The following is a 224,532-nucleotide window of genomic DNA, read 5'->3' as shown; positions in this document are numbered from 1 at the left end:
ATCGGCCGCGTGTTCACCGGCGACTTCGGCGTGTCGATCTCTCGCTTTCCCACCCCGGTGAGCGAGGTCATCGCCGCCCAGCTGCCGTGGACGCTGCTGCTCGGAGCGGTATCCCTGTTCCTGGCCGTCATCATCGGCAACCTCCTCGGCATCCTTGCGGCCTGGCGCCGCGGCGGGGCGCTGGATTCGGTCGTGCCGCCACTGCTCGTGTTCATCGGATCCTTCCCGTACTTCTGGCTCGCGATGGGCTCGCTCTACGTCTTCGGGGTCGCCCTCGGGATCTCGCCGCTGCGCCACGCGTTCTCGGTCGGGCTCACCCCGTCGTGGGACCTGACCTTCATCTCCGACGTCGCCGCGCACCTCATCCTTCCCGCCCTCTCGATCGTCCTCGTCTCGATCGGCGGCTGGATGCTCGGCATGCGCAACACCATGATCTCGACCAACGCCGAGGACTACATCCTGATGGCCGAGGCGAAAGGCCTGCGTCCGCGTCGCATCATGTTCAACTACGCGGCCCGCAACGCGCTGCTGCCGTCCGTGACCAACATCGGCATGAGCCTCGGCTTCATCGTCGGCGGCGCGCTGCTCACCGAGGTCGTCTTCGCGTACCCCGGCGTCGGCTACCAGCTCTTGGCCGCCGTCCAGGGGCTCGACTACCCCCTCATGCAGGGCCTGTTCCTGACGATCACCGCGGCCGTCCTGCTCGCGAACTTCCTCGTCGATCTCGTCTACGTCCGCCTCGACCCGCGCGTGCGGGTCGGTTAGCCACGGAGGAAACCATGGCACTAGCGCCACCAGCCCCGCCGTCCACCGGGACCGCCGGCCCGCCGCCCGGCCGCGCCTCGCTGCGCTTCCTGCGGGCCCTCGGCCGCAACGGCAAAGCCGTCGCCGGCCTCGCGATCCTCGCGATCTTCATCGCCTTGGCCCTGCTCGCCCCCGTCCTCTTCCCCGAGGACCCCTCCCGCATCGGGTCCGGCGGTGCGAGTGCGCCCGGCGCCGAACACTGGCTGGGCACCACGGCCAAGGGGCAGGACGTGCTCGCGCTGACCGTGTGGGGCTCGCGCTCCTCGCTGTTCGTCGGCGTGATCGCGGGCATCCTCGCCACGATCGTCGGCATCATCGTCGGGCTCGCCTGCGCCTACTTCGGCAAGGCCGTCGACGACGTCCTCTCGCTCCTGACGAACGTGTTCCTGCTGCTGCCCGGGCTGCCGCTGCTCGTGATCCTCGCCGCGTTCATGCCGCCGGGCCTCGGCACGGTCATCATCGTCCTTGTCATCACCGGCTGGGCGGGCAGCGCCCGCGTCCTGCGGTCGCAGGCCCTGTCGATCCGGGGCAAAGACTACGTCGCGGCTGCCCTCGTCACCGGCGAGCGCCCGCTGCGGATCATGCTGCGGGAAATCCTGCCCAACATGGCCTCGATCGTGATGACGACCCTGCTCGGCAGCGTCATCGGCGCCATCGGCGCGCAGGCCGGCCTCGAATTCCTCGGCCTCGGCGACGCCAACACCATCTCGTGGGGAACCAACCTGTTCTGGGCCTCCACCGACGGCTCGCTCATGCTCGGCCAGTGGTGGATCTTCGCCCCTTCCGGCCTGGCCATCGCCCTCGTCGCCTTCGCCCTGGCGATGTGCAACTACGCGGTCGACGAAATCACCAACCCGCGGCTGCGCAAGCCCCGGCGCGCGGCCAGCGCGAACGCCCCGACCGCCGTCACGCAAGGAGCACAAGCATGAGACCAGTTCTCGACATCGACGAGCTGACGGTCGAATACGTCAGCGACGAGCGCTCCGTCCGCGGCGCCGACCGCGTCAGCCTGCAGATCGCCCCCGGGGAGATTCTGGGGCTGGCCGGTGAATCCGGCTGCGGCAAGTCGACGATCGCCCACTCGATCATGCGCCTGCTCAAGGATCCGGCGCGGATCACTCACGGGTCCATCCGGTTCGACGGCGCCGACGTGCTGGGCATGGCCCCCGACGAGCTGCGCTCGTGGCGCTGGCGCGAGGTGGCGATGGTGTTCCAGTCGGCCATGAACTCGCTCAACCCGGTGATGCGGATCGGCGACCAGCTGGCCGACGTCTTCACGACCCACGAGCGAATGCCCAAGCGGGCGGCGGCGGCGCGGGCCGCCGAGCTGCTCGAGCTCGTCGGCATCCCCTCCTCCCGGATCGACGCCTACCCGCACCAGCTCTCCGGCGGCCAGCGCCAGCGCGTCGTCATCGCGATGGCCTGCGCGCTGCGGCCGCGGCTGCTCATCCTCGACGAGCCGACGACGGCGCTCGACGTCGTCGTACAGCAGGAGATCCTCGCGCAGATCCGCGAGCTGCAGGCCGAGCTCGGCTTCGCGGTCCTGTTCATCACGCACGACATGTCCCTCATGCTCGAGCTCTCCGACCGGATCGGCGTCATGTACGCGGGCCGGATCGTCGAGCTCGCGCCGGCGTCGGCGCTGCGGCGCGAACCGCGCCACGCCTACACGCAGGCCCTCATGGGCGCGTTCCCGCCCATCACCGGCCCGCGGGTGAAGCTCACCGGGCTCGGCGAGGGCGTGCGCTTCACGTCCATCGGCGACCTCGCGGAGGTCGCGCCGGGCCACTTCGTCGCCCCGGCCGACACCACGGAAGCACCCTTCGAGAAGGAGACGCAGCGATGAGCACGACGACGGCCCCTCCCGCCGCCGGGACCCCGGCGGTGCGGATCCGCGGCCTCAACAAGACCTTCACCTCGGGGAGCTTCGTGTCCCGCACGCGGCTGCGGGCCCTGCGGGACATCGAGCTCGAGATCGGCGCCGGCGAGATCGTCGCCCTCGTCGGCGAGTCCGGCTCCGGCAAGTCGACCCTCGCGCGCTGCATCGCCCGGCTCGAGCAGCCGGAGACCGGCTCGCTCGAGGTCTTCGGCGAGAACGTGCTGGCCACCCAGCGCCGCGGCGCCTCGCGCGGCTACCGCCGGTGCGTGCAGATGGTCTTCCAGGACCCGTTCGGTTCGCTGAACCCCACGCACCGGGTCGAGCACGTGCTCGAGCGCTCCCTGTGCGTGCACGGCAAGGCCGGATCGAACGTGCGCGCCCGGCTCGTCGAACTCGTCGAGTCCGTCGACCTGGACCCGGCGGTCCTCAGCGCGTTCCCGCACGAACTCTCGGGCGGGCAGCGCCAGCGCATCGCGATCGCCCGCGTCCTCGCCGTCGAACCAGAGGTCATCCTCGCCGACGAACCGACGTCGATGCTCGACGTCTCCGTGCGCATCGGCGTCCTGAATCTGCTGGCCAAGCTGCGCGACGAGCACGGCATCGCGATCCTCTACGTCACGCACGACCTCGCCTCGGCCCGGTACCTGGCGGACCGGACGATCGTCATGAACGCCGGCTCCATGGTCGAGGGCGGGCCATCGATGCGGCTGCTCGACGACCCGCAGCACCCCTACACCCGCCTCCTGGTGGGCGCGGTACCCGACCCGGAGCGCACCGAACCCTTCGACCCCGACGCCCGGGCGGAACTGCGCCGCGAGATCGCCGACTGGACGGCGGCGCCGGGCCAGCGCCGCGAGGTCGTCGACGCCGCCACCGCCCACTGGGTCCTGACGCCGCACGAGCACACCTCACGACAGGAGAACGCATGAACCCCGCCGCCGCCCCGGCCGCCGACATGATCGAGGCGGCGCACGCGGACCTGCTGCGCCCGGCCTACCACTTCACGGCCCCGGCCGGCTGGCTCAACGACCCCAACGGCGTCAGCCAGGTCGACGGGACGTACCACCTCTTCTACCAGTACAACCCGGACGGGCCCTTCCACGACCGGATCCACTGGGGCCACGCGGTGAGCGAGGACCTGGTGCGCTGGCGCGACCGGCCGATCGCCCTCGCCCCCGGTACCGGGCCCGACCGCGAGGGGTGCTGGTCGGGTGTCCTGGTCGACGACGACGGCACGCCGACGATCATCTACTCGGGCCGCGCCGACGGCCGCGAACTGCCCTGCCTGGCCACCGGATCACCCGATCTCGACGCGTGGACGCCGCGCACCGAGCCGATCATCGACGCGCCTCCCGCCGATCACGAGATCACCGAGTTCCGCGACCACTGCGTTTGGCGCGAGGGCGGCCGGTGGCGCCAGCTCGTCGGCAGCGGCATCGCCGGCGCGGGCGGCACGGCGTTCCTGTACGAGTCGGAGGACCTGCGCTCGTGGACCGAGCTCGGCCCGCTCGCCGTCGGCGAGGCCGGTGAGGAAAGGCTCGACGATCCCGACTGGACCGGCACCATGTGGGAGTGCGTGGACTTCTTCCGCATGAGCCGGGGCGCGGACGGCGCCACGGCCGCCCCGGACGGCACGAGCGACGACGAGCACGTGCTGATCTTCTCCGCCTGGCACGAGGGTCACACGCTGCATCCGCTCGTCGCGATCGGCTCCTACGACGGCCGGCGGTTCGCCATCGAGCGGGTCCAGCGCCTCGACCTGGGCGGCCGGCACGCCTACGCGCCGCAGACATTCCGGGACGCCTCCGGCCGCCGCATCCTCTGGTCGTGGATGCAGGAGGGGCGCGACGACGCCGCGACGGCCGCCGCCGGCTGGTCCGGCGCCATGACCGTCCCGCGCCGGCTGTGGCTCGACGCGTCCGGAACGCTGCGCAGCGAACCCGTCGCCGAAGTCGCGCAGTTGCGGGGCGTGCAGCTCCTGCCCGGCCCCTCCGGAACCGGGAGCGCCCTCAACGGGGCCGCCTCGCCGGCGGTCACCGCCCTGTCGGGAACGGCCCTGGACGTGGAGTTCACGGCGGACATCGCCGCGGGCGGCGGCGTCGACGTCGAACTCTTCGCGACCGCCGACGGCGCCGAGCGCACGGTGCTGGAACTGCACCGGGACGACGACGGCCTGCGCGTTCGCCTGGACCGCTCGGGCTCGACGCTGGCGGCGGGTTGCGACCCGTCGCCGCACGCCGGCGTCGTTCCCGGCGCCGGGGCGGACACCCGGGTGCGGATCCTGCTCGACCGCTCGAGCGTCGAGGTCTTCGTCGACGGCGTCGCCCTGACGACGCGCGTCTACCCGACCCGGCCCGACGCCGATCGGATCCACTTCGCCACCCTCGGCGACGCCCGCATCGGCTCCGCTCGCGCGTGGGCGATGGACGGGACCGAGGAGCCCGGCCGCGTCCTGCACCCCTGACCGCACCACCATCGAACCGACAGCGAGGTCACCCATGTCCGAGAACAACGCTCCCCAGGCCAAGCGCAGCACCCCGCAGCTCGGCCGCCGCTCGATGCTCATCGGCGGCGCCGGCGTCGCCGCGACCCTAGGAGGAATCATGCCCGCAGCCGCCGCGCCCGGGAACGGCAAGTCCGGCCATGCCAACCCCGGCGGACCGAGCGACAAGTCCGCCCGGGCGGTCGTGGAGCACTCGTACCGGCCCGCCTACCACTTCAGCGTGCCCGACAACTGGAAGAACGACCCACAGCGCCCCGTCTTCGTCGACGGCGAGTACCTGTACTACTACCTCTACAACGAGGATTACCTCGCCGGCGGCCCGGGCACCTCCTGGCGTTTAGCCACCACCACGGACCACGTCTCGTTCGTGGACCGGGGCGTCGCGATCCCGAAGTTCAGCAACGACAACGGCGACTGCTGGTCGGGCTGCGTCGTCGTCGACCACGAGGACACCGCCGGGTACGGCGCCGGCACCCTCGTCGCCCTCGTCACCCAGGCACCCGAGGGCAGACAGGCCCAATACCTCTGGTACTCGAGAGACAAGGGCCGGACCTTCGCCCCGGGCGGCGACGAGCCGGTTCTGCCGAACCCGGGGGTGCACGACTTCCGCGACCCCAAGGTCTTCTGGGACGAGACGCGCGGCCGCTGGTTCATGGCCAACGCGGAGGGACAGCGCTTGGCGTTCTACAGCTCGCCGAACCTCCGCGACTGGACCTACGTGGCCGATTTCCCCCGCGACGACCTAGGCCTGTTGGAGTGCCCGGACCTGTTCCGCATGCGCGCAGACGACGGCACCGATCACTGGGTCCTCGGCGTCAGCGCCAACGCCAAGGCGCGGGACCTTCCGGCCACCTACGCGTACTGGACCGGCGAGTTCGACGGCGCTTCGTTCACCCCGGATGCCGACGAGCCCGAGTGGCTGGATCGCGGCTTCGACTTCTACGGCGCGGTCACCTACGAGGGTCACGACGACGACGGTCAGCCGGACCCCGAACTGCGCCACGCGATCGGCTGGGCGAACTTCTGGGACTACCCGCACAACGCCCCCAGTTTTGTCACGGACGGGTACAACGGCGACGACATGATCGTGCGCGACGTCCGACTGATCCGCGACGGCGGCCGGTACGTCCTCGTCTCGCAGCCGACTTCGGCGCTGCGAGGCTACGCCACGGCGACGCACCGGCTCGGCAACGTGAGCCTGTCGGGGAACAAAGATCTCGACATCCGCTCCCGCGCGTTCGAGCTGACGTGCACGCTGGACTGGAACCCGGCGAAGCCGCCCGGCAACATCGGGTTCGAGCTCTGCCGGGCACCGGGCGGCGGGCGCCACGTCGCCGCGGGTGCCGTCATCGGCGACGGCTTCACCTACGTGAATCGCCGGCCCACCTTCAACCCCGGAAACGGCGGCGAGTCGCAGGTCCCCTTCGACTCGGCGACCGGCGAGCTGGAGGTACGGATCCTCGTGGACCACGCGAGCGTGGAGTTCTTCGTCGGCAACGGACGCGTGGTGCACTCCCACCGCGTCTTCCCGCTCGCGGGCGACGACGGCATCCGCCTGTTCGTGCACGACGGCGAGGCCGTCTACCGCGACCTGACGATCCGGGAACTCGCGGTCGGCTGAGAGCCGCGGGGCCGACGGCCAGGTGCAGGATTCGGGCGCCGCCGGGCTGGACGCCCGGCGGCGCCCCCGTTCACAGCCATGCGCGCCCGGCATGGCACGGTGCCCATCCGGACGATTCCCTCCCCACGTGCCCCGGTGCGTCGTAGCCTGTCGGAACCACTCGCACGCACCATCCCGATGACGTGAACGGAGAACTTCCATGGGCACCCCCACCGCCTTCCCCCGCACCATCCGGCGCTTCCCGCAGGCCTCCGGCCGCCGGCGCAGCCGCTACGCCGTCTCGCGTCGCTCCCTCCTGGCCGGCGGCTTCGGTCTCGGAGCCGCCGGCGTCCTCGCGGCGTGCGGCGGTCAGACCGCGGCGAGCACCAGCGGCTCCGCGGTGGGCGGCGGCGGGGACGTGCGTTTCGCGTGGTGGGGCAACGACTACCTGAACCGGCAGACGGATGAGGTCATCGCGGCGTTCACCTCGCAGCACCCCGACGCGGCGATCGACGGCGAGCCCGGCCAGTGGGGCAGCTACTGGGACCGGCTGGCGACCCAGGCGGCCGCCGGCGACGAGCCGGCCATCATCAACATGGACCAGAAGTACATCTCCGAGTACGGCGGCCGCGGCGTCCTCGCCGACCTCACCTCGCTCGAGGGTCTCGACCTCGGCACGATCGATCCCGGAGCGCTCGAGGCCGGAACCGTCGACGGCACGCTCTACGGGATCAGCACCGGCCAGAACAGCTACTGCGTCCTCGCGAACCGGGCCGTCTTCGACGACGCCGGCGTCGAGATTCCCGACGACACGACGTGGACGTGGGCGGACTATGCGCGGATCTCCCGCGAGATCCAGGCCTCTCGTCCAGACACCATCGGGACCGTCTACGGCGTCAACGAGGCTTACCTCGTCACGTGGCTGCGCCAGCACGGTGAGGACCTCTACTCCACCGACGGCGGCCTCGGCTACCGGACGCAGACGCTCACGCAGATGTTCACCCACCTGCTCGACCTCATGGAGACCCGGGCCGGCTTCGACGCCTCGGGGGCCGCCGAGGAGCTCGGCGTGGCCCTCGAGCAGTCCGCATTCGGTACCAACAAGGCCGGACTGACGTGGGCGTGGGCCAACCAGTTCAGCTCTTTCGTCGCCACGACGGGCAGCGACCTCGTGATGCTCCGCCCGCCGAGCATCGCCGGCTCCGCGGCCGAGAACGGCGCCTACTTCAAGCCGACCATGTTCTGGTCGCTCGGCGCCGCCGCGGCAGCGAACCCGACTGCGGTCTCGTTCCTGAACTTCCTCGTCAACGATCCCGAGGCCGCCGCGATCCTGCGCGTCGACCGGGGCGCGCCCGCGAACAGCGCCACCGAGTCCGCCGTGATCGACGTGCTCGAGGCACCGGACCGGACCTTCCTCGACTTCATGAGCGACATCGGGTCCGAGATCACCAGCACGCCGGTGGTCCCGCCACGCGGCAGCAGCGACACGCAGAACGTCCTCGCGCGGTACGTCGAGCAGGTGCTCTTCAAGCAGTCGACTCCGCAGGAGGCAGCCGAGGCGTTCACCTCCGAGGTCACGGGCGTGATCGAAAGTGCCTGAGCGGCCGGCGTCGCCCGCGGACGACACGGGCGACCCGTCGCACGGCGTCGGAGCCGAGCCCCTGCTCGAACGCATCCGGCGCTGCCCGCCGCCGGCAGCGGAACCCGGCGCGACCGCTCCCTCGTATCTCGCGTCGCTGGTCGAGCCCTTCCACTCTCTGGCCGCCGCGGCGCCGGGCGTCCCGCCGCGCCTGATCGACGCGGTTCCCGGCCCCGGCTACGTCCGCCAGCGCTGGGTGATCGAGGCGTTCGCGTCCATGCCGTTCGGCGTCTTCGTGCTGCGGCCGACCGAGCCCGCCGCCGGTGCGCCGACCGTGCTCGCGCTGCACGGCCACGGGTACGGTTCCCGCCAGCTCGTCGGGCTCACCGACGACGGGAGCACCGACGCCGAGCGCACCGACGGGCACGCGCATTTCGCCGAGTCGCTCGCGGCCCTGGGTGCGAACGTCGTCGTGCCGGACATCCTGGGGTTCGGCCAGCGGCGTTCGCCCGCCGACCGGGAGCCGGCGGAGATCTCGGCGTGCGCGCGCCTGACCAACCATCTGGCGTTCTCGGGTCTCTCCCTCGTCGGCGCCCGCCTCGCCGAGCTCGTGCACGTGCTCGATTCGCTGGCCGGCGTGGGCCTGGATCCGCGGGCACCGCTCGGCGCGGCCGGCCACTCGGGCGGCTCGCTGCTCGCCTCGTCCCTCGGCCTCCTGGACGACCGCGTGCGCGCCGTCGCGCTGTCGGCTTACGCGAACACGTACGCGAGCAGCATCCTGGCCATGCACCACTGCCCGTGCAACTACGTGCCCGGGCTCGCCCGTTTCGGCGAGATGCAGGACGTGCTCGCCGACCTCGCGCCGCGCCCGCTCCTGATCGAGAGCGGGCGGGACGACCCGATCTTCCCGCTGCCCGGCTTCCGGGCCGCCGCCCGTTCGCTGCGGCGCGCGTACGGCACGGACGGGCCCCTGACCGTCGTCGAGCACGACGGCGGCCACCGCGTCGACGGCCGCGTCATCCACGCGCGGCTCGTCGAGCACCTGGCGGCGGCGTTCACCGCGGCGCGATGATGCAGAACTCGTTGCCCTCCGGGTCGGCCAGGCACATCCAGGGCGCCTCGCCCTGCCCGACGTCGGCGTCCCGCGCGCCGAGAGACCGCAACCGCTCGGCCTCCGCGGCCTGATCGCCGTCGGGTGGCGGCATGAGATCGAGGTGGAGCCGGTGCCGGTCCGCGTGCGGGTCGGGCGTGCGCAGGAACTCCAGGTAGGGCCCGACGCCGCGGGCCGAGCGCAGCCGGGCGTGCTCGTCGTCCGCCGCGTGCACCGTCCAGTCGGTGGCCGCGCCCCAGAACTCGGCCATGGCCCGCGGGTCCGCGCAGTCGACGACGACGGTCGCGATGGGGCCGGTGTCGCGGTAGACCTCACGCGGCTCGAGCACGCAGAACACGTTGCCCTCCGGGTCGGCCAAGACCGTCCAGGGCACCTCGCCCTGGCCGATGTCGGCCTCCGTCGCGCCGAGCGAGACGAGCCGCGCGACGAGCTCGGCGTGGTGCTGCGCCGACTCGGTGGCGAGATCCAGATGCCCCCGGTACGCGACCGACTCGAGGTCGGGCACCGCGACGACGTCGATGCACACAGCCGACGGATCCGGCCAGTCGAACCCGACCGGCTCGACGTTGCTCACGCCGGGGCCCTCGCTCGAGAGGCCCCAGCCGAGTGCGTCGGCCCAGAACTTGCCGACCCGCTCGTGGTCGCGCGCCTTGAAATTGACTTGAACGAGATCCATGCCCATGTCACCGGAGCCTAGCGGTGCGGACGCCGCGCGTCGATGGCGGACCGGACCAAGGCGCGCTACCCCGTCAGGTCGCGGCGGCGGAACAGCGCCATCGCGGCCGCCGACAGCACCGCAGCCACGGCAGCGGCCCACCAGATCGGCGTCCAGTCGCCGTCGCCGCCGGCGAGGGCCATCGCCTCGACCATCCCGAAGGGTTCGGCGTCCTGCACGGCAGCGGGCACGTCGAGCAGCGACCCATACATGCCGATCACGAATGCGGCCCCGAGCACCGCCCAGAGGACCGCCGAACCGCGGCCGAGCCCGTAGAGGAGCATCGCCGCGGCCGCCCAGCAGGCCAGCAGCGGCGCGTACGCAAGGGCGGCGAGCGCGAATTCGCCGACGGCCCCGGCCCCGATCTCGGCCGCCGCGCCCGTGCCGAGTCCGACGCCGGCGACGACAAGCAGCAGCGCGCTGCCGACGACGGAGACGAGCAGCGGGGCGCCGAGCCACCACGCGCGCTGCACCGCGGCCGAGAGCGCGAGTTCGGTGCGGAACTCCGCTTCGTCCCCGCGCAGCCGGTGGGCCGCCGCCGCGGCATAGACCGCCACCGCCATCGCGAAGAACATCAGGAACATCCCCATCGCCTCCGAGACCAGGCTCGCCATCGCCTCCTCGTCAGCCGGGTCCACCCCGAGGACCGCCAGCAGTTGCGGCTGCTCCCCCATCACCTCGGCCATCGGCCCGGCGAGCGATCCGGTCAGCGCGGCGAACACGTACAGCCCGACCGCCCACCAGATCAGGCGCGGACGCTCGAGCCGGATCGTCACTCCCAGCAGGGTCCGGCCGGCCGCGCTCGCACGAGCCCGACCGCGGCGCTCGGGGAGCAGGCCCGCCCCGACGTCGCGGCGCGCGGCAAGCGCGTACGCCGTTCCGCTCAGCACGACGACGGCGCCCGCAGCAAGCCACGCCGGCTCCGGGCGCAGATCCACGAAGACGCGCAGCTGCTGCGCCCAGCCGATCGGAGAGAGCCAGGAGAGGGCGCTGCCGCCGGGCTGCTGCGCGTCGCCGACGGCCCGCAGGACGTAGGCGGCGCCAAGCAGACCGCCGGCCATGCCGGAGGCGGCACGGGAGTTCGCGCTCAGCTGGGACGTGACGGCCGCCGTCGTGCCGAAGACGAGCCCCACGCCGCCGAGTGCGGCGCCGAAGACCCAGGCGTCGAGCGTCGGCGCCATGCCGACCGCGACCATCGCGGCGCCTAGACCGACGGCGACGGCCGCGTTCGCGGCGAGCAGCACGAGCAGCGCGGCCGTGAGCTGCGCGAACCGCCCGACCGGAGCGGCCCGGACCAGTTCCGTGCGGCCGGCCTCCTCCTCGGCGCGCGTGTGTCGGACGACGAGCAGCAGCGACATGATGGCGACCGCGACCGCGAACATGCCGAGCATCTCGTTGGCCATGAGGATCTCGATCGTGTAGTTCTCGATCCCGTACCCGGGTCCGGCCATCATCGCCCCGGCCGGCTCCTTCATGACCTCCGCGCGCGCCTGCAGCCCCTCCTCGCCCATGACGGCGGGGATACCGGCGGCGGCGTAGGCGACGAAGGCCGCCATGGCTAGGACCCAGACGGGGATGCGGATGCGGTCCGCCCGCAGCATGGCGGCGGCGAGCCGCCCCGTTCCGGCGAAAGTGTGGCTCATGCCCGATGCGCCGCCTTCCGCACTGAATCGCCGTCACGGCCGGCACCGGCTACGTCGTTTCGTCCCGCCGCCGCGTCGTAGTGGTGCACGAACAGCTCCTCCAGGCTCGGCGGGGTCGCGGTCAGCGACCGCACCTCGCGCCCGGCGAGGACCGAGAGCACGGCGCCCATCCCGCCGTCGTCCACGCTGAAGTGCAGACGCTCGGCGTCCGTGGTGATCGCGTGCACGACGTCGAGCCGGCCCAGTTCCTCCGCCGTAACATCGGCGTCGAGGATGACGTTGCTGCGCGTGAGGCGGCGCAGCTCGGCGAGCGAGCCGGTCTGCACGGTCGCACCGTCGCGGATGATCGTGACCCGCGAGCACAGGGCCTCGACTTCGGCGAGGATGTGGCTCGAGAGCAGAACGGTTTTCCCGTCGGCGACGGCCTCGCGCACGGTCTCCTGGAAGACGAGCTCCATGAGCGGATCGAGCCCCGAGGTGGGCTCGTCGAGGACCAGCAGATCAACGTCAGCGGCGAGGGCCGCGACGAGGGCAACCTTCTGGCGGTTGCCCTTGGAGTAAGTGCGCCCCTTCCGGGTGGGGTCGAGGTCGAAGCGGTCGAGCAATTCGGCGCGGCGCGCGGCGTTCAGGCCGCCGCGCAGCCCTCCGAGCAGGTCGACGGCCTCGCCGCCGGTCAGCTTCGGCCAGAGAGTCACGTCGCCCGGGACGTAGGCGAGCCGGCGGTGCAGCTCGACTGCGTGCGCCCACGGGTCGTCGCCGAAGAGCCGGGTCACTCCGGCGTCAGCACGCAGCAGGCCCAGCAGGACGCGGATCGTCGTCGACTTGCCAGCGCCGTTGGGCCCCAGGAAGCCGTGGACCTCGCCCGGCGCGACGCTCAGGTCGAGCCCGTCGAGTGCCCGGACCTTTCCGAAGTTCTTCGTGAGGTTCTCGACCTCGATGACGGGTTCCATCAGTGCTCCTCGGTGGTCGCGGCGCCGGGGTTCGGCCCGGCTTGCAGGAAGGCGTCGAAGATGTCGGACGTGGCGAACAACCCGAAGCTGTAGAGCTCGAGGGTGACCAGACCGTACTCGCCCAGGTAGTCCTCGAGCAGCGCGTTGATCTGATCGGGGGCCAGTTCCACGTCTGCTTCACCCATGCGCTGAGCGAGGTAGAGCTGCATGCCGCCGAATCCCTGCAGCGTCATCATGCGGATGCGCGCTTCCTCGTCGACGGAGGGTCGCAGCGTACCGTCGGCGACCCCCTGTGCCATCCAGGTGCGCGAGTCGGCGACGAAGTGGTCGACGAATCGGCGGGCGACCTCCCCACCGGTGGAGATCGCGCGCAGGCAGTACGCGGTGAGGTTCGCGTATTCACTCATCCGGCCAAGGGCGGCCAACGTCGCCGCGGCCCCGCCGCGCACGGTTTCGCTCTTGACGTTCCTGATCGTCTCGAGCACGTGGTCGTCGCAGGCAGTGCGGAGGCCGACCTTGGATCCGAAGTGGTGGTTGATCAGCCCGAGGCTGACTCCGGCGGCTTCGGCGATGACGCGCATGCTCACGCCGTACCCCTTGCGCGCGATCTGCTCGATCGCGGTGTCCCGGATCCTCGCCCGGGCGGTGATGTCGGAGGCCGGCATCAGATCTCCCCTCCATAATTGAACGCTTGTTCAATTGACTATACGCGTGTTCAGTCTGGTGTCAACGGGGTTTGCGCGCCCCTCGTGTCACAGTTTGTTCACCTTTGCCCGTCACGCCACGTCAGCAGGGGGCGGTGTGGCTAGGGTGGGGGCATGAACGCACGGCGGACTCGACAGCGATTGGCACTAGCCGCCGTCGCCCTGATGGCGACGACGGCCCTGACGGGATGCGATGCGCTTGCGGACGTCTTCCCCAAGGCCTTCGAGAAAGAGGAGCCGGCGGAGGTGCAGCCGAGCACGAAGGCGGAGCCGTCCCCGGAGGAGGCGTGGCGCCGCGTGCCGACGGAGTCGGGCGACATGTCGTTCCTCGTACACGAGGACTGGACGGTCACGACGCTCGAGGCAAAGGGGAACTCCTCGAGCACCGGCATCGCGGGCTACGAAGTCACGGATGCGAACGGCCGGCTCCTGGCGACACTGCAGCAGAACCCGGGCCGCGCAACGGTCGAATCCATTCCGGGGTCCTCCTTCACCCCGATCGACAGAGTAGATGCACCCGAGGCGGAGGTGCTCGGCGGCGGCAAGACCGGCGTCGTGCTGGATCTCGTGACGCACCCGAACGCCGACAGTATCGCCAGCTACGGGCTGGTCTCGAACAAGCGGGTGCCGGCCAAGCTCGCGCCCGGGAGCGAGCTGCCACTCGGCGGCGGCACCAAGGGGTACCCGAAGCTGGCCGGGCCGCTGCGGTTCGAGGGGCGCGCGGACCTCGGCATCGCCGAGATGCCCGGGCGCACCGACGACGCCGAACAAGTGGCCCGCGACTACGCGCTCTCGCAGGAGTTCGCGGATATCGCGCACATGATCGGGTCGCTGCAGTACCACCCGGCGAAGGCGAAGAAGCTGGAGTGCGACGGCACCGCGTTCGTCTACGAAGCGATCAACGTCGACTGCGACACGGTGCAGAGCATCTACCACACGACGCGCATCGCAGAGGACTGGGATTCGAAGAACGGGGCGACGGTCAAGGTCGCCGGCAAGTGGTCGTGCACCCTCAAGGAACTCGGCGCGACGCTCGACGGGTTGTGGCCGGGCTACGGGATCGACGGCGAATGCGAGATCGACGGCGGCTACGGCTCATTCACGGCGATCTGGAAGGAACGCTGATTCGCGTCGCGTCAGGATCGGCGCGGGCTTCGCCGGAGCCTCCGCGGTGACCGTGGGCGGGCCGGAGCTCTCCCCCGAGGCTCCGGCCCGTCCATTCGGTCAGACACAACCCCCGGCCTTCCCGGTCCCCCCAACGGACCAGGCCGGCACTCGCGTCTCGACCACAGGGCCCCCGGCCCTGCCTCCATTCTGACGCCTACTTGACCCGAAGTGCCACTGAGTGGACGAAATAAGGCGACAATTGGTCCCCCTTTGGTCCTTTCCGCTCGCCGGCACCAGCAACGCGGGGCGGCTAGCGTGCAGGTTCGACGCCGGTCCACCGCGTGGCCGGCGATCGAGCCCGCAGCTCAGTCAGCCGGAGGCAGCAGCCCCAGCACGCGCGCCCGCTCGAGCGCGGCCTCCCGATCGTGCACGCCGAGCTTCGCGTAGACGGAGATGGCTTGTTTCTTAACCGTGTTTGCTGAAACGGTCAACCTTCTAGCAACCTCAGCGAGCGTCGTTGCACGGCCCATCTCCGCCAGAACTACCTTCTCCCGCGGCGTCAGGCGCACCGGCTCGGTGCTTGTCTCGAAGACCTCGCGGTAACCGGAAAGCAGTTCGAGCGCCTCCGCGCTCAGCGCGCGGTGGTGGCGTTCGAGCAGGGCCTGCCGGACCTGGCGCGGCAGCTTCGCCACGGTGGCCATGAGCCCCGTTGCCCCGGAGAGCGCGAGTGCGGCGGAGAACGCGGCGTCGGCCCCGTGGCGGTCCCCCAGCTGTTCGGCGGCGCCCGCCGTCACGAGCAGCCGGCCGAGGCGGGTCCGCGGGGTGACGCCGGCGTCCCACCGCGGCTGCCTCGCCATCTCGAACGCCCGCCCTGCATCTCCGGCGACCAGGTGGGCGCGCGCGCCCAGCGGGATGACCGCCGTCGAGGCGTCCGCCACGGACTCGGCGATCTCCAGGGCGCGCCCCACCTCGCCGAGCGCCGTCAGCAGTTCGACGCGCAGACACGCGACGACGCGCGTCCCCCACCCGCCGGCGTCGTACTGCGCCTGGTGCGCCGAAACCACCCGGTCGATCTCGTCGAGCATGTCGCCCGGCGCACCGCGCAGCAGCGCGAGCTGGGTGCGCGGCAGCAGGGCGAACGGCCAGAACTCGACGTCGCAGCGCGGGTCGCCCGCGTCGCTCAGCGCCGCCTCGGCGGCCTCGAGGTCGAGGCGGTCGACGGCCCGCATCGCGCGCACGAGCGCGAACAGGCTCGTCGCGTAGCCGAAGCCCCACGCCTCCTCGCGGGCCACGGCCGCGTACTGCTCACTCCAGTAGGCCGCGTCCCGCGCCGACCCCTCGATCGTGGCGAGCGCGCACATGCCGGCCGCCGCCGCAGCCGACGAGACCCGCGAGTCGGGAGCGTCGTGCGCCACGACGTGCGCCCTCCGCCCCGCCGGCTTCGCACGCACCGCGTCGCCTGCCGTCATCTCGCCCAGGAACACCTGCAACAGGAACCACGCGTACCGCTGGCTGTCGGGCACGGGGCCGCGCTCGGCGCGGTACCGCTCCTCCGCCGCCTCGGCGATACGTCGATGTTCCTCCCAGCGCCCGTCCATCCGCGCGTCGATGAGCGCCGTGGCCGCCAGGTAGATGTAATTCTCGAGATCGCCGCCGTGATCCATTCCGGGGCCCTTGAACTGCTGCGCCGCCCGCCGCGCGGCCTGCCACAGCACGGGTTGCACGTCGTGGAACGGCCGTCGATCGCGCAGGGCCCGGGCCGTGGCGACGGCCAGCGTCAGGACCGGCCACGTGGCGACGGCCTCGGCGGGAACATCGGAGTAGACCCGCGCGACGGCGGCCTCGTCCACTTCCAGCAGCTGCAGCCCGTGCCGCGTCCACAACTGGGCGAGGACGCCCCAGTCCTCGCTCGCCCGGGCGTGCTCCATGCGGGGCGCGCGGGAGGCGGCGTCGCCGTCGTGCCCGAGTTCCTCGACGAGCGCGCGGTGCCACGCCAGCGCCTCCTGCTCCGGCACGAGGAGGCGCAGCGCGGCTGCGACGACGGGCGGGACGTGCTCGCATCCGTCGACGCGGCGCTGCACGACGCCGGACTCCAGCAGTCGCTCGAAAACGTCCGACGACGGCGCGCCCGCACCGGGTGAGACCCGGCGGTGGGCGGGGGCCAGGCTGCGGCTCGAGGAGAGGGCGAGCGCGAAGGCCAGGCTCTGCCGTTCGAGCCGGGCGAGGACGGCGTGGCGCAGGTACTCTTCCGCGGACCCCTCCTCGACGAGGAGTCGGGCGACGCGGGGCCAGCCGCCGGTCGCCTCGTGCAGGCCGTCCGGGGCCCGCCCGCCCCACGCGGCGACCATCTCCGCGAGTTCCGACTCGGTGGCCAGAAGGTCCCCGGCCCCGACAGTGCCGACGTCGAGCCCGTAGTCCCACGCGTACATGCGCAGCAGGGGCGTGGTCCGTGTGGCGACGATCAGGCGCGGAGCTCCGGGGCGGGCCAGCGCTGAGACGATGCTCTCCGCAAGCCCGGCGGTTTCATGCCGGGCGAAATCATCCACGACGACGACCCCGCCGGTCTGCGCAGCGAGGATCCCGGGCAGGTCGGGGGCGTGGGCGGTGTGGGCCGAGGGAGCGTGCTCAACCCAGTCGGCCAGCAGCGCGGTCTTGCCGTAACCGGGCGGCGCCTGAACGATCGTGACCGCGTGGCAGCGCTCAAGACGCTCTGACAGGCGCGGGCGTACGACGACGCCCCCTCGTTGAACCATTCGTTGTGACCCGCATTTCTGATTGCCCCCCGCAATTCAGGCACCAACGTAGCATGCGGCCGGACCCCGGGTCCGGGTGATGACGCCGCGGGCGGCGCCGAGCCCGCAACCGCAAGGCGGCGGGCAGGGCGGGGTCAGTCGATCTGCAGTTCGCCCATGGCGTCCCAGCTGTCGCCGTCGATCTGGCGGCTGATGATGCGCGGGGTCTCGACGAGGTGCGGGCGCATGGCCTCGAGCCCGGCCGCGAAGTGATCGCTGCTCACGTGCGCCTCGGCGGCGTCGTCGGCGAAGGCCTCGACGAGCACGAACTCGTTCGGATCCTCGACGCTGCGGGACCAGTCAAACCAGAGGTTCCCGGCCTCGGCGCGGGTGGCCTCGGTGAACGGGCGCGTGGCCCCGATGAAGGTGTCGGCGGATTCGGGCTTCACGGTGAACTTAACGACGATGAAAATCATGCTTCCACCCTACGGCCGGCGACGGCCTCAGGGCAGAGTCGGATCGGCTCGCCGGCCGTGATCCTCGCAACGACATCACGCGCCGACCGAGCGGCGCCAGCCGAGCGCCTCCCGATCCGCGGCCGGCAGGGTCTCCACGACGAGATCGTACGAGTCCTCGATCATGTCCCGCACCATGGCCTCCGGCAGCCCCGGCCCGCAGATCAGCGTCACCCAGTGGCGTTTGTTCATGTGGTAGCCGGGCGTGATCTCGGGGTGCGCGGCCCGCAACTGGTCGCCGAGCGCAGGATCGACCTTCAGGTTCATGCGCGCCGTCGCCGCCGGGGCCGTCCCTGCCCCGGCGACCTCCCGGCCCTCGCTCCAGATCAGCGCGAACATCTTGGGCCGGGTCGCCGCACGCCCGCGCACCTTGACCACGAGGGTGTCCGGGCCGAAGGGCTGGTCCTCGAACGCACCAGGCAGCGCGAGGCACATCCGGCGCACGTCCGCCGTCGTCAGGCCGCCGCTCACGGCAGCCGCACCGCCTCGATCTTCGGGCAGGTGTTCATCACGACGTCGAGCCCGGCCTCCTTCGCGCGCCGGGCGGCGTCCTCGTCGATGACCCCGAGCTGCAGCCAGACCGCACCGGCGCCGATCTCGATCGCCTGGTCGACAACGTCGCCGACGCGCTCGGAGTTCACGAAGCAGTCGACGACGTCGATGTGCCCTTCGATGTCCGCGAGCCGGGTGTGCCCGCGCGCCCCGAGCACGTCCTCGCCGCGCGGGTTCACGGGGACGATCTCCATGCCCAGCCGGTCGCGAACCCACGTCGCCACGGGCAGCGCGACGCGGGATGGATTGTTCGTCAGGCCGACGACGGCCCACCGGCCCGGGGTGGTCATCAGGCGCTTGATGACGGACGGATCGTTCGAGTGCGGCTTCGTCTCCATGGCCCCACCCTATTCCCGTCCGGCTTGACCGCAACATGCCGCGAGCGCATACTCGAAGACGTGAACCTGTCAGACAGCCCTACAGCCGGACTGCCTCCGATCGAGCGCAGCAGCGCCGCCGAAGCCGTCTTCCGCTCCCTGCGCCAGGCCATCGGAGACGGCACACTGCCCGTCGGGACCAAGCTCGCCGCCGAGGCGCGCCTCGCCGCCGACTTCGGCGTCAGTCGCTCCGTGGTCCGCGAGGCTCTGCGCTCGTGCGCCGCGCTCGGCCTGACGCGCACGGAGACGGGCCGCGGCACGTTCGTCGTCGCCACCCGCCCGCCGCAGGACCTCGTCCTCGGCGCCTACTCGGCCCACGACCTCAACCAGGCCCGCCCGCACATCGAGATCCCGGCCGCCGAGCTCGCCGCCGGGCACCGCGCCGACGACGAGCTCGCCGGGCTCCGCCGCCTCGTCGACGCCATGGACGCGGAGGACGACGGCGAGGCCTGGGTCGAGCTCGACGCCTCCTTCCATGCCGCCATCGCCGACGCCAGCGGCAACGCCGTCTTCGCGAAGATCGTCGCCGACATCCGCGATGCCCTCACGCACCAGTCCGAAACCCTGAACCTGGTCGCCGGCCGCCGTCGCACGTCGGACGCCGAGCACCGTCACATCCTGGAGGCGATCGCGGCTCGCGATCCGCAGGCGGCCGCCGCCGCCATGGAGGCCCACCTGGGCGCCGTCCGCCGCACCGTCACCACCATCGTCGAGGAGACCGAGAAGTGAACACCACTCTGCCCCGCCACGCACCCGTCGCCCTGCAGAGCCGCGGCGATCTCGTCGAGAGCGTGCACTACGGTTCCGCCGTCGTCCTCTCCTCCGCCGGCGAGGTGCTGTACTCGATCGGCGATCCGGACGCGCTGTTCTATCCGCGCTCGGCACTCAAGCCGCTCTTCGCCGCCGGAATGCACGACGCCGGCGCGCAGCTCACGCACGAGCAGCTCGCCCTCGCGGCCGCGAGCCACTCCGGCGCCGCGCGGCACCAGGAGGTCGCGCTCTCGACCCTCGCCGCGGCCGGTCTCGACGAGTCGGCTCTGGCCAACTCGCTCGATCTGCCCTACGGCCCGGCCGAGCGCGCGGCTTTCCTCGCCGCCGGCGGGTCGCCGACGCGACTGGCCCAGAACTGCTCGGGCAAACACGCCGCGCTCGTCGCACTGTGCGCCGCCCGCGGCTGGCCGGTCGCGGGATACCTGCAGCCCGGGCACCCGGTCGCCGACCTGCTGGCCGGCTCGGTCTCCACCCTCACCGGCGCGGTGCCGGCTGTCGCGAGCACCGACGGCTGCGGCACCCCCGTCTACGCGCTCACGCTGACCGCGCTGGCGCGGGCTTTCTCCCGCCTCGCCACCGCGCCGGCCGGCACCGGTGCCCGCGCGGTCGCGGACGCGATGAGCGCACACCCGGAGCTCGTCGCCGGCGAAGGCCGCGATGTGACCGCGTTCATGCGGGCCGTGCCCGGCTCGATCGCCAAGGACGGGTTCGAGGGCATCCAGGTCGCCGCGTTGCCGGACGGGACCGCCGTCGCGGTCAAGGTCTCCGACGGCGGGGACCGCGCCCGCATGCCCGTCGCCACCGCCGCGCTGCTGCGCGCGGTCTGCGACGCCGAACTCGCCGCGGCCCTGGACCCGCTGACCCGCGTATCCGTGCTCGGCGGCGGCGAACACGTCGGCTGGCTCGACGCCGCCTTCTAGCCACTCCAGCCCCGCCGATCCCCTCCGGCCCATTCTTCCCACGCCCGCGCGAGCCGGCACCACCACCCACAGGAGCCCCGCTTTGTCCCAGCCCACCCGCACCGAACACGACCTCATCGGCGACCGCGATGTGCCCGCCGACGCCTACTGGGGCGTGCACACGCTGCGCGCCGTCGAGAACTTCCCCATCACGGGGCAGCGTCTCTCCTCGAACCCCCACCTCGTCCGGGCCCTGGCCATGGTCAAGCAGGCGGCAGCCCGCGCCAACCGGGACCTCGGCCTGCTCGACGCCGAGCGCGCCGGGGCGATCGACGCCGCGTGCGCCGAGATCATCGGCGGCGCTCTGCACGAGGCGTTCGTGGTCGACGTCGTCCAGGGCGGGGCCGGGACCTCGACCAACATGAACGCGAACGAGGTCATCGCCAACCGCGCGCTCGAGCTGCTGGGCTGCGCCAAGGGCGACTACGCGCGCCTGCACCCCAACGACCACGTGAACCTCAGCCAGTCCACCAACGACGCGTACCCGACGGCGGTCAACGTCGCCACCGTGTTCGCGGCGCGGCCTCTGCTCGACGCGCTCGAGGACCTCGAGGCCGCCTTCGCCGCGAAGGGCGAGGAGTTCCGGACGGTTGTGAAGATGGGCCGGACCCAGCTGCAGGACGCCGTCCCGATGACACTGGGTCAGGAGTTCCGCGGCTACGCCGTGACCCTGCGCGAGGACCATGACCGGCTCGAGGAGTCGCTGCGCCTCGTGCACGAGATCAACCTGGGTGCCACCGCGATCGGCACCGCACTCAACGCCCCGGTCGGATATGCCGAGGTCGCCCGCCGGCACCTGGCCGAGATCAGCGGGCTCGAGCTGACCACCTCGCCGGACCTCATCGAGGCCACGCAGGACGTCGGAGCGTTCGTGCACCTCTCCGGCGTGCTCAAGCGCGTAGCGCTGAAGCTCTCGAAGATCTGCAACGACCTGCGCCTGCTGTCCTCCGGCCCCCGCGCCGGGTTCAACGAGATCAACCTGCCGGCGGTGCAATCCGGATCCTCGATCATGCCGGGTAAGGTCAACCCGGTGATCCCCGAGGTCGTCAGCCAGGTCGCGTTCGAGGTCGTCGGCAACGACGTGACGATCTCGATGGCGGCGGAGGGCGGGCAGCTGCAGCTCAACGCGTTCGAGCCGGTGATCGTCCACAGCCTCTCGAAGTCGATGGCGCACCTGGCCGCCGCCTGCACCACGCTCTCAACGCGCTGCGTCGCCGGCATCACGGCCAACGCGGACGAGCTGCGCCGAACGGTGGAGAACTCGATCGGGCTCGTCACCGCGCTGAACCCGGTGCTCGGGTATGCGGAGTCGACATCGATCGCGCTCGAGGCCCTGCACAGCGGCCGCGGGGTGGCCGACCTCGTCCTCGAACGCGGCCTGCTCACCCCGGAACAGCTGGCCGAGATGCTCCGCCCCGAGCGCCTGGCGAACCTCTCGGACTGAGCCCGGCCTACTTCACCGCACCCATCGACAGGCCGCGGACCAGCTGCTTCTGGGCGGCCCAGCCGGCCAGGACCACGGGCAGCGAGGCCAGCACGCTCGCGGCGGAGAGCTTGGCGAGGAACAACCCCTCGCTCGTCATCGTGCCCATGAGGAACACGGGCACGGTGGCGGCCTTCGCCGCAGTCAGGTTGAGTGCGAAGAAGAACTCGTTCCAGGAGAAGATCACGCAGATCAGCGCGGTCGCGGCGATACCCGGCGCCACCATCGGGATGAGGACCGAGCGCAGCGTCTTCATGAGCCCGGCGCCGTCCATCTGGGCGGCCTCGAGCACCTCGCTCGGCACCTCCTGGAAGAAGGAGCGCATCATCCAGACGGCGATCGGCAGATTCATCGACGTGTAGAGGACCACGAGCGTCCAGACGTTGTCGAGCACGTGCAACCGGCCGGAGATCACGTAGATCGGCATGATGACGGCGACGACCGGCAGCATCTTCGTGGAGATGAAGAAGAACAGCACGTCGGAGGTCTTCTGCACGGGCCGGATGCTCAGCGCGTAGGCCGCGGGCACGGCGAGCGCGATGACCAGCAGCGTCGAGACGCCCGTCGCGATGAGCGAGTTCGCGAAATACGGCCCGGCGTTCTGGGCCAGCACGTCCGCGTACTGCTGCAGGGTCGGCTCGAAGACGAACGTCGGCGGCGTCGAGGCGGCCGCGTTCTCCTGCTTGAACGACGTCGTCACCATCCACAGCACCGGCGCGAAGAACACGAGCGCGAGCAGCCAGGTGAGGATCGTCAGCAGTCGCCCGCCGGCGGATCCGGTACGACGACGGGGCGCGCGCGCCGCTGGCCCCTCGCCGGCCGCGCCAGGCGCGGGGGTGGGTGAAGTCAGTGTCGTGGCCATGACTCAGTCCTTTACGTCGAAGCTGCGGAAGATCAGGCGCAGCGCGAAGGTCGCGATGATGATGGTGGCGATCACGGTGACGACGCCCATGGCCGCGGCCTGGCCGACGTCGAACCCGAGGAAGGCACGCTGGTAGATGTAGAAGGGCAGGTTGGCGCTGGCCGTGCCGGGACCGCCCGCCGTCATCAGGTAGATCTGGTCGAACGTGTTGACCACGTAGATCGCGCCGAGGAGCACGGCCAGCTCGATGTAGCGGCGCAGCTGCGGCAGCGTGACGAAGAGGAACGTCTTGCCCCACCCCGCGCCGTCGAGCGAGGCGGCCTCGAGCACGTCCTTCGGCTGGGCCTGCAGCCCCGCGAGGATCAGGAGCATCATGAACGGGGTCCACTGCCAGACAAGCGCCATGATCACGGAGAACAGCGGCAGCTGCGAGGTGAAGTCGATCGGCCCGATGCCGACGAGCCCGATGACCCAGTTCAACAGTCCGAAGCTCGGATTCAGCATGGAGACGCTCCACAGCATCGACGTCGCCGCCGGCATGATGAGGAACGGGGTGATGAGCAGCGTGCGCACGATGCCGCGGCCGAGGAACTCGCGGTCCAGCAGGATCGCGAACAGCGTGCCGAGGATCAGGGACGCGAAGACGCAGCCGAGGGTGATGAGGATCGAGTTCACGGCGGCGCCGCGGAACGTGGAGTCGGCGAAGATGTCGACGAAGTTCTGGAACCAGACGAACGTCTCGCCGTCGGGCCGCAGCAGGTTCCAGGACCGCAGCGAGTACCAGATGGTCATCGCGAACGGGATCTGGGTGACGATGATCGTGAAGATCAGGGCGGGCAGCAGGGGAAGCCGGCGGGACCAGCCCTCGCGGCGCGCGGCCCGGCGGGCCTCCGGGCTCGCGGGCCCGGCCCCCTCCCCGCGGCGCACGGCGGTTTCGGTGCTCATGGCTCAGCCTTCCTGGTAGGTACGGGCCACGGACGTGGCGAAGCTCTGGGATTGTTCGAGCGCGGCCTCGACGCTCTGCTGCCCGGCGATCGCGGCGGAGATCTGCTGCGCGACGCGGGTGCCGAGATCCTGGAACTCGGGGATGCCCACGAACTGGAGTCCCGTGTAGGGCACGGGGTGCACCATCGACGTCTCCTGGCTGGCCTGGCCCATGGCCTTGAGCGTCGGGCCCGCGTAGGACGACGCGATCTCCGCATACTGCGGGATCTCGTAGGTGGACTGCCGGCTGCCGGGCGGCAGTCGCTCCCAGCTGACCTGGTCGCCGACGAGCTGGAAGTAGTCCTTGTTGGTCATCCACGCGATGAAGTCCCAGGCGGCCTGCTTGCGCTCGCTGGTCTCGGGGATCGCGAGCGACCACGTGTACAGCCAGCCGGCCGACTCGGTCTCCTTCACGGGAGCGAGCGCGTAGCCGGTCTTGCCGACCACGAGGGACGACGCCGGATCCTCCACGGAGGAGACCATCGCCGTCGCGTCGTACCACATGGCCGCGTTGCCCTGGGAGAAACGGGTCAGGCAGTCGCCGTATCCGGAGGTCGCTGCGCCGGGCTGGCCGTGGTTGCGCACGAGGTTCACGTAATCGCTCACCGCGGCGTGCACCTCGGGGCTGTCCAGCTGCGGGTTCCAGGCCTCGTCGAACCAGCGCCCGCCGTACGTGTTGATGACGGTGTTCAGCGGGGCCATGACCTCACCCCAGCCGGCGAGTCCGCGCAGGCAGATGCCGGAGAAGTTGTTCGCGGGGTCGTGCATCCGGGCGGCGATCTCCGCCACCTCGTCCCACGTAGGCTGCTCGGGCATGCTGATACCGGCGTCGTCGAACAGGTCCTGGCGGTAGACCAGGAAGGAGGACTCCCCGTAGAACGGGACCGAGTACTGCCCGGCCCCCACGGTCAGCGCCTCGCGGATGGTCGGGATGAAGTCTTGGCGGTCGTAGCCGTCGGTCGCATCCATGAACGGGACGAGGTCGGTGATCCACCCGTTCTCCGCCCACATGGGGGTCTCGTAGTTGGAGACCATGACGACGTCGAACTCGCCGCCTCCTGTGGCCACCGACGCGGTGATCTTGGCCCGGGCCTCGTTCTCGGGCAGGGAGACGAAGCGGACGTTGATGCCCGGATTTTTCGCGCGGAAGTCTTCGATCAGCGAGATCGCGTCCTGCATCTGCGGATTGGAGACGATCGCGACGACGATCTCCTGGCTCTGCGGCGATCCGTTGGATCCGCAGGCGGAGAGCCCGGCGGTGGCTGCCGCGCCGAGCCCGAGGCCCAGCAGTCCGCGGCGGCTCAGCGGCATCTCGCCGAGGCGTCGGGCGCTTTGACGATTCATGGTGGGGTGCGCTCCTCGTGTCAGTGTCAGGCGTCATGCTCAAATGATCAGTCGTAGACGCTCATCTGTTATGTGACTGTAGCCACATTTGCGCAGATGAGCAAGAGTGGCATACTCAGAATCACCAGAAACGCTCATTTGAGCGCCAAGGCCGCGGGTCTCAGCGCACCGCCGCCACTCCCCCCCCCTTGACCGAGGATCGCCATGTCGACGACGCACCACGAGCTACTGGCCGATATCGCCACGGCCTACTACTTGAACAACACGTCGAAGGTGGAGATCGCCAAGGAGCACGGGATCTCGCGCTTCCAGGTGGCCCGCTACCTCGACGAAGCGCGCCGGGACGGCATCGTCGACATCACGATCCACCGCCCCGCCCACACGCGCATCGACGCCGCCGCCCTCGCCGCGGCACTCGGCGTCGACGCGATCGATATCGCGCGGGGAGCCGCCGGCTTCACGGCGCGCGAATCCGTGGCCGAACAGGCCGCCGACACGCTCGGCTCGCTGGCTCGCGAAGGAGACACGATCGGCGTCTCCTGGTCCCGCACGCTCAGCCTCATGTCCACGCACCTCGAACGACTGCCCACGTGCGACGTCGTACAGCTCGCCGGCGACCTGCGCGTCGGCGACGACGGCGGCTCGGGCCAGCTGATCCACCGGCTCGGCGCAGCGACGGACGGGCGGACCTGGCCACTGCCGGCGCCGCTGATCGTCGAGACAGCCGAGCTCGCCGACAGCCTGCGCCGGCTTCCGGAGATCTCGCAGGCGCAGGCGCGGGCGGACCGTCTGGATATCGCGATGGTCGCGATCGGCACGTGGACCGCCGGCCGATCGACGGTCTGGGAGCGCCTCACGGGGCCGGAACGGACAGCGATCGCGGAGGCGGGAGCCGTGGCGGAGGTCTCCGGGCGCCTGCTGACGGCAGACGGGGGGCACGTGGACGCGGGCCTCGACGGCCGGGTCATCTCGGTCACGATCGACCAGCTGCGCACGGCCGCGACGACGGTCGCCGTCGCCTACGGCGCGGACAACCTGCCCGGGGTCCTGGCCGCGCTGCGCAGCGGATTCGTCCAGCAGCTCGTCGTGGACGGGGAGCTGGCCGCGGCCCTCGCCGAGCACGCGGGTCTGGCCGACGCATAGCCGCGCGCTTCACCATGAGTTGTCGCCCCTGTGGGTTGTTTCACGATACCGTGGAAACAATGGCGCGGACGGAGGGTTCCGCGGACAAATCAGGGGGATGAGAATGGCAGCGGACGAATTGCGTCGAGGAGCGGCGGCAGTCGGCGCCGTCGTCACAGGCGGGGCCCTCGGCCTGCTCGTGGCGGTCCCCCTGGACTGGGGCTTCTGGGTGAGTTCGTCGCTGTTCGGCCCGCCCGCGGTCTCGACGGCGATGTTCGTCTACATGACCCTCGCGGTTCCTCTGGTCTCCGGGGCTATGGCCTTCGTCCTGCTCTGGCGCTTCCGGATGTCGCGGTTCGTCGCGACCGTCGCCGTCACACTGATGCTCGTCGCCGCGTGTTGGCACAGCCTGATGGTCGGGCAGACGCTCGTCCCGCTCGCGAGCCTGCCATTGTCCGCGATCGCACTCGCCGGCGCGTTCTGGCTGGCCCGGCGCGCTCTGCGGCGCCGCCCGCCGGCCGCTCTTCCCGCGCGGGCGCCAGCGGCCGCAGCCACGACCGAGAACGCGTAGGGCTCCGGCTTCAAGCGCACCGGCCGTCGTGCGGCTGGACCGACAGGTACACACCGGTGACGACCGACCAGCGGGTAATGCGCAAGCGGTCCGTGTAGGTCACGCGCACGCCGGAGGCCTCGCCGGGCTGTTCCGGGACGCTCCGTCGGGCCTGTGCCAGCTGCTGAACAGCCGGAAAGCCTCGATCAGACGAGGCCGCTCCAGCCGGACGCGCTCAGCGCCTCCAGCGTCGCGCGCGAACCGACGGTCTTGAAGCTGCGCAGCGCGGCAACATAGTGGGCGGTGAACTCCTCGTTCTCCACCAGATCGCCGAAGAGCTCCGGGTCGCGCAGAAACGCGAGCTCGTCCTCATCCTGGCGCGCGGCCGCCGCCGTGACGCGGTCCTTCAGACGGTCGACGATCTCGATCGACTCACCCGCCTCGTCGACACCCTCCGCGTAGCGCGCCCACGACGCGACGATCGCCGCACTCAGGGCGACCGAACCGCGTGGGGCGGCACCGCCGTCGTCGTCCAGATTGTGTGCGATGACCGGGACGAGCCAGGTGGGGATGCGGTCGCTGGACTCCGCGCAGAGGCGGGCGAGCGTGTCGCGGACCTGCTCGTTGGAGAAGCGCTCGATGAGCTGGCGTTTGTAGGCGTCCAGGTCGATGCCCGGGACCGGGCGCAGGGTCGGCGTCGCCTCGCGGTCCATGTAGGCGGCGAAGAATTCGGCGAAGAGCGGGTCGCGCGCAGTCTCGTGCGCGTAGCGGTATCCGGCGAGGTAGCCGGTGTAGGCCATCGCCTGGTGCGTCGCGTTGAGCAGGCGCAGCTTCATGAGTTCGTACGGCTCGACGTCGTCGACCACCTGCACGCCCACCTCCTCGAACGGCGGGCGTCCGGCCGGGAAGGCGTCCTCGAGCACCCACTGGATGAAGTCCTCGCAGACGACGGGCCACGCGTCCGCGATCCCGTAGTCGGCGGCGACGGCCTCGCGGTCGGCGTCGGTCGTAACCGGGGTGATGCGGTCGACCATGGAGTTCGGGAACGCGACGTTCGCGCGGATCCAGGTACCCAGCTCCGGGTCCTTCAGGTCTGCGAACGCGGTGAAGACCTTCTGCGCGAGATGCCCGTTGCCCTGGATGTTGTCGCAGCTCATCACCGTGAAGGGCGCGGTCCCCGCGGCACGACGGCGGCGGAGGGCCTCGATCACGAACCCGAAGGTGGTGCGCGGGGGCTGCCCTGCCCCCGCCGCGAGGTCGGCGGCCACCTCGGGGGTGTCGGCGAGGAACTCCCCGGTGCGCGCGTTGTAGTTGTAGCCACCCTCGGTCACGGTGAGGGAGACGATACGGACCGCCGGATCGGCCAGGCGCGCGAGCACCGCCTCGGGGTAGTCGGGCGCGTAGAGGTACTCGGCAATGGATCCGACGACACGCGCGGTACGCGTGCCGTCCGGGGCCTTCTCGACGAGTGTGTAGAGCCCGTCCTGGGCGGTGAGCGCGTCGCGCATCGCGGTGTCGAAGGGCATGAGGCCGACGCCGCAGATGGCCCAGTCGAGCGCGCGGCCCTGCTGCATGAGCCGGTCGAGGTAAAGGGCCTGGTGGGCGCGGTGGAAGCCGCCGACGCCGAAGTGCACGATGCCGACCCGGCGCTGATCCAGCGCATACCCAGGCGTCTCGACGCCCCGCCCGTGCGCCGCTGGCGACTTCAGGTCCGCCGCGTTCAGGCGGACGGGTCCATCCAGCCCCACTTCGTTTTGGCCCATGATCATGCTCCCCGTCCTCGTGTCGAGAGTCGTTCCGAGGCCCCGCGGTCACCGTCAAAGTGATGCACGACACCCTCGCTTCCATCGAGCATAACATTTGAGCGCTGTGATTGTCTCAGATGAGCAGTAAGTTGTCCGGAGTGCCCTCACGACGACGCATAGACTGCCTCTCATGCGCGTTCGTCCGCCCTCCACCGCGTCCCAGCCGGCCCCTACGGCCGCGATCGCCGCCGCAGTGCGGCGTGCCGAGGATCTACTCCGCGTCTCGGAAGGGCGCGCCATACTGGGCATCGCCGGCGCACCCGGCGCGGGCAAATCGACGTTCGCCGAGCTTCTGGCCGAACGCCTCGGGCCGGCGGCCGCCGTCGTGCCGATGGACGGTTTCCACCTGAGCGACCGCGTCCTGAGAGCCCACGGCGCGCTGGGACGCAAAGGCGCGATCGACACGTTCGACGCCGACGGCTACGTCGCGCTGCTGGAGCGGCTGGCCCGCGACGCGGACCGGCCGGTGTTCGCGCCGCGGTTCGAGCGCGACCTGGAGGAACCCATCGCCGCCGGCATCGAAGTTCCGCCCGCTGCCCGCCTGATCATCACGGAGGGAAACTACCTGCTCGCCGACGCCGACCCATGGCCCCGGCTGCGCGGCCTCTGCGACGAGATCTGGTTCGTGGACCTGCCGGCGCAGAAGAGAATCGAGCGGCTCATCGCCCGGCACGAGCGGTTCGGCAAGACGCCCGACGCGGCGCGGGCCTGGGTCACGGACACGGACGAGGCCAACGCCCGGCTCATCGAGCAGACCAGGGACCGCGCGGACCGCGTCATCGACTGGGACTAGCAGCCGCAGGAGGCGCGCGGGAGCAATTCGACGTCGAAAACCCGGTGCTCGACGGGTCGACCCTCGCGCGTAGCGAACAGCGCGTCGACCGCGGCGCGCGCCATCTTCTCGACCGGCTGAACCACCGTGCTCAGTGCCGGCCAGCTGTACGCGGACTCCGGAGAACCGTCGAAGGCGAAGATCGCCAGGTCCTCCGGAACCTTCAGCCCGCCCTCGAGGACCGCGTGCAGGAAACCGATCGCCTGCAGGTCGGAGCTCACGAACACCGCGGAGGGCCGCTCGGCGGCGGCGAGGAACCGCCGCCCGGCGCGGTAACCGCCCTCGCGCGTGAACTCCGAACGCAGGACCATCCCCTCCTCCAGCCCCGCCTCCGCGAGCGCCCGCCGCCAGCCCGCCTCGCGGGGGTCCAGCTCCGCACCCGAATTGGTGCCCATGATCAGGCCGACATCGCGATGCCCGTGGCCGATGAGATGCGCGACCGCCCGCCGCGCCCCCTCCTCGAAGGTCACGCCCACGGAGCTGAACGCCGGACTCTCGACGCTGCGGTTGAGCAGGACCGCAGGCATCTCGGCCCGCTCGAGATCGCTCAGATCGGGCTCGGCGAGCACGCTGGCCAGGAACACGCCGTCGACCCGCCGGTTCACGAGGTTCTGCACGAGCCGGCGCTCCGTCCGCAGCGAGCCATCCGAATCGGCGAAGAGGACAGCGAACCCGCGCTCCAGCGCCGCGTTCTCCACGGCCCGCACCATTGCCGCGAAGAAGGCGTTGGTCGCGTCCGGGACCACCATCCCGAACATTTCGGAGGACCCGAGCTTCAGAGCGCGGGCGGCGGCGTTGGGCTGGTAGCCGAGGGCCTCGACGGCCCGGCGCACCTTCTCCTCGGTCGCCGGCGCCACGCGCTTCGGCCCGCCGTTGACGACATAACTCACGACGGCGGTGCTGACGCCGGCCAGACGCGCGACGTCCTTGCGCGTGACGGCGGAGCGGGCTGCGGCTGGACTGGAGTTCACACCAGCCATCGTACTCATGGCCCTATCCGCGGCGGTCCGCGGCACCCACCGGCGCCTCGGGATCCCCGAAATCCGGGACGGGCAGGCGCTCGCCGCCGCGCAGCGCCGATTCGTGCGCGATGATGCCGGGCAACGTGTAGCGCGCGGCGACCCACGCGTTGACGGGCGGCAGCGTCCCCGTGTTCACGGCGGTGACGAAGTCGTCGACGAGGAAGTGGTGGCTGCCCTCATGCCCATTCGGCAGGCCGACAAACTCGCGCGGCAGCCGGGAGGCGTCATGCACCTCGGCCATGCCGGAGGCGAAGGCGTCGCGCAGGGCGGGGGCGACGTCGGCGAGCGCGTCATCGTCGTCGCCCATCGTCGCGGCGGTGGCGAGTACTGAGCTGACATCGGTGACTTTCTCCTTGTCTTGCCACACGCTGACCTCGGCGAGCTGCTCGAAGCTCGCCTCGGTGCCGAAGTAGCGGAAGCGGGACTCGCGCAAGTGCGACGGGTAGCCGACGCGGCGCATCTCGTTGATGCGCATGGTGCCGCCGCCGTCGAGCTCGAAGAGCGCCGTGGCGTTGGAGAAGTCGTTGTCGAACATGCTGATGTCCTTGTCGAAGACGCCGTCGCCCCGCTGGTCCCGCACGCCGATGCAGCTCACGCTCGTCGCCCGACCGCCGACCGCACCGAGCACGCCGCCGATCGAGTGCGTCGGATACAGCATAGGCGGGTAGCTCGCGGTCTTCTTCCAGTCCGCTCCGCCCGAGTACTTGTAGGCGTCGTAGAAGCCCAGATCCATGTCGTGCACGTAGTCGCCCTCGGCGTAGATGATGCGCCCGAAGTCCCCGTTGGCATGGCGACCGCGGGCGTAGACCGTCGCCGGGTTGTACTGGCTGGTCTCCCCCATCATGTAGGTCAGGCCCGTTGCACGCACGGCCTCGATGATCGCGGCGATCTCCGCCTGGCTCACGGCCATGGGCACCGCCGAGTACACGTGCTTGCCCGCGTTCAGCGCCTGCACGACGAGCGGGCCATGGGTCCACCGCTGGGTGAACAGCGCGACGGCGTCGACATCGCTGGCGAGCATCTGCTCGAAGTCGGCGTGCACCCCCGCCAGGTCGAGCCGCTCGGCGAGGGCATCGGCACGCTCGGCGACGACGTCCGTGACATAGACGCGGTCCACTCCGGGGTGCGCGGCGAAGAGCTTGGCGAACACGCCGGCGAACTGGCCGGCTCCAACTATTCCGAGTGAAAACGTCATGCGGCCATCCTGCCCGGCAAATCTACTCGGGTCAATAGTGAAAGACTTGTTCGCTCAGATTCGCCGATTTAAAAGGGAAGTAGCCCTTGCCAAGTAAGATTTACTCCAGTAGATTCATCGTCAGCTGTTAGCCACCTCACATTCGGAGTGATCGACGATGAGTACTTTCGCCACCACCGGCACGGATTCTCCGCCGCCGCCCACGCCGCCGCGCGATCCGGTGCGGCGCCGTCGTCCGGCACGCGCCGGCTGGAGCCCGACGAAAGGCGACCTGCCCGCCGCCCTCATGTTCATCGCCCCTGCGCTACTCGGCCTCGGCGTCTTCTTCCTGCTGCCGATGCTCCGCGGTGTCTACCTGAGCTTCACGCAATACAACATCCTGGGCACTCCGACGTGGGTGGGCACGGCGAACTACGAGGCCATCGCCCGCGACCCCCTCTTTTGGAACGCCCTCGCAGTCACGGGGCAGTACGTGGTGATCAACATCGTGCTGCAGACCCTGCTCGCCCTCGGCATCGCACTGCTGATGCAGCGCATCGCCAAGTCGACGTTCATCCGCGGCATGCTGCTGCTGCCGTACCTCATGGCCAACGTGATCGCGGCACTGCTCTGGTTCTGGCTGCTCGACTACCAGATCGGCATCGTCAACCACCTGATCGAGACCTTCGGCGGCAGCCGGATCGCGTTCTTCGGTTCCGAGGAGTGGGCGATCCCCACCCAGGCGCTCATTAACACGTGGCGCCACATGGGCTATACGGCCCTGCTGATCTTCGCGGGCCTGCAGGTCATCCCCCGCCAGCTCTACGAGGCGGCGAGCCTGGACGGTTCGAACGCCGTGCAGACGTTCTTCCGCATCACCCTGCCCCTGCTGCGCCCGGTCCTGGTGCTCGTCCTGGTCGTCACCGTCATCGGCTCCTTCCAGGTATTCGACACGGTCGCCGTCACCACGCAGGGCGGCCCGGTCAACGCGAGCCGCGTCATGCAGTACTACATCTTCCAGAAGGCGTTCACCGAGTCGCAGTTCGGCTACGGATCCGCCCTCGCCGTCATCCTCTTCCTCATCCTCGTCCTCGTGGCCTTCGTCCAGATGAAGTTCCTGCGCGGCAACGAGTCGGACCTGGGCTAAGGAGACACGAACATGCCCCTCACCCGTTCCCCCCACCGCTCCTACGACCGCCCGGCCAAACGCATCAACTGGCGCGACGTCGTCCCGTGGGTCCTGCTGCTGATCGCCATCGCCGTCTCGGTCCTGCCGTTCTACTGGGTCCTGCGGACCTCGCTGTCGATGAACTCGTCGCTGGCCGCCAACGCCACCAGCCTGCTGCCCGTCGGTTTCAATTTCGGCGCGTTCGAGCGTGTCTTCGGCCTGCAGTCGACGCAGGAGTCCATCGCCCAGGGCGGTTCGGGCGCGGACATCAACTTCTGGGTCTACCTGCGCAACTCGGTCGTCTTCGCCTCCATCACCACGGCCGGCGCCGTGTTCTTCAGCGCGATGGCGGCCTACGCCTTCTCACGCCTGCGCTGGAAGGGGCGCAACGTGGTCTTCAGCGCCTTCCTCGCGACGATGATGGTGCCGCCGATCTTCACGGCCCTGCCGAACTTCCTGCTGATCAAGGACCTGGGCCTGCTGAACACGATGCTGGGGATGGTGCTGCCGTTCATCTTCATGACCCCGTTCGCCGTGTTCTTCCTGCGCCAGTTCTTCATGAACATGTCCCGGGAGGTCGAGGAGGCGGCCATGCTCGACGGCGCCAAGCACTTCTGCATCTTCTTCCAGATCATCCTGCCGAACGCGGCAGCCCCCATCGCCACCCTGGTCCTGCTGACCTTCATCCAGCAGTGGAACGAGTACTTCTGGCCGCTGCTCGTGGGCAACTCGGCGGACGTGCGCGTCCTGACGGTCGGCCTCGGCGTGTTCAAGTCCCAGTCCCCGCAGGGTGCCCCCGACTGGTCCGGCCTGATGGCCGCGACCCTGATCTCCGCCCTGCCCGTCCTGACGCTCTTCATGATCTTCGGCAAGAAGATCGTCAACTCGATCGGTTTCTCCGGCGTCAAGTAACGCCCCCGCACCTTCACCTCACCGCACCCGGCGGGCCCCTGCCCGCCCCTTCGAAAGGAACATCCTGATGCGCAGAACAGCCCTCGGCGCCCTCGGCGTCGCGACCCTCGCTCTGACCGCCTGCGGCGGAGGCGGGGACGGCGACGACGCCGCCCTCGACTACTGGCTCTGGGACGCGAACCAGCTGCCCGCCTACCAGCAGTGCGTCTCCGACTTCACCGCCGACACCGGCATCGACGTCGAGGTCACGCAGATGGGCTGGGACGACTACTGGAGCTCGGTGACGAACGGCTTCGTCGCCGACACCGCCCCCGACGTCTTCACCAACCACCTCTCCCGTTATCCCGAATTCGTCGCGAACGGCCAGCTGCTCGCCCTCGACGACCTCGCGGCCACGGCCGCCGTCGACACCTCTATCTACAACGAGGGCCTCGCCGACCTCTGGATCGCCGAAGACGGGCAGCGCTACGGGCTGCCCAAGGACTGGGACACGATCGCGCTCTTCTACAACGAGCAGCTGCTCGACGACGCCGGATACACCGCTGGCGACCTCGCCGACCTGACCTGGAACCCCGACGACGGCGGCACCTATGAGGAGGCCATCGCCCACCTGAGCGTCGACGCCAACGGCATCCGCGGCGACGAGGACGGCTTCGACAAGAACAACGTCGCCGTCTACGGGCTGGGCCTCAACGGCGCCGGATCCGGCCAGGGCCAGACCGAGTGGAGCTACCTGACCGGGACCACCGGCTGGGCCCACACCGACGAGAACCCGTGGGGCACCCACTACAACTACGACGACCCGGATTTCCAGGCCTCGATGGACTGGTTCGCCGCCCTCGCCGACAAGGGCTTCATGCCCAAGCTCGAGACCACCGTCGGCGCCTCCATGGCGGACACCTTCGCCGCCGGCAAGTCCGTGCTCAACGCGAACGGCTCGTGGATGATCGGCCAGTACACGGGGTACGACGACGTCGAGGTCGGCATCGCCCCGACCCCGACCGGCCCGTCCGGCGAACGCGCCTCGATGTTCAACGGCCTGGCCGACTCCGTCTACGCGGGCACCGACCACCCGGAGGAGGCGGCGCAGCTCGTGGCCTACCTCGGCTCCGCCGACTGCCAGGACGTCGTCGCCGAGGCTGCGGTCGTCTTCCCCGCCATCACGGCCTCCGCCGAGAAGGCCGCCGCGGCCTACGACGCCCAGGGTGTGGACGTCTCCCCCTTCACGACCCACGTCGAGGAGGGCAGCACGTTCCTCTTCCCGATCACCGCGCACGCCTCCCAGATCGACGGGATCATGGCGCCGGCGATGGACGCCGTCGTCTCCGGCAAGGCGCCGGCCAGCTCATTGACCGGCGCCAACGACCAGGTCAACGCCCTGTTCGAATAGGCCGCACACCCCGCTGAACCCCGCCTCCGCGGCGCGCCGGGCCCACCGGCGCGCCGCCCGTCTCCCGCGAAAGGGAACCGCTCTATGGACCCCGTCCACCTCCGCGCGGCCGGCACGAGCCTGCTGCTGACCTTCCCCGCCGGCGAAACCGAGATCACCCACTTCGGCGCCGACCTCGGAACCGATCTACCAGACCCCGACCTCTTGACACCCCCGATCCCGAACTCGGCCCTGGACGTCCCGGTCGTCGTCGGGATCATCCCGCAGGCGTCGTCGGGCTGGCAGGGCCGGCCGGGGCTGCGCGGTTCGTTTCTGGCGGGCGGACGCCCCGGGCGCGGGTTCTCCCCCGCACTGCGTGTCGAATCCGTCGACGCGGCGGCGGACGCCGTCGTCATCACCGCGCACGACGGCGACCTCGGGCTCACGCTCTCCTCGCACCTGCGCGTGCACCCGGGCGGGCTGCTCGAGGTCGCCCACACCCTGACCAACACCGCGGGCGACCCGTACCAGCTCGAGGAGCTCGCCGTCGTCGTACCCCTCCCGCGACGCGCCGACGAGGTGCTGGACCTGACCGGGCGCTGGTGCCGCGAGAACCACCCGCAGCGGGCGCGGCTGCGCCAGGGCACCTGGGTGCGGTCCGGTCGGCACGGGCGCACGGGGCACGACTCCTCGCTGCTGACGGCCGTCGGCACCCCAGGGTTCGCGAACCGCGCGGGTGAGGTCTGGGCGAGCCACTTCGCGTGGAGCGGCAACCACGAGCAGTTCGTCGAGCAGCTCCCCGACGGGCGGCGCCTGCTGGGCGCGTCCGAACTGCTGGGATCGGGCGAGATCGTCCTCGAATCCGGACAAAGCTACACGACGCCGGCGTTCTTCGCCGCGTACTCGAACCGCGGGCTCGACGGCGTGAGCGCCCGCTTCCACGAGTGGTTCCGCGCGCGCGAGCACCACGTGGGCACAGTTGCCGGACGCGTTCGGCCCGTCGTGCTGAACACGTGGGAGGCCGTGTACTTCGATCACCGGATCGACGAGCTGCTGGATCTCGCCGCATCCGGCGCGGAGCTCGGCGCGGAGCGGTTCGTGCTCGACGACGGCTGGTTCGCCGGCCGCCGCGACGACACCGCCGGGCTCGGCGACTGGGTCGTGGACTCGCAGCTGTGGCCCGAGGGGCTGACGCCGCTCATCGAAGGGGTGAACGCCCTCGGGATGGAGTTCGGGCTATGGGTCGAGCCGGAGATGGTGAACCTGGACTCTGACGTGGCCCGCGACCACCCGGACTGGATCGTGGGGCCCGACCCGGCCGCGCACACGACGGGCGGCCGGCTGCCGTTGGAGTGGCGAAGCCAGCACATCCTCGACCTGACCAACCCTGGCGCTTGGAGGCACGTCTTCGACCAGCTCGACGCGTTGCTGGCGGAGAACAACATCGCCTACCTGAAGTGGGACCAGAACCGGGACCTGAGTGAGCACGGCAGCGCCGGGGCTCCGTCGGTGCACGAGCAGACCCTGGCCGCGTACCGGCTCCTCGACGAGCTGCGGGCCGCGCACCCGGGCGTCGAGATCGAGTCGTGCTCCTCCGGCGGTGCGCGCGTGGACCTCGGCATCCTCGAACGCACGGACCGCGTGTGGGCATCGGACTGCAACGACGCCCTGGAACGGCAGACCATCCAGCGCTGGACCCAGGCGGTCCTGCCGCCCGAACTCGTCGGGTCGCACGTGGGCCCCACCCGCTCGCACACCACGGGCAGGGTGCACGACATCTCGTTCCGGGCGATCACCGCACTGTTCGGCCACTTCGGGATGGAGTGGGACGTACGCCAGGCGAGCGCACCCGAACGCGAGACCCTCGCGCGCGCGATCGCGCTCTACAAGGAGCACCGCGCGCTGCTGCACTCAGGGATACGAGTGAACGCAGACCTGCCCGACGAGGCGCTGCGCCTGCACGGTGTCGTCTCCCGCGACGGCCGCGAGGCGCTCTTCGCAGCGGTGGCCGTGGCGTCGTCGTACGCGGAGATGCCGGGGCCCGTGCCACTGCCGGGTCTCGACCCGGATGCCTCTTACCGCGTCGAGGTGCTCCTGCCGTCGTCGGCGGATGCCGATCACTCCCACGCCTTCACTCAGATCCGGCCGCCGGCGTGGCTGCGCGACGGCGACGCCTTCACGGCGTCGGGCGCCTGGCTGGAGCAGGTGGGCCTTCAGCTGCCGGTGCTGAACCCGGAGCACGCGCTGCTGCTGCGCGCTGTCGCGCTCTGATCACGTCGACGCGCCGGGGTGCTCTCCGGCACGTCAGATCGGGTTGTTGACGGGATACACGTACGACGACGGCGCCTCGCCGGCCGAGTCGTGAGTCGCCGGCGGCGTCCCGTTGACCTCGTAGTCGCCGATGATGCGCGCCCGGTAGATCGCCGGGTTGTGCGTGGCGATCGTGCGCGCGTTGCGCCAGTGCCGGTCGTAGTTGGACGCCGTGGACGTGCTGGAAGCGCCGAGCCCGTCGAAGAGCTTCGAGGCGGCGGCGAGCACGACCGGCTGGACCGCGGACTGCGCGCGGTTCGCGACGAGCTCGCACGCCGTGTACGTCTCCTCGGGCGTGAGCGCGTCCTGGCCGAACAGGCCCTCGACCTCGCCGACGGCCGCCAGCACCACGGACTCCGCCGCGAACGCGCTCGCGGAGATCTCGCCGATGAGCTGGAGCACCTGCGGCTCGTCGCGCAGGGCCACTCCCGTGCCGGTGTTGAAGGCGCGGGTGCGCGCCTGGACCGCGGCCCGAGCGTCGGCGAGGATCGCCCGCGCGATGCCGGCCTGCACGGACAGGAGCACGAGCTGGAAGACGGACGATTCCGGGAAGTGCGGCTGCTCGGCGGGCCCGAACAGCGTGTCCACCGGGACCTCGTCGAACACAGTGGAGCCGGTGCCGGTGAGCTGCTGGCCGAACCCGTCCCAGTCGTCGTACATCGATACCGACGAGTGGTGCGTCGAGACGACGGCGAGGTGGCGGCCGGGCGCCGAGGGGTTCGCGGCCGCGACCACCGTCCAGTCGGCGAAGATCGTGCCCGTGCAGTAGTACTTCTGGCCCGTCACGGTCACGCCGTACGGGGTGACGTTCAGCTGGGTGTTCCACGTGCCCATGCGGTTCCCGCCGCGCTCGGCGTAGGCGTTGCCGACGAGCTGGCCGGCGGCGATCCGCTCGATCCACTTGGTGCGCACGGCGTCGTCCGGGTGCACGAGGATCTGCTCCACGAACGCGATGTGCGCGCGCAGTAGATGGGCGACCTGGGAGTCGGCCTCGGCGAGTTCGATGAGCAGCCGGAACGAGTCGATGAGGGACGCGCCGTAGCCGCCGTCCTCGACGGGCAGGCGCAGCGCGCCGAAGCGCTCGGCGTTGAGCCAGCCGACCTGTTCGATCGGCAGCCGGCGCAGCGCGTCGCGCTCAGCCGCGCCCTCGGCGATGCGCGCGAAGACGGGGCGGAAACGGTCGGCGAGGGTGTCGTAGTGGTCCCCGAGGGGCGTGCCGGGCGTGAGCTTGAGCAGCAGGCGCGGCTCATCGTCGTTCGCGGGCGGGCCGGCAGACGGCTGCGACGCATGACGATTCGGATCGGCGGGAACGCCCATTAAAGCCTCCATCGGTTCTGGCGTGAGCACCTTCCCGCCCCGGAAACCGGTTGGGGGTTGCTGCGGCGTCTTCGAGCCAGATCTCTCGGCCGCTCTGGATGGTTTGTTCCAAACTATTGGGCCATAGAACGACGTCATATGACAAGCCGAGACGAAGAACCACGCCGGATGACGTCATACGAGGAGACATGGCCGCCTCGCCGGGGCTACGCGCGAGCGTGCTCTCGATTCACGCGCCGCTGGAGCACGGCGAGCACCGCGAGCGCGACCGGTGGCGCCACTGCGGACACCCAGGACAGCGTCCCGAGCCCGAACGCAACCCCGCCGAGCATCATGAACGCCTCGAACACGATCGCCGGGATTGCCAGGGCGGCGAACGCGATTCCCGCCCCCAGCACGACGGACCGCTCCCGCAGCACGACCGCCCAGACCACGAGCTGGACGACGAGGACCAGAGAGATCTGGCCCGTCAGAACCGAGAGTCCGGCCCCGGCCAAGGCGACGGCGACGAGCGCGATCGCGGTCCTGCGCGATCGAGGGCTCCACCGAGTAAGCACCAAGGCGGCCACGGCCGCTGCCAACGGAGCCGCAACCGTGACATAGGACGGCCAGCGCGGCCAAGGCTCGAACGGCTCCGACGGCGGAATCGCCATCACCGCCACGTGCCAGAAGAGATTGGGCAGGTAAGCGAGGGCGAAGATCCACAGCAACCTCGCGGCGAACCGGCCCGCCTCCTGCGAGGGTTCCGGGGCCGGGTACGACGGCGGTGCCGCGGCACCCGCTTCAGCCTGCGCCCTGCGATTCACTATGTGTTCGGCTCCCATGGGCCGATTCTGCCTCCCGCGGTCCTGGATGACCAGCGTCCCGCGCGTAACGATCCGGTCAGTCCTGCGTGCGCTCGCCCGCGCGCCGCTGGAGCGCGGCGAGCACCGCGAGCACGAGTGCGGCCGCGACGCCGGCGCCCAGCAACAGCTGGATGTAGCCGATGCCGGCCTCGAACCCGCTGTCCACGTAGTCCGCGTAGCGAGGCCAGCGGATCCATCCGGAGAGCAGCCACGGCGTCGACCACGCGGCCAGCGCCACCATGCCGCCGGTCACGACGAGCGTGCGCTTGAGCTTCACTCCCCACAGCACCAGGGCGGCCGCGATGTAGAAAGCCACCGGCGAGACCGACCACCCGGCCAGGAGCATGCAGGCACCCGCGAGGAGGAACCCGATGAGGGCGACGCCTCGGTACGCGGGCACCCGCCGCGCGCAGAGGAAGACGGCTTCGGCGAGCACGAGTGGCAGGACGAAACTCCCGAGGGAAGCCGCCATCGACAGGTCCAGCCCGGGGCCGAGCGCTGCCCAGTTGAGTACGACGCCAGCGGCGGAACCTGCGGCGAAGATCCACAGCAACCTCGCGGCGAATCGGCCGGCGTCCGGTGCGGGTTCCGGTTCCGGGTACGACGGCGGTGCCGCGGCACCCGCTTCAGCCTGCACCCTGCGATTCACCACGTGTTCTGCTCCCATGGGTCGATTCTGCCTCCCGCGCTCCGGGATGGCCAACGCCCCGCTGTTGTCGAGCCGTGCCAGCTACCGGCTCTGGCTCGCCGAGTACTTCGAAAGCGACCACACCATGCCGATGCCCGTCACGACCAGCACCCAGATCAGGCTCTGGAGACCGTAGTCGCCGGTCCCCGTGCCCATGAGCAGCCCGCGCACGGTCTCGATGAAGGGGGTGAACGGCTGGTACTCGGCCACCACGCGCAACCATCCGGGCATGGTGTCCGTCGGAACGAACCCGCTGCTGAGGAACGGCAGGAAGGACAGCGGCATGGGCAGGTTGCTCGCGGTCTCGACGGTGTCGGAGATGATTCCGAGGGCCAGGCACAGCCACGTGATGGCGAACGCGATACCCGCGACGACGGCGAGCGCGCCCAGCACCCCGGTCACCCCGCCGGTCGGCCGGAACCCGAGGAGCACCGCCACCACGCCGACTGCGATGGTGGCCAGGAGCGCCTGCACCACACTGACGAGCGCGTGCGCGGTGAGGATCGCCGCGCGGGAGACGTCCATCGTGGCCAGCCGGGCGGCGATGCCCTGCCGCATGTCCATCGCGATGTAGATCGCCGTGCCGGCTCCGCCCGAACCGACGGCCATGAGCACGATCCCCGGCACCACGTACTGGAGATAGGCGGCGGTCCCGCCCGTACCACCCAGCTGCGCGCCGAGCATGCCGCCGAACACGTAGACGAACATGAGCAGGAAGAGGACGGGCAGTCCGACCATCATGATCAGCATGGAAGGGTAGCGGGCGAGCCGCTTCAAGCCCCGGTTCAGCAGGGTACCGGTGTCAGAAAGCGCCCGGCGCGCGGCGCCGTGACGGGCAGCGGCCGCGCGGGCCGGCGTCGTCGTGATCATGACTGCTCCTGGGTCGTGACGGCGGCCGAGCCCGTCAGGGCGAGGAACACGTCGTCGAGGTCGGGGGCCGCCGTCGACACTTCGACGGGGTCGAGGCCGGCTGCGGCCAGCGTGTTGAGGACGTTGCGGATCGCGCCGGCGCCCGCGGCGACGGGCACGTGCAGTGTGTGTTCGGCGTCCGGCGCGGGAAGATTCCCGGGAACGACGGCGGCGAGCGCATCGCGCGCGCGGCTCGCCTCGGACGCGGTGTCGAAGCGCAGCCGCAGCTGTTCGTCGCCGACCCGGCGTTTGAGCTCGGAAGGCGTTCCCTCCGCGACGATCCGGCCGCCGTCGAGGACGGCGATCCGATCCGCCAGCTGGTCGGCCTCTTCCAAGTACTGGGTCGTGAGCAGGATAGTGACCCCGCGCGCCACGAGCTCGCGCACCACATCCCACATCCTGTTACGGCTGCGCGGGTCCAGGCCCGTGGTCGGCTCGTCCAGAAAGATGATCTGCGGATCCCCGACGAGCGTCATCGCGAGGTCGAGCCGCCGGCGCATGCCGCCCGAGTAGGTGGACGCCGGCCGGTCGGCTGCTTCTGCCAGGTCGAACTCGCGCAGGAGATCGGCGATCAGGGCCGCTTCGTCGCCCCGCGGGATGTGCCGGAGGCGGGCCATGAGCCGGAGGTTCTCGGCGCCGCTGAGCAGGTCGTCGACGGCCGAGAACTGGCCCGTGACACCGATGACACCGCGGACCCGTTCCGGTTCGTCGGCGACCGAGAAGCCGCCCACTCTGGCGCTGCCGCCGTCGGCGGAGATGAGCGTCGAGAGGATCTGAACGGTGGTGGTTTTGCCCGCCCCGTTGGGGCCGAGCAGAGCGAAGACGGATCCGCGGGGAATGCGCAGGTCCACACCCTCGAGAACCGCGGTCTTCCCGTAGCTCTTGCGCAATCCGCGGACCTCGAAAGCGAGATCGGCGGCGACGGCGGTGGTGGTGGCCATGGCCCCTCCTCTAGGCGGCGGCCGCGCGGAAAACGCGGACGCTTCCGTATCCGGCACGCGCGGTGATCTTGAGCCGGTCGCCGTCGTCGTCGGCCGGCGCGTCGGGCAAGGCGTCGAGTTCGTTGCGGACGGCCCCCTGCTTGGAGTCGAGGTCTAGCCATGTCAGGCTTCCTTCGCGGATGCCGATCTGGATGTCGCCGTAGTTGACGTTCAACGTCGCGGTCCCGCTCACGGCCTCATCGACACGGATCTTGCCGTGCGCGGAACGGGCATCGAGTTCGCCCATGAGGGTGCGGACGTCGATCCGGCCCTGCGCGCTGATCGCCTCGAGCCGGCCCATGACGAGGCCCGTCGAGAGGTCGCCCTGCGTGGACTTGACTGTCGCCTCCCCGTACACCTCGCCGACGCGGACGGTGGTGCCCGTCAAGCGGGTGGTACCGCTGACTCGATCGACGACCACGTCGCCGTAGGCGGTCTTCGCGCTCAGCTCGGCGACGTCGCCGGCCGTGATGTCCCCATAGGAGGCGGTCAGCGAGGAGGGCCCGATCATCCCGACGACGCGGATGTTCCCGTAGGCGGACTTGGCCTGGATCCGCGACCGCTTCGGCACCCGCACGTGCACGTCGATCGACCAGCCCTTGTTGACCCAGGTGCTGATGAGGCTCTCGCGCTTCTGGGTGACCGTCAGGCGCCCGGCGGCGAAGTCGACCTCCGTGTTCTCGGCGGCCCGGACGTCGGCCGGGCGGTCCGCCTTGGTCGGCGTGACGTCCACGGTGATGGTTTCGACGTCGTCCGCAGTGACGACCAGCTCCCCCATCGCGAGATTGACAACGGCGTCGACGGCCCCGGGGGCCTCGTAGGTGTAGTGCATGAGATCTCCTTACCGGACCCAGCCGGTGAATCGCGTGCCGCTGTTTTCGGGCGGCATCGGGGTGGGGGTCGCCTGTTCGGCGAGCGCGGTCGCTACCGCGCGGACGAGCCACGTGTTGACGGACATTCCTTCGCGGGCGGCAGCCGCCTCCGCTTTCGTTTTGAGGTTCTCGGGCAGTCGGAGGGTCGTGCGCGTTGCACGGCCGTCCACCGCGTAGTCCGCCGGGGAAGCCGGTGCGGCCCCCGTGACTCGCGCTTCCGCCTCGAGTGGTGTCGGTGGTGTCACAATGAACTCCGGCTCCCGGCCGCGCAGGCGGACATCAACGGAGCCCGGAGCGAGTTCGGCGGTGATCTCGCCGGCGGCCTCGGAGAGCACCTCCAGCATGACCATCCGCAGTGAGGCATCGAGTGAACGGCTCAGCTGACGGGCGATCTCCGCCGCCTGCCCGCCGGCCAGCCCGGTGCTCTCGACCAGCTGATCCTGAAGTTCTTCTACATGTCTTGAAATATCCACAGCACCATGATGACACCACGGTGGTGTCACGTCAACACCCCACCCCCGGGTTCCGCCCTGCCCTGCACATCCGCCCGCCCGGTATCTTCGGAGGAGAACTGCCGCTCCCGGAAGGATCACGATGTCACTCGACCCCGTCGGGCTGCTGTACCTCGCAGCCAGTGTCGCGACCCTCGTCGCCGCACTCCTGCCGAGCCTGCTCCGGAAGGCCCCGGTCTCGATGCCGATCGTCTTCGTCGCAGCCGGCGTCGGCGCGTTCGCGCTTTTCCGCGATCTGCCGGACCCTGATCCACTCCAACATCCAGAGTTGACCGTCCACCTCACCGAGCTGTGCGTCATCGTGTCGCTGATGGGCGCGGGACTCGCGATCAATCGTCGGTTCCGGTGGCGCACGTGGGCGACGACGTGGCGCCTGCTGTCCATCACGATGCCGCTCTCCATCGTCGCCGTGGCGTTCCTCGGATGGTGGGGACTCGGAGTCGGCGCCGCCGGGGCGGCGCTGCTGGCGGCGGCGCTCGCCCCTACCGACCCAGTCCTCGCCGGCGAGGTGCAGGTGAGCGAACCACTCGCGAAGGACGAGCACGGCGACGACGAGGCCCGCTTCGCCGTGACGTCGGAGGCGGGGCTCAACGACGGACTCGCCTTCCCGTTCACTTACGCTGCGATCGCCATCAGCCTGGTTGGACTCGCGCCGGGCGGATGGCTCGGCGAGTGGCTGCTGGTCGACGTGCTGTGGCGTCTCTCCGTCGGCGTGATCGTCGGTCTCGGCGCGGGCTGGCTGCTGCGTCGCCTGTTCTTCTCGGCCGCGTCGCAGCGGATCGGCCTGACCGATCGCGCCGACGGCTTCATCGCTTTGGGCGCCACCTTTCTCGCCTACGGGGCCGCCGAGGTCGCCGAGGGGTATGGCTTCATCGCCGTCTTCGTGTGCGCGTGCACGATCCGTGCCGGCGAGCAGTCCCACGGTGCCCACTCCATCCTCCACACCTTCGTCGAGCAGATCGAGCGACTGCTGACCGTCGTCGTCCTGGTACTCCTCGGCGGCGCGGTGGCCCGCGGGATCCTCGAGACGCTCACGCTAGCCGACTACGTGTTCGCCGCCGTGGTGCTCCTGGTGGTCCGGCCGCTGGCCGGATGGATCGGCCTCACACCCGGCAAGACCGGTGCCCGCGAGCGCGCCGTCATCTCGTTCTTCGGCGTGCGCGGCGTCGGATCCCTGTTCTATGTGGCCTATGCCCTGGAGAACGGCGAGTTCGCGGGCGCGGACCACCTGTGGGCGATCGTCTCGCTCGTCGTCCTCGGCTCGGTCCTGCTCCACGGGGTGACAGCCACACCGACAATGGCCGCACTCGACCGGGTGCGCCGCCGCCGCGCGGCCCGTCGGGGCGACGAGGGTAGCGACGCCGACACCCCGGCGTGATCGCCCTCGCCCTGAAGGCACCCCCTTCACATCCGCCCGCCCGAGGCTTCCCAGTACTTGCGCAGATTCTCTTCGCGCAGCCGCAAATACTCGGATTCCTGCGCGGCGGCTCGGATCCAGTTCACTCGGAGGTATCGCCCGACGGCGCGCAGCACGTTCAGCATCTTGGATTCGCGGCGCTGCCGGGTCGGGCTCACCGGTCGCGGCACTCGGGCCGAGTGCACGGGTGCGGATGGGGTGGATGTAGGGGTGAAGGCATTGTCCGTTGTCATGCACCCAGCGTCCGCGCCCCAGCGCAGGACTGCCACGATTCGGCCCAGCCCGAATCCTCGCCTCTCCGCGGGCCGCAGCCTACGCTGATCCCATGCACATCCGACTGACGACCGAGGACCTGACGCGTGTCCGCTTCGAGTCCTCTCCCCTCTGGGAGACCGCCGCGAGCATCCGCGCCCTGCATCGCCAGCCGACAATCCACCGGCCTTGGGTCGACGCGACGCGCACGGCGCTGGCAGGCTCCCCGGAACCGGACAAGGCGAGCTACCTGGACATCCTCAGCACGGTGGTCCGCCCCCGCGGCTACATGGCGGACGCGCTCACGCCCACGCCGGTCCGGCACGGCACCTTCGCGGACGCGCTGGCGGATGTGGCCGCCGTCGAGCCGGAGATCTGGCGGGATAATCTCGAGTACGTTCGCCGTTTCGACCCGGTGCCGCGCGTCGTCGAGACCGTGGACCTGCTGCTCCGGGACCTACCCGCCGGCATCGCGAACATCGTCGCGGCGCTCGACTGGTACTGGGAGCTGGCGATCGAGCCCTGGTGGCCGCGCCTGCGCTCGCTGCAGCTGGCCGACATCGACTGGCGCCTCTCACAGCTTTCCCGCCACGGCATTCACGAGGTCTTCAAATCGCTGCACCCCAGTGTGGTCCCCACCACCGACGGCCTGGAGATCATGCGCGACTGCGACGCCACCGGCCACCCTGCGCCGGGCAGCGGGCTGATCCTCGTCCCCAACGCCTTCATCTGGCCGGAGACGCTGGTCCTGAACGTCGCCCCGTTCGTCCCGACGCTGACCTACGCGCCCCGCGGCGTGGGGCGGCTGTGGGAGACGGCTTCGCCGACGCCGACCGCCCCGCTGGCCAAGCTGCTCGGCCGCACTCGCGCGCAGATCCTCGCGCAGCTGGACGTGCCGATGACGACGACGCAGCTCGCCTGCGCGCTCGACCTCGCCCCCGCGACCGTCAACACCCACCTGAAAGTCATGTCCGCAGGAGGTCTGACGGCGTCGCTGCGCACTGGTCGGGAGGTCTTCTACCGGCGGGCCGACGTCGGCGAATCCCTGCTCATCGGCGCCTGATCCCAGCGGGCCCGCTTGTTCCGGCCGGCCCGGTTTCGACGCACCGTCGAACCGCCACTGTGACACATCCGCGTCTTTTGCTCAGAGTTTTCTGAGAAACTATGGCTATGTGTCCGAAACGTGACTAGCGTTGGCCGCGGATCGTTATTTTCAGGCACCAGCGTTGGGCAGGGATAACAATGACGGACTCGTCGCAGTCGGATCACAGACGACTCAGAGATGTGCCGAAACATGTTCTCCCTCCCGCCGTCACCGCACGAAGTGTTTCCACCATCGCGGTCCTCGGCATGTCGCTGGCGGTACTCTCCGGTCCATCAGCCATCGGCCTCTCCTTTGAACCCGCGCGCGAAGCCGGCATAGCCGCCGTGGACGTCCCGCGCAACCCCGAACCTTTCACTGTTTCACCGGTGGTGGTCGGCTCCGACGGAAAGATCGTGGTCGAACGCCCGGAGATCCTGGCCGACGGCAGCGCGGCCGACGGCGAGTCGATTAAGACAACCGTCTCGGCCGTCGAGTGGGAAGGTGCCGAGGCCGGCCTGCCCGGCGAGCTCAAACTGGCACACCCGGTGGCGAATTTCCGGCTGACGAGCCGCTTCGGATGGCGGCAGAATCCCACCGGTCCCGGGTCGCATATCCACATCGGACAGGACTACGCGGTCCCGTGCGGCACCCCCGTCCGAGCGTCGGAAGCCGGAACGGTCACCCAGTCGGCGTGGGCAGGCCACTCCGGATATCGCGTGCGCATCGATCACGGCAGCGGCACCGAGACGGCCTACAGTCACAACTCCCGACTCGTCGCAAAGGTCGGCGACAAAGTAAGACAGGGCGACCTCATTGCGCTGGCCGGCACCACGGGCAACTCGACGGGCTGCCACGTTCACTTCGAGGTGTACCGGAACGGCAAGTGGACCGACCCCGCGTACTACGTACCGCGTGTCCCCGGGCAGCCGATCCCGTTGTCCCCGGAGGAGCGCGAGCGGCTACGCAATTCCATCAATCCACCGCGCGATTCCGCCAGCCACGAGCCGCTGCTCCCCGCCGGTTCCACGACCCCGAAGCCCGCGACCTCGCCGTCACCGAGCAAGAAGCCGAGCGCGACGCCGTCGCCCAGCGCTTCCCCGACGCCCTCCGAGAGCCCGGCGCCCAAGCCGAAACCAAAACCGAAACCGTCCGAGTCGCCTTCCCCGACGCCTCCGGAGTCCTCGTCGCCGAAACCCAAGCCGTCCGGGTCGCCCACCCCGAAGCCATCCGCGCCTCCGGCCGAGTCGGAGTCGCCAGCGGCCTCGGAATCGCCGACGCCGACCAAGCCGGCTCCGGAGCCGACGCCCACCGAGAAAGTGGAGGCCGCGAAGCCGGCGGCGTCCACCTCTCCGTCCCCGAGCCCGAAACCCGCGGCGTCGTCTTCCACCGCATCCGCACCCGCACCGACCAGCAAACCGTCCCCCTCGCCGGCAAGTGAGACGACGGCTCCCCCGGTCGAATCCGAGGAATCTGCCGCGGACGTCCCGGTCGTCGAGTCCTCGGTCAGCCCCAGCCCGGATCCGTCCGGCTCGTTGCTGGAGCCGATCGAAGACCTCCTAGACCTTTAACTCGAGGGGCGACTACGCGTCGCCGTCAGCCTCGGTTTCGCCTCGGCGCGCCTTGTCGGCGCGTTCGAGCGCCTGACGCCAGAAGCTCAACCCCATGAACCAGGAGACGACGAGCGTCAACGCCCCGAGCCCGAGGTTCCAGATCCCTGGATCGCTGCGGGCGATGAAAGCGGCGGCGATGGCCACGGCGAACGGCAGCAGGAGCCCGTCGCCCGCGTGGAGTGCGGGGCTGGCATAGCCATCGCGGATTTCCCGGCTCGCCAGCGGGATCGCGACGACCACCACAAGGGCCAACCCCGCGACGAAGCCCGTGACGACAACACCCACGGAAGGGGTCAGTGCGATGCTCGCCATCGCCACCGCGTAGGCGGCGCTGGAGACATATCGATAGGCGCCCGGAGTCATTACTACCCTTCGAAAGAGAACGGGTCAACGCTACCGCACGGCGCGCCTCACTCGGCCCGCCGCACCGATTCGTCGATGGCCATGAAATAGCGCTCGGCCGCAAGCATGATCCCGACGAACAGGAGGATCGAGACGGCGAAGTTGGTGTTTGCCTCCGTGAATTCGCCGACGAGCGTGCCGAGACTGCCGCAGGCGGGCAGGAACAACCCCCACCGTCCGATACCCCCGCCCGGGCGGAGGTACGCCCTGCGTTGCCGCATATCCCGCGGCCTCACCGCGAGTCCCACACCAATTCCCACGCCGACGCCGACGAGCATTCCACCCCACCCGATGCTGGGGCGCATCGCGATGCTGGCCATGACCGCGGCGAGGCAGATGGCGGACAAGGTCCGGTAGCCCTGCTCCGACATGCGCTCCCCCTCGCCTCCTCCGCCGGCCCGTTCGCCCGCACGGTCTCTCAACCAGACTTCCACGGGACATTGCCCCTGTCCATCGCCGCCGCACACGGTCGACTCAGCCGTCCAGCCCCGTTTCCCGCAGGGTGATGTTGATGCGCCCGTCAGCCACGCCGCAGCCGGCGGGGGCGGTATCGGGGAGGATCCGTGTCACCCCGTGGTAGGCCAGGCGCGCCGGCCCTCCGAAGACAAACAGGTCGCCGGAGGCGAGCGTCAGGTCCTGATAGGGCCGGTTCCGGTTCCCGGTATTGCCGAAGCGGAACGTGCAGGCCTCGCCGACGGAGACCGAGACGACGGGCGCGAGAGACTTCTCGTCTTTGTCCTGGTGCATACCCATCCGTGCGTTCTCGTCGTAGAAGTTCGCGAGTGCTGTGTCGGGCGTGTAGTCGGCGACGTCCCGGCCCGCCTCCCACGGGGTCGACCAAGCGACGTCGGCGAGCGCCCGCCGGCCCATGCGCACCATCCAGTCCGGCATGTCGAGCACGCGGTGGCCGTTCACGTCGGTGGCCTCGCGCGTGTAGCGGTACGGCTGCCAGTGCCAACCGAGGCACACCGTCCTGACGGACATCTCGTGCCCGCGAACCATCGCTCCGCGCGGCGGAACGGGGCCCGCGGACCAACTGCGGAACTGCTCGGCGACCCAACGCTGGGCAGGGAGGTCGAGCCAGCCGGGCACGTGCACGGCGCCGGGCACGATCTCCCGCGGTCCGTCGCCGCCGAAGTCCGCGTCGAAGAGCGCAGGCGTCTCAGGCACGGCGGCCCTCCTCGTCGAGGGCGCCCTCGAGCGTGAGCAATGCCGTCTTGGCCTCGAGCCCGCCGAGGTAGCCGCCGAGCCCCCCGTCCGTGCGCAGCACGCGGTGGCACGGGACGACGACGGGCAGGGGGTTGGTGGCGCATGCCGTCCCGACCGCGCGCACCGCCGCCGGGTTGCCCACAAGGCCGGCGAGTTCCTTGTAGGTCGCGGTGCGCCCGTAGGCGATATGGGGCAGTTGCTCCTGGACTCGACGTCGGAACTCGGTGGAGAGCGAGAAATCCACTGGCAGGTCGAAGGAGCGGCGGCGGCCGGCGAAGTAGGCATCGAGTTGCTCGGCGGCCGGATCCAGCCGCTCCGGGGCGTTCAGGATGCGGGGGCTGATCCGTCGCCCGAGGGCTTCGAGCACGGCGTCGTGGCCCTCGCAGGCGAACGCGATGCGGACGAGGCCGGACTCGGTGGCCGCGAGCAGGAGCGGACCGACAGGTGAGTCGATCACGCGGTACGCGATGTCGAGGTCGCCGCTGTCCGCGGCGGTCATGGCCAGCCGCGCCTTCAACATGGTGACGCGCAGGGCGTCTTCGACGATGGATGTCATGCCGTGGTCCTTCCGGCGGTCAGTTCGGACTTCCTGAGGTTCGCCATGCCGTCAGCGGAGGCGCGCCGGGCCGCGGCGGCGCTCCCGCCGAGGACCTCCGCGATCTGGGCGTAGGACAGCCCGCCGAGGTAGCGGTAGGCGATGACCTTGCGCTGTTTCTCCGGCAGGCGGGCCACTTCATCCCAGACGTCCTCCTCCGCGCCGCTGCCTTGCGCGCCAGGCAACTCACCGTCGTCGTACTCGAGGATTGCCACGGGGACCGGGCGGCGGCCAGCGGCGCGCAGATGGTCGACCGCCTTGTTCCGGGCGATGCGCACGAGCCAGGCTTCGAAGTTCGCGGGTGGCTCCATCACGGCGTAGGCGCGCAGTGCGGCGAGGAAGGTCTCCTGCCAGACGTCGTCCGCATCGTGGCTGCCGACCAGCGCCCGACACAGCCGCAGCACCGCGACGCCGTGCTGCTCGACGACGTGCTCGAAGGGCGGCAGCGGCTCGCGCGGGGGTGTCCGTTTCACGTTCCTCACACCTTGTAGACGACCACCGGGGCCCCGGCGTGAGGTCCGACGGAGAACTTTTTCACAACACTAGGGTGACAGACTGTGCCGCGCATAGCCCTAAGGCAAGTTGACGTGTAGTTTCATGTATTAACGGCTCCCCGGTGGACCCGGATACGCGAAGACGTCAAGGGAGGAAACGATGGCCACGAAGGATTCCAAGCCCGATCGACAGCAGGCCGCCGAAGGCGTCGACGCGCCGCTGGAAACGACGCCTGACATGGTGCCCGCGGACAACACGACCCCGGGCCCGGTGACCCCGGACGTCGAGCTCGCGCCGACGAAGCGGGAGAAACCCGCAGCGGACGCGTATCAGGACAAAATGACGACCACGCGCTCGGGCGCCATCTGGACGACGACGATCTTTTCCCTGATCGTCCTGATCCTGCTGATCATCTTCATCGCGCAGAACCAGGAGACCACCACGCTGCGCTACTTCGCGTGGGAGGGCACTGTGAACGTGGGCCTGACAGTGCTCGCAGCAGCCGTCGCCGGTGGCGTCATCGTGGCCCTGGCCGGTGCCGGCCGCATCATCGCCCTCAAGGCGCAGAAGCGTCACCAGCGCAAGGCCTCGCGCCAGAACGGCTCCTGATCGCCGTCACTCCTGCGGCGGCATCTCACCTTGGTAGAGGGCGTAGTCGACGACGGCGGTGACGCCGTCCAGCGGGGCGATCTCGATGCGGAGGCCGTCCCGCGGCTTCGCCAACTCGATCGGCGCCAGCGAGGTGGTCACCTCACCCTCGGGGCAGCTCACGCTGCTGGTTTCGTCCACCGCGGGTGCGTCGCCAACGGTCACGTCCCACAAGATGGAGGCACCACGGCCGGGGAACTCGACGCCGTAGCACTGGACCTCGAGGTAGTAGTCGCCCGCGGCCAGAGTCGGTCCATGCTGATCCGCACGGATCGAACCGTGTCCCGCCCCGGCCCACACGACACCGCTTCCGCCCATGACCGCGGCATCATATGACCCGCGGGTCCACCCGTCGTCGAGCCGTGCGTACCCGAACGCCTCCATGGCGGCGTCAAAGGTCTTGTCGGAGACGGGCGCAGCGGCGGGCGTGGAGCTGGGCGCGGGCTCGTCCGAGGGTTTCGGCGCGGCCCCGCCGGTGCACCCGGCGAACGCTGTCGCAACCAGCAGTCCCAAAGCGGCGGTCGCGCTTCCGCTGGCGACTCTCGGGGGCATGGTTTCCCCTCCCTACAGCGCGGGTTCGGCGATGAGGTCCGTTTCGATCTCGATCGTCTCGCAGTTGTCCAGCCGCGGGCACTCGGCGCCGGTCAGCGCGTCCGCGGTCAGCCGTATGAGCGTCCCGTGCGCGACGATCAGCACGTTCAGCCCCGGGTACAGCTGCGCGATGCGGCGCAGCGCGTCGATGCCGCGGGCGGCGACGGCGTCCTCGGGTTCGGCCACGGCGAAGAGTTCGCTCTTCTCCTCGTCGCTCAGGCCCCACGCCTCGACTCCCTCGGCGGTGCCGAAGGACCGCTCGAGGAGCCCGGCCTCGGTCTCGCCGATCGGCAGCGCGAGCCCGTCCGCGACGATGCGTGCGGTCTCGACGGCGCGGCCCAGCGGGGAGGAGACGACCATGTCCCAGCCGCCGGCCTCCAGCCCCAGCGCATGGATCTCGGCGATGGCGTCGCGCACCTGCTGGCGTCCGGTCTCGTTGAGCGGGATGTCCACCTGGCCCTGCAGCCGGCCCTCCGCATTCCAGTCGGTCTGCCCGTGCCGCATCATCACCAGTCTTTTCGCCATGCTCTCACCCTAGCGCCGCGCCGGCTCCCCGTCAGTTCGCTGCGTCACGGACGTAGACCGAACCGTCCGGGCTGCGCCGCAGCAGATCGTGGTCGACGAGGTAGCGGCGCACGAGTGCGGTGTCCGGGTGGAATTCGCCGAGGCGCTCGTTGACGCCGCGCTCGTCCAGCTGCTCGCCGGGCTCCAGCGCCTCCGAGGCAACCCACTCCAGCAATTCGCGGCGCTCCGCCGGACTCGCCGGGAACTGCACGATTCGCCGCCCGTTGCGGAAGCGCTCGATTCCCTCCCGGCGCGCCGGAGCCGATGCGGCCAGCATCTCCTTGAACGCCCCGTCGCGCACGGTGAGCGCTCCGTCGTCGTCCTCCACCACCCCGGAGGCGAGCAGCGCGGCCCGCACCTTGCCCCGCGTCTTGGGTTTCATCTCGGCCAGCGCCGGCCCGGGGTCCTGCCCCAGCAGAAGGTGCGCGAACACCGTGCGCTGGTCCTGGCTCGCGAGCACGGCGACGAGCCGCCGCCAATCCAATGCGCTCATTCCGTCTCCATCCTCAGTTCGCCTCCCAGTTGCCGGGCCAGGTGCGTACCGCCCCTCCGCGCCGCAGCTCGCACGCTGCGCGCGGGCACCCCGTCCTCGCCGAAGACGCGCCACAGGTTCACGTCGCGACCCGTGCGCTGGGCGTCAGCGCGGCCCACGAACCGGTCGCCGTGCAGCACCGACATGACGTACGCCCCGTACTGCCGCTTGGTTTTCGGGACGTACGCTTCGAACAGGTACTCGTAGCCGAAGATCCGCGCCGCGCGTTTGCGGTTGCGCAGCAGGTTGTCGAACGGCCCGATCAGCCGGCTGCCGCGCGTCTCGGTCGTCGCGATCGGCGCGATGGCGGGCTCGCCGAGCGCGTACGCGTCCTCACCCCAGCCCTGCACGCGCACGACGACGGCGCCCGCGCCTTCCAGCCCCGTGTGCACGTCCTCGGCGCTGAGGCGGTAGTGGCGGCGCAGGTCGGGAACCGTGGCGACGCCGAGCGCGCGCAGCGCCGAGGCCACGAGCCCGGTCAGGACCTCCTCCCGGTGGGGCCGCGCCTCGAACAGGTGGGTGGGCACGCGGGATTCCGGCAGGTCGAAGAGCCGCTTGATCCCCGTGCGCCGCGTGCAGACCAGTTCCCCGCACCAGAGCATGAACTCGGCCGCTTTCTGCCGCTCGCTCCACCCCCAGCTGCCCCCGCGCGGCCCGCCGTCCTCGATGTCGCCGATCGTCGCCCCGCCCTCGGTCCCCGCGACGATGCGCAGGATGTCGTGCTTGAGCTCGGGCGGAGGCGTCGAGCCCTTCGCGGCGAAGTGGTCGCGGAACCACTGCCGGGAGAGATCGAAGAGCGGCCAGTCCTCGATGGGGAAGAGGCACGCCACGTCGGTGAAGGTCTCGAAGGACACGGCCTCGTCCGCGTTCCACAAGGCCTCGTCGTACGCCGCCGCCGGGCGCCGCGCCGGCAGGCGGGCCGAGGCCGCGAGGCGGTGGGCCTTGTCGACGCGGCTGATCCCGTCGAGCTGGAGGAGACGCTCGTTGCGCAGCACGTCGAGCGCGTCGGCGGCCGCGGGGGCGAAGTGGGCGTTGACGACGGCGCGGCGGGCCTCGGCGGCGGACAACTCGATCATGGACCCACCCTACAGATTGCTACCCGCACGTAGGCGCGTTGCCCCTTCCTGGTTCCTACCTGAGGACAGACTCAAAAGCGCGTCAAAGTCCCCTCATAGTCTCGCCACAGCGGCGCCGGGAAGACTGAAGCCATCCCCTCAGACTTCAGGAGAATTCCGCATGAACCTGCTCATCATGGGCGCCGTCGATCTGGCCGCCATCGTCTTCCTCACCTTCGGCCTGTACCTGCGCCGGCACCGCCGCCGGGACCTCGCCGTCTCCTACCTCGGCATCAACATCGGCGTCTTCGGCGTCGCCGCGACGCTGAGCGGCTCCAGCATCGGCATCGGCGTCGGCATGGGGCTCTTCGGCGTCCTGTCGATCATCCGGCTGCGCTCGAACGAGCTCGAGCAGCACGAGATCGCCTACTACTTCTCCGCCCTCGCCGTCGGCCTCATCGCCGGCCTGGTCCCGACGCCGCTGTGGCTCGGCATCACCCTGATCGCGCTGATCCTCACCGTTATCGCCGTCGCCGACCACTCGCGGATCCTGCCGCGCTACCGCCACCAGGAGGTCGTGCTGGACCGCGCCATCGCCGACGAGGCGGAGCTGACCCGCAGCCTCGAGGCCGTCCTCGGCGGCCGCGTCCACTCGGCCATCGTGCAGCAGCTCGACCTCGTCAACGACAAGACCCTCGTCAAGGTCCGCTTCTCCGCCGGCGGTGACGCGCCGGCGCGCTCGGCCGCGAACCACGAGGTCCTCGAGCCGGCGGTGAGCGCGCGATGAGCCCCGCGTGGCTCCGGACCGTGCCGGGCGTCTGTCTCGACGAACTGAACACGACGGCGGCGCTGCAGTCCCGCACGGACCGCAAGTACGTGCTCGACACCGCCGAGGCATGGCGGCTGATCGCGCTCCTCGGGGAGGACGTCCGCGTCCTCGACATCTCCGGGCGGCGCAGCTTCGGCTACCACTCCGTCTACTTCGACACCCCCGATCTGGCCAGCTACCACCTCTCGGCGCACGGGCGGCGCCACCGGTTCAAGGTCCGCACGCGGACCTACCTGGATACGGGGACGAGTTTCCTCGAGGTCAAGACGCGCGGGCGCCGTGCGGTCACCGTCAAGGACCGTGTCCCGCACGGCCCGGCTCACGCCGACGAGCTGGACGACGCCGGCCACGACTACCTGGAGCGCCAGCTCGACGAGGCGCTGGGCCGCCGCCCGGACCGCCTCGACGAGCTCGCGCCCGTCCTCGCATCCGACTACCGGCGCACGACCTTCCTGCTGCCGGAATCCGCGAGCCGCGTCACCCTCGACACCGATCTGGTCTGGACCGACGCCTCCTCCGGCGGCGGAGGGCGGGCCTTCGGTCTGCAGGACCAGGTCGTCCTGGAGACGAAGTCGGCCGGTGCCGCGGGCCCCCTCGATCGCCTGCTGTGGCGCGCCGGGATCCGCCCGGCCCGCATCTCCAAGTTCGCCACGGGCCTCGCCGTCCTGCACCCCGGGCTGCCGTCCAACCGCTGGCACCGGACGCTCGAACGGCACCGCATCCGACCCCTGACCGCATCCCGCAAGGAGGCCCGCCGATGACCGGCGCACCGCGATTCCCCACGTCCCGCCGCCTGTCCACCGCCGTCGCCGCGGGCGCCATCGCCGCCGTCGCGCTCACCAGCTGCGCTGTCACCGACATCCTCGACATCACCAACGCGAACGCGGACAGCGCGACGGACGCGTCGACGTCGTTCTTCGACAACTCGGCGGTGCACGAGGTCGACGTCGAGGCGGACGCAGCCGAGCTGGACGCCGCGTTGACAGCGTACGCCGAGGACGGGAGCAAGGAGTGGGTCAGCGCGACGGTCACGATCGACGGTTCCGTCTACGAGAACGTCGGGCTGCGGCTGAAGGGGAACTCGTCGCTGCGCGGCGTCGACGCCGACGCCGAACCGACCGCGCTGCCCTGGCTGATCCGGCTCGACAAGTACGTGGACGGCCAGCAGCACGCGTCCCGGGCGGAGTACGTGGTGCGGCAGAACAACACCGAGACGAGCCTGAACGAGGCGCTGGCGCTGGCCCTCGTCGGCGAGGCGGGCCTCGAGACGGAGGCGGCCGCGGCCGCCCGGTTCAGCGTCAACGGCGCGGACGCCGAGCTGCGGCTCGTCATCGACAATCCGGACGACGAGCTCTGGAGCGAGGCGAACTTCGCGGGCGCGGGCATCACGTATGAGGCCGAATCCGACGGCGACTACAGCTACCGCGGCGAGGACGGCACGGACTACGCCGAGGCTTTCACGCCGAAGGCCGGCGGCGACGATCTGGCCCCGGTCGCCGGGTTCCTCGACTTCGTCAACAACTCCACCGACGAGGAGTTCTCCGCCGACCTCAGCGAACACCTCGACGTGGACGCGTTCGCGACCTACCTCGCGGTGCAGGATCTCGTCGGGAACACCGACGACATCGACGGCCCCGGCAACAACTCCTACCTGCGCTACGACGCCGCCACGGGCCTGATGAAGGTCGTGTCCTGGGACATGAACCTGGCATTCGGCGGCGTGAGTGGGCGAGGCGGTGGTCCGGGCGAAGGAACGGGCCCCGGGCCCGGCGGTCAGCAGGGTGACGCTTCGGGCGGCTTCGAACCGCCGGCCGACGGCGAGCGCACCCCGCCCGAGGGCTTCGAGCTCCCCCAAGACTCCGGCGACGGTGCCGCCGGGGCTGGCCCCGGGCGTGGGGCCGCCGGTCCGGGCGGGGGATCGAATCCGCTCGTGGAGCGGTTCCTCGCCGACGCGGCGTTCGCGGCGGCCTACGCCGGGGCGCAGGAACGGCTACAGGAGGATCTCGTCGAGTCGGGCGCAGTCGAGCGCATCCTCTCCGACTGGAGCGGACTCCTGACCGCCGAGGCCGCGGACCTCGTCGATGCGGACACGGTCGCTGCCGAGGCGGAGGACATCCGGCAGCAGCTCGCCGAGCAGTGAACCGCGCCTACGGCCGCTTGGTCTTCGGCTTCACAGGGACGGATTTGGGCAGCGTGGAGGCCAGCTTCCCCGGGTTGAGGACCTTCGCCGCCCCGCCCGGCTTCTTCCCCGGCGCACGTTCCGCAGCGGGCGCCGGTGTGGGAGTCGGCTTCGGCGCCGGAACGGGCGCAGGAGCGGGAGGTGTCGTCGGGGTCGGGATCGGATCGCGGTGGACCACCCGTTCCGGCGTCGGCTCGGGCGGATTCGAGGCCTCGAGGGTCGGCCGCTCCGGCTTGTTCGTCAGCTCACCCGTCGGGACCGTCACGTTGACGACCGGAGACGCCGCCCGCGGCGGCACATCGGCAGCGGCCACGCCGGCCAAACCGGCTGCCGCAGCGAGCGCGACGACGGTCAGGCCGCCCGTGACGGCGCCCCCGCGTCGCTTGCGCGGCTTCGCCGGGTCGAAACCGATGACGTTGTCGTCGGATCCCGCCGAGATGCCGGCGGCCGCCGCGGCTTCGGCGGCAGTGAGCCGCCCCTCGAGCAGATCGGCCAGCGGCCCGGTGGGGACCGGGGCCGGCATCGACCCGGCGGCGTGCAGGGATTCGACGGCGTCGCGCAGCGCCGCGGCGTCGGCGATTCCCGCCTCCTCGAGCAGGGCGTCGACGTCGAAGGATTCCCGATGCGGATCAGTCATCGCCGTTCACCTCCTCGAGGCTCTTCTTCATGGTGAGCAGCCCCCGGCGCTGCAACTGCTTGATGGACCCGGCGGACTTGCCCATGATTTCGGCCGTCTCTTCGATGCTCATCCCGGCGACGATGCGCAGCATGACGCACTCGCGCTGATCGGGTACGAGGGACTCTAGGGCCTGCGCGAGGTTTCCGGATTCGAGCCGCCCGAGCAGCTCGTCTTGGGGGGAGGACTCCACGCGGGGGTCGGTGGCGGCGTCGTATTCGACGGCGAGGGGGGCGCGGGCACGTGCCCGCGTGGCGTCGACCATGCGGGCGTGCGCGATGGAGAAGGTGAACTTTCGGAGACCTGCAGCTCCGCCGGTCACATCGGCGAGGCGGGCGAACACGGTGAGGAACACCTCCTGAGCCGCAGCTTCCGGGTCCTCAAGTCCCTTCGCCGCCAGATAGCCATGCACCGGCGCGGCCAGGTTCTGGTAAATGGCGGTCAATGCGCCGGTGTCGCCGTGCCGAGCCTGCTCGAGCACGTCATCCGTCAAGATGGCGGCCACTGCACTCCTCAGGTTCGTCGACGACGGTCGAGAACCAGTGTAGTGCGAAGTTATCAATAAGTTATAAAGGAGCCGGGCTGAAAATCGTTGGGGGGAAACTCTCAGCCCGGCTCCATATACGTCATCGCCCCGACCCCCTCGGAGGTTACGCGGCGGGGAACTTTTTTCTGAACTTTTTTTGAAGAGCCCCGACATCCGCGTGTTTCCGGGGGACCCCGGGCCTTCTAGAGGCGCCGGTTGGCCAATACCGGGAGGAATTCCCGGACCTCCTCGATGCGCTTGCGCGTGACGTCGACCGTGACGAGTCCCTCGGCCTCGTCGTCGAGGAAATCGACCGGGATGCCCATCGGATCGAGCACAGCAGAGTGTCCGACCGTGTTCGTCGACGACGTCCCGGCCGCAGCGACCCACACAGTGTTTTCGATCGCGCGGGTGCGCAGGATCGTCTCCCAATGTTCGACCTTGTGGTCGCCCTTGAACCAGGCGGCAGCGACCAGAAGGACGTCGGCCCCCGCTGTGGTGAGCCGGCGCGCGATCTCCGGGAAGCGGATGTCATAGCAGGTCATCACACCGAAGCGCAGGCCGTCGATCTCGATCACACCGACGTCATCGGGGTCGCCGGGCTTGATCCGCTCGGACTCCTTGTAGGAGAACGCGTCGAAGAGGTGGACCTTGCGGTAGGTACTGACAATCCGCCCTCCGCCGTCGATGGCCACCACCGTATTGTAGGGTCGGGCCTCCCCGCTGGACTCGTAGCCTCCGGCGACGATCGCGATCGACTCCTCGGCCGCCAGCAGGCTGAGCTGCTGGACGAACGTCGACCAGTCCCGGTCCACCGCCTCGCGCAGGTCGCCCTCCACGTGACGGATGGTGAACATCGTCTCCTCCGGGAAGAGGACCAGGTCGGCGCCCTCGTCGCGCGCCCGGCGCGTGAGCCTCCGGACGACCTCGAGATTGTCCTCCAGGTCCCCCGACGGGTTCAGCTGTGCCACGCTAATCTTCATCGTCGCCTCCTCGTCTGCGCCGACGGCCCAAGGCCGGTTCTCGCCTCACACCCAGCGTGAGTGTGAACAACCCTACCGATTCACCGCCCCCGTGACGACGGCGTGACGGCCCGGTCACGATTCGGCTACCGGTGCCGTGCGCGCCCGCACTGCCTCAGCGGCCGACGTCGATATCGGCGACGCTTGCGAAGTACTCCGGGGTCGTCCCATCCCCGAGCTCGAAGGACGGAAGCACCTCGTTCGGGTCGATCAGCACGACCCGGTGCCCGTCGAGCTTCATTCTCCGTGCGGCCTCGGCCGACATCTTCTTGGCAACGTCGGAGATCTCGTCGACGCGGTGCATGTCGAAGGCGACGACCGACGTCGTCGGCGGATTCTCGACCGCGTGCCGGATGAGCGACTCGGTGCTGACGAAGACCAGATCGCCTTGGAGCTCGTAGACCGTGACGTCTTCGCCCCGCACGGTCTCGACCCGGTGGTCCCGGATCGCCGAGCGGGACGGGCGCGTCGCCTCCATGAGGTGCATGCCCAGGTCCCGGGAGATCCGCTCCATCATGCGGATGCCGCGAGCGCTGTTGCCGTGCGCGTCGAGCCGCGGGGAGAAGACGGCGACGCCGACCTGCCCGGGTAGGACGCCGATGATGCCGCCGGCAACGCCGCTCTTGGCTGGAATCCCCACGGTCGTCAGCCAGTCGCCCGCCGCGTCGTACATCCCGCAGCTCGTCATCACGCTGAGCACGTGCCGGGTCGCGTACGCGTCGACGACCCGCTGCCCGGTGACCGGCTGGACTCCCGAGTTCGCGAGCGTGGCCGCCATGAGCGCCAGGTCTCGGACCGTGACGGCCACCGAGCACTGGCGGATGTACCCGTTGACGACGTCGACCGGGTCGTCGTCGATGATCCCGAAGGACTTCATGAGGTGGCCGAGCCCGAGATTGCGGTGCCCCGTGGACTGCTCCGACTCGAAGACTTCCTCCGCGATGCCCAGCTCCCGGCCGGCGAATGCCGAGTAGTGCTCGAGCACGCGGCGATCGCGTTCGGCCGCCGAATCGGCGCGGACGAGGGAGTGCGCAGCGATGGCCCCGGCGTTGATCATCGGATTCAGCGGGCGGCCGGTGCCGGCTTCGAGGGAGATCTCATTGAAGGCTTCGCCCGAGGGCTCGACGCCGATGCGCTCCCCGACGGCCTCGATCCCGCGATCTGCCAGGGCCAGCGCGTACGTGAACGGCTTCGACATCGACTGGATCGAGAACTCTTGCTCCGCGTCGCCGACGCAGTAGACCGAGCCCTCGACCGTGGCGAGGGCGATCGCCGCGACGTCCGGGTTCGCGCGCGCCAGTTCCGGGATGTAGTCGGCAACGTTCCCGCTCGCGTCCTCCCGGGTCGAGTCGAGGACCTCTGTCAGGTAATCGGGGATCGGTGATCTCATGACCCGATCCTAGCCACCGCCGGCGCGGAGTTCAGAGGCCGAACGGCGCGGCGTACTCGACGGTCCCCGCCGGAACGTCCCACGCGCCGCCCAGGTCCAGCACCATGAGGGCACCGTCGGGCGCTCCGCCCGGGATGTCCACCCCGAAGGCGGACGCCGCGCGGAATCCGAACCGCGGGTAGTACGCCGAGTGGCCCAGGACTACGACGTAGCGTTCCCCCCGCTCGCGCGCCGCCTCAAGCGCGCCGCTGATCACGGCGGTGCCGACCCCGCGGCGCTGCTCGGCGGGATCCACGGCGCACGGGGCCAGTGCAAGGGCGTCGGCCTCGCCGATGCGGCAGCGCGTCAGCAGCGCGTGAGCGACGATTCCGCGTTCGGGGTCCTCGCCGACCCACGCGAGCCCGGGCATCCACTCGGGCTCGCGCCGGAGGGCGTCGACCAGGTCGGCCTCCGCCTCCGTCGCGAACGCGGCGGACACGACTTCGCGGACGCGGTCCTTCTCGCTCGGCCGCTCGGGGCGGACCGCGACGGAGGAGAGCTCGATGACGTACGTTCCCTCGTCGATCGCCTCGGGGGACGGGCGGAAGCCGACTCGCCGGTAGAGGCGCACGGCGGACACGTTGGCGGCCTCGACGCTCAAGCTGATGCGGGCGATGCGCTGTTTCCGGGCGGCGTCGAGCGCGCGGCTGAGCAGCTGCTGCCCGAGGCCCGCACCGCGGTAGCCGGACCAGACAGAGAGGCTCAGCTCGGGGACGCCGTCGCCGATGTACCCGTACCCGGGGTGGTCGGCGTCGAGGAAGAGGCACCAGACGACACCGACGGGCTGGCCGTCAATCTCGGCGACGAAGCCGAAGTCCCCGCGCTCGGGGTCGAGGCGGCAGTACTGCCGGAAATGGGATTGGGTGTCGATCTGCCGGTAGGAGAACCGCTCTCGGCCGCGCCAGTTCATGTTGGCGTGCGTCGCCGCGCGCAGCACGACATCGTCAGCCGTCACGAGTCGACGAAGCTGGATCTCCCCCATAGCTGCATCCTTAATCCGAGTCCTTGACAAGACTACCCTCGCGAGCGTACGGAAAAGGCCGTGCCCCACAAAGGGGACACGGCCTCTCAAAGGAGATTCCTAGGCTTCGACCAGGTCGTAGCGAACGATCGTCTGCTCGCGGTCCGGGCCGACGCCGATCGCGGAGAACCGCGCCCCGGAGCGCTCCTCGAGTGCGAGCACGTACTTCCGGGCGTTCTCCGGCAGATCCTCGAGCGTGCGGGCGCCGGTGATGTCCTCGGTCCACCCGTCGAAGTACTCGAAGATCGGCTTGGCGTGGTGGAAGTCGGTCTGCGTCATGGGCATCTCGTCGTGGCGGACGCCGTCCACGTCGTAGGCCACGCACACCGGGATCTGCTCGATGCCGGTGAGCACGTCCAGCTTCGTCAGGAAGTAGTCGGTGAAGCCGTTCACGCGCGAAGCGTGGCGGGCCAGGACCGCGTCGTACCAACCGCAGCGGCGCGGGCGGCCGGTGTTCACGCCAAACTCGCCGCCGGTCTTCTGCAGGTAGATGCCCCAGTCGTCGAACAGCTCGGTCGGGAACGGGCCCGCGCCGACGCGCGTCGTGTAGGCCTTGATGATGCCGACGGAGCGGTTGATGCGCGTGGGGCCGATGCCCGAACCCACGGACGCGCCGCCCGCGGTCGGGTTCGAGCTGGTCACGAACGGGTAGGTGCCGTGGTCGACGTCCAGGAACGTCGCCTGGCCGCCCTCCATGAGGACCACCTTGCCGGCGTCGAGGGCCTCGTTGAGAACGAAGGTCGAGTCGATGACGAGCGGGCGCAGCCGCTCCGCGTAGGAGAGGAAGTACTCGACGATCTCCTCAACCTCGACGCTGCGGCGGTTGTAGACCTTCAGCAGCAGCTCGTTCTTCTGGCGCAGCGCGCCCTCGACCTTCTGCCGCAGGATGGACTCGTCGAAGACGTCCTGCACGCGGATGCCGAGGCGGCCGATCTTGTCCATGTAGGCCGGGCCGATGCCGCGCCCGGTGGTGCCGATCGCGCGCTTGCCGAGGAACCGCTCGGTGACCTTGTCCATGGTCTGGTGGTACGGGGCCACGAGGTGTGCGTTGGCGGAGACGCGCAGCTTGGACGTGTCCGCGCCGCGGGCCTCGAGCCCGTCGATCTCCTCGAACAGGGCCTCCAGGTTCACCACACAGCCGTTGCCGATGATCGGGGTGGCGTTCGGGGACAGAATGCCGGCGGGAAGGAGCTTGAGCTCGTACTTCTCGCCGTTCACGACGACGGTGTGGCCGGCGTTGTTGCCGCCGTTGGGCTTGACGACGTAGTCGACTCGTCCACCGAGGAGATCGGTGGCCTTGCCCTTGCCTTCATCGCCCCACTGGGCGCCTACGATCACGATTGCTGGCATGGGATCCTCCCCTTGCATCGGGTCAGCGTCCGGTCCTTGGTTGCGCCGGCCACTCTGGTGCGGCGCGGCGCGGAACCGGGTTCCGGTCGAACCGGACACACGTAAGCCCCTGGGCCTCTTGCTCGTGGCCATCGACGCGAATCGGGCGCACTGGAACGTAAGAGTCAGGGGCTCTTACGAGCCGAGTTTACCGGAGCGGCGCGGGTGATGCGAGTTCTTCCGTTGGTTCGAGGACTCCGGGGTTCACACATTCGGCTGGGCTACCGCCCCCGCCGGCACCGGGTCTCTCCCACGTACTCCCCCGAACCAGCCAACCGCCGCGGCGCCGAATCGGTCGGCGTCCCAGGCACCCGACCCCTCGGGCAACGCGCCCCACCAGCCGACCCCCGCGGCTGCGCACACTCGGCGCAGCGTGTCCGCGTTCGACTCCTCGATGGGCCCGGCGTCCGCCGGCCACGCGCCCAGCACGACGCCGGCGGCCGGCACCCCGCGCGCTGCGGCCGCCTCGAGCGTGAGCTCCGTGTGGTTGAGGGTCCCTAGGCCGGCCCGGGCGACCACGACCAGCCGCCCGTCGGCGGCGCGGCACACGTCCGCAATCGTGTGTCCGGCCGCGGTGAGCCGGACGAGCAGCCCGCCGGCCCCCTCGACGAGCACGACGTCGACCCGCGCGCGCAGGCGGCCGATCGCGGCCACGTGCTCCTCGAACCCGGGCAGCGCGCGACCCTCGGCGGCGGCCGCTGCCATCGGCGCCATGGGCTCGGCGAAGCGGGCCCCCTCCGCCAGCACGACGCCGGCCCCGGCGAGCCGCTCGACCTCTCCGATGTCGCCGCCGCGGCTCTCCCCCGCCGCCGGTTCCCCGGTCTGCACGGGCTTGTAGACCGCGACCGTCCGGCCGGCCGCGAGGTGGGCCGCGGCGAGCGCCGCGGTCACGACCGTCTTGCCGACCCCGGTGTCCGTCCCGGTGATCACGAGAATCATGCGCACACCCCCGCGGTACCGGCACCGGCGCCCGCGTGCTCGCGGCCGCCGTCGTGCCCCTGCGCCCGCGCCTCGACCGCGAGCGGCGCCTGAAACGAGAGCAACCGCAGCCACGGCGGGGTGCCGCCGGACCCGATGGCGTCGGGCAGGGCGCGCGCAGCCTCGTGCAGGACGATCCCGGCTTCGAGCTCGGCGAGCCGGGCGCCCAGGCACCGGTGCACGCCGTGCCCGAACGCGAGCCCGTAGCCGGAGCCGTCCGGCACCGCATGGTGCCCGCTGAGCTCGAGCAGGATCTCCGCCCCGGCCGGCAGCGCGACGCCGTCGACGACCGCGTCGGTCACGGCCCGCCGGCGCCACGTGTGCACGGAGGACTCGGTGGCGATCACGGCCCGCACCTGCGCCCGCGCCGCGTCCATCTCCCGGCACGCGGCCCACGCGTCGCGGTCGCGCAGGCTCCGGTACAGCACCGTGTTGATGAGCAGCGCGGTGGTCTCCTGGCCGGCGATGACGAGGAAGTAGCCCAGCGAGCAGATCTCCCGTTCGCCGAGGCCGCCCGCGTGCAGCACCCCGAAGAGCGAGTCGCCGCCGCGGCTGGCCCGCACGCTGGAGCGCAGCCACGCGTAGAACTCGGCGGCGCTGCGCGCGAGCTCGACCTGCCGCGCCTCGCCGGGCCAGCCCCAGAAGAGCTCCAACGAGTCCTGGCTCCAGCGCTTGAGGGTATCCAGGTCGGGGCAGTCCGTGCCGGTCAGTTCTGCCATGATCGTCGGCGGGATGGGCGCGGCGAGCTCGGCGGCCAGGTCGACCTGCTCCCCCGCGGTCAGGCGCTCGCGCACGGCAGCAGCCCGCTCGGCGGCGAGCGCGCGCACAGCCGGGGCCACCGCGGAGACCTTGCCGGGGCTGAAGAATCCGGCCACGAGCCGCCGCACCCGCAGGTGCGCCTCGCCCGTCGCGGAGGCCAGGACCGGCGGCAGCGAGAAGCCGACGCGGGCGAGCACACGCAGCGCCTCGGGCCCGAGCGGCACGACGGCGGTGAGCGCGTTGGTCGGTTCGAACTCGCCCGTGCGCTCCAGCACGTCGCGGACGGCGCGCGGCTCGCGCACGCGGTGGTAGTCATCGCCGCTCATGCGGGGATCCCCTTCCGTTGGATGCCGCTCACTACGGAGACGACGTCGTCGAGCGCCCGGCCCAGCTCGCCCGGTTCCTGTCCGGCGCGGGCGGTGAAGCGCAATCGGGAGATCCCGTCCGGCACGCTGGGCGGGCGGAAGCAGCCGGCCGCGATGCCGCGGCGGCGCAGTTCGGCGGCCGCGGCGGCGGCGCCCTCGGCCGAGCCAACACGCGCCGAGTGCACGGCGCCGCAGCCAACGTCGAGCCCCGTCGCCGGAGCCAGCGCCGCGACGATCTGCGCCGAGCGCTCGGCGAGCCGACCCGGCAGCGCGGGGTCGGCGGCGACGATGCGCGCCGCCTGAGCCGCGGCGGCCGCGGGCCCGGGCGCGAGGCCCGTGTCGAAGACGAAGGTCCGCGCGGAGTCGACGAGGTGCTCGCGCAGCGCGGCCCCGAAGTCGCCGGAGCCCAGCACGGCCCCGCCCTGGGCACCGAGGGCCTTGGACAGGGTCGCCGTGGTCACGACGCGCGGATCGTGCGCGAGGCCCGCCGCAGCGACGGCGCCCGCGCCGTGCACGCCGATCGAGTGCGCCTCGTCGACCACCAGCACGGCGTCGTGCTCGGCGCACACGGCCGCGAGCCCGGCCAGGTCCGCCGCGTCCCCGAGCACCGAGTAGACGGATTCGACGGCGACCACGGCGCGCGGCGTGTCCCGCGCCGCGAGGAGGCGGGCAACGTCGTCGTGCCTGTTGTGCGCGGCGGTGAGGGTCCGGCTGCGGGAGAGGCGCGCGCCGTCGACGAGGCTCGCATGGACGTGCTCGTCGAGGATCATCGTGGTCCCGGGGCCGCCGAGCGCGCCGAGCAGGCCGAGGTTGGCGGTGTAGCCGCTCGAGAAGGCGAGCGCGTGCCCGCGCCCGGTCAGCGCGCAGAGGGACGTCTCGAGCTCCTCGTGCACGGGCAGCGTGCCGACGACGACGCGGCTGGCCGCGGCCGAGGTGCCGAACTCCCGCTCGGCCGCACTGGCCGCGGCGGCCAGGCGCGGATCGCGCGCGAGCGAGAGGTAGTCGTTCGAGGCGAGGTCGTAGAGGCCGGTCGCGGCCCGGGTCGACCGGGCGCCCCCGCGGGCCGCGCGCGCCCGCGCCCGCCCGGCGATCCAGCGCCCCATCGCGCCCGCGGCCTCGGCCGCGACGGGCTCCGGGGCGTTCACCCGTGCACCTCGCCGACCGCGTGCACGACGGCGGCACCGAGCCGGGCGATCTCCTCACCCGTGGCGACGTAGGGCGGCATGACGTAGACGAGGTTGCGGAACGGACGCACCCACGCGCCGGCCTCGACCGCGGCCCGTGTGACGGCGGGAACGTCGACGGGCCGGTCGAGCTCGACGACGCCCACGCCGCCGAGCACGCGCACGTCGCGCACGGAGCCCAGCGCCCGGGCCGGAGCGAGTGCGTCACCCAGCCCGCGGTGCAGGGCGGTGACGGCGCGCTCCCAGCCTGCGGCGCCGCCGTCGTGATCGGGACGGGTGAGCACCCCGAGGGATGCAGCGGCGACCCGGCACGCGAGCGGGTTGCCCATGAACGTGGGCCCGTGCAGGACGGCGCGGTGCTCCGAGGCGGCGACGGCGCGCGCGACGCGCTCGTGGCACAGCACCGCTGCGAGCGTGAGGTAGCCGCCCGTGAGCGCCTTGCCGACGCACATCAGGTCAGGCACGACGCCGGCCCAGTCGCACGCCCAGAGGCGCCCGGTGCGGCCGAAACCCGTGGCGATCTCGTCGGCGATCAGCACGAGGTCCCAGCGGTCGGCGACGCGGCGCAGCGCGCGCAGTGCCGCCGGCGGATAGAAGTGCATGCCGCCCGCGCCTTGGAGGACGGGTTCGACGACGATGCCCGCCAGGGTGCCCTCCTCGGCCGCCGCGATGCGCTCGAGGTCGCCCTCCCACGCGGCCAGCGCGGCGTCGTCGTACTCCCACGCGCTCTCGAGGCGGTCACCGTCGGCGGGGGCGAGCAGGCGCGCGGCGGGCGGGCGCGGGACGAAGACCTGCTCGGCGACGAGGCCCGGGAAGGCCGAGTGCAGGCCGTCGACGGGGTCGCACACGCTCATCGCCGCCGAGGTGTCGCCGTGGTAGCCGCCGCGGAGGGCGAGGAACCTCTGCCGGGCCGGGCGGTGAACGGCGGCTTGGTACTGCAGGGCGATCTTGAGCGCGACCTCGACGCTGATCGAGCCGGAATCGGCGAGGAAGACGTGCTCGAGCCCGGCGGGCGCGATCCGGGTCAGGGACTCGGCGAGCTCGACCGCCGGGGCGTGGGTGAGGCCGCCGAACATGACGTGGCTGAACTCGTCCACCTGGGCCTTGGCGGCCGCGTCGAGCTCGGGGTGGCCGTAGCCGTGCACCGCGGACCACCAAGACGCCATCCCGTCGACGACGGTTCGGGGCCCCGATCCGTTGTCGAGGTCCAGGCACGCGCCGCGCGCGCCGAGCACTCCGTAGAGCGCGCCCGCGTCCAGCGGGGCGTACGGGTGCCAGAGCAGGCCGGCGTCGCGCGCCAGCAGGTCCGCGCCGCTCATGCGTTGGGCGCCGCGGCCGTTCCCGCACCGCGGCGGCGCAGCACCGGGGTGCCCGGGTTGGCGCTAACTCCGGCGACGGCGGGCGTGTCGGTGCCGAGGGGCTCGGCGGCGCCCGTGCCGCAGCATCCCGCGCCAGCGACGGCCTCCGCCGCGGCGACGTCGTCCGCTGCGCCGCCGGAGGCGCAGCAGCCGGCGCCGCCCGAACCCGCGGGACCACCCGGTTCGACCGGCTCCACCGCGTGACCGGCGCACGGTGCGACGCCCGCCGTCGTGCCCTCTTCCCGGCCGAGGACGCGGAAGCCGGCGTCGGCGATCATCGCCAGGTCCGCCTCGGCGGCCTGGCCCTCGCTCGTGAGATAGTCGCCGAGGAAGAGCGAGTTCGCGACCTCGAGGGCGACGGACTGGAGCGAACGCAGGTGCATCTCGCGGCCGCCCGCGATGCGCACCTCCTTGTCCGGGCAGGCCAGGCGCACCATGGCCAGAATGCGCAGGCAGCGCAACGGAGTCAGCTCCCAGGTGCCCTCCAGCGGGGTGCCCTCGAAGGGCATGAGGAAGTTGACGGGCACGGAGTCGGCGTTGAGGTCACGGAGGGCGAAGGCCGCCTCGACGAGCTGCTCGTCGCTCTCACCCATGCCGACGATGAGGCCCGAGCACGGCGACATGCCGGCGGCCTTGGAGGCCTCGACGGTGGCGACGCGGTCGGCGTAGGTGTGCGTGGTGCAGATGTCCTCGTACTTGGACTCGGCGGTGTTGAGGTTGTGGTTGTACGCGTCCGCGCCGGCGGCCGCGAGCTTGTTGGCGTGCCGCTCCTTGATGAGCCCGAGGCACGCGCAGACCTCGACGCCGGGGTTCTCGTCCTTGACGCGCTCGATCATGTCCGTCACGCGGTTCACGTCGCGGTCGGTGGGTCCGCGGCCGGAGGCGACGAGGCACACGCGGGAGGCGCCGCCGCGCACCCCGAGGCCTGCCTGCTCGGCGGCGTCCTCCGTCGAGAGCCACTTGTACTTCAGGATCTGCGCGTCGGAGCCGAGCCGCTGCGAGCAGTATGTGCAGTCCTCGGGGCAGAGCCCGGACTTCAGGTTGACGAGGTAGTTGACCTTGACGGTGTTGCCGAAGTGGGTCCGACGCAGGCGCCCGGCCTGCGCGACGAGGTCGAGGGTCTGCGCGTCGGGCGTCGCGAGCACGGCGAGCGCCTCAGCCTCCGTGAGCGCGTGCCCCGATTCGATGCGACCGACCAGGCCCGCCGCGTCCGTGTCAACCAGTTGATCCACAGTCATTCCCTCGTCTCTTGAACAGTGTTCAATTCGTGGGAATGAGGCTACCACCACTGCGCGCCGGCGCGCGCCGCGGATGGAGTCGCGCGGCTGGATAGACTGGCGGGCATGGCGCTGACACAGGAGACCGTAGTGGACGCGGCCGTCGGCATCCTGCGCGACTTCGGCCTCGCCGACCTCTCCATGCGCCGGCTGGCCCGCGACCTGGAGGTTCAGGTCGGCGCGCTCTACTGGCACGTGAAGAACAAGCAGGAGCTCCTCGTCGAGGTCGCCGCGACGCTCCTGAACACACCCGCGCTTGGCGCGCCGGCGGGCGGGGCCGCGGTCGCCGGGAACGACGTCGTCCCAGCGCCCGCCGCCCGCGGCGCCATCCTGCACCTGGCCTCAAGCCTGCACACCATGCTGCTGCCGATTCCGGACAGCGCGGAGGTCGTGCACGTGGCGCGAGTGCTCGCGCCCGAGCGCCTGACGCCGCTTGCGCGGCTGACCGGGCTGTTCGCGGCCGCGGGCCTGCGCGAGGACCACGCGGTGAGCGCCCAGTCGCTCATCGTGAACCACGTACTGGGCTCCATCGCGGAGGCGCAGAACCGGGCCGACTTAGACGTCGCCGACGCCGACGCCCCGGATTTCCGCTGGGCGCTCGAGCGGGCCCTGGACGGGCTGCTGCCCTCCGCCGCGGCACCGTAGCCGCGCTGACGCAGGCCCGGCGCACCCGCCGCCATTGACTCCGCGCGTCCGCGGCGTTTCACTGAAGAGACAGCACAGCGGACACGGGGAAGCAGGTGCCGTCATGACAACGGCCATCGGAGGAACCCACACGACGTCGTTCTTCAGCGGCTTCGTCCATTTCGTCGGCGGGCTCGGCGTCGGCGTCGGCGTCTTCTTCGTCGGCAACCAGTTTCTGGTGCTGGCGATGGCCACCGGCAATCACGTCTTCGTCCGCTTCGGCTTCGCGCTCGTCGTCGCGGCCCTGGCGCTCGGAGCGGTCCTGATGGCCCGAGCCTCGGCGACAGCGGCGACGGGTGTGGCCGTCAGCCTCGCCGCGTGCATGGTCTTCGGCGCGATGCTCGCGGGACCGACCTGGCGGACCCTGGCCGCGTTCGCCCCGCCAGAGGCGGTCTTCGCCGCGGGTGCGCTGAGCCCGCTGTCCGTGGGCCTGCTCGGGATCGCCGTCGGCCTGCTCATCAGGCGCCGGGATGCCTCCCACAAGCAACGCTGATCACGCCGCCCGGGACGCGCCAGGCGCCCCGGGCGGAACCGGTACGACGACGACACTAGGTCGCGCCGTCGTCGTACGGGCGGTACCTAGTTGCGGGAGATGAGCCCGTGCGGGTCGAGCACGAACTTCTTCGCCGCGCCGGCATCAAACTCGGCGTAGCCACGCGGGGCCTCGTCCAGCGAGATCGCCCCGGCATTGACGGCTTTGGCAATCGGAGCCTTGTCGTTCAAGATCGCCATCATCAATTGGCGGTGGTACTTCATGACCGGGCACTGCCCGGTGGCGAAGGACAGCGACTTGGCCCAACCGGTACCGAAGGACAGCGACAGCGCGCCCTTCTTGGCGGCCTCGTCGACGGCTCCCGGGTCACCGGTGACGTACAGGCCGGGGATACCGACGGCGCCGCCGGCGCGGGTGATGTCCATCAGCGAGTTCAACACGGTGGCCGGAGCCTCCTTGCCGGCGTCCCCGCCGTGACCGTGGGCCTCGAAGCCGACGGCGTCGATGCCGCAGTCCACCTCGGGGACCCCAAGAATCTGCTCGAGCTGGTCTTCGACGGACCCGTGGGCGACGTTGATGGTTTCACAGCCAAAGGAGCGAGCCTGGGCCAGGCGGTCCTCGTTCAGGTCGCCCACGATGACAACGGCGGCACCAAGCAACTGTGCACCCATGGCAGCGGCAAGGCCGACCGGACCGGCACCCGCGACGTACACGGTGGAACCGACGGTGACACCGGAGGTGACGGCACCGTGGAAGCCCGTCGGGAAGATATCGGAGAGCATGGTGAGGTCCATGATCTTCTCCATCGCCTGATCGCGGTCCGGGAACTTCAGGAGGTTCCAGTCCGCGTAGGGCACGAGCACGTACTCGGCCTGGCCGCCGACCCAGCCGCCCATGTCCACGTAGCCGTACGCCGAGCCCGGGCGGTCAGGGTTGACGTTGAGGCAGATGCCGGTCTGCCCCTCCTTGCAGTTGCGGCAGCGGCCGCACGCGATGTTGAAGGGCACCGAGACGATGTCGCCGACCTTGATGAACTCGACGTCGCGTCCGACCTCGACGACCTCGCCGGTGATCTCGTGCCCGAGGACGAGCCCCTCGGGCGCGGTGGTACGGCCGCGCACCATGTGCTGGTCCGAGCCGCAGATGTTCGTGGCGATCGTGCGGAGGATGACGCCGTGGTGGACCTTGCGGCCGACGTTGGCCGGGTTAACTCCGGGCCCGTCCTTGAGCTCGAACTCGGGATAGGGAGTGTCGATGACCTCGACCTTGCCGGGACCTGCGTAGCTGACTGCCTTGTTACTCATCGTTGAGCCGCCGTTCCTGATATATCAAACGCGTACTAATCTGGTATCAGACAGTCTGCTCCGGCGGGAAAGGGTGTGTCAAGAGGTCGCGGGCAGTTGCGCTCGACTAGCCGAGCCGTCCGCCCGAGACGTCCAGGTAGCACGTGGCACACAGCGACTCGTACCCCACGTCCTGGCCATCGATGGCGACCTGATCGCCGTCGAACACGAAGGTCTCCCCCACGCGGCGCGTGTTGAAGACGGCCTTGCGTCCGCACCGGCAGATCGTCTTGAGCTCCTCGAGGCTGTGCGCGAGCTCCATCAGCCGGGCCGCCCCGGGGAAGGCGTCGGTGCGGAAGTCGGTGCGGATGCCGTAGGCGAGCACGGGGACGGAATCGAGGACGGCGATGCGCAGCAGGTCGTCGACCTGCTCGCGGGTGAGGAACTGGGCCTCGTCGATCAGCAGGCAGGCCACGGGTTCGACGTCGACGTGCGTGACGATCGCCTCGGGGTCATCGCCGGCGGCGTACTTGCTGAAGATCTCGCGCACCGACTCGGCGGGCAGGATCGTGAAGTCCACGTCGCGCGTGACGCCGAGGCGGGAGACGATCGACCGGTCCCCCTTGGTGTCGATCGCGGGCTTCGCGAGGAGGACGCGCTGACCGCGCTCCTCGTAGTTGAACGCCGCCTGCAGCAGGCCGGTCGATTTGCCCGAGTTCATCGCCCCGTAGCGGAAATAGAGCTTCGACACCGCGATCGGCTCCCTTCACGTTCACGGCGGCGGTTGGTCCGGCGCCGCCGTCGATTCTATGCGGCCCCGCCCCGCAGCGTCGCGTCGAGCTTCGCCGCAAGCGCGGCGGCCGTGGCGGTCCGTTCGCTCCCGGTCACGTACTGACCCGCGACCTCACCCGGAACAAGCGACAACGACTGGTCGCGGTCGAGGAAGATCCGCCACGACGCGTCCGGCCCGCTGGTGCGGCCCACGAAGTCCATGAGCCAGTCACCCGCCGCCTCCGGCGCCACAAAATCGACCCGGTAGGCCGCGTTGCTCTTGCGGCGGCGTCCGTGACCTGTCAGCAGGCCGAGGCGCTGACGGAACCCGCGCTCGTCGTCGAGTCCGCGCTGCTGAACCGGCCATGTCTCCTCCTGCCACAGCACGACGGCGTTGCGCGCGCCCAGCCGCAGGATCATCTCGACCGCGTGCGTCCCGGGCCCTCCCGGGCCGGGCAGGAGAGCGACGACGTAGGCCGTCGTCGCCTCGGACTGCAGCGGCTGGGTGGCGAGCACCACCTCGGGGGCCGCGCGGCCGTCGTCGTGCACCATGCCGAGCTCGCGCAGCCCACGGGCGGCCTCGGACTCCCCGAAGCGCACCCACCCGTGCCCGGACCAGCTCCTGTAGAGCCAGTCCACGGCCTCGGGGCTGAGCAGCGGGCCGCGGCTCGTCGAGAGACTCGCGCCGGTAGCCGCCGCGGACCAGCGCGGCAGCGACACCTTGAACCCGCCGTCGCCGACGGGGTCGGTGGTGCCGTCAGCGTCGGTCATCCACCGCGGGCGCAGCCGGCGCGGCAAGTGGCTGTAGCCGAAGAAGGCACCGCCCGCGAAGAGCAGCAGCGCGGCGAAACTCGCCAACGTGAAGATCCATTGCAGCGTCGGCGCGAGCTGCCGCCCGCCGTCGTGCGTCAGGGCGCCGGTGGCCAGCGCGAGGACGCCCCAGAGCAGGATCCCGCACCCCATGAAGAAGATGCCCGACCCCATATAGGGGACGAAGGCGTTGAGCGGGCGCCAGCGGCCCCGATAGTTCAGGACGCCGGCCGCAACAGCTGCACCCCCCGCGAGGAGCAGGACCACTCCGAAAACGATGATGCTGCCCACACCCGACCTCCAGCGTTTCTCGACCCCATCATCGTGGCAGGCCGGGGGCCGGGCCGCGATGGGGAGAAGTCCCCATCGCCGGCGCGGGGCAGCATCCTGCTACCGACCAGACGGCGACGTGCCCGTCGCGTTTAAGTCAGGACAGGACGGTCGGTCGCCCGAAAATCGCCGCCTGCAGCGAATCCTCGAACTGGCGCGAAATGAAGCCGCTGTCAGTCGGCAACAGGAGCACTTCCCCCGCGCCCGTCACAGGGTTGTCAGCAAGGCCGATTCTGTAGTGGCCGCGGTCCCCCGCATTGACGTAGTGAATCGGGTCAACGCGCTCGCCATTTGTCTCGACATCCAGCCCCCAAGAGAACCAGGGGTTCTGCCACACAGCGCCGGTAACCGGCCCGGCGCCCTCCGGCAAAGGCGCTTCCCCGCCCAGACGCTCCTCGAACAAGGGGATGGGGATGAACGGGACCTCGAGGTGGAGATTCCAGGCCGGGCCTGCGCCCGCCCAGCGAAGCATGGCCGACGTCACTTCGGTCACCGGAAGAACCTGAACATTGAAGCGGGCCGGATCATCCGGATGCCACGGCTGGTTCAAGACACGCGGCCCGTACCCCTGCTCAGCGGCAACCACGGCCCAGGGACCGAGCACGAAGATCTGGAGCATCGTCTCCCCGTCTCCGAACCGACCGGTCAGCCTCACGCGGACCACCGATTCGGTCAGGGCCACCGATATCAACTCGCCGAGCGCGCTGAGCCGTCCATTCTCGACAATGCCCAGATCGATCAGCTCGGCCAGAACGGGATCGGAGGCCGCCGCCAGTCGTCCTAGTACCGCATCCTGCAATTCGGACGTCCGCGCGAGCGCTTCTCCAGTCATCCAGATTCCGACGCCGATCGACGCGCTTCGGGCGAGTTCTTCGAACAGCTCTTCCCGCTCGACTTTCTCTGCAGCCGTGGCGATCCTGTCCAGGGTTGACCCGATCTCGATCCTTCGACCCTCAACATCATCTCGATTCGGCGAGCGCAGAACCTCGATTGATCGTACGATCTGCTGGAAGGCGTCATCGAAAATGATCCGAGACGGCAAGGAGGTCGTGGTGCTCGCCTGAATCGCCCAGCCGTTTTCAAGGTAGAGATAGTCGACGCCGTATACCGTTTCACCCTCCGGATTCCGATGTGTGTACTCGATGAGCCGGCCCTCATGCGCGGCTTGGGGCAGACCGTACTCGTCCTCAACGACGACGTCGGCATCGTTCACAGCGATCCGCTGCGCCCACTCGTCCACGTTCACGATCCGGCCCTCACGGAGGTCCGATGCGAGAGACGACATTGCCTTACGCGAGAAATCGGCCAGAGTTCCCGTGTAGGGGAGCGCTGTCACTGCGATATTCGGCGTGAACTCGTTTTCTGCTGGCGGCATGGTGGCGAAGAGCTCCACCTCAGGGCTGGGCTCGGCTGCGACCCAGGTGCCGGGAATCTCCATGGTGAGCACCCGACCGATGCCGTTCACTCTGGTTGTGCTCTGTGCGCTCACTGCAGACCCTTCTTTTTCGCTCGTTCCGGTACTGTCTCGCCGGGGCCCCATAGCGGTACGTCCACGGCTCCGACATCACCGCCGCGGGCCACCCACTCTTTCTGCCACTGCGGTGCCAGGGCAGCCGGCCACCAGAACTTGGCCGCAACAAGCACCATACCGACAGGGAACACGGTGTAGAACTCGATGGCCTCAGCCGCGTCGGATCCAGAGACCCGCGCCATCGCACCGGGGATGAAGGAAAGAACCCAGATCCCGGCCGCGCCTGCCTTCAACGGCAGATAGTTCAGCCGGTGGAACGCACCATATTCCGGCCGGTCCACCGCCCATCGGCGGGATCGGCCCGACCATGCTCGACCGGCAATCATGAAGAACGGGGCGGAAATCGCGACGATGAACAAGACGACAAGCGCTAACAAGAATGACCTTTCCGACTAACCGAACGGGTTGAGTGCGCCGAGAACCTTCTTGCCGGTGTCCACGGCGGCACTACCGACATCCTTGACGGCACTGACAGCGTCACTGGCGAACTCCGAATGTCTGAGATCGTTGATGAGACCACCGACCTTCTCACCAGCCCAGCTGCCGACGACACCTCCGGCCCAGCCACCGACGAACCCGCCGACAGCTGCGCCGACGCCAGGAATCGGGATCAGAACCTGCCCGAGAGCGGCACCTCCCGCCCGGCCCGCGATGGTTCCGGCGATCTCGCCCGCTGCTTTGGACGACGTGACAACAGTCGCGTCGACGGTCGCAGCCCTGACGTGCTCTTCCATTGTCCCGTCGGGGTTGCGTTCGAGCGAATCGTTGTACCCCTCGGAGAACGAACCGTAGAAGGTCACCCCGTAATCGAGCGGCGTCAGAACCTTGCCGAACTTGTCAAGGGCGTTCATGGCCTTGTTCGCCCCCGGCGGCAGCCGGAACGGAGCCCGGGTATTCGTCGGAGGTGTCCCGTTGCCAGCCGACAGACGGATGTTGAGCCTGACGTCACGCCCATTCACGCTCATCGAACTGCTCTTCAGATGCGGATACTTCCGCACGAGCCAGCCGAGCGCGCTCTGCTCCGGCAGATTGCGCAGCATCTCCCGCGTCTTGTTGCTGGACAGGCGCTCGGGATCCACACCACTGGCTCGCATCATGCGTTCCACATAGCTCTCGGGAACGCTCAGGGCTCTGAGGCTCCGCTCCGAGATGTTGTATCTCTCGGGCATGCCCCGCTGCGTCATGAATGGATTGTTCTGGGTGTTGAACGTGAAATTGAGCTTCCCGTTCTTATACGACAACTGCGAGACGACCGCATTCGTTGCCGCTCCACTCCTCGGGGCGACCCCGAGGAGAGGAAAGAGATAGGCGGGAACGTTGATTTCATGCAATTCCGAGGGATCGTGTCCCTCGAGCAGATACGCGGGATTCAAGTTCCGGATGGCGCTGGAGCAGGTGCTCACCGCCGCATCGTAGTCGTTGGCGACGCTGTCGACTCGCTCCTGCAGGGTGTTTTCATCGCTTGAATGGCTGTCGCTCTGGTCTGCCACCGGGATCGCGTTATGCGTCCTGGCGTCCGATTTCACGTCGTTGTAGCGGGATCTCAAACCGTCCACCGCGGACTCGAAATCGTCCAGTGCATCCGCAACCCCGTCCATGGTGCCTTTGAAGGCTTCGACGCTCGGATGCATGACTTTGGCCGGCGCGCCCAGAATTTGCTGATCGTGGGTCGTCTTGAAGTGGTCAGTGATGTTCTTCCACTCGCTGTCCACGTCAGTGTAGATCGATTCCACTGAACCGCCGAGAGACCGGATCCGGGAAGCTGCCTGCGTTATGCCGGCAGACGCCGGGAGCTTTTCGGGCAGATTGGATGTGTCGACGCTCATTTTCCGTCTTCCTCTCCGGTCGCAGGCATGGTGTAGATTGCCCGTTCCGCTTCGACGGCCATCTCCTCGTCGCCATCGACGAAACCCTTGATGGCTTCACGCGTCTTGCCGCAGAAGTAGAGCCCGGAATTTCGCGCCTGCGTAAGTACGGGCCCGGCGAAGTCGCTCAGGAGGGTGTCGAGGGCATCGCCGATATCGAGATGATCACATGCTTCCGCAGCAGCTTCGAATCGGTTGATCAGCGGCGTATCCTTCTTCTCCAGCCGTTCGATCTCGGACTCGGTCCGCGTGACAACACCGCGTGCATTGCCGGGATGTACCTCCCACGTGCCCCACCCCATGATGATCCCTTCTGCTGTTTCTTCTCAGAGATCACATTAGACGAATCGACAGTGGAACCGCGATGGGGAGAAGTACCCATGTCAGTGGGCGGGGCCTACGGCGCTTTCTCGGCATATGCGCGGAAGGACTCGAGCTGACCGGATTCCGCGTCGGCGAGGGCCTCCCGGAGCTCGCCAACGCCGTTCCCGCCGTCACCGTTGACCCGGACGCCAACGCGCAGCCGCAACCTGGTCTGGTCGCCCTCGGCCACCAGCAGATACCCGTATTCGATGCGCACGTCCGCGCCGTCGGAACCCGTCGCCAAGGTCAGCGCGCCGCCCGGTTCGTACGTCACGACGGACAATTGCCGCTCGTGATCGCCCGCGGTATACCGCAGCACCTGGCCCGGTGCCGCGGCACCGTGGGCGTGCATCGTGTCGACGCCGGGCATCCACTCGGGCGCCGCGGTCCAGTCCGTGAGCAGCGACCAGACACGCGGTTGCGGCAGGTGGATCAGGATCTCGTCTTCCAGTGCAGTGATGGCCTCCATGAAAAACATCCTCCCCCTTCCGCACAGCATGCGGAAGGGGGAGGATACAGTTTCGCCGAAGCGCGGCACGACGCCGTCGGACGGCCTACGCTTCGATCGCGGCCTTCGCGTTGGGATCCGAATCATCGAGGAAGCGGTTGATCCGCTCGACCTCGTCGGTCTCGCCGATCGCGGCGGCCGCACGGCCCAGCGCGTACAACGAGCGCAGGAATCCGCGGTTGGGCTCGTGCGTCCACGGCACCGGGCCCTGCCCGCGCCAGCCGGCCTTGCGCAGCGAGTCCAGACCGCGGTGGTAGCCCACGCGGGCGTACGCATACGACTCGACGTACTGTCCGTCGTCGTACGCCTCGCCGGCGAGGACCGCCCAGGCGAGCGACGACGTCGGGTGCGCCGCGGCGACGTCGACAGCCTCCGCACCGGCGGCGAACTTCGCGTCGACGTCGGTCTCCTCCGGGAGGAGGGTCTCCGGGATGCCGAGCAGGTTCTTACCGAGGGAGTCGCTCACGGACGCCACTACTTGATCGACTTGCCGGCGGAGCCGAGCTGACCGGCGGCGGCAGCGATGCGCGCGGCCATCGACTCTTCGGCCTTGGCGCCCCACACGCGCGGGTCGTAGGTCTTCTTGTTGCCGACCTCGCCGTCAACCTTCAGGACACCGTCGTAGTTGGAGAGCATGTGGCCGGCCACCGGACGCGTGAAGGCGTACTGGGTGTCGGTGTCGATGTTCATCTTGATGACGCCGTAGGAGACAGCGTCCGCGATCTCCTGGTCGGTCGAGCCGGAGCCGCCGTGGAAGACGAGGTCGAACGGGTTGTCCTTGCCGATCTTCGCTCCGATCTGCTTCTGGATGTCGGCGAGAATCTCCGGGCGGAGCTGCACGTTGCCCGGCTTGTAGACGCCGTGCACGTTGCCGAAGGTCAGGGCGGTGATGTAGCGGCCGTTCTCGCCGGCGCCGAGGGCTTCGACGGTCGCGAGCGCATCCTCGACCGTGCTGTAGAGGTCCTCGTTGATGTCGTTCTCGACACCGTCCTCCTCGCCGCCGACGGCACCGATCTCGACCTCGAGGATCTGCTTGGCTGCCGCAGTGCGCGGCAGCAGCTCCGCGGCGATGCGCAGGTTCTCCTCGAGGGTTTCGGCCGAGCCGTCCCACATGTGCGAGTTGAAGATCGGGTCGCGTCCGGCCTTGACCTCGGCCTCGGAGGCCTCGAGCAGCGGCAGGACGAAGCCGTCCAGCTTGTCCTTCGGGCAGTGGTCCGTGTGCAGGGCGATGTTCACGCCGTACTTCTTGGCGACCTCGCGGGCGAAGGCGGCGAAGCCGAGCGACCCGATGACCATGTCCTTGACCGAGGCGCCGGACCAGTAGGCCGCGCCACCGGTCGAGACCTGGATGATGCCGTCGGACTCGGCCTCGGCAAAGCCGCGAATCGCGGCATTCAGGGTCTGTGAGCTGGTCACGTTGACCGCGGGGAAGGCGAACCCTCCGGCCTTCGCGGCATCGATCATGGCGTTGTACTTGTCCGGGGTAGCGATGGGCATACCGTCTCCTGACGTCTCGCATTTAGATGGGGTCGGGACAACACTGTCTGCGTTCCATCCTAGGGCAGACTCCGTCACATCCGATGGCGTGTTTCGACGGACGTCACTCAGTGGCGGCCCGCGCCCGCCCGGCGCTCGACGAACCAGTCGATCGACTCGGCGAGCGTGCGTTCCCACGGGGTGTGCGTCAGGGCGAATTCGGTCCGCGCCGCGGCGTCGTCGAGCACGAAATCGTGCTGGAACTGGTGGTTCGTCTCCCGCAATTCCCGCAGCAGCGGCACGACGGCGCTGGCCGCCGCGAAGACGGCCGGCGGCAGCGGGCGCACGCGCACCGGCGCCCGGCCGAGGATCCGCGTCACCTCGTCGGCGACGCCCTGATACGACGACGGCGGCGCGCTCGGCGTGTGCCAGGCCCTCCCCCAGGCCGCACCGGAATCGCCCCGCTTCAGCACGGCGACGGCGAGGTCGCCGACGTCGTCGACGTTGGTCCAGGAGTGGAGCGCGCCCGGCGCGCCGGCCAGAGAGGTGACCCACCGGCGCCCGGCGACGAGGGGCTTCACGATCAACTCGTTGAGCATGCTGGTCCCCGGCAGCCCCTGGCCCGCGTAGTCCGAGGATCGGATCTCCGCGGCCAGCAGGTCGCCTTGCGCATGAGCACCGAGCAGGTCGTTCCACATCTCCGCCCGAAGCCGGGATTTGACCCCGTGCGGGCGCAGCGGCTGCTCCTCGACCATGGGGCCGGCCACCGGTCCGTACGCGTAGAGGTTGCCGATCAACACGAGGCGCCGCCCCTCGGCTGCCGAACGGACAGCCGCAGCGATCGGCGGCCAGTCCGCGGCCCACCGGTGGTAGGCGCCGGGGTTGACGGCGTTGACGATTCCTGCGCACGACGACGTCAGCCGGCGCAGCGCCGCCGCGTCGGAGACGTCGCCGGCGACCGCGCGGACACCGTCGACGCCCGGATCTCGCCCACTACGGCTGACGAGGAGCACCTCGTCCCCTGCCCCTGCCAGCCGTCCGGCCACGGCTCGACCAACCGGCCCCGCCCCGAGTACCGCGTACCTGCCCATCTTCCCGTCCCCTCGTCCGCCCCGCACGACTCTTCCGAGAACAGTGTTCACTATTTCCGTTCTACAATCAAGAACACCGTTCTCGTTTGCTCCGTCGCCGCCCAGCCGGGAGGATGACGGCATGGATCAACCGCCCGACGCCGCCCTCCCCTTCGGCGCGCGAGCGCGCCACCGCCGGGCCGTCGAGACCGAGATCCTCTCCGTCGCACGCCGCCACCTCGCCGAAACCGGCGCCGCGGCACTCTCCCTGCGGGCCGTCGCCCGCGACATGGGCCTCGCACCTTCCGCGCTCTACCGCTACGTCGAGAACCGCGACGAACTCCTCACCCGACTGATCGTCGCCGCCTTCGACGCCGCCGCAACAGAGGTGGAGCGCGCCGAGTCTCGGATCGACCCCGACGACCTGCCCGGGCGCTGGCGGGCCATGGCGCACGCCCTGCGCGCTTGGGCGCTCGCGCATCCACACGAGTACGCACTCGTGTACGGATCACCCGTCCCCGGTTACCACGCCCCGGGAGAGCTGACGACGCCGTCCGGCACCCGCGTGATCGCGCGCCTCATGGCGCTCTACGCCGACGCCGCGGCGGCCGGCGCACGCCCGCGCCTGGCGCCCCTGGCACCTGACGCACGCGCCGCCGTCGTCCGCGCCCTGCTCGGCGACGCCTCGCAGGAGCCAACCACCTTCGACCCCGACCTGGTCCTTGCCGGCGCCACCGCGTGGATGCTGCTGCTGGGCACGATCTCGCAGGAGGTCTTCGGGCACGCCGGCAATCTCGGCTCGGCAGCCGAGCCGCTCTTCGACGCCTCGATCGCGCAAGCCTGGGCGATCGTTACGGGCGAGAACTAGATACGCCAGCAGCTCGAGAGGGCCGGAGCCCCGGCGAAGCGCGCTTCGAGGAAGAGCAGCGCGCGCGGCACGGCCGCCGCGTAGCCGCCGAGGTGCGTCGGCGCGGCTGTGGTCTCCCAGGAGACGACGGCGCCCTGATCGCACCAGCGCTCGGCCACCCCGCGACCTGCGCGGTAGGGGATGACGTCGTCGAGCAGGCTGTGGGAGAGCAGGACCGGCACCTCGGGGGCGCGCCCCGCGCCGATCCGCTGCTCCTGGAGGACCCCGGCGAATGGGGCCCGCCGCGAGAGGTCCGTGAACGACTCTCCCGTCGTGGTCAGCGTCGAGGTGTTGACGAACGCGTGGCCCGCGAGCCCGTCCACGACGCACTGGTCCGCCGCCGCGGCGACGCGGTCCCGACCGGCCGCATTGAGGACCGAGGTGAGGTCGATGGGGTACTGGGAGTCGAGCGAGGACATCGCGAAGAGGAGGAAACCCGTGTAAAGCGTGGAATCGATCTTCGTCGCTACCTGTTGGAGATCGCCCGGGACCGCGCCGGCATAGGCGCCCTTGAGCTGCAGCTCGGGCGCATAGTCCGGCGCAAGCTCGGCAGCGGCCGCCGAGGCACCGCCGCCCTGCGAGTAGCCGACAAGCGCGGCCGGGTTCTCGGCGTCGATACCGTCCAGCCCCAGGTTCTGGGCGGCTCGCAGCGAATCGAGGACGGCGTGCCCCTGCGCGGCGCGGACCATGTAGCTGTGCGCGCCGGGGGTGCCGAGACCCTGGTAGTCGGTGAGCGCCAACGCGTACCCGGCCTCGAGAAGTGCCGCGACCATGGGGCCTTCATACTCCTGGCCGATGGCCATCTGCCGAGACGGCGCGCAGTGGTCGCCCGCCCCTTGGGTGCCCACTGCGTACCCGATGAGCGGCCGCTCTCCACGTCCCGACCAAGCGCGGTTCGGCACCAGCACCGTTCCCGTCACGGCCATCGGCGCTCCGTGGGCGTCGGTGGAGGTGTACATGATGCGCGTGGCCGTCGCGTCCGGCTCGATGAGTCGCACGGGGTCCAGGTAGAACTCCGCGGACTCACTCCGAATGAGCGTCCCCTGCCCGTCGGGCAGAGTGGAGGGCGGCAGGTAGAAGTCCCCGTCAACGGAGCGCGAGAGCTCCTCGAGCGCCTCTTCGCGCAGGAGATCGCCGTCCGTGGCCGCACCCGCATCCGTCAACTCCTCCTGTGCCGGGGCCGGGTCCGCCGTCGCCTGTGCCGGACTGCCGGCCGCGACGAGCGACGCCGCGGCGATGAGCGCTGTCAGGGTGATGGAGATGCTGCGCCGGTGGCGGGCATCGCTTCGGCCTCGTACTTCAGCGGAGTGGCCGCCGGTCTGGTCTTCGCGCCTGGTCATACGGACTCCCGTCGTCGATGTGCGGCGTCTTTGCCGCCGGCTCGAACACGAACTACCTTCCGGTAACATGTGAGCCACGACACAGACTAGACCGATCAAGGCCGATCGTAAAGGGTGGAACCGTTGGTGGCGTCAAGCAGAACGACTCCACGCCGCACCCGAGGGGCCGATTTCACTCTTGTTTTATTCGACTAAAGGCTATTGCTTCTCGAAGCAATCTTCTATAATTGAGTCATGGTTCAGGCGCAGCGGTTTCGCATCCAGATCGGGGACGTCCTCCTCGATTTCGAGCCCGCGCCGCCGAAACCTCGCCCCGGAACCGCCCCGCCGTCGCTCAAAACCAAGCTCTCCACCCCCGACTCGCCTGCCCTCCGGTCGGGTCGGGACGCCGTCGACGCCGCCGCGTCGGCCATGGGCCCGCAGGGGCTGCTGGCGTTCGCCGAGCGATTGCGCTGTTTCGCCGAGGCCGCCGCCTACGAGGCCGCGGTGCGGCTCGAGGAACACGCGCAAGCGGAGCTCGCGGCGGAACTCGACGAGGTCGCAGCTTCCTCGGAAGGCATGGCGCGCTCCGTGTCCGCCGGGCGCCTCGCAGCAGACGCTCCGGAGCAGGCGGCGGTCCAGGAGATCGCGTCGGTCAAAGGCATTGCCCGGCAGAGCGCAGCCCGCGAACTCACGCGCGCTCGACTGCTGAGCCGCGAAGTGCCTGCGGTACTCGACGCATTGGCTTCAGGCGAGGCGGGCCCGATCCACACTCGCAACACGGTTGATCTCGCCGCCAAGATCGTCCCGGCAGAGGTCCCCGCGCCCGTCAGCGACGACCCGGCGTCCCTCGAGGAGCATCAACGCGCCCTGCGGGCCTCCAGAGATGAGTGCCGAGCACGACGACGGGGATTCTGCGACGACGTGCTCGCCCATGCCCCCGGCAAGACCCCGGGACAGCTGGACCGGTACGGCAAGCGCCGCCTCGAGCGCGAGCTCGACGAGCCGTTCGGCGCCCGGCACCGCCGAGCGTGGGCAGACCGGTTCGTCGCCGTCGACCCAGCCGACGACGGCATGTGCTATCTGACTGCATTCATCCCCACGGCGGCCGCGGAGGCGATCGACCGCCGGCTCGCCGAGTACGCCGCGGTTCAGACCAGCCCGGAGTCCCGCACCCGGCCCGGTCTCCCCGGGCACATAGAGACGGCCCCTGACGGTGCCGAAGCCGGCGAGGAGACTCCCGAAACGCGCACGGCGAGGCAGATCCGAGCTGACGCGTTCGTCGATATGCTGCTTTCCGGGCCGGAAGCCGTCGGCCTGTCGAACGTGAAACCGGCTATCACCGTCACGGTCCCGGCCTCCCTCATCGGCGCGCTCGAAGCATCTTCCGCCGCCCGCCCGGATCCCGCAAACGCCACCGGCCCGGTCGCTCACGCAGATCCGATCCGCCCGTCAGGCGGCGATCAGCATGACATCACCACCGGACTCGCCGAAGCGGAGAGGTTCGGCGCTTTCGGCCTCGACGAACTGGCCGACCTCCTGCCGCAGGCCGGCACGTGGACCCGGGTCGTCACCGATCCGTGGACCGGAGCCATCACCGAATTCGACGCCAACGCCTACCGGCCACCGGCCGCGCTGAGACGTGCCCTCGCGCTGAGGGACAGGACCTGCAGAGTCCCGGGCTGCGGACGCCGGGCCAGTGCGTGCGAACCCGACCATGTAGTCGAGTACCAGCATGGCGGGGCGACCCGGCTGGAAAACCTCGTGAGTCTGTGCAAACGATGCCACCGGTTGAAGTCATGGGGCCTGTTGACCTTCGACCTGCAGCCGGACGGGACTCTCGACGTCGAGACGTTCTGGGGCACTCGCCGCGTCACTCTGCCCGATGCGCCTTGGGGCGCTGCCCCGGCGCGAGCCGTCCGGCAGGTAGCGACCATGTTCCGCGCCCGCACCATTAAAGTCGACACCGGCGAGGCCGGCCTGGACTTCTACCGGCACGGTCCCGGCCTGTGGTTGCAGACGCTGCCCGGCAGCCGGGATCTCCCCGGAACTCGGGACCGCGAATGCGTCGGCGCCCCGAACGGGGAACTCGAACGCCTCAGCGCGCGGATGGAACGCAGCATCGTCGAGTACTTCCGCCCCTGCCCCTTCTGACCGCGCGGGCTCACCGGTCAGCGGACATGGGCAGAGTCAAACGGCAGAGCAGCGCGCACTCCCTCGACGAACCGGCACAACGCGTGACGGGAAGGTGCGGCGGGGCGAGGTCAGGAAGAGCGCTGACCGAAGACGTGGCGGCGAATCCAAGCATGCATGGCGATGCCGGCCGCAGACGCCGCATTGATCGAGCGGGTCGAGCCGAACTGCTCGATCGACAACGTCGTCTCGGCAGCTGCATGGACCTCATCACTCAGGCCGGGGCCCTCCTGACCGAAGACCAGCACACAGTTCCGCGGCAGGTCGTAGGTCTCGAGCTGCTGGGAATCGGGGAAGATGTCGACGCCGATGATCGCCAGCCCCTCGGCACGCGCCCACTCGACGAACTCGTCCACGCTCGGGTGGTGGCGCACGTGCTGGTACTTGTCCGTGACCATGGCGCCGCGCCGGTTCCAGCGACGGCGGCCGATGATGTGCACCTCCTTGGCCAGGAACGCGTTCGCGGTGCGGACCACCGTGCCGATATTCAGATCGTGCTGCCAGTTCTCGATCGCAACGTGAAATTCGTGCCGGCGAGTATCCAGCTCGGCGACGATCGCGTCGTGCTTCCAGTACCGGTACTGATCCAGCACGTTGCGCCGATCGCCGTCGCGCAGCAAGTCGGGATCCCAGTGCTCGCCTTCGGGCCACTGCCCCTCCCACGGCCCGACGCCGACCTCCTGGACCGGCTGCTGCGCCGGCGTCGTCTGGGCATCGCCTGCGGCGTCCGCGGCATTGTCTGGAATCTCGGTGTGGTTCACCCGCCCAGCTTAATTCAGACCGGGGCGACGGGCTGCTGGAGTTCGGTGACCCAGTTTGACTGGTCCTCGCCGTCGGCCCGCACGTAGAGCTCCCGGCACGGACCCGACGGGGCGAGCCCACGGGCGATCGCCTCCGAGTGGATCGCCTGCCAGGTTTCGGCGATGCGGCTCATCTCACCGAGGTGAACCCCGCACACCGACCGGCCGACGGGTGGTAGTTCGACGATCTCCACACCTTCGCGCGGCTCGCCCGTGTAGACGTATCCCGCCGTGATGCGCAGTCCCTCCTCGCTCATGTCGTACTGGGCGACGGGCGTTTCCAGGGCGCCCGGCGCGGAACCGATGACGGCCGCGACGCGATCGAACAGGGGGCCGACCACGCCGGCGACCTCCGACTGGTCCTGGACGACGGCGGTTCCGGCGGCCAGCCGGAGAGACGGCAGCGACTTCTCGATGATTTCGACGATGGACATGTGATTCTCCCTTTCGATGAGTCGGAGCCGGTGTTCGACGTCGACGAGTCGGGCCGCGGCGAGCCGGTAGTCACGCTCGACGTCGGCACGGCGTGCGCGCAGGAGAGACTCGACGCGTGCGGCGTCGACGCCTGCCTCGAGGAAGCCGGCGACGTCCTCCAGCCCGAACCCGAGCTGCCGCAGCGCCACGATCCGGTGCAACCGCTCGAGCTGCGACGGGTCGTAGGAGCGGAACCCCGTGAACTCGTCCACGCGCGCAGGCACCAGCAGCCCAGCCGCGTCCCAATGCCGCAGCATGCGATGACTCACCTGGCCGATACGCGCGAACGCTCCGATGGACAACATGCTTCAGTTCTCCCCTCTCTCACCGTGTGAGAGTCAAGCCGCGCGCGCAATCGGCGCTCCAACCCAACCGGCATCGTCGCTCCGGCTCGGGCGGCATGGCCTCAGTCGGCGTCGCCGAAACCGAACGCGCGGTAGTGCTCGACGGCGTCCGGTGGCACCAGCGCGTAGACGGTCTCGGCACCCTCCGCGTGCGCATTGTCCGCGAGGCGCTCGATGACGGCGCCGATGTGCTCGGGACCCAGCGCGTCGTCGTCGTGTACGGGGAGAACCGGCGCGACGACGGCGAAACCGTCACCGTACGCGACCCGCCCGCGGGCGACGGGTCGATCGAAGACGGTGAGTTCGACGATGTCGTAGTCCGCCAAGGGCGCCTCGAAGAGCGCGTACTCTTCCGGCAGTTTTCGGGGCGAGCCGACTTCGAGCGTGGCCGCACGCAGGAGCGTGGCGTCGTCTGGACGGTCGGATTCCAGCTGCTCCCAGAGCGGAGCCCAGTCGTGAGTGCTCATGGACAGCACGCTACACCCGGGAATACCGTGCTGCCATGACGACCGCCGCGGATCCCCTCCCCGTCCTCTTCGCTGCCCGCGGGGACGTATCTGACGCAGAAATCAACAGGCTCCACGCGCTCGCCTTCGATGAGGTCGCGACAAACAGGCCCTGGACCGAGCGGCTCGAGAACTACAGCCTCACATGGACTACCGGACGCCTGGACGGCGAGTTGGTCGCCTTCGTCAATGTTCTCGGCGACGGCGGGGAGCACGCGATCCTCATGGACACCATGGTGGCCCCTCGCCTCCAGAGATCAGGTGCCGGGACGCGACTCGTCGACGCCGCCGCGACCCAGGCGCGGGTTCTGGGCTGCCGCTGGCTGCACGCAGACTACGAGCCGCACCTCACCCCCTTCTGCGAAGGATCCTGCGGCATGCGTTCGACCCGGGCAGGGCTCCTGTCGCTGTGACTCAAGTGCGCAGAAGTCAGACCGGGGGCCCGGTGCGCGGGCCGAAGACGGCCAGCGGATCCTCGGGTTCGGGCTGGTCCGCCTGTCGGTTCCAGAAGACCACCACGGCCGCGTAGCCGGACACGCCGAGAGCCACGCCCGCCGCCATCCACCAGGGGTCGGGCAGCCACGTAGCGACGGGGACGGCGACCGTCAGGCCGACCACCACGTTGAGTTGACGCCAGGTGAGCCGGCGCGCCGGCAGGTCCCGAAAGAGGAGAGTCACCAGAGTGCCGGCCAGCAGGAAGGGAGCGGCGAGCGCGAGCGCGACCAGCATCCCGAGCGCCACCGAGAAGACAACGGCCGTCAGCGCGGCGCCGAAACAGACGCCAATCACCTGCCCGTAGAACCTGACCACGATTACCCCTCGCGCGTTGCGGATACGCCCATTCCAACACACGATCCGGTGGCCCCACGGCGCACGAGGTAGCGTTGGAGGGTGCTGCATACCGAATCCCCCGCCGGTGGCGACCCGGGACCCACCTCAGAAATCGCGCGGAGACGGACCTTCGCCGTCATCTCCCACCCTGACGCCGGCAAGTCCACGCTGACCGAGGCGATGGCGCTCCAGGCCCGCGTGGTCGACGAAGCCGGAGTCACGCACGGCAAGGCGAGCCGGCAGTCCACGGTGTCCGACTGGAACGACGTCGAACGCGAACGCGGCATCTCCATCAGCTCCTCCGTGCTGCGCTTCGACTTCGCCGGCAAGGTCGTCAACCTCCTCGACACCCCCGGACACTCGGACTTCTCCGAGGACACCTACCGGGTCCTGATGGCCGTGGACTTCACCGTCATGCTCATCGACGCGGCGAAGGGCATGGAACCGCAGACGCGCAAGCTCTTCGACGCCTGCCGCCGCCTGAGCCTGCCCGTCATCACGGTCATCAACAAGTGCGACCGCCCCGGCAAGGAACCGCTCGAGCTGTTCGACGAGATCCAGGAGGCGACCGGCCGCGCGCCCGTCGCCGTGAACTGGCCGGTCGGTCTCCCCAGCGCCTTCCAGGGACTGACGACGCCGGGTGAGGACACCTACACGTGGCATGAGGCCACGCAGTCGGGGGCGCGCGTGGCCCGTGAGGAGGTCGTCGCGGGCGCAAGCGACGAGCGGCTCGAGCCCGGCGCCTGGTCGGCCGCGAGCGAGAACGCCCTCCTCGCCCGCGAACTCAACGGGGCCTTCGACGACGAGGGCTTCGAGGGCTGCGAGCAGACTCCCGTCTTCTTCACCGCGGCTTCGAGCAACCTCGGCGTCCGGGCGGTCATGGACTTCATCGCGGCGCACGCGCCCGCACCCTCTCCGCGCACCGCCGTCGCGGGCCACACCCGGGAACTGACATCGGACTTCTCCGGCTACGTCTTCAAGGTCCAGTCCGGCATGAACCCGGCCCACCGGGACCAGATCGCGATCGTCAGGGTGAACTCCGGGACGTTCGAACGCGGCATGGACATCCGCCACGCCCAGTCCGGACGACCCTTGAACTCCAAGTACGCCCACCACCTCGTCGGACGCGGGCGCGAGACCGCCGGCCTCTCGTGGCCGGGCGACATCGTCGGATTCGTCAACGTGACCGGCCTGAAGATCGGCGACACGATGCACTCCGGCAAACGCGTCGAGTTCCCGCCGATGCCCCGCTTCAACCCGGAGCGGTTCCGCGTCATCCGCTTGACCGACTCCAGCCAGCAGAAGCGGTTCGCGAAGGGGATCGCCCAGCTCGAGGAGGACGGCACTGTGCAGGTGTTCCGCACCCCGGACGGCAGCCCGCGCGGACCCGTGCTCGGCGCTGTCGGCGACCTGCAATTCGAGGTCGTCAAGGAGCGTCTGCGCCGGGAGTTCGGTGTCGAGACGGCCTACGACGAGCTGCTCCCCTACGAGCTCTCCCGCCCCTTGAAGGGTCCGAACGTCGAGTCGCTCAAGGAGGTCTTCGGCACCGGCCTGCTCTACCGGCCCGACGGCGAGGTGATCGGCGTCTTCCACGACAAGTGGAAGCTCGAGCGCGCCCTCGAGCGACTGCCGGAGCTGTTCGCGGCCTGACAAGGGGAGACTGAACGCAGAGGGCGCCCGTACCGGAGATCCGGTACGGGCGCCCTCTGCGTCGGAGCTGGCTGTGCGACAAGATCAGCGATGCGCTGACTCAGTGGCCGCCGGCGTTGAGCTTCCCGGCCAGGCGCGTGCGCATCTCAACGCTGGCCTCGTTGAGGCCGATGACCTCGACGTCCTTGCCGTAGTGCTCGTACTTCTCCTGGATGCTGTCGAGCGCGGCGATCGTCGACGCGTCCCACAGGTGCGAGGCGTGCATGTCGATGACGATCTTCTCCGGATCCGTCGCGTACTCGAACTGGTAGTAGAGGTCGTTCGACGAGGCGAAGAACAGCTCGCCGTCCACCACGTAGGTGGCCACGGCGTCGTCGCCCTCACCGGATTCCGTGCGCTTGACGGTCACGAAGTGCGCCACCCGGCGGGCGAAGAGGATCATCGCCATGAGGACGCCGATGCCGACGCCGATCGCGAGGTTGTGCGTGGCGACCGTGCCGATGACGGTGACCAGCATGACGGCCGTCTCCGACTTGGGCATCCGCTTGAGCGTGGACGGCATGATCGAGTGCCAGTCGAAGGTCATGATCGACACGAAGATCATGATGGCCACCAGCGCCGCCATCGGGATGATGGCCACAATGTCGCCGAGGGAGACCACCAGAATCAGCAGGAAGATGCCCGCCAGGAACGTCGAGATGCGCGTACGAGCGCCCGAGGCCTTCACGTTGATCATGGTCTGGCCGATCATCGCGCAGCCGCCCATGCCCCCGGTGAAACCGGAGACGATGTTCGCGACGCCCTGACCCCACGACTCGCGGGTCTTGTTCGAGTGCGTGTCGGTGATGTCGTCGACGAGCTTGGCGGTCATCAGCGACTCCAGCAGGCCGACGAAGGCCATCGCCAGCGCGAACGGGAAGATGATCTGCAGCGTCTCGAGGTTGAACGGGACGTTCGGGATGAACAGGCCCGGCAGGGAATCCGGCAGGTCGCCTTTGTCGCCGACGGTCGGGACGGCGATCGAGGCCATGACGGTAATGAGCGTCAGGATGACGATCGACACGAGCGGCGCCGGCACCGCCTTGGTGATTCGCGGCAGCACAAACACGATCAGCAGACCCAGCGCGGTGAGCGGGTAGACCATCCACGGCACGCCGAGCCAGACCCAGTCGTGGGTGTCGAGACCGAGCTCCGGCAGCTGCGACATGAAGATGAGGATCGCCAGCGCGTTCACGAAGCCGATCATGACCGAACGCGGGATGAAGCGCATGAGCTTGGCGACGCCCACGAGCGAGAGGACCACCTGCAGGATGCCGGCGAGGATCACGGCCGCGATGAAGTAGTCGATGCCGTGGCTGGCGACGAGCGGTGCGACGACGAGCGCGACGGCACCCGTCGCAGCTGAGATCATGGCCGGTCGCCCGCCGACGAAGGCGATCGTGACGGCCATGGTGAAGGAAGCGAACAAGCCCAGGCGCGGGTCGACGCCGGCGATGATCGAGAACGCGATCGCCTCCGGGATCAGGGCCAGAGCGACGACGAGTCCGGCGAGCACCTCCGTCTTCAGCAGGCGCGGCGAGCGGAGCGTGCGCAGGACCGACTGGCGCTCGATCGGCGTCAGCTCGGCGGATGCGGCTTTCGTGGACATTGGTGCCTTTCCTCTTCTGGTGCGGCGGAGAACGCCGGGCGCGCGGCCGCGGGCGGTCCGATCTAGACCGGGCCGCCCACACCGATGTGGTCGAAGTTCGTAGAATGGAGCCTGCTTCACTGGATCACGGCAGGAAGTGCCACCGGCAGGCTGGAACCAGCGTACCCTAACGTAACGTTAGGGTTGAAGGAGTGTGACAGACGCCACCACCGTGGCGCCGTCCCACCCGGGAAAGAGGAGAGACATGCAGATCGGCGAACTTTCGGAGGCCGTCGGCCTCTCGCTGCGCACCATTCGCCACTACGACGACGTCGGCCTCCTCCCGGCCTCGCGCACCGAGGGCGGCTACCGCGTGTACACGGAGGGCGACCTGCGGCGCATGCTCGCCATCCGCACCCTCAAGCCGCTGGGCTTCTCGCTCGAGGAGATGCGCGGCATCCTCGACGCGATCGACGCCGTCGAAGCGGACCCAGACGACGACGCGGCCCGCGCCCGGCTGCGGGAGTACACCGAGCAGGTCGCGGCGAAGCGGGAGCAGATGTCCGTCAACCTCGACCGCGCCACGTCCCTCGTCACTCAGCTGCGCGAGCTCGCCTGAGGCGGGTCCGATGCCGACAACCGCCGCTGACCTGCTGGCCGAGCTCCACGCCGTCGCCGATCCGGTCGCGCACCCCAACCACCACTACCGCGGCAATGGACCGGTGCTCGGCGTCCGCATGGGAACGCTCTTCGACATCGCCAAGCGGTTCACCGACCTGCCCCTGGGCCAGGTCGACCAACTGCTGGACGAGCCGGGTTACGAGCCGCGCCTGGCCGCCTTCTGCATCCTCGATTTCGCCGTGCGCGCCCGGAGCGCGACCGAATCGGAACGCGCGGACCGCTATGCGCTCTACCTGGCGCGCCACGATCGGATCGATGCCTGGGACATGGTCGACCGGGCCGCGCCCCGCGTCGTCGGCAACCATCTCCGCGACCGATCCAGACAGCCGCTCTTCGAACTCGCGGAGTCGGCGGACCCGCTGCGGCGTCGCACGGCGATCACGGCACCCCTGGCCTACACCCGTCCGCCGCACCCCGAGGGGATCTCGGACCTCTTGGCGATCGCCGAACGCCTGATCAACGATCCCGACCCGGTGGTTGCCAAGCCCGTCGGGACCGCCCTCAAGCACGCCGGCGGCGCAGCTCCCGACGCCGTGCGCGAATTCCTCGACCGGCTCGGCGACCGGATTCCGGCTCCGATCCGACGCGCCGCCCGGGAGAAGCTGCCGGACTGATCGACACGGTGGCCCGTGAGACGGCGAGCACCTCCCCGGCCACCCCGCCCCAGCCAAGCCGGCTACAGGGCGTGCGGGGCCGTCGATTCGCGGACCACAAGACGCGTCTCCAGCTGGAACGGGTGGGCGAACCGCCCGGGATCCCCCGCGAGCGCCAGCACGCGCTCGACCGCAACCTGCCCCATGGAACCGAGGGGTTGGCGGACCGTGGTCAGCGCCGGTGAACTCCACGAGGCGAACCAAGTGTCGTCGAATCCGACGACACTCAGGTCGCCGGGCACCGCGAGACCGACCTCGTGCGCAGTCCGCAGCACTCCGATGGCCATGGCGTCGGACGTCGCGAAGACGGCGGTGGGCGGGGTCTCGGACTCGAGCATCCGCAGGAGGGCCAGTCGGCCGGACTCGGGAGTGAACAAGCCGGGCTGAACCCACCCTGCCGCGACCTCGAGCCCGGCCTGCTGCATCGCGGTGAGGTAACCCTGATGGCGCTCGACGGCGGGAACGGACTCCTCGGGCCCCCGCACGAGTCCGATACGCCGATGCCCCAGGGCCAGCAGGTGCTCGGTGGCCTGCTTGCCGCCCTGCCAGTTCGTGGACCCGATCGTGACGACCTCTTCTGCGTTCGGCGCCGCAGGGTCGACGAGGATGAGCGGCAGGCCGTTCTGCCGGCACCACCGGATCTGCGCGTCTGACACCTCGGAGGTGACGACGACGATGCCCTTCACGCCGCCGGCGACCTGCTGGCGCAGCCAGGCGGGCGACATGACATCGGTACCCTCGCGGGCACCGTGCAGGTCGGTACTGATCAGGGCGACGCCCATGCGCTTCGCGGCATGCACCGCGCCCGAGAGCACCTCGAGGGTGTAAGGGCTCTCGAGATTGTCCGAGACCAGCGTGACCAGGGGCAGGGCGTCGGCCCGGGTTCGTCGGCTCCGCGACCGATAGCCCAGCTCTTCCGAAACTTTCGTGACACTACGACGGACCGTTTCGCCGACGTCGCGGCCGCCGCCGAGCGCCTTGGAAGCCGTCGACAGCGAGACTCCGGCGGCTTCCGCGACGTCCTTCAGCCTGACTTCGGTCATTCGATCACCCCTCTCTCGATACCCACTCCGCACCTCTTGACGTGATGCACCACACACTCTATCTTGTTCCGGCAGTTTGTAATTTTCCGAAACTTTCGTGATAGCGCGAACGCGGCAATGTCGCCCGCGGTCCGTCCCACAAGCCCAAGGAGTACACCTCGATGAATACCGGAGAGCAGACCACCGCGTCCGCCCGTCGCATCTTCCGCCGCCGGATCCTGGCGTCGGCGGCACTCGTCGCGCCGCTCGTCCTGTCCGCCTGCGGCGGCGGCCAACCCGGCGGGGCTGCTCAGCCCGGCACCCCCGGCGCCTGGTACCTGACGGGAGGATCCGAGCCCGTTTTCGACGCATCCTTCGAAGCCTGGAACGAGGCGCACCCGGATCGCGCCTTCGCGACGGAGTCATTCGCCAACGACGCGTTCAAGGAGAAGATCCGCACCGCGGTCGGTTCCGGGCAGGCGCCGACTCTGATCTACAGCTGGACGGGAGGGACGCTGGCCGACTACGTCGCCAACGGAGACGTCGTCGATCTGACCGGAAAGGTGCCCGCACTCGAGTCGAGAGCTCTCGAATCGGTACTCTCCTCCGGCATGGTGGACGGCACTCTCTACGCCGTACCCAACAACAATCCGCAGCCGGTCATCCTGTTCACCAACGAGAAGCTCTTCGAGCAGGTCGGCGTCGAACCGCCCACCACCTGGGAAGAGACGCTGGATGTCGTCGAGAAGTTCGAAGCCGAGGGCGTCATCCCGTTCTCCCTCGCCGCCCAGAGCCGTTGGCCGCTGCTGATGTGGATCCAGTACCTGACCGACCGCATCGGCGGGCCGGAGGTCTTCGACGCCATCGCCGCGAACGAGCCGGACGCCTGGAGCGACCCCGCCATCACCGAGGCGCTCGAGAAGATCCAGGAGCTCGTGGACGCGGGCGCCTTCGGCGATTCCTACGGGTCAGTCGTCGCCGACAACAATGCCGACGTCGCCCTTGTTCATACGGACAAGGCCGCCATGCTGCTGCAGGGCGCGTGGGTCTACCCGAGCTTCGCGACGGACGCGCCCGACTGGTTCGGTGAGGGCAACCTCGGCTACACAGCCTTCCCCGACGTCGGCGGTTCGGGCGACCCCGCGAACATCGTCGGCAACCCCGCCAACTTCTGGTCGATTTCCTCCCACGCCTCCGACGAGGAACAGCAGGCCGCGATCGAGTACCTCGACGAATTCAACCTCAATGAGCAGGCCACCAGGGACCTAGTCGACAACGGCATGGTCCCGGCCACGACCGGCGCCGAGGATCTGCTCGCGGATGCGGACGAGTCCGAATACCTCACCTACGCGTACAACATGGTCCAGGACGCCCCGAACTTCCAGCTCTCCTGGGATCAGGCGCTCGCCGCCGATCAGGCGCAGGAGCTGCTCACGCAGCTCGAGGGGATCTTCCAGGCAACGACGACGCCGCAGCAGTTCGTCGATGCCATGAACGCCACGATCAAGTAGCCCGTGGGTCCTTCCATGGCTACAACATCCACCTCCGCGCCGGCACGGCCCCCGAAACCGCTCACGAGCGGCCGCGGAACCCGCGCCGCCGACGGCCCCAGCGTCTGGATGCTGGCCCCGGCCTTCGCGTTTTTTGGCCTGTTCGCGATCGTGCCGCTACTGGGCGTGGCGCTGCTGTCGCTGACGCACTGGGACGGTCTCGGCTCGCCCTCCTTCGCGGGCCTCGAGAACTGGACGACGGTCTTCACGAATCCGGTGACCCTCAACGCCATGTGGCTCACGCTGGCTATGACGGTCCTGACGTACGTCGTCCAGGCACCGGTCTCGATCCTGCTCGGCGTGTTCATGGCCGGCCGGGAGAAGTACCGTGCAGTGTTCTCAGTGCTCTACTTCCTGCCGCTGCTGTTCTCCGCGGCCGCGATCGGCATCGCTTTCAAGGCCCTGCTCGATCCCAACTTCGGCCTCTCGAACGCGTTCGATGCACCGTGGCTCAACCGGGATTGGCTCGGCGACCCGCAGCTGGTGTTCTACGTACTGGTCTTCGTCATCTCCTGGTCGTTCGTCCCCTTCCACTCGCTGCTGTATCAGGCGGGCGTGAAACAGATCCCGGCCTCCATGTACGAGGCGGCAATGCTCGATGGCGCGGGTCGGGCGCGCACGTTCTTCTCCGTCACGCTGCCCCAGATCAAGTACACGGTCGTCACGAGCTCGACCCTCATGATCGTCGGCTCACTGACGTACTTCGACTTGGTCTTCGTCATGACTGCCGGCGGACCGGGCAACGCAACCCGCATCCTGCCGCTGGATATGTACCTGACCGGATTCCGCAGCTACCAGATGGGACCGGCGAGCGCGATCGCCGTGATCCTCGTGGTGGTCGGACTCATCGTCTCGCTGCTGCTGAACAGGTTCAGCGGCGCGGACAAGATGGAAAGCCAGATGGAGGGCGCATGATGAGCACCGCAACCGCTGACCGCCGGACCACCGCGCGGATATCCTCGTCCCGCAGCCCGAACGTGCTCGGCGGACTCGCCGGAACATTCTGGCTGCTTGTGACCCTCGTGCCGATCTACTACGTCGTCGTCACGAGCCTGCGGCCCCGCGAGGACTACTACTCGTCCAATCCGCTCTCGCTCCCGCTCGAGCCGACACTCGGCGCCTACCGACGGGTGTTGGAAAACGACTTCATCCTCTACTTCGTCAACAGTGCGGTCGTCGCGATCGCCACCGTCGGCGTCGTCCTGGTGGTCTCGCTGCTCGCGAGCTACGTGATCGTGCGCAACCGCGGCGCTGTCTCGAAGTTCGCGCACCGCCTGTTCCTGCTGGGCATCGCGATCCCGATCCAGGCGACGATCATCCCGGTCTACTACCTGATTGTGCAGCTGGGCCTGTACGACTCGCTCCTCGCGCTGATCCTGCCGGGCGTCGCGTTCGCCATCCCAATCAGTGTGCTGATCTTCACCAACTTCCTGCGCGACATCCCCAACGAACTCTACGAGGCCATGACTCTCGACGGCGCCAGCCACTGGCAGATGTTCAAGGTCTTGGTCCTGCCGCTGTCGAAACCGGCGATCGTGACGGTGGGGATCTATGACGCGCTGCAGGTGTGGAACGGATTCCTGTTCCCGCTGGTGCTCACCCAGAGCTCCGAGGTCCGCACCCTGCCGCTCTCCCTGTGGAGCTATCAGGGTGAGTTCTCGGTCGACGTCCCGGCCGTGCTGGCCGCCGTCGTTCTCTCCTGCGTTCCCCTCCTCGCCGCCTACATCCTCGGCCGCCGGCAGCTCATCTCCGGGCTGACCGCCGGTTTCAGCAAGTAAGCCCCCGTCACCACCAAAGGAAACACATGACCAACGAGATTCATCCCTGGCAGCAGACCGATATCCCCGTGAGCGAGCGCGTCGAAGCGCTCCTGAAGCAACTGACCCTCGAGGAGAAGGCCTCGCAGCTCGGTTCGTACTGGATCCGTCCCGAGGACCGGCACGGGGCCGAGGGGAACGTGGCCCCGATGGAGGACACCTTCGCGAGTGGCCGGGTTTCCTGGGAGCAGGAGATCACCAGGGGCCTCGGCCACATCACGCGCGCCTTCGGCTCGGCACCCGTGGCTCCCGATGAGGGCCGGGACCGGCTGGCGGCGCTGCAGCGCGACGTCGTCTCCACCCACCGGCTGGGCATCCCGGCGATCGCGCACGAGGAATGCCTCACGGGCTTCACCACGATGTCCGCGACGTGCTACCCGGCCTCGATCGCCTGGGGCGCGAGCTTCGACGCGCGGCTCGTCGAGGACATGGCCCGCCGTATCGGGGCGGACATGCGCCGCGTCGGGGTACACCTCGGACTCTCGCCGGTGCTCGACGTCGTCCGCGACTACCGCTGGGGCCGCGTCGAGGAGACCATCGGCGAGGACCCGCACCTGGTGGGCGAGATCGGCACAGCGTACGTCCGAGGGTTGCAGGCCGGGGGCGCCGTCGCGACTCTCAAGCACTTCGCCGGGTACGCGGCTTCGCGCGCCGGGCGCAACCACGCCCCCGTGCCGATGGGCACCCGCGAACTCGAAGACGTGGTCCTTCCGCCGTTCGAGCGGGCCGTACGCGAAGGCGGCGCGGGCGCCGTCATGAACTCGTACGCCGACATCGACGGCGAGGCGCCCGCCGCGAGCCGCCGGCTGCTGACCGACGTGCTGCGCGGCCGGTGGGGTTTCGCCGGGACCGTGGTCTCCGACTACTGGGCCGTGAACTTCCTCGAGTCGATGCACAAGGTCGCCGCGGACGTCGACGACGCCGGGATCCTCTCCCTCACCGCCGGCATGGACGTCGAACTGCCCGAGACGAGCGGGTTCCGGAACCTCGCCGCCGCCGTCGCCGAGGGACGGCTCGACGAAGAAGTCTTGGACACCGCCGTGCGGCGCGTCCTGACGCAGAAGGTCGAGCTGGGATTGCTGGACTCGGACTGGACCCCGGAGACGGCGTGGGACGGCGACGTGGTGGACCTCGATCCCACCGCCAACCGCGCGCTCGCCCGGGCCATGGCCGACGAGTCGATCATCCTGCTCAAGAACAACGGCGTCCTGCCCCTGAGTGCTCACGACAGCCGGGACGGAAGCGCCGGCGAGGAGGGCGCCGCGCCGGCGCGCATCGCCGTCGTCGGGCCCTCCGCCTCCCAACCGCGCGCGCATCTGGGCTGCTACACGTTCACCAACCACGTGCTCTCCCGCTTCGCGGAGGCGGGGACGGGACTCGAGATGACTTCGATCCTCGACGCGCTGCGCGCCGAACCGGCCCTCGCCGGAGCGGAGGTCGTCCACGAGCGCGGCGTCGACTTCACCGACACGGACGACGCCGGCATCGCCGCGGCCGTCGCGGCAGCTGCGGGCGCCGAGGTAGCCGTCGTGACCGTCGGCGACCTGGCCGGCCTCTTCGGGACCGGCACCTCGGGTGAGGGCTGCGACGTCGTCGATCTCTCCCTGCCGGGGCGGCAGGGCGACCTGGTGGAGGCGGTGCTCGCGACGGGCACGCCGACCGTGCTCGTGCTCGTCACCGGGCGCCCCTACTCGCTGGGGCGGTTCGCGGACCGGGCGGCGGCAATCGTGCAGGCGTTCATGCCGGGCGAGGAGGGCGGACCGTCCGTGGCCGCCGTGCTGACCGGCGGTGTCAACCCCTCGGGCAAGCTCCCCGTGCAGATCCCCGACCACGTGGGCGGGCAACCGGGCACCTACCTAGCGCCGACGCTCGGCTGGTTCAGCGAGGGCGTCTCGAACCTGGACCCGCGTCCGCTGTACCCGTTCGGCTTCGGGCTCTCCTACACGGACTTCACCGTCTCGGACCTGCGCCTCTCCGCCGGAGAGATCGAGAACGACGGCGTCCTGACCGCCACCGCGACAGTCACCAACACCGGCGCCCGGGACGGAGCCGAAGTCGTCCAGGCGTACCTGAGCGACCACGTCTCGTCCGTAGTGCGGCCGCGGAGGTGGCTCACGGGCTTCGCGAAGGTGCGGTTGGGTCCGGGGGAATCGGCGCGCATCGCCTTCGAGATCCACGCGGACCGGACGTCGTTCACGGGGATCGACCTGCGCCGCATCGTGGAGCCGGGTTCATTCACGCTGCACGTCGGCACGAGCAGCGAGGACCTTCCCCTGTCGGCCGGGTTCGAGATCACGGGCGAGGTCCGCGAGGTGCCCGAGGGCCGCGTCATGGGCACCCCGGTACACGTGCGGTCGGCCTCACTGGGTCGTGCGTCCGAGGCGCCTGCACCGGTGTCCTGACCTTCGGCGCGAACCATGTCCGTTGCCGGTCCGTCCGCTCGCCGTCGTGGTGCTTCACCACGACGGCGCGGCCGCCGGCTACCAGCCGGCCGTGTTGTCCCGCAGCCTGCGGTACTGCTCCAACACACCCGGTGTCGGCTCACCCGCGTAAACCTTGGACCCGGCGATCTCCCACCCCGGCTGCTTCCCCGTCAGCGCCCACGCGGCCTGGCGGGCGGCGCCGAGCGCGACGTACTCGCGCTCCGGAGGCACGACGACGTCGCGCCCCAGGATCGCCGGCGCCAGCTCGCGCACCGCGGCCGACTTCGCGCCGCCGCCGATGAGGAAGATCCGCTCCGCGCCGGTTCCGGTCGACTCCACGAGGTTCGCCACCGCGTCCGCGAGCGAGCACAGCAGCCCCTCGACGCACGCACGGGCGATATCGGCCTGCGTCGTCGAACTCGTGATGCCGGTCAACGTGCCGGTGGCATCCGGTCGATTCGGTGTCCGCTCGCCGTCGAGGTACGGCAGCAGCGTGACCCCGTTCGCCCCCGGCACCGACTCCAGGGCCAGCGCGGCGAGCCGGCCGTGGTCGACTCCGAGCATGCGCGCGCCGAAGTCGAGGACGCGGGCCGCGTTGAGCGTGCAGGCCAGCGGCAGGTAGCGGCCGGTCGCGTCGGCGAATCCGGCCACCAGCCCGCTCGCGTCCGTCGTCGGGGTCGGCGACACCATCGCTGCCACCCCGGACGTGCCGATCGAGAGGGACACGTCGCCGGGCTTCAGGTTCAGCCCCAGCGCGGCGGCCATGTTGTCGCCCGTGCCCGGTGCGATCTTGGCGCCCCAGACGGTCTCCCCCACCACGGCGTCGGGCGCGGCGACCTCCGGCAGCTCGAACCGGTGGCCGAGCGCGGCCTCGGCGAGCGCCGGATCCCACGCGTCGTCCACCGTCGAGTAGTAGCCCGTGCCCGAGGCGTCGCCGCGGTCGGTTGTGAAGCGCGATTTGTCCGCGTTCAGATGCCACGTCAGGTAGTCGTGCGGCAGCAGCACGCGCTTGATACGGGCCGCGTTCTCGGGTTCGTGATCGCGCACCCAGCGCAGCTTGGTCGAGGTGATCGATGGGACCAGCAGGGAGCCGGTGGCCCGCGCGCACGCCTCGTCGCCGCCCATCTCCTCGATGAGGTCGACGGCGGCCTGCGCCGACCGCGTGTCGTTCCAGAGCAGCGCGTCACGGACGACGTCGTCGTGCTCGTCGAGCGCGACAAGCCCGTGCTGCTGGCCGCCGACGGCCACCGCGGCAGCCTGTTCCAGCAGGCCCTCCCCGGCGGTGGCGAGCGCGTCGAGCCACGCCCGCGGGTCGACCTCGGTGCCCTCGGGGTGCTTGGCGCGCCCCTCATCGATCACCTCGCCGGTGTCGGCGTCGACCAGGAGGACCTTGGTGGACTGGGTGGACGAGTCGATTCCGGCGACAAGGGTGCGGCTCATGAGTGAATCCTCGGTTCTGGTGCGTCGTCAGGTCAAGGGGGGGCGGGCACGACGCCGGCGCGTACCGCCGTCGTGCCCGTCGCCCCGGGGCCGGGGCTACTTGCCGCCGAAGCCGATCAGGTGGCGCATCGCCAGCTGGTGCAGGCGGACGAAGCCGTAGTTGCGCTCGCCCGCGGCGTCGGCGTCGAACTCCTCGTAGGCGGAGCGATCGGCGAGCAGATCCGCCAGGGTCTCCCCCGCGGCGATGGTCGGCTGCGCCAGCTCGTTCACGCCGGAGGCCTCGAGCGCCTCCTGCACCTCCGGGTCGGCGCGGAAGGACTTCGCGCGCTCGGCGAGCATGAGGTACATCTCCATGTTCGCCGCGGCCGCGTCGAACTGGCCCTGCGTGTACTCGGTGCGGGAGGGCTTGTAATCGAAGTGGCGGGCGCCGGTGTAGGCGCCCGGCTTCGACGGGAAGCCGTTCTCCAGCAGGTCCACCGTGAAGAAGGCGCTGATCAGGTCGCCGTGGCCGAAGACCAGGTCCTGGTCGTACATCGGGCCGTGCTGGCCGTTGAGGTCGATGTGGAACAGCTTGTCCGACCATAGCGCCTGGGCGAGTCCGTGGTTGTAGTTCAGAGTGGCCATCTGCTCGTGGCCGGTCTCCGGGTTCACCCCGACGATGTCGCCGTGCTCGAGGCGGGAGATGAAGGCGAGGGCGTGGCCGATCGTCGGCAGGAAGATGTTCCCGCGCGGCTCGTTCGGCTTCGGCTCCAGGCCGATGCGCATCTCGTAGCCCTTGGACTTGATGTAGCCGGCGACGGCGTCGAGGCCCTCGGCGTAGCGCTCGTGGGCGACGAGCAGGTCCTTGGACGAGTCGTACTCGCTGCCCTCGCGGCCGCCCCACATCACGAACGTCTCGGCGCCGAGCTCGGCGGCGAGGTCGACGTTCTCGAGCACCTTGCGCAGGCCGAAGCGGCGCACGCCGCGGTCGTTGGACGTGAACGCGCCGTCCTTGAAGACGGGGTGGGCGAACGTGTCCGTCGTGACCATCTCGACCACGAGGCCAGTCTCCTCGACCGCGTCCTTGAGGCGGGACAGGACGGCGTCGCGCTCGGAGGCGGAGGCGCCGAACGGGATCACGTCGTTGTCGTGGAACGTGAAGCCCCACGCGCCCAGCTCCTTGAGCCGGCGCAAGTGCTCGACCGGGTCGATCGCGGGGCGGGTCGCGAGACCGAACTGGTCGCGGGCCTCCCAGCCCGTGGTCCAGAGGCCGAAGGAGAACTTGTGCTCGGGGCGCGGGGTGATCATTCGGGGATCCTTCCGTAAAAGCGATTAGTTATGAATAATTACTTAGTATGATCGTCCGAGGCGTCCGACGCAATACCCCACCGCGGATTCGGACCCAGACCACGAGGTGGACCGCGAGCGACGAGAGGAAGCGATGCAGCTGACCAACGTGCGGGAGCACAACCTGGGCACCGTGCTGAACACGCTCGCGACCAGCGATTCCCCGCTCTCGCGCGCCGGGCTGGCGCAAGCGACGGGCCTGACCAAGCCGACCGTCTCGCGGCTCGTCGACGAGCTGCTCTCCGCCGGTTTCCTGCTCGAGCACGCCCCGACGCGCTCCGCCGGGGCCGCCGGCGGCCGCCCGTCCACCCCCGTTTCCATCGCCGAGGCCTCCGTCGTCGGGCTCGGCGCGTCCGTGAGCGCGGACCACGTGGCCGTGAACATGATCGACCTCCGCCGGCACGTCATCGCCTCCGCCGAGACCCCCTTGACGCGGGCGCCCACCCCGCGCGACGCCGTCGTGCTGATCGCGGACCTGGCCGCGCAGCTGCTCGCGGAGACCCCGCACACCCGCGTCAGCGGGATCTGCGTGTCCGTCCCCGGGCGCCTGACCCCCGACGGGCGGCGCATCCGGTCCGCCCCGAACCTCGGCTGGGACGACGCGCCGTTGGCCGAACTGCTCGAGAGCGCGCCCGGCCTCGAAGCGCTGGACGTGAGCATCGAGAACGACGCCCGGCTGGTCGCCGAGACGGAGCTCGTGAACCGGCGCGGCGAGGGATTCGTGCTGGTGTACGGCGAGAGCGGCATCGGCGGGGCGGTCGTCGTCGATGGCGACATCCAGCGCGGCGCGAACGGCTGGGCCGGCGAGATCGGGCACCTGTGCCTCGACGTCGACGGGCCGCAGTGCCGGTGCGGGCGGCGCGGCTGCCTGGAGGCCTACGCGAGCTACTGGGCGATCGCGCAGCAGTCGATGCAGGCCGGCAGCGGCTACATCTCCGAGTTCTTCGCCGCGCTCGAGGGCGCCGAGCGCGAGGCCGCGATCGAGCGCATCGGCTCCTCGCTGGGGCTCGCACTGGCCCAGGTGCTCAACATCGTGGACCTGCCCACCGTGGTCCTCGGCGGCTACTTCCGTCACCTCGCGGCCGACGTCGCACCGCTGATCAACGCCCAGCTTGACCGGCACGCCCTCGCCGCCGAGGCCGGCGACGTGCGCATCGAGACGACGACGGCGGCGGCTCGCCCCTCGCTCGCAGGTGCGGCCCTGCGGGCCATCCAGCCGGTCTTCGACGCGCCGGCCGAGTGGATCAGGCGGTTCGGGGGTTGACTGCGGGCGCCCGGGCCGGCATCGTGGCCCACCGCCGGCGGCGGGCCTAGTCTGGAACCATGCCGATCGTCGACAGCGCCATCTACATCAACGGGCAGCGCACCCAGACCCCGCTCGACTTCGAGTCCACCCTGGAGCAGCTGCGCTCCGGCGGCGGAACCTGCTGGCTCGGGCTGTACCGGCCGACGCCCGAGGAGATCAGCGCGGCCGCCGAGGAATTCGGACTGCACCAGCTCGCCGTCGAGGACACGCTGGAATCGCACCAGCGCGCCAAGATGGACTCCTACGGGGACCACACTCTGCTGGTCCTGCGGCCCGCCCGCTACCTCGACGACGTCGAGAAGGTCGAGTTCGGCGAACTGCACGTCTACACGGGCCCGGACTTCGTGATCACGGCCCGGCAGGCGGAGGTGCCCGACCTGGCGCACGTCCGCCGTCGCTTGGAGGACTCCCCCGAGCTCCTGACGATGGGCACGGTCGCCATCCAGTACGCGATCATCGACCAGGTCGTCGACGAGTACGAACCCGTGGCCGACGGACTCGGGGTCGACATCGAGGAGATCGAGGCGGAGCTGTTCGCGGGAAATTACGGCGTCTCGCGCCGCATCTACGAGCTGTTCCGCGAGGTCGCCGAGTTCCAGAAGGCGGTGGCCCCGCTCGAGCGCGTCATGACGACCCTGCGCAACCGACTCGCGACCGGGACCTCGGCGTGGAGCCCGGCACCCGGTGACGTCGACATGGACGAAACGCAGTCCACCGAACTGGACCGCTACCTCGCCGACGTGCAGGACCACGTGGTCCACCTGAACGAGCGGATCTCCGGGATGCGCAGCCTGCTGGCCAACGCGCTCTCACTCTCGTCGACGCTCAGCTCCCAGGCCGCCGCGCAGGCCGGCGTCGAGCAGAACGAGCAGATGAAGAAGATCTCCGCCTGGGCCGCGATCATCTTCGCGCCGAGCCTCGTCGGCGCGGTCTATGGGATGAACTTCGAGAACATGCCAGAACTCGCATGGCGATACGGGTACTACGGGGCGCTCGGGCTCATGCTCGGCGTCGGCGTGGCCCTCTGGGCCGTGTTCCGCCACAACAAGTGGCTGTAACCCGTCAGACGAGCCGAGTGAAAACGTCCATCCCGTCGCTCACACCCGCGCGCTCGAAACCGAGCTTCAGGACCGTCGCGGCGCTCGCGGCGTTCTCCGGCGCGATCCGGGCCACGAGCTTCGTCGACTCCTTGCCGGCCATTCCGGCCTCGACCCACGCGACGACGGCGGCGACCATCGGCTTCGCGAGGCCGCAACCCCAGAACTCCGGGTCGAGCCAGTAGCCGACCTCAGTGCACGGACCGATGTCGCCGCCGAGGTCCTTGAACATCGCCAGCGCGAGGCCGATGCGGTGATCGTCGGACTCGCTCTCAACGTCGTCGCACCGGATCGTGACCCAGCGGGCGGACCCGAGCTCGCCCCACGCGTCCGGGGCCAGCGCCTGCGCCGTGCGCTCGGCGATGTAGGCGTCGGACCAGACGCTTCCGTCGCCGACGAAGCGGACCACGCGCGGGTCGCGGGCGAGGTGGCCCAGGAACTGGGCGTCCTCGCGGCTGAACTCTCTGACGTGAACGCTCATGCCGTCGGCTACAGGCCCAGCTCGTCGAGACCGAAAGCGAACAGGTACGGCACGCCGGCCTCGGCTTCGATGCGCTCCTTGGCTCCCGTATCGCGATCGACGATCACGGCCACGGCCTTGACGTTTCCGCCGGCCCTGCGCACGCCCTCGACGGCCGTCAGTGCGGACCCGCCAGTAGTGGACGTGTCCTCCAGTACGACGACGTCGCGCCCGCCCACGCCGGGGCCCTCGACCTGGCGGCCCATGCCGTAGGACTTCTGCGCCTTGCGCACCACGAACGCGTCAATCTCGCGGCCTGCGTCGCCGGCGGCGTGCATCAGCGCGGTGCCCACGGGGTCGGCGCCCATCGTCAGGCCGCCGGCCGTCTCGAATTCGATGCCGGCGTCGTCGAGCAGCGCGAGCATGACCTCGCCGACGAGCCGCGAGGCCTCATGGTGCAGGGTGATGCGGCGCAGGTCGATGTAGTAGTCGGCCTCCTTACCGGAGGAAAGAGTGACCTTGCCGCGCACGACGGCCAGTTCCTTGACGAGTTCGAGCAGGCGGGCGCGGGCGTCAGCGTGGGAAGTCATGACCACGATTCTAATGTCTCGCGCGCCGCGACGCCCGCCCAAGACAGAACGGGTTCCAGGGTCTACGCTGGGGGCTATCGAGGTCCCGCGCAGAAGGAGGTCAAGATGACCGAAAATCATGATCGCCCGCTCGGCTTCTGGCTGAAACTCGTCGACTCCCTGATCGCGGAGCAATTCGCCTTCGCGCTCGAGGAGCACGGGGTCACGCGGCTGCAGTGGCAGCTGCTGAACACGCTCGCGAAGAAGCCGGCGACCCACAACGAGCTCACGCACACGCTCGGCCCGTTCCTGACACCGACGCCGCCGGACGAGCCGGACACGCTCGACGAGCATCTGGCCGAGCTCATCGAATCGGGCTGGATTGTCAGCGACGGCAGCATCCTCTCCCTCACGGAGCAGGGCTCGACCGGCTGGGAGAAGCTCAACGAGGTCGTGACCAACATGCGCGAGGCCTCCAGCTCAGGCATCACCGAAGAGCAGTACACCACCACCGTGCGCTCCCTGCAGCGCATGGCGGAGAACTTGGGCTGGGATGGTTCCAGCCCGGAAGGCGAGAGGCAGTAGATGGCCCCACACGGCCACCCCCAGAACGCGGCGTTCCCGTCGGAGATCTACCACGCCGCACCCGAGCCGGAACCCAGGACCGGCGAGATCCCGGAGGTGACCAGCGCGGAGGCCAGCGCGCGCTTCGCAGGTCGCGACGACGTCGTGCGGCACAAGGGCCGCTATGCACTGGCGAATCGCACCATCACGCCCGGCGAGGCGATGGTGATCGACCTGTTGTTCGTGCGCGATGCGCTCGACGCGGCCGGGATCGAGCACCTGCTGGTGCGCGGAAGCGACGCGCGCCCCGTCGTGGCCGTCGACTGGAAGCACCGCCAGCGGCTGCGCGCGGCGCTCGTCACCGCGTGCGCGGACGAGCCGTTCTACTCGCTCAGCGTCGACACGCGCCGCGACAAGGCCCTGCTGGTCGCCGACGGGAAACTGAGCCTGAGCTCCAAGGCGCGCATGTTCCGGCTCTACCGGCCGCGCGTCGAACCCGTCGGCGGGCTCGGCTACGGCCAGGGCACCGGCGTGCAGGTGGAGTTGTGGAAGTTCGACGACGACGGCACCATCAAGCTGCCCATCGAGAATTCGCTGACCCGGCGCACGATCCCCGCCGACGAGGCCGTGCGCGGCACCGTCCAGCGCTACGGCCGCGTGTGGCACACGATCGAGAACATGTTCGCCGATCACGCGACCGACATCGACTTCCCGATCGACATCGTCTTCTCCTGGGTCGACGGCAACGACCCGGACTTCCAGCGCTACCGCGCGTCGTTCATGGAGAACGTCGTGGTGGGCGAGGGGGACGACGACGAAGCGCGCTACCGGCAGATCAACGAACTGAAGTACGCGCTGCGATCGATCCACATGTTCGCCCCCTGGATCCGGCACGTGTTCATCTGCACGGATTCGCCTGTGCCGGCGTGGCTGGATGCGGAACACCCGGGGGTGAGCATCGTGCGGGCCGAAGACCACTTCCGCGACTCCAGCGTGCTGCCCGTGTTCAACTCGCAGGCGATCGAGGCGCAGCTGCAGCACATCGAGGGCCTCTCCGAGCACTTCCTGTACTCGAACGACGACATGTTCTTCGGGCGCCCGCTCGGGCCCGACATGTTCTTCTCCCCCGGCGGCGTCACCAAGTTCATCGAGGCCGAAACCCGGATCGGGCTCGGCGACAACCACCTGGACCGCTCCGGGTTCGAGAACGCGGCCCGCGTGAACCGGCGCCTGCTGCACGACCGCTTCGGGCGCATCACGACCCGGCACCTCGAACACACGGCCGCCCCGCTGCGGCGCAGTGTCATGCACGAGATGGAGGAGGCGTTCGCCGAGGAATTCGTCTCCACCGCGGCGAGCCGATTCCGCGCCAAGGACAACATCTCGGTGACCAACTCGCTGTACCACTACTACGCACTGCTCACGGGGCGGGCCGTGACCAAAGTCGGGGCGAAGGTGAAGTACGTCGACACCACGATGTTCTCCGGGCTCGACAGCCTCTCCAAGCTGCTGCGCAAGCGCAATCAGGACTTCTTCTGCCTCAACGACGGGTCCTTCCCGGAAGTCTCGGCGAAGCAGCGGCAGGAGGTCGTGACCGACTTCCTCGAGAAGTACTTCCCGATCGCCGCGCCGTGGGAAAAGAACGAGGAGACCGGCCAGAACACCTGAACCCATTGACTTTCGCTCACAATCTATCGAGAATCAATAGATGAGCAGAGTCTTGGTTCTTGCACTTCGCGCCGCCCTCGTGGGCCTCGCCGCCGGCGTCTTCGCGGCCCAGCTCCTGACGCCGATGCTGGCCTCGAGCGTGGGTTCGCCCCACTGGGAGGTGCGCCACCTCGTCGTTCCGTATTCGGTGGCCGGCATCGTGGCGCTGTTCCTCGTCCAGATCGCACTGATTGCCCTCTGGCGACTGCTGACGCTGACCAGCGCGGAACGGATCTTCGACGGCGGCGCGATCCGCTGGGTGAACGGGCTCGTCGGCAGCGCGGCGGGAGCCGTCGCGCTGCCGTGCATCGTCATGACGCACCTGTTGTTCGTCGTCGGTGTGGGCGGCCCAGGCGTCGTGCTCGCCCTGTGCGCGTGCTTCATCGGCGGAGCCGCCCTCGTCCTGGTCCTGATCGTGCTGCGGTCGCTGCTGGCGTCGGCTACCCGCGACCGGCGCGAACTGGCGCACGTCATCTAGCCACCGGGATCGCGAGTCGTCAGTCAGGGCTGATCGCGCCCGTCGACTCGTCGCTGCCGGTGGTTCGAACGCATCGACTCGTCGCTCGCTGCCGCAAAAGTCGCGAACGACGACGAATATTGACGACTGGAAGCTTTGACCGGCGCCCGTCCGGCGAAGCGCCCGGGCGAGCGGCAGCTAGTGCTGCGCGTGCTGGCGCGGGGCGATACGGCGGCGCGCTGCAGGGGCCTCCGCACCGCCGTCGTACTGGATGCCGTGCTCGAGCAGCACCCGTTGGACCTGCGCCGGGGACATGACCGTACCGAACTCCTGCCCGCCGGCGGCGGGCACCACCGAGTGCACGACCGTCTCCGGATAGACGTGGACGAGGTTGTAGGACTGGGCCGAGTCGCGCCCGCGGGTGCCGCGGATTCCACTCTCGGCGTCGACCGCCGCGGCCAGGTCCTGCGTGTAGCACGTGGCCGAGGCGACGGAGACGGGCACGCCCGCGAACGTCGCCGCCGTCGAATAGTGCAGGTGGCCGCCCAGGATCGCGCGCACGTCCGTTCCGCTCAGGACCTCAGCGAGCTCGGCCTGCCCGCGCAGCTCGACGAGGATCGCGAGCGGTTGCACGCTCGGGACGGGCGGGTGGTGCAGCGCCAACAGGGTCCCTTCCGGGGCGGCGGTGGCGAGTTCGGCCGCGAGCCAGTCGAGCTGTTCACCCGTAAGCGCACCATGGTGGGCGCCCGGGACGGAAGTGTCGAGGACGACGACGCGCAGCCCGCCCAGCCAGTGCACCCGGTCGAGCGGCGCGGTACTGGGGGCCTCGTCGAGCAGTCCCGCACGGAGCGCCGCCCGATCGTCGTGATTGCCCATGGCCCAGATGACATCCGCGCCCATGCGGCGCGCAGCGGGCTCGACGATCGCGCGCAGCTTGGCGTAGGCATCGGGCTCGCCTTTGTCGGCGAGGTCTCCGGTGAAGAGCAGTGCCTCGGGTCGGCAGCCGGCCGCTTCGAGATCGGCGAAGACCATCTTCAGCCGGTCGGCGGCGTCGATCGTCCCGCCCAGCGCGATGTCGCCGCCGCGCAGGTGGGTGTCGCTGAGGTGGAGGAGGAAATGCTCAGGGGCCGGGTGCTCGGGGGTGCGCGGTGTGGACCGGGAAGTGGTCATGGCGGCCTGTCCTAACGACGTGCCCCGCGGCAACGGGGCCGAATCATGCTTCAATCCAAGCAGTTCACTCCGAACGTGCCAAGACCTTGAGGTGAATTTCTCATTTCATCCGCCCGGCGTCCTCGACTTCGACCGGCACTGCGCCGGTATGCTGTGGCCATGCGTGAGTTGCAGGCGAGAATCGTGGAAGAAATGGGCGTCAAGCCCCGGATCGATCCAGCCGAGGAGGTGGCCCGCCGCGTTCAGTTCCTCAAGGACTACGCGCTCGCGACCGGCACCGCCGGGTTCGTGCTCGGCATCTCCGGCGGTGTGGACTCCTCACTCGCCGGGCGCCTCGCCCAACTGGCCGCCGAGGAGCTGCGAGCCGAGGGGCATGAGGCCGACTTCGTCGCGGTGCGCCTTCCCTACGGCGTGCAGGCCGACGAGGACGACGCTCAGCGCGCCCTGGAGTTCATCGCGCCGTTCACGACGTGGACGTTCAACGTCAAGCCCGCCGTTGACGGCCTCGAGGCCGAGTTCTCGGCGACCACCGGCCGCGCGATCTCGGATTTCAACAAGGGCAACTCGAAAGCCCGCATGCGCATGGTCGCCCAGTACGCGCTGGCCGGCGAGCGCAACCTGCTGGTCATCGGCACGGATCACGGCGCGGAATCGGTGACCGGGTTCTTCACCAAGTTCGGTGACGGCGGCGCGGACATCCTGCCGCTCTTCGGCCTGAACAAGCGCCAGAACCGGCAGCTGACCGAATACCTGGGGGCACCCGAGCAGGTGTGGTCCAAAGCGCCGACGGCGGATCTGCTCGACGATCAGCCCGGACGCACCGACGAGGACGAATTGGGCATCCGCTACGACGAGATCGACGATTTCCTCGAGGGTCGCGAGATCAACGAGGCCACGGCCGAGAAGCTCGAACGCCGGTACCTCACCACCCGCCACAAGCGCACGGTCCCGGTCACGATCTTCGACACCTGGTGGCGCTGACGGGCCATGCCCCTGCGACGATCCGACGGATTCATCCCGATGGACGACGGCGCCGGGCGCCGGGCCTCCATAGACTGAACGGATGCTGACCTGGATCCGACGCCCCGGCTGGCGCATCGCGATGACCGTGGCCGTCGCGCTCGTCATCGGCGGCGTGCTCTCCCTGGTGTTCTGGGGGATGCTCCTGCCGGAGGATCCCGACGCCCTGCCCGCGGCCGAATCGGGGCGGCTCTTCCTCCTCTTCGCGGTGGACGTCCTCGCGGGGCTCACCGCGCTCGGGCTGCTCGCCCTCGCGCTTCTTCCCCTCGACGACGAGAGTCCCCGGCCCCACCCGATGACGGCGCTCGTCCCGGGCCTGATCGTGGTGGCGGCAAGCGCCGTGTCCACCATGGCCTCCCCGGCGGCCCTAATCGTCGTCGGGTCTTTCGCCGCCCGCAGGCCCCGACTCTGGTTCCCGCTCGCGGCCGCGCTGTGCTTCGCAGCGGGGTGGTTCTACACCTTCGTCGTCGACCCGTCGACAGAGACGCTGCGCTTCTGGGAGTTCGCGGCGATCATGGCCGCGGTCCTCGGAATCACGGGTCTCATCGGTTGGGGACGGCGGTCCCGCCGGTCGTTGATCCGATCCCTGCGGCAGGAGGCGGTCAGCGCGCGGCGCGAACGCGAGGCCCACGCCGAGCGGGCGCGCGCCGCCGAGCGCACCCGAATCGCCCGGGAGATGCACGACGGCCTCGCCCACCAGCTGAGCCTGATCTCTCTGCACGCCGGCGCCCTGGAATACCGGCGGGATCTGGACGCGGAGACCATCCGGCGGACCTCGGACGTCATCCAGCAGACCGCCCGCAGCGCGTCGCAGGAACTGCGCTCCGTACTCACGGTCCTGCGCGAACAGGACGCCGGGACCACTCCGCAGCCCACCTTGGCGGCGATCGGGGAGCTGGTCTCCGCCGCGCGCTCGGCGGGCACGCCCGTGGAGCTCACCGACGACGACGGCCTCGCCGGCGCGTCCGCACATCAGCCGTCGGACGTCACGATCCGCGCGCTCTACCGGATCGTGCAGGAGTGCCTGACGAACGCACGCAAACACGCGCCGGGCCAGCCGGTCCGGTTGACCCTGGCCGGTGGGCCAGCACACGGGATCCGCGTGTCGGCCGGCAACGGTGTGGCCGCGGCGCGGGCCGGTGGGGCCGACCCTGGGTTCGGCCTGATCGGTCTGCGCGAGCGTGTCGAACTGCTCGGCGGCCGGTTGCACGTCGACTGCAGCGGCGACCGATTCACTGTGGATGCGGAGCTGCCATGGCTGAAGTGAACGCGCCGGTCCGAGTCCTGCTCGCAGACGACGAAAACCTCGTACGGGCGGGCCTCCGCCTGATTCTCGACCGCACCGACGGCCTCCGGATCGTCGGCGAGGCGTCCGACGGCGCCGAAGCGATCGCCCAGGCGCACCGGCTCGCCCCCGACGTCGTCCTCATGGACATCCGCATGCCCGGAATCGACGGGATCGAGGCGACCCGCAGGCTGGCGGCCGCCGCGTCCCCGCCCCGGGTGCTCATGCTCACGGCCTTCGAGACGGACGAGTTCATCCTCGACGCTCTCGAGGCCGGGGCCTGCGGATTCCTGCTCAAGGACACGCCGCCGCGTGATCTGGTCGCCGCCGTCGAACAGGCCGCAGCCGGTCAGACGGCCGTTTCGCCCGTGGTGCTCGATCGGCTGGTCGCGGTGGCGACGCGGCACGGCCGCAGGATCACGGGAGAGTCCGTCCTCGCCGGGCTCAGCGACCGCGAGCGCGAGGTCGCCGAGGGCGTGGCGCGGGGTCTCTCCAACACCGAGATCGCCCGAGCCCTGTTCCTCTCGCTTCCCACTGTCAAGACGCACCTCGCGCGCATCTTCGCCAAGCTCGGGGTCGACAGCCGGCTTCAGCTCGCGATCCGCGTGATCGAGTCGCGCTGACCCGCGCCCGGCCCATCCCGGTGCCATAGCCCCTCGCCGTGTCGGCGTTCTAAGCGACGGATCGCGCGACGGACCGCCCAGAACGACGACGGCGCGTGGCGGGCGCCGTCGTCGTTCCTTACGCTGGTGCCGCGTCAGCGGCCGACCGGCGCCTTCCGCATGACTCCCCACGAGGCGAGCGCGGCGAGGGCCGAGACCAGCACCAGGATGCCGGCGATCTTGCCGAACGGGAACGTCGCGAACGCTGCGGCCACGTCGAGTTCCAGGGCGAGCACCGCGGCGACGGCGGCGAGGGCGAGTACGACGATCACGGCGATCGAGCCGATGACTCCCGCGGAGCTCCAGCGCATGTAGACCGAGGCGAAGAAGCTGCCGAACAGCAGCATCGCGAGCGAGATGCCGAAGCCGATGACGAACAGGCTCACGTAGTCGCCGTCGCCGGTCAGGAACGTGTCGAACATGCGCGCACCCGTGAACCAGTGCCCCGTGATCTTCTCGAAGAACAGGAACGTGGTCATCATCGCGGCGATGATGACGGCCTCGAGCGTGAGGGCGGCCGTGGTGCCCCAGAAGTACTGGCGGCGGGTGGCGCCGAGGCCCATCGCGTACGGCATGGTGCGCGCGTACGCCATGACGCCGACGTTCATGATGTAACCGCTGAGGCACCAGAGCGCGGCCTGGTTGTAGCGGAAGCCCTCGGACAATTCGGTGCGGGGGACGTCCGTGAATCCCTCCAAGACGAGCATGACCGCGACGATGAGCACGGCGACTCCGGCCATGATCAGCAGCGGCGCGTCGATCATGCGGGAACGGTCGACGAAGTGCAGGCGGACGATCTTGGACAGCGACCCCGTGCGGCGGCGGGCCGGTGTTTCGGTGTGGATGGCGGCGGTGCTCATCGCGTGACCTCCTCTGTGGCGGCGTGGTGGCGGGCGGGCGGTGCGCCCGTGATGGCCGCGGCGGCCGGATCGTCGATCAGGCCGTACGCGGAGACGAGGTCCTGCAGACCGACCGAGCCGATCTCGACGCCGTGTGCAGCGGCGCGGGCGCGGATGTCGGCGTCGGCGGCGCCGTCGACCGTGACGGACGCCAGCCCGCCGAGCGTCTGCGTGCGCAGGACCTTCCGGTCGTGCACGACGGACTCGATCGCCTGGGCGCCGCCGGCCACGGTGAAGGCGGCATCGCGGGCCTCGTCGACCCCCATGTCGAGCACCTTGCGGCCGCGGTCGATCACGACGACCTTCTCGAGGAGGTTGGAGACCTCGTCGATGAGGTGGGTGGACATGAGGATGGTGCGCGGATGCTTCATGGAGTCTCGCAGCAGGTAGTCGTAGAACAGGCCGCGCGCGGTGGCATCGAGACCGAGGTACGGCTCGTCGAAGATCGTCAGCGGGGCGCGGGAGGCCATGCCGACGATGATCGCGACCGCCGAGAGCTGCCCGCGCGAGAGCTTCTTGATGCGCGTGGTGACCGGCAGCCGGAAGACCTCGACGAGTTCGTCGGCGAGGGCGGCGTCCCAGTTCTCGAAGAACCAGGGGCCCGTCTTGAGCACGTGCGAGGTCTTGAAGTCCTCCGGGTACTTCTGGGATTCGCGGACGAAGCACATGTTCGCCAGCACGTCGGCGTTCTCGAAGGGGTCGGCGCCGAAGACGCTGACGCGTCCGCCGCTTCTGGGCTCCTGGCCGGCGAGGATCGACATGATCGTCGTCTTGCCGGCGCCGTTGCGCCCGAGCAGGCCGGTGATCGTGTTCTCCTCGATGTTGAAGTCGAGGCTTTCGAGGACGTTCGTCTTGCCGTAACTCTTGTTCAGGCCCGCGACCTGAACGACATTCGTGGTGCTCATCGCGGATCTCCCGTCGTCTGTTGTGCGGCTTCCCGGATCATTCCGACCAGTTCGTCGGAGCCGAGGTCCAGGTGTGCAGCCGCTTGCAGCAGCGGCTCGATGTACTGTTCGGCGAAACTCTCGCGCCGCGCTTCGAGCAGCTGAGCGCGTGCGCCCTGGGCGACGAACATGCCGATCCCTCGTTTCTTGTAGAGGACACCCGACTCGACGAGCCGGTTGATGCCCTTTCCTGCGGTTGCTGGGTTGATGCGCATGAATGCGGCGAATTCATTGGTCGAGGGGACCTGGGCTTCCTCCGCGTAGGTCCCGTCGAGGACGCCGGCCTCGATGCGCTCGGCAACCTGCAGGAAGATCGGCCGTGAGTCATCCATGCCGGCCAGCCCCTTTCCCGATTCGGTTGCTAGGTTCATTACTCATGTAATTAACCAAACCACCAACCAACCGATCCGTCAACCCCTATTCGCCGGACGGAGCGGCGCACGACACCGACACATCCCGACGACCGAAGGTGTTGATAGGTTGGTGCCGTGTTGATTGCTACGTGGAATGTGAACTCGCTGCGCGCCCGCGCCGACCGTGTCGAAAACTGGCTGCGCCGGACCGACGCCGACGTCCTGGCCATCCAGGAGACCAAGTGCAAGGACGACAACTTCCCCTGGGAGCTGTTCGAGCTCAACGGTTACGAGGTCGCGCACTTCGGCGTGAACCAGTGGAACGGCGTCGCGATCGCCTCCCGCGTCGGCCTCGACGACGTCGAGCGCACCTTCGTGGACCAGCCCGCCTTCGGCAAGGGCGGCAAGGACCCGATCCAGGAACCGCGCGCGATCGCCGCGACGTGCGGCGGCGTCCGCGTATGGAGCCTGTACGTCCCGAACGGCCGCGCCCTCGACGACGAGCACATGCCCTACAAGCTCTCCTGGCTCGACACCCTGAACCGGCAGGCCGCGGGCTGGCTTCAGGAGAATCCGGGCGCCCAGATCGCGCTCATGGGCGACTGGAACATCGCACCGGAGGACGACGACGTCTGGGACATCGGCTATTTCGTCGACAACGGCCTCACCCACGTCTCCGCACCCGAGCGCGCGGCCTTCCAGGCCTTCCTCGACACCGGCTTCGTCGACGTCGTCCGCCCCCGCACCCCGGGCCCGGGCGTCTACACCTACTGGGACTACACCAAGCTCCGCTTCCCCAAGCGCGAGGGCATGCGCATCGACTTCGTCCTCGCCTCCCCCGCCCTCGCCGAGCGCGTGAGCGACGCGTACATCGACCGCGAGGAACGCAAGGGCAAGGGCGCCTCCGACCACGCCCCCGTCGTGGTGGAGCTGGGCTGAGGATGACGGACGGGGGACAGGAACACGAGACGGTGTCCGCGCGGCGGCGCCTGCCGCCGGCGGCGCACCTCCGCGTGTTCGAACCGCTGCGGGCGTACGACGACGACGCGCAGCGACTGATCTCCCAGCAGCGGAGCACACCGCGCGCGGAACTCGAGCGGCTGCTCGCCGAGGAGGCGCTCAAACGCATCATGCGCGAGATCTCCGACCCGTTCCCCTCCTCCGGCGTCGAGCAGTACCGGGTCCTGCACTACCCGGGCCCCGACGGCGTGACCGCACCCTATTTCTGCCCGGACCAGCTGCAGACCCGCGCGACCATCTCCGCCGAACGCCTCGACGACCTCATGCGCCCGCAGGTGCTCGCCATGGTGATGCCGGAGGCATCCCGGACGGCGAACGCCGAGCGCACCGACCCCGACCGGTTCGCCGCTGACGTCGCCCACCTGCATACCCGCACGTCCGTCTGGGGCGTGCCGCTGGCCTGGTTCGTGGCGCTGCGCGAGGACGACCACCTGGAGATCGACGAGGACGCGCACTCGCTGCTCAGCGTGCGGCTCGCCGCGCCCGCCGTGCAGGTGCTCGAGCGCGCGCGGGTCGCTGCGGCATCGCTGGCCATCAACGCCCCCGAGCTCGACATCCTCGACGAGCTCACCTCCCTGGGCGACTGGCTCGGGAGCTTCCACGAGGACTCCATCGTGGAACTCGACTACGGCCTCCTCGCCGACTACGTCTGGCCGGACGAGTCGCCGCAGGACCTGCGCATCGGCATCGATTCGCTCGGCGACGGGGACATGCTCGGCGCGGCCGCGGCCTACCGCCGCCTGACCAACCGCTGGGTCCGGGTGCGCCAGCATGCACGTTCGAATTAGACCCGGATCACCGCGCCACGGTCTTCCGCCAGCCAGCGCCTGCCCACGAGGCGCACGCAAGGTTCAGCATCTCTTTTGGGGGTGTCGTGTGGAGAACTTTTCTCCGCCGAGAGAACAAGGTTTTCATTTGCTTAATTTTAGGAGTCTCAGATATCGACTCCCAGGGTAGGATTTTGAGCTACTAGTAGCGCGAGGTGATATATGGTCGACCACCAGGCCAATAAAGTAGAGAAGGCCCGATTCCTTGACGTCATGGCCATCGTCGCCATTTTCACCTACGGAGGCTCCCTATTTCTCACTTTCGAGTCCGGAGTCTACGGTGGGTCATTTTCTCCACTTGAGGCCGCCTGGGAGACATTTTTCCTCTCCGCTCAGGGCCTTCCATTGATGCTCGCCTACTCCGCTGTCGTTCAGTTACCTCTTTCGCGACTCATGATGCGTAGCAACGTGAATACGATAGTTTACATGATCGCTCAGTGTGCGATCGGTATTTATGTATTCGTGCCCGCACTCCTGATCGACTTGTTTGTCTTCAGAAATGACTTCGGTATTGGTGGGTATTGGTTCTACTTTCTGATTGTCGGCTTCCTGGCACTTACTCCAACCGGCGCCTTCATCAGATGGGTCAAACCGAGGCGAGTATGGCGAATTTCGCTTTACATAGCGGCCATCCTGACAATACTTGTTAGCTTGCTCTATGTAGTCCAGACGTCGTCCTACTTCTAAGGCTCAATTTCTAGCCCGTGATCGAAGGCGTCGCGTGCTTCGGCACGCTCCTTCTCGTCGACTTCCGCTCAGTGGATTCTGGAAGTCCAGGCGGAACACGGTTCCGACATCTCGGATGCATCAGCACGCGCGTTCCAACTAGACTGGCGGCAGCCGCAAGCAGTTGCGCGAATCACACTATTGACGCGAGGGGAAACACCATGACTTCCGTGCCCGCAGCCAGCCCAGCCGAAGCCGCGAACCCCGACTCCTCCTGGTGGTCCGATGCCGTCATCTACCAGGTCTACCCGCGCTCCTTCGCCGACGGAAACGGCGACGGGATGGGCGACCTCATCGGCGTGACCGAGCGGCTGAACTACCTGGCCGAGCTCGGCGTGAACGCCGTGTGGCTCTCGCCTTTCTACACATCCCCGCAGGCCGACGCCGGGTACGACGTCGCCGACTACCGCGACGTCGACCCGCGCTTCGGCACGCTCGCCGACTTCGACGAGATGCTGCATGAGGCCCACGACTTGGGTCTGAAGATCATCGTCGATCTCGTTCCGAACCACACCTCCGACGAGCACGAGTGGTTCAAGTCCGCACTGATCGCCGCCCCGGGCTCGCTCGAGCGCGACCGCTACATCTTCCGCGAGGGCAAGGGCGAGAACGGCGAAGAGCCCCCGAACAACTGGCAGTCGATCTTCGGCGGGCCCGCCTGGACGCGCGTCGAGGACAACGGCGCCCCGGGCCAGTGGTACCTCCACCTCTTCGACACCAAGCAGCCCGACCTCAACTGGGAGAATCCGGAGGTCCGCGCCGAGATGGAGGACGTCCTGCGCTTCTGGCTGGACCGCGGCGTCGACGGCTTCCGCGTGGACGTCGCCCACGGCATGGTCAAGGCCGAGGGACTGCCGGACTGGTCGGCGAAGGTCGCCATGGTGGCCGGCAACGAGAACGAGGAAGTCGCCGGGGACCACTTCGACGGCGAATCGGGTGCAGAGGGGAACACAGAGGGCAACATGGCCCCGTCCGGCGAGAACACTCCCCCGTACTTCGACCAGGAGGGCGTGCACGACATCTACCGGGCATGGCACCGGGTCCTGAAGGATTATGACGGCGACCGGATGATGGTCGCCGAGGCCTGGGTCGAGCCCATGAGCCGGATCTTCCGTTACGTGCGCGACGACGAGATGCAGCAGGCCTTCAACTTCGGCTTCCTGCTCGCCGGCTGGGACGCGTCCCGCATCCACGCGAACGTCGTGGAGACCCTGAACGAGGCCGCGGCCGTGAACGCCCCCGCCACCTGGGTGCTCTCCAACCACGACACCGTCCGCCACAGCAGCCGCTACGGGCTCTCCGACCCGACGTCGTTCCCGAAGGGCATCGCGGCCGGCGACGAGCAGCCCGACGAGGAGCTGGGGCTCGCCCGCGGCCGCGCGGCGTCGCTCATCATGTTCGGCCTGCCCGGCTCGGCCTACGTCTACCAGGGCGACGAGCTGGGCCTGCCGGAGCACACCACCCTGCCCGACGAGCTGCGCCAGGACCCGAGCTTCTTCCGCACGAACGGCGCCGAACGCGGCCGCGACGGCTGCCGCGTCCCGATGCCGTGGGAAGCGGACGCCGACGGCTACGGCTTCTCGGTCGACAACCCGGACGGCGGGCCGTGGCTGCCGCAGCCCGAGAGCTTCGCGCGCTACGCCGCGGACCAGCAGGTCGACGTCGCCGGCTCCACGTACGAGCTCTACCGGCAGTCCATCGCGCTGCGTTCGCAGCTCGGCCTCGGCACCGGTTCCGTCGAGTGGACGGACCTCAACGACCCCGACCTCGGGATCCTCGCCTACCGCAACGCCAAGGTGCACGTCGTCGCGAACCTCTCGGGTGAACCGTTCCGTTTGCCCGCCGGGGCGGGCGTCCTGGTGGTCAGCGAAGAGTCGGCGCTCTCGAGCGACGGCGACGCGGAGACCTTGGCGCCCAACGCGGCGGTCTGGCTCACGGCCTGACGCGCGGCCTCCGGGCGGCGGCGTAGACGTAGGTGGCGGTCGTGAAGGCCACGACCGCGAGCACCGCCTGGAGGACGCAGCCGGCGTAGACGATCACGAGGCCGCCGAAGCCGCCGTCGTACTCGGCCACGTAGGTCGCGTGGAGGTCGACGAGGCACCCGACGACGACGATCGCCACCGGGACCGCGTAGCAGCACGTCTGCACGATCGCCGAGAGGCGGCTGGAGGCGACCCGCCGCACGCCGAAAACCGCCACGACGAGGCCGAGCAACGACAGGACCATGGCCGGCACGACCAGCATCCACGCAGGCGCGTTCGATTCAGCGGCGGGGTCCGCCTGCACGGCGAAGAAAACGTTCAGCAGGAACCACGCGGGCGCGAGCAGCAGCACCACACCGGCCACGGCGAGCAGGCCGCCCCGACCTGCGTCGGTCCGGACGGGATACGTCGTCTCTTCAGGCATGCGTTGACCCTACCGGAACGGCAGTGTGGGTCAGCGCACCCGTTCGGCCCGTGACATGCGCGTTCGCGCCCCCGAGGCCAGGTGAATGACGACCGGCCCCTGCTGCCCCAGGGCGGCGTCCATCCGCCGCACCGACTCGGCGATGTCCTCGGCGATCCGCCGCGGCCCGGCCCCGAGCCGGGGCTGGACCTTGATCTGCAGGCCGGCCCCGTCCCCCCGCCACGTCGGCTCATCGTTCCTCCCGAACGCGACCGGCTCCCACGTCGTCACCGACACCGACACCAGGTCGCTGCGGCCGGCCAGTGCGGCCTTCATGACCTGCTCGGGCGCGGCGGCGCTGATCGAGACCGTGCCGGGCGTACCGACGTCGTGCGCCTCGGCCGGGTCCTGCCCGCGGGCGAAGATGCCCGTGCGCCCGCGCCCCTGCACCGCGATCCACCCGGCCATGAGCAGCACGATGGCGATCATCACGAGCGCGATGACGATCCACAGCCACGAGTCCCGCTGGCCGGGCAGGGTCGTGGCGGTGAGGACGGACTCCACGGCGCGGTGCACGTCCCCGGCGACCCGATGCCAGCCGTCGGCGTACGCCGGAAAGGAGAGCAGCAGCAGGCCGTGCAGGCCGGCGAGAGTGAAGAGCGTCCCGATCACGATCAGGAGGGTCCGGTTCAGTCCGCGGGGTGTCTGGTTCATAGCGGCGCTCCTTCTACTGTCCGACGACGCCGGTGTCGGCGACGCGGACGGTCACGGGCGGAACGGGGTCGATGAGGTTCTCCGCGAGCTCGTCCGCGACGGCCGCGCTGATCGCCTCCGCGTCGACAGGAATGCCCGACGTCGGCCGCACCTGGACGTCGACGTGTCCGTGCGCGACGGCGACGACCACCTGCTCGGGGCTGACGTTCGCCTCGGTGCGGGCACGGCGGGCGAGGGTCGCGGCCAGGACCTCGTGGTCGACGATGACGATCGCCCGGTCAATCTCGATCGCCCGACGCGCCTTGCGGCCGGGCAGCAGTCCTTGGAAGAGAAAATACAACCCGAGCAGCAGCACCACCAGAGAGCCCGCGCCGACCAGTCCACGGCTGGCCTCGTGCGGCAGCGCCGCAAGCCACGCCCACCATTGCTCCGGGGATTTGATCCACACGTCCTGGCCGATGGACTTCACTGCGGCCTCGAACATGAGGTAGAGGCAGATCAGCGCCACGAGCACGGCGGCGAGGATCGAGGCGAACGATCTCGCGGAATGCGTCTGCCGGCGCTGGATGAAGTAACGTTCGCGATCGCCGTCGCGGGTCCTGAGCCGACTCATGCGACCCTCCGTCCGGCACCGCGGCCGTCGGCTACGCCGTCGATGACGACGCCGGTCACACGGACGTCGACACGGCTCACCTGCGACCCCGTGACGTGCACGAACCGTTGCCGGACCGCGTCGCGCACGGTCACCGCGCGGTCCCACACACTCATGCCCGGAGTCGACGCCGGCGGCGTCAGCGGCAGCGGCAGGCTCAGCGCAATGGACAGGTCGCCGTAGTCGTCGTCGAGATCCACGTGGATGCGGGCCGCGGGAACGGCGAAAAGTTCAGCGGCGATGACCCGGGCGGCGCTCGCGAGCGCTTGCGTGGTGACGCGCGTGTGTCCGGGCAGCTGGGCGGGGGCTGTCACGAGGACGACCGCCGTCCCGTCAGCAGGTCCCAGAATTTGCGGGCGTCGATGCGCCCGTCGGCCAAGCGGCCGATGACCAGCCCGATCGCCAGGAAGACGCCCATGAGCATGAACCCGGCGGCGCCGTGCTCCAGCGCAGCCCAGCCGAGGGCCGCCGCGATCAGCAGGCTCAGGGCGACGGGGGAAAGTTGCATGTAGTTCACGCGCGTTCTCCATCCGGTGTAGTCGACTCCGCCGGTCGCGAAGTGGTCGGGAGGGCCTCGGTCGCCGGGCCCGGCGCGCTGTCGACGGCGACGTGAACGTCGCCGATCTCGACGTTGACCTCGATGACGCGCAGGCCAGTGAGCTCCTCCACCGAGCGGAAGACGGCGGCACGGACGTCGTCCGCGATCGCGTGCAGCGGCCGGCCGTACTCGGCGACGAGCGTGAGGTCGACGGCGACCTCCTCGCGGCCGACTTCCGCGCCCACCCCGACGGTGGACTCGCTGGTCCCGCCCGAAACGCGCCCGCGCAGCGCCCCGAGGGCCCGTCCCGCGCCGGTGCCGAGCGAGTGCACGCCCTCGACCGACCGGGCGGCCGCGGCGGCGACCCGGGCAACAGCGGCTTCGGAGACCTGCGTGGCTCCACCGATCTGCGGAGCCTGGGCAGGCGGCGACGGGACGGTCTGACCTGCTGGAGGCGCGCCGTCCACCGGGCCGGGGGCCCGGGGCGGATGCTGCTCGGAGTCCATTGCTGCCATGCCTTTCAAAACATGCTGCGTCTCACCTCACGTGAGACGCTCTCAGCCTACCGCCGCCTCACCGCCGTTGCACCAGTACCGCCACCTCCCGCGGGGCGAGCGTGCCGCGAGCCCCGGGCGCTCCCGCGCCGCCGAGGACCTCGCCATCGATTCCCTGCAGCGGCAGCTCCTCGTCGGTGCGGTTGATCAGGAAGGCGAAGTCGGCATCCGGGCAGCGCCGAACGGTCATCTCGACGCGACCGCGCAGCGGTTCGGGCAGCTCGGAAGCGACGCCGGCCGCGCCGAGCAGCACCTCCAGCGCACCCGCCCGGGCCCGGGGGTCCAGCCGCGTGGCCACATAGCTGGCCGAGCCGGCGTCCGGGCCGTGGGACCTTCGGGTCACCGCTGGCAGCCCGGCGAGCTCGTCGTTGTCCTCGAATCGCGCGAGGACCTGCACACCCTCGCCCGTGACGTCGACGATCTCACTCCACAGGTCGCCGGCGCCGGAGACCTCTGCCGCCGCGCCATCGACACCGCCGAGCGCCACCGTCTCCCCCGCGTGCAACGGCCGGAACTCCTCGACCCGGATGCCGAGCACCTCGCGCAGCGCGCCCGGATACCCGCCGAGCAGGACCCGGTCGTTCTCGTCGACGATCCCCGAGAAGTACGTGGTGACCAGGTGGCCACCGCCGGCGACGTACGCCGCGAGCGTCTTGGCCAACGCGTCCGGAACGCTGTAGAGCACGGGGGCGATGACGACGTCGAACCCGCCGATCTCCTGCCCGGCGTGCACGACGTCGGCGCGCACGCCGGCGTCGACGAGCGCGCGCCACCACGCGAATGCCTCGTCGCGGTAGCGCAGTCGGTCGGTGGGGTGGGAATCGAGCTCGCTGGCCCGCCATGAGGTCCAGTCGACCAGGATCGCGACCCGCGCCGGGGCGCGCCGGCTGCCGGCCACCGGGGACAGTTCGCCCAGGCGGGCGCCGAGGGCGACGACGTCGCGGAACAGCCGGCTGTCCTCGCCGGCGTGCGGCACCATGGCCGAGTGGTACTTCTCCGCACCGGCGGCGGACTGGCGCCACTGGAAATAGCAGACGGCGTCCGCTCCGTGCGCGACGTGGGCCAGCGAGTCCCGCGCCAGCTCGCCGGGGCGCTTGGGGCGGTTCACGGGCTGCCAGTTCACCGCGCTCGTCGAGTTCTCCATGAGGAACCAGGGCTCGCCGGCGGCGAGACCGGAGACCCAGGCCGCGGAGAAGGACAGCTCGTCGCGGGAGTCCGCCACGGGCTGGCGGTAGTGGTCGTTGGAGACGAAATCGACCTCGCGGGCGAACGTGGCGTAGTCCGCGAAGTTGGTCTCCCCCATGACCATGAAGTTGGTGGTGACGGGCACGTCGGGGGTGAAGCGGCGCAGGACGTCGCGCTCGGCGACGAAGTACTCGCGCAGGGCGTCGGAGCTGAAGCGGGCGAAGTCCAGCTGCTGCGTCGGGTTCGGGTAGGACGCGGCCTCCCGCGGCGGCAGGACGTGCTCGAAGTCGCTGTAGCGCTGGGACCAGAAGTCCGTGCCCCACGCGTGGTTCAGCGCGTCGACGTTTCCATAGCGGTTCCGCAGCCAGAGGCGGAAGGCGGATGCGGCGTCGTCGGAGTAGTCGTAGGCGTTGTGGCAGCCCAGCTCGTTGTTCACGTGCCAGGCGACGAGCGCGGGGTGATCGGCGTAGCGGCGGGCGATCGCCTCGACGAGCTCGAGCGCGTAGCGGCGGAAGACGGGTGAGGTCGGACGCCAGTGCTGGCGCCCGCCCTGCCAGAGGGTGCGGCCCTCGGCGGTCACGGGCAGGGTCTCCGGGTGCTTCATGGCCAGCCACGGCGGCGGCGACGCGGTGGCGGTCGCCAGGTCCACGCCGATCCCGTGGGCGTGCAGCAGGTCCATGATCTCGTCGAGCCACGCGAAATCCCACGTGTCCTCGTCGGGGCGGATCCGGGCCCACGAGAAGATCGCGAGGCTGACGACGTCGACATTCGCCTCCCGCATGAGCCGCACGTCCTCGCGCCAGATCTCGCGCGGCCACTGCTCGGGGTTGTAGTCGGCCCCGTAGGACAGGCGATCCGGGGCGCCTGCAGGTCGGCGCAGCCAGCGGTTGGTCATGGAGTGTTCTCCTTGTGGTGGGGCCCGGTTCGGTGCCGGGTGAATGGGGGCGCGGATCGTCCCCGGGTTGTCACCGGAGACGATCCGCGGAGCGTGCGTTATTCGATCGTGAAGCCCTGGTCCTCGCCGTAGGCCCGGAGAGTGTCCTGCCAGCCGGCGAGCCCCTCCTCCAGCGTGGTGCCGCTGACGAAGGCCTGACCGACCGAGTCGTTGAACACCGTGTTCGCGTAGACCTGGTACGGCAGGTAGTCCCAGCCGTCAACGACGGCCGCGGACGACTCCGAGAGGACCTGGTTGATCTGCTGTCCGCCGAAGTACTCGTATTCGCGCTCCACGAACTGCGGGTCCTCGAGATCGGCGGTCGTCGCCGGGAAGACGCCGTCGTCGACGCGCAGGTCCTTGCCGCCGCCGACGGCGGCGAACTCCAGGAAGTCGTAGGCGAGAGCCTGATGATCGCTGCCGGACATGACCGACATGCCGCTTCCGCCCTGCTCGGCGGTGGCGAAGCCGGCGTCGTCCCACTGGGGCATCGGCGCGACGCGCCAGTCGCCTGCGGCGTCCGGGACGCCGCCCTCGAGGTTCCCGGGCATCCAGGCACCGATCACCAGAGAGGCGATGGTGCCGTCGCCGAGGCCTTGGTACCACTCGTCGCTCCAGGAGCTGATCGGCGCGAGGAGTTGCTCGTCGATCATCGGCTGCCACACCTCACCGAACCGCTGCGAGCCCTCGTCGCCGAAGTCGATGCCGACGCTGGTGCCGTCCACCGTGAACGGATGGCCCCCGGCCTGCCACATGATGGAGGTCGTCAGGCCGGCGTCGCCGGTGTCGTTGGTGAGGTAGACGTCGGGGTCGGCCTCCTGCAGATCGCGCGCAGCCTCGAGATAGTCGTCCCAGGTTTCGGGCACCTCGATGCCGTGCTCGTCGAACACGGCCTCGTTGTAGAACAGCGCCATGGGACCCGAATCGAGCGGCAGCCCGTAGACGGCCTCGTCCGAGCTGACGCCGGCCCACGGCCCGGGAGCGAACTCGTCGGCGAGGTCGCCGGCGCCGAACTCCGTCAGATCGGCCAGAGCCTCGCCGAGGATGAACTGGGTGGTCGCCTGATACTCCACCTGGGCGAGATCGGGCCCGCCGCTGCCGGCGCTGGCCGCGTTCTGCAGCGCGGTGTAGTGGTCGTTTCCCGTACCGACGTTGACAACCTCGACGCTCACCTCGGGATTGGCGTCCTCGTAGGCCTCGGCGACGTATTCGATCGTCGGGTCCCAGGCCCAGACGGTGAGTTCGCCGCCCTCGGCAGCCGCCTCGTCCGGGTCCGCGCCGCCGGAACAGGCGGACAGGGCGAGGGCTGCGACGGCGGCGACGGACAGACCGGCGGCCCAGCGACGGCGGGGGCTGGGTGAGTGGATCATGGTGTTCTCTCCTCGTTGAAAGGGTGGATCGCGTAGGTGGTGGGTCATTCCTTGACGCCGCCGGCGGCCAGACCGGACTGCCAGAAGCGCTGCAGGAACAGGAAGGCGATGACGAGCGGGATGATCGTCAACAGGGATCCGGTCAGGACCAGGTCGAAGATGGCCTCGCCGCCGGCAGTGCCGGCCTGCGAGTTCCACTGGTTCAGCCCCAGCGTGAGCGGGTACCAGTCCGGGTCCCGCAGCATGATCAGCGGCAGGAAGTAGTTGTTCCAGGTGGCGACCATCGTGAACAGCAGGACGGTCACGGTGCCCGGGGCCAGCAGTGGCAGGCAGACCTGCCAGAAGGTCCGGAACTCGCTGGCCCCGTCGATCCGGGCGGCCTCCATGAGGTCCCCCGGGATGGCCTGATTCGCGAACGTCCACATCAGGTACAGGCCGAACGGCGAAATCAGCGACGGGATGATCACGGACCACGGCGTATCGGTCAGCTCCATGGCGCTGAACATCCAGAACGTCGGAACTGCCAGCGCAGTCCCCGGCACCGCGACGGCACCGATCACGACGGCGAAGACCGCCTTCTTGCCGGGGAAGTCGAATTTGGCGAGCGCGTAGCCGCCGAGCACCGCGAGCAGGGTCGCCCCTCCCGCGCCGGCGACGACGTACAGCACGGTGTTCCCGAGCCAGCGGACGAAGATGCCGTCGTCGTAGGTCAGGGCGCGGCCGATGTTCTCGAACAGGGAGAACTCGCTGCCGAACCACAGCCCGAACGTGGAGAAGAGGTCCCGCTGGTTCTTGGTCGAGTTGATCAGCAGCCAGAACAGCGGCACGAGCGAGTACAGCAAGACGACGCCCGTCAAGACTGTCAGCAGCGGGCTGCGGCGGGGGTTCGACGGAGTGGAAAGCCGGCTGCGCCGAGGTGCCGGGACTCGGAGGGTCGGAGTCGCGACCATGATCAGGCCTCCTTGTTCATGCCGCGCAGCTGGACCACGTAGGCGACGATCATCGTGACGACGCCCATGATGATCGCGATCGTGGCCGAGTAGTTCTGCTGCTGCCCCGCGAAGGACAGCGAGTAGGCGTAGAGATTGGGAGTGAACGACGACGAGATCGCGTTCGGGGCCAGCGACTGCAGGATGGCCGGCTCGTTGAACAGCTGGAAGCTGCCGATGATGGAGAAGATCGTCGCCACGACGAGGGCGCCGCGGATGGCGGGGATCTTGATCGCCGCGACGACCCGCCACTGGCCCGCGCCGTCGATGGCCGCCGCCTCGTAGAGCGAGGCCGGGACGACGCGCAGCGCCGCGTAGAAGATGAGCATGTTGTAGCCGACGAACTCCCACGTCACGATGTTGCCGATCGACAGCAGCACGAGATCGGGGCTCAGCAGGTTCGGCAGGTTCCAGCCGAAGAAGTCGTTCAGGTTGCCCACGAGCCCGAAGCGGGTGCCGTACATGAATCCCCACATCAGGCTGGCGACCACCGCCGGCACCGCGTAGGGCATGAAGATCGAAATACGGAAGAAGTCGCGGCCATAGAGGCGTCCGCTGTCGACCGCGAGCGCCACGAGCAGGGAGATCGCGAGCATGATCGGCACCTGGATAAGCAGGAACAGGCCGACGCGGATCAGCCCCGCCCAGAACGCGCCGTCGGTGAACGCCCGGGCGTAGTTGTCGAACCCGACGAACGTGGTCCCGCCGACCATCTGCGTGTGGAAAAGACTCAGGTACACGGAGTAGACGACCGGCGCGATGAAGACCAGGACGAAGACCAGCATGAACGGGCCGAGAAACCACCACCCGGTCCAGCGCCCTCTGGTGGCCCTGGCCCGCGGAAGCGCACCGGGATCCGAAGTCGGAGAGCCGGGAGGCACCGTGTCGACGGGTTCCTGTGTTGATGTCGCGCTCAAGCCGTGGTCCTTTCGGATTCTGGAGCGGGAGTTCGCCTCGACCGAAGACCGAGACGCATGTTTACGTAAACATCATACGCATGGATGTGACCTGCGCAACTGTTTTCCACCCCGGGTACGCTGGAGCCCATGACTTCGGGACCCCCTGCAAACCGCCGGAATCGCCACGTCTCCATGGCCGACGTGGCGCAGCTCGCGGGCGTCTCATCGCAGACGGTATCCCGGGTCTCCAACGGCTACGAGGGCGTTCTGCCGCAAACCCGCACTGCCGTCCTCGCGGCCATGGACGAATTGGGCTACCGGCCCAACAGTGCGGCCCGGGCGCTCAAGCTCGGCTCCTTCCGCACGATCGGCGTCATCACCTTCTCCCTCGCCCCGATGGGGAACTTCCGGACCATCGAGGCCATCTCCACCTCCGCGGCCGAGGCCGGATACGCGGTCACCCTCATCCCGGTCGGGCCCCCGACCCACGGCGGCGTCGAGAAGGCGTTCACGCGGCTCGAGGAGCTCGCCGTCGACGCAGTCATCGCCATCATGGAGGTCCACCTTCTGGATCGAGCCAAGGTGACGCTGCCGCGCGGCGTTCCGACCGTCGTCGTCGTCGATTCCGACGCGGGTGACGCCTACACGGTGGTGGACACCGATCAGGCCGACGGTGCGCAGCGCGCGACTCGGCACCTGCTGGACCTGGGCCACCGGACCGTCTGGCATCTGGCCGGCCCGGAGGATTCATTCGCCGCGGAACGGCGGACGAGGGCGTGGCGGGAGACCCTCGAGGCGGCCGGCCGCGAGGTCCCCGGACCGCTCCGCGGGGACTGGAGCGGCGAATCCGGATACACCGCCGGGCAGGAGCTCGCCCGGCGCGCCGACTGCACGGCCGTCTTCTGCGCCAACGACCAGATGGCGCTGGGCCTCTACCGCGCCCTGCGCGAGGCCGGGCGAGACGTGCCGCGCGACGTGAGCGTCGTGGGCTTCGACGACACCGCGGACTCCGCCTCGTACTCGCCCCCCCTGACCACCGTGCATCAGGACTTCGCCGAGGTCGGCCGCCGCTGCGTGCAGCGCGTACTCGACCACCTGCGCACGGGCGAGCACCCGCCGGGCACCTCGCTGGTGCCCACCCGCCTGGTCCTCCGCGAGAGCACGGCCCCGCCGCGGGACTGACGTCCTCGACACCGACTCCCCCGCCGCCGGGTCTTCACAGGTCTTCGACGAGCCGCTATGTTTGCGTAAACATCCTTCGGGATGTGACCCGCAGCACACCCCTTCCGACCTCTCCGAAAGGCCCCGACCTGTGACATCACACCGCGCCCGAGCCGCCCTCGCGGGGCTGGCCACCCTCGCACTCGCCGCGGGAGCACCAGCCGCCTTCGCGGCGCCGACTCCCGCTGAACCCGCCGCCGCCTCCAGCATGATCACCGGCACGGCGGACACCGTCCTGAAGCCGAATCCCGCCTACCAGGGCCCCGAATTCAGGGGCTGGGGCACCAGCCTCGTCTGGTTCGCCAACGCCACCGGCGGATACCCGGAAGACGTCCGGCGCGACCTGTTCGACAAGGTCTTCGGCCCCGAAGGGCTCAACCTGAACATCGCCCGTTACAACATCGGCGGCGGCAACGCGACAGACGTTCCGGCCTATCTGCGGCCGGGAGGTGCGGTGGAGGGCTGGTGGAACCCGGACTACGCCGCGGACGACGGCGTCACCGCCGAGTACGCGGACCGCGAAGCCTACGCGGAGGCCTGGGACCCGGACGATCCCGAGGCGTACAACTTCGACGCGGACGAATCCCAGCGCTGGTGGCTCGACGCCCTCGCCGCCGAGCGCGACGACATGGTGTGGGAGGCCTTCAGCAACTCGCCTCCCTACTTCCTCACCGAGAGCGGCTTCGTCTCCGGAGGCATCGACAATGGCAACACGGAGCAGCTCGCCGAGGAGGACATCAACGACTTCGTCGGCTACCTGACAGAGGTCGTGGACCACGTCGAGGCCGAACACGGGATCGACTTCGCCACGCTGGATCCGTTCAACGAACCCAACACGGACTACTGGGCTACGCGCCTGGGCGCGGACGGCTGGCCGACCACCGCCAGCCGGCAGGAGGGCGCGCACATCGGGCCCGAAGTCCAGGAACGCGTGATCGAAGCACTCGCGGAGCGGCTCGACGCACCGCAGACGGAGACCGACGTCGCGATCTCGGCGATGGACGAGACCAACCCCTCCCGGTTCGTGACGAACTGGAACGCGTACGGTCCCGCGGCACGGGACGCCGTCGAACAGCTCAATGTGCACACCTACGGGACGGGCGACCGGGTCGTCGTGCGTGACATCGCCAAGACCGCTGACAAACCGCTGTGGATGAGCGAGGTCGAAGGCAGCTGGGACGCGACCGGACACAACCTTACGAATATCGCGAACGGGCTCGGCATGGCGGGCCGGATCGTCGACGACATGCGCGAGCTCGAGCCCGAGGCGTGGGTGTTCTGGCAGCCGGTCGAGGACCTCTACAACATGGAGAAGGTGGAGGACAGCAACTGGGGTAGCGTCCTAGTGGACTTCGACTGCGACGAGAACGGCGACTCGGCCCGCCGCATCGCCGACGGCGAGGCCGACCCCTCCTGCGCAGTCCTGACGAACTCCAAGTTCAACACGGTCCGGAACTTCACCCACTTCATCGAGCCCGGCGACCGCTTCGTGCCCGCCGGCGACGACAACACGACCGCCGCGCTCAACGCGAGCGGCGACGGCGTCGACCTGGTGCACGTCAACGAGTCGGACGCCGCAGCGACGGTCACCGTGGACCTGAGCGCCTTCGGCGACGTGTCCGACGACGCAAACGTCACCCCCGTGGTCACCACCGAGTCGCCCGCGGAGGACCCGACGGCGAACGCTCTGGTCGAGGGCGAGCCCGTCGACGCCGCCACGGGCACGGCAACGCTGACCCTGCCCGCGAAATCCGTCACCACCTTGCAGGTGTCCGGAGTGTCGGGGGTGGCCGCAGACGCGGCTCCCGTGGTCGACGGCGCCCGATACCAGCTGGTCGGCGAGGCCTCCGGCAAGGCCCTGACTTCGGGGCCTGACGGCGCGAGCGTCGCGACAACGATCGAGCCAGCCGCCCGGACCCGCGACGAGGCATCGGCGCAGACGTGGACGGCCGTCCGCCTGAGTGACGGGCACACCCATCGCGAACGCCTCGCGCTGGTCGACGGGCACGGGCGCGGGCGCGCACTTGGCGTCGCGGACGACGGCGCGACCCGGTTGGTACCCCTTGGCGGCGCGGACCCGGCAGAAACTGCCACGGACGACGAGAGCCTCCAATGGATTCCGACCACGACCACCGGTTCGGACTGGTCTCTGGTCAACGTCGCGAACGCCCGTTCACTCGACGTCGACGGCGAGTCCTCGGCGTCGGGTGCGGCCGTAGGCACCTGGACGGCGACCAACCGCGCGAACCAGCTCTGGAGTGTGCGCAGCACCGAGTTGCTGGGCGTTGAAGCATCAGCGGTGCAGACCCTGCCGGGAGCCGCCGCAGACCTGCCGAAGACAGTGATTCCGCGGTACGCGCATGGACCCGGCGTGCCGGCTGACGTCAGCTGGGACGTCGAGAAGGTTGATTGGGGCGAAGAGGGGACGGTCACCGTGACCGGCACCGGAACGGACATCTTCGGCAACTCGTTCGACGACGCGGAGCTGACCATCGCCATCGGCACGTTCTCCGCCGTCGACCCGGTCTCAGTGACTACATGGGCCGGCGTCTCCGCCCGAACGGTTGCGGACAAGCTGCCCGAGACCGTGCCGGCTCAAGTCGACAGAGGTGCCGAGCGCTTCGATACGCCCGTGACTTGGGATGATGAGACGCTAACGGACGAGGTGCTCGCGTCACCCGGCACCGTCACGGTGGAGGGACTGGCTGAATCCAACGATCCGGACGCGAAACCGCTGCCGGCCACGGCCACCGTGATCGTGACGGAGCCATCGACGGCCAACGTGGCCCCGCAGGCGACCGCAGCCGCCACGTTCACCGAGCCCGGCTACTACGCGGCCGACACCGTCAACGGCGACACCGGCGACAAAGCCTGGTCCAACTGGGTCTCCGGCGCCAAGAACCCCCAAGACGTCCTGACGTACGATCTCGCCGCGAGGACCGCCGTCGAGTCCGTGACGGTGCACTTCTGGCGGGACGGCTCGCACGAGTCCTGGGCCGAGTCACTGCGCGTCGAAACACGGGCCGACGGCGGCGACTGGACAGCATCCCCCGACATCGAAGTGATCACCGACGACGGGTCTGCACCCGTGGTCGCGGTTGAGACCGGCGGACTCGCCGCTGATCAAGTGCGCGTAGTGCTCGACGCGCAGCCCGAAACGCACATGGTGGTGGCCGAGGTGGAGATCGAGGCGGTAACCGCCGGGACCTCCGACGTCTCCACGGTGGGACGGCTGATGCTCGGCGGCGTCGACGTCGCAGGCTTCACCCCGGAGACCACCACCTACCAGATCGCGACAGGCAGCAGGCACGGTGCGCGAGGGAACAAGTTCCCCGCACTCTCCGCCGCCCCGACGGATCAGGACGCGCAGGTCGACGTCGTACAGGCCGAGCTGCCGGGGCGAACGGCCTTCGTCACGGTGACGGCGACTGACGGCTCGCAGACGGAGTACCGGGTGGAGTTCGAGATCGGCAACTCCGGCAAGTACGGACGTCCCGGCGGCAACTGAGACCGACGGCGGCGCCCCCTCGATGAGAATCGCCCGGGGCGCCGCCGATTCACGCGGGCACGAGAAAGCCCCCGGAAGGATTCCTTCCGGGGGCTTTTCTAGCTGGTGGCTCCGACCGGCGTCGATCCGGTGACCTTTCGATTTTCAGTCGAACGCTCTACCAACTGAGCTACAGAGCCTGGCATCATCACTGATGATCACCGCGATCTTCCGTTGCCGGAACATCTCAGCGACCCTGACGGGACTTGAACCCGCGACCTCCGCCGTGACAGGGCGGCGCGCTAACCAACTGCGCTACAGGGCCAGTGTTGTTTGCGAAGAGGACCTCCGCTCACAAGATCTAAACCCTACCAGAGTCGATTTTGCCTTCGCAAATCGGCTCAGCGTGATCTAGATCTCAGTACCCCCAACGGGATTCGAACCCGTGTCGCCGCCGTGAAAGGGCGGTGTCCTAGGCCACTAGACGATGGGGGCCTTCAATCCACCGCGCGGCAGTAGCCGTGCAGCGAACCAGTAAAACTATAGTGCACGGCCGCGCGCAACACCAAACCGGCTCCCGGAGCCGACGGAGATGCCGGAGAACGCCACGAAAAGCTAGAGTCGAGCCATGCCCTTCACGATGGACGACGATGCGTTCGAAGACGCCGTCACGCGAGCCCTGGATGAGATCCCCGAGCGCCTGCGCGACGTCATGGACAACGTCGTCGTCTTCATCGAGAACCGCTACGAACCCGGACCCGGCGAGGACCCCGACACCGTGCTGCTCGGCCTGTACGACGGCGTCCCGCTCACCGAGCGCGGCATGGACTGGGGCGAAGTCCCGATGCCCGATCGGATCTTCATCTACCAGGAGCCGATCCTTCAGATGTGCGATTCGGAAGAGGAGGTCGTCGACGAGGTGACGATCACGGTCGTGCACGAGGTCGCGCACCACTTCGGAATCGACGACGAGACCCTGCACAAGCTCGGGTGGGGCTGATGGGTCACGACCACGGGCACAGCCACGGATTGTCTGGGGGCACGGCGACGGGCCGGCACCGGCGCAAGCTCGTTGCCGTCGTCATCATCACCCTCCTGGGCGTCGTCGCCCAGCTGATCGGCGCGGCGATCTCCGGTTCCCTCTCGCTGCTGGCGGACGCCGGGCACATGCTCTCCGACGCCGCGGGCGTCAGCATCGCGCTGCTGGCCGCTTGGGTCGCGACGCGCCCAGCCACGTCGAAGCGGACGTTCGGCTGGCAGCGTGCGGAGGTGCTCGCCGCGCTGGCCAACGCGACGATCCTCGTGGTCATCGCCGTCGTCATCACGATCGAGGCAATCGGCCGCTTCGGGCAACCAGCGGACGTCGCCGCCACACCCATGCTCATCGCGGCATGCATCGGCCTCACGGCCAACCTGATCAGCCTCTCGATCCTGCACAGCGGCCGCAAAGCGAGCCTCAACCTGCGCGGAGCCTACCTGGAGGTCCTCGGCGACACGCTCGGCTCGCTCGCGGTCATCGCCGCCGCGATTGTCATCGCGCTGACCGGATCCGGGCTGGCCGACCCGATCGCCTCCCTGGCGATCGCCGCCATGATCCTGCCGCGCGCCTGGTCCCTCATGCGCGAAGTCGTCGACGTCCTCCTGGAGGCCACGCCGCGACACGTGGACCTCGACGCGGTCCGCGAGCACATCCTCTCGGTCGAGGGCGTCGTGGGTGTACACGACCTGCACGCGTGGACCATCACGTCGGGCGTGCCGGTGTGTTCGGCGCATATCGTGCTCGACGCCGCCCACTTCTCCGCCGAGCGCACAGACGAGGTGCTCGACGCCCTCACCGAGTGCCTCGGCACGCACTTCGACACCGAACACTGCACCTTCCAGCTCGAGCCCGCGGAGCATTCCAGCCACGAACACCCCACGCACGACTGACGACGCCGCGGCACCGGCCGCCACATCGTCGTATATTCCTCCACCGGAATGACACGAATGTGATTAGTGGGGTTTATGTGAATCCTGTTGCTCATGGGGCCCCGGTGCCCTATTCTCACAGTTGGTGCGCCACTGCGGTGCGCCCCGCCGAACCCGAACCCGGGGACGGATCCGGACCCGCATCTGCACTCATTCGTGAGGATCATCCATGGCCCAGCGGCACCCCTTGCCCGTCGCCTTCTGCGCGCTCGCCCTCGTCGCGGGCGCATCCCTGAGCGGTACGACGGCATCCGCATCGCCCCAGACGGGTCAGCTCGCATCGGTGCTCGGCACCTCGCTCCCGGCGTCGCCCATCGCGGCCGCCAAGCTGCCGACGACCGCGGAGGTCAAGGCCGCCAAGGAGGACCCCACCGCACTGCAGGCCATGGTCGAGCGGGTCGAGTCGCTGATCTTCGACGCCAGCCACCGCGTCGCCGAGGCCGAAGTCGCCGCTCTGAGCGACCAGGAGTCCGCGACCGCCGCGCAGGAAGTCTTGGCCGAGCGCAATGCCGCCGCCGAGGACGCCCGCCGGAACGCGAAGGCCGCCGAGAAGTACTACGAGGAGAGCCAGGAGGCCGTCGGCCAACTCGCAGGCGACCTCTACCGCAACGCGGGCGTGAATCCCGCCGTCTCCGCACTGCTGACCCAGAGCGATTCCAACGACGTCCTCTACAAGACGTCCACCATGACCGCGCTCGCCTCCAACCGCGCCCGCACGCTGGCCACGGCCGACGAGGCCGCGAACCTCTGGTCGGCGTGGAAGGACTACGCCGCGGCGTGCGAGCAGGCCGCCGAGGAGGCCGCCGGCATCAGCGCGGCCGCGCTCGACGAGGCCGAACGCGAGCAGGCCAGCTACGAGGCCGCCCTGGCCGAGCAGGAACGCAGCCGCGACGAACTGGTCGGCCAGCTGGCCACGCTCCGCGAGACGACGGCCCGCGAAGAGGCCGAGCGCATCGAAGCCCGCGAAGCTGAGGAGCGCGAACAGCAGCTTGCGCAGGCCCGCGAGCAGGCCCCCGAGATCGCCCCTGCAGCCGTGCCCGAGCCCGCCGCCGAGGCACCAGCGGTGCCGACCCCTCCGCCGGCGGTCCCCGACAGCGAGCCGGCTCCCAGCGTGATCACGCGCCCGACGCCGACGAAGACCCCGGCTCCGACGCAGGCACCCTCCCCCGACGTTGCCCCGCCGACGCAGACCGCGACACCGAAACCGGCCCCGACCAAAACGGCCGCGCCGAAACCCACGAAGACGGCCACGCCCAAGCCGAGCCCGACCAAGACGGCCGCACCGAAGCCGGCCCCGACCAAGACGGCGACCCCCAAGCCCAAGCCGACGAAGACTGCGGCGCCGGCTCCCGCACCGAAACCGAAGCCGACTCCGAAACCGACTCCGCCTCCGGCCCCCGCGCCGGCACCGGGTTCCGGCAGCTCCGCCTACGAGCCGGCCATCTCATGGGCGGTCAACATCGCCAACGACGACCGCTACACGTATCTCTACGGCGGCAACCCGCCGTGGCAGTTCGACTGCTCCCTGTTCACCCAGGGCGCGTTCCGCCAGGGCGGCGTCTCGCTGCCGCGCACCTCGACGCAGCAGTACCACTCCGCGCCCGTCAAGGTCCCGCTGAGCCAGCTCAAGCGCGGCGACCTGGTGTTCTCGACGTCCAATGGCGGCAGCTCCTTCTACCACGTGGCCATCTACATGGGGAACGGGCAGGTCGTGCACGCCCGCAACCCGAGCGCCGGCATCTCCGTGACGCCGCTGAGCTGGGTCAACAACATCCACTCGTACGGCGTCCGTTACTAAGGTACGTACCGCACCAGCGACCCGTTTACGGCGTCCTTTCCCGCGTCTCTGCAACGAATTCGGGGTGAAAGAGGATTCGAAAACGGGTCGCTGGTGAACTAACGGGGCTACCGCGCCGCGCACCACCGCGCAGCGGCGACAAGAACCGCTTCCGCTCTCTGATCCGCGTGGTTCCTCCCGTTGCCCGTGTGCCCGCCGGCCTCGGTGCGCAGGTGCGCCTCACCGCCGCGGCTCCGCAACTCGCTGCACCACTCGGCGGCATCGGAGGTCTCAAGCCGGGCATCCTGCTGCGGCGAGTTGACGAGGAACGGCGGTAGGACGCGGTCCTCCGGCAGCTCGCGCAAGCGATGCAACGGTGAGAGACCACGCCGCGCGCGGGGTTCAGCGCCGTGACCGAATTCTTCGTCCCAGTGGCGCCCGTACCCGTGCCGCGACATCGCGACGACGTCGAGCAACGGCGCCGTGAGCACCACCCCGGCCAGCAGTTCTGGGACCTCGAGCGCGGCCATCGCAGCCAACCAGCCACCGTGGGATGCCCCAGCCAGAACCAGTGGCAGCGGCCCTTCGCCCGCGCCTTCGAACGCGAGGCTGCGCAGGCAGTCCACCAGGTCGTCAACCGCGGTTTGCTTGCGCGCTCCCGACCCCGCCGCGTGCCATCGGGGGCCTCGCTCGCCACCACCTCTGACCTGCGCCGCAGCCGTGATGCCGCCCAGCCTCGCCCATGCGGTGACCGTCGGCCCGTGCTCCAGGCCGTGCACCACCCCGAATCCGCCGTAGCAGGTCACCAGGATGCCGCACGGCTTCTCCGTCTCCTCCGGTCGGGCAATCTGCATGCTGACTCGCTCACCGTCCCGCACGACGATGTCTTGCTGCTCCACGCGAAGTCCCCGCTGAGGCGGCGGCTGCGACGGATCGGAACGCGAAGGTCCCCGCGTCGCCGGAAAGGATTCGATCCGGCAGGGGTGCTGCGGGGACTCGCTGCTCCACCACGCGCTCCCGCCCGGAAGGAGCGACAAGGCCGTGACGCGTTCTCCGGGTTCCCCGCGCCAGATGGGCTCCGGCGCACCACCCGCACGCCCGGTGTGCGGCCCACGAGTGTCATAGCGGATCAAGCTCTCCCGATGGTCGTCGGCGATCCGCAGCACGGCATGGGTTGAAGACCAGTCGAGTCCCCGCAATCCCGCAGCGAGGGGTATGCCGTCGCCGGGGAGCTCTATCGGCGGCCCGCCCGCCCACGAGTGCAGGCGAAGACTCTGGGTCCGTTCGTCGGCGAGAACGAGTCCGCGCCCGAGCACCGCCACCAGTCGCCCGAGGGCGTCGCGCGGGACATCCACCTCGCGCCACTCAGTGCTGCCGGCGCCGGGCCAAGACCAGCAGGTGACGTGCCCGTGCAGCCGGCGGATGAGCAGCGGCGTGTCATGGGCGCCGACGCCCAGAGACCACAGTCCTTCGGTCATGTCGGCGGGGCCCGCGAACGGTAGCGCGTGCAGCTCATCCGTCCGCCGGCGGGCAGGATCGACGTCGCACCGCAGCGGGGCATCCGACCCGAGAGCGATCAGGCTGCGGCCTCCGTCAGTCCATGCGAAGCGCCCCGGACGGACAGCGGGGCCGGCGACTTCCTGCGGACTCGCGTGCGGGGCCGGGACAACGAGCAGCCGAGCAGTCTCGTCCCCGCGCGCGGAGACGGTCAGCGCCAAGGCACCGTTCGGCCCGGGCAAGCTCGCCCGGGGCACCATGCCGGCAGGCAAGGCGATGTGGGGACGCGGTGTGGTCCAGGGGCGTTCGATATCCCAGTCTCCGGGAGCTCCCCAGAGAACGACGGCGTCGTCAGCGCCCGGCCGTCGAAGATGCTGGGTCACCATTCCGTGGTCAGCATAGACAGGCGGCGTCGCCTGCGGGATCTCCGCCCACTCCCGAAGGGTCGCGTTCACGGCGGCTCGAACAGGTCCTGCTGCGAAACTCAACGGCCGACCGTATCCAGATCTCCGCCTCGAGGGGCGTGCAACCACGTCAGTGCGCCCCCGAGATGCAGGGGCGTGGGCCAGTTCAGGACGCGTGGTTGGTGGTCGTCGTCATGCGCGTCGACCACCCAGACGGCGCCTTCGCCACCTTGACTCACAGCAATGGTGGAGCCCTGCGGATCCGCCGCGATCGATCGCCGCTGCGTCTTCTCCCACGGTGTGCGGCCCGGGACGGGCCCGTACTTCAGCGCGGGCAGTCGGCGCCGCTTGCTGACGTGTGGCGTGCCGTTCGGCGGGCAGGAGACCACCACCACCTCGTCTCCGTCAGGGTGAACGCGGGCGAACGCGAGCCCGCCGGCGATGGGTGCGCAACGGAAGATGAGCCCGGGGCCCAAGTCCAGCAGCTGCGTCCGGCTGTCTCCAGGCGTGTGGAACCACAGCGAGTTGTCCCATTCATGCCAGCGCCCCGGTTGGCCGCCGGCGCGGCGCAGCACCGTGACCACCGCTCGACGTTCCGGGACCCAACGCAGGAAGTATCCACGGCCGGGAAACTCCCAATCGATGATGGACCGACGTTCGGGGTGACCCGTCAGGTCCCACGTTTCCACGCCGGCGTCGGTGGCCACCAGCAATGTTCGGCCTCCCGGAAGCAGAACGTCCCCGTGCCCTGCGTCTCCCAGCCCGTCCGCGACGGCACCGCTCAATCGCGGGGTGTTCCCGGGGGCTTCGAGGACGTCATGCAGGTTCAGCATCTCCACCGCGCCCGGCATGCGGTGGCGGAGCACCACGTGCGGATCAGGGGCTCCCGGCGCAATCACCACGCCGGGTTCGCCAACGCGGCTCCGAAACCTGCGGCCCCGGGCGCCGCCGGCGGTAAGCCGATCGACGACGGTCACGACGTCGTTCCATGCCTCCGTATTGGTTCCGAGCCCGGATGTCACCGCGAGGTAGCGCCCGGACGCGTCGCACGCCAGATGCTCAGCGGGCACGCCGACCGGGATCTCCTGCGTGATGGCATGTGCGGGCTCAGCCGTCGGATCGAGCACGACAACGCGGCCCAGGCTTTCGTCCACGAAGACCAGCTCTCCCGTGGGTACGTGCAGTGATCCGGCATGTTCCGAGAAGGAGAAAGAGCCCGGCAGCCGGTCTTCAGCGCGTGGACCGTCAGCATCGGGATCCACCAGGTGGATGCTGCCCGCGTCATGGTCAGCCACCAGCAGTCGCCGTCCGGAGGTGAAGTAGTTCATGAGTCCCTCTTGCAATTGAGAATGATTCTCATCTAGTCTACTCGAGTCTGCTGTCGGGTTTCCAGGGACAGCACACCGGCTTTCCCACCCGCAGCAGATGCATCGAAAGGAGTTCTCACATGCAGAACGAGAACACGCAGGCGATGACCGAGATCGCCGAGACCGAGCAGCTGGCCCACGATTCGGCTTCGCACTCCAACGCACTGGTCGAGAATCCGTTCGACTGATGATGGACGCCCGGCGCCGACCCCCCCATGGTCGGCGCCGGGCCATCTTCTTCCTCAACTACCGCCACTGGAGGCCCCGTGTCATCTCCGCTTCTCCCCCTCGACGTCTTGGAATCGAGCACGCGCCGTGTCGTTCGCACCGGCGACGGTCGATTCTTCGCAGCAGCGGATGACGTCGCGGAGCCCGCAGTGGATGCACGGATCCAAAAACAGGCCTCAGCGCTCCATCGGCAGCGCGCGTGTTGGACCAGCCACCCGGCCACCCTCCACGTCGTAGGCGCGCCCGAGCCCTGGCAGAAGTCCCTGATCGCCGAGGTCCGCCACGCACTCGAGGCCCGCGGTATCACCTGCACGACCACAGCGGAGCCCGCCGATGCCGCGCCGCTGAACACCGACGTCGCACTTCTGCTTCAGAACGACCCCGCGACGCGCAGCCGCTGGTGCCGCCGCCTGCGCCCGAACGCGCCCGTGACCAGCCTCTACCGGGAAGGCGACCTCTGGTTCATCGACCCGCTGTGCACCTCACCCGGCGATCCGGACGCCGCTCAGGTGACCCGGCGGCGGCACGCAGCCAGCCCGGCCGCCCGCGAGTTGGAACTCTGGTGGGACAGCGCCGCACCGGGCCGCACCACCCAGGAACCGGATTCCGCCACACGGGCCGCGATCCTGACCCGGCTTCTCGGGATGCTGCACGCGCACTGGAGCGCCGGCCCCGCCGCCGATGCGGACCGACGCACCCTCTGGATCCACGACACCGTGCGTGGCACCGCCACAACGCATACCGTGCTCGGGTTCCCCGAGCCGGCGCCTCGCCCCTCATGAGAAGGATCTGCGGCCTGGCCACCGACGTGCATGCCGGATATCCGGGAGCCGGGACTCTCGTGATCCGCACGCCGTACGGCCGCAGTTCCCCCGCGGTTCGGGCCTGGGGCGGACGCGGTCCCACCGTGATGGCGCAGGACGTCCGCGGACGCTACGACTCCCCCGGTACCTGGATGCCGTACGCCGATGAAGGCAGCGACGGCGCCGCGACGCTGGCGCAGGCAGTCCGCCACGACATCGCGCATGGCCCGTTCTTCCCGGCGGGCTCCTCGTACGAAGCCCACGCCGCCCTCGAGGGCGAGCTGGCCGCCCGGAACGCCGGCATGAGCATCGCCGGCGTCCTCGCGATCGTTCCGGCCCTCGGCTTGTGGGAGACCGCCCACGACCCCGACGGCACGCCACGTTGGCGGGATCGCATCGGCTGGTGGCACCAACACGGATTCAGCAGCACACCTCGCGCGCCGCTTGCCCCCGGAACCCTCGATCAGCTGGCGCTCCGGGCCCGCACGCACGGTCCGCTCAGCGTGTTCTCCGGCGCAGAGTACGACGCCGATGCGCGGGCGGCGTGGCGGCGGCTCTGGACCGCACCGCCAGTGGATCCCGCCCGGTACGGGGGCCCGCGCGCTGCTCCGCTCCTGTTGGTCACGGGGCACCACGATTTCTTCCGCGCGGAGACGGTGGAGCTGGCACGAAACCTCACCGACACGGGCCGCAGCGTCGACGTCATCGACGGGCCGTGGGGTCACGGCCTCATGGCCGATCTTCCCGCGGAGACCGAGCGGGGCCGATCGATTCGGCGCGACGGCGGCCTGCTGGCCCACGTCTTCGGGTGGATTCGCGCTCGCATCGAGCACGAGGCTCCCCGCGGGACGTACACGGAGCTGACGACCCGCGGACCGCGCGTCCGGCCGCTGAGCACCGCTCTGAGCACCATCCACCTTCCGATCCAGGAGAACGCATGAGAGAACTCACCCCCGAGGCCCTTGTCGACCCGGTTGCCGGGATCGTGCGGCGCGTGAAAGACGTGCGCACGCCCGACGACGCGCCGGCGTCGTACACGTCCATGACGGCTGAGGTCTCCGACGCGCGCCGCCTGGGCGACTGGCCAGCCGACCGCGTCTCGCTCGGGACGACGTTCGGGGATCGCGACGGCGCCTGGATCGCCGCCGTCGCGGAGGCCATGGAACGGTACTGCGGGAACTACCTGCCGGCGCAGTTACCGGACGACGACCATGTCATCAGCACCCGGCGCGAACTCGTCGCGTCCGGTCGGCGGCCGATCGGTCTCGACCAACTGCCGCAGTGGGCCCCGTGGCAGCTCGAACGCCCGGGCTTCGAATACGAACAGCTCGGCGAGGACACGCCGGCCCTGTGGGCGCGCTGCCAGGACAGCGCGCACACCGGCGGGGACGGCACCGAGTTCTGGTGGCCGTCGGCTCTCGTCCATCTCAACTGGCGGCAACGCCGGTTGCGCCATCTCCCCAGGGTGCTGCACCTGAACTACGCGGGCATCGCCACGGGTCAGGGAGTCGACGACGCGACAGACCGCGCCGTTCTGGAGGTCATCGAGCGGGACGCCCTGGAGATCTGGTGGCACCTCGGCGGTCCGGCGGTCCAGGTCGACCCGGCCACCGTTCCCGGCCTGGTAGAGCAGATGGGCGACTGCCGGCTCGAATACTGGGCCGTGATGATGCCCAGCGAGTTCGCCCCGTGCGCCGCGGCACTCGTGCGCGATCCGAGCACGGGAATCTACGCCGCTGGCTTCGCCTGCCGCAATGATCCCGCTGAGGCGGTCCGAAAAGCCATGCTGGAGGCGGTGCACACCTGGATCTACACCGGCGGCACCGTCGACGCCGACGGCTGGGTGTTCCAAGCCGTGTCCGCGGGACTCATGGCGGAGGGGCTCTATTTGCGCCACCGCGCCGACGCCAGGTATCTGGACGACGCCGGCCAGCAGTTCGAACGGGTCCGCGATCTCGGCGCGCACGTGCAGATCTGGCAGGATCCGCGCACTCACGACCTCGCGGACCGCTTCACGGACCAAGGGGACCCGCAGCCCGTCTCCGCGTTCGAGTCGGTGGGCATGGACGAGGTCTACCGCCGGCTCCGCGCCGCCGGACACTCGGTCCATATCAAGGATCTGACCACGTCGGACGTCGGCCTGACGAGCCTGCGCGTCGTCCGCGCCCTGGTGCCCGGGCTGGTGCCCAACGCCCCGGCCGCCTTCGCGTACCTCGGCTCGCCCCGCTTGCTGGACGCCGCGACAGAACGGGGTTGGCGGGCCGAGCGCCCGAGCCTCCCGGAGGATTTCACTCTTGTCCCGCCACCCCACATGTAACCCGACGGAGCGACGCCGCACTCCCGAGGGGCTGGCTGCCGCTTTCGCGGACGCGCCGCCGGGGCGGATGCTGCCTCCGGGGCCCCGGGAGAACCGCTGGGCGGGCGACGTCACGCCGCCGGGTCGAGCAGCCCGAGTCCCCGCGGCCGCGATGGTCGCCGCGCTGCTTCACAGTCCGCGGAGACACCTGCGCCCCGACGGCGGCGAGACGCGGATCCCGCTACGTTCTGTCCCCTCGGCCGGCGCCTGCCAACCCGTCACGGCGCACGTGATCTGCGGTAACGACTGCGATCTTCCGCCTGGACGCTACGCCTTCGAAGCGGCATCGAATCGTTGGGTCCGCCGTGATGCGGAACCGCACGCCGCATCCCACGCGGGCGCGGCTCCGCCGGCGCAACCCTTTGTCGGCGCCGCCGTTCTGCTGACCGCCGCGCCTCGGCGCACACAGGCCAGATACTGGCACCGGAGCCCTCCGCTGCTCATCGCGGACGGTGCCTTCACCGCTGTCGCGCTGGCCCTGGCGGCGCGCGGTCTGGGACTGCAGGCACACTGGCGCCGCTCCGGTCCCGTCGCTGACGAACAGCAGCTGGCCCGCACGTTCTGGCTGCCCGCGCCGCACACGTGGGAGACGCACTGGCCTGGCACCGTACGCGAAGTCCCGCTCGCCCGCATCGACGTGACGCCATCGGGAGCCCTGCTGCCTGAGGTGAACGTGTCGGCGTCGGGCGGAGCGGAGGCACCCGAGCCACTCGACTCGTCGGCTGCCCGCGCGCCCTCCGGCAGTGCGCCCTACGGCAGTGCACCTCAAACGCAGGAGTCCGTCCGCGTCCCGGCTGACGTGCCGCCACTCCTGCACCCGGCGGCCCCGGACCTGCTCCTGAGCGATCCGCGCTTCGTCGGCCACGGTCTCTCCTTCGATGAGCTCGCCGCACGCCGCAGCGCCGAACCGTCCGCGTCGTCCGTTCCAGGAGTTCCGCCGCCACAGCCGACGGCGCCGTGCTGGGGTCCCCCGCCTCGGGGCGCCGACGTCGTCGTCCTGGACGCCCATGCCGCAGCCGCAGCGGGCCTCGGCGAGCGCTGCTCGGGCCAGCACTGGGTCGAGCAGTGCCCGTGGAACGTGGTGTACACCGCTGGCTCACCGGCGGCAGCCGACGATCCGGCGGTGCACTGGTGGGCAGGCCTGAGTGCGGCGCAGCTGACATACCGACATCACGCGCCGTGGCGCTTCAACCCGCCGGCGCAACCCGCCGCGGCGTCCACACCCACGCGTGCGGTCGCCGGATGGACACACGTCGCCGGCCGGGGACCCGTGCTCGGTCTGACCGTCGGGCAACCCCTGACCTCGCCAACACCTCGAGCTGCTGCCGCGCCGAACGCTAGGAGAATCCATGATTGACCGACGCCTGTGGCGAGCCACCCGTTCGCATCGCCGCCAACTGACCGCAACGACCGGCTGGCTGGTCGCCGCCACGGCCTCGTACTGGCTGCAAGCCGTCCTGCTCGCTTTGGCCTTCGCCGCGGCAGCCTCCGGACGATTCCTCGCGGTCCCCGCCCTGGCTGGCGGCCTGCTGGCCTGCCTCGCCGTCCGCGTCTGGCTGCAACGCCGACACCTGGTCTCGGCTCAGCGTCTCGGCACCGGCATCAGGTCGCGGCTGCGCGCCGCCATCCTCACCGCGTCACTCGCTCCGGAGCGGCTGCACGATCCGGCGGACCGGATCGGAGCGCGTTCGATGGCTGCGACGGAGGGGGTCGACGGCGTCGACCGCTACGTCGCACACTACATCCCCCACGCTCTGCAGGCGCTGGTGCTGCCTCCACTGATGTGCCTCGCTCTGGCCTTCATGCATCCCCTCTTCGGTCTGGCCGGACTGATCGGCTTTCTCATCGCCGTGGCGGGACCGCGGTTGTGGGACCGCCTGCTCGCCCGGCGCGGGTGGGCGCACGCGGACACGTTCGAGGCGCTGAGCTCCGACCTGTTGGAATCGCTGCGCGGCATGTCCGCACTGCGCACTCTCGGTGCGGTCCCGCGCGTGCGCCAACAGCTGGGAAAACGTTCCGATGCGCTGCACGAAGCAACGGTGAGCACCATGAGGGTCTCTCTGTTCAACACCGCGATCATCGACCTCGGAATCCAGGTCGGCACGGTGGCGGCTGGCCTGCTGGCGGCGGCCACCGCGGCCTCCGTGCCGCTGCCCGGCGGGCCAGGCGTGTGGCAGCAGGCGACACCGTACGTGGTACTGATTCTGGCCGGGGAGCTCTTCCGCCCGGTCCGCGACCTCTCGCGGCAGTGGCACTCAGGGTACTTGGGCCTCTCCGCCGTCACGTTGCTGGACCGCGCCCTGCCCGGTGGACTCGGCACCGTCGTCGACACGTCAGCCGGTGCGTCCGGACCCAGTGCCGGTGAACCTGCCACTCAAGCACCCGGGCCGGAAGGCGCTCGGATCGATGCGATCACGCTCGACGGTGTTCGTTTCGCCTACGCACCCGATGCACCCGCCGTGCTCGACGGCGTGAGCGCCCACTGGAGCGCCGACGACGGCCTCATCGGCCTGATCGGCGCTTCGGGTGCGGGCAAGACCACGTTGTTCGATGTGGTGCTCGGCATCTCTGCCCCCCTCGCCGGATCAGTCGCGGCACGGTCCGGGACGGCGCAGAACCCGCTTGCGCCCACCGACGTCGCGTACGTTCCTCAGCGCCCGGTGCTTTTCGCTGGAACGCTCCGCGAGAACCTGGCGCTGCCGACGGCGAACCAGCCCACCGACCAGCAACTCTGGGACGCTCTTGAAGCGGTACACCTGGCCTCCACCGTGCGCGGCTGGCCGCGCGGGTTGGACCACGAGGTAGCGGAAGGCGGCCGGTCGCTTTCCGGAGGCCAGCGGCAGCGCGTCGCCATCGCCCGCGCGCTGCTCACGGGACGCCCCGTGCTGCTGCTCGATGAACCGACCAGCTCGCTCGACGGCGAGGCGTCCGCGGTGGTTCTCAACACCCTGCGGGAGATCTCCCGGGTACGGCTGGTTGTCGCAACAGCGCATCAAGCTGACGCCGTCGCCGCATCTGACACGCTCTGGGCGTTGGAACAGGGCCAATTGCGCGCAGTACGCACACCGCACACCACCTCCGTCGGTGTCCCGGTGGAGACCAAGGCCACGGGAGGAAACGCATGAAGAACGAACCGTTGATCTCGCTGCTGCCCTATCTGCGCGGCGAGCGGAACATGGTGGTGTGGACGGCAGCCGTCGGGCTAATCAATCATGCGGCACTCGTCGCCCAGTCCGTCCTTCTGGCGTGGGTGGTCTCCCGGGCTGTCATCGACGGGGACGCGCCGCCGCTGCCCGCGATCGTCGCGCTCGGCGGCATCGTGCTGGTCAGGATGGTGGCGACGTGGCATGAGATGGACGTGTCCCACGCCGTGGCGTATCGGATCCTGGCCGCGCTGCGGGTAGCGCTGTTCGACGGTTTCGCCCGCGGCGTGCCAAGCCGTGACCGGAGTCAGCACACGGGGCGGCTGGCCTCAACGGCGATGGCCGACGTCGAGCGACTCGAGTTCTTCTACGCCCACACCACGGCGCAGCTGGCTTCAGCGGCGGTGCTGGTCGTCGCGGGCACGGCCGCGGCATTTATCGTCGATCCTCTGCTCGGGCTGGCCGTGCCTGTGGCCTCGCTCCTGCTGCTCGCCTCGGGGATGCGGGCCGCGGCTGCCGGCGACGCCCTGGGCGCTGAGGCGCAGCGCGCTCGCGAGTCCGTGGGTGCGCAGACCGTGGACGTGCTCGGCGGTTCCCGCGAAGTGATCTCCTACCAGCTTGGTGAGCACGTGATCAGCCGCCTGGTCGGTGCCGGGGAGACGGCGGACGAGGCGCGCACCCGCGTGGACCGGCACGAGTTGGGGTTGCAGCAGATCCGCGAGCTGACCATCCTGGTGGTTGTGGTCGGCGTTCTCCTGTTGGCGGCCCGGGGATCGCTGGCACCCGTCGATGTGGCTCCGGCCGCCGTGGGTGTGCTGGCCCTGCTGGCCCCGGTGGCCTCCGCGGCAGCGTCTTTGTCCCAGGTGTACCCGCACCGGCAGAGCGCACGGCGCGTCCTCGAAGGAATCGGGCTGCCCGCCGAAGGGCTCGAACCCGCGCCGAGAAGCCACGCCGAAGACGCCGCGGGCTCACCTGCCGCACCCTCCGGTCCGTGGGGCTGCACTCTCCGCGACGTTCGCTTCACGTACACCCGGGGTGCGGAAGCGGGCGACGCAGAACAGGCAATCGACGACCTCGTCTGCCCGCTGGTCGAGATCGACCCCGGCGAACATGTGGCCCTGACCGGCCCTTCCGGATCGGGCAAAACAACGCTGGTCCGCATGCTCGCCGGCCTGTGGGCGCCTGACGCCGGGAGCATTCAGATCTACGGCGCGCAAGGGCTGCGGATCCCTCTGGCTGAGCTGCCGTCGCAAACGCGGTGCCAACGCATCGCCGTCGTCGACCAGGACGCACCGCTCTTTCACGGGACACTGCGTGAGAACCTTCTGCTCGGAAACCCTCAAGCGGAAGATCCTGCGCTGCTGGCGGCACTCGCCGCTGCGGGAGTGGACCTCACCGGGGATCGCTGGCCGGACGGGCTGGGAACGCGGATCGGCGAAAGCGGCACCTCACTCTCCGGAGGGCAGCGAGCGCGCGTCGCGCTGGCTCGAGCGCTGGCGCAGGACCCGTGGCTGCTCATCCTCGACGAGACGACGGCGAGCCTGGACCCGCAGACGGAAGACGAAGTCATCCGTTCGGTCCGCTCGCTCGGGCGCTCGGTCACGGTCATCGCCGTCTCTCACCGCAGCAGCACGATCGAGGCCATGGACCGGCGGATCGCCTTGGGAACGGATGGAGCACATCCCGCATAGGCAGCCGTGGGCCGTCAGGTGAGCGATTCACTTCTCCGCAGCCGATGTGCGCGAAGCTCCCGCGTCAGAGCGACGGCGCCCACAAGGGTCAGAGCCGCGGACGCTGACGCGCAGACGATCAGCAGCCACCCCACGTCGGGTGCCCAGAGCGGGATCTGCATCAGCGAGAGGCCCATCAGTCCGGGAAGGACGATGCCAAGAACACAAGCCAGGGCACCGTAAACGCTGAGCGCGGCACATCGCCTGACCAAGAGCTGCCTCACCCTCAACTGGGGAGGGCTGAGGAGTCGAATCGTGCCTCGGACCAGAAGCACCGCTAAGACGATCGATAGAACACTCAGAACACTCAGCAGCACGGAGTAAGTCACAACTGATTCGCCCGTAAAGGGCGGAACCGATCCGTCGACCAAAGCGGCCATACCAATGGCTGTCTCCAGCAGCGCCTCGTCGTGGAAAACCCCGAATGCGTTCTGGAGGAGGACGACGGCGCGTTGCTGCGTCGGAAGTAAGATGACAGCGCTCTGATAACCGGGCACAGCACCTGAGTGCCACACAATCGACGTCTCAGAATCGACGCCGAAGCCGGCGAGTGAGCCCTGCCGCCACCCGAGACCATATGAACCGCCGCTTCCGGTCTGCACTGACGCCGCCTGCAACCGCACACGGTCCGAATCAGCCAGTACACGACCCGTGGGGTCACCGTTCAGATGTGCATCAGCGAATGCGGCCAGGTCGGTCACAGACCCGCCGAGATATCCGTATGCCAGCCCGGCTGCGTCATACGGGGCATCAAAAGAAACACTCTGACCGGCCACGAAACGATGTCCCGCCGGCACATGCTGTTTGACGTCCTGGCTGTCCGTCAGGACGTTGTCCATCTCCAGCGGCTCCAGCACGCGGTCGGAAAGGACCTCGGAATAGGGCTGACCCACCACAGCCTCCACCACACCAGCGAGGACCAGGTAGTTCGCGCTCGAATAGTGGTACCCCGCACCGGGCCGGTCTAAAAACTCGATACCGTCCAACTCACTCAACGCGTCCGCCGGACTACGTCGCGGATCGTCCCGGTCCAAGATCTGCAATGCCGCAGGGAGCCCACTGGTGTGATTGAGCAGATGACGGATGGTCACGGCGTCCCATTCACTGCCATACGAGGTGACTGCTGGCAGGTGCCGGGCTACCGGGTCTTCAAGCTTGAGCAGATCCTCGCGGGCAAGGGCCGCAACAAGGGTGGCGGCAACCGGTTTGGAGACGGATCCCCACAAGAACACAGAGTCGGCGTTCACTTCCGACCCGTCACTAGCGGTACCCATGCCGCCGGACTCCTCCATGCCGTGAGGACCGATCACAGCGTAGGCGAGGCCGGGAACATGCGTACTTTCCATTTGCTGGGCCAGATAAGTTTCCACCTCGCCAGGCGCAACGCCGCCATCAGCTTGGACTGCCCCGACCAAGGTCACACAAGCGGCTACAAGACCGGCAACCAGTCCACACCTCGATAACAATATGCGCATACTGCCATGATAACCATATGGCTGTATTGTTATGGCATGCCACGATCGTCTGACCATGAAGAACGTCGAACACTCATCGCCACGGCTTTCCAACGGCTGTTAGCCGAGGAAGGCCCGACCGCCACGAGCCTGGCCCGTGTTGCGCGTGAGGCACAGGTGTCCGTCGGATCTATCCAGCACTATTTCGCTGACCGGCAGGCGCTCCTTCATTTCTCCTATACGTCCAACGCCGAAGCCGTGGTTCAGCGTGTCCAGGTGCGAGTTGAACAAGGTGAACGAGACCGGGAATCCATCGCAACGATGACATTGGCCGGCCTCGGCCAACTGCTCCCGCTTGATCAAATGCGGCGAACGGAAATGGCGGTCCACCGACAGCTCCTCGCCGAAGCACCCTTCAACCCGGACTTGGCGAAGGTGGCCCAGAATGTCTCGCACGCCCTGCTCGAGCGTCTCGCCCTCGGAATCGCGAACGGCAAGAAGTGCGGCGAGGTCGATTCCTCGACAGACCCGGATGCGGCAGCAACTACACTGCTGGCCACCACTCAGGGCCTGGGTCTTGTGCTCGATACTTCCGGGAGGATCGTGCGCCCAGAAGATGTTTCGGATGTCCTGCAGCCCGTCGCTGCAAACATTTTCTCCGGACCGTGCCGCCATCACGACGCCGACCCGACACCGCGAGGAGTTCAGCCCACACCTCTCGCTAAAAGTGCAGACGAGCGCGATACTTAGCAGAACGTGTCATCAATAGAAGAAGAGGCGCCATGTCGTTTCAGGCATACCTTGACGCCGCTGAGGCGAAGACCGGCCTCACGCCACGTCAGCTGCTGGAGCTCGCCCAGGGCAGGGGGTACGACGGGCCGGACGTCAAAGCCGGGGAGATCCTGGACTGGCTCAAGAACGACTACGGACTGGGCCGCGGGCACGGCATGGCAATCGTCCACGTCATCAAGAACGGCCCGGGTATCGACCCGAAACACGTGGGGAGCTCCGGCTCGCACCGGGATGCATCCGACACGCTCTGGCTGGAGGGGAAAGCCAGCAAGCCGGCCTAGTCGCGCCGACGGCCGTCACCCCTGGGGGATGACGGCCGTCGCCGGCGCGGGCGCGTAGCCCGCCGATTCAGGCGCCCGCTCAGAAGGCGTCCGGGTAGAGCCCCTCGGCGACAGTGCGCACGGCTTCGATGTTGCCCCAGGCACCCGGCATGACCACGGTCGCGTCCAGCTGAATCAGCCGGTCGTCTTTGACCGCGGCGACCTCCGCGAAGTGCTTGCGCAGATACTCGCGAGTCGCCTCGGCTTGCGCATCATCGGCGGCCGTGAAGACGATGGCGTCCGGGTTCTTCTCCACGAGAGTCTCCGGCGAAATAGATGCGGCGAAGAAATCCGCAAACGCCGGGTCCTCCGGGCTGAACACGTTGTCCCCACCGGCGCGGGCGATGATGTCGTACTCCACGCTGGCGCCGATCGCACTCAGCGTCTCCGCCTCGACGTAGAGCTGGGCAACGCTCAGTTTGTCCTGGCTTTCGACGGCGTCTGCCACCGCCGTCAGCTCGGCTTCGGCCTCGGCGCGCAGCTCAGCCGCCGCCTCCTTCTCACCCAGCAGCGCACCGACCCGCTCGATGTCGTCGTAGATGTCCGTCACCTCGGCGTCCGAACGCCGGTCGGGGCAACCTGCCGCCGCCACGTAGACGGCGGCGCCAGCCGTTTCGAGCTGCTCCTGCGTGGCGAAACCCTGCTCCGCGTTGAACTCGTAGGTGGTCGGCGAGAGCACGAGATCGGGGTTCACACCCAACGTCACCTCACGCGACGGCGGGGTGCGGTCGCTCAGCAAGGTGATGTCGGCGTTTGAGCTGACGGACGATGAGACCTCCCCGGTGTCCGTCTGCGCCTCACCGACGATCCGGTCGGCTGCTCCGAGGCGGTCGACGAGATCCGTCATCCCCGGTGTCATCGTGACGATCCGTTCCGGCGCAGACGTCGTGCTGACGTCCGTTCCGCAGCTTGTCACCGTGGCGCCCGTCGCCTCCTCGGGCGCGTTCTCCACGGCCACCGACTGCCCGCATGCGCTCAGTGCAAGCAACGCGACGATGGACAGGGCCGGGGCCGCGAAGCGGGTTCGTTGAGTGGTGTTCATGAGTTTCCTTGTCTTCGATTTTCCTGCTGTAACTCAGGCTCTGGTGTGTGATGTGAGGTTTCTGCTCCGGGGCCGGCGGAAGGAGATCACCGGATGGCCCGCGTGGGGATTGGGGAGGTGATCGCTGACGACGCGAAAAGCGGGATCGATGACCTCCGGGCGAACCACCTCGTCAGGCGTCCCCTGCGCGACCAGCCGACCGTCGACCAGGACGGCGATCCGGTCGCAGAACTGTGCCGCGAGATTCACGTCGTGGAGGGCCGCGATCACGGTGACGCCGCGGGCCGCCACCAGCTCGAGCAACTCCAGCTGGTAGTGGATGTCGAGGTGGTTGGTGGGTTCATCGAGCACCAGAACGGGAGTCTGCTGCGCGAAGGCTCGCGCCAGGAGGACGCGCTGCTTCTCTCCCCCGGAGAGCGTGGAGAACTCGCGTCCCGCCAGTTGACCAGCACTGACCAGCTCTAACGCTTCGGCGGCGATGCGGCGATCCGCCGCCGAGGTGGCACCGAACCCGCCCTGGTGCGGAGTGCGGCCGAGCATCACGACGTCGTCCACCGTCATGGCGAAGTCGGAGGATCCCTCTTGCGCCAGAACGGCGACACGGCGAGCGGCTTCGCGCGGCGCCAGTGAGAGCAGATCGTCCCCCGCCACCCGGACGACGCCGGCGCTGGGGCGGTTCACCTTGTAGAGCGTGCGCAGGAGTGTGGACTTTCCGCTGCCGTTCGGCCCCAGCAGGCCCAGAAACTGGCCCGCTGGGACGTGCAGGTCGACGTCGTGAACGGCCGTGCGCCCCGCGAGGTCGACACTCACACCGTCAAAGGTCACGGCAGCCGGGTCCGCGGGCGACGTGCCGCTCATTTGTCCACCCCTCCCCGGGTCGCGCCTGAGGTGCGCATGAGCCACAGGAAGAAGGGTGCCCCGACCACTGCGGTGACGATCCCGATCGGGATCTCCACGGGCTGCAGGATGGTGCGCGCGGCCAGGTCCGCGAGCATCAGGAAAGCGGCGCCGCCGAGCATCGCCACGGGCAGCGAGCGCCGGTGGTCGGAACCGACCAGCATGCGCGCGACGTGCGGGACGATCAGACCCACAAATCCGATGCCCCCGCTAACGGCCACCGAGGTCCCGGTCAACAGCGCCGCACCGACCAGCACGATCCTGCGCAGCTTGTGCACGTCCACTCCCAGCGAAGACGCCGTTTCGTCGCCGGCCAGCATCGCATTGAGCGCGCGGCTCCGCGAAAAGGCGAGAGCGCCCACGAGAAGGAGTGCCACCAGGGGCCCAGCCACCTTGGCGAACGTCGCAGCCGAGACCGAACCGAGCATGAAGAACAAGACGCTGTAGACGTTCTGGGCTTCGGTGCTGATGGTCAGGAAGTTCGTGATCGCGGCGAAGAACGTCCCCAACGCGACCCCGGAGAGGATCAAGCGAGCCGGCGCGACGACGCCGCGCTGCGACGCCAGGAAGTAGACGAGCGCCGTCGCCAGGACTGCACCGAGAAACGCCCCGACGTTGAGTGAGATCCCGGCGACGGCGGTGCTGCCGAGCACGATGACGGAGACTGCCCCGAGACCGGCGCCCGAGGAGACCCCCAGGATGTACGGTTCGGCCAGGGGGTTGCGCACCACGACCTGCAGCAACGCCCCGGCGAGCGCCAAACACGCACCGACGACTCCGGCGAGCAGCGCCCGCGGAATCCTGAAGTTCCAGACCGCCTGGTCCTGGGCACTCGAGAGCGTGCCATCCGTCATCCACGGCATGCCGGGCACCAGGTGCCCCAGGACCACTCGCCCGGCGTCGGCGAGCGAGGTCCCCAGGGGCCCTGTGGCGCCGGAGACCACGAGTATCCCGAGGATCGCCGCCACCAGGGTGATGGCGAGAAGCCGCGCACGCCGATCGAGGCTGGGCGCGGCAAAAGTAACGGTAGTCATGCCGCCATCTTATATGAGAATGATTCTTATTAATGCAATGGCGGTGTGGTGTGGGCTAGCGGGACGTCATCGTGAAGGTGCGCGCGACGGCGTCGTGCAGGGAGGGCACGGCCGCAACGGAACCCAGCAGCCCGTTGCGCACCGGCAGCAGAAGCCCGGGAACGGGCCGACCCAGAGCCATGTTCAGATGCGCCCGTTGCGCCGCGGCCCGCGCGGCAGCTCGGCGCTGCGCCGCCCACGACTCCAGACGCGGGCCGACCTCATCTCCGGAGAGCCCGGAGAGGAGGTGCGGAGCGAGCGCCACGGCGTCGAGCCAACCCAGATTCATGCCCTGGCCGCCGATCGGGCTGATCTCGTGAGCGGCGTCCCCGACCAGCGCCACGCGGCCGGCAGAGAACTGCTCCGCGATCCGGCGCCGAACGCCGAACGCGCTGAGCATCGTGTTCGACCCCGGGTCGAGGACCACGCCCGTGCGTCGCCGCACCGCCTCCACGAGGGCGTCGAGCTCAGGCTCGCCGGCTCGCCGCCCGGTCCGGACCACCCAGCGCCGCCTGGCACCCGGCAGCGGGAAGGACTCGACGACGCCAGCTGACTCCAGATACAGCACCGCCCGCGCGTCGGCCTCACGGCCGGAGGTCTCGGCGAAGTCGCCCATGACGTACGCGTCCGGATAGGTGCGCACCGGGGCCGCAATCCCCGCCGCGTCGCGGACCACGCTTCGCGCACCGTCCGCAGCGACGACGAAGCGCGCCTCGATCTCACCCCAGTTCGTCTGCAGCACGACGCCCTTCGCGACCCGCCGGAGCCCCGTCACCTCGACGCCGCGGCGCGGCTCGACGCCGGCCCGCCCGAGGTGCCGCTCGAGCATTCCTTCGGTCTCCGCCTGCGGGAGCGAGAGCACGAACGGGTAGGGGCCCGGCACCGGCTCGAAGGACAGCTCCGCGAGCAGCCGACCGCGGCAGCGCGCCTGCCCGCCCGGGATGCGCACGCCCGCCGCGACTAGGTCCGCGGCGACGCCGGCCGACTCGAGGGCCGCCAGCGCCGGCGAGTGAATCCCGATCGCGCGGGAGTGCCCGCTGCGCCGGGTGCGCCGCTCCAGCACGACGACGTCGGCCCCCGCCCGGGCGAGCAGGAGCGCCGCGAAGAGCCCCACCGGCCCCGCGCCCGCCACGACGACGTCGGCACGCGCGGGGACCGCCGCCCCGGGGGCGGGATTGCGCGCTTCGCCCGATTCGCCTCGCATGTACCGACTCAGGCCCGACGGATCAGCAGATTGCGGAACGGCCCTTGGCGTTCGACCCGCCACCCGTCGGGCACGGCCTCGCGCAGCTCGTTCACCCGGTAGCTGCGCCGGATCGACGTCAGCCCGTCCTCGCGGATGAAAGAGGCCGGCAGCGGGAGGGTCCCCGCCGAGAACAGCGCGTAGCCGACGCGCGTGCGCGCGATGTCGCTATGCACCACGAGGCGGCCGGCGAGCGCCTCCGAGTCGGCCAGCAGCCCGGCCAGCTGCGCGTCGTCCAGATGGTGCAGGAGGTGATTGGAGGTGACGACGTCGTACCGTGCGCCCTCGGCGACCAGATCGGCGGTGTGTGCGCGGCGCAGGCTCACGCCGGGCACCGGCGGCAGCGAGCTCATGAAGGCGCCGGCGCGCTCGTCGGGGTCGATCGCGGTGACCTCGAGGGCGAGCCCTTCGCGCGCGGCCCAGCGCGCGAAGGCGCGAGGGATGTCGCCGGCGCCCGAGCCGACGTCGAGCAGGGTGGTGGCCCGCGTGGTCGACAGCGCGGGGCGAATGTGGCGCACCCACGTGCGGCGCCACCCGGAGACCGCGGCGTTGACGAGCCGGAACTGCCGGTAGGTATTCGCGAGCCGGACGGGATCGCAGTCGGGCCGGTCCATCTGCTCGACGGCGTGCTCGTCGCGGCGGGCGAGGAAGTCCATTCAGGCGGTGACCTTCGTGAACAGCGCGGTCTCCACGGTCAGGCCCGGCCCGAACGCCATCGCGCAGACCCGCGACGCCCCGGCGGGCCGCTCGTCGAGGAGCGCGCCGGCGTCGTTCGCTGCGGCCTCGGGCAGGTCGAGGATGTTCTTGAGCACGAACATGACGGTCGCGCTGCTCATGTTCCCGTAGTCGCGCAAGGTCTCGCGCGCCGGGACGAGCTGCTCGTCGCCGAGCCCCAGCCGCGCCTGAACCTTGTCGAGGATGCTGCGCCCTCCCGGGTGGATGCCCCAGTGCTCGATGTCCTGGTAGTCCACCCCGCGCAGGGACACGTCGCGCTCGAGCAGCGGGGCGAGCGCGCCGACGATGTGGTCGTCGATGATGTGCGGAACGTAATTTCCGAGCACCATCTCGAAGCCCTCGTCACCGATGTTCCAGGCCATCGACTCCTCCCCCACGGGCGTCAGCGTCGTCTCGAAGAAGTCGAGCGAGAGATGCGGGCGCGACGGCGGGACGAGGTCCGGGCGGGCGGAGATCACGGCGGCGGCCGCGCCGTCGGCGAAGAGGGAAGTGCCGACGATCGTGTCCGGGTCGTTCGAGCTGCGCACGTGCAACGAGCAGAGCTCCGCGCTCACGACCAGGACGACGGCGTCGGGGTCGGCGTCGCAGAAGGACTTCGCCGCACGCAGCGCCGGGAAGGCGGCGTAGCAGCCCATGAATCCGAGGTGGTAGCGCTGGGCGGCGGGGCGCAGGCCGAGCTCGCGGACGATCTTGTAGTCCGGCCCCGGGTTGAAGAAGCCGGTGCAGGAGACGGTGACGACGTGGGTGACGTCGTCGGGCCCGATCCCGTCCGCGGCGTCGAGGGCCTTGCGCGCGGCCTCGACGAAGAGGGCCGCGCCCGCGTCGGCGTAGACCTCGTTGCGTGCCTTGGTTCCGGGGCGGAGGATCTCCAGTTTCGCCGCGTCAAAGAAGACGGGGTCCTCGGCCTGCTGCTCGAGCGTCAGCTCGTCGACGGCGGTGTAGCGGGTCTCGATCCCGGACGAGTCGAACGCCGCAGTGACGAGCCGCTGCCCGAGCCGGGTCAGGCCGGGCTGCGCCGCGAAGACATCGCGCACCACGGACTGGACCATGACGGTCGAAGGGACGGCGGTTTCGAGGGACCTCATGAGCGCTGTCATGGTCCATTCTTAGGCCACGCAGTGACAGAAGACAACAGAATGCGCCGCCCGAACCGGTTGATGGCCAACATTCCTAGTCAGCATTCAGGTTCGGGCAGCGCGTCCGCGGCAACCGGCTAGCCGGCGGGCGTGTCGAAGTCCGATCGGTTGTGCAGTCGCGGATCGTCGCGGTCCGGGACCACGAGGACCGGGCCGCGTGCGTGGTGCAGCACGCCCTGGCTTGTCGATCCGAGCAGCATCCCGGCGAAACCGCCGCGCCCGCGCGTACCCACGACGGTGAGGCGCGAACGTGCGGACTCCTCGAGCAGCATCTCGATCGGTGGGCCGTTCACGGCCTCCGTCTCGATCTCGAGGTTCGGGAAGTGGCTGTTGAGCCAGCGTGCCCCGTTACCGAGCTGCACCTGGATGTCGGCCACGAGCGCCTCCTGGTCCACGGTCGCCGGCATCCAGGCCAGCGCGCCGCTGACCGGCGGGATCCCGCACACCACGCGCAGCGGCACGCCGCGCTCGGTCGCCCGTTCGGCCGCGATGAGCACCGCGTGCCGCGCCCGTTCGGATCCGTCCACACCCACCACGACGACGTCGCGCCGCTCGGGAGCATCCGTCGGGACGGTCGTGACGCACTGCGGCACGACGACGGTCGGGCACTTCGCGTGGGCCGGAAGCGCGGAGCTGACCGAACCGAGCATGCGCCCGACGAAGCCGCCGCGGCCGCGCGTGCCGACCACGATGAGGTCCGCGCTCTCGCTCAGGTCGAGCAGCACACCGGCCGGGTCGCCGGACTCGAGAAGCAGTTTGACGTCGATTCCAGTGGTGTCGAGACCATGAATCGCGTCACGCAGGACCTCTTGCGCGCCTTCGCGGATGACGTCGTCGTCCAGGGTCGCGTATCCCGCGTCCATACTGGACGCCGCGAACACCGGAATCGTGTACGCGGTGACGACGTTGAGGGGCATGCTCCGGCGGCGCGCCTCGTCAGCCGCCCATTTCAGGGCACACTGACCGGCTTCGGAACCGTCGACGCCCACGATGATCCCGCCGACCACGCCTTCGGCGCGGTCCGGGCCCGTGTCACCTTCACTGGGGTACTCAGTCATCGTCCAACTCCTTCGTGGATGGCAAACGCCGTAGTTACATTGTTCACCTTTCCCCACGTGTGGTCTACAACGCAAAAGTGCGAGCCATAACATAGGTCCATGCACAAAACTGGAGTACCCACGCAGAACGCGGGAGCCGGTCTGCTCGACCGCTATTTCATGATCTCCGAGCGCGGCTCGTCCTTCTCGCGGGAAATCCGCGGCGGCATCGCCACCTTCTTCGCGATGAGCTATATCGTGGTGCTGAACCCGCTGATCCTCTCCGGGGCCGATTCGACCGGGGCCGAGCTGGGGCCGGCCCGAGTGGCCGCCGCGACCGCCCTCGTCGCCGGCATCATGACGATCCTCATGGGCGCGTGGGCGAAGCACCCGTTCGCCATGGCCACGGGGCTGGGCGTCAACGCCTTCCTCGCAATCACGGTCGCGACCAATCCGGGCCTGACGTGGCCTGAGGTGATGGGGCTGGTACTCATCGCCGGCGTGACCATGATGATCCTCGTCCTCACGGGCTTCCGCACGGCGGTCTTCCGCGCCGTGCCGCCGTCGCTGAAGACCGCGATCGTCGTCGGCATCGGCATGTTCATCGCGCTCATCGGCCTCGTGAACGCCGGTTTCGTCCGCCGCGTCCCCGATGCTGCAGGCACGACAGTGCCCGTCGGCCTGGGCTTCGACGGCGAGCTGCTCGGCTGGCCGCTCCTCGTTTTCGTCGTCGGGCTTCTGCTGACGGCGGCCCTCGTGATCCGCAAGGTGCGCGGCGCGATCCTGATCGGCATCGTCGTCTCCGCGGCGCTGGCGAACGCCCTGGAGCTGGCCTTCGGGATCGGCTCGAGCGCCGAGAACCCACAGGGCTGGTCCCTCGTGGTCCCGGCGATGCCGGAGTGGGCATCCCCCGACCTGTCGCTCATCGGCGAGATCTCGGTCTTCGGCGCATTCCAGACCCTCGGCGTGACGGCGGCCGTGCTCCTGACCTTCGTCCTGCTGCTCTCGATCTTCTTCGACGCCATGGGCACGATGGTCGGCCTCGCCAACGAGGCGGGCTCCGTCGACGAGAAGGGCAACATCCCGAACGTCAACCGCGTGCTGCTCGTCGACGCCGCGGGCGCGATTGCGGGCGGCGGCGCCTCGGTCTCCTCCAACCAGATCTACGTCGAGTCCGGCGCGGGCATCGGCGAAGGTGCCCGCACCGGCCTGGCCTCGATCGTCACGGGCATCCTGTTCGTGCTGGCGATGTTCCTGACCCCGCTCATCCACCTCGTACCGTTCGAGGCCGTCGCCCCGGCACTCGTCGTCGTCGGATTCATGATGATCACCCAGGTCGTGAAGATCGACTGGACCGACTGGGGCATCGCCCTGCCCGCGTTCCTGACCTTCACCCTGATGCCGTTCACGTACTCGATTGCCAACGGCATCGGTGCGGGATTCGTGTCCTTCGTCTTCCTGCGCGCCGTTCAGGGCCGCGCCAAGGAGGTCCATCCGCTCATGTGGGTTGTCGCCGCCGCGTTCGTGCTCTTCTTCGGCATCGGCGTGCTCGAGCAGGCGATCGCCTAGCGCGCCTCACGGGCCGCGACGCGACGCCCCGAGCAGCAGCGCCCACTCGGCGTCCACAGCGCACCGACTCCTCCGCTGCTTCCACACATGCAAACCGCGGGTCCGCTGCCGGCTAGAGCAAGCGGCAGAATCGGCGCGTGGACCTCGACGACCTCCTGCGCCAACGCGGCGCTCTGACCCGACGCGACCTCGCGGATCGCGGGCTCTCGCGGCGCCGGATCGAAGCCGCATTCTCGAACTACCCTCGCCCGCGGGCGGACATCATCGCGGATCCTGGACTGCATCCCAACGCGATGGAGGCCCTACGTCTGGCTGCCGCGTTGACGTGCGTATCGGCCGCCGAGTTCACCGGCGGTTGGGTGCTGACAACGCCGTCCAGACTTCACCTGGCGACACCTCACGGTCATCCGCAGGGACCCTGCAAATTCGCCGTCGTCCGGCACCGCATCACCACCGCCGCGACGCTCGTCGTGGATCCGACGCAGATGTGCCTCCACGCCGCTGGCTGTCTTGAACCAGTCGAATCCGCAGTCATCGTCGAATCGGCGCTCGTCCGAGGACTCGTCACCCTCGACGACCTCCGCGCCCGGTTGGGGAACCGCCACGGCCGAAACGCTCGGCAGTCTCTGGACCTCGTCCGCGGAGTGGCCGGCTCCCCCATTGAAGTCGTCGTACGCGCGGGGCTGCTGCGGACGGGACTCGACTTCCAAGAACAAGCGGAGCTGCCGGGCATCGGCCGGGTGGACTTCCTCGTCGCAGGTCGGTTGATCGTCGAACTTGACGGCTGGCAGTGGCACGGGAACCGGGCAGCCTGGCAGAACGACATGCGCCGAGATCAGGAAGCGGCCCGCTCCGGCTACCGGTCCATCCGTTTCAGCGCCTCGCAGGTCCTGAACAGGACCGATTCCGTCATCGAAACCATCCGGGAGATCCTCGCCACGGGCACGGATGTGCGAATCCCCCCGTTTTCGCGCCGCGACGACCTCAACACGGTCTGCTGACTAGGGCGTCCAAAACTAGGGCCGCGCCAGCCTGGTCGAAAACGGGGCGATTCGCACATAGTCGCCCATCACCCGGCAAAGGTCCCGACCTTCGCCTCGTCCCAGTAGGCCGCGGGCACTCCCCCACCGAGCAGCTCGCGCCGCATGCCCGCCGCAGCGGCGTCCGCCACCACGGGCTCCTGCGAGCACGCGATGATCACGTTCCCGCGGCGCCGCCCCTTGAACATCGCCGGGTCCGCGACGGCCACGACATGCGCGAAGACCGAGCGCAGCACGCCAGCCTCGCGCCGGAAGTTCGCCAGATCCGGGCCGTCGCCGCAGTTCACGATGTACACCCCTCCCGCGTCCAGCACCCGATCGGCATCCCGCGCCGTCGCCTCCCCGGTCAGCGCCGCCGGGGTCGCATCGCCGGCGAAGACGTCCCGGATGACCACGTCGCGCGTGTTCTCGGTGAGCGAGGCGAGCACCGCGCCGGCCTCGCCCTGCCGCACGCGCAGCAGCGGTGCCCGCGGCAGATCGAACCAGTCGCGCACGTACTCGGCCAGCCGGCCGTCGAGCTCGACGACGACCTGCCGGGCCTCGTACGTCGCATGCACCCACCGCGCCATCGAGCACGCGCCTCCGCCCAGGTGCAGCGCGCGCAGCTTCCGCTCGCCGAAGCCGGACGGGTCGAACCGCGCCCGCATCAGCGCCGCGATCCACCGCATGTATTCGAAGTCCAGCCGCGCGGGCTCGGCCAGGTCCACGTGCGAAGACGGCACGCCGTTGACGTACAGGACCCACCCAGTGCTGCTGTACCGGTCGCGCTCCAGCCGTGCGAGACCCGTGTCGATCTCGAACTCACCCTCGACGGGCCCGGCCACCGCCGCGCTCACGGTCTCGGCCGCGTTGCGCGCGCCGCCCTTCGCCTTCTGCGTACGACGACGTCCGCCCACGCCGAGTCCTAGCCCGCCGCGTTCACGGCGCGCGCCCCGCCGGACGCGCCGCGCACCATGCGCATTTCGTTGAGGCCGGCCCAATCGAGCCCGCCGCCCTCGTCGGCAAGCGCCTCGATGCGGCCGTCGGCGACGAAACCGTGCTTCTCGTAGAACCGAACGGCCCGGCCGTTGCCCTCGAGCACCCAGACAACCGCGGGCTCGTCGCCGATGACGGTCGCCATCAGCTGCTCGCCGAGGCCTGTGCCCTGGGCGAACGAACGCACGTAGAGCACCTGCAGTTCAAGGCGGGCACCGGTGTCGGCGTCGTCGTCCGTGACCGGGGCCCCGCCAGCGCAGCCGACGATCTCGCCGTCGGCGTCGACGGCGATCCAGAACTCAGCGCCGGCCTCCAAGCCGTTGGTCCACCAGGCGACGAGCTCTTCCCGGCGGGCCTGCTCCGCGGAGAAGAACGACTCGGGGCGCCGGTCGGAGTAGGTCTCGCGCCAGGCGGCGAGCTTCATTTCGAGGGTTCCCCGGATGTCCTCGGCCGCCGCCTTACGGACGACGTAGCTGTGCTGCGACATCAGGCGGGGTCCCCTTCGGCGAGCGCGCGCTCGAGCCGGGCGACCTTGCCGTCGATCTCGCCGGTGTGCCCGGCGCGGATGTCCGCCTTGAGGACCAGCGAAACGCGGTCGCTGGCGGCGGTGACCGCCTCGGTGGCGCGCTTGACGACGTCCATGACCTCGTCCCACTCGCCCTCGATCTCGGTGAACATCGAGGACGTCCGGTTGGGCAGGCCGGAGGCCCGGACCACTCGGACGGCGGCGGCGACGGCGTCGTGCACGGACCCGTCGGCGTCCTGGGCGTTCATGGGGGCTACGGAGAAGGCGACGATCATGGCCTCAACCCTGCCACCTCGGCGCGCATCCGCGCCACACGCGGCGCACGCGAGTACGGGGCTTCACACAACGTCACGGGGCCGAATGTGACGGAACGCTCATCACCGTGGAACACTGGACGCTGCCCCGTTGGGGCAATCCCAGCCATGGCACCCTCACATTGTTACGGCCAGGCATGAGACAACAGGACCGATATGACTTCCAGCAAGACCACCGTGCACGAGCACGGCGCGGGCTCGACGACGAGTCCGGACCCGTCAGCCAACGAACTCGAACGTAAACTCTCGCTGCGGCACATCCGCTTCATCGCACTCGGCTCCGCGATCGGTACCGGCCTGTTCTACGGCTCCTCGGAGACCATTCAGGCGGCCGGCCCGGCCGTGCTCATCGCGTACCTGATCGCCGGCTGCGCGGTCTACGCGGTGATGCGCGCCCTCGGGGAGATGGCCGTCCGCCACCCCGTCGCCGGTTCCTTCGCCCAGTACTCGGGCCGGTACATCAGCCCGACCGCCGGCTTCCTGACCGGCTGGACCTTCGCGTTCGAGATGATCATCGTCGCCATCGCCGACATGACCGCCGCCGCGATGTATATGAAGATGTGGTACCCCGACACCCCCGGCTGGGTGTGGATGGTGGCCGCGCTCGTGCTTATCTGCGGCCTGAACCTCATGCGCGTGAAAGTCTTCGGTGAACTCGAGTTCTGGTTCACGCTCATCAAGGTCGTCACGATCGTCGCCATGATCGTCGGCGGCCTCGCGCTCGTCATCGGCGGCGTCAGCCTCGGCGGCTTCACGCCCGGTCCGCACAACTTCTTCGAGCACTCCGGCTTCGCGCCCTTCGGCGTCTGGGGCATCATCATGAGCCTGGGCATCGTGGTGTTCTCGTTCGGCGGCGTGGAGACGCTCGGCATGACCGCCGGCGAGGCCGACGACCCGGCCCGCGCGATCCCGAAGGCCGTGAACACCGTCCCGATCCGCATCCTCGTGTTCTACATCCTCACGATCGGCGTGATGCTCATGCTGATCCCGTGGACCGAGATCGGCTCGGGTGAGTCCCCGTTCGTCCAGGTCTTCGCCGTGCTCGGCATCCCCGGGGCGGCGCACGTGATCAACGCGGTGGTGCTCTCCGCTGCACTCTCAGCGATGAACTCCATCACCTACGCCGCGTCCCGCACGATGTACGGCCTCGCCGAGCAGGGCCACGCCCCGGCATCGTTCACGCGCGTCTCGAAGGCGGGCGTGCCCGTCCAGCCGGTCGCGATCGTCGCGTGCTGCCTCGTGATCGGACTGTTCGTCTACCTCTGGATCCCCGACCAGCTGTTCCTGATCGTCGCCTCGATCGCGACCTTCGCGACCGTGTTCACGTGGGCCTCGATCCTGCTCGCGCACTGCAACATGCGCCGCGAAATGGCGCGGAACGGCGAGCAGCCGGGCGGGTTCGCCGCCCCACTGTGGCCAGTGCTGAACTACTTGGGCCTCGCGTTCATGGGCCTGATCGTCGTCATCCTGGCGTTCACGCCGGCCGGGCGGGCGGCCCTCATCGTCGGCGGCGTCTGGATCGCGCTGCTCCTCGTCGGCTACCGACTGCTCGTCGGCCCCACCGGCCGGGTCCGCCCGGACCTGGCCCTGCGCGACTAGTCGCAGGTCACTGCCGCGGCGGCGCGCCGCGTGGCAGAATCGTCGCAGACGACGAGGCTGCCGCGCCGGCGTCGTCCTATCCGCCGGCCGAGTGAGAAGAGGTTGATCCCGTGGCCCGACTCATCGCCCTCGCCGGGCTGCCCGGCACGGGCAAGTCGACGACGGCGGAGGCCCTCGCCTCCCGCCTCGGCGCCGTCCTGCTCGGCGTGGACCCGCTGGAGGCCGCGATCGTCTCCGCGGGCGTCGAGCAGAAGCGGCAGCCGACCGGGCACGCCGCGTACGCCGCCGTCGAGGCGGCCGCTGAACCGCAGCTGCGCAACGGACTCGACGTCGTGATCGACGCCGTCAACGACACCGCTGAGGCGCGCGGGCAGTGGAAGCGCCTGGCCGAGCGGACCGGCGCCGAGCTGCTCTGGTTCGAGGTCGTGTGCTCCGACCCGACGGTGCACCGCATGCGTCTGCAGCAGCGCAAGCGGGTCGAGGATCCCCTCATCGGCGCCCCCACGTGGATCTCCCTGAACCGGCGGCGTTTCCAGCTCGCGCTGTGGAAGGATCCGCGCCACGTGCTCGACTCGCGGCACGCATCCGCCGAGGCTCTGGCCGCCGAGGCCGAGTCGCTCATCAACGCCGGCGCCAAGTAGCCGGCTCGCGGAAGCAGGGTCCCACCGGAAACGGACGGACGCGCCCAGCATGAACCCGCACAACACGACGGCGTCGCCCTCCCCGCGCGGGGTGGGCGACGCCGTCGTGCTCGCCTCACCAGGAGGCTACCGCTTGAGCCAGGCGGTCGAGTCCGCCGGCAGCTTCCCGTCGACGAGCGGAGTGCTGATCAGGAGGATCTCGCCGGCCGGCAGCTCCACCGGCTCAGCACCGAAGTTCGTCACGACGTGCCAGCCGCCCGGGCGGCTGAAGTGCAGGACGTCGGCGGCCCCGGTCTCCTGCCAGGCCAGCGCCTCTTCGGTCTGCAGCTCGCCACGCAGGGCGAGGGCTCGGCGGTAGAACGCGAGCGTCGATCCGGCGTCGGCTTCCTGCGCGCTGGCGGCGTAGTCGGCGAACCACTCGGGCTGCGGCAGGTGCGCGGTGCCCGCGCCGAATCCGAGCGCGGAACCGGTCGGCTCCCACGGCAGCGGGACGCGGCAGCCGTCGCGGCCGATGTCGACGCCGGGGTTGCGGAAGAACGCCGGGTCCTGGCGGTCCGCGTCCGGGATCTGCCCGGCCTCCTGCAGGCCGAGCTCCTCCCCCTGGTACAGGTAGGCCGACCCGGGCAGGGCCAGCATGAGGGCCGTGGCCGCCTTCGCGCGGCGCAGGCCGAGCTCGATGTCGACGGCGGCCGGGTCGCCGCCGTCGAGCAGCCACTGCTTGCCGTTGTTGCCGCCCGAGAACCCGTCGTTGAGGCCGCCGTGGACACTCGGCAGGCCGTAGCGCGTGGCGTGGCGGACGACGTCGTGGTTCGAGAAGACCCACGTGGTCGACGAGCCGGACTCGGTCGCGAACTCCAGGTTCTCCGAGATGATCTTGCGGAACTCCGCCGCGTCGAAGTCGGCGACGAGCAGATCGAAGTTGAAAGCCTGGCCCAGGCTCTCCGGCGAGGCGTAGCGGGCGCGGCGGTGCGGCTTCGGAACCCAGGCCTCGGCGACGGCGGTCCGCGGCGGGTCGTAGGAGTTGAAGACCTCGCGCCACTCGGCGTAGATCTCGTGCACCTCGTCGCGGTCCCAGATCGGGTGCTGGCCGTCCTCGAAGATGCTCCAGTCGCCGAGGATCGTGGTCAGTGCGTCGTAGGCTTCGTCGAGGTTCTTGGTCAGCGAGTGGGCCACGTCGATGCGGAAGCCGTCGACCCCGCGGTCGGACCAGAAGCGCAGTGTCTTCAGGAAATCTTCGCGCACGTCCCGGCGGTCCCAGTTCAGGTCCGGCTGCTCCTTGGCGAAGAGGTGGAAGTACCACTGGCCGGGCGTACCATCCGGCTCGGTGATGCGCTCCCAGGCGGGACCGCCGAAGATCGAGGTCCAGTTGTTCGGGGGCAGCTCCCCGTTCTCCCCCTTGCCCTCGCGGAAGATGTACCGGTCGCGTGCATCGGATCCCTCGGGGGCGGCGAGGGCCTCGCGGAACCACTCGTGCTGATCCGAGGTGTGGTTCGGGACGATGTCGACGATGACCTTGATGCCCGCGGCATGCAGTGCGGCGGTCATCTCATCGAAGTCGGCCAGGGTGCCGATCTTGGGATCGACATCGCGGTAGTCGGCGACGTCGTAGCCGCCGTCCGCGAGTTCCGAGGGGTAGAACGGGCTGAGCCAGACGGCCTCGATGCCCAGCTCCTGCAGGTAGCCGACCTTGGACGTGATGCCCTTGAGGTCGCCGATGCCGTCGCCGTTGGCATCGGCGAAGCTGCGCGGGTAGATCTGGTAGACGGAGGCCTGGCGCCACCAGTCGGCCGCGGCGGTTCGGGACGATTCGGTCATGATTGCAGCTGCTTCCCGTCGCGCGAACACTGGGCGTTCGGCACCCACTCGACTCGCGTCAACTAAATTTAGGATCTAAATATATCGGTGACGCCAAGTATGGGGACTCGAGGGGCATGCCGTCAAGGCCGGTTCGACCGCGAGCCCGCGGGTAGCAACCGGAAGATGACGGCACGGCGAACAGTCGTCGACAAATCCACATCTAATCTTGACTGTGTCCAGATAAGGAGTAGATTGGGCGCATGCGGACCGAGACTGATCACGAGCACCAGCTGCGTGAATCTGGCCTGCGCGTCACCCGCCCCCGGGTGGCGGTGCTGCAGGCCGTCGAGGCACACCCGCATGCGAACACGGACACCGTCCTGGGCGCCGTCCACGCGATCCGGCCGGAGGTTTCCCGGCAGGCCGTGTACGACGCCCTGCGGGCCCTGACCCAGGCCGGGCTGCTGCGCAGCATCCAGCCCGCCGGGTCGCTGGCACGGTACGAGTCACGGGTGGGCGACAACCACCACCACCTGGTCTGCCGGCAGTGCGGCGCCGTCGTCGACGTCGAATGCGCCGAAGGCAAGGCTCCGTGCCTGCACGCTCCTGAAGGCCACGGCTTCGACATCGACGAAGCCGAGGTCATCTACTGGGGTCTGTGTCCCGCATGCTCCGCCACAACCAATGCCCCTTGAAGCAATTCCGGAAGGATTGTCATGACTGAAACCGCAACACCCGTGGGCCAGTGCCCGGTCATGCACGGTGCCGTGTCGCAGCCGACGGCTGGCTCGACCAACAGCACTTGGTGGCCGAACAAGCTGAACCTGAAGATCCTCGCCAAGGACCAGCCGGTCACCAACCCGTTGGGTGAGGACTTCGACTACGCCGAGGCCTTCAAGAACGTGGACCTGGACGCCGTCAAGGCCGATCTGGCCGGCGTCATGACGGACTCGAAGGACTGGTGGCCCGCCGACTTCGGTCACTACGGTCCCTTCATGATCCGCATGGCGTGGCACTCCGCCGGCACCTACCGCAGCCACGACGGCCGCGGCGGTGGCGGTCGCGGTCAGCAGCGCTTCGCGCCGCTGAACTCCTGGCCGGACAACGTCTCCCTCGACAAGGCCCGCCGCCTGCTGTGGCCGGTCAAGAAGAAGTACGGCCAGTCGATCTCCTGGGGCGACCTCTTCATCCTCGCCGGCAACGTCGCGCTCGAGACCATGGGCCTGAAGACCTTCGGCTTCGGCGGCGGACGCGTGGACGTCTGGGAGTCAGACGAGGACATCTACTGGGGCCCGGAGAAGGTGTGGCTCGACGACGAGCGCTACACCGGCGACCGCGACCTCGAGGCGCCGCTGGCTGCCGTGCAGATGGGCCTGATCTACGTGAACCCGGAGGGCCCGAACGGCAACCCGGACCCGATCGCCTCCGGCCGCGACATCCGCGAGACCTTCACCCGCATGGGCATGACCGACGAGGAGACCGTGGCTCTGATCGCCGGCGGCCACACCTTCGGCAAGACCCACGGCGCGCACCCGGACGACAAGATGGGTCCGGACCCCGAGACCGCACCGCTCGAGAACCAGGGCATCGGCTGGAAGAACGAGTACGGCACGGGCCACGGCGACGACAGCCTGACCTCGGGCCTCGAGGTCACCTGGACCTACCACCCGACCCGCTGGGACAACGAGTTCTTCCACATCCTCTTCGCCTACGAGTGGGAGCTCTTCGAGTCCCCCGCCGGCGCGAAGCAGTGGCGCCCGAAGAACGGCGGCGGCGACGGCCTCGTGCCGATGGCCCACTCGGAGGGCAAGCGCGAGCCGCGCATGCTCACCTCGGACCTGGCTCTGCGTATGGACCCGGGCTTCGAGGCGATCTCCCGCCGTTTCAAGGACGACCAGGACGCGTTCGCCGATGCGTTCGCCCGCGCCTGGTTCAAGCTGACCCACCGCGACATGGGCCCGAAGCCGCTGTACCTCGGCCCGGAGGTCCCGGCTGAGGACCTCATCTGGCAGGATCCGCTCCCGGCCGCGCCGGAGCAGGTCATCGGCGCCGCAGACATCGACGCCCTCAAGCAGAAGATCGCCGAGTCGGGCCTGACCGTCGACCAGCTCGTCTCCACCGCGTGGAAGGCCGCTTCGACCTTCCGCGGTTCGGACAAGCGCGGCGGCGCCAACGGCGGCCGCATCCGCCTCGAGCCGCAGGTGAACTGGACGGCCAACAACCCGGCCGCCCTGAAGCCGGTCCTCGCGACCCTCGAGAACATCACCGACGAGTTCAACGCGACCGCTTCCGTGAAGGTCTCCTTCGCCGACGTCGTCGTGCTCGCCGGCGGCGTGGGCATCGAGCTGGCGGCCCAGGCCGCCGGCAAGTCGATCACGGTTCCGTTCACCCCGGGCCGCGTCGACGCGACGCAGGAGCAGACCGACCTCGACCAGTTCGCCTGGCTCGAGCCGGTCGCCGACGGCTTCCGCAACCACGACTCGGGCTACCTCAAGCTGCCGAGCGAGTACCTGCTGATCGACCGCGCCAACCAGCTCAAGCTCTCCGCGCCGGAGATGACCGTCCTCGTCGGCGGCCTGCGCGTGCTGGGCAACAACTGGGACGGGTCGGACCTGGGCGTCTTCACGACCGCGCCTGGCACGCTGACGAACGACTTCTTCGTCAACCTGCTCGAGCTGGGCATCGAGTGGACCGCCTCCGAGGACGAGCGGACCTACACGTCCAACACCGGACTCACCGGCAGCCGCGTCGACCTGGTCTTCGGCGCCAACTCCGAGCTGCGCGCCGTCGCCGAGGTCTACGCCTCCGACGACGCCGCCGACAAGTTCGTGAGCGACTTCGTCTCAGCGTGGGTCAAGGTCATGGAGCTGGACCGCTTCGACCTGAAGAAGTAGTCGGCCGCCGGCCCGCCCGGCGCATCGCGGGCACCGTCCCGCCGACCAGAAGCGTGTGGCCGCCATCCCAACAGGGGTGGCGGCCACACGTGTTTAACGCGGGGTCAGCCCTCGCGGATCGTCATGGAGGCGAGGTGGTCGCCGACGACCGCGAAGGTGAACTTGGATCGTCCGTTGGCGTGCTGGCTGCGCCAGTCGCCGACGACCTCGATGGCCTCCTCGCCGGCGTCGACCTCCTCGACCGCCAGTGTGCCGTGCGCGCCGATGAATTCGACGTCGCTCCAGGCCTTGATCTGCTCGCGGCCAGTGAAGATCCGGCCCCAGTCGTCGACGAATCCGTCCGGCGAGAACGCGTTCAGGAAGGCGTCGCCGTCGTTGCGGTTGACGGCGTCGATGAAGGACGCCACAGGTTCGGGTACAGCGGTCATGATCTAGCCTCTCCTCGGGTGAAACGAGCCTAACGCGTGGTGTATCCGCCGTTGGCGAAGATCGTCTGGCCCGTGATCCACCAGCCCTCGGTCGCCAGGAAGCGGACGATCGGGGCGATGTCCTCGATCTGCGTGAGCTGGCCGCCCATCGCCTGCGACTTGTGGAACTCGACGCGCTCCGGGGTCTCCTGCCCGTAGAAGAAGGGCGTGTCCATCGGGCCCGGGGCGATGGACGTGACGGAGATGCCGCGGGCGGCGAACTCCTTCGCGCCGGCGCGCGTGAAGTGCTCGACCGGGGACTTGCCGCCGGCGTAGGTGGAATAGCCGTCGGTGAACGCCGCCAGCAGCGACGTGGCGATCGTGACGATCTTGCCGCCGTCGTTCAGCCGCTGGCCGGCCTCCTTGATGAAGAAGTAAGCGGCCTTGGCATTGATGTCGAACATCGAGTCGTACTCGTCCTCGGTGGTCTCGACGATCGGCTTGCGCAGCACCTTGCCGACCGTGTTGACGGCGACGTCGACGCGGCCGAGCGCCTCCTCGGCGTCTGCGAAGAGCTTCTCGACGTTGGCCGGAACCGTCAGATCCCCGCCCAGCAGGACACCGCGCCGGCCGGCGGCCTCGACCGCGGCAAGCGTCTCTTCCGCGTCGGGCCGGGTGGACTCCGAGTTGAAATGGATGGCCACGTCCGCCCCGGCCTCTGCCATCTGGCGGGAGACGAGGCCCCCGAGGTTCTTGCCGCCGCCGGCGACGAGAACCACTCGATCTTTCAGGTCATGCGTAGTCATGGTGAGCCTTTCCTATCTGATCGATCCACCGATGTATATCGGCGCTATATTGCTACTATAGCGATATGACAGGAACGCGCAATACCGATACACGGGAGCGACTGCTCGAGGCCGCCGCGGACCTCATCGCGGCCCATCCGGGCCAGGACGTCCCCCTGCGCGCCATCTGCGAGCGCGTCGGAGTCAAAATGCCGACGCTCTACCATTTCTTCGGCAATAAGGAGGGCCTGCTGGGCGCCGTCGTCGAGCACGGCTTCGACCTCTACATGGCTCTGAAGACGCAGGCCGAACCGGATCCGGACCCGCTGCGGAACCTCCGCTCCGGATGGGACCTGCACGTGTCCTTCGGGCTGGAGAATCCGGCCTTCTACGCACTCATGTACGGGCAGGTCGCCCCGGGAAGCCGCAGCACCGCGGAGGATCGACCAACCAGGGCGCTGCTCGGCCTCATGGAGCAGGCGCACGCGCAGGGTCGACTCCGGGTCGATCCGCAGCAGGCCACGGACCACGTCCTGGCCGCCAATATCGGCGTCACGCTGCGCCAGATCATCACCCGCACCCCGGACCCCGCGCTGTCTGCCGCGATGCGCGAGGCGACGATCGAGGCGATCACCGGCCTGTCAGCGCCCGCGGCAAACGTCGGGCCAGCGGAGCAGGCCAGCGCACTGCTGGCCGCTCTGCCTCTGGCCTCGGAGGGATTCTCCGCCCCGGAAGCCGACCTGCTCCGGCACTGGCTGGGTCGCATCGCTTCCAGACGAACCCCCTCCCCGCCGAGCGGGGCCAGCACCTGACCTCACGGCGCGCCAGATGTGACGTGAAACATATCTGCCACAAGTTTGAGGCAGGATGGACCCATGACCGATTCGCAGCCCGCACCCTTGCTGGAGATCTCCGACCTGGCCGTCGATTTCAAGACCATGCACGGCGAGGTCTCCGCCATCCACAGCGCGAGCCTCACGCTGCAGCCGGGCCGCACCCTCGCCATCGTCGGCGAATCCGGTTCGGGAAAGAGCACGACGGCGATGGCCGCCATCGGGCTGCTGCCGTCGAACGCCCTGGTCCGCGGAAGCGTGCGACTCGACGGGCGCGAGCTCCTCGGCCTGCCCGAGCCGGAGCTGCAGAAGATCCGCGGCAAGCACATCGGCATGGTGCCGCAGGACCCCATGTCCAACCTGAACCCCGTCTCGAAGATCGGCACCCAGGTCGCCGAGACCCTGCTCGCCCACGGCATGGCAACCAAGAAGGACGTCGACGCGAAAGTCGTCGCGACCCTTGAGGCCGCCGGAATCCCGGACGCCAAAGCCCGCGCGAAGATGTACCCGCACGAATTCTCGGGCGGCCTCCGCCAGCGCGCGCTCATCGCGATCGGGCTCGCCTGCCGGCCGCGCCTGCTCATCGCCGACGAGCCGACGTCGGCCCTCGACGTGACCGTCCAGCACGTGATCCTCGATCAGATCCAGCAGATGACCGAGGAGGCCGGCACGGCCGTCCTGCTCATCACCCACGACCTCGGCCTGGCCGCGGAGCGCGCTTCGGAACTCGTCGTCATGCACCGCGGTCACGTCGTCGAGGCGGGCAACGCGAAGCAGTTGCTCGAGGACCCACAGCACCCCTACACGCGCTCGCTGGTCGCGGCGGCCCCCTCGGTGGCGGCCGCCCGCCTGCTGCCCGGGGCCTACACCGCGGACCTCGAGGAACGCGCGAAAGCCGCTGCCGACGTCATACCCGAGGACATGCCCGCGGAGGCGGCGGACAACATCGTGGAGATCCGCGACCTGACCAAGGTCTACAAACGGCGCGGATCGCGGGAGGACTTCTACGCGACGAAGAACGTCTCGCTCGAGATCCCGCGCGGGTCGACGGTCGCGATCGTCGGCGAGTCAGGGTCGGGCAAGACGACGACGGCACGCATGCTGCTGAAGGTCATCGACCCCACGAGCGGAACGATGCTCTTCGACGGGCAGGACGTCGCGACGCTCGACAAGGCGGCGCTCGACGACTTCCGGCAGCGCGTGCAGCCCGTGTTCCAGGACCCGTACTCGTCCCTGAACCCGATGTTCACCGTCGGCCGGATCATCGAGGAGCCGCTCAAGGCCTACAAGCGCGGCACCCCGGCCGAGCGGCGGGCGCGCGTGCAGGAACTCATGGAGCAGGTGGCGCTGCCGGTCGCGATGCTGCGCCGCTACCCGTCGGAGCTCTCGGGCGGTCAGCGGCAGCGCGTGGCGATCGCGCGGGCGCTCGCGCTGAAGCCGGAGCTGATCGTGTGCGACGAGCCGGTCTCGGCGCTCGACGTCCTGGTGCAGGACCAGATCCTCAAGCTGCTCGGTTCACTCCAAAAGGAGATGGGGCTCAGCTACCTGTTCATCTCGCACGACCTCGCCGTGGTGCGGCTGATCTCCGACTTCGTATGCGTGATGAAGGACGGCGAGCTGGTGGAAGCGGCGTCCAGCGAGGAGATCTTCACGAACCCGCGGCACCCGTACACGCGGCGGCTGCTGGCGTCGATTCCGGGCAACGAGCTGCGCATCGACCTCGACGGCGACGCGGCGTGACGGCCCGGCCTCAGGGATGACCCTGATTCATACCCCCATTTTCCCGAGGTCGGGTTCCCTCGGAGCCGATCCCACCTAGGCTGGGAACATGAGACGCCCGCTCCCCGCCCTCGCCGCCGCCATTCTGCTCACCGCGGCCACGGGCTGCTCCGTCGCGGCACCCGTCGTCGGCCCGGACTCGGAGTCCCAGAGCTTCTCACTCGACGGCGACGCGTTGAGCATCGACTCGCACAACGGCGACATCAGCGTCACCGCGAGCGACGTCGACGACGTCGAAGTGCGCCGCGAGCTCGCGGGCACCGTGCTGATCGGCGTGGACAGGGCGGACTGGTCGATCTCCGACGACCGGCTGAATCTGGAACGTGCCTGCACAGGGCTGAACTGGTGCCGGACCACCTACGAGGTGGTGGTGCCCCACGGCGTCGCGCTCGAGCTGACCGGCCGCAACGGATCGATCGGGCTCGCCGGCCTCGACAACGGGGTCGCGGTCACAACGCGCAATGGAGCGGTGACGGTCGAGGACGTCAGCGGCGGTCTCGACATCTCCAGCCGCAACGGAGCCCTCGCACTGAAGGACACCTCGGGCCGCATCGACGTATCCACTCGCAACGGCCGGGTGGAGGTCCGCGAGGCGAGCGCCGACGTCGTACGGATCGAAACCAACAACGGCGACGTGGACGCCCGCCTCGCTGCCGTCCCGTCGGACGTCGAGATCGAGACCCGCAACGGGGCCGTGGAAGTTGAGCTTCCCGGCGGCCCGTACGACGTGTCGGTGTCCACGAACAACGGCCGGCAGGACATCGAGGTCCCGACGGATCCCTCGAGTGACCAGCGGGTGCGTGTCGCGACGAGGAACGGTTCGGTGGACGTCACCCCGCGTTGAACCACTGTCCCGCGTCCGACCCGGAACGACGCTACGGCGCGCCGAGGAGCCGGCGCAGCTGGATGACCGCCCGACCGAACCCCTGTCGCCCGCCCTCCCTCGTGAATCGGAAATTGCGCCAGCCACGGGCAGAGAACGCCTCGTCGCGACGGATGTCGCGCTCGAACTGCTCCGCCGTCCGGTGGTGCGCACCCTCGTCTCCGGCGGCGAATCCGATCCCACCCGGATGAGGTCCAGCGCCCTGCGCGCCATGCGGGTGCCGTTCAACCCCCGATGGTCGTCGACGTGCGCTTCAAGTCCGGACAGCGTCGCCCATGGTTCGTTTCTCCCGTCGAGCCGCCGATAGGGGCGGCGGACCAGCTGATCCCCGAGAACGATCATTTCATCGAGAGACAGCAAGGGTGCGAGGTCGAGCCACGTGCGCACGGGCGTGGAGACGGCCGCAGTCAGACCCGCTGGTGCGTGCGCCACACGATCGAACCGGAGCACATCCTCGGCCCGGGCGATCATGGCGTGGCCGGCGAACCCAGCTGCCCGCACCGTCCGCTGCAGCCGCGGCAGGCTCACGTGGAGCCGCGGATCCCGGGCGATCGACGCCGGAATCCAGAGTCCGTGCGCCTTGGCCGCGCTCGCATGCGACAGCCAGAGTTCGGGTCGCCAATATCGGAGCGCGGCCGCCCGGGCGAGCTCCGTCGGCTCGTCGACACCGTGCGCGTAGAGGCCCGCAGCCAGGGCGGTGATATCTCCGGCTCTGAGTCTGGATCTCGTGACACCTGCATCCAGCGCCTGTCGCACGCTGAAAACGCAGTTCTGCAGTTCGGCCGGCATCTGGCTACGAGGCGTCATGAGTCCATGCTCGACGAGAAAGCGACCTCCTCGCGGGTATCCACAGCCGCAGTCCTGCAGCGGTCGTCTCGCGTCGTCGTTCTGAGCGACAGCAGCGCCGAGAAGTCGCCCATTTCGACGACGGGCGCGGTCGGCACCACCGCAGGAGGCCTCGGCCGCGGCCCACCGGGAATGAATCCCGAAATTTACTTGTTCCTTCAACTAAATAGCAGGACCGCGACGGTCCGCGACAGGTTGGAGTTGAAGCACATGAGCACGGCGATGGACACCCTGGACCGCCTCGACGCCCGCAGCGACGTCGGGACCGTGACCCTCAAAGTCGGCAATCTGGACTCACAGATCCGCTACTACACCGAAGGCGTGGGTCTCGACGTCATCGCCCAGGCCGGGCCGAGCGCCGTCCTCGGCCGGAACGGCGCCCCGACCATGATCCTCGAACACGCACCCGCCCTGCGGCACGCACCGGACGGCGCAGCGGGCCTCTTCCACACCGCGATCCTCTTCTCCTCCCGCGCCGACCTGGCCGCCGCGGTCCAGCGCGTGGCCGCCTGGTCCGCGGGCCGCTTCCTCGGCGCGTCGGACCACCTCGTCTCGGAGGCCTTCTACTTCGACGACCCCGAGGGCAACGGCGTCGAGCTCTACTTCGACCGCCCGCGCGAGACCTGGCGGTGGGACGGCGATCGCGTCGCGATGGACACCGTCTTCCTGGACCCGCGCCGCTACCTGCAACTTCACCTCGCCGACCCCGCGATCCCACGCGGCGAAGCGAAGGTCGGCCACGTGCACCTCAAGGTGGGCGACGTCGCGACCGCGCGCGAGTTCTACGCGGGCGTCGTCGGCTTCGACGTCACCGCGACGATCGGCAACAGCGCCGTGTTCTTCTCCGTCGGCGGCTACCACCACCACCTCGCTGCCAACACGTGGAACTCGCGCGGCGCCACCGGACGCGAACCCTCGCTCGGTCTCGGCGAAATCGACCTGACAGTGTCCGACGAGGAGGCGGTGGGCGCCCTGCGGGAGCGGCTCACGTCCAGCTCGGTCCCCTGGTACGACGACGGTCGCACGCTCACGTTCGAGGACCCCTGGAACAACGCGCTGCGCATCACAGCCGGCTGATCCGGGGGGGCGGCTCGCGCCTGCATACAGGCGAGCGCGGCGTCCGCCACACTCTCCGCCCGAGGCTCGTGACCGAATCCCGCCAGCGAAGAACTTGCGCGTGCGGCAGGATGAACCCATGACCAAGACCGGCGACGCGACCACCTTCGAGGACTTGCCGTTCGACGCCAAGTACACGGCGATCGACGCGCGCGACGCGCGTTTCGACGGCGCCTTCTACACGGCCGTGTTCACGACAGGCATCTACTGCCGGCCGTCGTGCCCGGCGCCGACCCCGAAGCGGGAGAACGTGACGTTCCTGCGGACCGCGGCCGAAGCGCAGGTTCGCGGCTTCCGGCCGTGCCTGCGCTGCTTCCCCGAGGCGCTGCCCGGCTCACCCGCTTGGGACCCCGCGGCGACGCTCGCCGGCCGTGCCCTCGCCCTGATCGACGACGGCGCGCTGGACTCCGGCGACGACGGCGTGCTCGCCGCACGTGCCGCCGTCGAAAGCCCACCCACGGTCCCCGCGCTCGCCTCACGCCTGGGCGTCTCGGTGCGGACACTGAACCGGGCGCTCGTCGAGGCCACCGGTGCGCCGGCGTTGGCCCACGCCCGCGCACGGCGCGCCCGCGGCGCCTTCCGCCTCCTCGCCTCCACCGAGCTGCCCGTCGCCGACGTGGCGTTCTCCGCCGGATTCGGCAGCATCCGGCAGTTCAACGACACGATCCGCGCCGTGTTCAACCGCTCCCCGGGCGAACTGCGCACGGCGTCACGACAGGCGGGCGGCACCACCGAACGGGTGGCAGCGGCGCCCGTCGCACTCAGCGCCCGCCTGCCGGTGCGCGGCGGGCTCGACTGGGCGGGGTTGAGCAGCTGGTTCGCCGCGCGCACGGTCGCCGGAATGGACCGGATCGAGGACGGCCACTATGAGCGCGCGCTCGCTCTGCCGAACGGCCGCGGCCTGCTCCGCCTGGGCCCCGACGCGTCGGGCGTCCTGCGTGCCCGGATCGCGCTCGATGACGCCCGCGACCTCCCAGCGGCCGTCGCCACCGCCCGCCGCCTCACCGACGCCGACGCCGACCTGCCCGGCATCGAGTCCGCGCTCTCCCGCACCGCCTGGCTGACTCCGCTCGTCGGCGCGCGCCCGGGCACGCGCATCCCCGGGATCCCGACCCTGCACGAGGCCGTCCTGCGCGCCGTCACCGGCCAGCAGATCACGGTCGCCGCGGGTCAACGCCTCATGGCCGCCGCGGTTCGCGCCGCGCGAGCCGACTCCGCGCCTGCCGGGGGCGGGTACGACGGCGGGGCGCCGCCGTCGTCCTCCGAACTGCGCCCGTTCCCGAGCGCGAGTGCCGCGCTCGCGAGCCTGGGCGACTGGTACCGGGGGCCGGCGGCTCGCCGGGCGACCATCGAACGCGTGCTGGCGCTGCTCGCGGAGAACCCGGCAGCGCCCGACGCGGACATGCTCGAGCGGCTCGCGGTCCTCAAGGGCGTGGGCCCGTGGACGCTCGCCTACACGCGGCTGCGCGCGCTCGGCGACCCCGACGTGGACCTCAGCGGCGATGCCGCTCTCGCCACCAACGCGCGGGCGCTCGGCCTCGCCGAAAGCCGCGCCGACCTCGCCGCGGAGCTCGAGGCAACGCGGCCGTGGCGCTCCTACGCCGCCGCGCACTTATGGGCCGCCGCGCCCGCACCATCACCAGCGACAGCCCCCGGAGGAGCATCATGAAGCATCTGATCACCGACGCGCCGGAACTCGCGGCCACTCCGATCGGCCCCTTGACCATCGCCGCCGACGCGGGCCGGCTGACCGGGATCTGGTTCGCCGACCACCGTTTCCAGCCGTCGCCCGAGCGGCTCGGCGAGCAGGTTCGCCCCGGGGACGACCCACTGCTCGACGAGGCGGCAGCGCAGTTGGCGGCCTACGCGGCGGGCAGCGCGGACGGCTTCGACCTCCCCCTGGGCGCGCCGGGCACACCCCGCCAGAAGGCCGTGTGGGACCAGTTGTGCGGGATCCCGCGCGGGAGCACCGTGACGTACGGCGAGATCGCACGGGCCGTCGGTTCGCCGCGCGGGGCGCAGGCGGTCGGCCAGGCCGTCGGGCGCAATCCGCTGAGCATCGTGTTCCCGTGCCACCGCGTGCTCGGTTCCGGCGGCGGCCTCACCGGCTACGCCGGGGGCGCCGAACGCAAGCAATTCCTGCTGGCGCTGGAGGGCGCGACCCTCGCCTGACGTCAGTAGAACTCCACGGTGTCGACGCGGTTGATCAGCGGCTCTCCATCGAGCAGGCGTGTCGCGTTGCGCGCGAACAGTTTGGCGATGCGCCCCGCCTCCTGCCGGCTCAGTGCGGCGGTGTGCGGGCTCGCGAGAACCCGAGGATGCTCCCACAGGGGGCTCGACGCCGGCAGCGGTTCGGTCGCGAAGACATCGAGTGCGGCGAACCCGATCCGTCCGTCGTCGAGCGCGGGCAGGAGAGCCTCCTCGTCGATCACCGTTCCGCGGCCGACGTTGACCAGGATCGTACCGGGCTTGACGGCGGCGAAGACGTCGGCGCCGATGAGCTTCTCAGTCGACGGCGTCCCGGGCAGCGTCACGATGATCGCGTCAACCTCTCCCGCCGCCTTGGTGAGGTCCTCGAGCGGGACGACACGGTCGACGTGCTCTACGCGGCGCCCGCTGCGGGAGGTGCCCCACACGGTGGAGCCGCAGGCAGCGAACCGGGCCGCGGTTGCCGCCCCGATGCCCCCGAGGCCCACGACGAGGACCGTCATCTCGTCGAGGTGACGCATGTACCGCCGCTCGGCGGGCCACAGCTTCGCCGCCTGATCGCGCTCGAGCTGACGCAGATCCTTCGCGCCGGCGAGCACGCCGAACAGCGCGAACTCGGCGAGTGTGGAGCCGTGCACACCGGCGCTTGTCGTGAACGCGACGCGCTCGAGTTCGTCCGGCGAGAGGTCAGCGGCCCGCACCTGCGCCCCGCCGCCGGCCGCCATGGTGTGCACCCACCGCAGCCCGGGATTCGCCCGAATGGTCCGCGCCAGCAGCGCCGGATCGACGTCGGGAATGCCGAACAGCGCGTCGGCTCCGGCGAGCAATTCCGCGAACTCCGCCTCCTGCTCGGCGGTGCGCTCGAATCCGGGGTCGCCCTCCCAATCCCCGTTCCAGCGCGCTGGTCGGTTCAGTCCGGGGCGGCGCAGCACACGCACGCGCGGCTCGAGCCGCTCGATCAGTTCACAATCGCCCTGCGGGAGGTCGACCGCGAGACCGACCTGTAGGGTCTGAGAAGTGGGGTTCATCAGCGGGTTTCCTTCCGGTTCCACCCACCCTATCGGCCCGCCCGCGCACCCTACGGATCCACGTCACCAAATGAAAGACTTGCTGCGATGACGCATCAGGACCGCACCGCACCGCTCGTCGGCGTCATCGGGCTCGGCGCCATGGGCGCCCCGATGGCCCGCCATCTCGCCGTGAGCCACGGTCGCGCGGCCGTCACGGCCCGCCGGCCGCGCGACGAGGTCATGACCGAGCTCCTCCTCGGCTCCCCTGCCGCCGCCATCGACTGGCACGACGCCCCCGCCTCCCTCGGTCGCGCGTGCGACATCGTACTGCTCATGGTCCCCGACCTCCCGCAGGTCATCGAATTGCTGGACGGTCCCGCCGGCCTCGCCGCCGGGGCGGCTGACCGCCCCCGGGACGCCGATCCGCTGCTCGTCGTCGTCGGCTCCACGTGCTCGGCACCCGGCATCCAGGAACTCGGCCAGCGACTCGAGGGCGCGACCGGCGGGCGCGTCCACCTCGTCGACGCGCCGGTTTCCGGCGGGGAGGACGGCGCGATCGCCGGCACCCTGTCGATCATGATGGGCGGAACGGAGGACGACTGCGCCCGCGCCACCCGTGCACTCGCCCCGTGCGGGACCCCGGTCCGACTTGGCCCGCTCGGCGCCGGCGAGGTCGCCAAGGCGTGCAACCAGCTGGTCGTCAGCGCGACGATCCTGGCCCTCGGCGAGGCCACCGTCCTAGCCGAACGCTCCGGCATCGACGTCGGCCAGATGTGGGACCTGCTTGGCCACGGCTACGCGTCCTCGCGCCTGCTCGACACCCGCAAGGACAAGCTCGTGGGCCGCGACGACAGCCCCTCGGGCGCCGCCAAGTACCTGCTCAAGGACCTCGGCTGCGGGCTCGAAGTCGCCGAATCCACCGCCACCCGGGCCGCTCTCCTGCCGGCACTGCACGAGACTTTCACGGAGATCGTCGACTCGGGTCTCGGCGACCGCGATATGGCCGTCACCCGTCGATTCGTCGCCGAACGGTAGTGGCGGGTCGCCCCGCTGACGGTGCCGGTTCTAGCGGGCGCGGGACTTCGGGTCCAGCGCCTCGCGCAGGGACTCGCCGAGGAGCGTGAACCCGAGCGCGGTGACCGCGATGCAGATGCCCGGCAGGAACGCCAGCTGCGGGGCGATGCTCAGCTCCGCCTGGGCGTAGGTGAGCATGCGGCCCCATTCGGCTTCGTAGGGCACGCCGCCGCCCAGGCCCAGGAAGGACAGGGCCGCCGCGTCGATGACCGCCGTGGCCAAGGTCAGCGTCGCCTGCACGATGACCGGTCCGACCGAGTTCGGGAGCAGGTGACTCATCGTGATGGTACGCCGGCTCAGGCCCAGGGTCTGCGCCGCGAGGATGTAGTCGGAGCCCTTCTGCGCCAGGATCGACGAGCGCAGCAGGCGGGCGAAGATGGGGACCGCGGAGACGCCAATCGCGATCATGATCGCGTACTCGCCCTGGCCCAGCACCGCGGCGATGGACACGGCCAGCAGCAGGTTCGGCACCGAGAGCAGGATGTCCACGAAGCGCATGATGACGTTGTCGACCCAGCCGCCGAACCCGCCGGCGAGCAGACCCAGGATCATGCCGCCGACGAGTCCGAACGCGGTGGAGACGATGCCGATCATGAGGGAGGACTGCGCTCCCCAGATCAGCTTCGAGAGCACGTCGCCGCCGAACCGGTCGAGGCCGAGGGCGTACCCCTCCACCTCGCCGGGACCGGGGATGTGCGTCGGGGTGATGTCGCGGCGCCCGGGCAGCTCCTCGCCGCCGAACGGCGCCAGGACAGGGGCCAGCACGGCCACCAGGAGGAACGCGGTGACGATCACGGCACCGACGATCGCCGCCGGATTGCGGCGCAGCCGGATGAACGCCTCGCCCCACACGCTGGTGCCGCGCCCCTCGGGTTCCGGCGCTTTTCCGGTCGGTGCCGCGGCGCCGGCCGCCGCCGTCGTACCGGGCACCGGTGCAGGGCCGCGGCCAGGGCTGGGAGGAAGATTCTGGCTCATTGCACACGCACCCTCGGGTCGATCAGGTTGTAGGACACGTCCACCAACAGATTGATCAGCGAATAGATCACCGCGATGAAGATGATGAAGCCCTGCAACACCGGATAGTCGAGATAGAAGATCGCATCCCGGAGGAACCGTCCGATCCCGTTGAACGCGAAGACAGTCTCGGTCAGCACGGCGCCCGAGATCAGCAGGCCGAGCTGCAGGCCGATCGTGGTGGTCACCGGCAGCATCGCGTTGCGCAGCACGAACCGGTTGCGGATCAGGGTGGCGCTGATGCCCTTGGCCCGGGCCGTGCGCACGTAGTCCGCGTTCACGACTTCGAGCACGGACGCGCGGGTGATGCGCACGATGATCGCCAGCGGGATGGTGCCGAGCGCGATCCCCGGCAGCACCAAGTGCATGAACGCGTCCCACGCCGCGTCCCACTCCTGCGTCAGGAACCCGTCGAGCACGTAGTAGTCGGTGACGTGGGTGGCGTTGATGCGTGGATTCTGCCGACCGTCGGTCGGGAACCAGCCGAGCCGGATCGCGAAGATCCACTTGAGGATGAACGCCAGGAAGAACACCGGGATGACCACCCCGCCGAGCGAGAGGAAGACCGAGAACTGGTCCTGCCAGCGCCCGACGTGCTTCGCCGCCCAGTAGCCGAGCGGGATTCCGAGCCCGACCGCGAACACGAGCGCGATCGCCGTCAGCTCCAGCGTGGCCGGGAACCGCGTGGCGAACTCGTCGAGCACGGGCCGGCCGGTGCGCAGGCTGACGCCGAAGTCACCCGTGAGCAGCTTGCCCATGTAGGTCAGGTACTGCTCGATGAACGGCTTGTCGAAGCCGTAGAGGCGATTGACCTGGGCCACCGCCTCGGGCGTCGCCTTGTCGCCGAGCAGGGCCGTCGCGGGGCCGCCGGGCAGGCTGCGAACCCACAGGAACAGCAACAGCGACAGGCCGAAGAGCGTGGGAACCAGCAGCGCGAGTCGCTTGCCGATCGTACGTAGCACGTGCGTCCTCTCCAGATGAGCGGATCAGGAGGAATGAGCACGACGACGGGCGGGCCGCCGTCGTGCTCACGCCTTGCGCCGGGGCGCGATTACTCGGACAGGACGATCTGGTTGAAGACCTCGTCGTTGACGGGGCTCACCGGGTAGGACTCGACGCGCGGGCTGAAGCCGAGCGACGGGGCCGGGTGGGCGAGCGGGAGCACGGGGAGGAAGTCGACGATGTCGGCGTTGATCTCCTCGTACAACGGGGTCTGCTCGTCGACATCCGGGATGCCGCGGGCTTCGGCGAGCTTGTCGAAGAGTTCCTGGTTCTCGAACCCGAAGTCCTCCTTGGGTGTACCGAAGTGCACGCCGACGAAGTTGTCGGTGTCGTTGTAGTCACCCGTCCAGCCCAGCAGGTGGATGCCGTGGTCCGGGCCGCCTTGAATGCGGTCGAGGTAGTCCGGGCTCCACTTGTTCGGCTGCGGATTGACCGTGATGCCGACCTCCTCGAGCTGCGCGGAGATATTGGAGAAGACCTGCTCCGGGGTGGGCATGTACGGGCGGGAGACGCCGGTCGGGTAGTTGAAGTCGATCTCGAAGCCGTCCTCGTAGCCGGCCTCGGCGAGCAGGTCCTTCGCCTTCTCGGGGTCGTACTCGTACTCGGTCACGTCGTCGTTGTAGCCGTTGACGGAATCGGGGATGAACTGCAGGGCCGGCTTCGTGCCCTCCGGCAGGGTCTGCGCGATCAGCGCGTCCTTGTCGATCGCGTGCGCGAACGCCTGGCGGACCTTGATGTCGGCGAGCTCCTCGATCTCCTGGTTGAAGCCCAGGTAGAGGATCGTGAACGGGTCGCGGGCCATGATGTTGAAGCCCTTGTCGGCAAGGGACGCGGTGTCGGCGGGGGCGACGAGGTCGTAGCCGTCGATGTCGCCGGCCTCGAGGGACTGGCGGCGCGTCGTCGGGTCGTCGATGACGCGGAAGATGATGTCCTGAACCTGGCCCTGCTCGCCCCAGTAGTCCTCGTAGGCGGTCAGCTCGATCTGCTGGCCGTTCTCCCAGGAGACGAACTCGAACGGGCCGGTGCCGACCGGGTGCTCCGTCGCGTAGGAGGAAAGGACCGGCGCCTCGGGGGTGCCGGAGACTCCGTCGGCGTCGTACTCCTCGAGAGCCGTCGGGGACTGCATCGCGAAGGCCGGCAGCGACAGGGCCGCGATGAACCCGGCGAACGGTTCCCGGAGGTTCACGGTCGCCGTCAGCTCGTCGTCCACGGCGCAGGACTCGTAAACGGCGTTCTCCGGGCTGTCGGCGAAGCCCTTGAACAGCGAGTTGTAGTAGTAACTGACCGAACTGGCCTGCTGGACGCCTTCCCAGTTGTACCAGCGGTCGAAGTTCGCGCACACGGCCTCGGCATTGAAGCTGGTGTCGTCGTGGAACGTGACGCCGTCCTTGAGCTGGAAGGTGTAGCTCAGTCCGTCGTCGGACTGCTCCCAGGACTCGGCGAGCAGCGGCTCGGGATCCGGCGTTCCGGCTTCGACGCCGACGAGCCCCTCGAAGATCTGGCGGGAGACGCGGAACGATTCGCCGTCGGAGGCGAACGCCGGGTCGAGCGAGGCGGGGTCGGCGGAGGCGGCGAAGATGAACGTCGAGTCGACGTCCCCCTCGGCGGCGGCGTCGTCGCCTCGCTGGCTTTCGGCGCAGGCTGAGAGGGCGAGCGCGCCGATCGCGAGGGTCGCGGTCAGAGCCGCAAACCGGCGACGCGGGCGACGCGGGCCGGTGGTGTTCAGGCCATCCATGGTCATGGCATCTCCTGTAGGTCGAGTCGATCCACCGCGTTCCGGCGAAGCGGATCGCGGCGACCCCGTGATGGAGGGGGTCTGGGTCCGCCTCGCTGGTTGTGGCGACCGGGCCCACCCCGAGCCTAACCCCAAATTGTGAAAGACATGTGACATAGAACATGTGAGCCGGAGATTCAGATCACATTTTCCGACGCAAGCTCAGCCGATCCCGAGCAGCCTCAGGCCGGCAGCCGTCGCAGCCCCGACGATGACGACGACGAGGAACGGCGCCCGCAGAAGGAGGGCGATGGCCGCGGCGACGAGCGCTCCGATCCGGGCATCGAACGCGATTCCGGAGCCGGAGGCGAACGTGTTCACCGCCGTCAGGGAGGCCAGCAGCCCGATCGTGACCGCGCCGGCGACGTGCACGATGCGCGGGTTGTCCAACAGTTTCGCCGGCACCAGGTATCCCACCAGTTTGATGGCGTAGGCCGCAGCGCAGGCGGCCAGCACCCAGAACCACAGGCTCGTCGAATCGCTCATGCGCGCTCCCCCTCGGGATGGGTCTCGGCATCCGCCGACGTCGTCATCCGACCGGACCCCAGCCATCCCCAGACGCCGGCGACGATCGCCGCGATCATGATGGGAACCCCGGAGGGGACGACCGGGACCGCGAGGATCGTCACGACGGCCGCCACGACGGCGAGCGCAATCGGGTCGCGGCTCTTCAGCCGCGGCCACAGCAGGGCGAGAAACGCCGCCACGGCCGCGCCGTCGAGTCCCCACGCGGCGGGGTCGCCGAGCGCGTCGCCCAGCACGGCGCCGAGGACCGTGAAGACGTTCCACAGGGCGAAGACGCCGAACCCGGTCCACCAGAATCCGCGCTTGGCCTCGACCAGCTCCGTCTGGCCCGCGGCGACCGCAATGGACTCGTCGATGGTCACGTGCGCCGCCAGCAGCCGGCGAGTCTTCCGCGGGCGCAGCATCACGTTCATCTGCATCCCGTAAATCGCGTTGCGCACCCCGAGCAGTGAAGCAGCCCCGAAGGCCGCTGCCCCGGCACCGCCGCCGGCGAGCACGCCGATGAACGCGAACTGGCTCCCGCCCGTGAACATCAGGGCGCTGAGGGCCATCGTCTGCCACAGGTCGAGACCGGCCGCGATCGACAGCGCGCCGAACGAGATCCCGTACAGACCCGTGGCCACGGACACCGAGAGGGCGATCCGTACCGCGGGCGTGAGGAAGGTTAGGCGCATGCCTCCAGTTTATGGTCCAGGAACTGCCTAATCCGCCCCGGCACATCCGAGGTGAACTCCGTCACCCCAAGTGAGGCCAGAAATTCGACGTCCTCTTCGGTGTTGACGGTCCAGACCCGCGCGCGCAGCCCGCGCGCGACCCACCGGCGCACGGCCTCTGGGTGCTCGCGCGCGTACGCGACGCCCGGGCCCGCGATGCCCGCCGCGCCGGCGTCGAGGTGCTTCAGCGCGCCGAGGTGCACCCGACGCATGAGGTAGCGCACCGCGTTGCGCGTGATCAAGCCGAGCCCGCGCGCCTTGTCCTCGTCGAGAACGGAGAGCAGCTGGCACAGGTGGTATCCGGGGACGGTGTCGAGCAGGTAGTCGATCGCGTCCGGGTCGAAGCTCATGAGGGAGACTTTGATGTTGCCGATCCGGGAGGTCTCCGGGTCCCACCCCTTGCGCATCAAAACGGTCAGGACGGACTCCTCGAGTCGCCGCCCGAAGGGGCTCGGGTGCTTCAGCTCGATCGCCAGCCCGAGCGGCCGCTGCGCGTGCAGCATGAGGTCGATCAGTTCCTCGAGGGTCACGACCTGCTCACTGGCGGCGCCGTACTGGTCAGGAATCCGCACGCCCTTCCACGAGACGACATCGAGCCGGCGCAGCTGAGAGAGCGTCTTCGACGCGACGGACCCCGACCCGTTGGTGGTCCGTTCGAGGCTGGAGTCGTGGAAGCAGATGGGGATCTCGTCCGCGCTCAGGTGCACGTCGCATTCGATTCCGTCAGCGCCCTCGGCAAGCGCGTGAAGGTAAGCCGCCCGCGTGTGTTCCGGGTACGTTCCACTGGAACCGCGGTGCGCATAAACCGTGTACATGCCCCTACCGTACGTTCGCTGAGGGCGTCGCCGCCCGACCTGCACGTGAAGTCGCGGCGAACGTCGCGTGAGTTCTGGGCGAGAGTCGGCGGCTACTCGCCGGCACGACGACGGCGCTCGGCTTCCAGCTCGCGCTCGACGTCCTCGATCGCCCGGCGTTCCGAGGCCTGATCGACGACCTCTGCGGGGATGGTCTCGGGCAGCGTTCCGAAGGCGAGCTTGGAGGCCTCGATGACCTTCCTGCCGAGCAGGTGATTGCCGACGCCGCCGATGGCGGCTCCCACGCCAAACGGGACGAGGCGACCAAGGGTCGATGCGCCCTGCGTAGCCAGGACGCGGCGCAGGAATCGCTTCTGCATCTTGGCGGCGATACCGCCCCAGAGGCCACGCTGGCTGGAGGACCCGAAGACGGCGCCCCAGCCCTGTATGGGGCCAGCCCCGCGGCCCGCGACCTGGTGGGTCAGCGCGGAGATCATGGAGGAGCCCTCATCACCCATGACCACTGCCATAACGAGGGCGCGCGCCTTGTCGGGGTCTTCGACGGCGATGCCGTGCAGCTCGGCGAGCGACTGCGCGTACAAGGCGCTGGCCTCGAGGAACCCGACCGTGGCGGCCGCCGACAGCCCGAGGGACGTCACCGTGCCGATCCCGGGGACTGCGGCGGTGGCGCCGACGGCGGCGCCGCTGCCGGTCACGGCGACGCGGTAGTCTCGCTCGATGATGCGGGCGATCTCGTGCGCGCTCGCGCCGGGGTGCCGGCGGCGCACGTATTCGAGGTACTTGATGACGAGGGGGCGCTGAACGCCGAGGGCTTTGATGATGGCGCCCTGCAGGCCGGCGACAGGCTTACCGTCGGGACCGAGGACGACGTCCGGGAGCTTTTCCTTCACAAGGCCACTCTAGGGCAGCCGCCCCAGGATCGGCAGGGGCGCGCTAGCGCGTCTCGATGTCGACCCAGACGAGCCGGTGGTCGCTGCTGCGGACCGGGTTCATTCCGACGAGGTCCGCGCCGGGCTGCCCCGGCGCCGGCCAGAAGACGCCGGAATCTTTCACCTCGAGGGTCGCGGACGGCAGCACATAGTCGACGCGCATCGTGCCTGTGGAGCCGCCGAAGTCAGCCGTGCGCAGCGAGCGCGAGCGATAGTCCTCGGACTGCGGCGCCTCCCCTAACAGGAAGGCCTCGAGCGTGGGGCGCACGTTGGCTACCGGGCCGCGCGAGCTCGGCTTCGGGTCGAGGATGTCCTGATGGGAGAGCAGGTTCATGACGGCCTTGTCGTAGGAAGCGCCGCGCTGCGGGTCGGCGTTGAGGTCGCCCAGAACGACGAAGTCCTCCCCCTCGTCCAGGCCGCCCTTTCCTCCGTCGTCGTCATAGATGTACTCGGCCGCTGCGCCACCCGTGACGTAGTCGGCGAAGAAGCGGATCTCGTCGTGGTTGCGGCGGGCGTTGCGCTGCTCGGGCCCATCGAACGCCGGGGGCGTCGGGTGGGAGGCCAGCAGGTGCACGGTGCGACCGTCCACGTCGACGGGAACGTCCCAATGAGACTTGCTGCTCAGGCGGAGGACGCCGCTGATGAGTTCCCCGTAGTAGTCACTCGGCAGGTTGTTCTCCGGCATGTCGGCCCAGCGGAAATTCTGGAACGTCCGGACCTCGTCGGTGAGAATCGGGTACTTGGAGTAGAGGACCATGCCGTACTGGCCCTCGAACTCTCCGTAGCCGAAGGCGTCCTCGGCGCCGCCGATCGTGCCGTCCTGGTTCAAGTCGGCACCGGTCTGGACGCCCGTGTTCGACGGCGCGACGTACGTGTACGGATAATCCTGGGCGGGCTGACCGTTCTGCGAGACGGCGAGGTAGTTGTCGTGGAAGAGACCGGCGGCCGTTCCATCGGCGTCGAAGTCGAACTCATTGACGAGCAGGACGTCGGGGGCCGTGCGCTGGATGACTTCGGCCACCGCCTGCGCCTGGGCATTGTTCGGGCTTGTGAGGTCGCCGATCAGCGAACCCTCGGCGTCGCGGAAGAGGGATGCGTTGTAGGTCGCAACCCGGACAGCCGACTCGCTCGTCGTCTCAGAGCCCACGATTCTCTCCTGCGACAGACGATGATCGGCCGGGGGGAAGGTCGCTGCGTGCGCGGGCATGACGGCGGACGCCACGAGGGCGACGGTCGTCACGACGGCGAAGGCCGCCCGCTTGAGTGAACGCATGGGACCAGCGTAGGTGACCGAGATGTGCTGCGACAGGGGCCAGCGTGCCTTGTGGGTTTTTCTTGTGAAGCAATTCACCTGTGGATGAAAAGTGGACCAAAGGCGACTTCCCCCGAATCATGCGGATCCCCGGGCCTGCGTGGTGGGTAGGCTCTCAGCAGCCGGTCAGGTGAGTCATACATTGAAAGGCATCCATTGTTGCGTGATCGATATGTTCCGTGACTTTGCCCCCGCATGGCTCGCAATCAGCCCCATCGCACGGACAAAAAGCCGCCGAAATGGACCCTCAGGAGACGACATGAAACCCACGCGCGGACGCTTCGTCGCGGTCGACTCGCTCGCCGAACTCAACCGCCGCCTCACCGCCGGAACCCGCGATCTGACCGGCTGGCGGCTCATCGGGCTCGACCTGCGCGGGTACGCCGACGTGCTCGCCCGCTGCGCGACGGGTCGCACGACGTTCGCTGGCTGCGATCTCGACCCCGAGGTCGCCGCGGAGCACACCCGCCGCGGCGCGCTGATCCTGCCGAACGTCGCCAACGCCCCCGTCGACGTGCACCGTTCGAGTCTCTACACGGCCGGGGAGCTCTACGACCACGACGTCTATTCGCGCAGCCTCGACGGGCGCGCCTTCGCCTGGCAGCAGACGGCGCAGGGCCCGCGCTCGACGATGGCACGCGCCCTGCACGACTACTCCGTGGACGCCGCCCTCGACCAGTGGAGCGCGGGCCGCGCCCTGGTCGGCGTCATGGGCGGCCACGCGGCCTCCCGCGGGGAGGAGGCGTACGACGACGCCGCCCGCCTCGGGCACCTCCTCGGCCGGACGTTCACGGTCGCCACGGGCGGCGGCCCCGGCGCCATGGAGGCGGCCAATCTCGGTGCGCGCCTCAGCGCGATGGGCGAAGACCGCCTGCGCGAGGCGCTGGGAACGGTGGCGACGACGCCGTCGTACCACCCGTCCGTGGACGCCTGGGCGGGAGCGGCACGCGAGGTGCTCCGGGACCCGGCCGTGGCGGCGGCGCCCGGCGAGTCGCTCGGCATTCCCACGTGGCACTACGGGCACGAGCCGCCCAACCTCTTCGCGACGGCGATCGCGAAGTACTTCCGGAACGCCCTGCGCGAGGCGATCTTGCTGCAGATCTGCAACCGGGGGATCGTCTTCCTGCCCGGCGCCGGCGGGACCGTGCAGGAGATCTTCCAGGACGCGTGCGAGAACTACTACGCGACCGAGGAAACCCTCGCCCCGATGGTTCTCGTCGGGCGAGAGTACTGGACCGAGCAACTCCCGGCGTGGCCGCTGCTGCGCTCGCTCGCGGCCGGGCGGAGCATGGAGGCGCACATCCACCTGGTCGACTCGGTGGAGGCGGCCGCGGAGGTCCTCATCACCTGATCGGCCGGGAGACGTCAGCGCCCGTAGTGGTACCGGCAGGACGCGATGCGCACCTCGTCGGCGAGAGCCTTGTAGACGATCCGGTGCTCGTCAGTGATCCTGCGCGACCAGTATCCGGAGAAATCGTGCTTGAGCGGCTCGGGTTTGCCGATACCTTCGTTCCCGTTGCGCATGATGTCTTCAACGAGCCGGTTGATGCGCCTGACCAGCTTTCGATCCTGCCCCTGCCACCAGAGGTAGTCCTCCCAGGCGTTGGCATCCCAGACCAGCCTCACGAATCAGTCTGCTTCGATCAGGCCGCGCTCTTCGCCGGCACCGGCCTCGAGGCGCTCGATCGAGTCGAGGAGCCGCCGCGCGTTCGCGGGAGAGCGCATGAGGTAGGCGGTTTCGCGCAATGACTCGAACTCGTCGAGGGAGACGATGACGACGGGCTCGTGGCCGGCACGGGTGATGACGACCTCCTCGCGGTCGTCGACGACCGAATCCAGCACCTCGGCATATCGTGCCCGGGATTCCGTGTAGCTCATCGTCTTCACAGCGCCACCTTTCTACTCTGTACAGAAAACTGTACGCCTCACCGCTTCCCGGCACAACCGCGCCGCGGACCGGCAGGCCCCGCGTCAGCCGGCGGGATCGAAGAACTCGACCCGGCCGTCGTCGTTCACGCGCCAGCCCGGGTTGTACGCGATCTCCCACACGACGCCGTTGGGGTCGGCCACATGCGCGTGGAAGACTCCGCCGAACGGGCCGTCCTCCGGCGGCGTCACCACGCGGCCTCCGGCCGCCTCCATGGCGCGCACGACGTCGGCCACCTCGCCCCGGGCGCCCACGTTGCTGGCGAGCGTGACGCCGGCGGCGGGCATGGCAGCCGCCCCGCCGAGGTCCTCGCCGAACTTCTCGGCGTCGAAGAGGCCCAGCACGGAGCCCGGGGCGAACTGGAAGAAGATGATCTCTCCGGGCACGTCGAGCAGCGGCTCCCAGCCGAGCCCGTCGACGTAGAACGCGCGGGCCGCGTCCAGGTCGGGTGTGGAGAGCGTGATGAAGTGGATGTTCTGGCCGAAGGCGGTCATGGCGACAGGCTACGCCCGATTCGCCCGCAGGTCTCGACATACTCCTACCGCAGATCCAGAATCGTCCCATGGCAAAAATAGACGACGACGCAACGTACCTGGCCGACTTCGACGGGCCAGCGCTGACCATGCTGACGGACCTGCGGGCGCTCTGCCGCGACGACTCGGTGGGCGCCGTCGAGGACGTGCGCTGGAACCAGCCCGCCTACATCCACTCGAGCGGGACCATCCTCTTCACGTTCTCCGGGCACGCCTCCCACGCGAACATGGTCTTCACCCCCAGCACCCTCGAGGCGTTCAGCGAGGAACTGGCCGACCGGAAGACCGGCAAGGGCTCCCTGCGCCTCCCCTACGACGAACCGCTGCCGGTCGACCTGCTCACGCGGATGATCCGTTACCGCATCGACGAGCACGAGCAGGAGGGCGTGCTCTGGAAGTAGGAACGGTCAGACGAGGCCGACACGGCGGGCGTGGATCGCCGCCTGCATCCGAGTGGAGGTCCCGGTCTTCGCGAGCACGCTCGAGACATGGGTCTTGACCGTCGCCAGGGAAATCGTCAGGTCGGCCGCGATCTGCGCGTTCGACCTGCCGCGTCCGAGACCCCGGAGGACATCGGTCTCCCGCGGCGTCAGGCCGACGTCCCCCGCAGCAGGTTCCGGCTCCGGCTCAGGCGTCGCGGCAGCCGCGAACTGCCGCAGCACCTGCCGGGTGACCTCCGGCGCCACGACCCCGTCGCCGGCAGCGACCCGGCGGATCGCGTCGAACAGGTCCTGCGGCTCGACGGTCTTGAGCAGGAACCCGGCCGCCCCCGCCTTCAGCCCGCCGAAAACGATCTCGTCGAGGTCGAAGGTCGTCAGCATCAGCACATCCGCTCCGCCCGCGGTGACGATGCGCCGGGTTGCCTCGACCCCATCTACGCCGGGCATGCGCGCGTCCATGAGCACGACGTCGGGGCGCAGCGCCCGCTCCTGCGCGACGGCGACGTCCCCGTCGGCCGCCTCTCCGACGACTTCGATGTCTCCCGCCATGCCGAGCAACAATCTCAGGCCCGCCCGCACGCTCGCGTGATCGTCTGCGATCAGCACGCGGATCACCGCCCCGCTCATGCCGCGCCCCCGCCGGGACCCGTCGTCGTACTGGGCACTTCGATCTCGACTCGCCATCGCCGCGCCCCGTCCCCGGCGGGGCCCGCCGTCATCACACCACCGACGGCGGTCACGCGCTCGCGCATCCCGATCAAGCCCGTCCCGTCCGCGGTGGCCGCGCCAGATTCCGCCAACCCGTTGTCCACCGAGAGCGAGACGGACTCCTCATCCGCAGTGACGACGACGGCGGCGTCCCCGGTCCCGTGTTTGGCCGCATTGTGCAGGGCTTCGCCCGCGGCGCGCGTCAGAGCGTGCTGTACGCGTGGATGCAGGTCCGCGGGCGGGCGGCCACGGTGGACGACGTCCAGGCCCAGCCGCTCGGCCCGGCGGAGCGTTTCGTCCCAGTCCGGGCCGGGCTCGGCCAGCAGGTCCGCAGCCGTCTCCTTCAGTTCCGAACCGCGCAGAAGGTTGACCATCGACCGCAGGGACTCGAGCGCAGCCACACTCGCGATGCGAATCGTGCCGAGGGCCCGACGGTCCCGCGCCTCGTCCGCGCCGCCGGCGAGCGCGGCCCCCGCCGTGAGCGCGATGGCGGAGATCTCCGCCGAGACGGTGTCGTGCAACTCCCGGGCCATGCCGCGCCGCTCCGCCTCGATCGCTGCGTGACGCTCGCGTTTGTGCAGTTCCTTCAGCGCCGCGTTCCGTTCAGCCTCCAGTTCGTCACGCGCGTACGCCTGCGGCCACAGCGGGTAGCCACGGCGAACCTCGGCCGCCCACCACAGCGGCATCAACAGCAGGGCCACCACGGTCACCCCCGCGCCGACCGCCGCTTGCAAACCTTGGACCGCCCCGGACGCGACGACGACGGCCGCGCAGCACAGCGCGAAGACGGTCGCGACCACCCGGACGGCCCGCGGTGACGCCCGGAGCCCCACGTGGTAGATCAGGTCCGCCACGCAGAGCCAGATCCCGACGCTGCCTCCCAACGCCACGTCCGCCATGACGATGGGGACGGTGGCCACGAGACAGGTGACGGGCCGCCGGTGCTTGCCGAGCATCGGCAGGGCCATGAAAGCCAGGGGCACCAGGTGCCACCACACGGCGGGCCGATCTTCCGGGGCCCACCAGCCGAAATTAAAGACGCCCGTCCAGCCGGCGGCCACGAGCAGACTGGACAGCGTCAGCGTCACGACGGTCTGCAGGTGTTTGCCGGGCAGCGGGGTGGCCATATCTCTATTCGACCACGGCCGGACAGCCCGCGCCCTCCGCCTTAAGGCTGACCGACGTCGTCCACCTCCCTCTTCGGGCCGATGCGCCCGCGAACAACCTGGCGCGAGAATGCAGGCATGACCGGTGTCGACCTGACTTTTCTCTCCGGCGGCGATTCCGATGCGCCGCTACTAGGCGTGCTCGCCCTGCTGGCCCTGCTGGACTCCACGAGCTTCGGCACGCTGCTCATCCCGCTCTGGCTGACTCTGGCACCAGGTCGACTGCGCGGCGGCCGGATCCTCGCCTACCTCGCGGTCGTCGGCGGTGCCTACGCGGCCATCGGCATCGCCCTGCTCGGTGCGCTGACGTTCGTCGGCGACGGCGTCGTGCAGTGGCTCGAGGGGGCCCGCCAATCCTCCCCGTTCCTGCTCGCGCAGCTGGCGGCGGGTGCGGGTCTGCTCGCCTACAGCTTCCGGATCGACCCGATGACGGAGGCTGGCAAGGCGGCCAAGCGTCAGCGTGAGGAACGGCGCGGAACCGCGGGACGGATGAACCGATTTCGGGAGCGGGCCGTCGGATCCGGCGCCGGGGGCTTCGGCGCGCTCATGGGGCTGGCCGTCGTCGCGGTGGGCCTCGAACTGCCGACCCTTCTGCCCTATCTGGCGGGCATCGGTCTGGTCGCCGGCACCGGGCCGGCCTGGCCGGGCAGCTCGGCGCTGATCCTGTTCTACTGTGCGGTCATGCTGGTGCCAGCGTGCCTAGTCCTGACGGGTCGACTCGTGGCGCACCGGCTCGTCGACGCTCCGCTGCGGCGTCTCGAGGTCTGGTTGAGCCGGCACGCCGGGGCGACTATCGGATGGGTCGTGGGGATCCTCGGGTTGCTGCTGGGTCTCAACGCCCTCGGTGGCCTGGGCCTGACATAGCGCGCTGGCGGCGTCAGCGCGCTGCCCGTCCGCGACGCTCGGCGGGGCCGACGCGTGTCGCCCGAATCAGGTGCCGCGTCGAGTGGGCGACGAAGGGCTCGCTGCGCAGCTGCGCGTCGAGCTGGCGCAGCTTCGCCTCGTACCGCGCGGGGGTGAAGTCGGGGACCCACCACGGGCACTTGCGCAGGATCCAAACCACGGCCCCGATATCGAAGAACTCCATCCGGCAGCGCGCCGTGAGCAGCTCGTCCACGTCCAGCCCGGAGCCCCGGGCCTGCTCCGCTTCGCGTTCGGGGTCCCGTCCCTTGCGCGCTTCAGGCTGCGGCCCGAGGAAGTATTCGACGAGCTCGAATGCCGAAGCCGGACCAACATGCTGGGCCAGATAGCCGCCGCCGGGCCTCAGCACGCGCGCGATCTCCGCCCAGTCCGGCGCCACCGGGTGCCGGCTCGTGACGAGATCGAAGGACCCCGCGGCGAACGGCAGGGGCGCCCCCGGGCCCGCTGCCATGACCTCCACGCCGAGGGGATGGAGCCGCTCGCGCGCCCGCACCAGGTTCGGCTCCCACCCCTCGGTGGCCGCGGCGCGGACCGGGCGCCGGGCGGACAGGTCGAGCGCCTCAGCGAGCACCTCCCCGCCTCCCGTGTCGAGATCGAGCGCCGCGTCGGCACTTGAGAGCGCATCGGCCAGCCGCCGCACGTACCCCCACGGCGGGCGCTCCTCCGTGGCGCGGCCGTCGAGGAAACCGAACCCCCAGCCGGTCACGTCGGCGGCGGCCGCCGCGGCCACCTTCTCTTCGAAAGTCCTCACGCGTTCTCCACTCCTCGACGGGGCCGCTTGCCGAACTGCAGCACCAGTGCGACGACGGCGATGCCGGTCACCGCGGTCAGCGCGACGGGCAGCGACGCCAGGGCCGTCACGCCGCCGATGGTCGGCGCGAGCGTGATCGTCGCGGCCCGCATCGCCCAACTGATCCAGGTCACGCCCGCGTGCGGCGGCAGCCCGGGCACGGCGTCGGCCTCGGCGAAGGCCACCGGCACGGTCACCGCGCAGCCCAGGCCCGCGAGCGCGAGTCCGATCAGGGTCGTCGCGGCGTTCGGCGCCCACGCCGCGGCGAGCAGACCGGCCGCGACGGTCGCGAGGCTGATCAGCAGGGCGCGGTGCGAGCCGAGAGCGTCGATGAAGCGGTCGCCGAGCAGGCGGCCGACGAACTGCGCGCCGAGCAGGACGCTCAGCCCGATGCCGGCCGATTCGAGCGGGACTCCGCGCTCGGTGGCGAGCAGGATCGCGGACCAGTTGTTGCCGATCTCCTCAACACTGATGCCGGCGAGCGCGACGAGGGCCAGCGGGATCAGCACCTTCATCACATGGCGCCCGCGCAGGGACTCGGCCGGTGCGTCGTCGGCGGCAACCGCACCGTCTGTCAGGAACCCGCGGGAGGCCCACCACATGGATCCGATGCAGACCGCGCCCCAGAGGCCGAGGTGCGCCAGCAGCGGCACGCCGGTCATCGCCATGATCGTGCCGACGACGCCGCCGACTGCCGCTCCGATGCTCCAGCCGGCGTGCATGAAGTTCAGCAGGGAGCGGCCGTACGCCTGCTGGACCTTCAGCCCCTGGGCGTTCTGCCCGACGTCCACGCACGCGTCCCCGGCACCGGCGAGGACCAGGCAGAGGAAGAAGAGCCACGGCTGGCCCGTCACGATGCCGACGGTCGCCAGAAAAACGGCGGTCGCCACCCACGCGGTGCCGACCGTCGTGGTGTTGCGCATCCCGAAGCGGCGCAGGACGACGCCGGGCAGGTTGAAAGCACCGGCCCCGCCGAGGGTCGCGCCGACGACGAGCAGGCCGAAGAGACCGGCACCGACTCCGAGCAGCTCCTGGACCTCCGCGTAGCGGGCCAGCAGTGTCGCGGGCAGGGCGCCGTTGGTGGCGAAGGCCAGCATGGCGGAGGCGCGGGCGCGGCGCAGCGAGGGCGAGGATTGCATAAGCAGCAGTCTTGCGATGAAATCGAACACATGCAACGTGCGATTCGGCATAAAACGATCATCAACGCCGTGCGCGGCTCGAGCGAGGCGCGCATCGCGGACCTCACCCGCGCCACCGGCGCCTCGGCCATGACGTTGCGGCGCGACCTGGACGAGCTCGCGCTGCAGGGCGTGCTGCGCCGCACCCACGGCGGGGCCGTCGCACTGCCAGCGAGGGGGACGCGCCTGCCTTATTCCCTGCGGCTCGAGACGAACACGGGACTCAAGCAGCGGATCGGGGCGGCCGCCGCGAACCTCGTCGCGGACGAGTCGAGCGTCATCGTCGACGACGGCACGACCTGCACGGCCGTCGCCCGCGCTCTCGCGGGCCGCGAGGTAACGGCCATGGCTCTCTCGATCCACGGGGCTGCCGCCCTGGGCGAGCGGCCCGGCACCCGCATCGTGACTCCGGGCGGGGAGCTCAACGGCGACGAGCTCTCGTGGACGGGCCACCGCGCGGCACGCGACGTGCTGGACTTCCGGGCCGACGTCGCCATCCTCGGCGTGTGCGCGTGGGACGAGGACCCGGGACTCACGGCCTCCACCATGCAGGACGCCGACTTCAAGAAGGCGGCGCTGGTCTCAGCTCGCCGCGTGATCGCGGTGACGACGCCGGAGAAGTTCGGCATGACAGCCACCTTCGCCGTGTGCGCGTCGGGCGCCGTCGACACGGTGATCACGAGCCGCGCCCCGGCCGAGGCCCGCGCGTGGCTGGCCGCAGCCGGCGTCGAACTCGTGGAGACGGGACCCTAGCACCTGCGCTCAGGGACGCCCCTCTCCTCCGCGGCGGCACCGGCAGCCCGCAGGGCCGCCACGACCCGTCGGACCGCGAGCCGCTCGGCGCGGTCCGGACGCATGACCGCGCAGACGTGGCGCAGGGACGGCACGCCGCGCAATTCGCGCAGCACGAGCCCTCCGCCCGAGGGCGTCGTGAACCTCGGGAGGATCGCCACCAGAGAGCTCTCGGCCACGAGCGCCTCGATGAGCCGGTTGTCGCGGATCCGCTGCCGCACATCCAGCTCGACGCTGGTCACGGCGCTGAGCGATTGGAGCACGGTGTCGAAGGGGTAGCCGACCGGAACGCCGATCCACGCGCACCCGGCTGCCTCGGTGGCGGTGACGTGCCCGCGCGCGGCAAGCGGGTGCGCGGAGCTCATCGCGACGTCGAGGGGCTCGCGGGCGAGCGGCACCACAGCCTCACTGCGCGTCCCGGCGGGCCGGGCGCTCGTCAGGCTGTGCGCGACGACGATGTCGTTGTCAGCGGTGAGGTCCGCGTATTCGGCCTCAGCGACGTCGTAGTCGCTGACGGCCACCTCGATCCCGCTCCCGGCCAGCGCGGCCAGTACCGGGGGCATCAGGAACGTCGCCGCGCTCGGCAGCGAGGCGATGCGGACGACGCCGGCCGGCTCGCCCCGGAACGCGTCCCACCTCGCCTCCACCCGGGCCAGAGCGGCCGCGACGTCGGCCCCTCCTGCAGCTAGGAGGCGGCCCGCCTCCGTCAGCCGGAGCCCGCGGCCGTGAGGCTCGACGAGCGCCATGCCGGCCTCGCGCTGCGCGGTCTTGAGCTGCTGGGAGACGGCCGAGGGCGTCCGATAGGTGGCTTCGGCGACGGCGGTGACACTGCCGCGGTCGGCGAATTCGCGCAGCAGCTCGAGGTGGCGAAATTCCATGAAGGCAACCTACACAATAGATTCGAGAATTGTCGATTGTCCTAAAGGGAAGCACTCGCGAAGATGGGTGCATGCCGCCACGCCACCGCCTGCTCGCCGTCTCCGTCGCCCTCATGTGGGGCCTGAATTTCATCGCCATCGACGCGTCCCTCCAGGTCTTCCCGCCCCTCTTCCTCGTCGCGCTGCGCTTCGCGCTGCTCGCGGTGCCGACGATCCTGCTGGTCCCGCGCCCCGACGTCCCGGTCCGATGGCTGCTCGGCTACGGCCTCGGCTTCGGCACCCTCCAGTTCCTGTTCCTCTACTGGGGGATGTCCATCGGGATGCCCGCCGGACTGGCCTCGCTCGTGCTGCAGGCCTCAGCGCCGTTCACCGTCCTGCTCGGCGCCCTCTTCCTCCGCGAGCGGATCGGCCCGCTCGGCATCGCCGGCATCACGATCGCCGTCGGCGGCCTCACAGTCGTCGGCTGGCAGCGCTGGGAGTCCGCCAGCCTGCTGCCGTTCCTCCTGACACTGGCCGGCGCGTTCGGCTGGGCGCTCGGCAACATCTGCAACCGCCGCGCCCGCCCCTCGAACCCGTTGCACCTGACATTGTGGATGTCCGTGGTCCCGCCGCTGCCGATGCTCGCGTTGTCCCTGCACTTCGAGGGACCGACCGCTATCGCCGCGTCCTTCACCGGACTCGGCAGCGCGGCGGGACTTGCGGCACTGGCCGGCCTGGCCTACACGGTGGCGATCGGGACGATCCTCGGCTCGGGCGTCTTCACCTGGCTCATGTCTCGCCACCCGGCCGGAGTCGTCGCGCCCTTCACCCTGCTCGTGCCCGTCTTCGGGATGAGCGCAGCATGGCTCGCCCTGGGGGAGCGGCCCAGCGCCGGCGAATTGGCCGGCGGTGTGATGATCGTCTCCGGGGTGCTGATCGGCGCAGCCCGCCGACCACGCCTGCCTCAGCGCCGATCCGCCCCACCGGCCGCCGGTCCGCCTCCACGAACACCCGCCGGGATTCATGACGATTCGTTGACCAAATCAACTTAGGTCAGGCTAAACTGACTCCCCGGTGCGGCGCCTCTGTCCGCCGCCGAGAACCACGGGAGTAGTTGATGAAGATTCGTTCTGCCGCCTGGGCCGCCGTCGCGGCGACCCTGGCCCTGACCGTCACCGGATGCGGCGCGTCCGAGCCCGTGCCTGATTCGTCGGCCTCCGGCTCCGCAGCGGAAGGCGGCGAGGGGGCCACCGAGTACCCCCTCGTGCTCGACAACTGCGGCGTCGAGGTCACGGTGGAGGCCCCGCCGGAGCGCGTCGTCTCCCTCGACCAGAACTCCACCGAGATCCTCTACTCGCTCGGGCTCCAGGACCGCATCGCCGGCACGGCGTCGTGGACGGATCCGATCCTGGCGGAATTCGAGGACGTCGACGAGTCGGTTCCGCGCCTGTCCGACAATGCTCCGAGCTACGAAGTCGTCCTCGACGCGGACCCCGACTTCATCACCGCCTCCTTCGGCCGTCACTTCAACGAGGAAGGCGGCATCGCGACCCGCGATCGCTTCGCGGAGACCGCCATCGAAACCTACCTCTCCCCGACGGACTGCGAGGGATCGACGACGATCAACGGCGGCGGCACCCGCACCAAGCTCCTCGAGATCGATTCGCTCTACACCGAGATCCGCGAGCTCGCGGCCGTCTTCGACGTGCCCTCCCGCGGTGAGGCGCTCGTCGCCGACCTCGAGGAGCGCACCGCGGCAGCGCTCGACGGTGCGGACGCCGACGGCGCCACCGTGGCCTTCTGGTTCGCCGACACGACCACCCCGTACTTCGCCGGCTCCTTCGGCTCGCCGGGGCTGCTCGCCGAGATGTCGGGCATGGAGAACGTCTTCGACGACATCCCCGACGACTGGACGGCCGCCGGCTGGGAGACCGTTGTCGATCGGGACCCGGAAGTGCTCGTCCTCGGCGACCTGCAGCGCAACCGCTTCCCGGGCGACCTTCTGGAAGACAAAATCGAGTTCCTCGAGTCGGACCCGCTGACCAAGAACCTCGACGCCGTGAAGAACGAGCGCTACATCTCGCTGCACGGCGCCGAGATGAACCCCTCGATCCGCCTCGTCGACGGGCTCGAGAAGATCGGCGACTTCTGGAAGGAAAAGGACGCTGACTAGCACCATCACGACCAGCGTGCGCGTGGCGCCCGCCGCGCCGGCGGCGGGCGGCCGTCGTCGTGCGCGCTCGATCCTCGCCGCGACCGCCCTCACGCTCGCCGGGTTGTTCCTCCTGGTGCTCTCGGTGGGGGTGGCCATCACGCTCGGCCCCGCCGACGTCTCCCTCGTGAACGTCCGCGACGTGGTCCTCAACCACCTGGCCAACGCCCAGATCCCGGTCCGCCTGACCGAAGACGCGATCGTCTGGCAGGAGCGGCTGCCGCGCGCCCTCGTCGCCGCGGCGTGCGGCGCCGGGCTCGGCCTGTGCGGGGCGATCATGCAGTCGCTGCTGCGCAACCCGCTGGCCGACCCGTACGTGCTCGGCGTATCCTCCGGCGCCTCGACGGGCGCCGTCGCGATCGGCGTGCTCGGCCTCGGCGGCGCGGGCCTGGGGCTCTCGGGCGGCGCGTTCATCGGCGCCATCGTCGCCTTCGCGCTCGTGCTGGGGCTGGCCCGGTTGTCCGGCGGCGGCAACGACCGCGTGGTCCTCGCCGGCGTCGCCAGCACCCAGCTTTTCGCGGCCCTGACCTCGCTCATCATCTTCGCGTTCGCCGATTCCGACGAGACCCGCGGCGTCATGTTCTGGCTGCTCGGCTCGCTCGAGGGCGTGCGCTGGCACGACGTCGGCCTGTGCCTGGCCGTCGTCGCCGCGGGCACGCTGATCTGCCTGCGCTACGCGCACGCTCTCGACGCGTTCGCGTTCGGCGACGAGGTCGCCTCCTCGCTCGGGCTGAACGTGCGCCGCGTGCGCCTGCTGCTGCTGCTCATGACCGCGCTCATCACGGCCACCCTCGTGAGCGTGGCCGGCGCGATCGGCTTCGTCGGCCTCGTGCTGCCCCACGCCGCGCGCCTGCTCTTCGGCTCGCGGCACACCCGCGTGGTCCCGGCGACGGCGGTCCTCGGCGCGATCTTCATGGTCTGGGTCGACGCCGGCTCCCGCGTCGTCTTCGCACCCACCCCGCTGCCCGTGGGCGTCGGCACCGCACTGATCGGCGTCCCGGTCTTCATCGCGCTGCTCGCCCGACGCAGGAGGGCCGCATGAGCCTCACCGCCGAGAACGTCAGCTGGGCGCGCGAGGGCGCGCTCATCGTCGACGGCGTCACCCTCCGCCCCGAACAGGGGGCCACCGTCGGCCTGCTCGGGCCCAACGGCTCGGGCAAGTCCTCGCTCCTGCGCCTCATGCAGGGCGTCACCAAGCCCTCCGCGGGCGCGATCGAACTGGACGGCGAGCCCCTCTCCTCGATCCCGCGCCGGAACATCGCGCGCACGGTTGCGGTCGTCAGCCAGCACGCGCAGACCGACATGGACATCCTCGTCGAGGACGTCGTCCGCCTCGGCCGCATCCCGCACCGCGGCACGTGGGGTGGGGACGCGGTCGCCGACCGCGCCGCCGTCGTGCGCGCCCTCGAGCAGACCGGCCTGAGCGACAAGGCCGACCGGCTCTGGCACACGCTCTCCGGCGGCGAGCGGCAGCGGGCGCAGATCGCGCGCGCGCTGGCGCAGGAACCGCGCGAGCTGCTGCTCGACGAGCCGACCAACCACCTGGACATCCGGCACCAGCTCGAGCTGCTCACGCTCGTCACCCGGCTGCCGATGACCACGGTCGTCGCGATGCACGACCTCAACCTGGCCGCGATGTTCTGCGACCACCTGGTGGTGCTGCACGGCGGATCGGTCGTCGCCGCGGGCACGCCGCGCGAGGTGCTCACGCCCGAGCTGATCCGCGACGTCTACGAGGTGGACGCGGAGGTCGCGTACGACGACGCCCGCGGCCGGGTGGTCATCTCCTTCGAGCCCGCCGTGCTCTCCAGCCGCTGCCCCGCGCCCGCTCTGCAGGGGTAGCCGGCGATGGGACAGACGACGAACGTGGATGGCGTCCTGCTGCACGCCTCGCACAGCCATCTGTTCCGCGGGGCCAGGCTGCGGGCGCCGGGCACCGCTCATTTCGCGGACCCGGCCGATGTGCGCGTGGTCTTCGCCGACTTCTCCGATGCCGGGGCCGAGCTGCGCCGGGCGGAGGGGACACCGGCCTGGATGCTCTCCGTGGAGTCGTACCGCACGGCCGCCGGGACCGAGATTCCGGCGCGCGTATGGGAACTGGAGCTGATGGCGCCCGGCGCCGGCGCACCCGAATTCAAAGTCCTCACCCGCCGCCCGGACCCAGTTCTCTAGCCCTGTTCTGCAGCACTGCCCGCCTCAGCATTCCAGCGCCCGTTCTCGACTGATCTCCCGACGCCCGCCCCTACCGGCCGGGGATCTGCGGGGTGCGACCGCAGGCTGCGAGCATCCGCCAGCCGCGCCCGATGATCGCCGGCACGTGGTCGTTCGCGCCGGCGCCCGCCGCCCCGAAGCGGCCGACCAGGTAGAAGAGCAGGCCGAGCATCGCGGCGATGACGGTCAGGACGATCAGTTCCATGAGGTGCTCCCGAAGTCCGGGGCCGACCCGCGGCCCGGCGAATGCTGTCGAGAATCAACGATCCAGCAGATTGGCCCCCTGGAGAAGGTCCAATTCGGATTCAGTGGCCACGGTTCCAGTCCGTCTAGCCTCGACGTCCCGATTCGACGGCCCACATCGCAGCCTCCACGCGGTTCCGCACGCCGATCTTGGCAAGGATCGCCGCGACGTGGGTCTTCACGGTGCCGAGCGCCAGATGCAGCCGTTCGCCGATCTCGTTGTTCGTCAGGCCCGCCGCAAGCAGGACTAGCACGTCCTCCTCGCGGGCCGTCAGTGCCTCCCGCGGCGCCCGAGACCGGCGCCGCGGCCGCGCGAACTCCTCAAGCAGGCGCACCGTAATCTGCGGAGACACGAGCGCGTCGCCAGCCGCGGCGGCCCGGACGGCCTCCGCCAGGAGCCGGGCGCCCGCATCCTTGAGGAGGAAGCCGCGCGCGCCGGCCCGCAGGGCCCCATACACGTACTCGTCCAGGTCAAAGGTCGTGATGACGACGACGGCGAGGGGGTCCGCGACATCGGCGCCGGCGAGGAGCCGGGTAGCCTCGATGCCGTCCAGGCGCGGCATCCGGACGTCCATCAGCACCACGTCGGGGCGCAGCCGGCGGGCGAGCCGCACTGCTTCGGCCCCGTCTCCCGCTTCGGCTGCGACGGCGATGCCCGGTTGGGCGGCGAGCAGCATACGCAGGCCCGTACGCACGGCCTCCTGGTCGTCGGCGACGAGGACCCGGATCACGGTCGCTCCCGCAGCGGCAGTGAAGCACGCACCGTCCAGCCGCCGGCGTCGTCGGGGCCCGCGGCCGCCTCCCCACCGAGGAGGGCGGCGCGCTCCGCAACGCCGATCAGACCCAGCCCGCCGACCCGCGCGGGACCGTCGGCCGGCGCGGCCGGACGGGCGCCGTCGTCGTGCACCTCAACGCGCGCCGCCGCCGCGTCGACGCTGACGCGAACTTCAATCGCGGAGACGCCGCGGGCGTGGCGGCGGGCGTTCGTCACGCCCTCCTGGGCGATGCGGTGCAGCGTCGAGGCGAGCACGCCATCGATGTCGTCCACGGGGCCGTCCACGCGCACGTGCACAGCGGGCGGCCCGGGATCTGCCAGCCCGCGGATGTCGCTGACGCCGGCGGACGGCGCGTACGGGCTCGGTGCACGGAGCGCGCGCACGAGGGATCGCATCTCGGCCAGCACAGTGCGCGCCCGCAACTCGATGACGGCGAAAGACTCGGCATTCCGCTCGGCGTCCGGCGGGAGCGCGGCCGCCGCCTGCGCGCGAATGGCGATGACGGAAACGTGGTGGGCAACGGTGTCGTGCAGGTCGCGGGCCAGGGCCTCGCGCTCCCGGGACCGGGCGGCGTCGAGTTCCCGGGCGTGCGCGGCGACCCGCTCGCGCCGCAGGGCGCCGGCCAGGCAGGCGGCACCGAAGAACGCGAACCCCGTGACCACATCCGCGACACCGTTCGGCCCGGCGGCCGCGGAGATCAGGGCACCCGCCCCCAGCACGGCGCCGCCGACGATCCGGGCTCGGCCGGACCCCCAGCGAAAGAGGGCATACGGGACGGCAAGCAGGGCGAACATGGCCACCAGCGCGTCGCGCCCGACACCGGCGGCTGCCTGGACCACCGCGAACCCTGTGGTCGTCGCGACGAAGACGAACACGACCGCCAGCGGACGGCTGCGGCGCCACGGCAGCACGGCCAGAGCCGCGAGCGTCACAAGAGCCGTGGGCGCCGGCCACGCGAGATCGTCCCGCAGCAGCGCCTCGCCCAGGACAACGGCCGCCAGCACCGCGACGACGACGACGTCGCGCACCCCGGGGCCCTCCGCCCCGTCGGCGGCGGGCCCGGTCCACCCGCCCCAAGACCTTCGCACGCGCCTCATCGTACCGGGCTCGCCTCCGCCGCCCGCCGCGGGCGGACCGCTCCGGCCCGCCGTCGTCGGATGACCCACTCGGCGACCGCTGCATTGATGAGCCACCCGGCGATCATCTGCACGGCCCGCGCCGTGACGCCGGGTTCGCCGAAGATCAGAAGGAAGGGGGCTGACGTGAAGACCTGCGTTCCGGCACCCAACGCCAGGGCATAGGCGCGGATCATCCACGCGCCGTGGGCCGGGATGTCCTTCCGGGCGATCGCGGCGATCCCGAGGAGAAGAAAAACGCCCATGAGCACACCGACCGCATAGCGCGCCGCAGCGAGTGCCGCTCCGTCGACAGGCGGCATCTCGTACACCGCCGTCATCCAGAGGCCGGTCGCGGACACCAGAAATCCGGCGGGAACCACAACGTAGCGCCCCACCCGCCGATGCCAGCGCGGGTGCCGGGCACGCAGCGCGGGCAGGAACTGGAACGCGCCGAGGATCGAGTACGCCAGCGCCCCGACGATGTGCAGGAGGATGGGCACCGGCAGCGCGTGGAAGCGGGCATTCGCCGCGGTGACCTCGCCACCGGAGACGACATCGCCGAGGCGCACGGCGCCGGCCAGCGAGGGGACGAGAGCGAGGAAAATGAGGGCCGCAGCGAGGAGCCGTTCGCGGCGCAGTGAACGTCGTTTCGTATCCATGCGCTCATCCTGCGCGGGCACCCGCCCCCCGCACATCGGCCAGGTGGCCTAAATCGAGGCGCCAACCGACCTGGCGTCGACGCCCCGCTACAGCACGAAGTAGCCGACGACGCCGGCGGCGATGACCGCCGCCCACGCCGGCACGTTCCACGCCCGCTGAGCCACGAACACGGCGATCGCCACGGCCAGCGACCCCGTGGAGGTCACCCCCTGGGTGAACACCGGGTCGTACAGCGCGGCGGCGAGGATCCCGACGACGGCCGCATTGACGCCCATCAGCGCGGACCGGGCGGACGTCGCGCGGCGCAGCCGGTCCCAGAACGGCAGCGCCCCGACGGCCAGCAGCGCGGCCGGCAGGAAGATGGCGAGCAGCGCGATCGCGGCGCCGAGCAGCCCGGCGGGCCCCGTCGTCGTGCTGGCGCCGAGGTAGCCCGCGAACGTGAACAGCGGGCCGGGCACGGCCTGGGCGGCGCCGTATCCGGCGAGGAACGTATCGTGCGCGACGAGACCGTTCGGCACCGTCTCCGCTTCGAGCAGCGGCAGCACCACGTGGCCGCCACCGAAGACGAGGGCGCCGGCGCGGTAGAACGTGTCGGCGAGTCTGAGCGCGGCGTCGCCGGTCGCGGCCGCGGCGATGGGCAGTCCGATGAGCAGCGCCGCGAAAAGCGCGAGGGCACCCGCGCCGACCCGCCGGCTGACGCGGATGCCGAGCCCGCCGCCGTCGTCCACCGGGCCGGGCCGCAGCCATGCGAGCCCTACGAGGGCGCCCGCGGCGATCACGGCGACCTGCACCGCCGGGCTCGGGACGAGTAGTACGACGACGGCGCCGGCCGCCGCGATGGTGGCCCGCCGCGCGTCGGGCGTCAGGGTTTTCGCCATGCCGAGCACGGCCTGCGCGACCACGGCCACGGCCGCGGCCTTGAGCCCCTGCAGCCAACCGGTGCCGGCGGCGTCACCGAAGGACGCCACCCCAAACGCGAAGGCGATCAGGATGATCGCCGAGGGCATCGTGAACGCGAACCAGGCGGCGATCAGCCCGCCAATCCCGGCCCGCTGCAGCCCGAGCGCCATGCCGACCTGGCTGGAGGCGGGCCCGGGCAGGAACTGGCAGAGCGCGACGAGGTCGGCGTAGGCCGCGTCGGAGAGCCAGCGGCGACGCTCGACGAACGCCTCACGAAAATAACCGAGGTGGGCAACGGGGCCGCCGAACGAGGTCAAGCCCAGTTTCAGGAACGCGGCGAATACCTCGCGGACCGTGCCGGGGTGTGCGGTGCCGGGGCTCTCGTCTCCGGGCGTGCTGCCCGCGGTGTCTGCGCTCATCAGGTTCATCTTCGCCGACGCGGGACGGGCCGTCCACTGCAGTCGGGTGAACTTCAGCTGACGGTCTCGGCGAGGGCGTGGCCCCGCGCGACGTCAACGAACGCGAGGGCTGCCGGGCTGGGGTTGAACTCGCTCCACGCCAGGTGCTGCACGCGCAGCGGACCGTCCGCCACAGGGATGGTGACCAGCCCGCTGCGGTCCCCGACCACGGCGTCAGACAGCAGCGCGATGGCCAACCGCTCCCTGACCAGCCCGAGGAACAGCTCGACGCCGGCGGCTTCGAAGACCACCTCCCGGGCGACGCCGGCCTTGGCGAACGCCGCATCCGACGGAACACGGCCCGGCGCCCCGGCGGGGAAGTCGACGAAGGCCTCCTCGGCCAGGTCGCGCAGGTGCAGCCGCCGGCGAGCCGCAAGACGGTGACCGGCAGGCAACACGGCGACCAGTCGCTCCCGGGCCAGCACCCGGGAGTCGACGCGGTTCGGGTGCACGGACTCCGAGAGCCCAAGAACGGCGACGTCGAGGGTGCCCGCCGCGATCTGCTCCATGAACTCGTCACTGCCTCCCCCACGCAGGCTGATCCGCACTTCGGGATGCGCGTCGCGGAACGCCCCGAGCGCGGCCGGCAGGTCCAGGGCCGTGACGGTCGGGATCGCGCCGATCCTCAGCGTGCCGCGCAGTCGGCCGGTCGCCGCGGACGCCTCCGCGACGGCCCGCTCGGCCGCCTCCAGCGCGGCCCGTGCCGCCGGCAGGAACGCAGCGCCGGCCTCCGTGAGCTCGACCCGCCGGCTGGTCCGGGCGAAGAGCTGCAATCCGAGCTCGCCTTCGAGTGCCTTGATCTGGTGGCTCAGTGCCGACTGCACCACGAAGCACCGCTCCGCGGCGCGGGTGAAGTTCCGGGTCTCGGCGACGGCGAGGACGTAACGCAGCTGCTGAAGTTCCATGGATTGATCATGTCTATAGATCGCTAGAATGACAACTATGTGTTGGACTCATGAATAGAGTCGGCCACACAGTGGTCTCATGACCACTTCGACACCACCCCCGCCGACTTCGCCGCTCACCTCGCCGCCGCAGTCCGCGCCTGCGGCACCCGGAGCATCGCGCACCGGGCTGACCCTCCTGACCGCCCTGGCCCCTGCGGTCTGGGGCACCACTTACATCGTCACCACGGAACTTCTCCCCGCCGGACACCCGCTCTTCGCCGCGCTGATGCGCGCGCTGCCCGCGGGAATCGTGGCGCTGCTGATCGCCCGCCAGCTGCCCGTCGGCGACTGGTGGTGGAAAGCCGCAGTCCTGGGCACGCTCAACATCGGCTTGTTCTTTCCTCTCCTCTTCCTGACCGCCGAACGACTTCCGGGCGGCGTCGCCGCCACGCTGGGGGCGACTCAGCCCATCCTGATCGTGTTCCTCGCCGTACTGGTCCTCTCCGAACGCCTCTCGCGCTGGCGGCTGGCGTGGGGCATCGTCGGCGTCGTCGGCGTGGGCCTCGTGGTCCTCGGCCCGGGCGCGGCGCTCGACCCGATCGGCGTGGCCGCCGGCATCGCTGGTGCCGCTTCGATGGGCGTCGGCGTCGTCCTCACCAAGCGGTGGGGCCGGCCGGCCGGCGTCAGCGCCGTGGGCTTCGCCGGCTGGCAGCTCACCGCCGGTGGCCTGGTCCTGCTGGCACCCGCGCTGCTGCTCGAGGGCGTCCCCACCGGAATCGGGGTCCAGGGCGCCGCCGGCTACCTCTGGCTGGGGCTCTTCGGCGGGCTGATCGCCTACACACTCTGGTTCAGCGGGCTGCGCCGGCTGCCCGTCACCGCCACCGCCCTGCTCGGGCTGCTCTCGCCCCTCGTGGCCGCCGCCCTGGGCGCGGTCTTCGCCGACGAGGCCCTCTCCCCCGTCCAGCTCGCGGGATTCGCCCTCGCACTCGCGGCCCTCGCCGCGGGGCAGCTCACCCCCGGCCACTTCCGCATCAAAGGACTCCCCTCGTGAACATCACCATCATCGGCGCGACGGGCATGGTCGGCTCGCGCCTCACCGCCGAGGCGCTCTCCCGCGGTCACCGCGTCGTGGCCGGCTCGCGCAACCCCGAACCCCGGCACGACGACGGGGCCACCTCCGCGCGCGTCGACACCTCGGCGCAGGCGAGCCTGGAGGCGGCGCTGCTGGGCACCGACGTCGTCATCCTCTCGATCCGCGCCGCCGCTGGGCGGGAGGCGGGCATCGCCGGCGCAACCACCGCGGCTCTCGACGCCGCCGCGGCAGCGGACGTGCCCGTGCTCGTGATCGGCGGGGCCGGGCCGCTGCGATCGCCGCACAACCCAGACCTCCTGGTGATCGACGACCCGGCCCGCGTCCCGCCCGCCTGGCGCGCGGTCGCACACGCGAGCACCGATCAGCTGCGCGCGTGCACCGAGCACCCCAACGGGCGCTGGACCTACCTGAGCCCGCCGGCCGTTCTGGAGCCGGGCACCCGCACGGGCCGCTACCGGCGCGGCACCACCACGCTGCTCACGGCCCCGGACGGCTCGTCGCGCATCAGCGTCGAGGACCTCGCGGTCGCCGCTCTCGACGAGATCGAACGACCCGGCACAGACACCCACTTCACGGTCGCCGAGACGGCGGAAACGCCCGCGTGACGGCTCCCGCGCGGGCGATCAGCCGCAGCTCCCCCCTGACACGTCCGGCGCAGCCGGGCACACTGGAGGCATGGAACGTCGCCTGAGACTGCTCGTCGGCGCCGCAGCGGTGCTGGGCGCACTCGCGGCGTGCGCGCCCGGCCCCGAGCCGGAGACTCCGGACACGACGACGGCGCCGCCGTCGTCGTCCGGCCCCGCGGAGACGCGCGTGGTCGCCGAAGGGCTGGACGCGCCCTGGGCGATCGCGTTCCACGGTGAGACGCCGCTCATCAGCGAGCGGGATACCGCGCGGATCCTGGAGCTCGGCGCGGACGGCGAGACGCGGACGGTCGGCACGATCGCCGGCGTCGCGCCCCGCGGCGAAGGCGGGCTGCTCGGGATCGCCGTGCGCGACGGTCTCCTCTACGCCTACTCGACGGCCGACGGGGAGAACCGGATCGAGCGGTACGAGCTCACGGGCGGGCCCGGAAGCCTCGGGCTCGGCCCACCCGAACCCCTGCTCGGGGGCATCCCCGCGGCCCGGATCCACAACGGGGGCCGGATCGCGTTCGGCCCGGACGGGATGCTCTACGCCACGACGGGCGACGCCGGCAACGGCGCGCACGCGCAGGATCCGGATTCGCTGGGCGGGAAGATCTTGCGCCTGCGAGCCGACGGGAGTGTGCCGGACGACAACCCGTTCGCCGGCTCCCCGGTGTACAGCTACGGCCATCGCAACCCCCAGGGGCTCGCGTGGGACGACGACGGCACGCTGTACGCGAGCGAGTTCGGTCAGAACACGTGGGACGAGCTCAACGTCATCGAGGCCGGCGCGAACTACGGGTGGCCGGAGGTCGAGGGTATCGCGGGCCGAGAGGGCTTCGTCGACCCCGTCCAGCAGTGGCGGCCGGCCGACGCGAGCCCTTCCGGCATGGCGTTCACGGGCGGCTCGCTGTTCATCGCGAACCTGCGCGGCGAGCGGCTCCGCGAGGTCCCGCTGGAAGATGCCGAGACCTCAACCGAGCACTTCGCCGGCGAACACGGGCGGTTGCGCGACACCGTCCTCGGACCCGACGGCGAGCTGTGGCTGCTCACCAACAACACGGACGGCCGCGGCGCACCCTCCTCCGGAGACGACCGCGTCATCGCCGTCGATACGGATCAGCCCGCGAGCCCGTCCGACTGAATGAGCGATCCGTCTCGTGCCTCGGCCGGCCGTCGTCGTCCGCGCGACGCATTCCGTCGCACGGGGACTCACACGAAACACTGCTTGTCGACGGGTTTGGCCATACAGCATGATTAACGGCGTGACCACAGACTTCCGCACGATCCCGAAGAGCCATGCCGCCGCTCTGGCCGCAGGCCTCCTGTCCCTCGCCCTCCTGACCGGCTGCTCCGGCGGGACCGGCGACCCCGGAACCACGACGTCGCCCGCGGCGTCGGAAACCGCCACCGCGCCCGCCAGCGAAAGCGCCAGCGAGACCTTCACCTACGAGGGCGAGGACGGGAAGACCGTGCTCGAGCTCCTGCTGGAGAACGACCCCGAGGCGGAGGTCTCGGGTGAAGGCGAGATGGCGTTCGTGACCGGCATCGACGGCCGGGCGGTGGACGCGGACGCGAACGAGTTCTGGGCCCTCTACGTCGACGGCGAGTTCGCCCAGGAGGGCGCCGGCACGCTCGAAACCGAGGACGGCCAGGAGATCGAGTGGAAGCTGGACACGTTCGAATGAGCCCGGTCCGGCCACGCGATCTGACCCTGCAGGACCTCGCGGCCCGCTGGTGGCGCCCCGTCACCGCGGTGCTGCTCGTCGCCGCGGCTGTCGTCTGGCGGCTCGTCAAGAACGACCTCGGCGCCCCACCGAATCTCGAGTTCTCGACCTTCGCCGCGTTCGCTGCGGCGGGCCTGCTGCGGCATCGGCTGGCGGCGCTCGCGCCCCTGGCGGTCGTCGCGGTGAGCGACGTCGTGCTGGGCAACTCGTGGATCTTCGTGTTCACGTGGTCCGCGTGGCTGCTCATCGGCCTCGGGGCCCTGTGGACGCGGCGCAGCACGGGCGCGCGCCGCGTGGCGACGTCGCTCATGTTCGGAGCGGGGAGTTCGATCGGGTTCTACCTGTGGACCAACGTCGGCGTCTGGCTGCAGGGCCGCGGGACCTTCTACCCGGCCGGGCTCGACGGGCTGCTCGCCAGCTACGCCGCGGGCCTGCCGTTCCTGCGCACGATGCTGATCGGCAATCTGGTGCTCCTGCCCCTCGCGGCCGGCCTGCTCTCGCTCGTCGAACGATTCGAGCGCGCGCACGCGGTCAGCACCGCCCCCGTCCGCGCGTAGGCCTGTCCGCGCGCTGGCCGCCCGGCTACGATCGGGTCATGGCCAACAGACTCGGACAGGTCCTGGAAGAACACGTCGCCCGGGGCACGGTCCCCGGCGCCCTCGCGGCGTTCGGCACCGCCGGCGGTCCCACCGAGTACGTCGCGGCCGGGGACCTGCCGCTCGACGCGATCGTGCGCATCCAGTCGATGACCAAGCCCGTCCTCGCGATCGCCGCGCTGCGGCTGGTCCAGGCCGGGCACCTGGATCTGGACGACGACGTCGCCGCCTGGCTGCCCGAACTCGCGAACCGGCGGGTCCTGCGCACGCCCGAATCTCCCCTCGACGACACCGTCCCCGCGGACAGCCCGATCACCGTCCGGCACCTGCTGACCAACACCTCCGGCTACGGCATGATGACCTCGCCGTGCCCGCTGCAGGAGGCGATGATCGCCAACGGCACCCAGGCCGGCCAGGAACCGCTCGACGTCGGCGCCCAGGCATGGCTGGACGCGCTCGGGCAGCTGCCGCTCGCCTTCCAACCTGGCACCGGCTGGCGGTACCACCACTCCTTCGGCCTGCTCGGCATCCTGCTCGGCCGCCTCGTCGGCGGTTCCCTGGAGGAGCACCTGCGCGGCGACGTGTTCGGTCCGCTCGGCATGGTCGACACCGGCTACGCCGTCCCGCCGGAGGCGGCCCACCGGCTCCCCGCAGCGTACCGGCACGACGTCGGCGCCGCCCTGGTCGAGATCGAACCGGCCGGTGCGGGGTTCTACGTCGCGCCCGAGCCCTTCGACCTCAGCCACTCGGAGCTGGTCTCCACCATCCGCGACTACGCGGGCTTCGCCCGCATGCTCGCCGCCGGCGGCCGCCACGAGGGTCGGGCGTTCCTCGAGCCCGGCCTGGTCGCAGCGATGACCGCCGATCAGGTGCCGTCCGCCGCCAAGACACCGGACAGTTTCTTCCCCGGCTTCTGGGAGGGCACCGGCTGGGGTTTCGGTGTCTCCGTACAGACTTCGGGCCCGCACGCGGGCCGGTTCGGCTGGTCCGGCGGCCTGGGCACCACGATGCACGCCGACCCCGACGGCTCCTTCCTGGTCCTGCTCACGCAGGTGGAGATGGGCCCGGAGATCATGCAGCTGTTCGCCGCGGTGCAGTAGCTACACGGAGAAGTACGTGGCCTCCGGGTGGTGCAGCACGAACGCGTCCGTCGACTGCTCCGGGTGCAGCTGCAGTTCCTCGCTCAACGTGACTCCTACACGCTCGGGCCGCAGCAGCTCCACGACCTTGTGCCGGTCCTCCATGTCCGGGCAGGCCGGGTAGCCGAGCGAGAGCCGGCAGCCCCGGTAGTCGAGCTTGAACATGCCGTCGACGTCGTCCGGGTCCTCGCCGGCGAAGCCGAGCTCGTCGCGCACCCGCGAGTGCCAGAACTCCGCAAGCGCCTCCGTGAGCTGGACGGACAGCCCGTGCAGCTCCATGTACTCGCGGTAGCGGTTGGCCTCGAACAGTTTCGCGGTGTGCCCGGAGACGTCGTCGCCGACCGTCGCGAGCTGGACCGGGAAGACGTCGAACTGGCCCGTCTCCTCCACCCACTCGCGCGGCCGGATGAAGTCCGCGACGCACAGGTGCCGGTCGCGGCGCTGCCGGGGGAACGTGAACCGCAGCCGCTCCGTGCCGGGCTCGCCGCCCGAGCCGCCGTCGGGCGCGCCGAGGCCGCCCATCGTGGCACCGTGGTGGGCGATGACGACGTCGTTCCCCTCCGACCAGGCCGGGAAGTACCCGTAGATGACCGTCGGGTCCATGATCCGATCCGTGGCGACGCGCTCGAGCCATTCTGCGAGCCGCGGGCGTCCCTCCGTCTCGACGAGCTCCTCGTAGGAGGCCCCGTCGGCACCGCGGCCGGGCTTGAGCCCCCACTGGCCCATAAATGTGGCCCGCTCGTCGAGGAATGCGGCGTAGTCGGCGAGCTGGATGCCCTTGACGATGCGCGTGCCCCAGAACGGCGGCGTCGGCACGGGGTTGTCGGCGACGACGTCGGAGCGAGCCGGCAGCTCCTCGTCCGGGGTCTGCGTCACGGTCACCACGTTGTGGCGGCGCTTCTTCAGTGCGGGCAGCCCCACGGACTCCGGATCCGCCCCGCGCGCGACGGCGACGAGGGGTTCCATGAGGCGCAGGCCCTCGAACGCGTCGCGGGCGTAGCGGACGACCCCGGGGAACTGCGAGGCGAGGTCGTCCTCGACGAACGTGCGGGTCAGAGCGGCACCGCCGAGCAGGATCGGCCACTTCTCGGCCAGGCCGCGCGAGGCCAGCTCCTCGAGGTTCTCCTTCATCACGACAGTCGACTTCACGAGAAGCCCCGACATGCCGATGACGTCCGCGTTGTGCTCCGCGGCCGCCTCGATCATTGCGGTGATCGGCTGCTTGATGCCGATGTTGATGACCGTGTAACCGTTGTTGGTGAGGATGATGTCTACCAGGTTCTTGCCGATGTCGTGCACGTCCCCGCGTACGGTCGCGAGCACGATCACGCCCTTCGAGGCGTCTTCCTCGCCCTCGACTCGCTCCATGTGCGGCTCGAGCAGCGCGACGGCGGCCTTCATGACCTCTGCGGACTGCAGCACGAACGGCAGCTGCATCTCACCGGACCCGAACAGCTCACCGACGACCTTCATGCCGCCGAGCAGGTGCGTGTTCACGATGTCGAGCGCGGCCATCCCGTCGGCGAGCGCCGTCTCGATGTCCGCCTCGAGACCCTTGCGGGCGCCGTCGATGATGCGGCGCTCGAGCCGCTCCCCCACGGGCAGGGCCTCGAGCTCCGCGGCCCGCTGATCGCGCAGCGCGGCCGAGTCGACGCCCGAGAACGTCTCCAGCAGATGGGAGAGCGGATCGTGCGTGAGGTTCCCCTCGTCGTCGTACTCCCGCCGGTCCCACACGAGGTTCTCGGCGGCCTGCCACTGCTCGTCGGGGATCGCGGTGCGCGGCAGGATCTTCGCCGCGTGCACGATCGCCGAGTCGAGACCGGCGGCCGTGGCCTCGTGCAGGAACACCGAGTTCAGCACGGTGCGTGCGGCCGGGTTCAGGCCGAAGGACACGTTGGAGACCCCGAGGGTCGTGTGCACGCCCGGGTAGCGGGCGGTGATCTGGCGGATCGCGTCGATCGTCTCGATCGCGTCGCGGCGCGTCTCCTCCTGGCCCGTCGCGATGGGGAAGGTCAGCGCGTCGACGATGATGTCGTCGACCCGCATGCCCCACTGCTCGACGAGCGTATCGATGAGGCGGGAGGCGATGCGCACCTTGCCCTCGGCCGTGCGCGCCTGCCCCTCCTCGTCGATCGTCAGCGCGATGACGGCGGCGCCGTGCTCCTTGACCGCCGGCATGATGCGCTGGAAACGCGAGGCCGGCCCGTCGCCGTCCTCGAAGTTCACCGAGTTCACGACGGCGCGGCCGCCGACCAGCTCGAGGCCGGCCCGGATGACCTCGGGTTCCGTCGAGTCGATCACGAGCGGCAGGGTCGACGCGCTTGCGAGCCGCGAGACGACCTCGCGCACGTCGGTCACGCCGTCGCGGCCCACGTAGTCGACGCACACGTCGAGCAGGTGAGCACCCTCGCGGGTCTGGGCGCGGGCGATGTCGACGATGTCATCCCACCGGGACTCGAGCAGCGCGTCCCGGAAGGCCTTGGAGCCGTTGGAGTTGGTGCGCTCACCGATCGCCAGGTAGGAGGCCTCCTGCGAGAGGTCGGTGTGCGAGTACAGGGACGCGACTCCGTTCTGCCGTTCCGGGGTGCGCTCGGGCAGCTGCTGGCCGCGCACGGCCTCGACGACCTGGCGCATATGCTCCGGCGTCGTGCCGCAACAGCCGCCGACCAGACCGAGACCGAACTCCTTGACGAACTGCGCGTGCGCGGCGGCGAGTTCGGCCGGCTGAAGCGGATAGACCGCACCTTTCGGGCCCAGCTCGGGCAGGCCCGCGTTCGGCATGCACACGAGCGGCGTCTCGGAGTGATGGGCCAGGACGCGCAGGTGTTCGCTCATCAGGTCCGGCCCGGTTGCACAGTTGAGGCCGATGACGTCGACGCCGAGGGACTGCAGCGTCGTCAGGGCCGCCCCGATCTCGGAGCCCATGAGCATCGTGCCCGTGGTCTCGACGGTGACCGAGGTGATGATCGGGACCGCGCGTCCGGTCTGCTCGATCGCGGCGCGGCAGCCGTTGACGGCGGACTTGGTCTGCAGCAGGTCCTGGCTGGTCTCGATGAGCAGGGCGTCCACGCCGCCCTCGATGAGTCCGACGGCCTGCTCGGCGAACGTGTCGCGCAAGTGCACGTAGGTGGTGTGCCCCAGCGACGGCAGCTTGGTTCCGGGGCCCATCGCGCCGAGCACCCAGCGGGGGTGCTCCGCCGTCGTATAAGCGTCGGCGCGCTCCCGCGCCAGGGCCGCGCCCGCGCGGGCGAGCTCGCGGATGCGGTCGTCGATCCCGTAGTCGGAGAGGTTGGACCAGTTGGCGCCGAAGGTGTTGGTCTCGATCGCGTCGACGCCGACCTCGAGATAGGCGTCGTGCACCGCGGCGATGATGTCCGGCCGGGTCGCGTTGAGGACCTCGTTGCAGCCCTCGTGCTGCTCGTAGTCGTCGAGTGTCGGCTCGGCCTCCTGGATCATCGTGCCCATGGCGCCGTCGGCGACGACGACGCGGGTGCGGATGGCGTGCAGGAGTTCGGCGGCGCGGCCTTCAAGCGTTGGGATCACCGCATCAGAATAAACCGACGGGCCCCAGGTGTCGCGGCTCATGACGCCGCAGGAATCCCGGCCCTGAAAGGCCTGGCGATAGCGGCCTCCTTAGCACGGTAGGAACGGCTCGTACGTCTGGGTCTGCAATCAATGGGAGCTGCCCGGGTCGTGCGTTCGCCCGTCTTGCCCGCACCCCGCTTCAGTCCGGTCGTTATTACTGCCCTCGCCTTCCGGAGGTTCGTTGGGGCGCCGGACCGAACTCAAACGTCCTAGCCTTTTCTTGCGTCTCTCTAGAGTGAAATGTCCTCCCTGCAACCCAAAATGTCGGCCTCACATGGATAATTAAGGGCATGTCGCAACGGCGCCAGAACCATTCCGGGAAAAACCACAGACCGACGAACGCTGCTCAGCGTGACAAAGTGAGAAAGCGCTTTCTGCGCGTTCAGGGTGAGCCATTCGTGCGCTCTATCCACAACGATGAGGACTGGACGCACGTCCACCGCACTGGACGTATCTTAGTTTGCCCAGACGATCAATGCACTCAGCGACTCAGCGCCAAGATGAGCCAGAAGAAGAGGAGATTCCTCTCTGATGTATCAGGCAGCAGCTGCAATCACTTCGTTTCGGCGGGTGGCGGAGGGCCGATGACGGACGAGCACCTGTGGCTACAGCAAAAGCTACTCGAGATATGCCGTGAGCTCGGGTTTGCAGCCCGGCTTGAGGTGGGCTTCAGTGGTGCCTGCGTCGACTTACACGTTGACTCAACCCCACCCTACGCATTCGAGGTGCAGCGAGTATCCACGAACTTCACCGCTCGCCGGAAGGCACGTGAGTGGAATGGTATGCAAACACTGTGGTTCCTTCCAGAGTCAGCCCGACAGAAGAACACCGGGAAAGGCAAGAACCATGGTGACCCACTATTTACCGAGCCTTGCGTGCGACTCGGATATCGGGTCAGCGGCAGTTCGGAAGTCCCGACCGCCAACCAGCTCCGTTCTATCTGGCAAGGCGACAGCCGATGCGAAGTTCAATTGCATGTGGGCGTGACCATAGGAAAACTCAGCCCCGACCGTCGTTCATTCACATCAACGCAGTTACCGTTAACGAAGTTCATCAGTCAAGTCCTCAATGACGAGCGACGATGGTACAAAGCACGGTTGATCCGCGGACGCCAGGGGGGAATGTGGGCCGGCTGGCTGCTGAACGCTGACGTCGCCAAATACGAGGCGGCCATCCAAGCCGCAGACGAGGAACGTCAGCGTCGCGAGACGACTGAAAAGAAGACCAATGCAGATTGCGCGGATCTGGAAGAACTCAATCGTGCCGCAGGGGAGCACGCGGACGCCGAACAAGCCGCTGTGGACGACGCGCGAATCCGAGACGAACGGACCGAGGCTTCTGAGGATACTCCTCACACGGCGCCGCCTGCCCGCGTGCCCCCAGAGCCCGATGCGCAGCCTTTTGTCTCGCCCGTCGCAACTCGCGAGCCATGGTGGAAACGCATAATGAAATTGTTGATCGGCTGACCGCAATCTGCACCCCGCACATCGGGGTAGCAAGCATTGAGGCCAAAACCCAGTGGGACAAAGAACGCCCCGGCCGAAAACCGCACGAAACGGTTCCGGCCGGGGCGTCGGCGGTGGGCCCTGCGGGGCTCGAACCCGCGACCAATGGATTAAAAGTCCAGTGCTCTACCAACTGAGCTAAAGGCCCGTGGTCCTTCGAAAAGAACCGCGATCCATGCTACCGCACGTCCACCACCACCCGCGTCGATCCGCCGCTGCGCAGCATCCAACCGCGCGGACGACACCGCCCGGACGCTACGGTCCACAGGTCGCGAACCATACGTTTCGCAGGCCGGGAACGCTACCATTCGCATGGCTCGAGCAAGACGTTTCGCAGGGCGACGACGACGGCACACTGCGTTTCCGTCCACACCCGGACCGCACCCATCGCAAGTATCCGGCCACGGGAGTATCCTGAGCCGCATGAACGCGAACCCAGCACGCCAGCATCAGGCCGCACCGTTCCGGCACCACAAGCCGAAGCCGTTCGCGCCCATCGACTTCGAGCCGTTCGCCGGCGGCCCGGACCCGGCCCGCGTCTCCGAAGCCGCGCATCTCGCCGCCCAGGCTTTGGTGCACCACGGCCGCGGTTCCGAGGATCCGCAGGTCACGGAGCGGCTCGTGAAGCTCGCCGACAAGGAGGGTCTGGAGGCGGTCGCCGAACTCTGGTCCGAGAGCCCCGCGCACACCCTGCCCGGCGCCCTCTGGAGGCTGTACGCGCTGCGCGCCGCCGTCGTCAATGATCCGGACCGCATGGCCTCGTACTTCGCAGCGGGCCGCCGGACCGCCCAGGTCGCGCACGCTGTGGCGGGCGCCGCCGAACCGCCCGGAGCGAACGAACTCCGGGCCATGGCGGATTCGATCCTCTCGGGCGCGTTCGACGGCGAGTTCGACGTCGCCCTCGAGCGGACGGCCGCTTTCTGCCGGGTGATCGCTCTCGGGCAGGCCGAACACGCGCACGACCTCGAGCCAAGCAACGACAAGCACGCGAGACGGCTCACCCGCGACGCCGGCCAGCTCCTCAAGACCGCGGAAGATCTCGAGTCCTCGGCGAAGATGTGGCGGCGCGGAGAACTCGACTGATCCCGCCGAAATGTTGACACGTGGCGCGTGGAGGAGAAGACTGGAGATCGGCGCCGGACTGCGGTGACCCCCGGGCTTCAACATTAAGCCGCTTCGAGCGGCCTTCCGCCGAGAGGCGTTCCCGGTTCGGCGCCGTTCACTCCACTTCCCGCAGGCGATCGCCCCTGGAGCGGGTTTCACGCAATTCTCCGCCCCCTCGGCGGCGGGACATCTTCGGCACGTATGATGTTGACCGATTGCTCCCCTCGTCCCCTTCGGCGGTCTTATCCAGTGAAATTCAGTCTGTTCCCTCAGGAGACCCGCGGCCTACAGCTGCTGGGCGACCTCTGCACCAACATCCAGGATTGCGTGCAGGTACTCTCCGAGATCCTCGGCGTCCTCACCGAGGACAACCAGGAGCAGCTCGACGCGCTCGAGCGGGCCGAGATGCAGGCCCTCGACACGCACTACGCACTCCTGACGCAACTGCGGACGAGCTACGTCACCCCGGTCCCGCGCGAGGACCTGTACACGTTCTCCCGCCTCTTGCACGACACCGTCGGCGAGCTGCGCAGCGTCGGCGAACTCATGACGAGCGGCGACCTCACGTGGATTTCCCACCGCGCCGCCGATCAGCTCGAACTCGTCGGCCGCCAGGCCACCCTGACGACGTCGGCGCTGGGCAGCCTGGACCGGCTGGACGACCTCGAGGACACCTGGCTGCAGCTCATGCGCCTGAACAAGCGGGTCGGCCGCACCCACCACGCCTGGGTCGGAGAGACAGCAGATCTACAGCGCTCGTCGACGATCATCCGGCACCGGGCCGTCGCCGACCAGATGCTCGCCGCCAGCACGCGCCTGCACGCCGTGGCCGATCATCTGGGCCGCGTGCTCGTCAAAGAGTCCTAGTCCTCGATGGACACTTTCGTCTTTGTTCTGGTCATCGCCGGAGCCTGCGGATTCACCGTCCTCAACGGGTTCCGTGACGTCGCGAACGCGATCGCAGGAGCGGTCCGCACCGGCGCGCTGCAGCCGCGCATCGCCGTCGTCGGGGCCGCGGCCTTCGCGTTCATCGGAACCCTGCTCTCGACGTCGTTCTCGCTCGCGCTGCTGGACCGGGCCTCCTTCCACTACCACTCCCCCGCCTCGGGACTCGGTCTGCTGCTGGCGGCGATAATCTCCGCGACGGCGTGGCTGCTCTGGACATGGTTCCGCGGTATTCCGCACTCGTCGACACACGCGCTCTTCGCCGGGCTGGCCGGCGCCCTGCTCGCCTCGGCCCTGCTGCACCCTGAGGACCCGATCGGCGTCCCGCTCCTGATCCTCGGCGGCGTCCTCATCCCGACGATCGTCACTCCGGTCGTCGCGTACATCGTGTCCTTCGCCGTGACGATCCCGGCCACGTGGTTCATGCGCCACTCGACCTCGTCGCGCGTCACCCGGGTCAGTCGCGGCGCGCAGGCGGTCACGTCACTCGCCGTCTCACTGGGCAACGGCCTGCAGGACGGACAGCGAAACGCCGCCCTCCTCACCTTCGCCTTCGTGATCTACACCGGCACGGAGACGACCGATTCCATCCCGTGGTGGGCCCCCTTGACGGCGGCCCTCTGCATGGGGCTCGGCGCCCTCGGTGGCGGCTGGCGGATCACCCACACGATCGGGTACCGGCTGGTGCGCTTCGACCCGCTGCGCGGCGCGACGGCCCAAGGCGTCTCCGCGCTGCTGCTGTTCGCCGGGGCACTGGTGCTCCATCTGCCGCTTTCGACTACGCAGGCCGTCACGAGCTCGATCGTCGGCGCGGGTGCCAATCAACGGTTCGAGTCCGTCATCTGGGCGAACGTCCTGCGTGTAGCCACCTACTGGCTGACGGGGCCGGTCATCTGCCTGGGGCTGGGCTGGCTGCTCTACCTGGCAATGCATCCGCTGCTTGGCTGATCGAGCTGGGGTTCGACGCTGAGCAACCCGTTTCCTCGGGCTCGGTGCCGTGAAACAGGCGGATGGGTAGCGGAAAACACCAGCGAAAACGGAACGGCGGGCGCCAGCACGAAGCCGGCACCCGCCGTTGATCCCCCTCAAGATCCCCTGGAGGTCGCCCTCCAGGCCCACTCCCTGCGGAGCCCGTTCGCCACCGCAGGGAAGAATGGAATCCGCCGGGCTTATCCGAATCGGCCGGAGACGTAGTCTTCCGTCGACTTCTCCTGCGGGTTGTTGAAGATCTGCGACGTCTCCGCGTACTCGATCAGCTTGCCCGGCTTGCCCGTTCCGGCGATGTTGAAGAACGCCGTCTTGTCGGAGACGCGTGCCGCCTGCTGCATGTTGTGCGTCACGATGACCACCGTGTAGTCGTCCTTCAGTTCGGAAATGAGGTCCTCGACGGCGAGCGTCGAAATCGGATCGAGCGCGGAGCACGGCTCGTCCATGAGGATTACCTCCGGCTCCACCGCGATGGTCCGCGCGATGCAGAGGCGCTGCTGCTGGCCGCCGGAGAGGCCGGAGCCCGGCTTCTCGAGCCGGTCCTTAACCTCATTCCAGAGGTTCGCCCCGCGTAGGGACTTCTCGACAATCGCGTCCGCGTCGCCCTTGGAGATGCGCTTGCCGTTGAGCTTGAGCCCGGCCAGCACGTTCTCGCGGATGGTCATGGTCGGGAACGGGTTCGGCCGCTGAAAGACCATGCCGACGTTGGAGCGGACAGCGACGGGGTCCACGCCCGGGGCGTAGATGTTGTCGCCGTCGAGCAGCAGCTTGCCCTCCACGCGGGCACCCGGGAGCACCTCGTGCATGCGATTGAGCGTCCGCAGGAAGGTCGTCTTTCCGCAGCCGGACGGGCCGATGAAGGCAGTCACGGACTTCGGCTCGATATTGATGTTGACGTCTGAAACGGCAAGGAATTTGCCGTAGTAGACGTTCAGGTCGATGGCGTCGATGCGCTTGGACATGATGTTCCTTCTTGAAATCTCGAGGGGTGCTTAGCGGCCGGACTTCTTCGGCGCGAAAGTCTTGGCGACGATACGTGCGATCAGGTTCAGCAGCATGACGATAATGATCAGAACCAGCGCTGCCGCCCAGGCACGCTGTTCCGAGGGATCGGGGGCCGACGGGGCCGTCGGGAACATCATCTGCCGGTAGATGTAGACCGGCAGCGACATCATCCAGTCCTGGAAGAGGTTCCAGTTGGTCTGGATCGCGACACCCGCGGTGACCAGGATCGGTGCCGTCTCTCCGATCACGCGGGCGATGGCCAGAGTGACGCCGGAGGCGATACCCGAAATCGACGTCGGAATGACGACCTTCAGAATGGTGCGCCATTTGCGGACGCCGAGTGCGTAGGACGCCTCGCGCAGTTCATTGGGCACCACGCGGAGCATCTCCTCGGTGGAGCGGACGACGACGGGGATCATCAGCACGGAAAGCGCGAGGACCGCTGAGAACCCCATGACGTTGGTACCGGGGCCGACGAGGGTCATCATCAGACCCGCAGCGAAAAGACCGGCGACGATCGACGGAATACCCGTCATGACATCGACGAAGAAGGTGATGGCCTTCGAGAAGACGCCGCCTCGGCTGTACTCGACAAGGTAGATGGAGGTCAGCAGTCCGATCGGGACCGAGATGACGGTGGCGCCGAGTGTGATCAGCAGTGAGCCGATCAGCGCGTGCTTCACGCCGCCGAGCACGCCGGTTCCCTCCGCCACGCTCTGCTGGTCGACGGCGCCCGTGACACCCAGCATGTCGGAGGCCAGGAATCCCGGAGCCAGGAGGCCGGGAAGCCCGATGGAAAGCACTGTCCAGATGACAGAGATCAGGGGGAGCAAGGCCACCAGGAACGCACCAACTACGAGGTTGGTCCACATTCCGTCCGTGGCCTTGCGTCGGTTCTCGATGGTCAGCGTCGCGACGTACATCGAGATGACGTAGAGGACGGCAGTCAGAACGGCCCAGCCGGCGACATTGAAGCCGATCAGTGCCAAGACCGCGGCGGCGACGATGGCGGACCCCGCGAGACATGCCGCCCACGTCCATCGGGGCTTCTGCCCCACCGTCAGGCGGGAACGGCCCTTGTTCTCGAGTTCGGTTTTCACGTTGGCGGTCATCAGTTAGCTCCCGAGAATTCCTTGTGGCGGCTGACGATCCAGCGCGCGATCATGTTGACCACGAGGGTGATGACGAAGAGGACCAGGCCGGCCGCGATGAGCTCGTTCTGGCGCATCCCGAAGGCCTCGGGGAAGTTGAGAGCGATTTCGGCCGGAATCGTCTGGTTGCCGGCCGAGATCAGGTTGGCCGACAGCACGCCCGGGGAGAGCACGAGCGCCACGGCCATGGTTTCACCGAGGGCGCGTCCGAGGCCGAGCATGACAGCGGAGACGATGCCAGCGCGGGCGAACGGGAAGACGGCCATCTTGACCATCTCCCAGCGCGTCGCGCCAAGGGCCAGCGCCGCTTCTTCGTGGAGCTTCGGGGTCTGCACGAAGATCTCGCGGCACATGCTCGTGATGATCGGCAGCACCATCACGGCCAGCACCACGGAGGCGGTGAAGAGCGTGCGGCCGGTCTGGGAGTAGCCGCCGGCGAAGATCGGGATCCAGCCCGCATTCTCGGACAGCCACCGGTAGGCGGGGACCAGGAGCGGACCCAGGAAGGTCATGCCCCAGGCGCCATACACGACCGACGGGATCGCGGCGAGCAGATCGATGACGTAGCCGATCGGCTGGCTGAGCTTCTTCGGGGAGTAGTGAGAGATGAAGAGTGCGACGCCGACGGCGACCGGCGTGGCGATCAACAGGGCGACGCCGGAGGCGATGAGCGTGCCGACCATCATCGGGCCGACGTAGCTCCAGAAGCTCGTCTTGCCGTTGGCCAGCTCGCCTTCGCCCGCAGTGAGCGCGGGCAGGGATTCGATGACGAGGTAGAGCGCGACAAAGGCCAGAATGGCCAGGATCACGATGCCCGCCGTCAGCGTGATGCCGGAGAAGATCTTATCTCCGGCGCGACCGCCTGCTGACTTGGGGTCATGCAGTGCGGACTGCTGAGTCGTGGTTGTCACAGGATTCCTTCGAACGGTAGGAGTGACGTTGTCAGAGGGACCGGCCCATAGGGCCCGGGTCCTACACTACTGCGCGCACGGAATGGCCTCCGTGGCGGAGGGACTGCCGCGGAGACCATTCGTGCGTGAGGCGCTCGGCGTCGGAATGACCGCTTGCTTAGCCTTGGACGCCGATTCCGGAGATGGACTCGAGTGCGCGCTCGCGGAGCGACTCGGAGATCGGGGCGTTGCCAGCGGAGCCTTCGGCGGTCGACTGGCCGTCTTCGGAGACCACGTACTCGGCGAAGGCCTTGACCAGGTCAGCAGTCTCCTGGTCGGCGTAGTCGTTGCAGTAGATGTGGTACGACACGAGGACGATCGGGTAGGTGCCGGCCTCATCCGTATCGCGGTCCAGCTCGACAGCCATGTCGTTCTCAGCGGCGCCCTCGACCGGGTTGGCGTTCTCAACAGCCTTGGAGGCGGCCTCGGCCGAGTACGGGACGTACTCGTCGCCGACCTTGACGGCCACCGTGCCCAGATCGCCGACTGCGGAGGCGTCGGAGTAGGTGATGGCACCATCGGTGGCGGTGACCTGGCCGACGACGCCCTGCGTGCCCTGGGCGTTCTCGGCCACGATCTCCTCCGGCCAGTCCTCGACGACGTCGTAGGTCCAGTTCTCGGGTGCGGCCGCGGCGAGATAATCCGTGAAGTTCTCGGTAGTGCCCGAGGAGTCGGCGCGGTGAACCACAGTGATCGGCGTGTCGGGCAGCTCAACGCCGTCGTTCTGGGAGGCGATGGCCTCGTCGTCCCAGGTGGTGATCTCGCCGGTGAAAATCGCGGCGATGGTCTCGGCATCGAGGTTCAGGGTGTCGACACCCTCCAGGTTGAAGGCCACGGCGACCGGGGAGATGTAACCCGGGATGTGGAAGGCGCCGTTCGGCCCGCACTGGTCCTGCGAGGACTCGAGCTCCTCGGCGTCCATCGCGGCGTCGGAGCCGGCGAAGACGTACTGGCCGGCGAGGAAGCCCTCGCGACCGGAACCGGAGCCGACCGGGTTGTACTGAACGGTGGCACCGGCCTGGACGCCGCGGAAACCGTCGACCCAGGCGGTCATGGCTGCTTCCTGCGAGGAGGCGCCGCCGCCGCTGATGGTGCCGGACAGCTCGCCGCCGCCTGCGGCAGCGCTCTCGCCGCCGTCGGCCGTCGGGTTGTTCGAGCCGCCACAGGCGGACAGTGCCAGTGCTGCAACGGACAGGACTACTGCAGACTTGGCGAAGCTGAGCTTCTTCACGTGCATTCCCCTTGGATGATTGGGTTCTAATCAGGACCGCTCTCGAAACTAGGGCCCCGAGGTAAAGCCCCCGACCGTTAAAGGTGAACGGAAGGTTAACGGCACTTGCATCTTCCACCTTTGGAGACGCAGATCACACGAAACCCCTGCATGCGAGACTATACGTGTGGGAATGTCCGAACATCTAGGCCGCAGCGCGCGCTTCACCCAGCGCCGCGCACGAGTCGGTGTGCTGCGCGTGAGGTCCTCGGCCTGGAAGATCCTGCAGATCACAGTGTGCGCCGTGGGCGCCTACTGGATCGCCGAGGAACTACTCGGCCACGAAGGGCCCCTATTCGCCGCGACGAGCGCCATGATCGCCCTCGGTTTCGGCCACGATACACACTTGCGCCGCACCCTCGAGGTCGCCGGCGGCTGCACTTTGGGGATCCTCGTCGGTGACCTGCTGGTGCACGCGGTGGGCTCAGGGCTGTGGCAGGCCGCCGTCGTCGTGCTGATCTCCTTGATCATCGCGAGGTTCCTGGACTCCGGAACGATCTTCAGCACCCAGCTGGGACTCCAGTCCCTACTCGTCGTGCTCCTGCCGGCGCCGGACGGCGGCGTCTTCACGCGCAGCGCCGACGCCGTCGTCGGCGGGCTGTTCGCGCTGCTGATCGCCGTCCTGACGCCGCGCAATCCGCGGCACGAGCCCGCGACCCAACTCGAGAGCCTGCTCGACGAATTCGCCGCGGTCCTGCGGGAGAGTGCGACGGCGGTGCGCACCTTCGATTCGACCCTCGCGTGGCACGCCCTCGTGCGGGCACGCGGCACGCAGAAGCGCGTCGACGAATTGCCCGTCATGCTGCGCGGGGCCAAGGAGATCGCGACGATGTCGCCCGCTTATCGTGGGCAGCGCGGCGAACTCAAGCGGATCGCGCGCGTCGCCGAGCAGACCGACCTCGCCGTGCGCAACGTGCGGGTCATCGCGCGCAGACTCGCCGC

Annotated in this window: 219 protein-coding genes, 4 tRNA genes and 1 riboswitch (2 of these 224 running past the window's edge); of the genes, 97 read left to right on the top strand and 126 right to left on the bottom strand. The window is 69.6% G+C overall.

What is annotated here, in order from left to right:
* The 8 genes from EV380_RS15770 to EV380_RS15735 form a co-directional block, all read left to right on the top strand.
* Nucleotides 1–765, top strand: partial view of an ABC transporter permease gene (locus EV380_RS15770; RefSeq protein WP_102160385.1) — the 3' portion only. 213 nt of this gene lie to the left of the window's left edge; 765 of the gene's 978 nt are visible here — the last part of the coding sequence; its start codon lies off the left edge, out of view; it ends in the stop codon at nt 763–765.
* A 14-nt stretch (nt 766–779) separates the two neighbouring features.
* Nucleotides 780–1,733 (top strand): ABC transporter permease, encoded by a 954-nt coding sequence (locus tag EV380_RS15765; protein WP_130451912.1) that lies wholly within the window; start codon nt 780–782, stop codon nt 1,731–1,733.
* On the top strand, nt 1,730–2,650 hold the full coding sequence (locus EV380_RS15760) for an ABC transporter ATP-binding protein (protein WP_130451911.1): 921 nt from the start codon (nt 1,730–1,732) through the stop codon (nt 2,648–2,650). The genes EV380_RS15765 and EV380_RS15760 overlap by 4 nt, the downstream gene beginning before the upstream one ends.
* Entirely contained in the window at nt 2,647–3,612 is a 966-nt protein-coding gene (locus EV380_RS15755) for an ABC transporter ATP-binding protein (protein WP_130451910.1), read from the top strand. Before EV380_RS15760 ends, EV380_RS15755 begins: the two co-directional genes overlap by 4 nt.
* Entirely contained in the window at nt 3,609–5,147 is a 1,539-nt protein-coding gene (locus EV380_RS15750) for a glycoside hydrolase family 32 protein (RefSeq protein WP_130451909.1), read from the top strand. Before EV380_RS15755 ends, EV380_RS15750 begins: the two co-directional genes overlap by 4 nt.
* A 34-nt stretch (nt 5,148–5,181) precedes the next feature.
* A complete protein-coding gene (locus tag EV380_RS15745; protein ID WP_242607658.1) occupies nt 5,182–6,807 on the top strand; it encodes a glycoside hydrolase family 32 protein in 1,626 nt (541 codons plus the stop codon).
* Between the two features lie 199 nt (nt 6,808–7,006).
* On the top strand, nt 7,007–8,386 hold the full coding sequence (locus EV380_RS15740) for an ABC transporter substrate-binding protein (protein ID WP_130451908.1): 1,380 nt from the start codon (nt 7,007–7,009) through the stop codon (nt 8,384–8,386).
* A complete protein-coding gene (locus tag EV380_RS15735; RefSeq protein ID WP_130451907.1) occupies nt 8,379–9,437 on the top strand; it encodes a dienelactone hydrolase in 1,059 nt (352 codons plus the stop codon). The genes EV380_RS15740 and EV380_RS15735 overlap by 8 nt, the downstream gene beginning before the upstream one ends.
* On the opposite strand, the gene EV380_RS15730 is transcribed toward EV380_RS15735, so the two are convergent.
* The 4 genes from EV380_RS15730 to EV380_RS15715 form a co-directional block, all read right to left on the bottom strand.
* Nucleotides 9,421–10,152: a VOC family protein gene (locus EV380_RS15730; protein WP_341272778.1), complete on the bottom strand. Its 732-nt coding sequence runs from the start codon at nt 10,150–10,152 to the stop codon at nt 9,421–9,423. The two genes, EV380_RS15735 and EV380_RS15730, sit on opposite strands and share 17 nt — an antisense overlap.
* Before the next feature lie 65 nt (nt 10,153–10,217).
* Nucleotides 10,218–11,834 (bottom strand): ABC transporter permease, encoded by a 1,617-nt coding sequence (locus tag EV380_RS15725; RefSeq protein WP_130451905.1) that lies wholly within the window; start codon nt 11,832–11,834, stop codon nt 10,218–10,220.
* Nucleotides 11,831–12,784: an ABC transporter ATP-binding protein gene (locus EV380_RS15720; protein ID WP_130451904.1), complete on the bottom strand. Its 954-nt coding sequence runs from the start codon at nt 12,782–12,784 to the stop codon at nt 11,831–11,833. The genes EV380_RS15725 and EV380_RS15720 overlap by 4 nt, the downstream gene beginning before the upstream one ends.
* On the bottom strand, nt 12,784–13,449 hold the full coding sequence (locus EV380_RS15715) for a TetR/AcrR family transcriptional regulator (protein WP_130451903.1): 666 nt from the start codon (nt 13,447–13,449) through the stop codon (nt 12,784–12,786). Before EV380_RS15715 ends, EV380_RS15720 begins: the two co-directional genes overlap by 1 nt.
* A gap of 153 nt (nt 13,450–13,602) precedes the next feature.
* Between EV380_RS15715 and EV380_RS15710 the strand changes: the two genes are divergently transcribed.
* Nucleotides 13,603–14,613 (top strand): hypothetical protein, encoded by a 1,011-nt coding sequence (locus EV380_RS15710; protein WP_130451902.1) that lies wholly within the window; start codon nt 13,603–13,605, stop codon nt 14,611–14,613.
* 347 nt (nt 14,614–14,960) lie between these two features.
* Here EV380_RS15710 and EV380_RS15705 read toward each other — a convergent pair whose 3' ends face one another.
* From EV380_RS15705 to EV380_RS15690, 4 genes are all read right to left on the bottom strand, one after another.
* Nucleotides 14,961–17,348: a LuxR C-terminal-related transcriptional regulator gene (locus EV380_RS15705; RefSeq protein ID WP_130451901.1), complete on the bottom strand. Its 2,388-nt coding sequence runs from the start codon at nt 17,346–17,348 to the stop codon at nt 14,961–14,963.
* A 134-nt stretch (nt 17,349–17,482) separates the two neighbouring features.
* A complete protein-coding gene (locus tag EV380_RS15700; RefSeq protein WP_130451900.1) occupies nt 17,483–17,803 on the bottom strand; it encodes a putative quinol monooxygenase in 321 nt (106 codons plus the stop codon).
* Between the two features lie 75 nt (nt 17,804–17,878).
* Nucleotides 17,879–18,313: an MmcQ/YjbR family DNA-binding protein gene (locus EV380_RS15695; protein WP_242607657.1), complete on the bottom strand. Its 435-nt coding sequence runs from the start codon at nt 18,311–18,313 to the stop codon at nt 17,879–17,881.
* Entirely contained in the window at nt 18,310–18,732 is a 423-nt protein-coding gene (locus tag EV380_RS15690) for a CoA-binding protein (protein ID WP_130451899.1), read from the bottom strand. The genes EV380_RS15695 and EV380_RS15690 overlap by 4 nt, the downstream gene beginning before the upstream one ends.
* A gap of 60 nt (nt 18,733–18,792) precedes the next feature.
* On the opposite strand from EV380_RS15690, the gene EV380_RS15685 reads away from it, so the two are divergent.
* The 3 genes from EV380_RS15685 to EV380_RS15675 all read left to right on the top strand — a co-directional run bounded on the left by EV380_RS15685 (nt 18,793) and on the right by EV380_RS15675 (nt 21,945).
* Nucleotides 18,793–19,500 (top strand): FadR/GntR family transcriptional regulator, encoded by a 708-nt coding sequence (locus EV380_RS15685; protein ID WP_130451898.1) that lies wholly within the window; start codon nt 18,793–18,795, stop codon nt 19,498–19,500.
* Entirely contained in the window at nt 19,497–20,462 is a 966-nt protein-coding gene (locus EV380_RS15680; protein ID WP_207219455.1) for an asparaginase, read from the top strand. Before EV380_RS15685 ends, EV380_RS15680 begins: the two co-directional genes overlap by 4 nt.
* Nucleotides 20,463–20,544: 82 nt before the next feature.
* The gene (locus EV380_RS15675) at nt 20,545–21,945 is read left to right on the top strand and encodes an aspartate ammonia-lyase (RefSeq protein ID WP_130451897.1); all 1,401 of its coding nucleotides are present in this window, start codon (nt 20,545–20,547) and stop codon (nt 21,943–21,945) included.
* Between the two features lie 7 nt (nt 21,946–21,952).
* On the opposite strand, the gene EV380_RS15670 is transcribed toward EV380_RS15675, so the two are convergent.
* The 3 genes from EV380_RS15670 to EV380_RS15660 are packed head-to-tail and all read right to left on the bottom strand — an operon-like array spanning nt 21,953 to nt 25,174.
* Nucleotides 21,953–22,846 (bottom strand): carbohydrate ABC transporter permease, encoded by an 894-nt coding sequence (locus EV380_RS15670; protein ID WP_130451896.1) that lies wholly within the window; start codon nt 22,844–22,846, stop codon nt 21,953–21,955.
* A gap of 3 nt (nt 22,847–22,849) precedes the next feature.
* Nucleotides 22,850–23,791, bottom strand: coding sequence for a carbohydrate ABC transporter permease (locus tag EV380_RS15665; protein WP_130451895.1), 942 nt, complete (start codon nt 23,789–23,791; stop codon nt 22,850–22,852).
* Nucleotides 23,792–23,794: 3 nt separating this feature from the next.
* Complete coding sequence (locus tag EV380_RS15660; protein WP_242607656.1) at nt 23,795–25,174, bottom strand: ABC transporter substrate-binding protein; 1,380 nt, start codon at nt 25,172–25,174, stop codon at nt 23,795–23,797.
* 204 nt (nt 25,175–25,378) lie between these two features.
* Between EV380_RS15660 and EV380_RS15655 the strand changes: the two genes are divergently transcribed.
* Both EV380_RS15655 and EV380_RS15650 read left to right on the top strand, forming a co-directional pair.
* Nucleotides 25,379–26,317, top strand: a complete 939-nt coding sequence (locus EV380_RS15655) for a sugar-binding transcriptional regulator (protein ID WP_130451894.1) — start codon at nt 25,379–25,381, stop codon at nt 26,315–26,317.
* 103 nt (nt 26,318–26,420) lie between these two features.
* Nucleotides 26,421–26,867: a hypothetical protein gene (locus EV380_RS15650; protein ID WP_130451893.1), complete on the top strand. Its 447-nt coding sequence runs from the start codon at nt 26,421–26,423 to the stop codon at nt 26,865–26,867.
* A gap of 185 nt (nt 26,868–27,052) precedes the next feature.
* On the opposite strand, the gene EV380_RS15645 is transcribed toward EV380_RS15650, so the two are convergent.
* Nucleotides 27,053–28,609, bottom strand: coding sequence for a mannitol dehydrogenase family protein (locus EV380_RS15645; RefSeq protein WP_130451892.1), 1,557 nt, complete (start codon nt 28,607–28,609; stop codon nt 27,053–27,055).
* A gap of 172 nt (nt 28,610–28,781) precedes the next feature.
* On the opposite strand from EV380_RS15645, the gene EV380_RS15640 reads away from it, so the two are divergent.
* On the top strand, nt 28,782–29,444 hold the full coding sequence (locus EV380_RS15640; RefSeq protein WP_130451891.1) for a nucleoside/nucleotide kinase family protein: 663 nt from the start codon (nt 28,782–28,784) through the stop codon (nt 29,442–29,444).
* On the opposite strand, the gene EV380_RS15635 is transcribed toward EV380_RS15640, so the two are convergent.
* Nucleotides 29,441–30,463 (bottom strand): LacI family DNA-binding transcriptional regulator, encoded by a 1,023-nt coding sequence (locus EV380_RS15635; RefSeq protein ID WP_102159306.1) that lies wholly within the window; start codon nt 30,461–30,463, stop codon nt 29,441–29,443. The genes EV380_RS15640 and EV380_RS15635 overlap by 4 nt on opposite strands.
* Nucleotides 30,464–30,476: 13 nt before the next feature.
* Nucleotides 30,477–31,700 (bottom strand): Gfo/Idh/MocA family protein, encoded by a 1,224-nt coding sequence (locus tag EV380_RS15630; protein ID WP_130451889.1) that lies wholly within the window; start codon nt 31,698–31,700, stop codon nt 30,477–30,479.
* Nucleotides 31,701–31,986: 286 nt separating this feature from the next.
* Here EV380_RS15630 and EV380_RS15625 point away from each other — a divergent pair, with 286 nt between their 5' ends.
* The 4 genes from EV380_RS15625 (at nt 31,987) to EV380_RS15610 (ending at nt 37,399) form a co-directional block, all read left to right on the top strand.
* On the top strand, nt 31,987–32,826 hold the full coding sequence (locus EV380_RS15625) for a carbohydrate ABC transporter permease (RefSeq protein ID WP_242607746.1): 840 nt from the start codon (nt 31,987–31,989) through the stop codon (nt 32,824–32,826).
* A gap of 12 nt (nt 32,827–32,838) precedes the next feature.
* Nucleotides 32,839–33,759, top strand: a complete 921-nt coding sequence (locus EV380_RS15620; protein ID WP_130451887.1) for a carbohydrate ABC transporter permease — start codon at nt 32,839–32,841, stop codon at nt 33,757–33,759.
* Nucleotides 33,760–33,826: 67 nt separating this feature from the next.
* Nucleotides 33,827–35,149 carry an extracellular solute-binding protein gene (locus EV380_RS15615; protein WP_207219454.1) on the top strand — a complete coding sequence of 441 codons (1,323 nt, stop codon included), beginning with the start codon at nt 33,827–33,829 and terminating at the stop codon, nt 35,147–35,149.
* Nucleotides 35,150–35,233: 84 nt separating this feature from the next.
* Nucleotides 35,234–37,399 (top strand): alpha-galactosidase, encoded by a 2,166-nt coding sequence (locus EV380_RS15610; protein WP_130451885.1) that lies wholly within the window; start codon nt 35,234–35,236, stop codon nt 37,397–37,399.
* Nucleotides 37,400–37,432: 33 nt separating this feature from the next.
* Here the strand turns inward: EV380_RS15610 and EV380_RS15605 are convergent, their stop codons facing one another.
* From EV380_RS15605 to EV380_RS15575, 7 genes are all read right to left on the bottom strand, one after another.
* Entirely contained in the window at nt 37,433–38,755 is a 1,323-nt protein-coding gene (locus EV380_RS15605; RefSeq protein ID WP_242607655.1) for an acyl-CoA dehydrogenase family protein, read from the bottom strand.
* A 5-nt stretch (nt 38,756–38,760) separates the two neighbouring features.
* Nucleotides 38,761–38,860, bottom strand: a riboswitch (SAM riboswitch).
* Nucleotides 38,861–38,961: 101 nt separating this feature from the next.
* Nucleotides 38,962–39,579, bottom strand: coding sequence for a hypothetical protein (locus EV380_RS15600; RefSeq protein WP_130451883.1), 618 nt, complete (start codon nt 39,577–39,579; stop codon nt 38,962–38,964).
* A 58-nt stretch (nt 39,580–39,637) separates the two neighbouring features.
* Entirely contained in the window at nt 39,638–40,267 is a 630-nt protein-coding gene (locus tag EV380_RS15595) for a hypothetical protein (RefSeq protein ID WP_130451882.1), read from the bottom strand.
* A gap of 63 nt (nt 40,268–40,330) precedes the next feature.
* A complete protein-coding gene (locus EV380_RS15590; protein WP_130451881.1) occupies nt 40,331–41,158 on the bottom strand; it encodes an ABC transporter permease in 828 nt (275 codons plus the stop codon).
* Nucleotides 41,155–42,138, bottom strand: a complete 984-nt coding sequence (locus tag EV380_RS15585; protein WP_130451880.1) for an ATP-binding cassette domain-containing protein — start codon at nt 42,136–42,138, stop codon at nt 41,155–41,157. Before EV380_RS15585 ends, EV380_RS15590 begins: the two co-directional genes overlap by 4 nt.
* A gap of 10 nt (nt 42,139–42,148) precedes the next feature.
* Entirely contained in the window at nt 42,149–43,009 is an 861-nt protein-coding gene (locus tag EV380_RS15580) for a DUF4097 family beta strand repeat-containing protein (RefSeq protein ID WP_102159295.1), read from the bottom strand.
* A gap of 9 nt (nt 43,010–43,018) precedes the next feature.
* Nucleotides 43,019–43,522 (bottom strand): toxin-antitoxin system HicB family antitoxin, encoded by a 504-nt coding sequence (locus tag EV380_RS15575; protein ID WP_102159294.1) that lies wholly within the window; start codon nt 43,520–43,522, stop codon nt 43,019–43,021.
* 121 nt (nt 43,523–43,643) lie between these two features.
* On the opposite strand from EV380_RS15575, the gene EV380_RS15570 reads away from it, so the two are divergent.
* Entirely contained in the window at nt 43,644–44,939 is a 1,296-nt protein-coding gene (locus tag EV380_RS15570; protein WP_130451879.1) for a cation:proton antiporter, read from the top strand.
* Nucleotides 44,940–44,965: 26 nt separating this feature from the next.
* On the opposite strand, the gene EV380_RS15565 is transcribed toward EV380_RS15570, so the two are convergent.
* Nucleotides 44,966–45,211, bottom strand: coding sequence for a hypothetical protein (locus EV380_RS15565; RefSeq protein WP_130451878.1), 246 nt, complete (start codon nt 45,209–45,211; stop codon nt 44,966–44,968).
* A 92-nt stretch (nt 45,212–45,303) separates the two neighbouring features.
* On the opposite strand from EV380_RS15565, the gene EV380_RS15560 reads away from it, so the two are divergent.
* Together EV380_RS15560 and EV380_RS15555 are read left to right on the top strand one after the other, a co-directional pair.
* A complete protein-coding gene (locus tag EV380_RS15560) occupies nt 45,304–46,293 on the top strand; it encodes an ArsR/SmtB family transcription factor (protein ID WP_130451877.1) in 990 nt (329 codons plus the stop codon).
* A gap of 287 nt (nt 46,294–46,580) precedes the next feature.
* On the top strand, nt 46,581–47,882 hold the full coding sequence (locus EV380_RS15555) for a M23 family metallopeptidase (protein WP_242607654.1): 1,302 nt from the start codon (nt 46,581–46,583) through the stop codon (nt 47,880–47,882).
* A gap of 12 nt (nt 47,883–47,894) precedes the next feature.
* Here the strand turns inward: EV380_RS15555 and EV380_RS15550 are convergent, their stop codons facing one another.
* The 5 genes from EV380_RS15550 to EV380_RS15530 form a co-directional block, all read right to left on the bottom strand.
* On the bottom strand, nt 47,895–48,287 hold the full coding sequence (locus EV380_RS15550) for a hypothetical protein (RefSeq protein WP_130451875.1): 393 nt from the start codon (nt 48,285–48,287) through the stop codon (nt 47,895–47,897).
* Nucleotides 48,288–48,334: 47 nt separating this feature from the next.
* Nucleotides 48,335–48,697 (bottom strand): hypothetical protein, encoded by a 363-nt coding sequence (locus EV380_RS15545; RefSeq protein ID WP_130451874.1) that lies wholly within the window; start codon nt 48,695–48,697, stop codon nt 48,335–48,337.
* Between the two features lie 103 nt (nt 48,698–48,800).
* The gene (locus tag EV380_RS15540; RefSeq protein ID WP_102159288.1) at nt 48,801–49,496 is read right to left on the bottom strand and encodes an alpha-ketoglutarate-dependent dioxygenase AlkB family protein; all 696 of its coding nucleotides are present in this window, start codon (nt 49,494–49,496) and stop codon (nt 48,801–48,803) included.
* The gene (locus EV380_RS15535; protein ID WP_130451873.1) at nt 49,489–50,091 is read right to left on the bottom strand and encodes a methylated-DNA--[protein]-cysteine S-methyltransferase; all 603 of its coding nucleotides are present in this window, start codon (nt 50,089–50,091) and stop codon (nt 49,489–49,491) included. Before EV380_RS15535 ends, EV380_RS15540 begins: the two co-directional genes overlap by 8 nt.
* A complete protein-coding gene (locus tag EV380_RS15530; protein WP_130451872.1) occupies nt 50,088–50,603 on the bottom strand; it encodes an RNA polymerase sigma factor in 516 nt (171 codons plus the stop codon). The genes EV380_RS15535 and EV380_RS15530 overlap by 4 nt, the downstream gene beginning before the upstream one ends.
* A 181-nt stretch (nt 50,604–50,784) precedes the next feature.
* Between EV380_RS15530 and EV380_RS15525 the strand changes: the two genes are divergently transcribed.
* Nucleotides 50,785–51,234, top strand: a complete 450-nt coding sequence (locus EV380_RS15525; protein ID WP_130451871.1) for a LapA family protein — start codon at nt 50,785–50,787, stop codon at nt 51,232–51,234.
* A gap of 6 nt (nt 51,235–51,240) precedes the next feature.
* On the opposite strand, the gene EV380_RS15520 is transcribed toward EV380_RS15525, so the two are convergent.
* The 4 genes from EV380_RS15520 to EV380_RS15505 are packed head-to-tail and all read right to left on the bottom strand — an operon-like array spanning nt 51,241 to nt 54,036.
* Complete coding sequence (locus tag EV380_RS15520; protein WP_130451870.1) at nt 51,241–51,825, bottom strand: hypothetical protein; 585 nt, start codon at nt 51,823–51,825, stop codon at nt 51,241–51,243.
* 12 nt (nt 51,826–51,837) lie between these two features.
* Nucleotides 51,838–52,389, bottom strand: coding sequence for a histidine phosphatase family protein (locus EV380_RS15515; protein ID WP_130451869.1), 552 nt, complete (start codon nt 52,387–52,389; stop codon nt 51,838–51,840).
* Nucleotides 52,390–52,420: 31 nt separating this feature from the next.
* Nucleotides 52,421–52,921 carry a DUF2087 domain-containing protein gene (locus EV380_RS15510; RefSeq protein ID WP_130451868.1) on the bottom strand — a complete coding sequence of 167 codons (501 nt, stop codon included), beginning with the start codon at nt 52,919–52,921 and terminating at the stop codon, nt 52,421–52,423.
* Complete coding sequence (locus tag EV380_RS15505; RefSeq protein WP_130451867.1) at nt 52,918–54,036, bottom strand: DNA glycosylase AlkZ-like family protein; 1,119 nt, start codon at nt 54,034–54,036, stop codon at nt 52,918–52,920. The genes EV380_RS15510 and EV380_RS15505 overlap by 4 nt, the downstream gene beginning before the upstream one ends.
* Before the next feature lie 160 nt (nt 54,037–54,196).
* Between EV380_RS15505 and EV380_RS15500 the strand changes: the two genes are divergently transcribed.
* The 3 genes from EV380_RS15500 to EV380_RS15490 are packed head-to-tail and all read left to right on the top strand — an operon-like array spanning nt 54,197 to nt 56,984.
* On the top strand, nt 54,197–54,802 hold the full coding sequence (locus EV380_RS15500) for a DUF4956 domain-containing protein (protein ID WP_130451866.1): 606 nt from the start codon (nt 54,197–54,199) through the stop codon (nt 54,800–54,802).
* Nucleotides 54,799–55,605 carry a polyphosphate polymerase domain-containing protein gene (locus EV380_RS15495; protein WP_130451865.1) on the top strand — a complete coding sequence of 269 codons (807 nt, stop codon included), beginning with the start codon at nt 54,799–54,801 and terminating at the stop codon, nt 55,603–55,605. Before EV380_RS15500 ends, EV380_RS15495 begins: the two co-directional genes overlap by 4 nt.
* Entirely contained in the window at nt 55,602–56,984 is a 1,383-nt protein-coding gene (locus tag EV380_RS15490) for a CotH kinase family protein (RefSeq protein WP_130451864.1), read from the top strand. The genes EV380_RS15495 and EV380_RS15490 overlap by 4 nt, the downstream gene beginning before the upstream one ends.
* Nucleotides 56,985–56,991: 7 nt before the next feature.
* On the opposite strand, the gene EV380_RS15485 is transcribed toward EV380_RS15490, so the two are convergent.
* The 11 genes from EV380_RS15485 to bioB all read right to left on the bottom strand — a co-directional run bounded on the left by EV380_RS15485 (nt 56,992) and on the right by bioB (nt 68,953).
* Entirely contained in the window at nt 56,992–57,660 is a 669-nt protein-coding gene (locus EV380_RS15485; RefSeq protein WP_130451863.1) for a hypothetical protein, read from the bottom strand.
* A complete protein-coding gene (locus EV380_RS15480; RefSeq protein WP_102159276.1) occupies nt 57,653–58,204 on the bottom strand; it encodes an RNA polymerase sigma factor in 552 nt (183 codons plus the stop codon). Before EV380_RS15480 ends, EV380_RS15485 begins: the two co-directional genes overlap by 8 nt.
* 224 nt (nt 58,205–58,428) lie before the next feature.
* Nucleotides 58,429–59,208 (bottom strand): carbon-nitrogen hydrolase family protein, encoded by a 780-nt coding sequence (locus EV380_RS15475; protein ID WP_130451862.1) that lies wholly within the window; start codon nt 59,206–59,208, stop codon nt 58,429–58,431.
* A 154-nt stretch (nt 59,209–59,362) separates the two neighbouring features.
* Nucleotides 59,363–60,637 carry a glutaminase gene (locus tag EV380_RS15470; RefSeq protein ID WP_130451861.1) on the bottom strand — a complete coding sequence of 425 codons (1,275 nt, stop codon included), beginning with the start codon at nt 60,635–60,637 and terminating at the stop codon, nt 59,363–59,365.
* A 31-nt stretch (nt 60,638–60,668) separates the two neighbouring features.
* Complete coding sequence (locus tag EV380_RS16940; RefSeq protein WP_130451860.1) at nt 60,669–61,658, bottom strand: GNAT family N-acetyltransferase; 990 nt, start codon at nt 61,656–61,658, stop codon at nt 60,669–60,671.
* A gap of 99 nt (nt 61,659–61,757) precedes the next feature.
* Nucleotides 61,758–63,047 carry an adenylosuccinate synthase gene (locus EV380_RS15460; protein WP_102159272.1) on the bottom strand — a complete coding sequence of 430 codons (1,290 nt, stop codon included), beginning with the start codon at nt 63,045–63,047 and terminating at the stop codon, nt 61,758–61,760.
* 243 nt (nt 63,048–63,290) lie between these two features.
* Entirely contained in the window at nt 63,291–64,025 is a 735-nt protein-coding gene (gene bioD / locus EV380_RS15455; RefSeq protein WP_130451859.1) for a dethiobiotin synthase, read from the bottom strand.
* A complete protein-coding gene (locus EV380_RS15450) occupies nt 64,022–65,149 on the bottom strand; it encodes a cytochrome P450 family protein (RefSeq protein WP_130451858.1) in 1,128 nt (375 codons plus the stop codon). The genes bioD and EV380_RS15450 overlap by 4 nt, the downstream gene beginning before the upstream one ends.
* Nucleotides 65,146–66,333: an aminotransferase class I/II-fold pyridoxal phosphate-dependent enzyme gene (locus EV380_RS15445; RefSeq protein ID WP_242607653.1), complete on the bottom strand. Its 1,188-nt coding sequence runs from the start codon at nt 66,331–66,333 to the stop codon at nt 65,146–65,148. Before EV380_RS15445 ends, EV380_RS15450 begins: the two co-directional genes overlap by 4 nt.
* On the bottom strand, nt 66,330–67,691 hold the full coding sequence (gene bioA / locus EV380_RS15440; RefSeq protein WP_130451857.1) for an adenosylmethionine--8-amino-7-oxononanoate transaminase: 1,362 nt from the start codon (nt 67,689–67,691) through the stop codon (nt 66,330–66,332). Before bioA ends, EV380_RS15445 begins: the two co-directional genes overlap by 4 nt.
* Entirely contained in the window at nt 67,688–68,953 is a 1,266-nt protein-coding gene (gene bioB / locus EV380_RS15435; protein ID WP_242607745.1) for a biotin synthase BioB, read from the bottom strand. The genes bioA and bioB overlap by 4 nt, the downstream gene beginning before the upstream one ends.
* 120 nt (nt 68,954–69,073) lie before the next feature.
* Here bioB and EV380_RS15430 point away from each other — a divergent pair, with 120 nt between their 5' ends.
* The gene (locus EV380_RS15430; protein WP_130451855.1) at nt 69,074–69,652 is read left to right on the top strand and encodes a TetR/AcrR family transcriptional regulator; all 579 of its coding nucleotides are present in this window, start codon (nt 69,074–69,076) and stop codon (nt 69,650–69,652) included.
* A gap of 103 nt (nt 69,653–69,755) precedes the next feature.
* Nucleotides 69,756–70,184 carry a hypothetical protein gene (locus EV380_RS15425; protein WP_130451854.1) on the top strand — a complete coding sequence of 143 codons (429 nt, stop codon included), beginning with the start codon at nt 69,756–69,758 and terminating at the stop codon, nt 70,182–70,184.
* A gap of 86 nt (nt 70,185–70,270) precedes the next feature.
* Here EV380_RS15425 and fdhA read toward each other — a convergent pair whose 3' ends face one another.
* The 11 genes from fdhA to EV380_RS15370 form a co-directional block, all read right to left on the bottom strand.
* On the bottom strand, nt 70,271–71,488 hold the full coding sequence (gene fdhA, locus EV380_RS15420) for a formaldehyde dehydrogenase, glutathione-independent (protein ID WP_102158207.1): 1,218 nt from the start codon (nt 71,486–71,488) through the stop codon (nt 70,271–70,273).
* Between the two features lie 106 nt (nt 71,489–71,594).
* The gene (locus EV380_RS15415) at nt 71,595–72,218 is read right to left on the bottom strand and encodes a thymidine kinase (protein WP_130451853.1); all 624 of its coding nucleotides are present in this window, start codon (nt 72,216–72,218) and stop codon (nt 71,595–71,597) included.
* Between the two features lie 56 nt (nt 72,219–72,274).
* A complete protein-coding gene (locus EV380_RS15410) occupies nt 72,275–73,339 on the bottom strand; it encodes a hypothetical protein (RefSeq protein WP_130451852.1) in 1,065 nt (354 codons plus the stop codon).
* A 136-nt stretch (nt 73,340–73,475) separates the two neighbouring features.
* Nucleotides 73,476–74,867, bottom strand: coding sequence for a hypothetical protein (locus EV380_RS15405; RefSeq protein ID WP_130451851.1), 1,392 nt, complete (start codon nt 74,865–74,867; stop codon nt 73,476–73,478).
* Nucleotides 74,864–75,268: a hypothetical protein gene (locus tag EV380_RS15400; protein WP_130451850.1), complete on the bottom strand. Its 405-nt coding sequence runs from the start codon at nt 75,266–75,268 to the stop codon at nt 74,864–74,866. The genes EV380_RS15405 and EV380_RS15400 overlap by 4 nt, the downstream gene beginning before the upstream one ends.
* 33 nt (nt 75,269–75,301) lie before the next feature.
* Nucleotides 75,302–76,735: a hypothetical protein gene (locus tag EV380_RS15395; protein ID WP_130451849.1), complete on the bottom strand. Its 1,434-nt coding sequence runs from the start codon at nt 76,733–76,735 to the stop codon at nt 75,302–75,304.
* Complete coding sequence (locus tag EV380_RS15390) at nt 76,732–77,076, bottom strand: DUF6507 family protein (RefSeq protein ID WP_130451848.1); 345 nt, start codon at nt 77,074–77,076, stop codon at nt 76,732–76,734. The genes EV380_RS15395 and EV380_RS15390 overlap by 4 nt, the downstream gene beginning before the upstream one ends.
* A 95-nt stretch (nt 77,077–77,171) precedes the next feature.
* A complete protein-coding gene (locus EV380_RS15385) occupies nt 77,172–77,606 on the bottom strand; it encodes an SRPBCC family protein (RefSeq protein ID WP_165391983.1) in 435 nt (144 codons plus the stop codon).
* A gap of 85 nt (nt 77,607–77,691) precedes the next feature.
* Entirely contained in the window at nt 77,692–78,111 is a 420-nt protein-coding gene (locus EV380_RS15380; RefSeq protein WP_102158214.1) for a DUF3151 domain-containing protein, read from the bottom strand.
* Between the two features lie 8 nt (nt 78,112–78,119).
* Nucleotides 78,120–79,142 (bottom strand): class II fructose-bisphosphate aldolase, encoded by a 1,023-nt coding sequence (fbaA, locus tag EV380_RS15375; RefSeq protein WP_130451846.1) that lies wholly within the window; start codon nt 79,140–79,142, stop codon nt 78,120–78,122.
* Between the two features lie 107 nt (nt 79,143–79,249).
* Nucleotides 79,250–80,212, bottom strand: a complete 963-nt coding sequence (locus tag EV380_RS15370; protein WP_130451845.1) for an NAD-dependent epimerase/dehydratase family protein — start codon at nt 80,210–80,212, stop codon at nt 79,250–79,252.
* A gap of 121 nt (nt 80,213–80,333) precedes the next feature.
* Here EV380_RS15370 and EV380_RS15365 point away from each other — a divergent pair, with 121 nt between their 5' ends.
* Nucleotides 80,334–81,059 carry a TetR/AcrR family transcriptional regulator gene (locus tag EV380_RS15365; RefSeq protein WP_130451844.1) on the top strand — a complete coding sequence of 242 codons (726 nt, stop codon included), beginning with the start codon at nt 80,334–80,336 and terminating at the stop codon, nt 81,057–81,059.
* Here the strand turns inward: EV380_RS15365 and EV380_RS15360 are convergent.
* Nucleotides 81,056–82,438, bottom strand: a complete 1,383-nt coding sequence (locus EV380_RS15360; RefSeq protein ID WP_207219452.1) for a lipase family protein — start codon at nt 82,436–82,438, stop codon at nt 81,056–81,058. The two genes, EV380_RS15365 and EV380_RS15360, sit on opposite strands and share 4 nt — an antisense overlap.
* Before the next feature lie 234 nt (nt 82,439–82,672).
* Between EV380_RS15360 and EV380_RS15355 the strand changes: the two genes are divergently transcribed.
* Entirely contained in the window at nt 82,673–84,571 is a 1,899-nt protein-coding gene (locus tag EV380_RS15355) for an HNH endonuclease signature motif containing protein (protein WP_130451842.1), read from the top strand.
* Nucleotides 84,572–84,681: 110 nt separating this feature from the next.
* Here EV380_RS15355 and EV380_RS15350 read toward each other — a convergent pair whose 3' ends face one another.
* The 3 genes from EV380_RS15350 to EV380_RS15340 all read right to left on the bottom strand — a co-directional run bounded on the left by EV380_RS15350 (nt 84,682) and on the right by EV380_RS15340 (nt 86,695).
* The gene (locus EV380_RS15350; protein WP_242607652.1) at nt 84,682–85,371 is read right to left on the bottom strand and encodes a TrmH family RNA methyltransferase; all 690 of its coding nucleotides are present in this window, start codon (nt 85,369–85,371) and stop codon (nt 84,682–84,684) included.
* A gap of 14 nt (nt 85,372–85,385) precedes the next feature.
* Nucleotides 85,386–86,189, bottom strand: coding sequence for a MerR family transcriptional regulator (locus EV380_RS15345; RefSeq protein WP_130451841.1), 804 nt, complete (start codon nt 86,187–86,189; stop codon nt 85,386–85,388).
* A gap of 101 nt (nt 86,190–86,290) precedes the next feature.
* Nucleotides 86,291–86,695, bottom strand: a complete 405-nt coding sequence (locus tag EV380_RS15340; RefSeq protein WP_130451840.1) for a hypothetical protein — start codon at nt 86,693–86,695, stop codon at nt 86,291–86,293.
* Nucleotides 86,696–86,730: 35 nt separating this feature from the next.
* On the opposite strand from EV380_RS15340, the gene EV380_RS15335 reads away from it, so the two are divergent.
* Complete coding sequence (locus tag EV380_RS15335; protein ID WP_130451839.1) at nt 86,731–87,147, top strand: GNAT family N-acetyltransferase; 417 nt, start codon at nt 86,731–86,733, stop codon at nt 87,145–87,147.
* Between the two features lie 16 nt (nt 87,148–87,163).
* Here the strand turns inward: EV380_RS15335 and EV380_RS15330 are convergent, their stop codons facing one another.
* On the bottom strand, nt 87,164–87,544 hold the full coding sequence (locus EV380_RS15330; protein WP_130451838.1) for a hypothetical protein: 381 nt from the start codon (nt 87,542–87,544) through the stop codon (nt 87,164–87,166).
* Nucleotides 87,545–87,625: 81 nt separating this feature from the next.
* On the opposite strand from EV380_RS15330, the gene EV380_RS15325 reads away from it, so the two are divergent.
* A complete protein-coding gene (locus tag EV380_RS15325; protein ID WP_207219450.1) occupies nt 87,626–89,215 on the top strand; it encodes a peptide chain release factor 3 in 1,590 nt (529 codons plus the stop codon).
* Between the two features lie 100 nt (nt 89,216–89,315).
* On the opposite strand, the gene EV380_RS15320 is transcribed toward EV380_RS15325, so the two are convergent.
* Nucleotides 89,316–90,863: a SulP family inorganic anion transporter gene (locus EV380_RS15320; RefSeq protein WP_130451837.1), complete on the bottom strand. Its 1,548-nt coding sequence runs from the start codon at nt 90,861–90,863 to the stop codon at nt 89,316–89,318.
* 244 nt (nt 90,864–91,107) lie between these two features.
* On the opposite strand from EV380_RS15320, the gene EV380_RS15315 reads away from it, so the two are divergent.
* Nucleotides 91,108–91,461 (top strand): MerR family transcriptional regulator, encoded by a 354-nt coding sequence (locus tag EV380_RS15315; RefSeq protein ID WP_130451836.1) that lies wholly within the window; start codon nt 91,108–91,110, stop codon nt 91,459–91,461.
* 10 nt (nt 91,462–91,471) lie between these two features.
* Nucleotides 91,472–92,137, top strand: coding sequence for a DNA alkylation repair protein (locus EV380_RS15310; protein WP_130451835.1), 666 nt, complete (start codon nt 91,472–91,474; stop codon nt 92,135–92,137).
* 62 nt (nt 92,138–92,199) lie between these two features.
* Here EV380_RS15310 and EV380_RS15305 read toward each other — a convergent pair whose 3' ends face one another.
* Nucleotides 92,200–93,219, bottom strand: coding sequence for a LacI family DNA-binding transcriptional regulator (locus EV380_RS15305; RefSeq protein WP_130451834.1), 1,020 nt, complete (start codon nt 93,217–93,219; stop codon nt 92,200–92,202).
* A 161-nt stretch (nt 93,220–93,380) separates the two neighbouring features.
* On the opposite strand from EV380_RS15305, the gene EV380_RS15300 reads away from it, so the two are divergent.
* From EV380_RS15300 to EV380_RS15285, 4 genes are read left to right on the top strand one after another with little or no spacing between them, the layout of a single operon-like run.
* Nucleotides 93,381–94,709, top strand: a complete 1,329-nt coding sequence (locus EV380_RS15300; protein ID WP_130451833.1) for an extracellular solute-binding protein — start codon at nt 93,381–93,383, stop codon at nt 94,707–94,709.
* Nucleotides 94,710–94,724: 15 nt separating this feature from the next.
* Nucleotides 94,725–95,663 (top strand): carbohydrate ABC transporter permease, encoded by a 939-nt coding sequence (locus EV380_RS15295; RefSeq protein WP_130451832.1) that lies wholly within the window; start codon nt 94,725–94,727, stop codon nt 95,661–95,663.
* Nucleotides 95,660–96,526 (top strand): carbohydrate ABC transporter permease, encoded by an 867-nt coding sequence (locus EV380_RS15290; protein WP_341272775.1) that lies wholly within the window; start codon nt 95,660–95,662, stop codon nt 96,524–96,526. The genes EV380_RS15295 and EV380_RS15290 overlap by 4 nt, the downstream gene beginning before the upstream one ends.
* A gap of 26 nt (nt 96,527–96,552) precedes the next feature.
* A complete protein-coding gene (locus tag EV380_RS15285; RefSeq protein WP_130451831.1) occupies nt 96,553–98,967 on the top strand; it encodes a glycoside hydrolase family 3 N-terminal domain-containing protein in 2,415 nt (804 codons plus the stop codon).
* Between the two features lie 78 nt (nt 98,968–99,045).
* On the opposite strand, the gene xylB is transcribed toward EV380_RS15285, so the two are convergent.
* Both xylB and xylA read right to left on the bottom strand, forming a co-directional pair.
* Nucleotides 99,046–100,428: a xylulokinase gene (gene xylB, locus EV380_RS15280; RefSeq protein WP_130451830.1), complete on the bottom strand. Its 1,383-nt coding sequence runs from the start codon at nt 100,426–100,428 to the stop codon at nt 99,046–99,048.
* A gap of 96 nt (nt 100,429–100,524) precedes the next feature.
* The gene (gene xylA, locus EV380_RS15275) at nt 100,525–101,715 is read right to left on the bottom strand and encodes a xylose isomerase (protein WP_130451829.1); all 1,191 of its coding nucleotides are present in this window, start codon (nt 101,713–101,715) and stop codon (nt 100,525–100,527) included.
* A gap of 133 nt (nt 101,716–101,848) precedes the next feature.
* Here xylA and EV380_RS15270 point away from each other — a divergent pair, with 133 nt between their 5' ends.
* On the top strand, nt 101,849–103,018 hold the full coding sequence (locus EV380_RS15270) for an ROK family transcriptional regulator (protein ID WP_130451828.1): 1,170 nt from the start codon (nt 101,849–101,851) through the stop codon (nt 103,016–103,018).
* 59 nt (nt 103,019–103,077) lie between these two features.
* Nucleotides 103,078–104,118 carry a magnesium and cobalt transport protein CorA gene (locus tag EV380_RS15265; protein ID WP_130451827.1) on the top strand — a complete coding sequence of 347 codons (1,041 nt, stop codon included), beginning with the start codon at nt 103,078–103,080 and terminating at the stop codon, nt 104,116–104,118.
* A 4-nt stretch (nt 104,119–104,122) separates the two neighbouring features.
* Here the strand turns inward: EV380_RS15265 and EV380_RS15260 are convergent, their stop codons facing one another.
* Together EV380_RS15260 and pyrE are read right to left on the bottom strand one after the other, a co-directional pair.
* Nucleotides 104,123–104,638: a GNAT family N-acetyltransferase gene (locus EV380_RS15260; protein ID WP_130451826.1), complete on the bottom strand. Its 516-nt coding sequence runs from the start codon at nt 104,636–104,638 to the stop codon at nt 104,123–104,125.
* An 8-nt stretch (nt 104,639–104,646) separates the two neighbouring features.
* Nucleotides 104,647–105,207 (bottom strand): orotate phosphoribosyltransferase, encoded by a 561-nt coding sequence (gene pyrE / locus EV380_RS15255; RefSeq protein ID WP_130451825.1) that lies wholly within the window; start codon nt 105,205–105,207, stop codon nt 104,647–104,649.
* A 105-nt stretch (nt 105,208–105,312) separates the two neighbouring features.
* Here pyrE and EV380_RS15250 point away from each other — a divergent pair, with 105 nt between their 5' ends.
* Genes EV380_RS15250 through EV380_RS15240 form a run of 3 tightly spaced genes read left to right on the top strand, consistent with a single transcriptional unit; the run spans nt 105,313 to nt 107,935 of the window.
* On the top strand, nt 105,313–105,771 hold the full coding sequence (locus EV380_RS15250) for a MarR family winged helix-turn-helix transcriptional regulator (protein ID WP_130451824.1): 459 nt from the start codon (nt 105,313–105,315) through the stop codon (nt 105,769–105,771).
* Nucleotides 105,772–107,418, top strand: a complete 1,647-nt coding sequence (locus tag EV380_RS15245) for a stealth family protein (RefSeq protein WP_102157891.1) — start codon at nt 105,772–105,774, stop codon at nt 107,416–107,418.
* Nucleotides 107,419–107,458: 40 nt separating this feature from the next.
* Nucleotides 107,459–107,935 (top strand): DUF2975 domain-containing protein, encoded by a 477-nt coding sequence (locus EV380_RS15240; protein ID WP_130451823.1) that lies wholly within the window; start codon nt 107,459–107,461, stop codon nt 107,933–107,935.
* Nucleotides 107,936–108,112: 177 nt separating this feature from the next.
* On the opposite strand, the gene EV380_RS15235 is transcribed toward EV380_RS15240, so the two are convergent.
* The gene (locus tag EV380_RS15235) at nt 108,113–109,084 is read right to left on the bottom strand and encodes a phosphodiesterase (protein WP_130451822.1); all 972 of its coding nucleotides are present in this window, start codon (nt 109,082–109,084) and stop codon (nt 108,113–108,115) included.
* A 159-nt stretch (nt 109,085–109,243) separates the two neighbouring features.
* On the opposite strand from EV380_RS15235, the gene nadE reads away from it, so the two are divergent.
* The 3 genes from nadE to EV380_RS15220 all read left to right on the top strand — a co-directional run bounded on the left by nadE (nt 109,244) and on the right by EV380_RS15220 (nt 112,012).
* Nucleotides 109,244–110,065 (top strand): ammonia-dependent NAD(+) synthetase, encoded by an 822-nt coding sequence (gene nadE, locus EV380_RS15230; RefSeq protein ID WP_130451821.1) that lies wholly within the window; start codon nt 109,244–109,246, stop codon nt 110,063–110,065.
* A gap of 82 nt (nt 110,066–110,147) precedes the next feature.
* Nucleotides 110,148–111,371, top strand: coding sequence for a sensor histidine kinase (locus EV380_RS15225; RefSeq protein WP_130451820.1), 1,224 nt, complete (start codon nt 110,148–110,150; stop codon nt 111,369–111,371).
* Nucleotides 111,359–112,012: a response regulator gene (locus tag EV380_RS15220; RefSeq protein ID WP_130451819.1), complete on the top strand. Its 654-nt coding sequence runs from the start codon at nt 111,359–111,361 to the stop codon at nt 112,010–112,012. The genes EV380_RS15225 and EV380_RS15220 overlap by 13 nt, the downstream gene beginning before the upstream one ends.
* A gap of 134 nt (nt 112,013–112,146) precedes the next feature.
* On the opposite strand, the gene EV380_RS15215 is transcribed toward EV380_RS15220, so the two are convergent.
* Genes EV380_RS15215 through EV380_RS15205 form a run of 3 tightly spaced genes read right to left on the bottom strand, consistent with a single transcriptional unit; the run spans nt 112,147 to nt 114,226 of the window.
* Nucleotides 112,147–112,911 carry a hypothetical protein gene (locus EV380_RS15215; RefSeq protein ID WP_130451818.1) on the bottom strand — a complete coding sequence of 255 codons (765 nt, stop codon included), beginning with the start codon at nt 112,909–112,911 and terminating at the stop codon, nt 112,147–112,149.
* A complete protein-coding gene (locus tag EV380_RS15210) occupies nt 112,908–113,855 on the bottom strand; it encodes an ATP-binding cassette domain-containing protein (RefSeq protein WP_130451817.1) in 948 nt (315 codons plus the stop codon). The genes EV380_RS15215 and EV380_RS15210 overlap by 4 nt, the downstream gene beginning before the upstream one ends.
* The gene (locus EV380_RS15205; protein WP_102157880.1) at nt 113,852–114,226 is read right to left on the bottom strand and encodes a GntR family transcriptional regulator; all 375 of its coding nucleotides are present in this window, start codon (nt 114,224–114,226) and stop codon (nt 113,852–113,854) included. The genes EV380_RS15210 and EV380_RS15205 overlap by 4 nt, the downstream gene beginning before the upstream one ends.
* 156 nt (nt 114,227–114,382) lie before the next feature.
* On the opposite strand from EV380_RS15205, the gene EV380_RS15200 reads away from it, so the two are divergent.
* The 4 genes from EV380_RS15200 to EV380_RS15185 all read left to right on the top strand — a co-directional run bounded on the left by EV380_RS15200 (nt 114,383) and on the right by EV380_RS15185 (nt 118,763).
* Nucleotides 114,383–115,186 (top strand): exodeoxyribonuclease III, encoded by an 804-nt coding sequence (locus EV380_RS15200; protein WP_130451816.1) that lies wholly within the window; start codon nt 114,383–114,385, stop codon nt 115,184–115,186.
* A gap of 2 nt (nt 115,187–115,188) precedes the next feature.
* The gene (locus EV380_RS15195) at nt 115,189–116,055 is read left to right on the top strand and encodes a DUF8083 family protein (protein WP_130451815.1); all 867 of its coding nucleotides are present in this window, start codon (nt 115,189–115,191) and stop codon (nt 116,053–116,055) included.
* A gap of 201 nt (nt 116,056–116,256) precedes the next feature.
* Nucleotides 116,257–116,781: a hypothetical protein gene (locus tag EV380_RS15190; protein ID WP_130451814.1), complete on the top strand. Its 525-nt coding sequence runs from the start codon at nt 116,257–116,259 to the stop codon at nt 116,779–116,781.
* Nucleotides 116,782–116,981: 200 nt separating this feature from the next.
* On the top strand, nt 116,982–118,763 hold the full coding sequence (locus tag EV380_RS15185) for a glycoside hydrolase family 13 protein (protein WP_130451813.1): 1,782 nt from the start codon (nt 116,982–116,984) through the stop codon (nt 118,761–118,763).
* On the opposite strand, the gene EV380_RS15180 is transcribed toward EV380_RS15185, so the two are convergent.
* The 10 genes from EV380_RS15180 to EV380_RS15135 form a co-directional block, all read right to left on the bottom strand.
* Nucleotides 118,753–119,226, bottom strand: coding sequence for a hypothetical protein (locus tag EV380_RS15180; protein WP_130451812.1), 474 nt, complete (start codon nt 119,224–119,226; stop codon nt 118,753–118,755). The two genes, EV380_RS15185 and EV380_RS15180, sit on opposite strands and share 11 nt — an antisense overlap.
* Nucleotides 119,227–119,256: 30 nt before the next feature.
* Nucleotides 119,257–119,919, bottom strand: a complete 663-nt coding sequence (locus EV380_RS15175) for a hypothetical protein (RefSeq protein WP_130451811.1) — start codon at nt 119,917–119,919, stop codon at nt 119,257–119,259.
* Nucleotides 119,920–119,932: 13 nt separating this feature from the next.
* Entirely contained in the window at nt 119,933–120,532 is a 600-nt protein-coding gene (locus EV380_RS15170; RefSeq protein ID WP_102157873.1) for a hypothetical protein, read from the bottom strand.
* Nucleotides 120,529–120,885 carry a hypothetical protein gene (locus EV380_RS15165; RefSeq protein ID WP_130451810.1) on the bottom strand — a complete coding sequence of 119 codons (357 nt, stop codon included), beginning with the start codon at nt 120,883–120,885 and terminating at the stop codon, nt 120,529–120,531. The genes EV380_RS15170 and EV380_RS15165 overlap by 4 nt, the downstream gene beginning before the upstream one ends.
* Entirely contained in the window at nt 120,882–121,088 is a 207-nt protein-coding gene (locus tag EV380_RS15160; protein WP_423219034.1) for a hypothetical protein, read from the bottom strand. Before EV380_RS15160 ends, EV380_RS15165 begins: the two co-directional genes overlap by 4 nt.
* Nucleotides 121,085–121,624, bottom strand: coding sequence for an Asp23/Gls24 family envelope stress response protein (locus tag EV380_RS15155; RefSeq protein ID WP_242607651.1), 540 nt, complete (start codon nt 121,622–121,624; stop codon nt 121,085–121,087). Before EV380_RS15155 ends, EV380_RS15160 begins: the two co-directional genes overlap by 4 nt.
* Nucleotides 121,625–121,682: 58 nt before the next feature.
* On the bottom strand, nt 121,683–123,743 hold the full coding sequence (locus tag EV380_RS15150) for a beta-galactosidase (protein ID WP_130451809.1): 2,061 nt from the start codon (nt 123,741–123,743) through the stop codon (nt 121,683–121,685).
* Between the two features lie 98 nt (nt 123,744–123,841).
* The gene (locus tag EV380_RS15145) at nt 123,842–125,152 is read right to left on the bottom strand and encodes an ABC transporter substrate-binding protein (RefSeq protein WP_130451808.1); all 1,311 of its coding nucleotides are present in this window, start codon (nt 125,150–125,152) and stop codon (nt 123,842–123,844) included.
* 44 nt (nt 125,153–125,196) lie between these two features.
* Nucleotides 125,197–126,102 carry a carbohydrate ABC transporter permease gene (locus EV380_RS15140; protein WP_102157868.1) on the bottom strand — a complete coding sequence of 302 codons (906 nt, stop codon included), beginning with the start codon at nt 126,100–126,102 and terminating at the stop codon, nt 125,197–125,199.
* Between the two features lie 2 nt (nt 126,103–126,104).
* Complete coding sequence (locus tag EV380_RS15135) at nt 126,105–127,022, bottom strand: carbohydrate ABC transporter permease (protein ID WP_165392002.1); 918 nt, start codon at nt 127,020–127,022, stop codon at nt 126,105–126,107.
* A gap of 165 nt (nt 127,023–127,187) precedes the next feature.
* Here EV380_RS15135 and EV380_RS15130 point away from each other — a divergent pair, with 165 nt between their 5' ends.
* Both EV380_RS15130 and EV380_RS15125 read left to right on the top strand, forming a co-directional pair.
* Nucleotides 127,188–128,222: a LacI family DNA-binding transcriptional regulator gene (locus EV380_RS15130; RefSeq protein WP_242607650.1), complete on the top strand. Its 1,035-nt coding sequence runs from the start codon at nt 127,188–127,190 to the stop codon at nt 128,220–128,222.
* A 130-nt stretch (nt 128,223–128,352) separates the two neighbouring features.
* Nucleotides 128,353–131,769, top strand: coding sequence for a glycoside hydrolase (locus EV380_RS15125; RefSeq protein ID WP_130451807.1), 3,417 nt, complete (start codon nt 128,353–128,355; stop codon nt 131,767–131,769).
* Between the two features lie 103 nt (nt 131,770–131,872).
* Here EV380_RS15125 and EV380_RS15120 read toward each other — a convergent pair.
* From EV380_RS15120 to EV380_RS15110, 3 genes are all read right to left on the bottom strand, one after another.
* A tRNA-Phe gene (locus EV380_RS15120) sits at nt 131,873–131,948 on the bottom strand.
* A 51-nt stretch (nt 131,949–131,999) separates the two neighbouring features.
* Nucleotides 132,000–132,073: transfer RNA gene (locus tag EV380_RS15115), tRNA-Asp, on the bottom strand.
* 97 nt (nt 132,074–132,170) lie between these two features.
* Nucleotides 132,171–132,243: transfer RNA gene (locus EV380_RS15110), tRNA-Glu, on the bottom strand.
* A gap of 133 nt (nt 132,244–132,376) precedes the next feature.
* On the opposite strand from EV380_RS15110, the gene EV380_RS15105 reads away from it, so the two are divergent.
* From EV380_RS15105 to EV380_RS15095, 3 genes are all read left to right on the top strand, one after another.
* Nucleotides 132,377–132,748: a metallopeptidase family protein gene (locus tag EV380_RS15105; RefSeq protein WP_102157864.1), complete on the top strand. Its 372-nt coding sequence runs from the start codon at nt 132,377–132,379 to the stop codon at nt 132,746–132,748.
* Nucleotides 132,748–133,677, top strand: a complete 930-nt coding sequence (locus tag EV380_RS15100; RefSeq protein ID WP_130451806.1) for a cation diffusion facilitator family transporter — start codon at nt 132,748–132,750, stop codon at nt 133,675–133,677. The genes EV380_RS15105 and EV380_RS15100 overlap by 1 nt, the downstream gene beginning before the upstream one ends.
* Before the next feature lie 208 nt (nt 133,678–133,885).
* Nucleotides 133,886–135,514 carry a C40 family peptidase gene (locus tag EV380_RS15095; protein ID WP_130451805.1) on the top strand — a complete coding sequence of 543 codons (1,629 nt, stop codon included), beginning with the start codon at nt 133,886–133,888 and terminating at the stop codon, nt 135,512–135,514.
* Between the two features lie 107 nt (nt 135,515–135,621).
* On the opposite strand, the gene EV380_RS15090 is transcribed toward EV380_RS15095, so the two are convergent.
* Nucleotides 135,622–137,445: a prolyl oligopeptidase family serine peptidase gene (locus EV380_RS15090; RefSeq protein ID WP_207219448.1), complete on the bottom strand. Its 1,824-nt coding sequence runs from the start codon at nt 137,443–137,445 to the stop codon at nt 135,622–135,624.
* A gap of 29 nt (nt 137,446–137,474) precedes the next feature.
* Nucleotides 137,475–138,722 carry a YncE family protein gene (locus EV380_RS15085; protein ID WP_130451804.1) on the bottom strand — a complete coding sequence of 416 codons (1,248 nt, stop codon included), beginning with the start codon at nt 138,720–138,722 and terminating at the stop codon, nt 137,475–137,477.
* 119 nt (nt 138,723–138,841) lie between these two features.
* Between EV380_RS15085 and amiA the strand changes: the two genes are divergently transcribed.
* From amiA to EV380_RS15055, 7 genes are all read left to right on the top strand, one after another.
* The gene (gene amiA / locus EV380_RS16935; RefSeq protein WP_242607649.1) at nt 138,842–138,949 is read left to right on the top strand and encodes a streptamidine family RiPP; all 108 of its coding nucleotides are present in this window, start codon (nt 138,842–138,844) and stop codon (nt 138,947–138,949) included.
* A gap of 78 nt (nt 138,950–139,027) precedes the next feature.
* The gene (locus EV380_RS15080; protein ID WP_130451803.1) at nt 139,028–139,771 is read left to right on the top strand and encodes a hypothetical protein; all 744 of its coding nucleotides are present in this window, start codon (nt 139,028–139,030) and stop codon (nt 139,769–139,771) included.
* The gene (locus tag EV380_RS15075; RefSeq protein WP_130451802.1) at nt 139,768–140,733 is read left to right on the top strand and encodes a CocE/NonD family hydrolase; all 966 of its coding nucleotides are present in this window, start codon (nt 139,768–139,770) and stop codon (nt 140,731–140,733) included. Before EV380_RS15080 ends, EV380_RS15075 begins: the two co-directional genes overlap by 4 nt.
* The gene (locus EV380_RS15070; protein ID WP_130451801.1) at nt 140,730–142,109 is read left to right on the top strand and encodes a YcaO-like family protein; all 1,380 of its coding nucleotides are present in this window, start codon (nt 140,730–140,732) and stop codon (nt 142,107–142,109) included. The genes EV380_RS15075 and EV380_RS15070 overlap by 4 nt, the downstream gene beginning before the upstream one ends.
* Nucleotides 142,087–143,505, top strand: coding sequence for a hypothetical protein (locus EV380_RS15065; RefSeq protein ID WP_130451800.1), 1,419 nt, complete (start codon nt 142,087–142,089; stop codon nt 143,503–143,505). The genes EV380_RS15070 and EV380_RS15065 overlap by 23 nt, the downstream gene beginning before the upstream one ends.
* Nucleotides 143,498–145,273, top strand: a complete 1,776-nt coding sequence (locus tag EV380_RS15060) for an ATP-binding cassette domain-containing protein (RefSeq protein WP_130451799.1) — start codon at nt 143,498–143,500, stop codon at nt 145,271–145,273. The genes EV380_RS15065 and EV380_RS15060 overlap by 8 nt, the downstream gene beginning before the upstream one ends.
* Nucleotides 145,270–146,982, top strand: coding sequence for an ATP-binding cassette domain-containing protein (locus EV380_RS15055; protein WP_130451798.1), 1,713 nt, complete (start codon nt 145,270–145,272; stop codon nt 146,980–146,982). The genes EV380_RS15060 and EV380_RS15055 overlap by 4 nt, the downstream gene beginning before the upstream one ends.
* Nucleotides 146,983–146,996: 14 nt before the next feature.
* Here the strand turns inward: EV380_RS15055 and EV380_RS15050 are convergent, their stop codons facing one another.
* On the bottom strand, nt 146,997–148,391 hold the full coding sequence (locus EV380_RS15050) for a serine hydrolase domain-containing protein (RefSeq protein ID WP_165391982.1): 1,395 nt from the start codon (nt 148,389–148,391) through the stop codon (nt 146,997–146,999).
* A gap of 141 nt (nt 148,392–148,532) precedes the next feature.
* Here EV380_RS15050 and EV380_RS15045 point away from each other — a divergent pair, with 141 nt between their 5' ends.
* Together EV380_RS15045 and EV380_RS15040 are read left to right on the top strand one after the other, a co-directional pair.
* Entirely contained in the window at nt 148,533–149,225 is a 693-nt protein-coding gene (locus tag EV380_RS15045; RefSeq protein WP_165391981.1) for a TetR/AcrR family transcriptional regulator, read from the top strand.
* A gap of 32 nt (nt 149,226–149,257) precedes the next feature.
* Complete coding sequence (locus EV380_RS15040) at nt 149,258–149,548, top strand: DUF4287 domain-containing protein (protein ID WP_130451795.1); 291 nt, start codon at nt 149,258–149,260, stop codon at nt 149,546–149,548.
* A gap of 79 nt (nt 149,549–149,627) precedes the next feature.
* Here EV380_RS15040 and EV380_RS15035 read toward each other — a convergent pair whose 3' ends face one another.
* From EV380_RS15035 to EV380_RS15005, 7 genes are all read right to left on the bottom strand, one after another.
* Nucleotides 149,628–150,629, bottom strand: a complete 1,002-nt coding sequence (locus EV380_RS15035) for an ABC transporter substrate-binding protein (protein ID WP_130451794.1) — start codon at nt 150,627–150,629, stop codon at nt 149,628–149,630.
* Between the two features lie 33 nt (nt 150,630–150,662).
* Nucleotides 150,663–151,487 (bottom strand): ABC transporter ATP-binding protein, encoded by an 825-nt coding sequence (locus EV380_RS15030; RefSeq protein WP_102157853.1) that lies wholly within the window; start codon nt 151,485–151,487, stop codon nt 150,663–150,665.
* The gene (locus EV380_RS15025) at nt 151,484–152,560 is read right to left on the bottom strand and encodes a FecCD family ABC transporter permease (RefSeq protein WP_102157852.1); all 1,077 of its coding nucleotides are present in this window, start codon (nt 152,558–152,560) and stop codon (nt 151,484–151,486) included. The genes EV380_RS15030 and EV380_RS15025 overlap by 4 nt, the downstream gene beginning before the upstream one ends.
* A gap of 55 nt (nt 152,561–152,615) precedes the next feature.
* Nucleotides 152,616–153,803, bottom strand: a complete 1,188-nt coding sequence (locus EV380_RS15020) for an FAD-dependent oxidoreductase (protein ID WP_130451793.1) — start codon at nt 153,801–153,803, stop codon at nt 152,616–152,618.
* 8 nt (nt 153,804–153,811) lie between these two features.
* On the bottom strand, nt 153,812–154,498 hold the full coding sequence (locus EV380_RS15015) for a class I SAM-dependent methyltransferase (protein WP_130451792.1): 687 nt from the start codon (nt 154,496–154,498) through the stop codon (nt 153,812–153,814).
* Entirely contained in the window at nt 154,499–155,674 is a 1,176-nt protein-coding gene (locus tag EV380_RS15010) for a type III polyketide synthase (RefSeq protein WP_130451791.1), read from the bottom strand.
* Nucleotides 155,675–155,790: 116 nt separating this feature from the next.
* The gene (locus tag EV380_RS15005; RefSeq protein ID WP_130451790.1) at nt 155,791–156,771 is read right to left on the bottom strand and encodes a universal stress protein; all 981 of its coding nucleotides are present in this window, start codon (nt 156,769–156,771) and stop codon (nt 155,791–155,793) included.
* 99 nt (nt 156,772–156,870) lie between these two features.
* Here EV380_RS15005 and EV380_RS15000 point away from each other — a divergent pair, with 99 nt between their 5' ends.
* Together EV380_RS15000 and EV380_RS14995 are read left to right on the top strand one after the other, a co-directional pair.
* Complete coding sequence (locus tag EV380_RS15000) at nt 156,871–158,319, top strand: NCS2 family permease (RefSeq protein WP_130451789.1); 1,449 nt, start codon at nt 156,871–156,873, stop codon at nt 158,317–158,319.
* A 137-nt stretch (nt 158,320–158,456) separates the two neighbouring features.
* Nucleotides 158,457–159,320 carry an endonuclease domain-containing protein gene (locus EV380_RS14995; protein ID WP_130451788.1) on the top strand — a complete coding sequence of 288 codons (864 nt, stop codon included), beginning with the start codon at nt 158,457–158,459 and terminating at the stop codon, nt 159,318–159,320.
* Between the two features lie 68 nt (nt 159,321–159,388).
* Here the strand turns inward: EV380_RS14995 and EV380_RS14990 are convergent, their stop codons facing one another.
* From EV380_RS14990 to EV380_RS14980, 3 genes are read right to left on the bottom strand one after another with little or no spacing between them, the layout of a single operon-like run.
* Nucleotides 159,389–160,255 (bottom strand): spermidine synthase, encoded by an 867-nt coding sequence (locus tag EV380_RS14990; protein ID WP_242607648.1) that lies wholly within the window; start codon nt 160,253–160,255, stop codon nt 159,389–159,391.
* A gap of 8 nt (nt 160,256–160,263) precedes the next feature.
* Nucleotides 160,264–160,821 carry a GNAT family N-acetyltransferase gene (locus EV380_RS14985; RefSeq protein ID WP_130451787.1) on the bottom strand — a complete coding sequence of 186 codons (558 nt, stop codon included), beginning with the start codon at nt 160,819–160,821 and terminating at the stop codon, nt 160,264–160,266.
* The gene (locus EV380_RS14980) at nt 160,821–161,135 is read right to left on the bottom strand and encodes a thiamine-binding protein (protein ID WP_102158274.1); all 315 of its coding nucleotides are present in this window, start codon (nt 161,133–161,135) and stop codon (nt 160,821–160,823) included. Before EV380_RS14980 ends, EV380_RS14985 begins: the two co-directional genes overlap by 1 nt.
* A 195-nt stretch (nt 161,136–161,330) precedes the next feature.
* Between EV380_RS14980 and EV380_RS14975 the strand changes: the two genes are divergently transcribed.
* Complete coding sequence (locus tag EV380_RS14975; protein ID WP_130451786.1) at nt 161,331–162,773, top strand: amino acid permease; 1,443 nt, start codon at nt 161,331–161,333, stop codon at nt 162,771–162,773.
* 110 nt (nt 162,774–162,883) lie between these two features.
* Complete coding sequence (locus EV380_RS14970) at nt 162,884–163,414, top strand: P-loop nucleotide/nucleoside kinase family protein (protein ID WP_102158272.1); 531 nt, start codon at nt 162,884–162,886, stop codon at nt 163,412–163,414.
* 126 nt (nt 163,415–163,540) lie between these two features.
* On the opposite strand, the gene EV380_RS14965 is transcribed toward EV380_RS14970, so the two are convergent.
* Nucleotides 163,541–165,229, bottom strand: coding sequence for a glycoside hydrolase family 13 protein (locus EV380_RS14965; protein ID WP_130451785.1), 1,689 nt, complete (start codon nt 165,227–165,229; stop codon nt 163,541–163,543).
* A 242-nt stretch (nt 165,230–165,471) separates the two neighbouring features.
* On the opposite strand from EV380_RS14965, the gene EV380_RS14960 reads away from it, so the two are divergent.
* Together EV380_RS14960 and katG are read left to right on the top strand one after the other, a co-directional pair.
* Nucleotides 165,472–165,906 (top strand): Fur family transcriptional regulator, encoded by a 435-nt coding sequence (locus EV380_RS14960; protein WP_102158270.1) that lies wholly within the window; start codon nt 165,472–165,474, stop codon nt 165,904–165,906.
* A gap of 21 nt (nt 165,907–165,927) precedes the next feature.
* The gene (gene katG / locus EV380_RS14955) at nt 165,928–168,105 is read left to right on the top strand and encodes a catalase/peroxidase HPI (protein WP_130451784.1); all 2,178 of its coding nucleotides are present in this window, start codon (nt 165,928–165,930) and stop codon (nt 168,103–168,105) included.
* Between the two features lie 104 nt (nt 168,106–168,209).
* Here katG and EV380_RS14950 read toward each other — a convergent pair whose 3' ends face one another.
* Together EV380_RS14950 and EV380_RS14945 are read right to left on the bottom strand one after the other, a co-directional pair.
* Nucleotides 168,210–168,533 (bottom strand): Cif family virulence factor, encoded by a 324-nt coding sequence (locus EV380_RS14950; protein ID WP_207219446.1) that lies wholly within the window; start codon nt 168,531–168,533, stop codon nt 168,210–168,212.
* A 29-nt stretch (nt 168,534–168,562) separates the two neighbouring features.
* On the bottom strand, nt 168,563–169,318 hold the full coding sequence (locus EV380_RS14945; protein ID WP_130451782.1) for an SDR family oxidoreductase: 756 nt from the start codon (nt 169,316–169,318) through the stop codon (nt 168,563–168,565).
* Between the two features lie 65 nt (nt 169,319–169,383).
* Here EV380_RS14945 and EV380_RS14940 point away from each other — a divergent pair, with 65 nt between their 5' ends.
* The 6 genes from EV380_RS14940 (at nt 169,384) to EV380_RS14915 (ending at nt 176,926) form a co-directional block, all read left to right on the top strand.
* Nucleotides 169,384–170,109, top strand: coding sequence for a TetR/AcrR family transcriptional regulator (locus EV380_RS14940; protein ID WP_130451781.1), 726 nt, complete (start codon nt 169,384–169,386; stop codon nt 170,107–170,109).
* A gap of 63 nt (nt 170,110–170,172) precedes the next feature.
* Nucleotides 170,173–171,870 (top strand): dipeptide ABC transporter ATP-binding protein, encoded by a 1,698-nt coding sequence (locus tag EV380_RS14935; protein ID WP_130451780.1) that lies wholly within the window; start codon nt 170,173–170,175, stop codon nt 171,868–171,870.
* A gap of 88 nt (nt 171,871–171,958) precedes the next feature.
* Nucleotides 171,959–172,753: a DUF4097 family beta strand repeat-containing protein gene (locus tag EV380_RS14930; protein ID WP_102158262.1), complete on the top strand. Its 795-nt coding sequence runs from the start codon at nt 171,959–171,961 to the stop codon at nt 172,751–172,753.
* Nucleotides 172,754–173,848: 1,095 nt separating this feature from the next.
* Entirely contained in the window at nt 173,849–174,715 is an 867-nt protein-coding gene (locus tag EV380_RS14925; RefSeq protein ID WP_130451779.1) for a VOC family protein, read from the top strand.
* 118 nt (nt 174,716–174,833) lie between these two features.
* Nucleotides 174,834–176,423: a bifunctional transcriptional activator/DNA repair enzyme AdaA gene (locus tag EV380_RS14920; RefSeq protein WP_130451778.1), complete on the top strand. Its 1,590-nt coding sequence runs from the start codon at nt 174,834–174,836 to the stop codon at nt 176,421–176,423.
* Nucleotides 176,420–176,926: a methylated-DNA--[protein]-cysteine S-methyltransferase gene (locus tag EV380_RS14915; protein ID WP_130451777.1), complete on the top strand. Its 507-nt coding sequence runs from the start codon at nt 176,420–176,422 to the stop codon at nt 176,924–176,926. The genes EV380_RS14920 and EV380_RS14915 overlap by 4 nt, the downstream gene beginning before the upstream one ends.
* 2 nt (nt 176,927–176,928) lie before the next feature.
* Here EV380_RS14915 and EV380_RS14910 read toward each other — a convergent pair whose 3' ends face one another.
* Nucleotides 176,929–177,990, bottom strand: coding sequence for a D-2-hydroxyacid dehydrogenase (locus EV380_RS14910; protein ID WP_130451776.1), 1,062 nt, complete (start codon nt 177,988–177,990; stop codon nt 176,929–176,931).
* A gap of 87 nt (nt 177,991–178,077) precedes the next feature.
* Between EV380_RS14910 and EV380_RS14905 the strand changes: the two genes are divergently transcribed.
* Nucleotides 178,078–179,007, top strand: a complete 930-nt coding sequence (locus EV380_RS14905) for an NAD(P)-dependent oxidoreductase (protein WP_130451775.1) — start codon at nt 178,078–178,080, stop codon at nt 179,005–179,007.
* A 30-nt stretch (nt 179,008–179,037) separates the two neighbouring features.
* Here EV380_RS14905 and EV380_RS14900 read toward each other — a convergent pair whose 3' ends face one another.
* The 8 genes from EV380_RS14900 to EV380_RS14865 all read right to left on the bottom strand — a co-directional run bounded on the left by EV380_RS14900 (nt 179,038) and on the right by EV380_RS14865 (nt 187,091).
* A complete protein-coding gene (locus EV380_RS14900) occupies nt 179,038–180,021 on the bottom strand; it encodes an ABC transporter permease (RefSeq protein ID WP_130451774.1) in 984 nt (327 codons plus the stop codon).
* Nucleotides 180,018–181,022 carry an ABC transporter permease gene (locus tag EV380_RS14895; RefSeq protein ID WP_102158255.1) on the bottom strand — a complete coding sequence of 335 codons (1,005 nt, stop codon included), beginning with the start codon at nt 181,020–181,022 and terminating at the stop codon, nt 180,018–180,020. The genes EV380_RS14900 and EV380_RS14895 overlap by 4 nt, the downstream gene beginning before the upstream one ends.
* A gap of 89 nt (nt 181,023–181,111) precedes the next feature.
* Nucleotides 181,112–182,803 carry an ABC transporter substrate-binding protein gene (locus EV380_RS14890; RefSeq protein WP_423219033.1) on the bottom strand — a complete coding sequence of 564 codons (1,692 nt, stop codon included), beginning with the start codon at nt 182,801–182,803 and terminating at the stop codon, nt 181,112–181,114.
* 195 nt (nt 182,804–182,998) lie between these two features.
* Complete coding sequence (locus EV380_RS14885; protein ID WP_102158254.1) at nt 182,999–183,322, bottom strand: AzlD domain-containing protein; 324 nt, start codon at nt 183,320–183,322, stop codon at nt 182,999–183,001.
* Entirely contained in the window at nt 183,319–184,035 is a 717-nt protein-coding gene (locus EV380_RS14880; RefSeq protein ID WP_130451773.1) for an AzlC family ABC transporter permease, read from the bottom strand. Before EV380_RS14880 ends, EV380_RS14885 begins: the two co-directional genes overlap by 4 nt.
* A complete protein-coding gene (locus EV380_RS14875; protein WP_130451772.1) occupies nt 184,026–184,889 on the bottom strand; it encodes a glycerophosphodiester phosphodiesterase in 864 nt (287 codons plus the stop codon). The genes EV380_RS14880 and EV380_RS14875 overlap by 10 nt, the downstream gene beginning before the upstream one ends.
* A 92-nt stretch (nt 184,890–184,981) precedes the next feature.
* A complete protein-coding gene (locus EV380_RS14870) occupies nt 184,982–185,779 on the bottom strand; it encodes a hypothetical protein (protein WP_130451771.1) in 798 nt (265 codons plus the stop codon).
* A 43-nt stretch (nt 185,780–185,822) separates the two neighbouring features.
* Complete coding sequence (locus EV380_RS14865) at nt 185,823–187,091, bottom strand: endonuclease/exonuclease/phosphatase family protein (protein WP_130451770.1); 1,269 nt, start codon at nt 187,089–187,091, stop codon at nt 185,823–185,825.
* Nucleotides 187,092–187,389: 298 nt separating this feature from the next.
* Between EV380_RS14865 and EV380_RS14860 the strand changes: the two genes are divergently transcribed.
* Nucleotides 187,390–188,481: an LOG family protein gene (locus EV380_RS14860; protein WP_130451769.1), complete on the top strand. Its 1,092-nt coding sequence runs from the start codon at nt 187,390–187,392 to the stop codon at nt 188,479–188,481.
* A 14-nt stretch (nt 188,482–188,495) separates the two neighbouring features.
* Here EV380_RS14860 and EV380_RS14855 read toward each other — a convergent pair whose 3' ends face one another.
* The 3 genes from EV380_RS14855 to EV380_RS14845 all read right to left on the bottom strand — a co-directional run bounded on the left by EV380_RS14855 (nt 188,496) and on the right by EV380_RS14845 (nt 189,551).
* The gene (locus EV380_RS14855; protein WP_130451768.1) at nt 188,496–188,756 is read right to left on the bottom strand and encodes a Txe/YoeB family addiction module toxin; all 261 of its coding nucleotides are present in this window, start codon (nt 188,754–188,756) and stop codon (nt 188,496–188,498) included.
* Nucleotides 188,757–188,759: 3 nt separating this feature from the next.
* A complete protein-coding gene (locus EV380_RS14850) occupies nt 188,760–189,017 on the bottom strand; it encodes a type II toxin-antitoxin system Phd/YefM family antitoxin (RefSeq protein ID WP_102158247.1) in 258 nt (85 codons plus the stop codon).
* Nucleotides 189,018–189,101: 84 nt separating this feature from the next.
* Nucleotides 189,102–189,551 (bottom strand): VOC family protein, encoded by a 450-nt coding sequence (locus EV380_RS14845; RefSeq protein ID WP_130451767.1) that lies wholly within the window; start codon nt 189,549–189,551, stop codon nt 189,102–189,104.
* A 68-nt stretch (nt 189,552–189,619) separates the two neighbouring features.
* Between EV380_RS14845 and EV380_RS14840 the strand changes: the two genes are divergently transcribed.
* Nucleotides 189,620–189,991, top strand: coding sequence for an iron chaperone (locus EV380_RS14840; RefSeq protein WP_130451766.1), 372 nt, complete (start codon nt 189,620–189,622; stop codon nt 189,989–189,991).
* A gap of 6 nt (nt 189,992–189,997) precedes the next feature.
* Here the strand turns inward: EV380_RS14840 and EV380_RS14835 are convergent, their stop codons facing one another.
* Entirely contained in the window at nt 189,998–190,657 is a 660-nt protein-coding gene (locus EV380_RS14835) for a response regulator (RefSeq protein WP_130451765.1), read from the bottom strand.
* Nucleotides 190,654–191,865: a sensor histidine kinase gene (locus tag EV380_RS14830; RefSeq protein WP_130451764.1), complete on the bottom strand. Its 1,212-nt coding sequence runs from the start codon at nt 191,863–191,865 to the stop codon at nt 190,654–190,656. The genes EV380_RS14835 and EV380_RS14830 overlap by 4 nt, the downstream gene beginning before the upstream one ends.
* Nucleotides 191,866–191,982: 117 nt before the next feature.
* Here EV380_RS14830 and EV380_RS14825 point away from each other — a divergent pair, with 117 nt between their 5' ends.
* On the top strand, nt 191,983–192,768 hold the full coding sequence (locus EV380_RS14825; RefSeq protein WP_165391980.1) for a GAP family protein: 786 nt from the start codon (nt 191,983–191,985) through the stop codon (nt 192,766–192,768).
* Between the two features lie 13 nt (nt 192,769–192,781).
* Here EV380_RS14825 and EV380_RS14820 read toward each other — a convergent pair whose 3' ends face one another.
* Complete coding sequence (locus EV380_RS14820) at nt 192,782–193,576, bottom strand: class I SAM-dependent methyltransferase (protein ID WP_130451762.1); 795 nt, start codon at nt 193,574–193,576, stop codon at nt 192,782–192,784.
* Nucleotides 193,573–194,754, bottom strand: coding sequence for an MFS transporter (locus tag EV380_RS16690; RefSeq protein ID WP_165391979.1), 1,182 nt, complete (start codon nt 194,752–194,754; stop codon nt 193,573–193,575). The genes EV380_RS14820 and EV380_RS16690 overlap by 4 nt, the downstream gene beginning before the upstream one ends.
* A gap of 30 nt (nt 194,755–194,784) precedes the next feature.
* Here EV380_RS16690 and EV380_RS16685 point away from each other — a divergent pair, with 30 nt between their 5' ends.
* Nucleotides 194,785–195,546, top strand: a complete 762-nt coding sequence (locus EV380_RS16685) for a DeoR/GlpR family DNA-binding transcription regulator (RefSeq protein WP_165391978.1) — start codon at nt 194,785–194,787, stop codon at nt 195,544–195,546.
* On the opposite strand, the gene EV380_RS14805 is transcribed toward EV380_RS16685, so the two are convergent.
* Nucleotides 195,543–196,463, bottom strand: a complete 921-nt coding sequence (locus EV380_RS14805; RefSeq protein WP_130451760.1) for a LysR family transcriptional regulator — start codon at nt 196,461–196,463, stop codon at nt 195,543–195,545. The two genes, EV380_RS16685 and EV380_RS14805, sit on opposite strands and share 4 nt — an antisense overlap.
* Nucleotides 196,464–196,534: 71 nt before the next feature.
* Here EV380_RS14805 and EV380_RS14800 point away from each other — a divergent pair, with 71 nt between their 5' ends.
* The 5 genes from EV380_RS14800 (at nt 196,535) to EV380_RS14780 (ending at nt 200,826) form a co-directional block, all read left to right on the top strand.
* Nucleotides 196,535–197,494: an EamA family transporter gene (locus tag EV380_RS14800; protein WP_130451759.1), complete on the top strand. Its 960-nt coding sequence runs from the start codon at nt 196,535–196,537 to the stop codon at nt 197,492–197,494.
* 65 nt (nt 197,495–197,559) lie between these two features.
* Nucleotides 197,560–198,615, top strand: coding sequence for an ABC transporter substrate-binding protein (locus tag EV380_RS14795; protein ID WP_130451758.1), 1,056 nt, complete (start codon nt 197,560–197,562; stop codon nt 198,613–198,615).
* Nucleotides 198,616–198,631: 16 nt separating this feature from the next.
* Nucleotides 198,632–199,696 (top strand): FecCD family ABC transporter permease, encoded by a 1,065-nt coding sequence (locus EV380_RS14790; RefSeq protein ID WP_423219032.1) that lies wholly within the window; start codon nt 198,632–198,634, stop codon nt 199,694–199,696.
* Nucleotides 199,693–200,496 (top strand): ABC transporter ATP-binding protein, encoded by an 804-nt coding sequence (locus EV380_RS14785; protein WP_130451757.1) that lies wholly within the window; start codon nt 199,693–199,695, stop codon nt 200,494–200,496. The genes EV380_RS14790 and EV380_RS14785 overlap by 4 nt, the downstream gene beginning before the upstream one ends.
* Before the next feature lie 6 nt (nt 200,497–200,502).
* Complete coding sequence (locus EV380_RS14780; RefSeq protein ID WP_130451756.1) at nt 200,503–200,826, top strand: hypothetical protein; 324 nt, start codon at nt 200,503–200,505, stop codon at nt 200,824–200,826.
* A gap of 70 nt (nt 200,827–200,896) precedes the next feature.
* Here the strand turns inward: EV380_RS14780 and EV380_RS16680 are convergent, their stop codons facing one another.
* From EV380_RS16680 to EV380_RS14755, 6 genes are all read right to left on the bottom strand, one after another.
* Nucleotides 200,897–201,070 (bottom strand): hypothetical protein, encoded by a 174-nt coding sequence (locus EV380_RS16680; RefSeq protein WP_165391977.1) that lies wholly within the window; start codon nt 201,068–201,070, stop codon nt 200,897–200,899.
* Between the two features lie 124 nt (nt 201,071–201,194).
* On the bottom strand, nt 201,195–201,839 hold the full coding sequence (locus tag EV380_RS14775; protein ID WP_165391976.1) for a response regulator: 645 nt from the start codon (nt 201,837–201,839) through the stop codon (nt 201,195–201,197).
* Nucleotides 201,836–202,972 (bottom strand): sensor histidine kinase, encoded by a 1,137-nt coding sequence (locus EV380_RS14770; protein WP_207219444.1) that lies wholly within the window; start codon nt 202,970–202,972, stop codon nt 201,836–201,838. The genes EV380_RS14775 and EV380_RS14770 overlap by 4 nt, the downstream gene beginning before the upstream one ends.
* A gap of 5 nt (nt 202,973–202,977) precedes the next feature.
* Nucleotides 202,978–203,661 carry a DUF2306 domain-containing protein gene (locus tag EV380_RS14765; protein WP_130451754.1) on the bottom strand — a complete coding sequence of 228 codons (684 nt, stop codon included), beginning with the start codon at nt 203,659–203,661 and terminating at the stop codon, nt 202,978–202,980.
* Between the two features lie 87 nt (nt 203,662–203,748).
* Nucleotides 203,749–204,981 carry a chromate efflux transporter gene (gene chrA, locus EV380_RS14760; RefSeq protein ID WP_130451753.1) on the bottom strand — a complete coding sequence of 411 codons (1,233 nt, stop codon included), beginning with the start codon at nt 204,979–204,981 and terminating at the stop codon, nt 203,749–203,751.
* A gap of 53 nt (nt 204,982–205,034) precedes the next feature.
* The gene (locus EV380_RS14755; protein ID WP_130451752.1) at nt 205,035–205,925 is read right to left on the bottom strand and encodes a LysR family transcriptional regulator; all 891 of its coding nucleotides are present in this window, start codon (nt 205,923–205,925) and stop codon (nt 205,035–205,037) included.
* Between the two features lie 79 nt (nt 205,926–206,004).
* On the opposite strand from EV380_RS14755, the gene EV380_RS14750 reads away from it, so the two are divergent.
* The 6 genes from EV380_RS14750 to EV380_RS14725 all read left to right on the top strand — a co-directional run bounded on the left by EV380_RS14750 (nt 206,005) and on the right by EV380_RS14725 (nt 211,049).
* Nucleotides 206,005–206,958 carry an EamA family transporter gene (locus EV380_RS14750; RefSeq protein ID WP_130451751.1) on the top strand — a complete coding sequence of 318 codons (954 nt, stop codon included), beginning with the start codon at nt 206,005–206,007 and terminating at the stop codon, nt 206,956–206,958.
* Nucleotides 206,955–207,605, top strand: coding sequence for an NAD(P)-dependent oxidoreductase (locus tag EV380_RS14745; RefSeq protein WP_130451750.1), 651 nt, complete (start codon nt 206,955–206,957; stop codon nt 207,603–207,605). Before EV380_RS14750 ends, EV380_RS14745 begins: the two co-directional genes overlap by 4 nt.
* Nucleotides 207,606–207,675: 70 nt before the next feature.
* Entirely contained in the window at nt 207,676–208,770 is a 1,095-nt protein-coding gene (locus tag EV380_RS14740) for a PQQ-dependent sugar dehydrogenase (RefSeq protein WP_130451749.1), read from the top strand.
* 121 nt (nt 208,771–208,891) lie between these two features.
* The gene (locus EV380_RS14735) at nt 208,892–209,314 is read left to right on the top strand and encodes a DUF4430 domain-containing protein (protein WP_130451748.1); all 423 of its coding nucleotides are present in this window, start codon (nt 208,892–208,894) and stop codon (nt 209,312–209,314) included.
* Nucleotides 209,311–209,910, top strand: a complete 600-nt coding sequence (locus EV380_RS14730; protein ID WP_130451747.1) for a DUF6580 family putative transport protein — start codon at nt 209,311–209,313, stop codon at nt 209,908–209,910. The genes EV380_RS14735 and EV380_RS14730 overlap by 4 nt, the downstream gene beginning before the upstream one ends.
* Before the next feature lie 38 nt (nt 209,911–209,948).
* The gene (locus EV380_RS14725; protein ID WP_130451746.1) at nt 209,949–211,049 is read left to right on the top strand and encodes a serine hydrolase domain-containing protein; all 1,101 of its coding nucleotides are present in this window, start codon (nt 209,949–209,951) and stop codon (nt 211,047–211,049) included.
* On the opposite strand, the gene metH is transcribed toward EV380_RS14725, so the two are convergent.
* Nucleotides 211,050–214,631, bottom strand: coding sequence for a methionine synthase (gene metH, locus EV380_RS14720; protein ID WP_423219031.1), 3,582 nt, complete (start codon nt 214,629–214,631; stop codon nt 211,050–211,052). It lies immediately after the preceding gene.
* Nucleotides 214,632–214,963: 332 nt separating this feature from the next.
* On the opposite strand from metH, the gene EV380_RS14715 reads away from it, so the two are divergent.
* On the top strand, nt 214,964–216,139 hold the full coding sequence (locus tag EV380_RS14715) for a hypothetical protein (protein ID WP_130451744.1): 1,176 nt from the start codon (nt 214,964–214,966) through the stop codon (nt 216,137–216,139).
* 114 nt (nt 216,140–216,253) lie between these two features.
* On the opposite strand, the gene EV380_RS14710 is transcribed toward EV380_RS14715, so the two are convergent.
* A tRNA-Lys gene (locus EV380_RS14710) sits at nt 216,254–216,326 on the bottom strand.
* A 275-nt stretch (nt 216,327–216,601) separates the two neighbouring features.
* Between EV380_RS14710 and EV380_RS14705 the strand changes: the two genes are divergently transcribed.
* The 3 genes from EV380_RS14705 (at nt 216,602) to EV380_RS14695 (ending at nt 219,175) form a co-directional block, all read left to right on the top strand.
* A complete protein-coding gene (locus tag EV380_RS14705) occupies nt 216,602–217,261 on the top strand; it encodes a hypothetical protein (protein WP_130451743.1) in 660 nt (219 codons plus the stop codon).
* A gap of 270 nt (nt 217,262–217,531) precedes the next feature.
* On the top strand, nt 217,532–218,149 hold the full coding sequence (locus EV380_RS14700; RefSeq protein WP_102158224.1) for a DUF47 domain-containing protein: 618 nt from the start codon (nt 217,532–217,534) through the stop codon (nt 218,147–218,149).
* Nucleotides 218,150–218,155: 6 nt separating this feature from the next.
* Nucleotides 218,156–219,175 carry an inorganic phosphate transporter gene (locus EV380_RS14695; protein ID WP_130451742.1) on the top strand — a complete coding sequence of 340 codons (1,020 nt, stop codon included), beginning with the start codon at nt 218,156–218,158 and terminating at the stop codon, nt 219,173–219,175.
* Between the two features lie 221 nt (nt 219,176–219,396).
* On the opposite strand, the gene pstB is transcribed toward EV380_RS14695, so the two are convergent.
* The 4 genes from pstB to pstS form a co-directional block, all read right to left on the bottom strand.
* The gene (gene pstB, locus EV380_RS14690) at nt 219,397–220,176 is read right to left on the bottom strand and encodes a phosphate ABC transporter ATP-binding protein PstB (RefSeq protein ID WP_130451741.1); all 780 of its coding nucleotides are present in this window, start codon (nt 220,174–220,176) and stop codon (nt 219,397–219,399) included.
* Between the two features lie 30 nt (nt 220,177–220,206).
* On the bottom strand, nt 220,207–221,331 hold the full coding sequence (gene pstA / locus EV380_RS14685) for a phosphate ABC transporter permease PstA (protein WP_130451740.1): 1,125 nt from the start codon (nt 221,329–221,331) through the stop codon (nt 220,207–220,209).
* Entirely contained in the window at nt 221,331–222,281 is a 951-nt protein-coding gene (gene pstC, locus EV380_RS14680) for a phosphate ABC transporter permease subunit PstC (protein ID WP_207219442.1), read from the bottom strand. Before pstC ends, pstA begins: the two co-directional genes overlap by 1 nt.
* A gap of 157 nt (nt 222,282–222,438) precedes the next feature.
* Nucleotides 222,439–223,551, bottom strand: a complete 1,113-nt coding sequence (pstS, locus tag EV380_RS14675; RefSeq protein WP_423219030.1) for a phosphate ABC transporter substrate-binding protein PstS — start codon at nt 223,549–223,551, stop codon at nt 222,439–222,441.
* Nucleotides 223,552–223,723: 172 nt separating this feature from the next.
* Here pstS and EV380_RS14670 point away from each other — a divergent pair, with 172 nt between their 5' ends.
* Nucleotides 223,724–224,532, top strand: the 5' portion of a protein-coding gene (locus EV380_RS14670; protein ID WP_130451738.1) for an FUSC family protein. The gene runs 313 nt beyond the window's last position; only the first 809 of its 1,122 coding nucleotides appear in the window; the start codon lies at nt 223,724–223,726; the stop codon falls past the right edge of the window.

The sequence above is a fragment of the Zhihengliuella halotolerans genome, from assembly GCF_004217565.1.
Taxonomy (GTDB): Bacteria; Actinomycetota; Actinomycetes; order Actinomycetales; family Micrococcaceae; genus Zhihengliuella; species Zhihengliuella halotolerans.
Note: the sequence above shows the minus strand (reverse complement) of the source record. Positions and strands in the feature narration are given on the sequence as shown.

What these genes read in the sequence shown, in the direction of transcription:
- EV380_RS15765 (WP_130451912.1), top strand. Translation starts at nt 780, where the DNA reads ATGGCACTAGCGCCACCAGCCCCGCCGTCCACCGGGACCGCCGGCCCG.
- EV380_RS15760 (WP_130451911.1), top strand. Translation starts at nt 1,730, where the DNA reads ATGAGACCAGTTCTCGACATCGACGAGCTGACGGTCGAATACGTCAGC.
- EV380_RS15755 (WP_130451910.1), top strand. Translation starts at nt 2,647, where the DNA reads ATGAGCACGACGACGGCCCCTCCCGCCGCCGGGACCCCGGCGGTGCGG.
- EV380_RS15750 (WP_130451909.1), top strand. Translation starts at nt 3,609, where the DNA reads ATGAACCCCGCCGCCGCCCCGGCCGCCGACATGATCGAGGCGGCGCAC.
- EV380_RS15745 (WP_242607658.1), top strand. Translation starts at nt 5,182, where the DNA reads ATGTCCGAGAACAACGCTCCCCAGGCCAAGCGCAGCACCCCGCAGCTC.
- EV380_RS15740 (WP_130451908.1), top strand. Translation starts at nt 7,007, where the DNA reads ATGGGCACCCCCACCGCCTTCCCCCGCACCATCCGGCGCTTCCCGCAG.
- EV380_RS15730 (WP_341272778.1), bottom strand. Translation starts at nt 10,152, where the DNA reads ATGGATCTCGTTCAAGTCAATTTCAAGGCGCGCGACCACGAGCGGGTC.
- EV380_RS15725 (WP_130451905.1), bottom strand. Translation starts at nt 11,834, where the DNA reads ATGAGCCACACTTTCGCCGGAACGGGGCGGCTCGCCGCCGCCATGCTG.
- EV380_RS15720 (WP_130451904.1), bottom strand. Translation starts at nt 12,784, where the DNA reads ATGGAACCCGTCATCGAGGTCGAGAACCTCACGAAGAACTTCGGAAAG.
- EV380_RS15715 (WP_130451903.1), bottom strand. Translation starts at nt 13,449, where the DNA reads ATGCCGGCCTCCGACATCACCGCCCGGGCGAGGATCCGGGACACCGCG.
- EV380_RS15710 (WP_130451902.1), top strand. Translation starts at nt 13,603, where the DNA reads ATGAACGCACGGCGGACTCGACAGCGATTGGCACTAGCCGCCGTCGCC.
- EV380_RS15705 (WP_130451901.1), bottom strand. Translation starts at nt 17,348, where the DNA reads ATGGTTCAACGAGGGGGCGTCGTCGTACGCCCGCGCCTGTCAGAGCGT.
- EV380_RS15700 (WP_130451900.1), bottom strand. Translation starts at nt 17,803, where the DNA reads ATGATTTTCATCGTCGTTAAGTTCACCGTGAAGCCCGAATCCGCCGAC.
- EV380_RS15690 (WP_130451899.1), bottom strand. Translation starts at nt 18,732, where the DNA reads ATGGAGACGAAGCCGCACTCGAACGATCCGTCCGTCATCAAGCGCCTG.
- EV380_RS15670 (WP_130451896.1), bottom strand. Translation starts at nt 22,846, where the DNA reads ATGGCCACGACACTGACTTCACCCACCCCCGCGCCTGGCGCGGCCGGC.
- EV380_RS15665 (WP_130451895.1), bottom strand. Translation starts at nt 23,791, where the DNA reads ATGAGCACCGAAACCGCCGTGCGCCGCGGGGAGGGGGCCGGGCCCGCG.
- EV380_RS15660 (WP_242607656.1), bottom strand. Translation starts at nt 25,174, where the DNA reads ATGAATCGTCAAAGCGCCCGACGCCTCGGCGAGATGCCGCTGAGCCGC.
- EV380_RS15655 (WP_130451894.1), top strand. Translation starts at nt 25,379, where the DNA reads ATGTCGACGACGCACCACGAGCTACTGGCCGATATCGCCACGGCCTAC.
- EV380_RS15650 (WP_130451893.1), top strand. Translation starts at nt 26,421, where the DNA reads ATGGCAGCGGACGAATTGCGTCGAGGAGCGGCGGCAGTCGGCGCCGTC.
- EV380_RS15645 (WP_130451892.1), bottom strand. Translation starts at nt 28,609, where the DNA reads ATGGGCCAAAACGAAGTGGGGCTGGATGGACCCGTCCGCCTGAACGCG.
- EV380_RS15640 (WP_130451891.1), top strand. Translation starts at nt 28,782, where the DNA reads ATGCGCGTTCGTCCGCCCTCCACCGCGTCCCAGCCGGCCCCTACGGCC.
- EV380_RS15635 (WP_102159306.1), bottom strand. Translation starts at nt 30,463, where the DNA reads ATGGCTGGTGTGAACTCCAGTCCAGCCGCAGCCCGCTCCGCCGTCACG.
- EV380_RS15630 (WP_130451889.1), bottom strand. Translation starts at nt 31,700, where the DNA reads ATGACGTTTTCACTCGGAATAGTTGGAGCCGGCCAGTTCGCCGGCGTG.
- EV380_RS15625 (WP_242607746.1), top strand. Translation starts at nt 31,987, where the DNA reads ATGTTCATCGCCCCTGCGCTACTCGGCCTCGGCGTCTTCTTCCTGCTG.
- EV380_RS15620 (WP_130451887.1), top strand. Translation starts at nt 32,839, where the DNA reads ATGCCCCTCACCCGTTCCCCCCACCGCTCCTACGACCGCCCGGCCAAA.
- EV380_RS15615 (WP_207219454.1), top strand. Translation starts at nt 33,827, where the DNA reads ATGCGCAGAACAGCCCTCGGCGCCCTCGGCGTCGCGACCCTCGCTCTG.
- EV380_RS15610 (WP_130451885.1), top strand. Translation starts at nt 35,234, where the DNA reads ATGGACCCCGTCCACCTCCGCGCGGCCGGCACGAGCCTGCTGCTGACC.
- EV380_RS15605 (WP_242607655.1), bottom strand. Translation starts at nt 38,755, where the DNA reads ATGGGCGTTCCCGCCGATCCGAATCGTCATGCGTCGCAGCCGTCTGCC.
- EV380_RS15600 (WP_130451883.1), bottom strand. Translation starts at nt 39,579, where the DNA reads ATGGGAGCCGAACACATAGTGAATCGCAGGGCGCAGGCTGAAGCGGGT.
- EV380_RS15595 (WP_130451882.1), bottom strand. Translation starts at nt 40,267, where the DNA reads ATGGGAGCAGAACACGTGGTGAATCGCAGGGTGCAGGCTGAAGCGGGT.
- EV380_RS15590 (WP_130451881.1), bottom strand. Translation starts at nt 41,158, where the DNA reads ATGATCACGACGACGCCGGCCCGCGCGGCCGCTGCCCGTCACGGCGCC.
- EV380_RS15585 (WP_130451880.1), bottom strand. Translation starts at nt 42,138, where the DNA reads ATGGCCACCACCACCGCCGTCGCCGCCGATCTCGCTTTCGAGGTCCGC.
- EV380_RS15580 (WP_102159295.1), bottom strand. Translation starts at nt 43,009, where the DNA reads ATGCACTACACCTACGAGGCCCCCGGGGCCGTCGACGCCGTTGTCAAT.
- EV380_RS15570 (WP_130451879.1), top strand. Translation starts at nt 43,644, where the DNA reads ATGTCACTCGACCCCGTCGGGCTGCTGTACCTCGCAGCCAGTGTCGCG.
- EV380_RS15565 (WP_130451878.1), bottom strand. Translation starts at nt 45,211, where the DNA reads ATGACAACGGACAATGCCTTCACCCCTACATCCACCCCATCCGCACCC.
- EV380_RS15560 (WP_130451877.1), top strand. Translation starts at nt 45,304, where the DNA reads ATGCACATCCGACTGACGACCGAGGACCTGACGCGTGTCCGCTTCGAG.
- EV380_RS15555 (WP_242607654.1), top strand. Translation starts at nt 46,581, where the DNA reads ATGTCGCTGGCGGTACTCTCCGGTCCATCAGCCATCGGCCTCTCCTTT.
- EV380_RS15550 (WP_130451875.1), bottom strand. Translation starts at nt 48,287, where the DNA reads ATGACTCCGGGCGCCTATCGATATGTCTCCAGCGCCGCCTACGCGGTG.
- EV380_RS15545 (WP_130451874.1), bottom strand. Translation starts at nt 48,697, where the DNA reads ATGTCGGAGCAGGGCTACCGGACCTTGTCCGCCATCTGCCTCGCCGCG.
- EV380_RS15535 (WP_130451873.1), bottom strand. Translation starts at nt 50,091, where the DNA reads ATGACATCCATCGTCGAAGACGCCCTGCGCGTCACCATGTTGAAGGCG.
- EV380_RS15525 (WP_130451871.1), top strand. Translation starts at nt 50,785, where the DNA reads ATGGCCACGAAGGATTCCAAGCCCGATCGACAGCAGGCCGCCGAAGGC.
- EV380_RS15520 (WP_130451870.1), bottom strand. Translation starts at nt 51,825, where the DNA reads ATGCCCCCGAGAGTCGCCAGCGGAAGCGCGACCGCCGCTTTGGGACTG.
- EV380_RS15515 (WP_130451869.1), bottom strand. Translation starts at nt 52,389, where the DNA reads ATGGCGAAAAGACTGGTGATGATGCGGCACGGGCAGACCGACTGGAAT.
- EV380_RS15510 (WP_130451868.1), bottom strand. Translation starts at nt 52,921, where the DNA reads ATGAGCGCATTGGATTGGCGGCGGCTCGTCGCCGTGCTCGCGAGCCAG.
- EV380_RS15505 (WP_130451867.1), bottom strand. Translation starts at nt 54,036, where the DNA reads ATGATCGAGTTGTCCGCCGCCGAGGCCCGCCGCGCCGTCGTCAACGCC.
- EV380_RS15500 (WP_130451866.1), top strand. Translation starts at nt 54,197, where the DNA reads ATGAACCTGCTCATCATGGGCGCCGTCGATCTGGCCGCCATCGTCTTC.
- EV380_RS15495 (WP_130451865.1), top strand. Translation starts at nt 54,799, where the DNA reads ATGAGCCCCGCGTGGCTCCGGACCGTGCCGGGCGTCTGTCTCGACGAA.
- EV380_RS15490 (WP_130451864.1), top strand. Translation starts at nt 55,602, where the DNA reads ATGACCGGCGCACCGCGATTCCCCACGTCCCGCCGCCTGTCCACCGCC.
- EV380_RS15485 (WP_130451863.1), bottom strand. Translation starts at nt 57,660, where the DNA reads ATGACTGATCCGCATCGGGAATCCTTCGACGTCGACGCCCTGCTCGAG.
- EV380_RS15475 (WP_130451862.1), bottom strand. Translation starts at nt 59,208, where the DNA reads ATGAAGATTAGCGTGGCACAGCTGAACCCGTCGGGGGACCTGGAGGAC.
- EV380_RS15470 (WP_130451861.1), bottom strand. Translation starts at nt 60,637, where the DNA reads ATGAGATCACCGATCCCCGATTACCTGACAGAGGTCCTCGACTCGACC.
- EV380_RS16940 (WP_130451860.1), bottom strand. Translation starts at nt 61,658, where the DNA reads ATGGGGGAGATCCAGCTTCGTCGACTCGTGACGGCTGACGATGTCGTG.
- EV380_RS15460 (WP_102159272.1), bottom strand. Translation starts at nt 63,047, where the DNA reads ATGCCAGCAATCGTGATCGTAGGCGCCCAGTGGGGCGATGAAGGCAAG.
- bioD (WP_130451859.1), bottom strand. Translation starts at nt 64,025, where the DNA reads ATGATTCTCGTGATCACCGGGACGGACACCGGGGTCGGCAAGACGGTC.
- EV380_RS15450 (WP_130451858.1), bottom strand. Translation starts at nt 65,149, where the DNA reads ATGAGCGGCGATGACTACCACCGCGTGCGCGAGCCGCGCGCCGTCCGC.
- bioA (WP_130451857.1), bottom strand. Translation starts at nt 67,691, where the DNA reads ATGAGCGGCGCGGACCTGCTGGCGCGCGACGCCGGCCTGCTCTGGCAC.
- EV380_RS15430 (WP_130451855.1), top strand. Translation starts at nt 69,074, where the DNA reads ATGGCGCTGACACAGGAGACCGTAGTGGACGCGGCCGTCGGCATCCTG.
- EV380_RS15425 (WP_130451854.1), top strand. Translation starts at nt 69,756, where the DNA reads ATGACAACGGCCATCGGAGGAACCCACACGACGTCGTTCTTCAGCGGC.
- fdhA (WP_102158207.1), bottom strand. Translation starts at nt 71,488, where the DNA reads ATGAGTAACAAGGCAGTCAGCTACGCAGGTCCCGGCAAGGTCGAGGTC.
- EV380_RS15395 (WP_130451849.1), bottom strand. Translation starts at nt 76,735, where the DNA reads ATGAGCGTCGACACATCCAATCTGCCCGAAAAGCTCCCGGCGTCTGCC.
- EV380_RS15390 (WP_130451848.1), bottom strand. Translation starts at nt 77,076, where the DNA reads ATGGGGTGGGGCACGTGGGAGGTACATCCCGGCAATGCACGCGGTGTT.
- EV380_RS15385 (WP_165391983.1), bottom strand. Translation starts at nt 77,606, where the DNA reads ATGGAGGCCATCACTGCACTGGAAGACGAGATCCTGATCCACCTGCCG.
- fbaA (WP_130451846.1), bottom strand. Translation starts at nt 79,142, where the DNA reads ATGCCCATCGCTACCCCGGACAAGTACAACGCCATGATCGATGCCGCG.
- EV380_RS15370 (WP_130451845.1), bottom strand. Translation starts at nt 80,212, where the DNA reads ATGGGCAGGTACGCGGTACTCGGGGCGGGGCCGGTTGGTCGAGCCGTG.
- EV380_RS15365 (WP_130451844.1), top strand. Translation starts at nt 80,334, where the DNA reads ATGGATCAACCGCCCGACGCCGCCCTCCCCTTCGGCGCGCGAGCGCGC.
- EV380_RS15360 (WP_207219452.1), bottom strand. Translation starts at nt 82,438, where the DNA reads ATGACCAGGCGCGAAGACCAGACCGGCGGCCACTCCGCTGAAGTACGA.
- EV380_RS15355 (WP_130451842.1), top strand. Translation starts at nt 82,673, where the DNA reads ATGGTTCAGGCGCAGCGGTTTCGCATCCAGATCGGGGACGTCCTCCTC.
- EV380_RS15345 (WP_130451841.1), bottom strand. Translation starts at nt 86,189, where the DNA reads ATGTTGTCCATCGGAGCGTTCGCGCGTATCGGCCAGGTGAGTCATCGC.
- EV380_RS15340 (WP_130451840.1), bottom strand. Translation starts at nt 86,695, where the DNA reads ATGAGCACTCACGACTGGGCTCCGCTCTGGGAGCAGCTGGAATCCGAC.
- EV380_RS15335 (WP_130451839.1), top strand. Translation starts at nt 86,731, where the DNA reads ATGACGACCGCCGCGGATCCCCTCCCCGTCCTCTTCGCTGCCCGCGGG.
- EV380_RS15320 (WP_130451837.1), bottom strand. Translation starts at nt 90,863, where the DNA reads ATGTCCACGAAAGCCGCATCCGCCGAGCTGACGCCGATCGAGCGCCAG.
- EV380_RS15315 (WP_130451836.1), top strand. Translation starts at nt 91,108, where the DNA reads ATGCAGATCGGCGAACTTTCGGAGGCCGTCGGCCTCTCGCTGCGCACC.
- EV380_RS15310 (WP_130451835.1), top strand. Translation starts at nt 91,472, where the DNA reads ATGCCGACAACCGCCGCTGACCTGCTGGCCGAGCTCCACGCCGTCGCC.
- EV380_RS15305 (WP_130451834.1), bottom strand. Translation starts at nt 93,219, where the DNA reads ATGACCGAAGTCAGGCTGAAGGACGTCGCGGAAGCCGCCGGAGTCTCG.
- EV380_RS15300 (WP_130451833.1), top strand. Translation starts at nt 93,381, where the DNA reads ATGAATACCGGAGAGCAGACCACCGCGTCCGCCCGTCGCATCTTCCGC.
- EV380_RS15295 (WP_130451832.1), top strand. Translation starts at nt 94,725, where the DNA reads ATGGCTACAACATCCACCTCCGCGCCGGCACGGCCCCCGAAACCGCTC.
- EV380_RS15290 (WP_341272775.1), top strand. Translation starts at nt 95,660, where the DNA reads ATGATGAGCACCGCAACCGCTGACCGCCGGACCACCGCGCGGATATCC.
- EV380_RS15285 (WP_130451831.1), top strand. Translation starts at nt 96,553, where the DNA reads ATGACCAACGAGATTCATCCCTGGCAGCAGACCGATATCCCCGTGAGC.
- xylB (WP_130451830.1), bottom strand. Translation starts at nt 100,428, where the DNA reads ATGAGCCGCACCCTTGTCGCCGGAATCGACTCGTCCACCCAGTCCACC.
- xylA (WP_130451829.1), bottom strand. Translation starts at nt 101,715, where the DNA reads ATGATCACCCCGCGCCCCGAGCACAAGTTCTCCTTCGGCCTCTGGACC.
- EV380_RS15270 (WP_130451828.1), top strand. Translation starts at nt 101,849, where the DNA reads ATGCAGCTGACCAACGTGCGGGAGCACAACCTGGGCACCGTGCTGAAC.
- EV380_RS15265 (WP_130451827.1), top strand. Translation starts at nt 103,078, where the DNA reads ATGCCGATCGTCGACAGCGCCATCTACATCAACGGGCAGCGCACCCAG.
- EV380_RS15260 (WP_130451826.1), bottom strand. Translation starts at nt 104,638, where the DNA reads ATGAGCGTTCACGTCAGAGAGTTCAGCCGCGAGGACGCCCAGTTCCTG.
- pyrE (WP_130451825.1), bottom strand. Translation starts at nt 105,207, where the DNA reads ATGACTTCCCACGCTGACGCCCGCGCCCGCCTGCTCGAACTCGTCAAG.
- EV380_RS15250 (WP_130451824.1), top strand. Translation starts at nt 105,313, where the DNA reads ATGACCGAAAATCATGATCGCCCGCTCGGCTTCTGGCTGAAACTCGTC.
- EV380_RS15245 (WP_102157891.1), top strand. Translation starts at nt 105,772, where the DNA reads ATGGCCCCACACGGCCACCCCCAGAACGCGGCGTTCCCGTCGGAGATC.
- EV380_RS15240 (WP_130451823.1), top strand. Translation starts at nt 107,459, where the DNA reads ATGAGCAGAGTCTTGGTTCTTGCACTTCGCGCCGCCCTCGTGGGCCTC.
- EV380_RS15235 (WP_130451822.1), bottom strand. Translation starts at nt 109,084, where the DNA reads ATGACCACTTCCCGGTCCACACCGCGCACCCCCGAGCACCCGGCCCCT.
- nadE (WP_130451821.1), top strand. Translation starts at nt 109,244, where the DNA reads ATGCGTGAGTTGCAGGCGAGAATCGTGGAAGAAATGGGCGTCAAGCCC.
- EV380_RS15225 (WP_130451820.1), top strand. Translation starts at nt 110,148, where the DNA reads ATGCTGACCTGGATCCGACGCCCCGGCTGGCGCATCGCGATGACCGTG.
- EV380_RS15220 (WP_130451819.1), top strand. Translation starts at nt 111,359, where the DNA reads ATGGCTGAAGTGAACGCGCCGGTCCGAGTCCTGCTCGCAGACGACGAA.
- EV380_RS15215 (WP_130451818.1), bottom strand. Translation starts at nt 112,911, where the DNA reads ATGAGCACCGCCGCCATCCACACCGAAACACCGGCCCGCCGCCGCACG.
- EV380_RS15210 (WP_130451817.1), bottom strand. Translation starts at nt 113,855, where the DNA reads ATGAGCACCACGAATGTCGTTCAGGTCGCGGGCCTGAACAAGAGTTAC.
- EV380_RS15205 (WP_102157880.1), bottom strand. Translation starts at nt 114,226, where the DNA reads ATGGATGACTCACGGCCGATCTTCCTGCAGGTTGCCGAGCGCATCGAG.
- EV380_RS15195 (WP_130451815.1), top strand. Translation starts at nt 115,189, where the DNA reads ATGACGGACGGGGGACAGGAACACGAGACGGTGTCCGCGCGGCGGCGC.
- EV380_RS15190 (WP_130451814.1), top strand. Translation starts at nt 116,257, where the DNA reads ATGGTCGACCACCAGGCCAATAAAGTAGAGAAGGCCCGATTCCTTGAC.
- EV380_RS15185 (WP_130451813.1), top strand. Translation starts at nt 116,982, where the DNA reads ATGACTTCCGTGCCCGCAGCCAGCCCAGCCGAAGCCGCGAACCCCGAC.
- EV380_RS15180 (WP_130451812.1), bottom strand. Translation starts at nt 119,226, where the DNA reads ATGCCTGAAGAGACGACGTATCCCGTCCGGACCGACGCAGGTCGGGGC.
- EV380_RS15175 (WP_130451811.1), bottom strand. Translation starts at nt 119,919, where the DNA reads ATGAACCAGACACCCCGCGGACTGAACCGGACCCTCCTGATCGTGATC.
- EV380_RS15170 (WP_102157873.1), bottom strand. Translation starts at nt 120,532, where the DNA reads ATGAGTCGGCTCAGGACCCGCGACGGCGATCGCGAACGTTACTTCATC.
- EV380_RS15155 (WP_242607651.1), bottom strand. Translation starts at nt 121,624, where the DNA reads ATGGCAGCAATGGACTCCGAGCAGCATCCGCCCCGGGCCCCCGGCCCG.
- EV380_RS15150 (WP_130451809.1), bottom strand. Translation starts at nt 123,743, where the DNA reads ATGACCAACCGCTGGCTGCGCCGACCTGCAGGCGCCCCGGATCGCCTG.
- EV380_RS15145 (WP_130451808.1), bottom strand. Translation starts at nt 125,152, where the DNA reads ATGATCCACTCACCCAGCCCCCGCCGTCGCTGGGCCGCCGGTCTGTCC.
- EV380_RS15140 (WP_102157868.1), bottom strand. Translation starts at nt 126,102, where the DNA reads ATGGTCGCGACTCCGACCCTCCGAGTCCCGGCACCTCGGCGCAGCCGG.
- EV380_RS15130 (WP_242607650.1), top strand. Translation starts at nt 127,188, where the DNA reads ATGACTTCGGGACCCCCTGCAAACCGCCGGAATCGCCACGTCTCCATG.
- EV380_RS15105 (WP_102157864.1), top strand. Translation starts at nt 132,377, where the DNA reads ATGCCCTTCACGATGGACGACGATGCGTTCGAAGACGCCGTCACGCGA.
- EV380_RS15100 (WP_130451806.1), top strand. Translation starts at nt 132,748, where the DNA reads ATGGGTCACGACCACGGGCACAGCCACGGATTGTCTGGGGGCACGGCG.
- EV380_RS15095 (WP_130451805.1), top strand. Translation starts at nt 133,886, where the DNA reads ATGGCCCAGCGGCACCCCTTGCCCGTCGCCTTCTGCGCGCTCGCCCTC.
- EV380_RS15085 (WP_130451804.1), bottom strand. Translation starts at nt 138,722, where the DNA reads ATGAACTACTTCACCTCCGGACGGCGACTGCTGGTGGCTGACCATGAC.
- amiA (WP_242607649.1), top strand. Translation starts at nt 138,842, where the DNA reads ATGCAGAACGAGAACACGCAGGCGATGACCGAGATCGCCGAGACCGAG.
- EV380_RS15075 (WP_130451802.1), top strand. Translation starts at nt 139,768, where the DNA reads ATGAGAAGGATCTGCGGCCTGGCCACCGACGTGCATGCCGGATATCCG.
- EV380_RS15070 (WP_130451801.1), top strand. Translation starts at nt 140,730, where the DNA reads ATGAGAGAACTCACCCCCGAGGCCCTTGTCGACCCGGTTGCCGGGATC.
- EV380_RS15060 (WP_130451799.1), top strand. Translation starts at nt 143,498, where the DNA reads ATGATTGACCGACGCCTGTGGCGAGCCACCCGTTCGCATCGCCGCCAA.
- EV380_RS15055 (WP_130451798.1), top strand. Translation starts at nt 145,270, where the DNA reads ATGAAGAACGAACCGTTGATCTCGCTGCTGCCCTATCTGCGCGGCGAG.
- EV380_RS15045 (WP_165391981.1), top strand. Translation starts at nt 148,533, where the DNA reads ATGCCACGATCGTCTGACCATGAAGAACGTCGAACACTCATCGCCACG.
- EV380_RS15040 (WP_130451795.1), top strand. Translation starts at nt 149,258, where the DNA reads ATGTCGTTTCAGGCATACCTTGACGCCGCTGAGGCGAAGACCGGCCTC.
- EV380_RS15035 (WP_130451794.1), bottom strand. Translation starts at nt 150,629, where the DNA reads ATGAACACCACTCAACGAACCCGCTTCGCGGCCCCGGCCCTGTCCATC.
- EV380_RS15030 (WP_102157853.1), bottom strand. Translation starts at nt 151,487, where the DNA reads ATGAGCGGCACGTCGCCCGCGGACCCGGCTGCCGTGACCTTTGACGGT.
- EV380_RS15025 (WP_102157852.1), bottom strand. Translation starts at nt 152,560, where the DNA reads ATGACTACCGTTACTTTTGCCGCGCCCAGCCTCGATCGGCGTGCGCGG.
- EV380_RS15020 (WP_130451793.1), bottom strand. Translation starts at nt 153,803, where the DNA reads ATGCGAGGCGAATCGGGCGAAGCGCGCAATCCCGCCCCCGGGGCGGCG.
- EV380_RS15015 (WP_130451792.1), bottom strand. Translation starts at nt 154,498, where the DNA reads ATGGACTTCCTCGCCCGCCGCGACGAGCACGCCGTCGAGCAGATGGAC.
- EV380_RS15010 (WP_130451791.1), bottom strand. Translation starts at nt 155,674, where the DNA reads ATGACAGCGCTCATGAGGTCCCTCGAAACCGCCGTCCCTTCGACCGTC.
- EV380_RS15005 (WP_130451790.1), bottom strand. Translation starts at nt 156,771, where the DNA reads ATGACTGAGTACCCCAGTGAAGGTGACACGGGCCCGGACCGCGCCGAA.
- EV380_RS15000 (WP_130451789.1), top strand. Translation starts at nt 156,871, where the DNA reads ATGCACAAAACTGGAGTACCCACGCAGAACGCGGGAGCCGGTCTGCTC.
- EV380_RS14985 (WP_130451787.1), bottom strand. Translation starts at nt 160,821, where the DNA reads ATGTCGCAGCACAGCTACGTCGTCCGTAAGGCGGCGGCCGAGGACATC.
- EV380_RS14980 (WP_102158274.1), bottom strand. Translation starts at nt 161,135, where the DNA reads ATGATCGTCGCCTTCTCCGTAGCCCCCATGAACGCCCAGGACGCCGAC.
- EV380_RS14975 (WP_130451786.1), top strand. Translation starts at nt 161,331, where the DNA reads ATGACTTCCAGCAAGACCACCGTGCACGAGCACGGCGCGGGCTCGACG.
- EV380_RS14965 (WP_130451785.1), bottom strand. Translation starts at nt 165,229, where the DNA reads ATGACCGAATCGTCCCGAACCGCCGCGGCCGACTGGTGGCGCCAGGCC.
- EV380_RS14960 (WP_102158270.1), top strand. Translation starts at nt 165,472, where the DNA reads ATGCGGACCGAGACTGATCACGAGCACCAGCTGCGTGAATCTGGCCTG.
- katG (WP_130451784.1), top strand. Translation starts at nt 165,928, where the DNA reads ATGACTGAAACCGCAACACCCGTGGGCCAGTGCCCGGTCATGCACGGT.
- EV380_RS14950 (WP_207219446.1), bottom strand. Translation starts at nt 168,533, where the DNA reads ATGACCGCTGTACCCGAACCTGTGGCGTCCTTCATCGACGCCGTCAAC.
- EV380_RS14945 (WP_130451782.1), bottom strand. Translation starts at nt 169,318, where the DNA reads ATGACTACGCATGACCTGAAAGATCGAGTGGTTCTCGTCGCCGGCGGC.
- EV380_RS14940 (WP_130451781.1), top strand. Translation starts at nt 169,384, where the DNA reads ATGACAGGAACGCGCAATACCGATACACGGGAGCGACTGCTCGAGGCC.
- EV380_RS14935 (WP_130451780.1), top strand. Translation starts at nt 170,173, where the DNA reads ATGACCGATTCGCAGCCCGCACCCTTGCTGGAGATCTCCGACCTGGCC.
- EV380_RS14930 (WP_102158262.1), top strand. Translation starts at nt 171,959, where the DNA reads ATGAGACGCCCGCTCCCCGCCCTCGCCGCCGCCATTCTGCTCACCGCG.
- EV380_RS14925 (WP_130451779.1), top strand. Translation starts at nt 173,849, where the DNA reads ATGAGCACGGCGATGGACACCCTGGACCGCCTCGACGCCCGCAGCGAC.
- EV380_RS14920 (WP_130451778.1), top strand. Translation starts at nt 174,834, where the DNA reads ATGACCAAGACCGGCGACGCGACCACCTTCGAGGACTTGCCGTTCGAC.
- EV380_RS14915 (WP_130451777.1), top strand. Translation starts at nt 176,420, where the DNA reads ATGAAGCATCTGATCACCGACGCGCCGGAACTCGCGGCCACTCCGATC.
- EV380_RS14910 (WP_130451776.1), bottom strand. Translation starts at nt 177,990, where the DNA reads ATGAACCCCACTTCTCAGACCCTACAGGTCGGTCTCGCGGTCGACCTC.
- EV380_RS14905 (WP_130451775.1), top strand. Translation starts at nt 178,078, where the DNA reads ATGACGCATCAGGACCGCACCGCACCGCTCGTCGGCGTCATCGGGCTC.
- EV380_RS14900 (WP_130451774.1), bottom strand. Translation starts at nt 180,021, where the DNA reads ATGAGCCAGAATCTTCCTCCCAGCCCTGGCCGCGGCCCTGCACCGGTG.
- EV380_RS14890 (WP_423219033.1), bottom strand. Translation starts at nt 182,803, where the DNA reads ATGACCATGGATGGCCTGAACACCACCGGCCCGCGTCGCCCGCGTCGC.
- EV380_RS14885 (WP_102158254.1), bottom strand. Translation starts at nt 183,322, where the DNA reads ATGAGCGATTCGACGAGCCTGTGGTTCTGGGTGCTGGCCGCCTGCGCT.
- EV380_RS14880 (WP_130451773.1), bottom strand. Translation starts at nt 184,035, where the DNA reads ATGCGCCTAACCTTCCTCACGCCCGCGGTACGGATCGCCCTCTCGGTG.
- EV380_RS14875 (WP_130451772.1), bottom strand. Translation starts at nt 184,889, where the DNA reads ATGTACACGGTTTATGCGCACCGCGGTTCCAGTGGAACGTACCCGGAA.
- EV380_RS14865 (WP_130451770.1), bottom strand. Translation starts at nt 187,091, where the DNA reads ATGCGTTCACTCAAGCGGGCGGCCTTCGCCGTCGTGACGACCGTCGCC.
- EV380_RS14860 (WP_130451769.1), top strand. Translation starts at nt 187,390, where the DNA reads ATGAAACCCACGCGCGGACGCTTCGTCGCGGTCGACTCGCTCGCCGAA.
- EV380_RS14845 (WP_130451767.1), bottom strand. Translation starts at nt 189,551, where the DNA reads ATGACCGCCTTCGGCCAGAACATCCACTTCATCACGCTCTCCACACCC.
- EV380_RS14840 (WP_130451766.1), top strand. Translation starts at nt 189,620, where the DNA reads ATGGCAAAAATAGACGACGACGCAACGTACCTGGCCGACTTCGACGGG.
- EV380_RS14835 (WP_130451765.1), bottom strand. Translation starts at nt 190,657, where the DNA reads ATGAGCGGGGCGGTGATCCGCGTGCTGATCGCAGACGATCACGCGAGC.
- EV380_RS14830 (WP_130451764.1), bottom strand. Translation starts at nt 191,865, where the DNA reads ATGGCCACCCCGCTGCCCGGCAAACACCTGCAGACCGTCGTGACGCTG.
- EV380_RS14825 (WP_165391980.1), top strand. Translation starts at nt 191,983, where the DNA reads ATGACCGGTGTCGACCTGACTTTTCTCTCCGGCGGCGATTCCGATGCG.
- EV380_RS16690 (WP_165391979.1), bottom strand. Translation starts at nt 194,754, where the DNA reads ATGCAATCCTCGCCCTCGCTGCGCCGCGCCCGCGCCTCCGCCATGCTG.
- EV380_RS16685 (WP_165391978.1), top strand. Translation starts at nt 194,785, where the DNA reads ATGCAACGTGCGATTCGGCATAAAACGATCATCAACGCCGTGCGCGGC.
- EV380_RS14805 (WP_130451760.1), bottom strand. Translation starts at nt 196,463, where the DNA reads ATGGAATTTCGCCACCTCGAGCTGCTGCGCGAATTCGCCGACCGCGGC.
- EV380_RS14800 (WP_130451759.1), top strand. Translation starts at nt 196,535, where the DNA reads ATGCCGCCACGCCACCGCCTGCTCGCCGTCTCCGTCGCCCTCATGTGG.
- EV380_RS14795 (WP_130451758.1), top strand. Translation starts at nt 197,560, where the DNA reads ATGAAGATTCGTTCTGCCGCCTGGGCCGCCGTCGCGGCGACCCTGGCC.
- EV380_RS14785 (WP_130451757.1), top strand. Translation starts at nt 199,693, where the DNA reads ATGAGCCTCACCGCCGAGAACGTCAGCTGGGCGCGCGAGGGCGCGCTC.
- EV380_RS14780 (WP_130451756.1), top strand. Translation starts at nt 200,503, where the DNA reads ATGGGACAGACGACGAACGTGGATGGCGTCCTGCTGCACGCCTCGCAC.
- EV380_RS16680 (WP_165391977.1), bottom strand. Translation starts at nt 201,070, where the DNA reads ATGGAACTGATCGTCCTGACCGTCATCGCCGCGATGCTCGGCCTGCTC.
- EV380_RS14765 (WP_130451754.1), bottom strand. Translation starts at nt 203,661, where the DNA reads ATGGATACGAAACGACGTTCACTGCGCCGCGAACGGCTCCTCGCTGCG.
- chrA (WP_130451753.1), bottom strand. Translation starts at nt 204,981, where the DNA reads ATGAGCGCAGACACCGCGGGCAGCACGCCCGGAGACGAGAGCCCCGGC.
- EV380_RS14755 (WP_130451752.1), bottom strand. Translation starts at nt 205,925, where the DNA reads ATGGAACTTCAGCAGCTGCGTTACGTCCTCGCCGTCGCCGAGACCCGG.
- EV380_RS14750 (WP_130451751.1), top strand. Translation starts at nt 206,005, where the DNA reads ATGACCACTTCGACACCACCCCCGCCGACTTCGCCGCTCACCTCGCCG.
- EV380_RS14740 (WP_130451749.1), top strand. Translation starts at nt 207,676, where the DNA reads ATGGAACGTCGCCTGAGACTGCTCGTCGGCGCCGCAGCGGTGCTGGGC.
- EV380_RS14730 (WP_130451747.1), top strand. Translation starts at nt 209,311, where the DNA reads ATGAGCCCGGTCCGGCCACGCGATCTGACCCTGCAGGACCTCGCGGCC.
- EV380_RS14725 (WP_130451746.1), top strand. Translation starts at nt 209,949, where the DNA reads ATGGCCAACAGACTCGGACAGGTCCTGGAAGAACACGTCGCCCGGGGC.
- EV380_RS14715 (WP_130451744.1), top strand. Translation starts at nt 214,964, where the DNA reads ATGTCGCAACGGCGCCAGAACCATTCCGGGAAAAACCACAGACCGACG.
- EV380_RS14705 (WP_130451743.1), top strand. Translation starts at nt 216,602, where the DNA reads ATGAACGCGAACCCAGCACGCCAGCATCAGGCCGCACCGTTCCGGCAC.
- EV380_RS14695 (WP_130451742.1), top strand. Translation starts at nt 218,156, where the DNA reads ATGGACACTTTCGTCTTTGTTCTGGTCATCGCCGGAGCCTGCGGATTC.
- pstB (WP_130451741.1), bottom strand. Translation starts at nt 220,176, where the DNA reads ATGTCCAAGCGCATCGACGCCATCGACCTGAACGTCTACTACGGCAAA.
- pstA (WP_130451740.1), bottom strand. Translation starts at nt 221,331, where the DNA reads ATGACCGCCAACGTGAAAACCGAACTCGAGAACAAGGGCCGTTCCCGC.